Here is a 183,047-nt window from a genome sequence, read left to right on the forward strand (position 1 = left end):
CGAGGTCGACGAGGAAAGTGCCTTTCTGCTGATGGACTTCGAGCTCGAGCGTATGCTCGCGATCCACGATGGCTATCTGGCGCCGGGCGGGGTGACCTACGGGTACAAGTGGTACCTGCAATACGGGACCATACAACTGTCGCACTCCCAGCAGGCCGAGCACGATGAAGTCTGTCGCCGTTCGGAGTTCAAGGATCGGCTCGGACTTTCGTTTGAGTACGATCACGGCGCCCTGATGGAGAAGACGGTGCGGTACCGCGATCTCCCTGCGGAAGCGAGAAAGGCGTGGGCTCATAAGGCCACAAGCGACGGCAATCAACTGGAAATGCTGCTCGCTGGCGGGGAGGACCTGCTGGTGACAGCTTGATGCGAACCCGCTCTCCCTTTGGGGAGGGCGGGTGCATCTTTTACCGAATCACGCGACCAGTGGCAGATGGACTTCGATATTTTCGTGAGCCGTGAAGCGCTCCGCGGCACCGCGCACGTAGTCGTAGACCAGTTCGGTCGACGCCCAGCGCCGGCCCTCCTTCTCGGCCGCAAGGCCTGTCGTCATCGAACCCCCGAATGGATCTACGACTAGCTGCTCGGCTTCCGTCATGAAGCGGATCAGCTTACGGGCAAGATCGAGTGGCATCGGCGCCCCGTGTGCCTCCAGGCCGAGCTCACGGGCCCGCTTCTTGTACGCCCGCTGGCTGGCGCAGGTGTTTGACACATAGATCACATTGCGCATGATCTTGCCTTCGGTCGGGTTGCTGTAAGCCCCCAGCACTTGTCGGTGGGCGCCATCGCTGCTCACTCGCGGCTTCTTCACGCCGCCGGCGGCCATGAACTTCTTGTGCTTCTCGGTGTGCGGCTCCAACTCGCGACGATTGTCGGCGATGCACTTTCGGGGTTCGTTGCAGAACCAAAGCAGGAACTCGTAGCCAGAGTTCATTTGCATCCGTTCCTTGCTTGCCCACTGGATCGGGCCAGGTGCCTTATTGCTGGTCCAGATGACCCGATTCATCAGGCGAAGGCCGAGCCGATCGCATAGCGCGATGGTCAGCCGTTCCAGATACAGCGATTGCGAAGGCGAGCCCTCCTCGAAGATATCCGGCGAGAGAGAGAGCACTACGTTGCCGCCCGGCACGAGGTTCTTTACGATCGGCTCGATGTGGCGGGTGATGAAGTCGGTGTATTCCGATTCGCTCGGTCCGCCGTAGGCGCGGTGGCGGCGAAGCGGATAGGGCGGAGAGGTCAGGCACAGGAAAATCGGTTCGTGCCACGATGAGAACACGCGGTGCGCGTCGCCCCAGATCGCAATGCCGAGTTTCGTGTCGAATGCGAGCACGGACACGCCGGACCGTGCCTTCCTGAGTTTCTGTTTGCCCGCGTCCGTCAACTGCCAGACACCACGTGCGTCCTCGACCCGCTCGAGCAGGCCCTGGGCCTTCAGAGACTGGCAGTGCCAACGCACCTCACGCTGCAGCAGGCTACGCTGAGTCTTCTTCTCGCCGACGGGGGAGCGAGCGTTCATCTCCTGCATGGAGATGCCCGCGCGGCCGGCGGAGATCCGGTAAAGCTCTTGCATCGTGAGGCGGCCGCTCTCTGGCTGGGCGAAAGCGCCGCCCACGTGGTCGAACAGATCGAGTTGGCGTTCGAAAGACATGGCGAAGATCAGGAAGGGTGGATCAGGCTTATAGAGTAAGAGCCAGTTGCGCCGGTGCAAGCACGCTGTCGGGCGCGCCGCGGGACGCCTTGATTTGCATCAAGAGGCTGTAGCGGTCGATCACGTCCTCTCCTGTCAAATAATCGGCGTCGAGGCCGACCAGGCCCGAAACGCGGCGGCGCACGCTGGCGATCAGATCCGCCTCCTGAACAGTCGGCATCGCGGTCGGCCAGCCGGCGGTGAAGAGCAGATGCTCGGGCAATTCGCCTTCGATGGCCTGGCGTTCGCGAGCCGCCTGTTTGCTGTGCATGACTCGCTCCAATAGCGGCGTCGAGAGAAGATCCGGCGCAACGTCAGCGAGCCAGGAGTTGCCCTGAAAGGCAAACGTTGAATCCGCCTCAAGCTCTACCATCGAGCGGTATAGGTCGTGATTGTCTTCGCATGACGCGGCCGCGCGGAGGTCACGCTGAGCCGACATGATGCAGAAGGCGCAGCTGACGCGGCTGGCGCCGTATGTCGTGTAAGCCTCGTGAAGTGCCAGACCTGCGTGCTTGATCTCGTACAGCACGTCCTCAAGGGGCCACTCGATGATCGCGTTCCATGCCACGCCGGCGACCCCCTTACGTTGCAGCTTGGCCAGCGGCGCCGAGACGGGCATCTTGGCACGGGCGGAGCTTTCCTGACGCCGAATGCCCGACACGTTGATGATGTCCTGATCACGGAAGCGCTTCCGAAGAGCCGACGTGATCTGGGCCACCTTCATCTCAGACGTACAGAAGCGCATTGCGGGCGTACTCCACGGCAGGATCAGCCTAACGCAGGACAGCCCGGCGTAGCGGGCGACGTTGTTCTCCCAACGCGTCTGCCACCGGGCCAGCATATCGCCGGCTCTGCGTTCGACCACCATCAGTTCCCAGCCGAGTCGCTCAGCGAGGCGCCGGCAGCCAGGCAGGGAGTCGCGCCATTCCACCCGGCCAAGATCAGCGTGAACCAGCACGCGAGGGCCGGTGTGGCCCATCTCGTTCAGGTAGCGGTCGGTGGCGATCGCGCACGCATCCGAATCCTTCCCACCCGACACGCCTACCGCCACGACGCAATTGCGCGCAAGGAGGATTTCGACATCAGGCGTGACGGCAACACAGTTTCGCTTGCCGCCGGACGCAGCGTTGAGATGGATGACAGCGTGGTTCACGATAACTCCCGGTTAGTGGTGTCGGCCATGTCTCGGCCCATGTCGCTATTTGACGATGGGCTGGCGCGAATGCAACCGCGCCGCCGTGCCATCATGCCGCCAGTCGATCTCCACTAAGGTTGGTGCGCCCGATCGTTCGTTCGCGCCCGGTAGCTTTGGGATGGTCCGGAGGAACCGCAAGGTGCGGCAGGTTTGCCCGAACGTAGGCGGCGGCCCAGAGCGGCGGGACGCTGTTGCCGCACATGTGGATCTGCTTCGTTAGGCTGAACGGCCGGCCATCGTGACCACGCTCGATAATGTAGTCGTGGGGGAAGCCTTGAGCATTGAATAGTTCGCGAGGCACGAGCATGCGCAGGAGCACGTCGACGATCGCATACTCGATACCGCCAATGTTCAGCAGAACGCCGGAGATGTCGTCCGCATCACCTTCGGGGATGACGCCGTAGTGGCGCAGGAACGCCGCCACGCGCTTCGCGCCCTCAAAGTCGTCTTGCGACAGGACGCACTCGACCAGGCCGTGATGTTGGCCACCGGCGCTGATCGTGTGCAACGGTTCCTCGACGCTGCGGGCATCGCAGTTGCCACGCAGATGCACCAGGTGGGCCGTCACGAGCTGCTGCTGACTGCCTTTCTGCGTGATACTGGACATCGGCTCGCGCAGATCGCGCCCGGGCACGCCGCGCACGTCGTTGAACCCCCCGTTCATCTGGGCCAGATACGCAACGCCCAGCGCATGCTTGCTGCCGCCTGCGACGACCGTGCCTAGAGGTTGCTTCAGGTCGAGCACGCGCGGGGCTTGGCCCTTACGTTCGCCATAGCCGGTCTGAACAAGTACCGGTGCGACGAAAGCGAACTCGCCGCGATTGGCGCCGGTCACGGTCGGCAGGGGATTCGTGATCGGATGGATCCGATCGCTGCCCTGGTGCGTCAGAGAGATGATGAAAGGGTTCACTTCCTTCAAGACGTGGCGCCCGATGCCGATCGCCAGACGGCGCTGCGACGCGTCGGCCAGCGGCTTCTTGCGACCGAAGATGCTTTTGCCCGGGATGGAGAAGTCGATCGCGTCGGCGGCCGGCTTGAACGGCAATTTGTCCTCGGCCGGTTGCTTGGCATGCGTCGCCTCGGGCCAGACGAGGGGCTCGCCGTCGCAGCGGGCGTACATCATCAGGCGCTCGCGGAACGTGGCGACACCCTGATTGCAGGCGCGGTCGACACGCCACTCGACGACGTATCCCATGCTGCGCAGGATCGCCACAAAGCGCTTCCAGGTCTCACCGAGGCGCTTCGGGTCGGGCACGAGGAACTGGTCGCGCAACGGCACGTATTCGCCCTTGGCCGCCACCGTACCGTCGACCTTCACCACGCGGCCGGTCTTCGGATCGCGCTTCGCGACCATCGGGCCCCAGCGCAAAATTTGGGCCACGTTCTCGAGCGAGATGACATCCGGGCGGACTGTGCCAGCCCAATAGATTGCCACCCATGACAGCGCTCGAATCTTCCTGTCCCGCGGCTGGCCACCCTTGGCTTGCGAGAAGTCTCGGCAATCCGGCGACAGGTGAAGGTAGCCAACAGATTTGTTAGTCGATCCATTTGGATGCCTAACAATATCGTAAGGGTTCAGTTCGCGTACATCTGCGATCAAGTGGCGAGTCTGCGGGTGGTTCGCGGCATGCATGCTGAGCGCGTCTGCGTTGTGGTTCAGCGCGAAGTCGGGATGACGGTTGAGCGCGAGCTTGATTCCTTCTGACATGCCGCCTCCACCTGCAAAGAGATCGACGATGATCTTCTCCGTCTGGCGGCGCGGCTCCTTCTGAATGTCGAATATTCTGTCGCGCTTCATTCGGTTCTCCATGGGGGTCTGTTCGCAAGTTATCGAGGGCCGCGAGGCACGCCCGACCAATGAGATCAGTGTCCCTTGAGACCTTGCGAATGCAACCTTGATGGATATAACGGCTGGAAGCGCCGCTGGCTGAAGCCGCCGCCTTGTCATCCCCGTTCTGAGTGCGCTAGAATGATCGCGGCCGTTCAATCGGCATCAGTTTTCCACTGGCCTTGAGCCGTCTCAACCTCCCATCCGGGAGCACCGGAAATTCCCATTGCATATACGCTGCGATGAGTTTCACTCATCAGAGCGTCGGCGCTCGCTTCCTTTTCAAACACCGCCACGCGGAACAAGGGAGAGAGTCATGAATTGCAAGATGGAAACGAAAGCGAAATGGAGTCGCGGCAAAGCGCCTATCACCGCCGCCCAGCGTACACAGCTCGAGCGCGATGCCCGCGATCTCTACGGCACGGCGAAACGTAAGGGGTCGACGCTCGATGTGTGGGATCACGCGCAGGAAGCCCCGGCCGCTCGAGACCACTTCGAGCTTGGCTGTTGGTTGTTTCACTTCGTGCATATGGACCGCGCCGCCAAGGCAACGCTCGATCTCAGGATTGGCACCCTGCGACGCCTGTTCGAGGCGGAGATTTACTCACCGGGATACAGGTTCTACACTGTGTTCGACTTCGGCGAGCGCCAATTCGACGGCATGTTCGAGCAAGGCGATGCGCAACAGGTGATCGAAGGCTTGCGTGCCTTCCTCGCCAACGTCCGAGTGCAGAAGGGCTTCCAGTATTTCGGCTGGTCGCTCGAAGGCGCCCAAGCCGCGCTGTTCTAACAAGGACCAACGACCTGGAACGATGCCCGCCTTATCCCGTTGAGTGGATCTGGTGGGCTCTTTCACGTCAAGCGCCAGCATTGCCATGCCCATTCCCAGTGCGCTAGAATTGACGCAGCCGTTCAATCGGCACCGACTCTTCGTTGGCCATCCGTCCCCACCGTCTCCCGTCCGGGAGAGTTCGAAATTCCTCAGACATCTAAGCCGCTTTGATGAGTTCCATTCATCCGAGCGCGGTCGCTCGCTCCTTTTCAACCACCGCTGAAGCGGTACAAAGGAGTAAGTCATGAACAGCAACAATCGCAGTGCAATTCGACAACGCCGGATCGTCGCCTGCTTTCAACCGCAAGCCTGGGTCAATAACTGCGCGACCGACGTCGATGGCCAGCAAGACCTGGATGTAACCGGGGTTGTGCTGAATATGGATTTGAACAGGATCCATGCGCTGGAGGACTACCGCGATTCGACGGACATCCTGGTGAATCCGGTTGCCCTCGGTCATAACGGTCCGTTCACCGTTCGGGTTGTGGACAGCGTTTGCGAGTATTTCGACGTTGGCGCCTTGGCGGAAGTCACTCAAGAGCATATCGACGAGGCTCGTTCGGAAGTAACGCTGGTCGGTGGGAAGCCGCTTGAAAGCGCATTTACCGCGAACCAGAACGTCGTCTTCAGTTCGACGACGCCGGACGGCTCCGTCCAGGGCGGGTTTGCAGACGAGTTCGTGGCCGCGGACACGGCTACGAAACTGCCAGCCCCCGAGTTATTTTCCGGCAACTGGAATCATCTGTTTGGCCCTGGCACGGCGGAAACACGGTGCCGTATCGTGATCGACGCGGCGAACGAAACGCTGATCGCTGCACAAGCGTTCGACGGGCTGAAGTGGGTCGATCTGAGTTCGGCAGAGAAAGCCGATCTTTCGGAGTCGCTGTTTGAGGCGAATGAGGTTTGCAGAGCCCCGAAGGATTGGGACCTTTCGCCAATCGAGTCGTTTCCGCGGTGGGCTTCGCCTCAGGAAAGCCCGGAGCAGCCCGATGCTGATGTGCTCCTGGGCGCCGCTGCGGCACTTCGACCCTTTGCCGAAATAGGTGCATGGCTATTTGCGAGAAATCTTCCGGATGAAACTCCGTTGGTCGACGTCAAACTGCTCAACGGTGCGGCGACGAGCCTGACGCGCGGAGCCTTCAAGGCGGCCTTTACCGCTTGTCAGGCTATCGAGGATCACCGGGAGTCGTCTGCGCCGGCTGGGCCGATCGATCTGCTTACGCGGCTGGTCAGGTGGGCTGAGCATATGGGTGGCTGGGAGGCCCCCGTGTGGGAGGAGGCGTTTTCGTTCCTGGCCGCTCGTCAAGCAGCATCGCCTACGGAAGCGCAATCGCCGGACCGTCCGGTGACGTCAACAGCCGTGCGCAAAACTGTGATTCAGTTCTCGGTCTTGCATGACGACGGAAAGGACCTTTCGTCGATGTCGCTCGGCGATATTGCCTGCGAGTGTGACGAGGGCGGTTATGTCGGCGGCGGTCTCTTGGTGGTGTCGAGCGAGGCGCTGACACGTGAGCAGCTTGAGTTCGAAGCGGAAAAGCTCGGCTCGGAGTCTACATTCTTCGAGGATGATTCGACGAAGGAGTCGCCGACGCCGAGCGTGTAATTCCAACCTGTAACCAATGCCCGCCGTGTCTCCCGAAGTGGGGGGCGCGGCGGGTTTTTTTGTGCTGAGCCCCCGATTGCCATTCCCGTTTCCGGTGCGTTAGAATTGGAAACGCCGTTCGATCGGCATCAGCTTTCCATCGGCTCCGTGCCGTCTCTGCCTCCCACCCGGGAGCGACCAGCAATTCTCCAAGACATTTCGACCGCTGTGATGAGTTTGGCTCATCCGAGCGATGTCGCTTCTCCTTTTCATTCACCGCCAAGCGGTACAAAGGAGAGAATCATGAACAGCGACAGTGGCGTTAATGTAGGCCTGACGGATCAGGAAGTGGTAGACGGTGCTGAGCGTATGGCACGCGTACTTCTCCATGCATGGGGTTTCCAATTCTCTGGTGCGGCTGTGCGGACGAGCGGAAATCCTCGCGCGATCAGCGCCTGGGATGTCGTTACTAAGATGCTGGAGGAGTACAACGGCACGGATCTCGTCAGCGCCATCGCCGCTATCGATTCCGACGCCTCGGACTCGGCACCAGTCGAATCACCGGTGACCGCATTCGAGCGAAAAGTGAACAGGGCGCTGCAAGCGGCGACCGGGCTACAGGTCGTCTTTAGTTCGATGCTTCAGGAACGCTCCAAGCACAATGCCGTGTACCACGCGCATTCGGGCCAGCAGGCAACGATCGTCGGCGTCGGCGTCAATCCGGATCTGGAGCAAGATTGGGATGAAGAAACCCTGCCATTCCTGAGGGTTCGCTTCGAGGACGGTGTCGAGGTGGCCGCGTTTGGTGAGGAACTGTTCAGTAACGACGAACGTTTCTTTGCCCTGTATTCAGCCGTTCTCGGGGGATATGGGGCGGCGCGCGATCTGTCGGGACAGTTCGTAGGCCCTTACCATCTGGCACTGGAAGGTAGCGACGCGGACAAACGAGCCTATGTCGCGACCCTGAATACCATGCCGTCAATCACGGAATGCGACCAGGCACCGTGGACACCGTTGGAATTCCGTGTGAGCGGCAATGGGCCGGACCCGACCGCGTAATCTCTCAACCGCAACGCTTGCCCGCCGCGCCTCCCTCACAGGAGGCCGGCGCGGCCTCGAACCTGTCATTTGATCGGCTCGGCCAGGCAGCGCGCCTCGCCGAGCTTTCGCTCGCTCCTTTCAATCACCGCGAAGCGGTAAAAGGAGTAAAACATGAAGCGCGACACTAAAGGCGACGTTCGGCCCAATTCACGGAGTCCATTCACACAAGAGCAATTCGTCCTCCCGCTGCTGGACTGCCTGGAACTGGAAGGCGGACGTGCTCGCACGCGCGATCTTTGCGATGCTGTAGCGGTCAAGATGGGCATCGAAGAAGAGACCCGCAACGAGATGATCGATATCGGCGGCCAGGAGTACAACCGATTCGATCGTACAGTGCGATGGGCACAGCAACGCGCAAAGGCGCTCGGGCTGACCCTTCCCACCGGGAAAGCGACATGGGAACTGACCGGCAAGGGTAAGGAAGCACTGCATCGCGCGGCCCCGGGACTTGTGATCACGATTTTCACAACGGCGGATGGCGTCGCATTGTTCGGCCGCGCCGAGGAAGCCGTGGCGCATATCGACGACGGCAGTGTGCGGTTGCTATTCACGTCTCCGCCGTACCCGCTGCTTCGGGAAAAGCAATACTCGAACAAGGCGGCGAACGAATACGTTGACTGGCTTCTTCGCATTGCCGAGACGTGGCCGAAAAAGATGGCGCGGGATGGTTCGGTGGTGATCAACCTCGGTGACGTGATGAACCGCGGAGAGCCGACGTTCTCGCTGTATCAGGAACGTTTGCTGATACGCCTCGAGGACGAACTCGGTTGGAAGCTATGCCAACGCTACGCCTGGCACAATCCATCCAAACTTCCGGCGCCGGCGGAGTGGGTGACGGTCCGTCGGGTTCGAGTCAAGACTTCACTCGAACAGTTGTACTGGCTAGCGCCGAACGAAATGCCCTTTGCGGACAATCGTCAGGTGCTCGTCCCGTACAGTGAGTCGATGAAATCGATGCTCTCGCGCGGCGGGGAAACGCGTGCCTCGCGCCCTAGCGGCCATCAGATCGCTGAAGGTTCGTTCGCCGTGGACAACGGCGGCGCGATACCGGGCAACCTGCTGACGATGAGCAACACGTCTTCCAATGACGCGTATCAACGACTGTGCCGGGAAAAGGGCGTGCCGATTCACCCAGCTCGTTTTCCCGCAGGTATGCCCGAGCACTTTATCAAGATGTGTACCGAAGAAGGCGACACCGTCTTCGACCCCTTCAGCGGCTCGTTCCAGACCGGTGCCGTAGCAGAGCGGCTGGGAAGGAAGTGGATCGGAACCGAGTTGCACCTCGAATATCTCGCGGGCGCAGCGCTTCGATTTCCTCATTCCACAATTCATCAACCGCAACTGATGCACGACATGAAGCATCCGAATGTACTGTTCTGATCGACGTTGTGCATAAATCCGACCCCGTCCGCCCTTTGGGCGGCGGGGTCATCAATCCGACTGTGCCCGGAGCGGGTGCCTGCGAGCTGGTGTTGGGAGCTGGTTGCCCCTTCCACTCGCAGTGCGCTAAAATGCCTTCAGCCGTTCGGTCGGCATCAGCTTTTCACTCGGCTCCGCGCCGCATCAGCTTCCTGCAGGAAGCGCCCGTAATCCCCTAGGTATCTTGAACGCTATGATGAGTCCCGCTCATCCGAGCGCTGCCGCTCGTCTCCTTTTCAACCGCCTATAGGGCAACAAGGAGCTGAGCATGAATCAGGAAGTCGTTTCGCAGGATGAGGAAGCGCACCGATCGTCCGAGCCGGTGCTGATCATTGGCGTCAAGGAAGACCGCAACACGATCCTGGCCGCGCTGCGGTTCTACCAGGAACGCGGTATGGGTGAACCCGCCAACCGTTCGGACGCCATCCACGATATCGCGACCAACGATAACGAGGATATCTCCTACGATGACGGTGATATCGACGATCTGTGCGAGCGCGTGAACGGTGCGCCATCGGTACGCAACCTGACGGACGTGAGGACCGCGGAGCTCTTCGCGGAGCTCCGGCGGCGCGAGGCGATGGCAGGCTTGCACGGTGCGATCGGGTCGCTCTACGATCAGCTTCAGCAACAGCGCATCATACCGGTCGGGTCCCACCTGATCACGTATCTGGCGTATCGGCTGAAGCGTGAGGAATCGCTGGTGGCCGGCTTGCCGCGTGCCAGCGACGCGGCTCAGGTCTGGCAACTCAAGATCGATCAGATGGGGCAGGTCGAAGCCTAACCCTCTGGCGCTAACTCGTCGGCTACCGGCCGGCGAGACCCAACGCTATCGGTTGGGTCATCTCCATGCGGGATGACCGAGCCTTCGGCTCTCTCTTTTTCTACCGCCATCACTGGCAAAAAGGAGAACCCATGAATCAGCAATTTGTCGCAGATATTCCGAAATCGTCGAGTCTCTCCCAAGCCCAAGCAGCACAACTGCCGATTGATCTTCAAATGGTCGTTCTGGACGAAACGAGGTTTTACAGGGAAGACGTCCAGCGACTCGCGCGCAAGGTCTTTCAGGTCTATGCCTACGACGCGAATCGGGTGACCTACTGCAGCGAAATTACGCCGAGCTATGATCTGCGAGCGATCGAAACGTACGCGTTGACCGCGTCCGATTTGAACGCGGCGAAGCGCGAAGAGGTCTACGGGATGCTGAACGCGGAGCCTCACGATTCGCAATACCGGCACTGCAAGTCCGTCGACGGGCTTTCGAGCTTGTATCGTCGGCCGTACCATGTGTTCGAGCGCGACACGGACGAGGATTACGATTTTCAACTGGAAACGCTCCTCGAGCACATCCGCTGCGATCCGCCTTGCATCATGCCTGGACGATCGGACTGCATCATCGTGTAATGATGATGATGAAGAGCGGCGGCGCGGAAGTTTTGCGCCGCCTGTCTCCCACCAAAAAGTACCTTTTCCGTCGATCGGACCGAAAAGTGCCAGCGGCTCCTTTACCAACGCCCGATGGGCATAGAGGAGTGAACCATGAAACAGGAAAGTAACCATTCGCGTCGTGATCTCACGGACCCGGCCTACGCCGACGAGGCATTGTCGCGCTGGTGTACGGTACCGAAGTCGATGATCGTCATCGAGTACAGCGGGACAGGTGATCCGTTCTTCGGTGGCAACGCAGACGATCGCACGCTCGGCGTCGACGGCCTCATCAAGACCCGGATGTCGAGGGTAGAGACCGCCGAGTTCGCGACGGTCCAGGAAGCACATGAAGCCGCAGTAAAGGTGTCGAACCGTCGCCCGAACACGATTCTTGGCGTCGCGCCCACCTGGCGCTGACAGCAATACGACGCCTGCCCGACGGGGTGCAGGCGGCCGGCTCCACCATTGTGGGGCGTGGCAGGTCCCCCAACCCGCCACGCCGACGAAACGGCTTTCTCCTTTTCAACGCCTTTCGGGCATCAACGGAGATATCCATGAACAGTAAACCTGAAATGCAGAAGCCAGTGATGATCGCTTCGACGGAGAAGGTCTCGGTGTCCATGCAGCGCAGGAACGGCAACACGTTTGTCGAGATCGTGTCAGGTGGCCGTGACCTCACGGTTCGGACACAGGACGGCACGGCAGAGGATCTGCGCGCGATTGCGAAGGATATGCGAGACGACGCGCTGGTCCGCCTGGGTCGTGCGGCTCTGGTCCTCGCGGGCGCAGAAGAGTTGGAGTGCGCCGCTCTGGCGAAGAAAGCAGCCTAAGGAACCATCAATCCCACCGTCTTTCGCTGGTCCCCGAATTGGAGGCTGGCGAGCCGATCTACCGTCTCGGCCGGGCACAACTGCCTCGCCGAGCTGCCGGCTCGACTCCTTTTAAACGCCCATGTGGGCAACCAAAGGAGAAACCAATGAATAGTAACGCTCAACAGCAAGCCGTCGGGGCAACGGATGGCCAAGTGCTCAGCCTGTTCGTCATCTCGGGAGCCGCTCTTGGTGACGACAGCGACACGTTTCATGTGATCGCAGCGGAAGACGTGAATGTAGCGACGGACGAGTTCAAGCGTCGTCTGCTCGACGGTCTGCGCGGAGCCAATTCGGAGGATCTGAACGATCCGGAAAATCCGGAGCTTATCGTCGTCGACACGGAGAAGATCGGTTCGATCAGCGGTACGAGCATTGTGACTCTGGAGCGGCAGTATCGACCGACGTTTCCCCCGGTCACGAGCTCGCGGCTGACGGCGGAGCAGGTCGACGCACTGCAACTGCTGAAGGTCGCTCTGGCGGCCGCTACGGACTCGGGCCTGTTCGACGAGTTGCTGGCCAACTGCAAAAGCCCCGACAGCATCAACGACGTGTGCGACGCTGTCGCGGAACTGGAGGCGTAATGGCCAGCCAGATCGAAACCAGCGCTGTTCCAGGGAGTTGTAGCGCGATGCCGTCAACGGCGCGGTACCGCACGCGCGCGTGGGAACATGTCCGTGTCGCACATCGTCGTGCGTCCCCCGGTTTTGCGCGCATCCTGCGCGAAGGCGCCCGCGCCACGCAAATCGCCTACCAGATCCTCATGGCGCAGTACGGCGGCCAGCCTGTCGGGGTCGAGTGTCGAAAAGAAGATCGGGAAACTTGGGCATTCGTTTTGCCTGACGCGTCCGGTGATAAACCGTGGCGTATCCAGCAGTTCGATCAGAACGGGTTCATCGGTCATCTTTGCTTCGACACGATCGCAGAAGCAGTGGAAGAGATGCTTCGTATGGGCCACCTGACAGTCGATGTTGGCGCCCTCGATCGCGTCGCCGCCACGGACGGTTGGGCGCTCGGTATTCGCCGCGCGGCCATCGTGCAACGTTGCCAGGAAGGTCTGATTTCGTACGCACAGATGGTCGAGGAGCTTTCCTCCACGGTCTGATCAACGAAACCAGATTCATGCCGCCGCGCCTTCGGGCCGGCGGCGTCAAACCGGGTATCCGGTTCGGCCGGGCCGCGCGCCTCGCCGAGCCTACGGCTCACTCCTTTTCAACCACCCGCTACGGGTACGAAGGAGAAAGTCATGACCAGCAAAAATGAAGAGCAGTACATCAAGATCGCCGCTGATTCGGTCGCAGCGTTGCGCAGGGTTGACGTCTTTCGCGTTCTCGATTCGGTTCGGGCAGACAACATCGACGGCGTGACTCGTAGCGACATCGCATCGTTCATCGTGAAGCATCGCGCGGATCTCTGTGACGAGGTGGGGACGGTCATGCGCGAAGAGTTCGCCGGCGATGGCTGGACCGTTGACGCTGCACCGGCCCGGAATCGGCAAGGCCAGCGGGTCGTTCTAGTCGTAGACTACGTCAATCCGGAGATGGACGCGGAAGACGTGTCGAATCTGGCGACATGGGCGGAAGTATGCCTCGGCCGCTCCTTCAAGGTTGACGTTACGGCATATGCAAGTGTGGAAAGTGCCTTGTGCGGCTTGAAGGAACAGGAAGACAGCAGCGGGGCCGTATCGCGGTCTGCTCCCGATTCGTTGACTCTCGCGTATGTTGCGATCGGCGCACGGGACGCGCTCCGGCAAGGGTCGTTAGCCGATCTGGATGCATTCAACGGCGAGATCGGCTTCATCGAGGCAGTGACCGAGCATGTAGTGTTCGTTGACACTGTTGGCGACTGGTTCGATGCGAATGGTGATCACCCCGGGGTCTTCGCGTACGAGGTCGCTACTCCGTTCGGTGAGGCCATAGCGCGCGCGATGATCGTCGCGGGCAACGCTGTGGCTGAGCCGGGACCGATCTTGCGAGAGGTCTTGGTCAAGGCTGGCTATGCCGAAGACGGCGTCAATCTGGCTATCCAGAATGCTATGCACCGAAAGTGACATAAATCCGAAACTGTGCCCGTCGTGCGCTTCTGGAGAGGAGCGCCGGCGGGTATCCACGTCTTCGGGCACGCGACCGATGCGGAGAGCCACCCTCATTCGAGACCTTGCCCGCCATGCCGTCCTTCGCAGACGGCGGGCTCCGAATTCTCTGGTTCGGCCAGGCGATACGCCTCGCCGAGCTGACGCTCACTCCTTCTCAACCGCCCATAGGGCATCAAGGAGTTTGCAATGAAGAGCAACGAGAACAGCAACGCTCAGTGGATTGGATGCAGTGTGGTATTCGGTGCATCGAGAGACGGCCGTCGCGTGGAAAGCATCCAGATCAGTGGCGCCCTGGCGTGTTTCGATCGCCGCAAGGATCTCGGTGAGCAGGCTGGTGCTGCGGTCGCAGACTGGCTCAGCCGGCAAGAGCGCGTTCACGGGCATCGGTATCACGATGCGGTGATCAGTAACATTGAAGTGCGAACCGATGACGGCCGGTTTCTCGACGGAACCAAGCATGGCTGGAGCGTCCTCGACCACGCGTGTTGGCGCAAGGCAATCGGGCACGCGGGCTACCGCATTGGTAATAACGGACTGCCGAACGGCTGGTACGCGCTGCTGCCCGGAGTGACCGAGTTCAATCAGGGCGACGAGAGCCACAACTACATCGGCTTTTTCTCTTCCGAGGCAGACCTGATCGAGGAAATCTATGAGCGTGTCGTCGCCGAGACGACTGTGGCGTGAGCTGGCGCCCCCTGCGGAAGAGTCGCAGAACACCGCGTAGCCCACTTATGAAAGGAGTTCATCATGATATTGGATGCACACGACGCGTCTGAGATCGTCGGAGGAATTGTCACAGTCGTGACTGCCGTGCTCGGCTTTATTCTGCGATATCACAAGGCCGTCGTGAAGCGCTACAAGCGCGACAGGGACATCGCTTGTGACGACATCGCCTTCCAGCTTGCGCTCGAAGCGGAGTACGTCGCCTTGCTACGAGAGAAGGGGGTGAAGATGGAGCCCGGGATCAAGGTCGCCATGCGAAACCGGCTGCGGGCTCAAGGTCTCGAGTTTTCCGGGAAGTTTACCCCCGGTCGCGTTGCCTCTTCGCGGGCAACGCGCGGAGTCAAGCCCGCCTTCTATCGAGTTAAGGCAACCCTCGAAGCAATGGGAGAGCGCCCGGAATCGGCCTGAGTGTTAGGTCACCGCAGATCTAGCCGGCTGCCAGCAGTAACCATCATGTTAATCAGGATCCGCCGCCTTTCTCTTCGGAGAGGGCGGCGGCCGCCGATCCTTTCTGGCTTGGCCAGGCGCTACGCCTCGCCGAGCTGCTGGCTCACTCCTTTTCAACGGCCGGATACAGGCATAAGGAGAACATCATGAACAATAATAAACACCCGAAGCAATCGAAGAACGCGAAGTACGTCGTCATGGACGAGCACACACTGGGGTATGTGATGGACGAGGCTCCAAACTACATCGGTGTGCTTGCGGGTAGTGTGAAGCGTGGTGGCCGTAACCCCCTTGACGGACCCGCGATCATCGCGGCAGGTATCACGCGCCTTCGCCCGGCAACTGAGGTCGACTTCGAATTTTTCCGGGTCGCAATTCCGATTGATTTCGTGTGGGCGGACGGTGGTTGCGAGCGCGACCGGTGGGATGCAGGACAACAAGTCATCCATCACTACGTGTGGCCGACGAACGTGGAAATCATCGGACGACGCGGGTGGAATCTCGTGACTCGTCAGCATCTGCAATGTTTCGTCGACGTGTGCTATCTCGGTAGCGGGGAACCGTCTTGCAACTCAGGCCGGATGAGGCTGGACTTCCACGTGGAGTTCGACAAAAACGGGGCAGTAAGCGAAGCATACGCGCTCGACATGCACGAAAAGATCGCCGGCTATAGAGGCGACGTGGACTTCGGGCCCGCAGTCTGGACGGGACAGTACGAACAAGCGGCCGCGCGGGAAGGCTGGATGCTTTCGGACCGCGATCGGGAGCTGCAGGTACAACGGATCGTCGATCCCGAAGCCTACCGCGAGGCGACCGATCGGCTTCCGCCGGAACTCGAAAGCGACAATGCGGCGTTTCGCATTGTCGCGAACGGGCAGGCGCCGCATCATCTTGCGGCCCGGGCAATCCTGAAGGGGAATAACTGCGGGGCATACGCGGGCGTCATGGCCTACAAGACGTATCAGGCATCTGCCAGCGCTTACTTGGCGCAGTGATCTCATTCGTATTCAACCCACCACGCGCTCCCCTTGGGGATTCGCTGGTGGGTTTTTCTCTTTGTAGACCCGGCCTCGATGAGGCTAGCTCTCGTTTCGCCTATGCTATAGCACCGATATGGTACTGGACAAACTTCCCAAAGCGGCTCTCCCTGCGTTGGCTGGAAATGGAAGCGGCTGCGGGCAAGCCGCTCAAGCAGACACTTGAGGAAATCAACGCTACGTGCGGGACCGCCTAACGCGATAACTGGCCCGCACTATCTGGGTTAAAGTTTTCGCGACCAGATGTCGATAAACATTGTGGGAAATTGGCGATGAACGATTACGCCAGGGCTCTCATGTATTGGGAGAATTGTTCGGTTCTGCAATGCGTGAGCGTGGCCTGTGCATATTGTCGGGTTGTAACGACGCAAGAGAAGAAGCGCAAAGGAGGATTCTTGATGGAATTGCTGGAGGCTGTGGGGGCGTTCGCGTTCTCGATGGCGGTCTTGATCGGGTTCAATTCGGCTTCGCGGTGGTCTCGAGATACGGATCTGGACGTCGAGCCTGGCGAGTACCGGAACGGTGGAGCGATTGTCGGATGCAACGTGCTTTCCTACGGCATGGTTGCTGTTGAAGCATGGAAACTGGTCCAGTTTGCAGCGCTCCCCGCCACCATCCGGGACGTCGCGGCCGTGTTGCTGTGCCTGGCGGGATTCTGGGTAGCGCAGTTCACGGTCACGAAACTACGGAAGCGCAACGTGTCCGACTACTGGGTCATTCGCTACTACGTGAAGACAGAACCCGGCGACCCTAACGGGCCGTGGCGCAGATGGGAGGATGTGGGGCTGCTGCGGTCGCGCCAAGAGGCGGAGCGCGCGCTCGAGCGCTGCCGGAGTTTGAAGCCGAGCTATCACTTCGGCGCCCACCGTCTCAGCCGGGCCGAGTGGATCGCTTTTCAACCTGAACTCCAACAGGCGATCGCGCTGAAATGACCTCAAGCCCCCTTTCGACGATGTGATTGACCCAGTGCAATAGGCAGTTGCAGGAACCATCGAAACATGAATACTCCGCCCCCGCTTGAACCCGATCCGTTCGCGCACACGCTCGCTGGTGTGCTTGTCGGTAAGCGTATCGAATCGGACCACCGCGACCGCAACGCGTTATTGGCGCGCCTCCGGGATGAAGGAAGAGCAACCCAAATGGCATTCTATGGGACGTGTGCGCCCGCTGCGCATTGCGTCGTCGAAACGGTCGCCGATGTGGATTTCGGTGCCGTCTGGTCCGAGCACATCATCAAGCGCATCGTGAGTCTCGAACATCGCCGATGCGGGTCACTTTCGGCGGACGTTGCTCGTTTCGATCCCTCTCGGCTGGGTGGCCGCGGTGCAGCGGGCCGTCGACGCGATCGAGCACGCGCAGCAGAGGGTCGGCGCTTGCTGGCGGAACGAATCCATCGACTAACAGCAGAGTTTGAGCGGCGTGGACAATTCAGTGCCACGCTGTTAAGCCACGATATCGAAGACTGAGAGGAAGGATCGTATGAATCTGGTTGAAGTCACGCAGGAAGGGGCAGGGATTCTAGATATTGCGAATTCTGTAGCCGACGGTTTTTTCACCGCCGGAGTCGAGACTTGCTGCGTCTACATTTTCTATGGTGCACAGCGCTATGCGCTCGTCCACGATACGGGGCAAATCGCGCTGCCAGCCATCGTGGCAATCGCTCGGCAATGCGGCACGATCCAGGAAGCCTTCTGCGCCATCAATCCTCTGCGGGTGTCGAGGGAAGCCGACGAGTTGCATGAGGATCGCCGGGGCCGCCTAAAGAATCTGCTGAAGTTGAAGCGTGGCATGTCGAAGCTCGTGATACCGGACGGTAACCTTGCCTGTTTGAGCAACAGGACGTCCTTGGTGACTAACCAGCAAATCATGGCCTACGATCCTGCCTTTACCCGAGCGCCCGGCGCGGATGTTCGAAAGCAGATCAACATCCTCAACAACCTGTTCTCGAAGAAGAACTCGCAGAGCCTGCCCGTCGATTTCCAATTCGATGTCGACCACTATACTGCTTATCCGCCGCTTCTGAAGACCGACGCTGAGATGCAGGCGCTCGCCGAAGACAAGCTTCGTCAAGGTGATACGGACTATCTGGGGATGCTTAAGGCAGCGCGAGAGATTTTCGCTTCTGCTTCGGCAGTCGAGCGGATCTGAACGAGAGCAGCGGACCGTCTACGAGCCCGCTCTCGCCGAAATAGCCAATGCGAATCGAATCCGAGACTACGGGGTATTGGATGTCCAGAATTCTTAGCGTCGCCAACAAGCTTCTGTCCATACGCGGCGCCATCGACATAACGGATGGCGACGGGAATCTGGCTTATCGTGGAAAAGGCCAGTTCGCGTTCTTCTCGCCGAAGTGGCGAATCTATCGCGAAAACAATCTGGTGGGGACGATCCGCCGCAGGATCCTGACATGGGCACCTACGTGGGACATCTCTGGCGAACTCGGCGCGTTTGCGATCAAGCGGAAGCGCTTCGCATTCACTCGGCAGTATTACGCGGTCGGCGGGCCTGCTCACGGCACCACGGTGAGCGGCAATCTGTGGGACTTTAAGTTCCGTGTTGCCCGCGCAGGAGAGACCCTTGCCAAGGCCCGGGGGCGCGTGTTGACGGTGCGGGATCGACACGATGTCGAGGTGTTCGGTCAACCCGAACTCTTCGTGGTCTTCGCAATGCTGGTCCTGCAGATGGAGCGCCGCGACGAACGGCGTAAGGAACAGATGGAGCAAGAGAGCTAACCGCAACCAAAGACGACGAGGAACAGACGATGAGTGAATACGTAACGCTGGTGATCCGCAAACCGCAAGACACGGCCGACGCGAAGAAGGTACAGGAGGCGCTCGAGACGCTGCGCCCGTTTCAGACTGCTATGTCTATTGAAGACGAGATGACGGTTCTCGAGCTGATTGAACAGCACCCCGATTTCGACGAGAGCATCTCAGAAGACGCCCGCCGGCAAACGGCCGAACTGCATGCCCGAGCAGCTGCTTGACGCCATGGATGTGAGTACGCGTAGCATCACGTCGTGCGAGCACGGGAGTGCCGCGCCTGTGCAGGCAACCAATATTTGCTGGCTGTCACTCAATGCATGGCATGCCTGCCTGTGGGTTGGCATGTTCCTCTTCGTGTTTCTTGAGGTCGAGAGACACCTTGCCACGGCGAAGGTACAACGCGTAGTTGCCGCGAGGCACGCGATTCGTGCGGTGCTCAGGAATAAGGACGCCGTTTCGAACCTGGAGCATCTTCTATTCGGATTTTGCTGCGCTTTCGCTGGATTTTTGATGGCGCAAACGCTCCATCACCTCGATCCGGCCTTCGCGACAGATGGCGTGAATCGCAGGGAAAAGCAACAGGCACGCAGACGCCTATTGCAGAATGTGCCTTGGCTGGGATGTGCCGTGCGAATGGCGGGAACTGCGGTGCGACGATTTACACCTTCACCGGCGCGAGTGCGCGGTTTGTGGCAAAAAACTCGTGCTCTTCGGTTCACCGTGCGGTTTGGTTGCACCGTCGCTGTTGTCTGTGGGCTCAACTACTTTCGTGTTGCTGCATACAGTCCGATCGACATCATTCCCGCTATGTGGCTGTTTTCCGCGGCGATGTGGATCGTTTGGGGATGGCGACATCTTCTCCGGGCCACTGCCACACAGCCAGAGTTTGTGATGCTGGTGTTTGGGTTCGGCATCTGGTTCGAGTTCGACTTCGCATGGAAAGTCGTCCAATTGGCCGAGCACAAGAACACGTTTCCTCATGCTGCGAGGCATCTGACCTACAGCTTCGGGGCATTCGCCGCATCGCTCGCGTGGTTTCGCCTCGGCGCGATGCGCCCGCACGGCCAGCACGTCGCGGCATCGAGCAAGAAACCCGGGACGGTGCTCAGTCAGTAACCAGTCTTGGCGATTCGACCAGTTGCGCGAAGTGACCGTAGTGGTATAGTTTCTCCAGCCGTTCAGTCGGCAATCATCCTCAGGGTCCGCGCGCCCATCCAAGGCTCCACCGGGTTATGCCCGGTCGAGCGTCTCGCTCTCTCCTTTTCAACCGCCCGTGAACGGGTAGAAAGGAGAAGCCAATGAACCGCGATCAAGTGCAGCAAAGCCACGCGAACTGGTTCAACCCCGGCAACCTGACGGCGATGGGGCGCAGCAACCTCGAAGCGGCTGGCTTACCGACCGACTTCGAAAGCTGGCTCAAGTTGGTGGAGGAGAAGACGGGCCAATACGCTAAGCGAACGGCCTTCGCTCGCCACTGGCTCCACGGCCGCACCGCCAACCAGGCGATCGAGCTCGTTGCCGCAGATGTGGCAGCGGAGGAGATTGCCCAACAAGTGTTCCGTCTGTCCAACGAAGCTGCCCGCAAGATCAATGCACAGCACTTCAAGTTCGGTGCGGCCCATATCGCGGAATGCGTTGCGGTCCGGGTCGAGCAGAGCATCTGATCAGGAGGACAGGCATGGTCACCGCCAGTTGGGTCATCCGCGAGAAGGGTAACAAGCATGTCATCTGCGAGACTTTCGACAAGCGCCTGGTTGAGAGGCTGAACACCGCGAAGTACGAAGCGGTGCCGATCCTCGAATACCTGGGCGAGTTCAACGCCAGCGCACGTAACCAATGAAGTTCGGCCCGCTGCGCATTCCGTCTGGAATGCCGGCGGCGCCAACCTGTGAAAGGCCCGTGATATAGTGCGGCGAGCCGTTCAGTCGGCAGAAACAAGCACAGTTAAGACGCACCACCGGAATACCGCAAAGCCGCTTTGCCGGGTCACACGATTCCGCAGAGCGCCAGGCTCTCTCCTTTACAAATCGCCTGATTCAGGCACAGAGGAGAAACGCATGAACAGCAAGAAATCCATGGACAAGAACTGGGAACGCATTGGCGAGGTTCCGGTCGACAGCGGGCAAGTGATGCTCGTCGATCCGACCTACATCGACAGCAACTGGCAGGACAAGCCGTTCGAGGACATCCGCCAATATCGCCACAAGGAGTCCGGAAAGGTGCTTCAGTACCGTAAGGACTTCCCGCACTACGAGGCGGTGATCCAGGAGTTCGGTCAGACCATGAACCAGTTGAACGCGACTGGTGAATGGGATCTGCTCGAGCAGCCGGTACCGAACGAGTTGAGCTACAACGCCGCCTGCCGAGCGACCGGACAACAAGCCCGTGGTGGCGCGTTCGGCGGTCTCGCAACGGCTGTGGGTACGGCCTATGGCGATGGCGAGTATCCGGTGTTCGTTCAGCGCGACGAGTACGGACGTATCCTGCGCGTGATGATCGACTTCACCGAACAGTAACGACGGTAGTATCGCAACCTGACCCGCCGAACGCTCCCATCTGGGGCGTCGGCGGTGTCGACATCCAGTATCCATATGGTATATTCAATTCAGCCGTTAGATCGGCATTTCTCTCAGGCGCTTGCCGCCACCTCCGCGTCTCAGTGTAATCGCTTCGCCGGGCATGCCAGCCCCGCCGAGCCCTTGGCTCTCTCCTTTATCAACCACCCGTCAGGGTACGAAGGAGAAACGCATGAACCGCAATATCCAGAGCAACACAGAGCAGCCTAAAACGCACCTGCAGATGCTACAGGATGTCGTCGCGGCCCAAGTTCGCCTGTGGGATGCCCTCCGCGTGCTGGAGAAGGCCACTGCGCCGGACGGCGACTATTCCGACAAAGCGAACGACGAGGTCATTGAATACGTCAAATCGCTCGCGGTAGGCCTCGACGGTGCTGACGAAGCGTATACGCGCGTAATCGACGAGCATTTGAAAAAGGCACTTTCCCTCTCAAGCCATTAACCGTACTGCCTGCCATCCTGATCTACGGATGACAGGCAGCAGTTTGCTCAGCCGGGCGGTATCTCCCCGCCGAGCATCCTGCTCGCTCCTCTTTTACAGCCTCATATGGGCATCAAGGAGAAGAGCATGAACAGCAACATTGAAACGAACCTGGCGGAGAACGGATCGGAAGTCGCGGAAGAAGAAGGGCGTGCGAGCATCAGCGTCACGATCGAACTCGACATTCACGACCCCGCCGCCTTCCGCCACGCCGCGTATAAACGCGCGCTGGACGACAATCTCGGGGAAGATGAGGCGAAGGAGTATCTGGATGCGGAGAAGACGAGTCTCGGGGCATGCGCGATCATGATTCTGGATCCTGGCGTGTCGCCGGATGGCGCGTCCATCGAGAATTCGAGTTCGGACGAGCACTAAGCGTCACGCTCCTACGCAAGTTATCAAACCGCAATCACGCTCACCAGCCCCTCCGTGGACTGGTGGGCATCACCTCCTACTCAGCCGGTCCGGCCGACCCGCTGAGCTGTGCTCTCTCCTTTATCAACGCCCGTCTGGGCATCAAAGGAGAACATCATGACCCGCAATCGAATCATCCAGTCGCCGTTCGCTCACCATGTTAACCATCAGTGGTATTTGAGCAGCCATGCTGTACCGGCTGCCGATACGATCAAGGCCTATCGCGAGCAGGTTCGGCAAGCGTATGGGAATCTGCGGGGCGTGAGATTTGCCGCGCAAGGTATCGATTACTCGCACTTCGTCCTTCAGGGCGGGGTCCTTGATCCGGTGAAGATGAGTCACGACATCGGCTGCATGTTGAAGTATTGGACGCTCGCGAATCAGCCGATCGGATACCAATATCCGGTTCAGGACTCACCTGTTCAGGTGCGACTCGTGCGTGAGGACGGAAAGGCGGGTATTCGCCTGCGGCTCTACGATGTGAGGGGATCGAAAGGGATGTTCACTCGTCTCGGTGCCTACGTCAACGAAGATAGCGATTCGAAACATACCATCGACATTCCTTTGTCGGAAGACGGGTCGCTCGAAAAGGCTGTTTTTCGTGCGGTGGAGGATTGTCTCGAGAAAATCGACAGGCTCGAAAAGCGTGCGGCCGAGCAATTGGCGACCGCGTAACAGTAGCCGGTATCCAGCAACCAAAGCGCGCTTCGCCGCCCCTTTCTCGGGGGGCGAAGCGGTTGTATGCTCAGCCAGCCAAGCCGGCCCGCTGAGCTCTGCTCGCTCCTTTACCAGCCCATAAGGGCAGAGAAGGAGAAACCATGAATAGCAAGAAATCGCTTCAGGGCATGGAGATCCGCAAACTCGGCAGCAACAAAGGCACCCCGCGGCTTTGGATCGAAGGTGCCCAGGCAAGCCGCGCAGGCCTCTTGCCGGGCATGAAAATCAGCATCACTCTCGACAACGAGAAATGCATGCTGACGCTCGAAGCCACCGAAAGCGGTGAGCGCGTCGTGTCGAAGAAGACCGTGCGCGATCGTGACGTGCCCGTGATCGACATACAGAGCGAAAGCCTCTTGGGCACATTCGTAAAGATGGGCCTCACCGCTGTTCGCATCGTGGTGCAGTTGCGCCGGATCTTCGTGCTCCCGATCGCATCGGAAGTGCGGGCGAGGGAGCGGCTCGCTCGTCTGAAGTCGAAGCTGGAGAATAATGAACCGCTGCTTATGGGTTCGTTTTCCTCGGGCATCGGCATTCTCGATCGAGCAGCACACACGGGATTGGAAGGCGCGGGCATCCGAACACGGCTGGCAGTGGCAAACGAGATCCGGGAAGACTGCATGGAGCACGCGGTCGAGCACAATCCGGTCTTCGATGCCCAGACCATCCTCCTGACGGCACCAATGCAGGAGGTAGTGTTCGACAACTGGGTGATGTCACAACTGCCGAAACTCGATGGACTGGTGATCGGAATCCCGTGCAGCGGGGCATCAAATGCTGGACGCACGAAACGGAAGTTGGAGTTCCCGGAGTCGCATCCCGACGTCGGGCATCTCGTCGTGCCGTTTCTCACGGCAGTCGCGCGGACCTCTCCATCCTTCGTTGCAATCGAATGCGTGCCCGGCTGGCTGAACACGGCTTCCGCGGCGATCGCGCGTTCAATGCTCAGGGATTTTGGGTATGTCGTCCACGAAACCGTGCTCAGCGCGGCCGACTGGAACATGCTCGAGCACCGTGAGCGCATGTGCATTGTCGCGGTCACGCAGGGAATCGAGTTCTCCTTCGATCTGGTCGAACGGCCCGAGGCTCAGGTTCGCAAGCTGGGAGAGATCATGGATACGGTGGCGCCGGACGACAAGTGCTGGTCGCCGCTCACGTATCTGAAGGATAAGCAGGAACGCGACGAGGCGGCAGGCAAGGGGTTCAAGATGACGATCGTCAACGAGAATTCCACGAAGGTTCCGACGCTCAACAAGACGCTGGCCAAGCGTCAGAGTACCGGCACCTTCCTGCAGCATCCCGAGAACAAAGACCTTCTCCGCATTCCCACGGTACGCGAGCACGCTCGCTGCAAGGGGATCTGGGAGGACCTGGTCGAAGGAGTCACGCAGACGTTCGGACACGAGGTTTGTGGCCAAGCCGTCAGTGTTCCTCCCTTCGTTTCGGTGTTCGACGCACTCGGCCGATCGCTTCAATCGTTCAAGACAGCCACTTCTATTTCGTTCCCGTCGTTCGTGCGAGCCGAGATGGTCGCGGCATAAGTAATTTTTTAACCCTGGCGGGGCTCGTTCCCCGCTGGGGACGCTCCTTGCCTTTTCAGGAGATCGTTATGATTCACTCGAAAGAAATCCGTCTGGAAGGTACCCAACGCAGCCCGGCCCGCCTCGTCATCGATGACGGCGATTGCTTCGCACTGGTGTATCTAACCGACCAGGAAAAACACCGTCGCACCGCGGAAACAGAAGAGCGGGCGCGTCGCCTGGTAGCCTGCTGGAACGCGTGCGTCGGTATGAGCACGGTGGACGTCGAGTCCTGGGCCGCAGAGACCAAGCGCAAGCGGGCCGCGCTCGAAGCCGACGAAGCCCTTGCGACCACGTAAGCATCAACCTGCAGCATCTCGCCGCTCGTCCCATCGGAGACGGGTGGCGAGCCCAACCACGCCCATGGTTCGGCCAGGACGACCCCTCGCCGAGCACCGGCTCTCTCCTTTTCAGCAGCCCACGCGGGCATCGTAGGAGATGCATCATGACAAGCAACGTCCAAAAGAAAATTGTCCACCGCTACCAGGTTGGCATGCAGGTAGTCGATTCCGGCGGTCGGGTCTTGGGCGACATGACATCCGTCTTCCAGGAAGGGAATCGGCTTTTTGCAGTCGTCAACGGGGACTACGAAGTCGATCTGACCGGTGCGGCCGAGATCGTCGATCTGTGCGGCACCTTGAGGCAGGCTACACCCGCTTTGAAGGACCCGCACATCCGGCTTGGTGCCCTCGCCGGGCGAGCCTACGAACGGGAGATCGACCTCGCATAACGATCGGCAGCAACCCGCGCCCGCCGCATGCCCGTCTGGACGGCTGGCGGGCGTTTTCGCTTCTGTACCAATCGTTCAGCGGCGGCGCGATCGCGCCGATAACGAGGCGTAGAACGCGATTATTCGGGTTTGCAATGACCGGAGCCTGTACGACAATGGCTTCACGGTATCGAAGGGCCAGCAGGCCAACAACCACCAAGGAGCGCATCAGCATGGCAGCATTCGAGAATTTCCTCGACCAGATCAAGGAAGCCGGTATCCAGATCCAGAACGAAGGGGCGCTGACGAAGAAAGCGCGATCCGTACCGGACTGGCCATCGGCCGTGGCAGAAGCCGCCTTGACCGGCCGCAAGGAGGGGATTCTTTTCGAACGCGTGAAGGCGGACGAGCCGACCGACGAAAGCCTCGCTACGATTCTCAGCGGCTACAGCTTCACGCCGATCGAAGCACGCGCGGTCATCGACAATACGTTGCTCGCTGGCCAGCGCGCGTAAGGGGAGGCTTGCATCATATGCTCGACACTCGGCGCGTTATCTCGCTCTTCCTCGGCGTCGTCCTCGTCACTGGACTTGGCATCTCCATCGGCCGCCTCGTCGGCAAGAGCGATGGCATCGAATCGCGCCAGCGGCTTGAGATAGTCTGGCCGGACCTGATGCAGATGCCCGATCAGGATCGCGCGCTGCTCGCCAGCTTGGCGCTGACCTGCCATCTAAAGGACCGCAACAAAGACCAGGCGGCTGTGCTCTCGTGCCTCGAGGAAGCGGTCGACGACGAGCACCCGCGGTTCCCGTATGGCATGGACCGCAAGCAGGCACGGGACCGCTTGAACGATCTGATCCCGCAGCCGCTGCGCACGAAGGCGGCCCGATGAGCGGCATGATGCCGGAAGCGTTCCTGGCGCTCATCTTGCCCAAGACGCTTACGTGGGCGAACGAACAGGCGGAGAGGGGGCTGGCGGCCGGCCGTGTGCTGACGTCGGTCGAGCTCGATGATGCGCGGCAGGTAGGGGTGTCGGCTCCGGATAAAATCCGGCTCTCGCTCGTCGACGAGGTTCCCATGCCGCACGATCCAATGCTCCGCGAGATCGCAATCCGAACCGGACTGCTCAATGATGACATCGCGGGACTGACACTGGGCTACGCGATTTTCATCACACCGCGGCATTTCTCTCGGCGCCTGCTGCGGCATGAATGCCGACACGTCTACCAGTACGAGGCGGCCGGGTCGATCGACCAGTTCATGCAGGAATACCTACGGCAGATCACCACATTTGGCTACCAGACCGCGCCGCTCGAAATCGACGCGATGCAGCACGAGACTGTCTGAGCGCTTGCTACTCGGACAGGTACTGCGGAAGTGGATAGCGGGTCACGCTAGACGAGCGGCCCGTCGGGCGCGGTGCCGTTACGATGTCGGCGGCCGGCAACCAGAAGCATCCGCGCTCGAGTTGCTCGAGCACGTCGAAGTGTTCAGACTCGAGCGCCAGACATCCGCCGGCGCGAACACCGTCCACCACGGCAAACAACTGCCATTGAGCCGGCCACTGGTCATCACCTTCTATCAAGAAGCGAAGCACGCCGTCGACGCGAACCTCGTACAGCGAGTCCGATACGCGGGTCGAACGAACTCGTGAGGCATACGGGCTAGTGCGTGCGACGCGGTTAGGCAGGGACTGGGGAGACTGGTGCATGACGGAAACTCCAGGGGCAGGAACATCTCCAGTGTCTCCCGGGACACTGGAGATGCAAGCCAACGGGCCGACGCCCGCGGAGACGAAGAGAGGGAGCAACGCCTCGCGGCATCCCTCCCTCCTGTTCTTTACGGCCGAGGCCGTGCAACGCGTCAATGACAGTGCTGCGCTATCCGGAGTCCGTCGACCACGCGACGATATTTCTGCAGGCTGTCCAGCACACCCTGCGTCGCGACCATCAGGGCCTGCGTTTCCGCCTGCATCGCCGGATGACTGTCCTTCAGGCTCTCGTTGAGCGCTCTCATGTAGGCCGTATAACTTTCGATTTGACCGTCGATCAAGCGCATACTTCCTCCGCCTTCTCGATGTGTTTCTGCCCGACCCTAAGTCCTGCACGTGCAAGAGCAGTATTTACGCGTGCGACGATCTCCGCACACAGCGCATCGAGCGCATCCGCGTAGACGAACGGCTCGTTGTCGACCAGGTGCGTCGTCGACTGAAACGCCCAATGCGGCCCGGTCTGCACCCAAAGATGCGCCGAGAAGTGCGCGTCCGAGTCTTGCCGGTACCGGCGGACCTTCCTGCCGTCGCGATACTCTGCTGTCGGCATGAAAAGACGGATCTCCGCGTGAATCGTTGCCGGATCGCTGCAGCGTTCCTCGCCCGAAACACCAGTCGTTGCCATGCGATCGATGTAGATCGACGCCCCCATGGAAGCGGTTGAGCGCACCGGACAACCTTCCCAGAACGACAAGCGGTCATCCGGTATCCGCCAGGCATACCCATCGGGAAGCGTGACGCCGGCCATCAAGATTTTGTCGGCCGTCTTGACCCGATCGACGATCAGAGCGCCCAACTCCTGCACACTTGCCACTTGCTTTTTGGGTTGCTTGTTGCTGGTCATGAATTCTCCTTTATGCCCGAATGGGGCGGTTCGAAAGGAGATGCCGGGGGGCCTGGGCCGGACGTAGCCCGGCTCAGGTGACATCGCGTCAGACCTGATGGTCAGAGGTGAATGAGGGCGTTCTGGAGTGCTGGAATGCAATCGAGCTCAGGGCGAGCAGCATTCCGATGAGGTGTGTTGCCGATCAAACGGCTGCGTGCATTTTCGCAGAGCCGTCCCAGATGGTCAACGTGCCATCGTGGCCGGTTGTGGCCAGCGGTGCCTCGCAACAGCGGCTCTGCCATTTCCGCGCGTGGTTGGCATGCTTCGACGAAGGATTGAGCGGACCCGTGCGCGGAAGCGTAATGCGCAAACACGCGCCACAGCGCCATTGCTTGCCGGGTGGAAGAGCGGGAACCGGTTGGAGAAGAGGGGAGAGGGACGGCATGATATTGCGTGAGATAGTCAATCTACGTGTATACGGCAGTTTCGTGAAATGTTTCGGCGGTATGCCCGAAATTTATCCGGTGGCGGCACAAAACGGAAATCGCCAGACACGCCTAGGCGTGTCTGGCATCCGTGGCTACGATGCGCCGCTTAGTTACCGTCGCTCGGCAAGCGGAAGCCGACGAGCAGGCTATGGCCGCCATTGTTGCGGACCTGGCGCAACAGCGGGCCTTCCGGTTCGCGGTCGTCCCGGCCTGACGTCCAGAGCGTGGCCAGTTGCTTCTTCCAGTAGCGCCCATGTCGACGCGCGAAGGTCCGGAGCGCGTTGGCTTGTTCCGGGGTTAGCGATTCGTTCTCTTGCTTCATGATTTTCTCCTTTGTGCCTCGTGGGCGATTGAAAAGGAGGTGAGTACAGCTCAGGAGACCGAGGGTCCGCTGAGATGCCGGCGTCGCACACGCCCGTAGGGCAGTGCGCGTTCCGGGTTTTACGAGATCCTATTCCCGTGGCTCAGAAAGCAAGCCGGAATTGATCTCCTGACTTCGGTCGCATCCGCTCGATAGCAGTGTTCATCCAGGCGTCCATCTTTTCGGCCCGGTGTTCCATGTTGTTGGAGATGCCAAGCCGAAATGCTTCCTGACGCGCGCCATAGTCCCACGCCATGCTGTCGCAGGAAGCGACGATGTGTGAGTACATCTTGACGCGCTCTAGCGCAGCGCCTTTCACTCCGAAGAGGTGCAATTTCGTACCTTTCGGCAGTCGACCTTCCAGTCCGTCAAGAATGGCAAAGAGCCCGTACTTCGGATGATGAAGGTCGCGTCGACAAACCGACCCGAGACCCATCAACGAAGGCGGCGCCAGCCACGCGTGCCGGTCCCAAACCTCCATCGTCAGATCGAGGCTCCTCAGGTAATCGTCGAGTTCCCAGCCTTGGCAAATCGGTACCGGCGGCTTGAGATCGTTCGCGATTGTCACCGCTCGGACACCCTCTCGCGCGTAGTCCACTTGCCATCTCTCGATGATCTGGAGGAGCGATTCGAGCATCGTTGCCGTCGCCCGGATACGCCAGTCAGTGTCGATTCCGTCGTTCGTCGCCTCCGGCTCGCAGCAAAGGTCCATGCTGCTGTACCAGGTTGGACGAAGCAGAAACGCGAGTTCGAGGTAAGCCGCATACGACCAGGGATAGATACCGCCGACACCCGACTGCTTGCCCTTTGACTTGAAGTTCATCATCGCAATGAACCCGGCCGAGTCCAGCGCGACGTCGACGTCCTGAAGCGGTGTACTGCCCGGCAGGTCAAAGCGTCCCGTTTTATGGTTGAAGAATGCGTTCGCCGACACCATCACTGGATAGCCGCTCGCGAACGCATGAATCGCAAGCTTGCCACCACGGTGAGGAATGCCGGTGCGCATTACCAGATCGTCGCCTATAGGTGCGTTGAGTTGTCTGTCCGGAATGACGCCAACGGGTCCGAGCAAACGGTCCATCTTTGCTTCAAAGTTGCTGTTCATGTGGATCTCCTCATGCCCGAGGTGGGCTGATAAACCGAGGAGCGCGCGGCTCTGTGTAGCCGGAAGGGCTAGGCGGAACGCGTGCGACGAACGAGCGGAACCGATTGACGGTTGACGACAACGCGTGGGTGAGGATGGTGATCGGCCAGAGGGGCCAAAGAGACTTTCGGATGCGCGGGCGACTGGTTGACCCGGAATGATGAAATGCCGATCAAACGGCTGAGAGGATGATAGCCGGACGGGGCGACCGGCGCAATGTTCAGCACGAGTCCGTGAGTTGTAGGTGGCCCACCAGTCGTGAGACTGGCAGGCCGGAACTACTTACAGGCTCGGGGCGACATTGTGAATGTCGACCAATCCGTTGAACACCAGGTGCCGATCGCGCTCCTGATTTTCTTCGTCGAACCTGATAGCTGCTAAACCGTCGCTCCAGAGGTGAACAACGCGTCCCTCATGAAGCTTGGGTGGGCTCGCGAGCACGTCTTGGACAACGACGCGCTGCTGTTCCGAAATACGACGGAGACTCTTTACTCGGACGGCTTCAGTTTGCGTATTCATGGCTTCTCCTTTTGTGCCTAAAAGGCGGGTTAAAGGAGTCGGCGCCTAAGCGCACTGTTGAAGTTCAATCCTCAAAGGTGCACTCGAATTTCAATGTGAATGCCGATTTAACGGCTTTGAGGACAGTAGCACGGCGCACACGTCACGACAAGCCAATGGCGGCAACGACAACGTCAAGCGGCCCCGCGTTCCGAGTGCGAAGCTCTGCAGTGCGTGATCTCGACCAGATCACCCCAACCGATCATCGGGGGGCTTACGGTAGTGCAACGTCACGGTCGAGTCGACTGCATACTTTGCCGCGTCGGTCGGCGACATCGGGGCAATCAGCCACGTGCCCCCGCCTCCGCGCTGCGACGAGAAGCCGACGAGCAGCGCGTCTTCCGCCAGCTTGCTACCCAAATAAGCGCGTGTATCACCCGGCCTCGGGCAAACCGTCTCGGCCGGCTCGTTCTGGTAGACGTACATCGTCATCGAATGCCCGTACCCGCCAATGTCGACTTCGGGCGCCTCGTGTTGGCCGCAGAACTTGGTGTCCATTGTGTCGCTCGCTCCATACCGCACCAATGAGGGAAGGGGACTCTGGTGCTGCTCAGGGAAGGGTGCCTTGCCTGAGAAGGAGTGCAAACGCGAGGGGGGGTATCCGGCATGCTTTGCTGGCTATCTTGTCAGCGTGATGCCAATCGAATGGCTGGGGCCAGCCTACAACAATCGATTGCCCACTTGTCGAGCTTCGTTAATTCGCAGTATCATTCGCACACGCCGTTAGGTCGGCATCAAATCCTAAGTCTGCTCCTGCATGCGTCCATGACGTCCTTCCCGCAGGGTTTCTGCAGAAAAATCAACACACATAATGCAATCAATACGTAGCGCTTCCGCTACGGCGCGCCCACGACATAGCCATCTCCCGCGCGCACGTTCGACGTTGCTGACTTCCCGTCAAGGCGGGTGCCTTCACGGGGCGATAAGCCTCAGTCATAGCCCTACGAGGCTAAAAGACCACGGAGAACAACATGTGCGATTCCGAATTGAAGCGTTTGTGGGTTGTTGCAGTACCGGCTGATGCGGGCGTGAAGCCGAGCAGCCTCATCTTCTTTCAGGCCACGGTCCCAACGAGCGCCCAGGTGCACGAGCGCACTGGCGGCGCGGTGGTTTTGCCAAGTGGCGGCGTCCAGGCGCTGGACCTGACTAGCGCCGTCGGTAGCGACGCGGCGAGCTTGACCAGCCTCGACGCGTGGGCGCGTGAGGTGCTGGCGGAAGGTCTGTCCGTGCGCCCGCTGATCGAAGTGCCTCCGCACGCCTTCTCGGTGGTGCCGAGCAAGCGCGTGCACTATGGCAACAAGGAGCAATATTTCGATGACGGCGGCTGCCTGCAAGGCGAGATCCATTACGGCCGCGACGGCCAACCGAGCCGATGGCTGATCGATCGCCGCTTCGTTCGCTAATCATTCCTCTGCCTGCGGAGTTCCGCGAAAAGGCCCGCCGTCTCGAGCGGCGGGCCTTGTTACGTCAGAGCGCCAAAACGCCTTGCTGCGGGGTCATCTCGAGTACGTACGCGACAAGGAACCGCGTCTCCATCTCCGAGTCGTGCGCGAGCGCATCGACGAAGCCAAGACTCCTCCCGAGAAAGCGCACTGCGGCGGCGCGGCCGTGATTTACCAAGCGCTGAATCGCGGCGTAGGTCGCAAACTCTTCGAAGCTCACGAACGGCGCTGGCGTCATGAGAGTAAGGAATTGCTATCATGGGTTGTCCTTTGACGCCCTTACAGGCAGTTGAAAAGGACATGAGCGTGGGCTCGGCGAGCCGGGCGGCTGGCGGAGCCTGGGAGGAATCCACCCGGGCGAGCCGGGCGGACGATGTTGCGATTAGCGCGGCAGGCGCGCTTGTGCTGCGAACCGCGGATAAGTCACGAGAGTTGCGTGGGCGAGCCGGATAGTACGGTCGTTATTCACGAACGGAGCGATCAGGCCAAGAGACAACTCGATCAACTTCCTTCGATCCTCCAGCTTCAGCACGTAGAGCTTGTCGCCGAGACTAGCAAGTTGCCGGAGATCGCTCATCGACTTGATCACCTCGTTCTCGGCCAGCAAAAGTGCGTGCCGAGCCTTGAGAAGCGGACAGGTGTCCGGGTCTTCGCCTTCGATCGTGATCCGTTCGTCCACGCGGGCTTTCCGGCATTCCGCGAAGTAGACATCCGAATCGGCCTCGCTAATGCGATACGAGTGCTTCGGGTCGAGGATGATCTCATCCTGGCCTGGCTTAGTCGACCGGACTGCCTTGAAACGGTGCCGACTGAGGATCTCCGTTTCATAGCCGATCACGATCGCCTGAAATTCCTCTTCACACAGACGTGCGGCCAGATATGTCTCGACCGCCGCGATCATGCGAGAGGTCGGGGTAAAGGCAGATTTCGGGTTCATAGCGCTCTCCTTGATGCCACGGGTGTGGCGTTGAAAAGGAGTGAGCGAGGCTCGTCCGGAGAGTACCCGGAGGAGCCGGCTAGACTGCCGGCGGGACAGGACCGAAGCCCAGTCCATTGTTGATTCCCGTCAGTACGTAGCGTCCGTGATCGAGTTGACGTCCACGGAGAACTCCGTAGCTGCTTTCGCGAAGATATCGCTGAGCGAAATACTGACCATGCGGCAAACATCGCCGTTGCGGACATGCGCCTGAGCGTAACCCGAGACGTAGCGCGATTTCTCGCTCCCGGCTTCCATGAGTACCAGCACCTCACCTTCCTTGATGTGGGGCATCAGCATTGTCGAGATATCGAATTCAACATCGTCCTCGAGCTCGTCGTCATACACGTTCGAGGGCCAGCCACCATCATCCGTTTCCGTGACGAATCCGATCCGCTCGCCCTGGTGGATGACGCGTAGATCGAAGCGCTTCGCAACCTTCTCGAGTGCCTCGACGTTTACGGGGAGGACGTAGTTCGTGCGCGCAGTTCCGTTCCAGTTTGCCATTTGATGCTTCTCCTTTAATGCCCACAGGGCGGTGAAAAAGGAGTTGGTCTAAAACCCGGTTGAGCGGCACTCAGCGGGATCCGAAGACATTGCGAAAGAGGGTGGGGGCGCATCCTTGCGGTGCGCCCCTATTGTTCAGTTCCAGTCATCCGAACCGCCGTGATGGTGATGGCCGTGATCGAAGTACGAATCGTCTTGCGACGACTGGTTCATCGTGTCGTGAGCCCACTGGTCATGATGGTGATGGTGCTGGTACGAGTTGTCCTCGTAATGGTTGCAATTGCAGGGGAGGTAATTTCCGCACCGAGGGCAGCGATCGAGTGCGTCCGATGCTTCTTCAGTTTGGTTCGAACCTGTCCCTGCGCGCGCAACTGCGATCAGAAAGAACGCAATTGCGGCGGCGATGATCATGGTCATGATTTTCTCCTGGTGCCTCAAGGGCGTGAACAAGAGAAATGGCATTTCCTGCCATGCCGAACCTCGGGGTCGGGGATGGCTCGGAGGCGCCGCGCCCGAAGATGCAGACGCCGCCGGCTGATAGTTATGCGGCCGCAGCGAGGACTTCGCGCGACCAGGGTTGATGTCTCGCCGGGTCGATCACGAAGTAGCCCAAATAGCCCGGTTGCTTGTACGCATCGCCATATTCCTTCTCGTCAACCAGCCAGCAGCTTTCCGGACCGTGGAGCTGGCCCTTCGGCGATCGACCGCCCGTCAGTGCTACCACGCCCACCATGCCCTTCGGCACGCGCTTGTCCCAGCTACCGTACGCTCCGGTGACGATCTGGTCGTTCTGATGTTTCTCAAAGAACGCGGCGAGGCGGCGCGTATAACTGGATTCCGGTGCCAGCTTTTCGCCAGTCCACGCTTCCCAGATATCCGGCATCCAGTCAATCAGTAGCTTGCGAGCCGCTTCCTGGCCCTTCGCATCGAAGTGCCGAGGGAACGCCAGTTCGACGATCGCCCACTCCTGATCTTCTTCGAACCATGCACTGCCGTCACCGTCCAGATGCTGCATGGGACGCAGGCCCGCTGGCATCGCTGCTACACGTTCCGGGCTGAGCCAGTAACCGCCGTGACTTCCGGTCGTGTAGCGAACGATGCCTTCGGCAACGACGCTGATGGAATGGGGGGCACCCCAAGGGGAATGTTTCGGGTACATGGTGGTGTTCATGATTCTCCTTTTTTGCCGAATCGGCCGTTGAAAAAGGAGAGGGCAGGAGCCCTGGAGAGACGCTCTCTTCGGGGCCTAGCAGATCATCCGGACAATGCCCGTCCCGAAGGACAGGCGCCGCCGAAAGTGACTTTTGATGCTTGCGAGTTATGCCGCGACAGCCGAACTGAGTTCGCGGATCATTGTTTCGGCCTTGGCATAGCCGTATAGAACGACAGCCACAGCGACGATCCTGGCGCGTGAGGAATGCGAGATGTTGTCCTCGACCCACGTTTCCGCAGCGACAAGCGCCGATTCCTGCTCGTCGCGAGAATCGCCGGCCATGTTGGCGCACTGACTGCCCAAATGAGCCTTCAGGTCATCCACGATGGTCCACCACGTATCCTCGTCGAACTGAGTCACGTTGGCACCGCTTTCGAGATGCTCGATCAGCGTGTCGACGCGCGGGTTCGTCAGGACTTGCTTCAGATCCGTGCGGAACTCTTGCACGGGGATCATCTGGTCGCTGAACAGAACTTCGTGCGATGTACGAATAACGCCAAAGGCTTGAAGATTGCGGTTCATGGTGCTCTCCTGATTGCCACGACGTGGCGGTTGAAAAGGAGAGAGCGCCGCAGACACTGGCGAACCCATTTTGCATGGGGTCCGGAGTGCCGGATGGAGGTCGACGCTCAACTGAACGCGATTCAGTTGAGTGTGAAGACAGGACGGGGCTTGATGAAGTGCAAACATTGCCGACCGAACGGCTGAGGCTATTCTATGTGACAGGGGCCGTGGAGTGCAAGCACGCCGGGCCACAGTCTGGACGATTTCACTCGTGAGGTTGAGTTTGTCCAGACAAACTTTCGTTCGATGGTCGCGCCCTAAATACCGCATGAGGTGGATAACCCGAGACTTTGGATCGGTTGAACTGCCACCGCCGCGATGGCGAAAGGAATGCACACAATCACCCAATTCACGGAGACGCCAAATTGCTCCCCAATGACAACGCTCTTGAAAGTCTTACCTCCGATACTCACAGTGCCCATGCCGTTACGCCGACTAGGAACTGCCGTGCCGAACAGGAGGATAGATATCATCAGATTCATCGGTGAGAAACGAAAGAAAACTATTTGCACCATTACTATACGGACAAGGTCTCGTGGGGCTCGGTTTGGTGTATGACTTCCGGACCGATCTTCTCGCCGAGCGCGCGCAGGAACTGCACGTCGTTGAACTTGAACCGGAGGATCAGTTGGGAGGTCCGCGCAAGCCTGTCCAGCTTTTCCGGCGTGTGTTTCGCCAGTGCTCGAGCAACTTCTTCAGGCAGTCCGAACGCGTCAGCTGCTACCGCGAAGTCCTCATGGAGGTAGCGGTGCAGCATCGACAGGTACGTCCGATTCAGTTGGTAAATCTCGCCGAGGATTGTTGTGTCTTGCAGCATGCTGGTTCCATCTGCGTGGCCATGCAAGGCATAGACCCACGGTTCACGATAAAAGGCACACAGGCCGCTGAGTGAGGAGAATAGTCCGCACGGCGAAACGATTGCGTAGGAATGCAAGCCGCGGTGAGGAGGTTTTTAAAGCAAGAGTGATTTTTTATCAGGCCGCGCTGCGTTGCTCGAGAATCGAGAGCATGCGTTGGGCGGCCTCACGCTCGGCGACGCGGCGATTGGGACCAATGCCGGTCGTGCGCAGACGGAACGAGGTGATGACGCATTCGCTCTCGTAGCGGCGAGGCTGTTCGTCGTCGAGGACCGAAACGATGCGGTAGGCGGGCACGGGAATATGCTGTGCCTGCAGGAACTCCTGCAAGCGAGATTTCGGATCCTTGCCAAAGTGGCGGATATCGATCGTGTCGAGGATCGGCGTGTAGATCCGGCGCACGAGACGCTCGGCTGGCGGGAAGCCGCCGTCAAGAAAGACCCCGCCGAGCACCGCCTCAAAGGCATCAGCAAGGATCGAGGGGCGGTCAAGTCCGCCCGCACTGATTTCCGCTTCGCCCAACCGAAGCCATGAACTGAGGCTCAGCGCCACGGCGATCTCATAAAGCGTCGACTCGCGCACGAGATTCGAGCGGATGCGCGACAGCCAGCCCTCGGAAAGGCGCGGGAAACGTTCGTATAGAAGGGCAGCGACCGAACCGCTGAGGATTGAGTCTCCCAGAAACTCAAGGCGCTCGTTGTGAGACTCGGAAAAGGACTGATGCGTCAATGCCAGCTCGAAAAGCGAGCGATTGCTGAACGTGTAGTCCAGAAGCTGTTCGAGGGCAGTGGGAGTCATGCGCCGAGTATAGAGGTCGGCCAACGCTGTCCCAGCACGAATACCGGAAACCGGGACCACGACATTCGATTGCCGTGGTCCCAAACCGTGCTGTCAACCGGCAAGCCACGCGATCAGCGAGCCGAGCCAGTCCTCCATCGTGCCCACGGATGAGCGAATCACGCTTGCCTCGAGGAACGGCCAGAAGGCGGGGTCCTTCGCCTGCACCGTGTCCCATCGCACGTGCGCTGCGCCGCGCGCGGCCGCCGACACCGGCCAACAGAGGGTGAGCGCATCGAACTGCACGCCCATCTCCTGAGCCAGATACTGGCTTACAGTGGGCCCAGCGTCTGGCATGACCACCAGCACGTGCGCGAATCCAGCCAGCTTGTCCGCGACCTTCTGCGCGTCGAGTGGCGTGCGGCCGCGGATGGACTGGTTGATGAACAGAACTGGAAGGGTGCGGGCCGATGAGGCGAGCAGATCCAATACTGGCGCCACATCGTGCGCGGTCACCGTGAGCGGCTTCGTCTGCACCTGCGTCTTGTCGTCGAGCAGTGCGGAGTTCCGTACGAGCGCCGCGATAATCGACGGTCGACGCACCGGGGCGACCATGTTGCGCCCCAAGGCCACGCTTGTGCGCACGCCGATCACGTCAGCCCCGCCATCGTCGGCAACGAAGACATCGTGTTGCCACACGCGGCCTTCGACCTTCGGATCGATGATCTCGCGGCGCATGAGCCAGAGGCCTGTGTCGATTCCCTGCAGCACGGACACCGACCCGCCGCGCGACCGGGTAGCGAAAGCTGCACCCGCGGTCGCGGCCGGAGGGAGATCGCTCCAGTCGAAGGAACCGTCCGGTCCTCGCGTGCGGGTCCACCGCAGTGCGAGCTCGCGGGCCAGCGCCCGGCTTTCAGACCCGTGACGATGACTACGGAACCGAATCTGATGGAGGGGAAAGAATTGGTCAGCGTCACCCATGAGCAGGACTCCTATTCAATGAATGGAACCGGCAATCACACCGGCTGAAATCAGGCTACGGGTGACGGAGCGCAATGCAAACGCAGGTCGGCGCAGTGTATTTACTGGCACCCAAAAAGACAGCGGGCAGCCGTGTGATGGGCTGCCCGCGCGAGAGTGAGTCAACGGTAGGAAATCAGGTCGGATCGGTGTAGCGGTGATTGAGAGGGCCGTTGTCGCCGAAGTCATCCGTGTTCAGCGGCCGCCTGATCTCGTGCTGGCGATCGCCGTCTTGGTGGCACACCTTTCCGTCGGCACAACCACGAGTCAGTGTGCGCTCAGGGCGGTCCTCGCGACCGTCGTAATAGGGATGCTCGGCATGGTGCACCGACGGCAAGAACGAGTGAAGTACCTCGTGCAAGAGCATGTCTTCGATCGACGTGCGAAAGAAGCTGCCACAAAAGTACATCAACACGAACGTGAGGAACGAGAAGCGCAACATACGGACTCCGGATAAGAGTGGGGCATGTCTGTAGGCTACGGCGCGAAGATGGGATTGCAAGTCGATGGGCGTCGTGGGCGCTGCGAGGAAATGAATGGTGATCCGGAGAGATTTTTGTCTGCCCGGCACGGGTGCTCGGTGGCACTATGGTTTCAGGTTTGGGTCTTCCCCGCACACGGATCCGGCCTGATCTGTTCTCGTGGTTTTACTCTCAACAAGCCATGCGTCTTCCCCAAGCGCATGGCTTTTTTTTGGCTGCGTCAGGCTTCGACGCGAGTTGGACCGTAGACGACTGATCCAACAACACAATCCCATTCCTGAGTCGCAAATTGCGCATTCAAGGAAATCTCAGGGAATGGGCCGACTTCGATCTCACTCGCGAATGTGTTGCCGTGGAACGGCACTTTCCGATCGTGAGTCATCCCATTTACACAGAGAATTTCAGTATTCCGCTCCGCCTTTGAGGAGCTATCTTGAATTCTACGGAGTTGCCCATGACGCGAGTAGGCCCGATTCGTGGCGCCTTCATCGTCACCGCAATGCTCATCGGCAGCGTGGCCAGCGCCCAGCAATTGCCTTCGGCGTCACCCGGTGCCACCTGCAGCACACCTGGCGTGGCTGCGACCTACGGCGAGAACGGCATGCTGATTTGCAGTGCCTCCCTGACCTGGAAACCCGCGATCACAGCATCGACGCCGGTCAACGATGGCGGTCTGGTGTCGACCGTCGGCCAACGCATTGGCAGCGCCATGGCCACTCTCGTCGATGGGACGGCGCAGTTCCTACACGACATGCTCTCGCCGAGCTCGAACTAAGCTCGCGCCACCGTTTTCCCAACTATTGGAGACACTCCATGAATGAAGCCATGACCGGCCTGCCGCAACACGCAGAGCATTCTGCTGATGAGCAGAAGGTATCAGCCTCGGAAAGGGCGCTAGCCGAACTCGGCATGTACTTCCACGGCAGCAGGGGCAAGCTGCGTCTCGTCGGTTTCGTCTGCCAGGTGCTGGTCGCGTCGACCATTGTGTTTGCATTGATCTCGCTGGTCGACCTGGGTAGTGTCTTGCTGCACGCGATCCTACTTGTCGCGAACTCGCCGCTCGTCGGCGGCGACTACGCGCAACGCTTTGTGATGGATCTGCCGGCGAGGAATTTCATCATTGACTCGACCGAGGCCTTTCTGCAGCACGCGCTCTTCTATGCAGTCGTCTCGCTGCTCCTGACCGCCACGGCCGAGATCTACTGGACGAGACGTCGCGCGAGCCGTCTGATGCCACCGGCTCAAGCTTTCATGCGCAATTAAGGAGTGGGGCTGAGGTGGGCGAATAGGCCTACGGGCCTGCTGGTTCTCTCGGGCACCAGACCTACAATCTCGCCGACGGCCGGCCAGCTACACTTGGGAATCGGCCTTAAACGCCCGTAGCAGAGGTTCTACGGTTCGATGCTGGGCCATCGCGGCCCAGCCAAAAGTCACTTTAGCGTTAGCCAAAAGATGCCGCGCGCGTTGGTCGTGGCGGCGTACAGGTCCAATTCGTGGCGAAGCCACTCCGAGTGACGACTCACCGTCGCGATCGAGAACGGCCGCCCCTGCTCGCCGAGGTGCTGCACGATTGTGCGCCACGCATTCGGGTCAAAACTACGGGGGCCAATGAATTTGAGTGCCTGATCCCCCTGCAAATCCTCAAGTGAAGGTGAATAATTCTTCTTTACGCCCCCTTCATTTGCGTCAGGGCCTAAAGTTTTTCCGGCGACGAACGTTAATACAGAATTAGCACCCGAGTCAGGCGCACCGGTAACAACTATGTTCCGGCCCAGTTTCATTGCTCTGCGGGCAACCAACCCCCAGAAAATCAAACTGGCCCAGGACAGCGGGGCAAAGCGGCCTTTCTTGTGACCGTAGCCGGTACGCGAAAGGTCATTTTTGCGCAGGGGCAGATTGTTCCAGTTCGACATGGTGTTAGTAGTGGTAGAGGTGCGATCCCGATCCTGCGAAAACGTGAGTGGCTGATTTATAAGCCAAAAACAGCACGACAGTCGCGATCAGGATACGGATGATGCCAAAGCGCGAGCGGCGGCGGCTACCGTAGTAATGGTGGTGATGGACAGTTCTGTGGGATGGTTTTTTGCGCCGCATGGTGCCTCGAATTGACCTTCGGGACTGCGTAATTCGAATGCCTATTATTAACGACAGCATTCTGAAAGGTGAATTTGGACGACGCATCATTTTGCGTCGAGTCATATTCAATTGTGCGTTGTTTGCTTTAGATTTCCGATTCTAATTAACCGTGAATAATTACGATTTTTTGGTTGGGCTTCTATTGGCAATCATTGAAAAATTGTTAAGATAAGCACGTGTTTCAAACCTCCTCGTGCAGACGAGGTGTGTCAGGTCTCTCAAACGGGGAGAGGACCGCACAAGGGGGGTGGGGTACTTGCAACTGATGATCAATCCGGTGTGTAGTCCGGTGTGCACCAGACTGGTTCGTCAGCCAAGCCGAGTTCGGCTGCCACGTATGGCGATGCAAAGAGAACGATGAAATAGCAGTTAGACCACGACGAGCCAAAGAAGAATGGAACACCAAGTTTCAGATTTGAGCAAGGCGCAGCTCTACAACCTGTTTGCGGACAAGATCACCGGGATGGTAAAGCGGCTCTGCGGAGGGTTCGGCCAGACCCTCGAGGACCGTATGCAGTCGGCATGGACCGAGCTGATCCAGTATGCCCGGGCAAACCAGGATCTGGCAGTAGAGGATTTCATCCCGCTAGCGATGACTCGCGTCAGAGGCGCAGTGATCGACGAGATGCGTGGGGACGATCCACTCTCCCGCACGCGACGCGTTCAGGCGAAAAAGATCAGCGCTGCCGCACATGCCGTGTCCGGGCGGACCGGGAAGAAAGCAACCTCAACGGAACTTGCCCAGGAGTTGGGGCTGACAGTCAGCGATGTGCACGACATGATCTATCGCCTGCACACCGACGTCATCATCTACTCAAGCGAGAAGATCGCGGAAGCCGAGATCGAGAGTTTTACAGACAGTGCCCTCGACACTCTCATCCTGGAACAGAGCATCCAGAAATTGCTGGACGCCATCGAAACACTCTCGGATCGCGACCGGGAAGTCATCGAACTCCGTTATTACCATGGCCTCACGAACCGTGAGATCGCGAGGCGCCTCAACATTGGCGAGAGTCGCGCAACTGCACTGCATCAGCGTGGCGTCCAGAGGCTGCGAAAATTCCTGGTTCCCGCCTAAGGCAACCGCCGGCCGAAGGCGAGCGCCTCGGCCGGCCGACATCACTTCTTCTTCGTCCTCGCTGCCGCGTTTACGCGGTCCTTCAGCGCCTTGCCTGCCGTGAACTTCGGCGTGCGGCTCGCCTTGATCTCGATTTCTGCTCCCGTCTGCGGGTTGCGGCCCGTGCGCGCGGCGCGGTCGGCTGCACCGAACGATCCGAAGCCAACAAGCTGCACCGTGTCACCCTTGGCGATGGCATCCGAAATCGTTTCGATCACCGCATCGAGATGTTCTTGCGTGGCGGCCTTGGTCGAGCCGGTACGGTTGGCGATCGCTTCGATGAGTTCCGATTTGTTCATGCGTGTGCTCCTGTGAATTCCGGCTGGGCCGGGTAATGCGTCTTCGACGCGGTTAGGCTGCTCTGCTTTGCCCGGGTGGGGCGACTAGGGAAGTGGTACACCAGATTGTCGGCAGGCCTGCGTAGGCGTCATGGCGAGATCTAGCGGGTGCTGCTGGGCGAGCACTATTGAATACAGCTCCCCGGCGTAAAGGGTTGGGTTCGACGCGATCGTGCGTTCAAGCGCGGAGACTGCGCCATCGGGCTCGGGGACGCCAGCTTCGGCCAGTTGTCCCCGAAAGCAAATCTCGGCGATGCCTGCGTGTTGGGTCATCCCCTCGTCGTATCGTTGCGTTTTGGCCGTGGCCAACCACAACTCGCCAGCAGCCTGCGCATACCGCATCGCGGCCGCGGCGATAGGCGTCCCATCTCCGTATTGCTGCATCACGTAGTCGATCACGCGTTGCCGCACCGCGTCCTCGTCATCCTGCTGTTGAGCGTGCGCCGAGCCCAGAACAAGGAACAGGAGACTCGCAATAGTCGCTGCGGCTACGCGGAAGCGATTCATGCGAGTTCGGGAAAAGCCTGCCCAGGTGGTACCCAGCGGAACGCACTCGCCGCGTTGAGCAACTCGTCGATACGAGTCAGATCAGGCGAGAACGCCTGACACAGGACGGGGTAGACATCGCCAGAGTCGTCGCGTAGCCAAATCTCGGTCTGCGTGGTATGCAGTGAGCGTAGCTTGGCGGTCTGTGCACCATGGATCGCGAGACGCCAGGACGAGCGTTGCATAAATTCGTCCAGCATCGGGGTCTTCGGATGCGCAGGCAGACGCTCGCCTCGGTGATCAGCAAGAGCCTGTGCGAGCAGATCCTTCACACGCGTGGGATCGAGCCGCTTCGCGCTCATCATCACCAATACAACGCGATCGGCTGCTTCCTCCAGTCCACCCACGCACGGTGCGAGGGTAAGGTTGAGTGCAAGCGCCCAGAGACGGGGCGATTGTTCAAGGTGAGGAAGCTGGAAAGCGTCCGTGATCATGCAAATTTCCTGTCTAGGGCTGTGGATCGGTTAGCGCGATGTCGCGCCCTCAATTCCACAATACGGCAGAAACGTTAAAAGTTTCGCCCCTAAGACAGAAATATTTTGGCTCTATTCGTGTCGGCCAGCCCGGAGTGGAAACCCACGACCATAAAGGCGTCGTGTGGCACGTGCATCAACTGACCGCTGGGCAAAATCACCGCCACCTCGCCATTCGACTCGACGAAGCACGGGTACCGCGTACCGATATAGGCGATAGGGTAATGCTGAGGCTCGACATACAACGGGACATCGGGCACGCACGTGCGCAGCATCAGTACCTTGGAAGGTACCTTCTCGCCGAACGGGTAGGTGGCAGAGCGGGTTTCGATGGCAGGACTGTCGGTCGGGATGATGGCGAACAAGCTGTGAAACTCCGGTAGAAGTTAGTGTTACTCGAGCACCTGGCGGACGAGGTAGACGGCTCCGGCCGCAGCGAGCAATAAGCTACCACCCAGGATGACCAGCACCTCGTCGGACCAATTCGCAAAGAGAGCGTCGAGCGCCGTGGGCGTGCTGGACGCTCGCCAGAAGACGGCAAGCGACGTGACGAACGCAACCGCCACAACAAACGTGCTCGCAATCACCGCAAAGACTCGCATCAGCAGACTGCGCGATGGTTCGGGTACGTCGTCGCGAGTCCGCCGGCGGCGGCCAAACCTCACGGATCGAATGGACAAATTTCCCTCCGGGAAAAGGAAGCGGGTCGGCTCGATTCTCCCATCCTAAGCGAACGGCCTGCCAGCCGCTGATCAAATACCTGGACGGCGGCACCTGAAAACGTTCGCTGGATAGTGCGTATCGAATGCGTCGAGTCTGCCTCTGGGTCAAACGAACGCAAATCTAGGGACGATTGCGTTCCCGGAAATCCCATGTTAATGTCCGTTCCAGCCGTTCAGTCGGCATCTCTTTCTTAGGTGTAGCCCCCAAGGCGCCAACGCACCGTCGGCCACTTTCTGGCCCAAGCAACCTCCCGAAGTTACCCTCGCATTGCAAGCGCATGCCTCGTCACGCTTTCGCTGTTTCCGCGGCCGTCTGTCACGAAAGCACCTAGCGGATTCTCCCATGCCGTTAGTTCGTCTCCGGTCTTTCAACTGCCTACCTGGCACACGCAAGGAGAAGATGATGAACGGAAAATTTGAACGCGCAGCCCTGCACGCCTGTGGCCTTGCCGCAGCTGTCCTGCATCTGTTGATCCACGGACACGATGTGGTCGACGAGCGGGGCGATCCGCTGTGGTCGACTCCTGCCGATTCGTCGGGAAGCCCGCACTATGAGGTTCGGCTCACGCCAGATCATCGGTATGCCGCGGTTTTCGTCTCGGCCGGTGGCGCGCACGAAGGCAAGCACTTCGAGATGCTGGACGCTGCAATCGTGCAAATCATCGACTGGCGCGAGCAATACAACGGCTGCAGCTTCTCTCGTAGCGACGACGGCCACGTAATGCTGCCCGCGCACGCTTGAGCAACCGGCAATATGGCTCCCTCTTCCCGAGGGGGCTCAACTGAGCCTCACGCTCAGCTGAGCTCCGAGACGACTCAATCCTTTCGCAACGCCGATTCCGGCAGAAAGGATGAACCATGAAGAGCAACCAAATGGCTAGCCAGACCGATTCCCTCATGCCTGGCACGATCGTATGGTCGGTGCAGATGCATCCGATCTACGACGCGATCGCAGAAGTCCGCCTGATGGCCGACGGTCTGTACCAGATCTGGCATCACTACGGTGAGGGATCGATTCCCTGGGCGGACGACGTCGCCGCTCCGACCCCACGGCTGGAACATGCGATCGCGACCGTTAAGGGATATCAGAAGGCATTCGCCAGCAACTTGGGACCAACCGTGGCAACACGCGCGGGGAGCTTCCATCGGTCGGCGAGCGGCACGCATATGTCGCTCAACTGACCATTAACCACAGCAGACGTCGTCCTTCGGGGCACGTCTGCTTACCTCACGTGTGCCCATGCTCGTGCATCGGCAGGCGGTCAAAGCGATGGACCGTGGTTCTGGTTTCACAACCGCCGGGATTCCGGTATACGAGCCCACCATGAACAGCAACATTTCCGCAGCATCACGATCGAGCTACCCCGCAAAGTCGGAACGGCGCGACCTGAGCCGCACGGAAACAGTCAAGATTGTGCGGCACAGCTTGAAGAAAACCTTTCCCGTTATCAAGTTCGCCGTCCGCAGCAACACTTACGCCGCCCCGGGAGAGGTGCGCGGTTGTCCCGCTCGGCGAAATTGCGGTATAGTCGGCACAAGCCTGACTGCAGGCATCCGTTTGATCATCGCGCTTTCGCGCGGCGGGCCCGGCCCGTTCGAAATCATCGCTCGATTGAGCACCAGCAATTCTCCTGCACGTATTGGGATGTGCCGTGAAGGTATTCACGCCACAGTCTGTTTGCTTTTGTGCTCAGGCGTGCCCGTTTAACCCGCCATTTTTCTGGCACAACTCTTTAATCATGAACCCACGCGGGGCACGTCTCCGTCAGGGGCTGCTCCGTTCTTCGAAAGGAGCAGGAGAAATGAATACCCAAGCAATCGCACATGTCGTCGCAGCATCCGCCAATGTCGAAGCCGGTGTTACCGTTTCCGTCATCGCGTGGATGTCTACCGCTGGCTGGAGCTTCGAATGGTTCTACTCGTCCTTCAAGGCCGAGGAACTGTTCGTCCAGACCAAAGCCGACTGCGAAGATCGTCGCGAGTGCGGCACCCGAGTGGTGTTGTGCGACGTGAAAGTGTCTTCGTACGAAACCGCGTCGGAGGAAATTGAGGCTCACCTCGACGAAATCCTGACCGCCTCGAGCATGTACCCGGCGCCGGACGCCCGTCTCAAGGCGAACCGCACGCTGCATTAAGCGAAACCGGAAGCGCGGCCACACGAAAGTGTGTGCCGCGCCCCTCCATGATGCATCCCATGGTCTGCGATCACGGCATGCGGTACGCGCCGGCGGTCAGTTGGCGGCGCGGGTGCGAACCACTCCAGATTTTCACAGCCGTTACCGGCATCTTTTCAACCCTGTGTGGGCACTCCCACCAGGACGTGCTCCACGTTGAATCTGGAGCATGTCATGAATTCGCAGCCAATTGAACTCGCAACCCAGGTCCTGGAAACGAAGATCCTCGCGGACTTCAGGAGATACCTTGGCCAGACCGTTCGTGTGAGCCGCATCATGGTGGAAGAGGGCGGCCGCTCGGTGTATCGGAATCTCTCTCGTCCCGCGCTGGTCGAGGTGGTGCCGACGGATCGCGCGAAGGTCCTTCACTACTCCACATCCGATCGGATCACCCCGGAATGGAACGTCCGACTTGTCGAACGGCACGAAGAGATTTCCTCGGGGGCATCCCTGCAGGTCTTCGGTACGACCCGGCAAATGAACGGCGAATCGTTCCTCGGCGACGCCGAAATCGTCCCGATGACAGCCTCGCTGATGACGAAGATGGCGATGCTTTCCGCACGCAGCTTCGTCGGCGCATACCGCAAGGTGTTCGCGTAATCATCAAAAGCAGCAGCACCGGGGCCCCGTCCCCGGTGCCCCTTGCCAACCCGCGTTTGAGTGAGCAGCCCGCTCACTCAAGCACAGATTCACGGCTGTGCGCCCCTTCCCTTCAACAACGACACCGAGAGGACTCACATGGTTCATCATCACAGCTTTGATCTCGGCGGCCAGATCGCTGGCGCCGCCGTCCGGGGCGTGGTCTATGAAGGCGAGCACCACCTGTTCCACGGGATGAGCACGCCCGCGGCGATCGCAGTCGGACTGGGCATCATTGCGCTGGTGGTACTGGCCAAGAAGCTAGGCTGGATCTGATAGCTAGCGTCGCTCGAAAGGGCGTCGCCATAGCGGGAGATTCGAACCCCGTTCAAGAAAGGGCCTTTCTAGAATGGTTTAGCTCGACCGACCCCGTTTTGGAGAAGACCCTTGAAATTGACCTGCAAAGCTCTCGCTGTCGCGCTCGTCGGCGTGGCCAGCATCTCCGCATACGCGCAGCAAAACCCGCAACTCGACGCGCCGTTCGGAGCCTCGGCGGCGGGCGAACACCATCGCCGTCACCATCACCATCATTGCGGCGGACCGACGCACGGGGACAGCGACGGCGCCGCGCACGCATGGCATGCGTGTGGCGACCGCGAGAAGCCGATGGTCGATGGGGGACAGGAAAGGACCGATCCGGGCCCGGGCGCCTAAGCCGCCCCCGTAGTTGCTCAGATCGCCTTTGTAGGCGACTGCAAACCCATCGAAGAGGAGTTACCCATGTTCATCGTCAGAAATTTCTTCTATGTAGTCGGGATCGCATTCCTGTTTGGACTGCAGTCCGTGAATCCGGACAACGATGTGCTGCGCCAGTTTGTACTGATTCTCCAGGCCGATAACTTTTGGACGGTGGTCAAGATCGGTACGCTGATCCTGTGCGCATTGGAATGGAGTTTCTCTGTTCCCGTCTCGTCGACTTCTGCCCTCGACGATCTCAAAAGCCTCTGGGATGTTTTGAAGAAGGTCGCTACGAAATTCATGCCGACGCGCTTGGGTCCGGCCGGCGGACCAGATCTCGGGGCAGGGTTTCCCAAGGGTCAAACTAGCGAGGCGAATCACTCGTTCCAACCGACTACTCAAGGAAGCCCTCGGGCGTCTAGGACGCCAGCCGCGGATGCGCAAAAGACCGACCAGCCATTCACTGAACGTGAAACGCTCGTGGCGAAGACGCTATGGAATGATTCCGCATCGTTCACGATCGACGACATATCCGATTTGACGCTTCGCACCTCGAGACAGTGTGCGCGCGAACTCGTCGGCATGGGGCTATATCCGGATCTCGCTGCGGTCAATGCTGAAGTCATCCGTCGCTCGAAAGTGCGGAAAGGCAACGGCTAACGGCCGCGTTATGGAGAGGGGTTTTTTCGAACGCACACATTCAATGAACCGACTCCTGTCCTTCTCCCCTTGATCGCAGGTCTAGCAGGCTGTGGGGTAGTTGCAGCGCCGTGCCGCATCACCTCGGCCGGCCTCGACATGATCCCGGTTGTAGGCCATGCCCTGGCAACTCCGACCAACGCTTGCGCGTCAGCGATCGACTAAACGAAGAAGGCCGCCCACGCAAACACGCGGGCGGCCATGGGAGCCTGATACGGCCCGGGCGGATCAGTAGGCGGGGCGGCGGCGCGTCATCAGCTTCACAACCGTGAAGATCACGAGTCCGATCAGGATGATCTCGCCCAGCCCCATGCCGCGGAAGATGAGGCGCTCGCCAGCGTAGATGACGCCGCGCACGGCAGCGACCGCGATTTCGTGCCCGAGGCTGAAGTGGTGGTAGCCCATGTGGTTCCCTTGGTTGGTGATGAACATTGGACCAGCATCTCCCGACCGGGCGGGAATGCAAATGACTGACACCCGAAAATCCCACCCTAGATCGCCACTCATTCGCGCTTTCAGTCCCGCATTCTCCGGGCACACTGAACGCATCCTAAACCCATTCGAGGTCAATTTTGAGCCAGTGGACCAAAGGTTGGAAGGCACCCGTTATCTCAGCGACCGTGGGCGCACTGATTGCTGCTGGCGTCTCCGCATGGATTCACCCGCACGATGACTACAAGCGCACCGACGTCGGCTACGAGCTCGCGCAAACCCCGTCTATTCTGCCCGACGCCGCGGCCGCTGAACGCGACGTCGTGACTGACTATTTCTACTACGGCTGCCCGCACTGTCGCGCCTTCGAACCTATGCTCGAGGCGTGGGCTAGGCAACATGGCCCGTCCGTCACCCTGAAACGCGTCCCTGTCACAGGCGACCGTGCGGAGTTGACCCGTGAGGCGGACCTCTTTTATGCGCTCGATAGCATCGGCGCGATTCCACGCCTGCAGGAGGCCGCGTTCCAGATCGTCGCGCGGAATGCCGATTTCCCGGCATCGGACCACGACCTGGCAGAGTGGGCAACGGAGGAGGGCATTGAGCCTCAACGTCTGGTGGACGCGTATCACGCGCCGGACATGCAGGCTCGAATCGACGCCGGCGACAAAGCGTTCCGAGCGAAAGACCTAGCTGCGGTTCCGGCCATCGCCGTGCACGGCCGCTGGATCGTCACGGCTGCCACGGCCGGCAGCATCGAAAACATGCCCGGTGCGATGACCGGCGCTTTGAGTGCGGCGCAAAGGCCAGGTTCCTGATCGCTCAGAGGGCGACGTCGATCTCCCGGGGAAGGCTCGCGGGATCGATGACCTGAATGCGAAGACGGACCTGCTGGACGCTCAGCGGATCCCGCCCACGGGGGTCGAACTGGAACCGTTGGTGATCCAGCATCCCAAGGGAACTGTCGACCAACGCTCGGTGAAAGACGGTTTCGATTGACACGCCGGTCTTCTTGGCCAGCATCTTGGCCAACTCCAGCGTCGGCCGGTTCATAACGACCGGCTCTTGCGCCGCGTCGAGGCGCAACAGGCGCGTGACCTGGGCGATGTCCTTTTGCAGGAATTTGTAGCCGAGCGCCGCCGCCAGCTCGCCGATACTCTCACGCGTGAGCGGTCGGCCGACGCTCTTGGCCCTCAGGTTCGCCAGCACTTCATCCGTGATCGCGGTCGTTTCTCGGTCGACGACATTCAGGTATAGGCCGATCATCTGGCGGTAGGTCAGAGACAACCCCAGCTCTTCCACGGCCAGTTTCAGGTTCGTCTTCGTGGGCTTGCGCTCGCCGAGTTGCGCCCGTACTCGTGCAAGGACCTCGGAGGTCGGCGCGATCGGTGTGCGGCGCAAAGCAAGCGCGAGCTTGTTGAAGTCACCCGCACGCAGCACGACCCCCATCCCGCGCAGCTCGGCGCGGATCTGGCTGTCGGGAAAACCGACGTTCGGGTCGGCCGGGTCGCCGAATCGTTTGAGGAGGGGCGGCACCAGGGCGTTGAGATCAACGACGTCGGATTCCGCCGATTGGGCAGTGTACATATTGAACCCTTCAGGAAAGAGCCGAAACAAGGCCGGGGCCGGCGCGAGGCCGCACCCCGGTCACGATCACACCGAGCCGTTTGGTGCGCGCAGGACAACCTTCGCTGCTTGCTCCACGTCCGATTCCCGAATGTCGGTCGTTTCTTCGCGCAAACGGCGAACTGCTGCGGCGTCAATCGCCTTCTGGATCACGGCGTCGGCATCGGCGATCGAGTGGCCTCGCAGCTGCTCGCAAAGCAGCGATTCGACCGATGCTTCGAGTGTCCAGCCGTCGAGGCCGCCCAGCTTGGCGTGGATATACGCCTGCATATCCTGGGCTTCCGGCACGTCGAAAACGATTTTTTCCTCGAAGCGGCCACCACGTACCGCCGCGCTGTCGATCCGGTCGTAGTAGTTCGTTGCGGCAATGAACAGCAGATCGCGCACGCGACCGCCCGCACCGTCGATGGTGGTCAGAATCTTCTCGGTCAGCATGCCGTAGTGCGAGTATTGCCGGTCGCGCAAGATGCCATCCGCTTCGTCGAGGAACACGATGGCGGGGCGAATATCGCAGGCCGTCTTGTAGATCTTGTCCCACGAGTCGGGTTTCGCGATGATCTCCGCGCCGGTGATCTTGAGGAACGCGTAATCGGACTCCTTCGCAAGCGACATTGCCGCCTGCGTCTTGCCCGTACCCGGCGGGCCTTCAAAGATCATGCCGGTAGGCAGACGGCTACCCATCTTTTCAAGCGAGTACACGTTCGCCATTTTGAAGGCCATGTCTTTGAGGACGTTGCGCGATGCCTCCGGCATCAGAATCTCGTCGATACCCTTCACTGTTTCCGAAAGCTTGCCCTTGCGGCCCTGAACCAGTCGCAGCGCGCGCATACCGATCTCGAAGCTGAGCTTGCCAGCGAATTCCCCGCTCCGGCGCATGTCACCAATCTGCTCGCCAACGGCGGTTAAGCGTGCTGCGCTGTACCCCGCCCAACGCTCAGCCAGCGTCGCGACCACGGCAGGCTCGGCCACGTCGTAACCCGCGGTGCTGCCGATCGCGCGTCGCAGGATTGCTTGGCGAGCCTCCTGATCCGGAGCGGGGATCTCCACCTTGAAGTCGAAACGCTTCTCGCGGATGCCGGCGCTGTCGAGATCGTCCAGATGGTTCGTCGCCGCTACCAACACAATCTTCGTGCCGCGCAGGTTCACGATCTCCGTCAGCATCGTGTTCGTCAGGTCGCGATCCATGTGGTGCGAACCGTTGCCGCCACGCTCCTTGAGGAACGAGTCGATCTCGTCGATGAAGAAGACACCGAAGCCCGTCTTGCGCGCCGCCGCGAAGGCTGCTTTTACCTTCTGCACCGACTCGTTGACCCACATCGAGGCGATATCGCTGTAGGCGATCGAAAAGAACGGCACGTTTAGTTCGCCCGCCAGCGCTTCGGCAAACATCGTCTTGCCGTTACCCGGCTCACCGAACAACAGGATACCGTTGCGCGGGTTGGCGCGGGCCGCGATCACGTCCTTGGCGGCTGAGAACAGCCGGTCCTTGGTCTCGGCCATACCCACCACGTCCACGAACTTGTAGCGAGGCGTGCTCATGCTGTCCGAGAAATCGTAGGTCGGCATCGGCGGCTGAGGCGGCTGATTCTGGTTGCCCTGCGGTGCTTGGCGCTGCGCGGGTGCGGCAGCAGCCTGAGTGGGGGCATGGGCCTGAACCGGGTTCATCTGCTGTGGTGCACCGCCGTATATCCGGGCCCGCGCATTGAGCAACGCCGGGCGGATCTGCGGGTGCGCGAAGAGCAGGAACGTCCAGACACCCATCACCGTCAGCATGGTCGACCAGCCCGCGTGCGGGAGCGCGGCAACCGTGATGGCGCCAACCCCCACCAAGGCGTAGGCCAACAAAAACTTCCAGGCCTTGTAGAAGTCCGGGAGCGCGATGAGAACGGGCACTACGATCGTCGCGAACGTCAGTTTGTCGATGTCCGTGGGCGAGACCTGGCCACCATGCGAGACGTGCGAGAAGGCAATCGCCCAAACGCACAGACCGATGATGCGGATCAGCCAGCCAACAGTGACCAGGGGCATAAGCGGATTCATAACCACCTCATTCATCACGGCAGGCCCAATTGCCATACCGAGTTCATACCTTCATTGTCCCGTCATTCTACGAAATGCAAACGAACGTGGAAATAGCGCCTCTGTGAATGGATAGCGGCCATTCCTGAGCTGGACTTGAGCGTTGTTTGGGTGTCAGGGCCGAGCAACCGCACCGAAGCACGGATATTTCCACGTGCAAATTCTTCGGGTATCATCCACATATCCATCCAATGGATGGCGTCCTCTTTCTCAGCAGCCGCGCTGGCGGCATCAAGTGAAAAAGGGAGGACGAAATGGAAATTCCTGTTCCTGACATTGGGAACCGCTCGTACGAGCGAATCCTGAAAGTCATTCAAGTGAAAGAGGTCGTAGGTCCGGGCCAAGTCACGAAGTTTGTGGCTCCCAGACATCGCTACTACGATCCGAACAACGCCCCCGGTCATATCTTCGACGTCGGGCAACTTCAACAGCGCGACCTTCGCGAGATTCGAACGCAGCACGAGTTCGAGTATCCGGACTTCATCGCGCGCACCATCCTCCAATCTCCGCAGTTCGATTACGACGAAGCGCGTGTTTTCCAGTTTCACCGGAAGACGTGCAACTCGCAATTCGTCTACGGCACTGTCATCACGGACAGCAGCTTGAACCTGATCGACTACTGCATCAGCGGTCCGCGTCTCGAGCAACGTCGCACGGTACTTCATCCGCTGCTGCGCGCGCTATGCACGCCCGGTTCTCTCAACGTCCGGCTGCACTGAAACGCGTTTCACCTCAAGCAATCTTCCATCGAAACACTCGGCTCCGTTCTGGACCGTGATCACCCAGGAGCTTTCATCATGGCAAATGCTATCGGCTCGGCCTTCGTGCTGAGCGGCGTTCGATCGCAATGCGGCACTCCGGATGCTCGTCTCTTCATCCGTCGCGAGACGAGTGCGGCGGCAGCATGAGCGACATCGTGGAGACAATCCGGGAGGCGGACACAAGCGGAAATGCATTCCTGCTTCGCGTTCAACTTCATTCCGGTGAGACGCTGCGCGGTGCGGTTATGGGACAGTCGTTCGACGACATGGAGCGCACGAAGACGGTCGATCTCGATCTGTGGCATCCGGACCGAAGCGACCCGATCGATGCGGAACGTCTCGTGCTGTTCGACGAGATCAAGCACTTTGAAGTCGAGTGGTAATCGACGGAGGTCCTTCGGTACTGCCCCCAACAAGCAATCAACAAGGCAGCCATCGGAAACGATGCGCTGCCTTTTTTCATCATGAAGGGCACAAGCCCACGTAACACTGGAGAACAGCAATGCATCAAATCACCATCAATGAACTCGGTCGCGCTGAAATGGCTTGGGCTGGTGACAAGCCGTGGCACGGTTTGGGCCAACAGGTTCAGCAGGGCGCTTCGATCGACGAGTGGCGTCAAGCCGCTGGTCTGGAGTGGTCGATCCTGCGTCGGCCAGTTCGCTTCAATTCCTCGGAGGAGGAAGGGGGCGACACGCTGCGGCTTGACGGCCACGACGTGCTTGTGCGAAGTGACAACCTGAAGGGCCTTTCGGTCGTGACGAAGAAGTACCGAGTCGTTCAACCGGACTCGGTTCTCGGGTTCTTCCGCAACCTGACGCAGAGTGCCGGCTTCCAGATCGAAACGGCCGGCTCGATGCGAGAAGGCCGGACGATCTGGGTTCTTGCGAACACAGGGCTCAAGGAGGACATCGTGCCGGGCGATAACGTGAAAGGCTATTTGCTCCTCGCGACGTCGTACGACAGCGCGATTGCAACGACGGCGATGTACACGAGCACTCGGGTGGTGTGTAACAACACCCTTCGTCTCGCGCTGAACCGGGACGTCGAGAGCCAGGTGCGTATTCGTCACGACGCGGAATTCGATCCGGATGTGGTGAAGAGCCAGCTCGGCATCCTCGCCGACGAGTCGTGGAGCACCTTCGTCACCCGCATGAAATCGTTCGCGGGCACGTCGATGGGCAGCACCGAAGCCGGCATCGTGCTGGCGGGAGTGCTTGCGAAGCAACAAGCTGACAACGTCGCGACCGACGCAACTGAATCGCGGGGCTACAAAAAGATCCTGGAGCTCTTCAACGGTTCGGGTCGCGGCTCGGAAATGAGCGGTGTGCGTAACACCGCTTGGGGTCTGGTGAATGCAGTCACGCAGTATGTGGACTTCGAGCGCCAGGCGCGCAACAACGAGACGCGACTCAACAGCGCGTGGTTTGGTCCGGGATCTCGCCTCAAGGACGAAATCGTCTCGGAGTTGCTCGAACTCGTGTAATCCATGAAGTAACTTTTCCCTCCCGCCGCAAGGCGTGGAGGGATTCCCCCAAACGCTCCGCCGGGCCGCGCCGCCCCGCCGAGCTGACGCTCGCTCGTTGTCAACGCCCATTGGGCACAAAGGAAAAATCATGAATAGCGTCTCGAATACATCGGAAACCAGATCTATCGGAGCGGTGAAAGGCGACGTCGGCGAAGTTGCGGTGGTCACCGTTGATCTGATCAAGCGGGGCGTGGCGGTCTATCGAGTCGGAGATGTCTTTGGGAACCTCACGCCGAGCGAGCAGGACAAGTGGTTTGTGTCCGTGTCGGACGGCTCGCCGCTCGCTGAAAAGGTCATGGATATTCCGCTTGCATCAACCGAAGCGGAGGCGTGGGAATTGGCGATCATGTTCCTGGCAACGCACCACGCGATCTCCGGGGACTTGCGCGAGGGCTTGAAAACCCATCGCCGGACGGTCGCGCGAATGCTGAGAGATATCCGCGACCATGCGTCTTACAGCGTCTACTGCGAGATCGAGGTGTCAGAGCATTACGGCCACCCATTGACGGCGTGGGATCGCTTGGTCTGCTGGCTGGGCGGCGCTGCAACAGGCTTTTTCAACGACCATTGCTGGATGCCAATCACCTGGCGTCTCACTGGCAGAACTCGCGCCCAGTGGGACGCTTTCGTGAATTCGACATCGGATAACGTCGAACCGTCGACCGACTTCCGTGAAGAACAAGCGCTCCGGTAGCATCTCCGTGCGAAAGTGCGCGCGTGGTGATTGCCATGGCATGCGGAATCGGCGCTGGACATTCGCGCCGCATGTAACCAATCTGCCTCAAATCCGCCCGCTGTGCGTTCCCTCTCGAAGGGAGCGCCAGCGGGTTTTCCTATTCTTGCCTAGCACCCGTTGCATGGCCCCCGTTGAGCCTGGCGGACCACAACGTTATTCCTCGCTTTGCTCGTCATCGTCATCCGGTTCTTCCATCAAGCGGGTCACCTGTGCGATCTCGAAGGCGCGGACTCGACTGGTTTCCGTTTGGCGAACTACCCAGCGCTGAACGTTCGGGTGGTACGTCTCGATCTCATACCACGGGACCTTCCCACCGGTGGCCGAACGCATCGTAACTCGGACAGGGAAGCGTCGATCGCTGTCCGCAGCGAGAAACAGGACGCAGCGCGCTTTCGTCGCCACGATTGTTTGCTCCTCAGCATACTCTGCGGCAAAAGCCGGAATCGCTTGCTTCGCAAGGGACTTCAGTTGTTGGGCTCCGCCGTGCTGCTTCGCACCGAGAGTTGCGGGCCGGCTTGGTCGCCCGTCCGGATAGCGGAAGGGGACGCTTTTCCACGGATTCGAGATATGCGTATCTCGTGTCCGAAAAGCAGTGTGGAGCAACGCGGCAATATGGGTCCGCGGAGTGGGTGGGAACGCTAACAATATGATGTTTCGAGCCATCGGCTTTTTCCTTGTCACCGAACGTATTGGGGCGATTTCCATCTGTCCGCGAGGCTACGGACATGCCTTGATATCGGCACGGAGTGGCTGTATTTTAGGTGTCGTCCGAATGACATCAAGACTGATTCAACACCTACAAAGGATGGTTCACGATGCAGATAAAAGTAACGATCACCCGTAACGGCGTTCATCTGTTCGCGAACGTGTACACGGCCTCTGTCGAAGGGGATGTGGAGCGGGCTGTGTCGGACGCGCTCAGCGAAGCGCGGCGAATAGCCGGCGGCGCACTCTTCGACTACCTGATTAACGTCGGCGAGGCGTAGTAGGCGAGCCAGAATCGCCTGCTAGACGTGAGGTGATTGCGGACCGGATGGGCGCTGTTGGAGCGCGCCATCCGAAGAACAAGCGATAGATAGTAGGAATATCCGTGGATCTACAAAACAACCGTGTCTATCCGACGCGAGATATCGAGAATTGGTTATCTGAGTCTGCGGGCCTTACGCGAGGCTCCAGGGCGTGGTCACAGACGCTTAAGGCGGCCCGGCAAACGCTGGTTGACGGGGAGGCATATTTCTTCGAGCGAGTCAGTGATACCCACTTTCGAGTGCACCGCGCCGACGCGGAAGGTGTTCGAAACGTCATGAGGATACTGGATGAGGCGACGGCTACGCGCAGCCAACGTCTCTGGCTAATCGCTCTGGCGTGCCTATCGATCATTCTGTGTCTGGGCGGCGCCATTGGCCTTGTGACCACCCTTGTCAGGCATTTTGTCCTCCACGCCTACTAGGGCACCAAATACTCGCTTTGGCGAATACAGCCGCTGTCTCGATTGAGTTTGCGTTAAAGGAAACATTCGATTCAACCGTAAATCGGCATTATTGGATGATTTACAGGCTAACAAAAGAACGTTCAAGGCGAGGGCAGCATGACTCAACTGAATCTCTATGGCGATGCGCGCAACGTGACCATCGGCGGCCATGGAGTAGACATTGCAGCCCAGCGTGCCGACGACCTCGACACGACTGCGCTCGAGTTCCTGATCGACGTCGGCAGCGGTGCACGCGCGCTGGATGCCGCCAGCGCGTCTGGCGGCCAAGCTGCCCGCATGGCGATCGCCGGCGCCGACGTCGTGGCGCTCGACATCGACGATTACGCTGAACTCTGCCGCGCGACGGCGGCCGCCCACGGCGTTGAGGCACGAGTCCGCTTCGTGCAGCAAGATCTGACCGCTCTCGACGACGCGAGTGCGGTGGCGATCGGGCAGTTCGACGCGATCGTTTGCCAGCGGATGATTCACTACGTTCCGTATTCCAATGCCATCGACATCGCGCGCAAACTGAAGAGCCTGCTCAGGAAAGGCGGCCGGATGTACCTGTCCGCCTCAGGGCTGCACAGCGAACTTGGGTGCGGCTACGCCGCGGCGAACCTGCCGATCGAAGCGCGCTACGCAGCGCTGTCCGACGAGATGGTCGAGCGGCACGGCATCAACGGCCCGGTATGCCTCTACAGTGTGGCGAACCTAGCTCAGCTACTCGAGACGGCCGGGATGCGCGTAGAGCGTGTCTATGCGTCCGCATTTGGCAACATCAAGGCAATCGCATGGTAAAGACGGGACTGGTCATAGGCTCCGCGCACCTCGACATTCTCGCTCGGCCCTCCGCCGAGTCGGATCACAAGGACCGCATCGGATCGGTAACGATCGAGGCGGGCGGCACTGCCTGTAATCTAGCCTTCAACCTGCGCCGGCTCGGGCGGCCGGTACGGCTCTTGACTGCATGGGGTGCCTCGCCCATCGAGCGCCTGATGGGCGGCCATATTGAGGACAAAGGTGTTGACCTGCTTGCCGACGAGATCGAGGGCATGCCGCTCGCTGCCTTCGTCGCACAACTGACGGTGCAAGGCGACATGCACACCGCCGTTTCCGCCACGCCCGTCGACACGCATACGTTCCAGGAGCCCCGGATTCGCGAGGCCATGAACGGCATTGGTTATGTGATCGTCGAGGCGAATCTCAACGCGGCGTCGCTGCGCTCAATCATTACAATCGCCAAGGAGGCTGCGGTCCCGGTCTTCGCCCTGGCGGTGTCGCAGGACAAGGTCGCACGGCTGGCGGACGTCCTCCCATGCGTTGGGGCCGTGTTCATGAACGGTGCCGAGTCCGAACGCCTCATGGAGGTCATGCAGGCCATCGACCCGGCCGACCTGGCTAAGGCCACTGGCACGACACTCGTCGTTACGCGCGGCGAGCGGGGTGCAGTTGTATATCTGCCAGGCGAAACCCGCTTGAAGATCCCCGCGCCGCCGCTTGAGCACGTCGACACTCTGCTCGGGGTCGGGGATGCCTTCTCGATGGGGATCATCGACGGCGTGGTGCAGGACGGAATGCCATTTGAGGTCGCAGCGCAAAGGGCGCACGGACTGATCCGCGAGATCGCGCAGCAGACAGCCTGCAACGCTTTCTCCATGAACGCGCTCAACAACATCGTCAGTGCCTTGTACGAGACCGCTCGGAACGACCAGCTCACACGGTTGATGCGCCGGTCTGCTTTCGAGGTCGAGTACACCCGGTTTGAAGCTGGGTGGGGCCATACGCTGATTATGGTCGACTGCGATCACTTCAAGCGAGTCAACGACCTCCTCGGCCATCACACCGGTGATCTGGTGCTGCAGCGAGTTGCCGCCGTGCTCGAGAGCAGCGTGCGAGCATCGGACATGCCATGCCGTTGGGGTGGGGATGAATTCGTGATCTTGCTGCCGCACACAAGCGCCGAAGACTCGGTGCAGGTTGCGGAGCGCGTCCGTGGGCGCGCACGTGGAGCGGAACTCTATGGGGTGACGCTATCGATGGGTATCGCCACCAGCCTGCCCGGCGACACACTCGCGTCTCTGATGAAACGTGCCGACGCTGCGATGTACCGAGCCAAACAGGCGGGCCGCGATTCCTTTCAGATCGCTGGAAAGGTCGAAGCGATTTGAGGCCGCCGGCGGCGGCCTCTGCTGTCAGGCTGCGATTGCAACCAGAGGCTTCTTGGTGGCCAGACGCCCCTCGGCAAACTCACGCTGCAGATCAACCGCAGCCAGCGCCGGACTGATCAGCCAGCCCTGAATGAGATTGCAGCCGAGCTTGATGAGCGTTTCCTTCTGCTCCTGCGTCTCTACGCCTTCCGCGATGATGTCCATGCCGAGTTGACGGGAGAGCTCGGTGATCGCCTTGATGATTTCCAGATCGTTGCGCGAGGAGGGGAGCTTCGAAACGAACTGGCGATCCATCTTGATCGCCGAGAACGGCAAGTTTTGCAGATAAGTCAGGCTCGAGAAACCCGTGCCGAAGTCGTCAATCATGATTCGGACGCCGCGGTCACGTAATTCCTGGAAGGTTTTGTCGGCAGCGTTGCTGTTGTGTACGAGACCAAGGCTTTCCGTTACTTCGAGAACCAGCCGCGACGGGGTTAGGCCACTGATGATCAGTGCCTCGTCGAGATATGCGAGGAATTCTTCGCGATTGAACTGGAGCGGCGACACGTTCACCGACAGGTAGGGGATGAACAGGCCCTCCCGCTCCCAGGCGACCATCTGCTCGCAGCCCTTCAGCAGAATCCATCGACCCAATGCGTGGATGCAGCCGGTCCGCTCAGCAGCCGGGATGAACACAACAGGCGAGATGCTGCCGCGCTTTGGATGCGTCCACCGCGCGAGTGCTTCAACCCCCACGACCGCTTGAGATGAAATCTCACAGACCGGCTGATAGTTGATTGAGAAGTGGCCTTCGTACAGGCCCGTCAGAAGCTCGTTCTGGAGCTCTGGCCAAGGCGAATCGATCTGGAACGTTTGGTCGCGCGAGCCGCTCCGTCCAGGCGATTTTTGCAGGTAGTCTCGCGCGTAACTGATGACTTCCCAGCAAGATCCGTCGCGGGGCTCAGCATACGAGACAGCGTATTTGATCACATACTCCAGCAGGTTCTCGATCAGTTGAGTGCTGCCGCGAATGTCCTGGTCTACGGAGAGGGAAGGCGTCACGGTATTAGGCTCTCAATGTAGGTGGATCGTGAAGGCCTCCGACTTGCGGAGGCGTGCCATCTACAATGATTACAGAATCGAGCCTGTCAACCGTTTGAATGTCGAAGGAGTTGCCCCTTCGATCGCAAGTGCCAGCAGAGAGCGGGAAGGAGGCCGTCGCGAGCAGATTTGAGGCCGGGCGTCCAGCCGCGCTTCGTGTCCTCGGCGCGCTTTATTAGCCGTTCCTCCCGTATCTGGCGGGGCGTCAGCACATATACGAACCGCCAACGTTCTATGTCATTCAGGAGAGCCAGGTGCTCTACGTGCGCGGGAAACCCGTCGATCACGACCTTCTCGAGACTGCGCGCGTAATCGAGGATCACGGAAGCGGCGCGGGCATCGAGCGCCTCTCCCGGAACGTGGCGAGCCATCACCTGGAGCAGACGTACGGGTATGTCAGCCGGGCGAGAGCCCCGGCGGGCGAGACGGCCAATCAGGCCAATGCTCAAGTGGACATACCCCTGCGCAGCTAGATTGCGACCGATGGTGCTCTTGCCACAACCATGCGGGCCCAGCAGGAAGACATGGGAACCAACATTGACGTTCATGGCCGGCGAGCCACTCACGCTTCCGCCGGTTGAGTGCCGAACAGAAAGTTCGATTGTGACCGTGCGCTGCGTACCTCAGCCGTGTGCGAAACGTAAAAATCTGAGCGGTCCTGTTCGACCAGTCGGATGACCTCCTGGATCTGCGCGATGCGTTGTTCCAGGTTCGCTTTCACATCAACCGTGGGGGTACCTCGGGCGCTCCCCGGTGCCGCGCTCGGAAGCTCCTTGCGAAGGGTGCGAACTGCATCACGTAGGCAATCGGTCGCGTCGCCGAGATTGGCGTAGACATTTTCCCAGTTGCGACTCATTTGTGCCTCTGCTTGTTAGGTTGCGGAATGATCTTGGGACAAACAATGGGAGCACTAGCTCCGTTCTTGATGACGCACTTAATCTCGGATGTCACGCGGGGTACGCCGGCTTGTTCCGCCGCCGCCTGAAAAACATCGCGGTGCTGCCATGATAGGAATGCCCACCAGATCAGGACAGCCATGGTCGCGGCTCGGCGTGACCATGGCGAGAGGAGACCCGGGAAGAGCATACCGCGACGGGTGATCAGCTAACGATCTGCTCGACCATACCTTCGATGCGGCCAAACGATTCGAGAGCGCCATACATGTACTCGCCCTTGATCGCGCCCATATTGATGAGCGTGCCCTTCACGGTGGCTTTCCCCGAGTGCTTGCCCAGCACGATCAGCGTTTCGCACTCGATGTTGATCGATACGTCCGCGTCGGCATCGATAACCACCGTGCCGCCCGACTTGATCAGCGATTCCGGGCTATGCATCGTGCCCTTGAAGAGCGCGCCCGCGCGAGTCTTGATGGTGCCGTCGAGTTCGAAGTCACCGGAGAACGTCGAACGGATGTTGTGCTTTTCGTGGTCGAGATAGAAGACACCATCGCTGTCGCGGCCGAAGTTGTTGATCAAACGATCGAACATCGTGCGCAGGTTCGGCAGCGGAGTACGCGAGCGGGCCCGGGTCGGCGCCTGTTGCTGTTCGGTCTGCGGCTGGTCCGTTGCGCGAAACTTGTCGAGATAGGAAACGGCGGCGCCGGTATCGACTTCATCGTGTTGCTGTGCTGCGTTCTGCATGGAATGCTCCTGGTCTTCAGTAGGCGACAAAGTTGCCGCGGGAGGTAGAGAAGCCGCCGCCGTGCTGTTGGACGGAAAGCAGCGTTGAACCGTCGGGAAGGGTCTGCCCGACAGAAACCTGTTTCATTTGGCCGTGATCGCTCACGACGAGTGCGTCACCGTTCTTCGTGATGACATTGAACTTGGGCTTGACAGGGCCATCGGTCGAAGCGTTTTGCTGCGTCGGTTGCTGACTGCCGTCGCTCGGCGGCAGAGTCGAAATCGAAGGGGTCTGCGTTGCGACCGGCATGAGCTGCACGTCGACCGTGTCGCGGCTCGGTTGCGCGGGCGGTGGCTGAATCGGTTGCGCTTGAGGTTGCGGGGCCGGGCGATTGATCACTCGGGGCACGGCGGACTCGTGCGCAGGGTGAACGATAAGGACGCGTGGGGCGTTTTCCTTCCGCGGCGCGACATGTGCTGGCGGCGCCTCCGCGGGCGCAGCTACTGGCGCGGGAGTCGCTCCGAGCAATGTCACGGCATCCCCACCACCGTCCTCATCACCCTGATCGTACGGTGAAGTGAAGGTTGGCGAGTGGATCGTCAGGTGGATCGGCCCTTTCTGTCCATCGTCGCCATAGGCCGGCATGTTCATCGGGAAAGGCCCTCCGCCCGGCAAAGGTATCCAGCCCTTCGCTGCGTCGTGAGCGAGGTGCGCGTCCTCTCGTGCCTGGGCCGGACTGTCGCCTGCTGCCGGTGGCGTAAAGGTACTTGGCGTGATGCTCGGGTAGTACGCAATCGCGGGGTACACGTTCGGCTGTCCATGCAGCGCTTGGTCGACGGGATCGTCAGCCTTGCGCCACGGCGTAAGGAAGTGCGGGATGCCGAAGTGCACGGACTGAAAGACCGTTTGCACATCGACATGCACGAATCGGGTGACGCCCATCAGCGCCATGAAACCGAGAAATGCAATCAGAGCGCCTCGACCCAACGCTTTCGCGACCGCCGCCACGCTGGCACGCATGCGCCCCGGCATCTTGGCTGGCATCGTTGCACGTGAGCGCGATGCTGCTGGCCGAGCGGAAGCACGGTTGTGCTCGATGGGCACAGATGCCGAGGGGAACTTCAGTGGCGGGACATACCATGTTGCCTGACGGGAAATTAGCCACTGGTTGATACGATAACGAAGTCGCTCCGAGACCGGCAGTCTCGGCATTTCGTCCGGGTGCTTCGGGTAGACGAGGACATATTTCCCGTCCTTGAACTGCAGGAAGGGTTTGCCTGGAGCCAGGTGGCGAACTACAAACGGGCCCGTCTTCACCATCGTGATGGTGGGCCGTGGTTTCGCTACGCTGTGCGGGTAGATCGCGTCACTCATGATGGGTGAAACGATACGTGATGAGCCGACGCGCGTGGCGCTTGAATGCCTATGGAATTAAGGAGCCTTTCCCGGAAACGGAAAACCGCGTGAGATCGAGATTGGATCGTAGAAGAGGCGGGCCCAAGCTTGCGCGAGCGACACCTCGATATCCATGGTTCGGTTGCGGTCCCACCAGCCATTTCCCAACAAAAGGATCGGTGTTCGGTAGTGCAGATGATAAAGAGGAAGAGAAGCGACCGCCTCAAAGCAAACAAGCAACGAATACCGTTCGTCGCCTATTTTCGCGACGTGCCCGATCGCACTCCAATGCGGCTCGAGCCCCTCTTCGATCATAGGAATCGGCTGAATGGCAGGATAGAACACACGTTCCGGCAAGACCCAGACACCTTTTTGAAGATGCTCGGCCCACTGCACTTTTCCTGATCCCCCTGCAATTAGCCGGACAGCCGTCGGTAAGTGGAGCACGTTGATTTGCCCGGAAGAAACGGGGCCGAGCACGTTCTCCGGCAGCATCATGGTCAGCGTTGGTTCGCCGGATGCGTGAGACGTCGCTGCGGCGCTACGCACGAGTGGCCCATACAGCAGCGCGGCCCGAATCGACTCACCAAAATCCACAGGCGGCCTGTCGACCGGAAGGCTCAGGGCCATCACGCGAGATGTCGCGGGCGGTACGAGAACAGCGTGCAGGTTCAGGAGCGCGGCGCAGAGTACCGGGAGTACAAGCGGCCGCCACGACGCGCGCCTGATCGTCTCGAGAACCGCCCCTGCGGTCAAAATCGTCATCAGTACGCCTAATGCGCCTGTCGATGGGAACCACCAGCCGGCAGCAGCAGCGGGCGGTACAGGAACGATCAGGGCGAGGGGCGGCAGTGACAACGGGATGAAGACCCATGCTGCGCGCTCCGTCGGCATCGCGCGTGGCCTGAAAGCTGGCGCCGTGCAGAACGTCGAGAGCAGGGCGAGCGCAAACCAGAGGGTCAGGGCCATCGGGAGGCCGGCACCTACATCAAGCACCCCGAGCGCCACACTGCTAAGTGCGCCAAGGAACCATCCGTGCAGGTATAGAAAGGACGTTTTCCCGAGCTCGCGCAGGCACCACAAGGTGGCGGGCAGGGCGACGTAGCCCGCGGCCGCAAACGTCGAGCGAGCGCACAGTAGGCCGCAGGAGAACAGGCAGGCAAAAAGGAGGACCGGGTGGACCACCCGGGAGCGAGATTCGGCAGTCATGCAGGCAGAGTAGAGAGTAGGGCAATCCCGTCTGAGGCAAATGACGGTGCCTCATGCACGGACATTCGTTTTCGCACATTCATCAATATCCGGTCGCGGCCGAGTATTGAGCATCGAGAATGGAAAAATCCCGTTGCGACAATAGTGTGCAGCGGCGGTAGCGTCAGGCTCGAACGCTCCCGTCCGAGCGGACGCTGCGCACGTTGCTCGGCATTCGTTTCGCCGTGCTCGCCTCGTCCGGCTACAGTGCTGATATCGTCCACATCTAGAGTAGAGCCATCGTGAGTCTTGAGTCCAACGTAAAAACGATGGTGGTCGCCTTGGGCTTCCGCCACAAAAATAAGCCAGTCGAATTGCGCGCGCTCGGCAATTCGATCGACACGATGCGCCGCCGCGCTACCTTCCGTTTCGCGGTGCGTTGGGCAAAGACGCCGTCGGCCGGTCTGATAGACGACATGGTGGAGAGTATGAGTCCGCTGCGCCCGACCACGCAGGCCTATGCGAGCGACGTGGACTTTATCGACATCCGGCTCGAACTGGCGTCGACCCCGGTCCCTCAGCTTGCCAGCATTGCCGAATAAAGATATAGACGGCTTGATATTCCATTCGGGTTGTTTGGCGGTCAGCGCGAAGCTATCCAGACTTCCAACAGAGTGAGGTCAGTATGAGCGCCGATAACATCGTGCCCGGCAGTATTAGCAAGATTGTGTCCGCCGGGCTCGGCGGTCAAGACAACGTAGGCGACGCGGCTCTGGAGCCGAAGACCGCTGCGGAACTCGAGGCGGAAGCGGCTCTCCGCGATCTGGATGCGGCCGTCGAGATGTCGAAGGGCGATGCAAGCCAGAGCGGGCGCACGCAGGCTCCGCCCCCGACGCCGGCCGAAGACGAAGATCCGGAAGCCACGCGCGCGCGCCTGATGAAGAAGGCCGCCAGCCAGCGCGAAAAGGGCCGCAAAGCACTCACGACCGCGGAGGCCGGTATTGTGATGGCCACGCAACAGATCATCGTGAAAGATCGCGTCGTCGGGTCCGCACTGGAGCGCTACCTCGGGGCGATCGACTACTGCGCGCACAACCTGCAGCGTTACGGCGAGATGGTCCTCGGCAAGAAGTTCGAGGAAGTCGAGGAGCAGTTGCGCACGTTGATCGAAGAGTTCTACGCCGACGCTGAAAAGGAATCGGGCCGCGTTGCGATGCTCGTGACGGAAGGCAAGGTGCAGGTCGAGGCCGAAGGTATGCCGTGGATAAAGCCGGAAGTCCTCACGCCGGCGGTCGACATGAAGGCCCTGTTCCGTTCGCGCCTCGGTATCAAGATGCTGAAGGGCGTGATGAAATACGACCAATCACTGGAGCAGATGGCCAGCCTCGAGTGGAACGAACTTATCGACGACGGCGAAACCGGCAAGCGCCAACTGCTTGCTAAGCAAGCTCTCGGCAAGATCTACGGTTTCGCTTCCCACGTGAACCAGTCGCTGCGTCGCCGCGCCGGCGAGAATGAAAGGCCGGCGCCCGCGAAGAAGACCAAAGCCGCGAACGCTGACCAAGCCGTGGCGGCATGAGCGAGAAGATTGCGCGAATCCTCGCGCCCCTGAACGACGAGCAGATGGCCGTGGCCAATTGCCAAGACAACTGCCTCGTCATCGCGGGCCCCGGATCTGGGAAGACCAACACCATCTCGCGCAAGATTGCGGCAGCGCTGCAGGCTCGCTCCGAACGCATTGCCGCGGTCACGTTCACGCGTGAGGCGGCCCTCGAGCTTCGAGCCCGTACCATCGCGCTCGCCGGAGAAGAGGCCGCCACTCGGCTTCTCGTGGGCACCTTCCACTCGGTGATGAAGCTCATGTCGTTTCCCGAACTGAAAACGGACTCGGGGAGGGACATTGTCTTCGGTAGAGACATCATTTCCCGGCGCCCATGGCCGTTCGGAAAAACGCCCTGGAAGATCGTCAAGGAAGGGCCGCGTCGCAGTTATATCCTCCGGGCGATGTCGGAGCTCGCGATCGACGACATTAAGCTTGATGAAGCGACGCGAATTATCGAACACGTGAAGTCGGGACGGCCGGCGACTGAGCTGCGCCACGAGCAGATGACCCAGATCTACACGGACATCATGAACCGGCAGAAGGTCATCGATTTCCAGGACATCCTGCTGAAGACGAACGCCGGCCTCGAGTCCGGCGCCGTTCCATCACTCAACGTCACCCGACTCTTCATCGACGAGTATCAGGATACCGACAAGCCGCAGTTCGATATGGCGGCCGCGCATCATCGCGCAAATGTCATTTTAACTGCGGTGGGTGACGACGATCAGTCGATCTATGGCTTCCGGAACGCGCTCGGCTATGAGGGCATGCTGATGTTCGAGCGCAGCTTCAACGCCGAACGCCTGATGCTTGGGAACAACTACCGGAGCCATGCCGAGATCGTCAGCTCGGCCACGAAGGTTATCAACCACAACCTCGACCGCGTCGACAAGAACCTCGTCGCAATGAAAGGGGCTGGCGGCAAGACCGCGTGGAAGACCTTCAAGACGCGCGAGGAAGAAGCACACGCTGCAGCGATCTACGCCGGCGAGGCGCTCAAGGTCGGCGGCGATCAGCCGTGTGCGATCTTCGCCCGCAACAACCGTCGCCTGGACGAGGTCGAGGCCCGCCTGCAGGCGATGGGGATTCCGTACCGCCGCCCGCCGGGTGAGTCGATCCTGAACAGCATCGAGGTGATGATCTTCTGCGCGGCCGTCCAGGCTGTCGTGAAGCCGGAGAAGAAGGTGATGGACCAGTTGCTGTCCTGGTGCCGAGTTGACGAACAAAGCATCGTCAAACTCGAGAAGCTCTTTCGTGGCGCATTTCTGCTCGGACAGTCGGAGGACTTCGCCCGGGCGAAGATCGAGGACTCGGTCAAGGAGAAGTGGCGCGAGTTCGTCAAGCTCTTCACCGGGTGGCAGTCATCGCTGGCGGCTGGAGCGGACACACTCCTCGTCTACGGGATCTGCGAGTGGCTCGCGTCCTATGCGCCGGACAAGCGCAGCGAAAACGTCCTTCAGATCGCGCGCGACATGTTCATGCCGCGCCGGGCGGACCCGGAGCGGGGGATCATGGCCCAGACCGTTCAAGATCGCCTGACGGCCATCAAGATGGCGCAGAGTAAGCGCGAGGAGAAGAAGCCCGAAGGCGCAGACGCCGCAAAAGCCGTCGAGCTGATGACGGCCCACGGCTCGAAGGGGCTTGAGTTCGACTATGTCTGGGTCGTCGGTGCCGAAGATGAGGTGTTCCCAGCCAAAGACGGCACGCTGGAAGAGGAGCGCCGTCTGATGTTTGTTGCGATGACGCGTGCGCGAAAGGATCTGATGTTGTCGACCGGAGGCGGAAAGCCGCCCAGCATGTTCATCAAGGAAAGTGGAATCGAGCGAATCGTGGACCCGGAGGCGGCAGACGCGAACCTCATGGATGCCTAATCCGATCCGGATATCAGCGAGCGGTCCTCAACAGGGAGTAGATGATGGTCGAATTGACCGAGAAGCAAGTGCAGGCCTTGAAAATCACCCAAGATGCGCTCGTCCAGATTCGGGCCTTGGCGAGACAACCCGTCACTCCGAAGACGATGGCCGCAATCCATGACTTGGCTGACGCGCTACACAACGTCCCCAACGGAGTCACGAGGCGTCCAGACAATCCGGATCTCGCGGTCCTGTTCGACGAGGAATTGAAGCGGGATGTCGAAGGTGCGGTGGGCGTGTTCCGGCGCGAGGGACTGCCGATGTTCAATTTCCCGCCGGATGTCGAAATCCGGGACACTGATTTTAGCGCGTACGTAGCGTCCGGTTCTCGATTCTGGATTCCGCCTGGAATTGCGAAACAGTATGCGACGTCTGCCGGTGCGCTGCCAACTCAAGATGTAGCATTGACTACGCGCTTGAAGCGGTTCTTCAGGCGCGTCCTCGGGTAGAAGATGCGCTGCCCGGCTGGGCAGCGAACCCACAGCAATAGTCGGGAAGGCGCATTGGTATGGCGAGCAAAAAAAGAATCCAACGGTACATGCTGGCCATCGAAGGACTGGCAACACGGTATCCAAACGCATTCAGTGCCGATCCAGCGAGGGTGCGCCCCCTCAAGGCTGGGATTGTGGATGATATCCTCGCCGATCTGCGGACGCCTGGTGTCACACGCGACGTCGCGCAAGCGGTTGCGTTCTATCAATGCACGTTCGCTTACCTGAAGGCCGTGGCGTTTGTCCTTCGGCGCAGAGACCTATCGGGCAACCGCGTAGAACTGGTAACTGAATCGGACCGACTGGCGGCAAAGGCCGAACTTAAGCGCCGAGGGCGATGGACTCCAGCAATGCGCGCCCAGTTCAAGCAACGCGACTGGTTCGACGACTGACCGGGGGACGTCGGGTCGTGCACACGGCTAAACTCCCTTGGGCGTCTCGATGCCTCCACGGATTCGGTGGCTGCGACATGTAGTGGGCAGCAAGCACAAGCGCATCACGCGTCTCACGGTAACCTGGTAAAAATTGCGAATCGGCTGCCGAGAAAAGCTTCCTATATGCTACCCAACCCTGTTTGGGTTCAGGCCCGAGCGACCTCGGATGTATTGAGCAACTGCGCCGGTATGGGTGGACCGTTGAGTGCCGTGTAGCTGCGGTCTCGAGAGGGGCTAATTTTCCTTAGGTCGACTCGCGAGGGAAGACGGCGTGGTTAGCTGATTTGGAGTTCTTCGGCAAGCTCGGCCATTGTCTTGGGCACAACGCCAATGGCGTGTTGTTTGATCGCGACCAAAGCGAGATGCAGCGGTTGAAGCATGGCCTCCCGCTGCTCATAGGTGATCTTCTTGTTGTACTCGGACATGTACAGTTGCGCGATCGCCAGGTCGGCACGCTGCAGCTCTCGGTAGAGAGTCGACAGCATCGGCATAACTAGGATGAGATCGAACCGTGTCTTGCGGGAAACGGCCTCGTTCAACTCGCCTTCGTAGGCCTCGGCGTCCACCTGAAGGCCCAGTGCCGCATACTTCAGATCCTTGACCAGCCCAGGAAGGGCTTTGGCCGTTGCCTCTCGCGTCTTCAAGCCACGACTACGGATGAAAAGCCGCTCGGAGACGAAGTAGAACTCGCGGTCCACCCAGCGGCGAATGAGCAGTGAGTGGACGCGCATCTCGGTCCGCGACGCGACGTTCGTACGGATCGCCTCGATCCGGTTGAGGTTCTTGGGGATCGTGATGGGCACGTCGGCCCAGGAATCCCCTGGCTGGGACTGATCGGCGGTATTCAAGGCTAGTCGTCCGTTTAGTGAGATTGCTGCAGGCGGCGCGCACCCAAAAGTATCTTTCCGGATTCTCGCTGCGCGCGTTTAGCACGTTGGGACGAATGCTTGGGTTATCTGGCAAACATTCGCAATTTGCAGTCCCGGGTAAGTTCAACTATTATCGAGACACGCCGAGTTGTCGGCATCACGTTTCTATCGCGCCAGATTGTTGGCCACCCAAGCAACCACAACATTGGTTCGCTTCTGCAATAGCGCACCCGTCCGGGTGTCGTGATTTCCTATCCGTAATAGACCTACAGCGTCCGCCAAAGACCTCTGCGGCTGCGGCAAGCGCGTTCGCGTGCCTAGCCCATCCAGAGCGGTTTTTCAAACGCGCCTTGGGCGCATCATTTACGGAGTTTTATCATGAATGCAAATGACAGCATTATCGCTGGCACGTTACCCCCGCAAACTATCTCGATTGAGCAGCTCGAGAGAAAGTACGCGAAGGGCGACGAGAAGACGATCACGGACGTTCGGACCCGTGTCGCTCATGCACTCGCGCAGGCTGAACAGCCCAACGTTCGCGACGAGTGGGAAGCCCGCTTCCTGCAGGCGCTCAACGATGGTTTCGTCCCGGCCGGTCGCATCAATTCGGCCGCTGGTACCGACATCAAGGCCACGCTCATCAACTGCTTCGTGCAGCCGGTGGGGGATGCGGTGAACGAAACGGTCAATGGGAAGGTCAGTATCTACACGGCTCTTGCTGAAGCGGCGGAAACAATGCGTCGCGGTGGCGGGGTCGGCTACGACTTCTCGCAAATTCGCCCGAAAAGCGCCTGGGTCAAGGGTACGCATTCGCGCGCATCCGGGCCCGTATCCTTCATGGACGTGTTCGATGCCTCGTGCACGACGGTCGAATCGGCCGGTGCTCGCCGCGGCGCCCAGATGGGCGTGCTGCGCTGCGATCATCCGGACATCGAGACCTTCATCCACGCGAAGCGTACAGTGGGGAAGTTGAATAACTTCAACATCTCGGTTGGCGTCACCGATGCTTTCATGCAAGCCGTGGTTGCAGATCAGGAAGTGGAGCTCGCGCACGTCGCGCCCCCGCATCCGGATCTCGAAGGCACCTACCAGCGAGAAGACGGGAAGTATGTCTATCGCAAGGTGCCCGCCCGTGATCTGTGGGAACAGATCATGAAGTCGACCTATGATCACGCGGAGCCGGGTGTGCTCTTCATCGATCGCATGAACGAGGAAAACAACCTCTACTACTGCGAAAAGATCCAAGCAACGAACCCCTGTGCCGAACAGCCGTTGCCGGATTATGGCTGCTGCTGCCTCGGCTCGGTGAACCTGACGAAGTTCGTGAAGAATCCTTTCACGGAATTAGCCTCGTTCGACTACGAAGCATTCGCGGCGGTCGTCAAGACCGGTATTCGCATGCTCGACAACGTCCTGGACGTGTCGTACTGGCCGCTCGATAAGCAACGTGCGGAAGCGCAGGCGAAACGTCGCATCGGTTTGGGCTTTCTCGGCTTGGGCGATGCACTCGTGATGCTGCGTGTTCCATACAACTCGGTCGAGGCGCGTGATGTGGCCGCAACAATCTCGGAAACGATGCGTGACGCGTCTTACGAAACGTCGATCGAACTCGCGAAGGAAAAAGGTGCTTTCCCGCTGCTGGACGCGGAAAAGTATCTCCTCAGCGGTTTCGCCTCGCGTCTGCCGGCGCACATCAAGGCCGGTATTCGCGAGTGCGGCATTCGCAACTCGCACCTGCTGTCGATTGCTCCGACTGGCACGATCACACTGGTGTTTGCCGACAACGCATCGAACGGTATCGAACCGGCTTTCGGCTGGGGCTACAACCGCAAGGTGCGTCAGGACGACGGCTCGACGAAGTGGCAAGTGGTTTATGACCATGCGCTGCGCGTGTATCACGAGCAATTGGGCCTGGGTCAGGTGCTGGTGAAGGAGGACGGTTCGATCGAATTCAATGGTCTGCCGGACTACTTTGTCCATGCACGAGACATCTCGGCAACCGAGCACATGCAAATGCTCGAAGCCGTGCAGCCGTTTATCGACACGTCGATCAGCAAGACGGTGAATGTCGCCGAAGACTATCCGTACGAGGATTTCAAAAATCTCTATCTGGATGGTTGGAAGGCGGGCCTCAAGGGATTGGCGACGTATCGTCCGAACGATACGCTGGGTTCGGTTCTCTCGGACGCGCCTGTCGGGAAGCCGGTCGCTGCAACGTCGGCTGTGGTCGTCGATGATGATCCGCTTGAGAAACGATTTCCGGCTCGTCCTGAGGGCGATCTCGAGTCAATCACGTCGAAGATCGAATACTGGAACACGCAAGGCAAGCAAGTCGCCTACCTCTCGATCAGCTTCGCAACCGTCAAGGGCATCATCGACGGCCATGAGGTGGAAATCGAGCGACCGGTGGAGCTCTTCGTGCCGGCTGGTCAGCTTACGGACGGCCAGCAGTGGATCACCGCAACGATGCGCTCCTTGTCCATGGTCGCCCGCTCGGGCGGCGAGTTGCCAAAGCTGCTCGCGAACCTGCGGAAAACCGTCTGGGACAAGGGTGTGGTCCGATGCGGTTATGTCGTGCGTGAGGACGGGACGGAAATTCCGCGGTATCACGATTCGGAAGTCGCGGCGATGGCATACTCGATGCAGCGTCTGTTGACGAAACGCGGCTTCCTGGATGCCGACGGCAACCAGGTTCCCGCGCGTGTGCTGGCGCAAGCCTACGCACGGCGTATCGGTGCGGTTTCGGCGTTCGTGGAAGCGAGCGAAGAGCCGGTCGAGAACAGCAAGCCCTTCTACGGCGTGGGTCTTGGCAAGAAGTGCCCCAATTGTGGAGCGCACGAAATGCACAAGATCGACGGCTGCCTGAAGTGCCTGAACTGCGGCGATGTTGGTAGTTGCGGTTGAAGGCTTCGCCGCGCGATTGAAAAATCGTGCGGTGAATCTTCATGGTAACCATTACGTATAAATGCAACCGGGAAGGGGCCGAAAGGTCCTTTCCCTCCTCAAGTTTTGTTTGCAAGAACCGATAGCCGAAAGTAGAATTAGTTTCGCCGCGTTGGCGGCAACACGTGCAGACCCTGTCGCGCCTCGGCAAATTTTGCAATCCCCCGGCTTGCAAAAGTGGCTGAACCAGTGCCATTCCAGTTTTACCCGCCTTCTTGGCACAACTGGAAAACCATCAACCGCAATCTGAATCCGCTTCTCTCGCCCCGTCGCCGCTGCCTGCAATTTCGGTCCGGATATCTGCTCGGTACGCCAGAGATTGGACCCGCGTGCTCCCTATCACGCCGGCCATAACGTCAATCGCGATCAGGGAAGGTTCTTCCGAATCTTCCCACTTCCCTTCGCAATTCAACGGAGTCCTTCCTCGACAAATTGTCCGGAAAGGGCAGGGCGCTTGTCGCGTCCAGGTCCGCTCTCCAAGTTTTTACGCGCCGATACGGCAAAGGAGAGTTAAACATGAACGTGAAATCGATCTACGCCACTCCGTCGAACATCGACCGTGTTTTCGCTGCATTGGGCTCCGCTGTGCGTGAGTTCAGCAACGGTGTGTGGATTCCCTTCGCAGCTTTCTGGCTCATGGGGATCGTCGTTCTGTTCACGGGGATCGCTCAGGAAACGCAGGGGTGGGCGGAGCTGTTCCAGATCGGCGGGCAAGCTGCTCTGGACGGCTACTTTGCAACGGTTCACGCCGCGCATCTGACCATTCTGCAGATGATGTCCGACGCTCTAGCGGGCCACTCGATCTTGATCGGTGGTGTCCTGCAAGGCTGGGGAATCTTCATCGCCTTTGGAATCGTCCCGCCGGCATTCATCTTGAGCCTCGCGGGCTCCACGATCTCGGCCTACCTCAATTCGGGCTGGGGTTACCGTCGTCGTTAATCGCAACCAGGGAATCCGCTCTCCTTCAGGAGGCGGATTTTCGCCTCACACAGGCATCTGCTGCGGGTGTTGCATCCGCACCAGGCGCTCCATGTGCCAGGAACGCATCTCCGGTTTTACGCGCCGCTACGGCATCAGGAGATCACCATGAATCAGCAACAACAGTATCGCCGTTCGAAGTGGATTCATCCCTCTCTGGGAATTCTGAATCTGCCTATCGCCGCGATCGCTATCTCGGTAGGCCTGCTTCGCTACGCCTTCCGCATAGTTGCATCGATCAACCGAGGCATGTATCGCATCGCCAGCCGTGTCGAACAGTGGGCTGCCAAGTAATCATCACCTGCGACTTGTGTAGCGGCAGCATCCTTCGGGATGTTGTTCGCTGCACCGATACTGCCCACTGGTGTGGCTGGCTCCGCGGCGATGCTTCCATCACGCGCACGGACAGGTTATAGCCTGTCCATGCCCGTGGAATGGGGTGGGCCTCCGGTCGTACCGCTTGGGAAGGCGAGCGGCCGCACCATCACTCGCGACATGTGACCTGCGTAGCGGCCACCCTTTCGGTGTTGCTCGCTACGCCCGAGCCCTTCGATTCACCTCAATGAAGCGGCACTCTCAAGACTCAGCCCTCACGCACGGACAGGCCTGCTTGCCCATGCCCTTCAGGGCACCGATTTATCCAGCCGTTCGCCGGCATCACGTCAGGTGGTTCAAATGACTGGAGCAACTATAAATCGGGAGAAGTCTATGAGCCAGGAACATCAGCTCAAGGAAGAAATCCGAGAGTCAGTGGACGAGGGGTTAATCGTGTTCGTGCGCTTTCTGGCGGACGTGGTCCTCATCTCTGCGCTGTCTCTCGTAATCGGTGCATCTGCCTTGCTCCTCAACGGCATCTTCGTCGGGGTGGAGCGAGTAACCCATGATCCGTTTCAGGGCTACGTCCTGTTTGCGTTTCATGCGCTGATGCTCGCCCTACACCTTTCCGCTGCCGGTTGGATTGGCGTTCGCGGCCTGAAAAGGTTCGTGAAGCGGTTTGGTTGATAGGCCCACAACTCTGAAGGAGGAACAGCATGAGCACGTACACGAAAGCGTTTGTCGGTGAACTCATCGACTTTGCGCACGAGTTGTCCGAGCCGCTCAAGCCCGTTGCCCGCTGCATCATGGGCGCGCTGGGGCTGGGGTCGCATCCGCATCTTGCGGACTAAACCCCTGCATTCAATCGTCACGTTTTCCTTGGTGTGACGCTGTGTGGACCTGCCTTCGGGCGGGTCCATCTGACAGCAAGTCATGTCGAAAGCAGCACGCGCACTGCCATGTCTCCCGCATGGCAGTGCCAACGGCACTCCGGTTTTTCACGCCAGCAATGGCAATAACTGGAGATCAATCATGAGCATCATGTCCTTCCCGGATCGCGGTCCGTGGGGCAACGCGAAGTGGCGCGGCAACTGCAGTGGCCACGTTTATCGTCAACTGTTCGAGCAGATCCTCGGCCGCATCGAACGCCCGGTGTTCATCGACCCAATGATGGGTTCGGGCACTAGCGTGGAAGTCGCCAAGGAAATGGGCATCACGGCTTACGGCCTCGACCTGCACCAAGGTTTCAACATCCTGCGCAACTCCATCGTCGAAGCGACGGGCGAGCAGGGCAACCTGGTTCTGTCGCATCCGCCGTATCACGGGATGATTCGCTATTCGGGCGAAGTTTGGGGCAAGGAAGCGCATCCCGACGATCTGTCGCGCTGCATGGACGACGAGGACTTCCATCAAAAGATGCACCTCGCCATGCTCAACCAGCGCGAAGCAACCCTGCCGGGTGGCTACTACGGCTGCATCATCGGTGACTGGCGCCGGAACGGGGTGTACACCTCGTACCAGGCCGAAATCATCGCTCGACTGCCGGCGCAGGAACTGGCCGGCGTGCTCATCAAGGCGCAACACAACGCGATGAGTAACTTCCAGTCATACGGGAAGATGGACCTACCGTTCATCATGCACGAGTACATCGTGCTGTTCCGTCGCAAGGCGGGAGCGATTCTCGCAGTCCTTAGCGCCATGGCATGCCAGGCGCAAAAGAGACTTCATGGAACGTGGCGCAACATCGTGCGCTCGGTGCTGATGCAACTCGGCGGCAAGGCCCCTCTGGCGAAGATCTACGCTGCCGTCTCGGCGTCGACGGATCGAGTCACTACCAACAGCAGCTGGCGCGAGAAGATTCGCCAGACCTTGCAGATCTATCCGGACTTCAGGTCGGAAGAGCGGGGCGTCTGGGGTCTCGCGTAATCGCAACAGGAACGGCGGGCAATTTGCCCGTCGTCCTCATCGTCTTCGAAATCCTCTGAGCACGCTGCGGCTGTACGGCAATGCCGAACGCATTGCCGTGCGCGCTGCGCACGCCTTCCTTAATTCGCCAGCACTGGCATTAGGATCGAAAAGGCATGTTGCCATCGATAACCCGAACGGACGTAAGTCCTGGAAGGCAGAAACCATGAAACCGACGAAATCGATTCTTTCCGAGCGCACGACCACCAATTATGGCGGCCCGCGCGCATCCGGAAAGATCCGCTGCGGCACCAAGGTCTTGACCCGTACCGCGCAGGAAAACGCAACTGCAGTACAGATCTACAAGGACGGCATTGCTCAACAACGCCGCGCCTCCATGATCGAGAAAGACATCACCGCCAAGACCGGCATCAAGAATCCGATGTACCCGGTCAACACGCAGGCGTTCCACCTCTCGGTGGACGACTTCGTAATGTCGGTGCTTCCGAAGACGGTCCTGGATCTGTACGGTGAAGACGTGGACGGCAAGCGCGAGCTCCGCCGATTCCCTGTCTTCTTCCACAGCAACGAACTGTTCGACTTCTTCCCGCACCGGTTTGAGAGCCACAAGGGCGAGGACCGTTACCACTCCGCTTTCAATGAGCGAGGTGAAAGGGTCTGCGAGCGCCTGCCGGGGCTCGACGCGAAGAAGGTTGTTGAACAACGCCAGGCTGGTGTCAAGCGTCTTCCTCCGCGCGAGTGGGAGGTCAGAAGCTTGTGCGAGCCGCGGGTGTGCAAGCAATTTCAGGCCGGTCTCTGCCAGTTCCGGGGGCAACTGAAGTTCTACATCCCAGGCGTAGTTGGCCTTGGCATCGTTGAAATGGAAACCAGCTCGGAGTACGCGGCCGAAAACATCTGGTCGACGCTTGATCAGATCCGCAGCACGCTGGGGCATATCCCGACCTTCAACCCGAAGGATCCCGGGAAGCCCGTCTTCTGGATCACCAAGGTTCAGGAGGAGCGCAGCTACTTCGACAGCGACGGCAAGCGCAAAACCGGCCTCCAGTGGGTGCCGCGTATTGTGCCTGCCATCGACATCGCTTCGATGCTTCAAATCGGGCGCAACCCTGTTGAGCATGCGGCCCCTGTCGCATGGCTCGCTCAGACCCTGGCCGGACAGGCCGAGGCTGAAGTGGCCGCAACACAGGCAGCGGAAGTGATCGACACCGAGCACAAGGCGAGCAACGGCGAGCGTGCAACGCAGCTTCTCGCTGCGCTTGAAGATGTCTTCCGGTCGGGAGGCAGCGACAAGGCACTCACTCTTCGCTATCTCGACCACAAGTACGGCGTCGGCTGGGATAAACAGGAAGATCTGCTCGCGAAGGCGGTAGAGGGCATCACGCAGTTGACCCGGTATGGGGCAAATGCGGACGTGTACCTCGAGTCACGCCTGCTGGCCGCGGACCACCGGATTCCTCCGGAACTGTTCGCGCAGTACGCCAGGCACGTCGTCGGCAACTGGGAACGCAGCTTCCCGAAGATGCGGGATCTCATCTCGCACATCAAGCAACTTTTCGCCAACGGCGAGCAAGCCGGCATTGCTGCCATGGAAACCGCGTGCGGTGCCATGCGGCAGGCTGCGACCTGTTAAGCGAATACCGCTTATGCCGTGGGCAACCTCCCCGTAAGGGGAGGCTTCCCGATGCCCCAGACCCAAAGGCATCGGGAAGCTGGTGCACTCCTTTCACACCGCCACGTAGTGGCAAAAGGAGTAACCCATGAACCAGAAACAGAAAAGGAGGATCAAGGTTGCGCACTTCAGCGACCTGCATTTCTCAATAGGGAATCTGCTCGAGGCCGAACGTTGTTTTGGTGATGCCGTGAGCACCGCGATCGACGAAGGTGTTGACGTCGCGATCATCGCAGGCGATCTGACGGACCACAAGCAGGATGCGCATTCGGCCGCGCTTCATAGGTTGATGCAGGAAATCAGGCGTCTGGCTGATCACTGCCCCGTCCTGATCCTGCAGGGCACGTTCTTGCACGACTATCCGGGCATGCTGGCCATCTACCGCTTTGCGGGTGGCAAGTATCCCGTGGAGACGGTCGACAAGATCGGACAGGTGGCGTTGGTGGGTACGCAGTGGCGTCACATGTCGCCGGGGGATTCTCTCGACGAGTCGCGACTGCTGGTTTCGTGCGTACCGACTGTCAACAAGTCGGATCTGGTTTCGTCGGTAGGTGCGGAGCACGTGGCGCAAGCCATGGGGGACGTGCTTGCGGGGCTGATGCAGGGGGTCTTTGCTCCGCAAAACCTAGCAGCACGCGCCGCCGGCGTGCCGACCGTCACGGTTGGCCACGGCACGGTGAGTGGGTCCTTGACCGAGCATGGTGTTCCGATGGCTGGTAAGGACCACGAGTTCTCACTGGGCGGACTGTACGCAGCGCAGTCGACGGCCACGATGCTGGGCCACATCCACCGGCATCAGTCGTGGGAGCGGGAAATTGAAGGCGCCGTCCAGCGTGTGGCGTACCCGGGCTCGATCGGGCGTTTCCACTACGGCGAGGAAGGAAAGAAGGGGTTTCTCATCTGGAGCATCGGCTCGCGTAACTGCGACTTCGAGTTCTACGAGACGCCAGCACGCGTGATGGTCGACTTCTTGTTCGATGGCGTTCCCGACATGGCCTGGCTCGAAGAGCAGGCCGCTTCGTGTGCCGGGTCCTTCGTTCGTGTTCGCTATTCGGTGGATGCCGAGTTGGCATCCACGGTGGACAAGCAAGCGATCGCGCAAGCACTGGCGCAAGCGGCGGAGGTTCGCATCGAACCGAAGTTGCTTGTGTCCCAGCGCCAGCGTTGCAGTGGGATTTCGACACTGCCGACGTTGGCGGAGAAGGTTGGGAAGTGGTGCGAATCGACGGAGAACGATGCGTCGACTGTCGTGTCGAGAGTGCGCTTGCTCGCGACGGGCGACGCCAAATCAATCGCAACAAATCTTATCAAGGAGTTTTTTCATGAAGCAGAAAGTCTTTCTCATGAGCATCGTGATGATGCTGGCCATGCCGTGGACCTCTTCGCACGCGCAGAGCCTGGATTCGATCATGCAGCCGATCGAACACTTGCTCAATAGCGCGCCGCCTCAGGTGTCGCGTTTGATCCGCATGTCGTATGAGGGGCGTAGCAGCGAAGGCGTCTCGGAAGAGCACGCCTTCGAGCCGGGTGCTACGTGGGACTGTGGCTTTTCGCCGGAGGGCGGCGCTAATCCCCGTGTGATCCATGCGATCAACGAGGTTCGCCCGCATTCCGGCGACGACGCCACTATCCTGGTCGCGGCCTACGAGTTCACCTCGCTCGACATTGCTCGCGCGCTTATCGCAGCGCACGAGCGTGGCGTGAAGGTGGCTGTGGTTGTTGATACCACGGAAAACCAGAAGTCGGCCTCGAAGGTGCGAATGCTGGTGGGAAGTGGTATCCCGGTGAAGTTCGACAACCGCCTGCAGATGCTCCATGACAAGTTCATGGTGCTCGACGGGACGGCGGTCGAAACGGGCAGCTTCAATTACACCAAGGCGGCTGCCTCGGACGAGCATGCCGAGAACGCGTGCGTGTTCCGACATTCGCCTCGTATGGCCGCAAGCTTCACTGGAGCGTGGCAGCACCTATGGCGCGAGTCTGACCCTGCATCGTGATCGAAACCTCAACGTGAAACGGACCAACATCTCTTAGGGGGTGTTGGTCGGTCCCTCGGGATGCTCGGCACTCGGGGCCTCTAATAAAGTCATTGAGCCGTTCGATCGGCATCATCCTCAAGCATCAAGCCAAGCAAGCGTGTCGTGAATTGTCACGAGTTTTGTTAAGGCTGCCGCCTCAGCTAAGCGTACCGCGCTGACTCCTTTTTCAACGCCTAATTTGGCATGAGGAGATCATCTTGAATACGACCATCAATCACAGCAACGAACCCGTGCGCGATTTGTCGGGCTGTCCTGCCAAGTCTGCGCAGATGTGGGGCCTCGCAAGACAAAAAGGGGTTTCCGTCGGGGCGCTTGATGTCACGGGACGCTGCGTGGTCTTCGGCCATGGTGGTCAGTCGACCACCATTGTTGCGTACGACCCGCACTCAAAGCGCGTGCAAACCACGTCCGGGGCGGTGTACCAGCTCGAGATGCCCAACGTGGGCTTTGCGATGCAAAATCCTCGGTTCATGGAGATTCTGGGGTTCGGGAACTAGGCACTAGCGACAATGTGCGCCAGATCCTCCGGCGGGAGATCTGGCGTACATACTCAGAATCGGCATGCAGGTCCCGGACGGTGAAGTGTTGACGCGATCAGCCGGTCGAGGAGTGCTGGAGCGCGATTCGTGAGCGGAGAATCAACATGATATGAGACCAACGCCCGCTCGGGGTGTTGGTGGGTCTTTCAGTGTGCTCGACGTTCGAGACGTCTGCTAAAGTTCATTCAGCCGTTCGATCGGCACTCTCGGTACGCATCAATTCAAGCAAGCGTGTTGTGAATCGCAGGGTGTTTCGCTAAGGCACTTGCCTAAGCTGAGCGCGTTGCGCTGACTCCTTTTCAACGCCTCAAGTGGCATAAGGAGTGCATCATGAACACGACCATCAATCGGAACGACTATCGCTTGGCCGATCATCTCGAGACGAGTGGCTGGGATCCGAGCGAAAACCACGTGAATGGCGTCAATTCCTTCGGCATGCGACCGGCTGAAGTCGCGGCGCAGGCAGGTAACGTGGAGGAGTTCCTCGCAATCGTCTCGCACCCGGAGTTCGAGAGTCGTGGAACGCGAGTTCGCTTCTTCGCCTCCATTCTTCGCGACTATCGTGGTGATGCTGATGATCGGGCTGCTTATGCACGCCTGCTTCCTCACATCGCCACACTGGAAAATCGCCAAAACGCAGCTGGTGCGTGAAACATTGGCGTGCAACGTACACCGCTTCCCTTCGGGGGCGGTGTATTTGCTTAACCAAGGCATCGTGCGCTGCTTTGAGGCCAATCCCTCAACCACGCGCATCGCGCCGGCTCCTTTTCAACGCCACGAAAGGCAAAAGGAGTTAATCATGAATACGCTCATCAATCGCAAGACTCGCTCGAAGACTTTCGGGTTCGCCTCGATCGCCGCGGTAACTTTTCTCAGCGCCAGCAGTTTTCTTCCCGAAACGGCCTCCGCTCAACAGGTGGTACAGCAAACCATGAAAGGAATAGCTGGCACCGTAGTCCGAGTTCGCCTCGCGCCGACTTTGAGCCTTCCGCAAGGAACTCCCGCAGCGCGCCTGCCTCTACCGGACCTCGTCGAAGTAGCAGTTCAGGGCTCAGACGGTGAAATGTACGAAGCGATCGCGAATCGCGCACGTCAACCCCGCCTTGGGACAGAGGTGATGCGTCACGGCCGAAACCTTAATACGATAAGAAACCAACGCCCTCAAGGGCGTTGGTCGATCTTGCGGCTTGCCTAACATTCTGATCTTCTGATAAAGTCGATTCAGCCGTTAGATCGGCACTTCCTAGAAAGCATTAATCCAAGCAAGCGTGTTATGAATCACCGCGCGTTTCGCTGAGATGTTTACCTCAGCCGAGCGCACTGCGCTGACTCCTTTTCAACGCCTCAAGTGGCAAAAGGAGATCATCATGAACACGACCATCAATCGCAAGAGTGGCTCAAAGGGATTTCAGGCATTCTCGATCGTCTACGGTCACGTTGCATCGTGGAGCTTGCTTTTCTCGGCTGGATTAATTGCTCTAGCTGGCGCCATCATCGTAATTTTCGGCTGCGCATACGAGGCAAACGCACAGTTTCAACTGCTTCAGGGCAGCGGACGCGCAGCACTCGAAGCGTATTTGGCACATGTGTCGACACACCAATTGTCTTTCGGGGCATTCCTGGTGGAATCCGTCACTGGTCATTGCTTTGCCGCTAGTGCCGCCATTCAGGGCGTTGGCTTTTGGTTGGTCTTCGTTCTGGCGCCGCTGGTTGCAGCTCTCGTCTTGCTCGCACGTGGTACGCAAGTCTTGTTTCGTCAGCCGGCGGAACTTGTCACAGTCTACTGATCACTCGTAACCGTTCGAAAGTTCCTTCGGGGACTTTCGACCATCCACACACGGCACTGAAACGCGCCGTTTCCCCGTGGTTCGATCCTCCACCAAGCGTGATGCCTAGCTCTCGAAAGGGCTCTTGAGGCAAGCAATAGAGCCGATTTTCCTGTGCCATCCAGGTTCAGGAAAGTCGCCGCCTCGTGATGCGACTTCCTCTTTTTAACGCCTTCAAGGCAGAAAGAGGAAACCATGAATACGAAAAATGAACTGCGCAAAGCTCCGGTGCGGCAAATCATCGGCACGTCTCCGCTGGTGTCCGTCCTCCATCTCAACGGTTGCAAGCTCACCGAAGTATGGATTGACGGTTCCTGGGTTTGCGTCAGAATCGAATGAGCAAACTGAAATCGCGCAACTGAACGAGAGTCCCTCCGGGGACTTTCGACTTTCCACGCAACGTTTTGGAGCATGTCGTTTCGCAGATGCCGCAACCTCTGCCGAGCTCTTTGCTCACTCCTTTTCAACCGCCTTTACTGGCATACAAGAGGAGCAGGATCAATGAGCAACCAACGGTACGTGCAACTCCCGAGCGGCAACACGGCTCGCGTCAACGACGGTAAGATTGTGGTCACGTTCGAGGCGGACCTCAACGACGTCTTCGAGATGGCCGGTAACGATCTCGAGAGTTGGCTCGCAGAAATGGTGACTGGCGAGGTAGACGGTCTTTCGAATATCTCTTATCGCATCGTCGGCACCTCGGGCCCGCATGGATTGACGATTGAAGCGGCCGGCACGCTGGCCGACATCGAGGTCGAGGACCTGAAGGAAGGCGACATCCCGCTGCAGGAGTTCGAAGTGCAGGTGACCCGCATGAGCTACGGCTCGCGGACGATCCGCCTGTCGGCGAGAACGCCCGACGAAGCGCGAGACATCGCGGACGGTGACGCGGGTAACCACACGTACAACGAGCACCACTCGGAATACATAATCCAAGCATCCCCCGTGCAGTAGCAATTCGGGGTTCGTGAACGCACGTCGCGGCGCCCCTGGGCGCTGCCGGCGGCTCCGACGGCCAACCAACCTGTCCGAGCCATGCTCCTTTCTCCTTTTCGACCGCCGCCATACGGCACAAAGGAGAACCATGAACGGAACGCATCAACAACCGGATACGAAGCGTGACCTGTACTACGTCAGTGCCATGAACGAAACCGGACAGAAGTGGGTGCCGCTGCTCGGGCCTTTCCCCGACGACCACGCGGCCGCGCTTGGGAAGGTGGACGATGTCCGCACGCTCGCATGCGACCTCGATCCTCGAGGAGTTTGGTGGAGCTACGGCACCGCGCGCATAGATCATCGGGACGCTCCGCCGCAGGGCCGTCTGAATGCGCACTTCGCGGCCGTGCACCAGCGTCAACCGGCGCACTAAAAGTAACTTTGGCTATTCGTAAACGCATGTTGCGGCGCCTTCGGGCGTCCGCAACGGCCTCGACAGATCTTCGAATCTCTCCGGGCCTCGCGGTCCATCTCCTTTCAACCGCTCGCTATGAGCAAAAAGGAGAAGCCTATGAATAGAAAAGTATCATCAAATCAAAGCCCAACAGGCTCAACACCTGTCAGGGACGCGCACCAGCCTCAACAGGAAGGTGTGTGGCAACAAACCAAAGACCTCGCAGCAGAAGCATGGCTGGAGTTCTTTAAGCACAGCCTCATCATCGTCCCGTTGATTGCGCTGGGTTGGTTGATGTGGCTAGTGGAACAGTCTCACGTGAGCGTCGAAACCGAGAGGTTGCTTGATTTTGGTGAATTCCTCATCACTCTCATCCAACTGTGGAAATTGGTGGAACATCTTGTTCCCGCGTCGACGTTCAAGGGCATTAAAGAGTTCATAAATAGGAAAGCAAAATCATGGAAATCCAACTCGAACTGCAGCAATGCCGTAGGGAAGGTGAAATTGAAGTAATAACAGGATGACCGGCTAACCCCGGTCATCTTTATTCACCCGCCGATCTCGCAGGGACAATTTCCCGTCAGGTTTGTGCTATTGAAACGTTCGTGTGTTGCATCGTCTGCGGGCCTCGTGTATTGTTCTTCACGTAAAGCCGCGCTGGCGGCAACTCTAAATGAAAATCGCAGAAGCTGATTCCCCATGCCCCCGGCATGAGCGATAGTTCTGCGTCGATCCCGTCGGAGACGCGGCCCCGCGCCGATTTCTGAATAGCCGCTCCGCGGCATGGAGATCGAAAATGAAACCCTCAAAGCTTTTCTTGAGGGGGTTCGCCGGAATCCTTTCTGGCTGTCGAAAATCCCAAGTCACACTGGACCTGTCTGTCATCCCCGAATGGGCAACGCTTGTTGCGCTTGTGGGGAAGAACGGGCAGGGCAAGACGACGATCCTGGACAACCTGCATCCGTACCGGCTCATGCCGTCGCGGTGTGACGGCCTCAAGCCTTCCTCGTTTTCCTACTGGGACGAAATCTCGGAACCCCTCGCACAGAAGCAACTGGATTGGTCGCACGATGGCGTCAGGTATCGCTCCGATGTGGTTTTTCGAGTCACCGGCAAGACCCGCAACCAGCAAGCCTTCCTGCACCGTTGGGATAGTAATGACTGGGCGCCGGTAGTCCTGCCGGACGGAACAACGTCTGACGGTAGCGCAGCAACCTACGATCGCTGCATCGAAGCGATCCTGGGCCGCCCGGAAGTGTTCTTCACCACGCAGTTCGCAGCTCACCGGCGCAAGATGCTGGGGGACTATGAGCACGCTGACGTGAAGGCCCTTCTAAGCGCATGGCTTGGCCACGACGAGTTGCTGCGCGACAGCGCATCGGCCGCCGAAGTGGCAAGCCTGCTCCGCGAGAAGTTGGCTGACGTACAGGCCCGCATCCGCGACAGTGCGGAGCTTCGCGCCGCCGCCAACGCAGCACGCAGTGAAGCGCAACAGCTGATTGGCCAGGTGAATGCGAAAGCAGCCACGCTCGTCCAGGCAGAACTGGCCGTGCAGCAGCTGCGGGCGCGGGTTGTGCAGCTCGACACGGAAGCCGCCGGCTTCCAACGTGTCGAAGAGCAGCGCAAGCAATGGCGCGAACTGATCGAAACCGATAACCGCCGGGCGACCGCGCGTGCATCTGAACTTCGCGATCAGCAGGCCAAGCAAGCCTCCGCGCTGAAACAGCGCGACGCCGAAGCGGAGAGATCGATCAAGGCCCTCCAGAAGGAGATCACGGAAGCCGAAACCAGGCTGACGACGATCAACGCAAGGATTGCCGAAGAGAAGGCAGTTCGAGAAGCCGCCAGCCAAGTTGCGCCGCTGCAGTCGACGCGGACGACGCTGACAGGCAGCCTCGACGGCATTCGACAACAGATCGTGACGCTTCGTCCTTATCGGACGAAGACCATGACCCTGACGGCGGATCTGGCGAGGGTAGCGACCGAAGGAAAAGCCACTGGTGATCGGGTAGCGCAACTGAGTACGGTTGCTGCACTTGCTGATCGGGTGCCGTGCTCAGGCATGGAACTCGCCGCCGGTTGCGAACTCCTCAAGGATGCTCGCGAAGCTCGGGCGAAGTTGACCACGGTCACGACGGACTTGGCCAATCAGCGCAAGCAGTATTCGACCATTAACAACGATCTGAAGTCGGCCGGTGTAGAGGTTGCAAAACTCGACGCACTGGAAGCTCAGGATGCCCGCGTCGGGCAGGAACTGGATGCAGTGATCCGCAGCCTGGATCGTCTCGTTCCGCTCGCGTCTCAATCGCAACTGATCGACGAAGCTAAGGTGGCTCGCCCCGGCGTCGTAAATCTCCTGACCGCGAAGAGAGCAGACCTGGAGCGGCACGAAGCTGTGCGGAAAACCATCAGGGCTGAAATCGACGCGGCTGGTGCCGCGTGTGACGCTGCGATCGCACAGGTCCAGCAGGCACATCAGCAGGCTGTTGCCGGGTATCAGGAAAAGCTGCAGGCTTTGCCCGCGAGCACCGACGCGTCCGTCCGTGAGGGTGTCGCAAAGACACTTTCGCAGGCTGAAGCACAGGTGCAGGTGATCAAGGGAGAGATTGCTTATCTACAGGCCAAACAGGCTCAGGTTCACGAGCGTGTCGGGCGGGCTGAGGCTGGGGTTGCAGAACTCGGGCCAATGTCTCACGTAGCTGAAAAGCTTGGCCAGGAAATCGAAGCGTGGGAGCTTGCCTCCCAGGCGCTCGGCAGGGACGGCCTGGTGGCGTTCTCGATCGACGATGCCGGTCCCGGTATTGCAGCGATCGCGAATGACCTTCTGACTGTCTGCTACGGAGGGCGGTTTTCGGTGCGTTTCGAAACGCAACGCGAACTGCGTTCCGGGGCCTTGCGTGAAGGCTTCGAGATCATGGTCCTCGACGTCGAAGACGGAATGGAAAAGCCGGTCCAGAAGCTGAGCGGCGGACAGTGCGTGTACGTCAACGACTGTCTGATGCGCGCAGTTGCACTCTACCTTGCTGGCGCCGCCCGGTTCCGGTCCGACACGCTGTTCTCGGACGAGACCGACGGTCTGCTGGATGAGGAGAAGAAGCGGCAACTCATCCTTCTCAAGCGCCGTGTCCATGAGCTCGGGAAATACTCGCGCGAGTATTTCGTGACACAGACGAAAGAAATACAAGGGTTGGCCGACTACGTGATCAACGTAGCCGATCTCTAAGCCACCCCTGGAAAGACCCTTTCGGGTCTTTCCTCTGCCACACGGTAGAGGAAAGACTCCGGCCTCGCTCCCCGGTTTTCAACGGCCTCTCTGAGGCAAAGGGGAAGCATCATGAACCTGGAACTGTTTGGAGAAGTAGCAGCTCCTCCACCGGTGGCGTTATCCCCCATGGTCGACCAGCATCCGCTGGAAGACGAATGGCTCGGATACACGTCGGAAAAGGAAATTGACCGTCTGATCGACAACGCAGTCCTCTGTGCTGAGGTTCCGCGAGTCGTGAAGGCTGCATCTGGTGCGTGGGATGTCCTGAGGAAGGACTCGCGCCGCCGGGTGTACGACAAGGAAGTGTCGACGGATCCTCGGCCAGCTCATGCCCACGAGGAGAACGATGCTGAGGAAAACCAGCCCGCCGGTTCGTTTGAAAACCTCCTCTGCCGCATCGAGGAGACGGACGCGCCGGAACTGGTGATGTGCAAGCTGATGGGCAACCTGATGTGGAACGATCTGCGAGCGATCGTCAAACGTCGCAATTTCGTCGAGGACACAGGCCCGGACCTATTCGGTTTCGAGGACTGCGATCAAGACGAGTTGCGTGTTTATGACGCGATGCAGTGGATCTACGGCTTTCAGGATGTCCGGCCGGAGGAAGTGATTGACGGTGTCACGGTGGTTGACGTGATGGTGTCTTTTGACTTCGTCTGCGAGCGGCTCGGATGGGATGCAGAGTGGGTCAGGCGAGTTGCTGCTCGCTGTCTCCGCGAACATTTCGCTGGACTGCTCCGCACGATCGAGGCCTTCGGAGACGAAGGCTTCCTGCTCAAATGCGAGCGCAAGCTCGAAGACTACGTCGACGTAACTGGTTGGAGGAATCAATGACTCAAAGCGCGAACAGCCGTGTCACGGACCCTTCGTTGGGGATTCTCAATGTGCTCCCGGTCGGCGTGCTCGTCGTCTTCAAGGTGTTGAAGCTGATGTTCAGGGCTCTTCGCGGGGTTCTGCGTTCGCTCGATACCGACAAGGGAATGGAAGCAAAGCAGCCGCAGGAAGAGGCAACGGTGGTGCGCAAGGAAGCAGCCCCTTCGAAGCTGAAGGAAGCAGTCGACGAGCCGTCAGCGCGTGTTGTCCGTCGATCGACCTCCGAAAAATCGTCAGGCGACACCGCTGGCGAGAAATCGAAGCCGTCGATCTGGGAAAAGAAGCCGGCGATGCGAATCGCCGACCGCCACGCAGTCGTGGATATCGCGAGCAAGCAGTACCGATTCTCGGTCTACCTCGCGGCGAACGAGATTCAGCGCATCGAAATCGGCCGTGTCCGCAAGCCCCTTGCCGCGTTCACGCGCAGCACGGCGGCAAACGAGAAGGTCGCCTTCACGTTGGAAGAAGCGGTCGAGTACACCCGTCGGGAACTCGCAGCAGCGCGGCGGCGCGGTCCCAGTCGAAAGACTGAGGCTCAGCCTCCTGCACAGCCTGCGCATCCCGACCAGTACACGGCTCCGAAGCAGAAACAGCCCTCGCCGGCACCGGCAGCAGGTTCGTCGATGGACGAGGATGTTCCCCATTGGGTGGACATTCCGTGCTTCGACGAGATGGACGCGCAAGCGCCCAGTCGCGGTCCTGCACCGGAAGCCGCACGCGGCCCCGAACCTGCACGCGCAGCAGCACCGCGCCCGCAGCAACCGATTCGACGCGATCCGCCGCCGCCTCCTGCAGATGCTCGTCCCTCCGGGGAGAACGGCGTCGAAGAAGGTCAGGTCGATTTCCGCGGAGCTCGTCGTGTCGTCGGCAAGGTGATTGGTCTCGGCGTCATTGAGGTCAAGAAGCCGAAAAAGGATCCCTTCTCGATCTACGCGATCACGTTGAGGACCCCTGACGGCGAGGAAGAGCAGTTCAGAGGTTATGAGCTGGAGCAACACGTGGACAACAACCGCGTCGCCATCGGAGACACGATTAGCCTGAAGCGTGGTCGCCAGCAGTTCTGGGTGATTCGCAATGGTGTCCGCAACGAGAAGACACGCAACATCTACGACTTTCAAGTCATGGATAGAGCACGTCGATAGATGTTACGGAAGCAGTAATGGAGGAGCCGGCGCAGCATCTGCTGCACGGTTCGGTTAAGGAAGGCTCACGCATCAGTCTCCAGAGAGACCATGGGAGAAATGAAATGGCATCAGTAAACAAAGTCATTCTTGTCGGCAACCTTGGTGCAGATCCGGAAATTCGCTATCTGCCGAGCGGTGATGCGGTGGCGAACATTCGCCTCGCGACCACCGATCGCTACAAGGACAAGGCCAGCGGGGAGTTCAAGGAAAACACCGAATGGCACCGTGTGGCCTTTTTCGGGCGCCTGGCTGACATCGTCGGTCAGTACCTGAAGAAGGGCTCGTCCGTGTATATCGAGGGCAAGATCCGTACGCGGAAGTGGCAGGCTCAGGACGGTACCGACCGGTACTCGACGGAGATTGTCGCTGACCAGATGCAGATGCTCGGCGGCCGTCCGAACAACGACAGCGGCAGCGGTGGCGGCCATGACGACGGCGAAGGTCGTGCGGCTCAACCCCCGCGGCAGCAGCGGGCGGCTGGCTCGAACGAGTATGCACGTCAGTCGCGCGGTGGCGGCGCGGGCGGTGGCGGTCAGGGTGGTCGTCCGGCAACGGGCTCCATTCCGGCAGGGGGTGGATTCGACGAAATGGATGACGACATTCCGTTCGCGTTGGATGCGAGCTATCTCGACGCACAACGCGCATTCGGAACCATGTAACAGAGGGCCGGTAATGGCCCAGGATCGCCCCCCCTTCGGGGGCTTTCCTGATGTGTGCTTCGGCATCCATCAGGAAGGCTCATGGTGAGTCTTCAACGCCTTTTTATTCGCCAATCGTTGGCATGAGGCATACACCATGAATGATCCGAAAGAACGTGTCGACGTTGATTCGATCGACTGGAGAAATGTGCTGCCGTACTACGTGCAGGACGAGAAGATCCTCAGCGGTAAGTGGGGGGCGTGTCCGTTCTGCACAGGCAGCGCGACGTTCCGCGTTATATGGGATCGTCGCGGGAAAGGTGGTTCGGGTTGGTATTGCGCTAAGTGCGAAACCGGTGGCAACCTCGTGAGCGTCATCCACGAGATCACCGGCAAGCCCTTGGCCGAAATCTATCACGAGCTTAAAACGCAGCGATATAACCAGGGCATGGAGCCTTCCACTTTCATTCCGAAGGTGGCCGTGCGTCCGGAGAAAAGCCCGGAGGAACTTCGTACGATCCTGCGCAATACCTGGGAGCGTAGTCTGGCCATCACGGAAGACTCGCCTGTCTGGAAGTACCTGTGTCATCGCGTGCCTGGCTTTCGTTTCGAATGGCTCGGCCCCGATGTCCGTCATCACCCTGGCCTCACGTATAGGGCGCACGACGGCAAGGACATGGGTAAATTTCCGGTACTGCTGCAGCGGCTCGTCGCCGCCGGCGACAAGACTGCTCGGACGCTTCAGCGAATCTACCTGACACCGCAAGGCGAAAAGGTACCGTTCGTTGATGCGAAGGGGAAACCGGCAGCAAAGAAGCAGATGTCCTCGCCGGATGGTCCTGCAGGCGGTTCGACGCGGCTTAACAACGCCGTTTCGCGAACGCTTGCTCTGACAGAAGGCGCGGAAACTGGGTTTGCAGTCGTTGCGAAATATGAAAACAAAATTGAAGTGCGCAGCATGCTGGACTGCGGCAACCTGAGCCGTGCTGACCTCGACTGGAGCAACTACGACGCCATCTTCATCTACGCCGATCGTGACCGAGAGCAGGAAAAGCGGGCAGCGAAGGGCGAAGACGGCGAGGATGGGCTCATGAAGATCCGGCCGGGTGAGTACCACGCAGGCCTGCTCGCCGAAAAGTTGCGCTCGATGGGCAAACGCGTAACGGTAATCGCATCGGTCCAGGAAGGTGTGGACTTCTGCGACATCTGGAAGCTGCAGTACGAACGTCGCGCGAAGCGGCTTGCGGAGCGTGCCGCGCGTCAGGAAGAGAAGGAGCGTCTGCGCCAGCAGACGCGGACGTTTCGTCGTGCAGCATGATGACGCAATGTTCTAACAGCGAGCGGCCACCCTTCGGGGTGGCCGTTTTCGCTTGTGCTTAGCGCACGTTTGAGACGAGTCGAACAGACGACGGAAGAGGGCATACCGAGAGGCCCAACAGGTTGAACCAGTCATCGATCTGGTGACGTGTGACCCGGCCTCCGGCCCGCGGCGCTGGCACGAGGAAACGTTGCGCGAAGTCGCAAGCAACCTCCTCGAAATACTCGCTTGACCAGAACGAAGCCTTCCAATCCGGCCGTAGGAAGCGCACGACGAGCCTCGCCAACACGGCGGAGCCTTCGGATGCTGAAGCCCACGGTAGCCCGTCAGCGGGCCATGCAGTGGTATCGCCAGGCAAGTTGGTACGTCCGACCTCGGCGGCCGCGCCATCATCTTCCTCATCTTTGAGCCCAAATACGAGCCCCCATGAATGGAACGGGGGCAGGGAGTCAGCAACATGTTGACCAATGATCAGGGCTGGTGCCAGCGACGAGGCGGTGGCAGGCACAGCTTGCAGGCGGGAACCGAGTGTCACTAGAGCACCATGGATTCGAAGATGCCCCAACAATACCGGTTGCAGCTCAGCGTGCAAGTCTCCCCTGATTTTCCAACTTAATATACGGACAGCCACACCTTTCCTCTCCATACGGCCCTTCGGGCCGAACCCCGCCACCAAGCCGAAACGTCAATTTCCGTGCCAGACAAGTGCTTGTAAACAAATGACTTTTCCATTAACCTCCGGGCTATGAGTGGTAATGGGACGGCGAATATGGCTCAGCAAGCACAGCTATTTGAGGATATGGAGTCGGGTATTGAACCCGACCTGACCGAACTCGCGCCTTCGCGCGATCAGTGGCTGCGGGTACCCGCGCTGGCGTTCGAGATGTGGGTGCTGAACGTCGCAACGAGCGACGGGCAGAGCGCATACTCGGACCAAACAATCCGCCAGTACCGCTCGATGTTCAATGGCTTCATCCGGTATGTCGCCGAACACCGCACGACGGTCCTGTCGGCTGGCCCGACCGTGGTGCACGACTTCCTGACGTCCTTACAGGGCCGCGATCCTAGCGAGCCCGGTGTGGCCGCGGACTTGCAGAAGGCGAAGAGTCGGCCGGCGCATCGCTCAACGCTCAAGCGCCACTCCGACCTGATCGACGAGGTCATGAATCACCTCGTCGCACGTGGTTACCGCAAGATCAACCCGGTGCTCGAAGCGACGCGCATGCTGCGCGGCCGGCAGAGCGGCCCGCGGGTGGTCTGCATGCCCACGGAAATCGACGCGCGTCTGCAGACCTATCTTCTCCAGGACATGGATGTGTCGAGCTGGCAGGCTCGCCGCACGCGTGCGCTGCTTCTGCTGCTCGCCGGCGGCGGGGTCACGGCTTCACAAGCGAGCGATGCTCGCCTGAGCCAGTTCGTCTTCAACGACGTTGTGCCATCGTTCGATTGCGCGCCCGACAACGAGCAGGAAGGCTACCGTGCGGCGCTCGCTCGGTTTTGCGTCGAAGCGTTGCGCGATTGGGTCAAGGAGCGAGAAAACGGCATCGGCCCGAAGAACGCCGAGCCGGACGTGGTGTTCCCGGGCAAGAACGGCCAGGCACTCTCAACCGTGAGCGTGTACAAATCCGTGCGCAACGTGCTGCGCGAGATCGGCTTCCACGGCGATGACATGGGGCCACGCGTGCTGCGTACTACGTACGCGCGGCGGCAGTTGCTGGCAGGTGCGACGGTGGAAGAAGTGGCGGGGCTTCTGGGGATTCAGAACACCCGTATGGTCGAGCGTCTTGTGCGAATGACGCCGACGCACACGGGCTACATTCCGGTGTGACGAGGCCGGTCTGAAGGGCCCGCCGACAATCAGCGGGCGAAGTCCTCGTGTTCTTCGTGAGGCTGCGATTCCCACGGCTCGATCTCTGGGTGCGCGTCACTTGCACCACCATGCTCGCCGGACTGATGACCGTAATCGAAGGTTTCGGCTTCCTGGCCTTCGTCTGCTGCCGGAAGCTCGGGTTCGCTCCGACGCGACTTTTTGTCCTTCTTGAGTTTCTTCATCGGCGCGATGCCGCCTTTTTTCTTCTTGCCGACGAACGACAGGACGATCAGGATCACAGCAATCACGCCGACGACACTGGCGACGGCGATATTGTTGTGCTGGAGGAAGTCCATCGCACGGTCGTACAAACTTTCGGGCGGACGATGCAAATTCGGCACGAACGGCTGGTTCACGCTAGCGGGCACTGGGCTGCTGGCCTTCGCGTGTGGGCGGATACGCTCCTCGAGCGCATTGACCTCGGCCGAGTCAGCAAAAGGCAATTGGGGGTTGATGCTCATGGCCTGCTGGAGCTCACGGCGTGCCTCGGCTTCGCGGCCGGGTATGTGCGAGAGGGCAAGCGCCATCATGTAATGCACCCGTGGCGCATTCGGGTGGTTGGGCTCCACCTCCTTGATCATCTGCTCGGCCTGAGTGATTTGGCCGGTCTGAATGGCCGTGTTCACGTCCGAGACCGACGGTTCGGCGTGGGTAAGGGCAGATGCCCCGAGCAAAACGAGCGAGAGCAGGGAACCGCGGATCGGACGAAGCATGGACTGATTCCTTCTATGAACGTGTAGGTTTGGCCACGCAAAAGTGCCTTTCTATTGTCCGACGTGGCCATTCCCATCAAAGCACGAAAATTCGGCCTGAAAACCTCGCTTTTCGCACGCCAACCGTCGCGGCGGCTCAGCAATGGTTCGCCGCTAAGATATGCCGTCGGCGCTGTAGGCACCCGAGGCGAGGTCAACTGCGCCGCGTGACTTCAGGTTACAGCCTCGATACCGATGTCAAACTCATGCCCGACATCGCGCTCCGCCGGCCGCGTCATACGCATCAATACAACCGACACGCTAGTCGTCGTGAAGTCGCTCTCGTAGATGCGGGAAAACTCAGCCTCGACGTTCGGGATAATCTGCCTGTTCCTGTACGATCCCGGCATCACCGCGACCAGGCGACCTCCTGGAGCGAGCAGCGAGCAGGCATACTCGACGTGCAGAGCAGCCCGACCTTCTGCAAACGTCGGGTTCATCACCACCACATCAAATTTGCGGCCGTGCTCGACTGCGTCTTGCGCACAGGTGATGAAGTCGCCCTCGCGAATGTCTTTATCCCACTCGTCGCGGCGCTTCTGCGGCATTAGCTCGTACACGTCGGTGAGGCTCAACACCCGGCGCCAGTAGCTGGCGTTGAGCGCCTTGACTGCACCGTCGACCTTAAAGAGCTTATCGACATACAGCCACCTAAGGACTGCAGGATTAGAGGAATTCACGGCCTAGGAACTGATCCGCGAGGCCCTGGCCCACGGTCTCGTCGGATGCTTCGAAATACTGGCTGTTGACCCTTCGAAAGCGCGCGTTCCAAATCTGCACGCCCTCGACGATGATGCGGCCGTCCGGCACCCGAAATACACGCGCCTGGCGTGAGACCGAGCACTTGTAGCCTTGTGCAGGACGATGCGCTCGACCTTCATAGAGCGGTTTGCCTGCTGTGGAGCAAAGGGCTTCGAGCGCGGAATTACGCTGGCGAATAGCCCGCAGGGCGATCTGGTCTGGGGTCATAGAGCCTCCAATGGATTGGCGTAAATCCATCTTCAAGCGCGACCGCAAAGATGCAAATCAGGGCGGCGTCGGAGACTCGCACGCACGCACGATGAAATCGCATGAAGGAATAAAACTTATCCACAATTGCTGTGGATAACGCTGTGAATAGCGCAGCGCGAGCAAACACCAATCGTCACAAAATCAAGATGTAGACGAGGCAACGAGTTAGATTGCCTGATCTTGACGCAACACCAGTCCATTCAACCAGCAGTCGACCGCGATGCGTGTTGAGCCGGCAACAGTCAGGCCCGGCGAGGCAGGCTTCGACGAAGGGCAGTGCGCTTAGATCTTCGGCGCGATGACAGAAGGAGAGCAGGGAGGTCCAGGCTCTCGCTGATCCGCCTCTGTCGCGCTGCTCCTGATCTCGATTCACTGAGCAGCCGTAGCGCGAGCTCTCCCTCGAGGACGCCAACCCGGTGACGTTCGCGGGAAACATCCCGCTGTACGCGGTCGATCTCATCACGCAAGCCAGCTTCGGTTTCGGTACTTCTCTGGCGAACATCCTCAAGAGTGCGCTGCACTGCTGCGCTCGCCGTGCGTGCGCGGTCGATCTCGAGCATCGAGCGGCGAGACGCTTCTTCGTAGCGAGTGGCCGCCTGCTGTGCTTGCTCGCGCGTGGCCGCGAGCTCGGTAGCGAAATCAGTTCGTGCCCGATCGAGCGCTTCGTCGCGCAGGCGAATCTCCTCGCGGAACGCAGCCACTTCCTGTTCGAGGTTCCTTTTGCCTTCGAGCGCGGCCGCGAGCCGGCTCTCTATCATGCGGATCTCGGCCCGCGAATCGCCCAACTGGGTCTCGATGCGAACAACCTCAGCATGCTTGCGAAGAACTTCCTCCCGGGCCTGCAGCACTTCAGCCTCCGCCTGAGCGCGGTCAGCGCGAATCTGCGATCGCTCAAGATCAAGACCCGCGTCTGCATCGGCGAGAGCGCGCTCCCACAACGTTCCAACCATGTCCGCCGCGAAGTCGACTAGCTCAGGGCGAAGGTCGGTGCGGTCGATCCGGATACGCGCCTTTGCCTGAATCTCTTGCCAGAACTCCTTCAGAACCGCGCCCGGCGTGCCCATCGTGCCTTTGCGCACGAGCTGGTAAAGACCATTGGCGGTCGGCGTGACCCCGAAGCGAAGAAACAGTACCCGGCATACCTGGCGATAGATCTCGCGGGTGTCGTCGACCTGCGACTTGATGCGCTCGACCTCGCGGGCGATTTCCTCCTGCTGTACGACGGAGTCGGGGGTCATAACAGGCGTTTCCTCGGCGTTGAGCGTAGATAATACAACGTAATACGCACTAAACACAACTATTCGTGATACGTAATTCACATTATGCATATAATGGGGAATTGACTACGCGGGGCGATCTGGCAAAATGGGTTTCACCGAGGCGCCCGGGTCCGCGCCAAAATTGACTAGCAAACGGACATCAGGACGGTCGATGAACACGGAAACAACTCTGCCTACGCGATACGCCTCGGCGATCCAGCTCCGCGCAAGCGAGATCGGCGGTTTTGGCTCGAACCTCGGCGATGCGACGCGCCGCCAGATCCGCGCCGAGACCGATCTGGAGGCCATCGCGCTATGGCTTGAGAACTATGTTGACCGCGCGACGACGCATGCGAACTACCGGAAGGAAGCCGAGCGGCTGCTCCTGTGGGCGCTCGCCGAGGCGCTCCAAGGGCCCGGTGCGATCGCGCAGGAGGATCTTCGTGTGTTCAGGGCGTTCCTGGCAGCCCCTGAGCGGAGCAACCCGCTCTGGACCCTGATTGCGGAACTGAAACCCCTCTCGTCGCTGACCCACGAAGACCTGACCCGCTACCGGGAATTTATGGCCGACCCGCAACCCGGTTCAACGTGGATCACGGAGAATGGCGCCCGCTATCCGACGGATAATCCGCGCTGGCGACCCTTTGCCAGCAAACTCGACCCGGTCAGCATCAGGCAGGCCGTCGTGATCCTGGACAGCATGTTCGGCTGGCTCGTGGAAGCCGGTTACCTGCGTGGCAATCCGCTCGGCCTGTTGCGGCAGCGGCGCCGGCGGCCGGCGCAGCACATCACACGCTTTCTGCCGGCCGTCATGTGGCAGCACGTCAAGGATTACGTGACGGCCATGCCGGAAGATGACCCGACGCAACAATCCGACAAGGCGCGTGCGCGGTGGTTAACCACCCTCTTCTACCTGATGGGTGCGCGGATCTCGGAAGTAGCCGGAGGCACCATGGGGAACTTCGTGCGGGAAATGGGCGCGGACGGCAAGCAGCGCTGGTGGCTGGAGGTAGTCGGCAAGGGTCTGAAGTACCGGCGCATCCCGGTTTCGGAAGAACTGCTTGCCGAGCTGATACGCTACCGGCAAGCGCACGGCCTCGAGCCGCTGCCTGCACGGAACGAACTGACTCCCCTCCTCGTTCCGTTTCGCCGTCGTGCCGGCAATGTCTCAGGCGAAGGCGTCAATCGCAAGACCGTGCACAACGCTATCAAGGAAGTCTTCAGGCAGGCTGCCGACTGGACGGAAGCCAGGGGCGGTGAACATGTCGAACATGCGGCTCACATCCGCGTAGCATCGGCGCACTGGCTGCGACATACAGCCGCATCACACATGCTGGACAACAAGATGGATCTTCGCACGGTACGCGACAATCTTGGACATGACAAAATCAGCACGACAGGCCAATACGCGCACGAAGAGGACGATCGTCGCCACGATGAAACGACGCAGAGCCACCGGATGAATTGGCGCTGAACTTTTGTCAGGGCTCGGTGAGCTTGCCTGCCGACGCCGCCGTGGGTAGCGGCCCAGCTCTCCAGCATTCTGCTCAACTGGTCCGGGCAGGCTGCTCCAGACGTGCCGTCACCGCCCCAGCGCATGGCGTGGTCACGGCTCTAACCTCTGCAGCTTGCGATCGCCCTCGCGACCGCCGCGACCGTGCGTTCGACATCGTCTGATGTCGTGCGCCAGTTACAGACTGAGATACGCATGCATCGTTGTCCACGCCACGTCGTACCTCCAAAGAAGGCTTCCCCAGACGCCGTGACGGCAGATATAACCGCATCAGTACGCGTGTCATGATCGGCGGAGCCTGCATCGGGTCTGGCATCCAGAAATCGAACCAAACCCTGATTAATCTCTGATCTCCAGACAACTTCACCGCCCTCTAAGGCGCCGATCTGATCGACGAGCTGGCCAGCAAAACTGCAAGTCCTGTCTATCAAGTCCGCGACGCCTTTTCTGCCCAGCTGCTTAAGGGCGGCATATGTCGCGACCGACCGGCCCCGACGTGACCACTCCGCATTCCAATCGATGGGGTCGCGCGCAGTGTCCACGCGCGCGAGATAGCTCTCTTTATGGGACACCGATGCGAAGTGAGCGTCTCGGTCAGCGACAAACACATAACCACAGTCGTAAGGCACGTTAAGCCATTTATGTCCATCGGCGACCCACGAGTCTGCGCGTTCGATTCCGTCTACGAGGTGTCGATGCGCATCGCTCGCGGCAGTCCATAGGCCGAACGCGCCATCGATGTGCACCCAGGCGCGACGAGAATGAGCCAACTCGATCAGATCCTTGTAATTGTCGAATACGCCTGTATTAAGGTCGCCAGCTTGCAACACTACGACGGACAAGACGTCCGGCCTTCCATCAAGCGTAGCCTGCAACAAATCGACTGGCAGCTGTCCTCGCTCGTCGGATTGCAAACGGACGAGCGCATCCCGGCCGAGGCCTAAGATGCGTAAAGCACGCTCTAGCGAACCATGATACTGATCGCTAGTGAGAATTCTCACTTCTGGTGCGCCTCGCAAGCCGCATTTTTCGACATCCCACCCTAGCCTTGCGAGAAGCGCGTGCCTGGCTGCCGCCAATGCAACCACATGCGCCATCTGGGAGCCTGTCGTCAGTGCGAAGCTCGCGGACGCCGGGAGATGGAGGACCTCCTTTAACCATGTTCCGCAAACCTCTTCAATGACCGCCTCCGCCGGACTACTGGCGTGCATCGCGGCATTCTGATCCCAGACGGACGTTAGCCAATCTGCAGCAACGGATGCCGGCAATGCCCCGCCAATTACGTACGCGAAGAATCGACCTCCTGCGCTCCCGAGGATGCCATCAGATGCGTCCCGAACGAGCTGCTCTATCACCTCACAAGGATCAGTACCGGCCTCGGGCAGATCGAGCAAGAAGCGAGCACGGAGCTGGTCAAGCGTGGCACTGGCGCTGACTCTCGAGTGGGACAGGCCTTCGATGTAATTTTTGGCATAGACGAGTGTCTTGTCCAGAACGGCAGTTTCGTGCGCCAGGTTTTTCATGGCTTTTCCCTTGTTTATGAGCAACGTCGGTTCAATGGCTCGAGGTGCGCTGATGGATGATTCACGGATCAGGAAACGCTAGCTCGGCAGCGACTTCCCGGCCAACCTGTAACTCGCACCCTGCCCCTGCGCAGACGACTGCGTTTTGTCCGAAGACGATTCCGCCTTCCATCCGAGGGCTTCGCCGAAACGAAGACAGCGTGTCCAGGGGCTCATAAGGTGAGCTGGTTCTCCGCTTTCCTGTTGCCTGATCTATCGTTGTAACGACGCAGCGCGTGCAGGGCTTGCAAAGCCTGAAAACGAGATCACTACCACGTTCGGTGGTGATCGAGACGCTCTCTATGTAATCCTCTTCAAATGGTTCCCACCCTTCAACCACTACGTTCGGCCTGAACCGACTCATTTCCACCGATGCGACACCGCGTGATGCTAGTCGAGAGTTGAGGTCATCAAGGGAGCTTTGGCCGATAAACAAAAAAGGAAAGCCATCGGTCAAGCGGGTAGTCGAACGTTCAACCGTCCAGTTCTCATCTACCGTGCGCTCGGCAGTCTCATCGAAACGCACCAATCGCGATTTGACTCCCAAAAAATCCGAGAACCACTGCGCCGTCTGCTCACCCGCGTCAATGACGCGAACATCATCGCGCCACAACCTAACAGCGTAGCGCTTCCCTGACGCTGCAAGCACTGATGCGTCAGGCAATGCGTGGTCCTGCATGCCAACCGCGGAAACAATCAGGCCCTGTCCATCGGCAGACACACTCGGTTTGACCAGTGCGAGTTCGGATGCCTGGCGCTGGCTCAAGAAATGGCCTTCCGCGTCGATCAGCATCCACTCCCGATCGAGTTTTAACCCGTCCGGCAGAACTGCGCAATGTTCGAGGGCGATACCCGCGCAGGACTTAATTGGATAAGTCGTAATGCTCTTGATATGTGGCATAAGTGTGACCGTCGAGCCTTTCGTCTATTTGTAAGTTCGGTTGTGCTGAATTTAACCGCGCTCACGTCGCTCCCGTACTAGTAAATTATTGAACTCAATCTGTCAATATAAACGATGCGCGCACATGCCAACTGATGCGCATTGAATGACATTGCCTTTTTGTTTCACACACTTTAGAAAATCTAAATGCAAGAGTTAGAACAATTGGCTTGTTCGTAGGTCCACCCATCGCAATACTTCGCAGGCACTCGGAATTGCTTTGCTGCCGCGTTCATGTCAGGCTGAATAACACGAACTTCGCGTACGCTTATCCGTGTTAAATCAAGCTGGCCAGTTGTCGTGAATGCAGGCAAACCTCACGGAAAACCTTTAGCGGGGTACGTATGCCGGCATTCGAAATCTTCCGGAAAATGGATTGGTCGAAGATGGTCTACGACTTTGATGTGGACGGTTCGCAGCTACTTCCATGGCAGGGATATCCCATGCCATTTGGTGGCGCATGGTGCATTGCAAAACCGCACACGAGAAGTCGTCCCCATACCCAGATTGACCAGGAAATATTTATCGCCATAAAGGGATCGGCCAAACTCGTCATTGGTGAAAGCACCTATGACTTTGAATTCGGAGATATTGCCGCAATTCCGAAACATACGGATCATTACGTCGTAAATGACACGAACGACGATTTTCATTTCTACGTGGTCTGGTGGGACGAAAATCACGCGTCCCGCTTCTTCCGGGAAACGGAAGCGGAGGTTACTAAATAATGGCGAATATCACTGTTACCATCACCCCTCCCACTCCGAATGGCGATCTGCATATCGGCCACCTTTCCGGGCCATTCCTCGGAGCGGACGTCTTTGCGCGTGCTCAACGGCAGCGAGGTCACAATTGCGTCCTCGTCTCATATTCGGACGATTACGAGTCGTATATGCTGCGCCGGGGTCGCGAGCTCGATCGGGACCCCGTTGAGCTCGCCCGCGAAAACACGGAAAAGATGACAGGCTCGCTTAAGCTTGCGGGTATCGAAATCGATCATTGGATGTCCCCGTACGGGAACCATCATTACCGTAACGCTGTTCGTGAGATCTTTAGCTCTGCCGCCGAAGACGGCGCAATAGAATTCCGCGACTCGGCGGAGCCGTACTGTCCGAGCTGCGATGTCTGGGGCTACGAAGCTTTCGGACGAGGAAATTGTAACCATTGCGGCGCGGATTCGGATGCCAGTCAATGCGAGCACTGCGCTAACGCTCCCGATGCAAAGAAAATGCGCAATTTTCGATGCAAGCTGTGCGGCAGCGCGCATACGTGGCCGCAGGTAAATCGCGCCTTCCTTCGCATTAGCCCCTTTGCCGACAGGCTCAAGGCGGTGTTCGCGGAGACGCCATTGCGCCCGTCAACACGAGCCTGGATTCAGCAAGCACTGTCTGCGCCGCTGGAAGACTGGGGAGTCACACGACCGCACGACGGCGGACTTGACCTCGAGCCAGATGGCTCCTGCAGGGTTCAAACGTGGTTTATGTCCCTTGCTGGTTACATTGCCTCCTTTCGCGAGTTGTTCTCTGACGATGCCAGCAAGGATGCTATTTTCACAAAGTTCTGGAAGACCGACGGCAGCATTCTTGCGCATTTCATGGGATACGACTGTCTCTACAGCCATGCGATCGCGATGCCGGCTTTGCTGATGACCATGCCGGGCTATAAGGCCAAGCAGCGCTTCTACGCAAATCAATTTTTGACGCTCAGCGGGGAGAACTTATCAACCAGCCGAAACTACGCCATCTGGATACGTGACCTGATCGCTGAGGCCTGTCCCGACAGCGTTCGTCTCTATCTCGCGTCGGTCGCGCCGGAAGATAGCACGTCTGATTTTAATATCGAAGCATTCCGCAAGTGGCGGGCGGATACATTTACCAATCAATATAACGCCTTGATCGATATCGCGACAAACCAGGCATCGGAGCATTGGCTTGAGGGGCTTTATTCTGACGACAAAACCTACGTTCTGTCCGCCAGAGCGCGCTGGTTCAGCGCGACATCGCTTGATCGCTTCTCCATCCGCTCGCTTGCCCAACTTGTCCTCGACCTTTTTAGCCTGTCCTACGAACGGATGGGAAAGCAACTGCCCTTCAAGCATCTTCTCGTCATGGCTGCCATTTTCGGCGAGCCGCTTCATCCCGCTTTATCGGCGCGGATCTTTCGATGCACCGGAGTTGATAGAGATGCCGCTCTTACAGATGTTATGACAGGTAGTGCGGCCGAATACTCCATCTGAGCAAGTAGTCTGGTCAAGGAAGAGCACATGACGCAAGCAGATTTAGATGTGGTGGTTGTGGGAGGCGGCGTCACCGGCGTCGCAATAGCCGCCAGTCTGTCCGTCACTGGTAAGCGCATCGGGATCATCGAGCGTACCCGTTGCGGCGCCGCTGGCGCGACCTCTCTCACAGGAGGCATCGTGCGCGCTTACGACCGGGATCGGTGCGTAACTCATCTCGCCTCCAGGGCAATAACTGAACTTCACACAACGCACGTCGGGCGAATCATGCAGCGCGCGCTCTCCAGAACCGGCGTGCTACATGCCATCCCGTTATCCCAAGAAGCAGCTGTCAGGAGCGCGATTTCCCGTTTTTCGTCGTCCACGTATCCTATGACGCTTCTGAGCCGCGACGAGGCAGTGAAGTTGACCGGCTTTGTGGAGGGCGCACCAGAAAGGCTTTATCTCTGGGAGCCCGACGGAGGACATGCAGACGCCATCCTTGCTGTGCGGTCGCTACTCGCAACGATTCGTACCAGCGGCCTCGTTCTGGAGGGACATCAAGTACTCGGCGTCTCCGGGAAGTTTGGAGACATCGAGGTACGATTGCGCAACGGCGTGCTTCGAGCAAAGGTCGCCGTGGTCGCCGCGGGGACGTGGTCCAGATCGCTCTGCACAGCACTTCCTATTGTCAACCACACCATCCCGTTCGTTCGCTTGTGGAGCCCCAAACCGTTAGCTTTCCCTATCATTGACGCCGTTGCAGGAACGTATGCACGGCCTCTAGGCTACGGTATCGTCCAGGTCGGCTCCGCAGTAAGAGCCCACGGCGTGCCTCCCGATTGCATACCGTCGCCATCAATTCACCAAGTGAATGATGCGTACCAGCGTTTTTCGGCCATGACAGGCTGGAACTTCACACCTCAACTGGCACTTGATGCGGGGGCAGGGGCGGACGGCTATTCCGACGACGGCCGACCAATCTGCGGATTTCTGAACGAGCACGACGGCATATACGTCGCTGCGGCGATGTGCGGAATTGGGTATAAGCTGGCTCCCGCTATTGCTTCGATCGCAACTGCCGACATCTCGGCAGCCCTATCGTCACGCACGAATGATGAGCCCGGCTTGAGTTATCTTCGGCCCATTCGGTTTCGTGTGGCCGCGAGCCCGGTCGAGGCACAAGCATGACCACGCCAAAGATCCGGATAGGCATTTCAGCGATCTTCGATCCGCGGATCACGGCACACGGCCGAACGCTTCTACGCTCTCTTGAGCTGTTCCGCAATCATTGTCGGCCCGACGCATCAATCACATATGAATTTGCCGACGATAACGCCAAGCGGGGCACCGCGATCAGCGTAGCCGAGATGTTCGCAAAAAAATCCGTCGACGTCGTGGTCGGACACTTCTCATCGGACGCGGCCGTGGGAGCCGTACCAATCTATGAAGCGAACGGAATCCCCCTACTTCTGCCCGCCGCTACCGCCAGCGTTGTGACAGAAGAAAACAGCAACGCATTCAGGATTTGCCCGAACGATACTGCGCTAGCGCGCCGGCTCCTGAGCTTTGTGCTTGGACGCGGATGGTCAACGATCCACCTCAGTAGCGACGACAGCCTGCACGGAACAATGCTGGCCAGGGAGATCGAGAACGCGGCCAGCTCAAAGGTGACGTTTACTACGATTGCCTCCTCTGCGGACGCCTTGGTGTTTGCCGGCCGCCTCGCGTCGAGCGCACAATTTGTCTCCACGACGCGCATGCAACAAATTGATGCCCCAATCATTCTTACTGACGACGCCGCTTCTCCCTCCCTCCCAAGGCTCATTGATAAGCCGGGCGAATTGTACATCGTGAGTTTCGCTCCAGCGCATGCCATTGCGCAAGGTCAGCGGTTCAGCAGCCTCTACAGACTCACCTACGGTGTCGACCCCGACGTTTACGGTCTTGAGTCATTCGCCGCTTTGCAGGTTGCCTCCAAGGCTCGAGCATGCGGCGCGGGCCTGCTGCGTGCGATATCCGAGGGAACTTTCGACACAGTCGTGGGACCGGTGCATTTCCTGCGCGGTGAACGGGCGGGCGCGCCCCACGGATTGTGGCGCGTAGAAAGTATGTGCCTCGTATTCCAGGAACTGCTCAGCGACACCACCCACCTCACTCAAACGAAGGGCGAATCGGTCCTCAGTTGAGCAGAGCGTCGCTTGCTTTGCGTCTGATAGCGATCGACCGGTCGCGGTTTTCCATCCCTTAACGGAGCATTGATGAACAATGATTTTCGCTGCATCAATGAACTTGATGTTGTCGGCGTCGGTTTCGGGCCGGCCGGGATAGCGCTGGCTAGTGCCATCGCCGACTCAATGGAACATGGCGCGGCCTGCCCGGTTGGGAACGTGAGGTTTCTCGAAGCCTGCTCAATTCCTGCGTGGCATCCCGAATTCATCCTGCCGGGAACTGATATAAATCACAACGTGTTTCGTGATCTCGTTACCCCCCGAAACCCACGAAGCCGCTTCTCATTTGCGATGTACCTTCATGAGAAGGGGCGCCTCTACAAGTTCGGTATCCTCGGCCGCCCGGCCAGCCGACACGAATGGTCCGATTACGTCTCTTGGGTCGGCTCACAGCTTTCACATCTAGTCTCATACAAACAGCGAGTTATTGAAATCCTGCCGAACGTTCGCGACGGCGCTTTGGTCAGCCTGGACGTGGTGACGTCCAGTGGTGTCTGGCGCTCAAAGCAACTCATTCTGTCAACAGGCAGCTATCCAAACATTCCGGACACTGTCAGCCCACATCTTGGAAACCGTGTTTTTCATACATCGCAGTATTTGAGCAGCATCGAAGCCTTTGGCTCGCGGCTACCAAAGCGCTGGCTGGTAATTGGCTCCGGACAAAGCGCCAGCGAGGCGATCATCGACATCTTCCAAAGACGTCACGACTGCGAAGTGGTTTCACTGCATCGATCTAGCGGTTTCAAGCTGGCTCAGTTCGGCCACTTTCCCAATCTCGCGTTCGTGCCGGAGCGTGTCGACTACTTCCACAGCCTCGAACCAACGGCGAGAGAACGACTATTTCGCGAGGTAAAGGCTACGAATTACGCCGGGATTGATCCTGACGAAAGCCTGGCCCTGTATTCAATGATCTATGAGGATGCGATCGTGGGTCGGGAAAGATTGACGGTACAGCCTTTCAGCGAGGCTGTCAGTGTCAATCGCGACGGCGACGGCTATCGCGTTGTCATTCGTGACGTGTTCAAGGACCAACGTACCGAGCTTATGGTCGACGCAATATTGCTTGGCACCGGCTATCAGCAGCCCAAGATCCCGCCCCTATTATCCGCCTTGCAACCGTGGCTGGACGTTACAGAGGAAGGTGCGCTCTCGATCGGACGCGACTACCGGATCTTGCTAAAGAACAGATCCGATGTAGCAATCTTTGCGAATGGCCTCTCAGAGCGCAGCCACGGCATAAGCGACGCGCAGTCATTTTCATTGTTAGCTCTGAGAGCCGGTCGCATCTTTTCTTCGATGGAACAACAACAGCCCGTGTCAAGCTAGCCGACGCGCAGCGGGTATTCAAGAAGAGGTATCAAATGTTCAAGACCGTATCGCAGATGGTTCACGACAATGTTTTTTTGCAAGTCAAAGGTCTTCCCCTGAACAACGTATTTCTGAAAATCGAATCGTTTAATCCGGCCGGCTCCGTGAAGATGAAGACCGCGCTAGGGCTTCTCCATAGTTTCGAATCAGAAAACCGCATCAAGCCCGATTCGGTGCTCATTGAGTCCTCGTCCGGCAATCTCGGGGTAGCGCTCAGTCTGCTTTGTGCAGAGCGCGGGTATCGCTTCGTATGCGTTGTAGATCCGAACACGTCGCAACAGAATGTAAAAACGATGCGCGCGTACGGAGCAGAGGTTGTGACGGTTAGCCGGAGGGACAGTAACGGCGGCTATCTCGGAACTCGTATCGCCTATGTTCAAGATGCCTTGAACTCTGACGAAAGATTCATATGGCTGAACCAATACTCAAATCCCGAGAACCCGAAAGCTCACGCACGGACAACTGCGCTATCGATCGCGAAGAGCTTCGACCACGTAGATTACCTGTTCGTGGGCGCGGGCACAACGGGAACCCTGATGGGTTGTGTCCAGTACTTTCGGCAGCACAGACCTGCGACAAAAATCGTCGCGGTCGACAGCGTGGGATCCGTAACCTTCGGCTACCCCGCCGGCAAACGCTTTATCCCTGGACTCGGTTCGAGTCAGCGCCCCCCGATTTTTGAAGATACCGGGATCCACGAGCGCATCATGATACCGGAGGCAGACACCGTATCGGCATGCCGCCGGCTGGCACGCACCAACGGTATTCTTGTAGGCGGATCAACAGGCACCGTCATCGCGGCCGTTGAATCTGTTGCACAAAGCATTCCCCCTGATGCCATCGTTATCGCAATTTCGCCGGACTCGGGCGATCGCTACCTTGATACCGTCTATGATGACGAATGGGTACGCCACAGATTTCCCAGCGCGTTGCCAGCGGCCGTTTGCCGCGACACGTTGAAACATCAAGACTCGCCGTCGGGGCACGGTCAGGCGGGTGAGGCGCCTTCCTTCGCCGTAGTGCCGGGACGGACCGTAAAGGAAATTCTTGATCGGGACCTGGTCAGTTGCATCCACGATGTCAGGATGACCTATCTCGCTCATCATGCTGGTGAAACAGTCAATCCGGACAGCTACTTTCTTCGCTTTCCAAATTCTCCCCGAAACCGAATAATCGCCCTGCCCGCATCAATCGATAGTGGCGTCCGCGCAACCGGAATCAAGTGGATCGCAAGTTATCCCAAAAACACTGCGAAAGGCTTGCCACGAGCATCGGCGACCCTGATCCTGAATGATCCAGAAAGCGGCTTCCCGTACGCCTGTCTTGAGGCTTCCTACATCAGCGCTGTTCGAACAGCTGCATCTGCGGTCCTTGCCGCGACTCACTTGAACGACCGGAGGAAGAGCGCGCCCGCCATAGGCTTTATCGGCGCGGGCGTGATAGCCCGAGCGATCGCGAATGTGTTTCACGCCGATTCATGGTCGTTCAACCACGCTGGAGTGTTCGATCTGGACGAGACATCGCGCAAGTCTCTGGTCGCTCATCTTGCCTCCAAAGGGCAGGTTGCCCACGAATGCGCAAATGCAACCGAAGCTCTTGGTGCTGACATCGTCGTTTTGGCGACAAACGCATCCGAACCGCACATAACCGAACCTGACAGTTTTCGCCCGGGACAGATCATTCTTAACATTTCGCTGCGGGACGTCGGTGCAGATTTGATCTTGAAGTCCGCCAATGTCGTTGACGATGTAGAGCATTGCCTCAAGGCAGATACATCTCCTCATCTAGCCGAGAAAAAGTTTGGGCATCGGGATTTCATCTCAGGGACGCTCGCCCAGCTCCTTTCCGGGGATCTGCTTCTGGATCGCAAGAGGCCATTGATCTTCTCCCCGTTTGGTCTCGGCGTTCTTGACGTGGCGCTAGGCGCTCGCGTGCTCGCCGCGGCACAGGCGGAGGGAGCCGCGGTCCCAATTCCGGACTTCTTCGCGGAGACGACCAGATGGTAACCGATGCTCTGACTTCCTCGAGAACCGGCGCTCTGACCATAGGAATCATCGGGCTGGGGCCCAGAGGATTGTCTGTTCTTGAGCGCCTGCTCGCCATGGCGGAGCATACTACCATGCGGCTCAAGATCGCCATTTTTGAGCCGGGCGAGCTTGGCGTCGGCGTTCATTCGGTAGATCTACCGGACCATCTGGTGCTGAATACCATAGCGTGTCAATTGAGCGCTTTCCCGGACCGAGCCTCCCTTGAAGGAGGGCCCGACCGCACCGGACCTTCGCTCTACGAATGGAGTAAAACGGCCGGCATAAAAGTTCCGTGCTCCCACGGTAGCTCTCGTCTACGGGAGGCAGAGCCCACCGATTTCTTGCCGCGACGCCATTTAGGCCGCTATCTGTCGTGGGCCTATTCCCGCTTCCTCGCGCAAGCCCCTGGAAACGTCACTATTGAGGAGATCCGGGCGAACGCAATACGGATGGAGCGATTGCCGCAGGGTGACGGGTACCGGATCGTCGCAGAAACCGGAGATGAGACTGTTGTGGACAAGGCCTTCATCACCATCGGGCACCCACGGAATCCTGGGCGACCTGGCAATCTTGGTCTTGCCGCTCGGCCGGCGTCGGTCGTCAAGGGTAGTCCGAATGCTACCGTCCGTGACATTGTCGAGATCTCGGGCTTGGGCTTGACTGCCATGGACGCGATCGCCAGCCTTACGGTAGGGACGTCGGGCAGGTTCGAAAAAGACAAAGATGGACGAACGAGATACGTACCCAGCGGGCGCGAGCCAGGGATAGTTCTTTTCTCGAGGAGTGGGTTACCATTTCATGCGCGGCCCCGGTTTCTCGCGACACATCGCAAGCACGCTCCCGCTTTATTCACCGAAGCCAGGATTGCGGAGCTTCGCGCAAGCCAAAGAAACGGACTTCTTGATTTCGAGCGACACCTACTGCCGATGCTTAAGGCGGAGATGGTGCTTGCCTATTACGACGCGCGTGCTAAAACAGCGGATATCGATTCTGATATCCGAGAGCGTTTTCGGTCTTTCAGCAACGTGGACTGCGAAGAATCGGCCGCCGGTCTCACCGAGTTGCGCGACGAGCTCGCCCGCGATTTCGGCCCATTTGACCCGGATGACTTCCTCATAACGACGCTCCCCGCGGATCTCAGGGAAGATGACTACAGAAATTGGTTCGTCGATTATCTGACCGATGATCTTTCGGAAAGCAAGGTCGGCCTTGCCCGTAGTGCGCGGAAGTGCGCCCTGGAAGTCTGGCGAGACCTGAGAGACATGATCCGACTGGCTGTCGACTTTGATGGACTCTCTACCTCGTCTCGGGTCCGGTTTTACTCCATTTTCTCCCCCCTTATTAACCGCCTGGTGGCGGGCCCGCATATCGAGCGGCAGGAACAGTTTCTCGCGCTACTTGGCTCCGGTATCGTCCGGCTGACCCGGTTTAGTGACCTCCCAGCAGAGCGCCTCAAGCTCCAGAAAAGCGGCCGGCCGACGCCCTTTGACGGCAGTATCAACACGGGTCGCACGTACATTGTGACGGCTCAGGTTGGGAACCACAACCTCAGGGACGCCAACGCATCGTTGCCGGCACAGTTGATCCAGTCCGGAATTCTGAGTCAGCTTGAGGGCGCATCATCGGCCGGCATCAAGGTGGACGAAGAGGGTCATGCAATCGATGCGCGAGGCACAAAACTGACGGATTTGTGGGTCTTCGGACCGCTGGTTGAAGGGGCGACGTACTACAACCACTACGTTTCTTCACCGAATTCTTTCTCGCGGGCCGTATATGACGCGAATCGAGCCGCGCGGGAATGTCTTACCGGAGCGGCGGTTCAGGAGGCAGCATGAGGTGTTGGCAAGCGCTTGCAAACGTGCCTCCGCCTGATCTGTTACTTGCTACTCGGTGACTGACTAGCAGGGTAATGACATTGAAACCGCATATTTAAACGCGCGGAAAGCGATATGAATATCGAAGCTGCATTTGTCAGAGAGCACGAACCGAAATTGACTTCTCATGCAGGAGCAGCGAACTCGCATTCGTTCTCGGTGCTCTTTCGAGAGTTGCTCAGCTCTGAGGCGCCAGGAGCGGACTGTTTGGCGGCCCAGGTAGCAGACCACTACGAAACTGAAGTCCCAACATATGACTGGCTTTCCGATCTTGTCGAGTCCTGCCGGTTCCACTCCCCACAGCTTGTTGGGACGAAGCTGCTACACCAGCTTCGTTCGTCACTCGACAACGCGAAGGTTTGCGCACTTACCGCAGAGGAGGCCGCTTTCGTCCTGGTTCAATACGCCCCCCAAGCTATGCTGACTGGGGCACTTCTACAAAAAACATTCTACGCAACACGAAGCGGGACAGAACTTGCCGCCGTTTGCCACCGCATGCATCGAGCAATTTTACGTCAGCACTCTCATCGATCGAACAGACACGAAAGCTACGCTGCAATGCTGCAGTTGCTCGACATTTATTTACCCCCATTGGGATCACCAAGGCTGCAGACTGAACTGGACATCCAGGAGCTTTCGTACGAGCTTCCTACGATCGATCTAGCGATGTCGCGCTTTCCGAACCGATACATGCCAGAAATCCTCGGAGCTTGTCTGCACGATGCCGCCCTTGGGTGGCCCGCTATTGCGCGCGTGGCTGTTGAGCAACTGTGCGCAGCGGGCCAAATCGCTGGCAAGGACCTGTTCCTGAGCGACGAAGAGCAACGACGCTTGCTGGACGAGGCGTTGCTGGCAATTACTATTTTTGTCGACGAAGCTGAGGGCCGCTCGGAAGACGTGATCCCACTCGTCGCCCGCATCTGTCTGTCAGCCGTCCGTCGGGCGCGGAGCTGCTCAGCGTGGTCGGAACACATTGCATCGTTGGCGACGAGGGGGTATCTGCAGCCACGCGCGAAGATGCTGCGTCTACTGAAGAAGAAGTCGAAATACGCGGCTGGTTATCACGGGCATCTTCGGCTCGGCAAATGCCCGTTTGATCAATTAATGTCGCAAAACCCACGCCAGTTCATCAGCGAGTTGGCAAATTCCCGTTACATCGTCCCTGGCGAACCCGACCGTAGCGCGCTATTAACGTCCCTCATCGCGCCGACGGGCAAAATGTTTCGTATATTTCAGCCCGCAGAGCAGGACATCATCCGCTCCTGGATATCCTCTCTTGCCACTGTCGAAGGGGAGATGAGCTGCCGACCTCTTTGCGCGGACAGCAGCGCAGCCAAGAGCGCGAATAGCTCCGCAGATTCTGTTTCGGGTGTCAACAGGATCAGCGACACGCAGATCGCCAAGCGTTCCGGCGTACTGAGTTTGCCGGCCCGTGAAATGTATTATCGCCTACTAAATGCCGAGCAAGACGCTGAAATTAAGAGACTTGCGCTCGACTACGCCTTGCGGTGGCTGCGGCTCTCGGAGCGTCAGAGCGCCATCGGGAACCGTCCCCCGCCATTTCGTGAATACAGTCATCGAGCGCTCAACGATTGGTTTGACCAGACAGTTGAGAAGCAGATAGCTTCGTATCATCGGACGGATCCCACTGATTTCAAAAGCCGCGATCGCGTCGTGAACGATGCGGTTCAACTCTGTCCGCTAGTCATGATTGACGGAGCATGGCTGCAGGGTTGGTGCAGCCCCGGGCTTACCGACTCGCCAATTGGGCGCATTTTGTACACGATCTATTCCGATGAGATTGGCAACGGCGATATATCCCTGAATCATCCCAACATATTCAGAAGCTTGATGAGTGAAATGGGAATCGATGTACCCGAGATCGGCTCCCGCTCATTCGCCTATTGGGAAGGATTTGAAGACGACTCGTTTCGTGTACCCGTCTTGTGGCTTGCTCTTGCCCTGTTCCCCCGACGGTTTGTTCCCGAGACACTCGGCCTGAACCTTGCCATGGAGCTGTCAGGCGTGGGAGGGGCGTACCGAAGCGCGCGCGATGAACTTCGGCATTACGGCTTCTCCTCACACTTCGTTGACCTCCACAACACAATTGACAATGTATCGACCGGTCACTCGGCGATGGCCAGGGAAGCTATCCAGCTCCATCTGGATGGCGTGATTGATGCGCGCGATCGGCAAGCCGTGGACGTGCACTGGCAACGGATATGGACCGGCTACTTGGCCCTGGTGCCGCCGCCGGAATCGTTCCTGAGCCGCTTTTATCGCAGCAGAAAGTACAGCGTTGCCGCGAACTGACGAAGTATCCGATGAGGTGCATGATGACTAGATATGTGCTGGGACTTTCAGCCTACTACCACGACAGTGCGGCCGCCCTTCTTCGCGACGGCGAGTTGATCGCGGCTGCACAGGAGGAGCGTTTCACCCGGATTAAGCAGGACAGCAGCTTTCCATCGTCCGCCACGGCGTTCTGTTTAAGCCATGCCGGCATCGATCTGACCGATGTGGAGGCGGTCTACTACTATGAAGAGCCGCGGCTAAAGTTCCGTCGACTCTTGTCAACCTATACCACCTTCGGGCTGAGGGGTTTCGCTCGATTCGCACAGGACATCCCTGTCTGGCTCATGGATAAGCTCCACGTCGTAAGGAAGATCCACCGGGAGTTAAGCAATTTGGCAAGGGACAAAGCCGTGCCACCGATTTACTGCGTACCGCATCATGAATCCCACGCCGCCTCTGCTTTCTACGCCAGCCCGTTTTCGGAGTCAGCCGTCCTCTGCATTGATGGCGTCGGGGAGCTCGCCACGACTTCCTGTTGGATCGGCCGGGGGAATGCACTCAGACCGGTTTGGAGCATAAATTTCCCTCATTCGTTGGGCTTGCTGTATTCGGCCTTCACTTATTTCTGCGGCTTCAAAGTTGATTCAGGCGAATACAAGCTGATGGGACTTGCTCCCTACGGGCAACCAACATACGCGAAGCTGATCATGGATCACTTGATCGATGTGAAGAGCGACGGTAGTTTCTGGTTGAACATGGAGTATTTCGATTACGCCATAGGCAAGACCATGATCACTTCAAAGTTCGAGGAGCTGTTCGGTGGTCTACCCCGCCGCGCGGAGGAGACTATCACGGAGAGAGAGTTCGATCTGGCCGCCTCGATCCAGCACGTTTTGGAAGAAACTGTGCTGAAGATCGCCAGATCCGTTAGAACAGAAACGGGGCAGCGAAACCTATGTCTAGCGGGTGGCGTCGCGCTCAATTGTGTTTCAAACGGAAAAATACTGAAAAGCGGTGTGTTCGACTCGGTCTGGGCGCAACCGGCGTCAGGCGATTGCGGAGGTGCCTTGGGAGCAGCGTATGCAGGATGGTTTAGCCGGATGGGGCAGCCCCGTAGTCAAACGGATCACGACGGCATGAGCGGCGCCTACGTCGGAAGCAGCTATCCCGACGACCAGGCAGCGCAGATTCTTGACGAGTTGGGTGCGATTTACGAAACCGCTGCCATGTCGGATTTGCCGACGATTGTCGCGCAGCTGATCAGTCAAGGAAACGTCGTGGGCTGGTTCCAAGGCCGCATGGAATACGGCCCCCGCTCTCTGGGTTCGAGATCTATTCTGGGTGATCCGAGAAATCCGGATATGCAGAGCGTGATGAACCTGAAAATCAAGAATCGAGAGTCCTTCCGTCCGTTTGCTCCGGCCGTGCTCGCGGAGCATGCTTCCGATTGGTTCGAAATCGATGGGGCAAGTCCATACATGTTGTTCGTTGTGCCGGTTGCCGAAGGCCACCGCAAGGATGTTACAGCGGAAGAGGAAGGCAAGAGTGGAATAGACAAGCTAAAGGTCGCACGTTCGAGCATACCCGCCGTCACTCACGTCGATTTCTCCGCGCGGGTTCAAACAGTCGACGATAGGTCTAATCCACTCTTCTACAGCCTAATCAGCGCATTTCACCGGATCACAGGCTGTCCTGTTCTCGTCAATACGTCGTTCAACGTTCGCGGCGAACCCATCGTTGAGAGTCCGAGCGATGCTTACCGTTGCTTCATGAGAACCGCGATGGATTATCTTGTTATCGGCTCGCATATTGTTCGCAAGACCAGTCAGCCCGCATGGGAAGAGGCACTCGACTGGAAAGAAGAGTTTCAATTGGACTAGCCCTGAGGAACGCCATGCTGAATCGCACTGTGTTGATCATCTCCCAAGTGATTTGCGGAGCAGTTTTCCTTACCGTCGTTTGGCCGCTGGGAGGCGTTTCGCGATTGATCGGAAATCCAATGCTCCTAAGGAGAACGCCCGCGGCGAGTACGTACAAGATACTCGCCAGACGATCCATCTGACTGCTCGCAACCGACACGGGACCCGCAATGCTTGATACTACTACGTTTCAGCCCTTGACCCACGATGAAGCAGTCCAGGAGGTCTATCGACTGACCCCTCAGATTCGTGAATACGACGAGTTCATGTACCTCGGCGTACGGTGGCTTCCATACACCATGTTCTTCCATCACGGAAATTATCGTTCGGCGGTGATCAATACCGACTCCCTCGGGTTTCGCTATAGCTCGTCGGACCGAGGTTTCTACTCGGTCGCAGATCTTCCAACCGACCGACCGATAAACTTGCTCGTCGGCGGGTCTACCGCCTTGGGGACCGGAGCGACTACGGATGGCGGTACGATTTCCTCCCGATTGAGCGCGCACACCAATGAAACGTGGCTCAATTTCAGCGGACGCGGCTACAACGCCGTTCAGGAAGTCCTGCTATTTCTTATGCATCAGCAACGATTCACCCATATCAACAACGTTGTTGTACTAAGCGGAATCAACACACTTACGTTAGAAGGCATCCCTGACCGCCTCGCGACCGATCACGGGCGATACTACTACTCATTTGAATATACTCATTATATGGAAAAATATAATGAGGATCTTAAACGCCGACAAAACACGTACGCATCCGATCTGGACGGTCGGCAGAAAGGCATGATCGGGAAGTATGCGGACTTCATACGGTCTAAGTTAGGCAAAGATAATCCAGCCGACGTCTTGATCACGGACGAAGATACCGACACCGAGGATCGGGTCAAGCGGGCTGCCGGCGTGATCACCAACTCAATGTTTCAGTGGCAACAGCTACTTGCGCCGTTTGGTGCACGCCTGTCCTTTGTGCTTCAACCCATGTCCTACTGGGTGAAAGAGCGTTTCACACAGGAAGAGCTAGCGATCTTCCACGCGATAGATAGTTGTCCGAATAATTTTTGGAGATTATTCGGGAAAATCCTTGATCCCCAGATTCATAAGCCCTTTGCATCGGAAATTTCACTCGGTTGCCATCAACGGGGCATTCCTTTCTGGGATATGAATGATTTGCTGCGGGATTCACATCTTTGCCACAAAAACATCTTTGTGGATCGCGTGCATTTCAACGATGTCGGCTATGACGAGGTGGCTCGCATCGTATCGGACGTCGTCCTATCCTAGCTGAATTATCAAGAGGTCACTATGCTGCCCAGCAACTCCAATCAACGCTCGACTACGCAAGAACGCCGGGTGGGTCTATTCAGGCGCCTGCTGAATATTTTTCTGCGCAAAAAGAAAAAGAAGGACGATAACGGGTCAATTTATCCGCTTCGCTAGGCCGCCGGCCTGAGATCGAATTTCCCTTTGCATCCAAGAATTGAAACCATAAGAGGTTCATCATGAAGAAGCTGGTGCTTTACGGCCATCCCGAATCAGGTCACTCATACAAGGTCAAACTACTGATGGATGTCAGCGGGATCGAGTACGAATACCGACTCATCGACATTGATCTCGCGCGCGAAGAGCGGCCGGAGCCATTCCGTTCCCTAAGCTTGGCACGCTTCGGCGAAGTCCCGTTGCTCACGCACGGGGATGACGTATATGTCCAGTCCAACGCCATCTTGTGCTTCCTGGCGCGGCATCTTCATGCCTTTGCCGGGCAAGACCAAAATGTGATGGCGCGAGCCATGGAATGGCTTTTTTGGGAGCATAACAAGATCGGCTTGTGCTTGCCCCATCTAAGGCTCGCACGCAATTTCTTTCCCGATCAGTACCCCGAGGGCGCGGTCGGGTGGCTGCAGTCGCGTTATGACGCAGATGTGGGCCGCTTCGCGAAGGAGCTTTCCGATGGCCGCGCGTTTATCCTGGGCGATGCCATTAGCATTGCAGATTTCTCGCTATGTGGCTACATCTATTGGGCTAACCAGGCTGAGGTGAGTCTCCCGATGCCCGTATTGAGATGGGCGAGCAGAATTGCCGGGCTACCGGGCTGGAAATTGCCGTATGCCCTTCTATCCCCCGAACACCCGTATGTAAGCTACGGCAAGATTCGCGGCGAGCTGGACATTGCGAAGGAATTTGGACGCGTCGCCGCCTGATTTTTCCGGCGCCGACTGTCGGGTGACACCATTGGTGAAAAGCCGGCCGTTGAATCTAAATTGCTTTTTCACGAAGGATGGCATAGAGCGGCCGGCGTGTGCCAGGGAAAATGAAATACTGGTCGCACATTGCCGGGGTAAATGAAAACAAACCAACGCGCTTTCGTCGGCGCTCCCGGAGTCGACGGGCGGTCGCAATCCAGCGGCGCGTGAAGTCGCTCCGCTGGATTGCGACCGGCCAGGAGAGGTTGGGCGCCGACGAAATCCCAGCGACCAGTTGCGAAAATGAATCCGACGTTCAGGCTAAGGCTGACTGTGACGATCGAAGTACGTATCACGTAAAACCGTAGGCCCGCATTGCCGGGATATGGACATCTGTGCAGCGGCTGGCCGATCGATCTTCTGTCTCGCCAGGGATTGTAAGCCCAGACAGGGAGCAACGCTTAGTCGGTGACCAGCGGCCCCGCCTTGTATTGCTCGTCGGTCACTGGCTCCATCCATTCGACGTTTTTTGCCATCGAGCATTTCAGTAAGCGCGAGATCCGACATTGCCGTTGTCGCAGCTGCTCCATGCCAGTGCCGCTTTCCGCACGAGCACGAAACGATGTCAGGCGGGCGGATTTCCGTTCGTGGGCCGCCTTCGCACTGAGACCAGTGGCCCTCGATTGGCAAAAGCGTAGCTACGCATGCGCGACTCGAACTGGGGGCGACGAACTACAGACTTGCATTCTCTAAGGCGCATCAACGGCCAGCATGCCGACGAGCTGCCCGAAGGAAGCGAAGTCCAGAAGATCAAGAAAACAGCGCTTCAATTGTCTTCTGATACTGACGTCGCGATCGACATCCACTGCGATCGCGACGCAGTTGTGCACACGTACACCTATGGATCGATATGGCCGGATGCCTCTGATCTGTGTGCATAAATTGGATGCGAAGCGGTTTTGCTCGAGGATGGGACGGAAGACGCAGGAACGTCTATCGATCTATTTACGCGAACATGGGAGCTCGTTAAAAAAGAACTGGGTCATCTGTTTCCTATCCCGATCGGTTGCCACTCTGTGACGCTTGAATTGCGAGGACAAGGTGACGTTGGCGACGAATTCGCGTCTACTGACGCGGATGCACTGCTCAGATTCCTGAGGCGTCGAGGCGTAGTCGCTGGCGATCCAGGGCCACTGACAGAATCATCCTGCGGGGCCACAAGCCTCGCAGCGACCGACCTCCTCATTGCGCCGCGAGGCGGAATCGTCAGCTACAAGGTGCCGCTTGGTGGACATGTCTCGCGTGGCACCGTCATCGCGGAAATCGTTGATCCGAGCCTGGACGACCCGCTCGGATCGCCAACCGAAATTCGCACCATCATAGAACCGATGGGATCGTCGCTTCCCGGACGCTGATTCGCTTCGTGCCGCGCGGGGAAATTCTCGCCAAAATCGTGGGAACTGTGCCGCGTCGATCAGGCGCGTTACTTGAGCCTTAGCCTCGATCGAGGCAGACGGCTACGGTGCAGGCCGCTTGAACTGCCGCTTTGGAGCGAGTCCACCGGCGAAACTCGGACATTGTTCGCGGTAATGGGACCGGCCGTGACCCGATCGGAACCGGACGTTAAGCATTTTTACTCGATTCGAGATTTCGGCTGTGCGGCGTCGGGTTGTTTCTGCACGTAGTACTTGCTTTCGATTTGAGGTCCAGTCTGACGCAGCCACTTGCGGACGATGCGGCTCGACGGCCCTGCGTAAAAATGCGCGACGAACACAGCCGCGCAGGCAGAAAGCAACAGATAGCTGATCAGAAGCGCCAGTTTCTCGTTGCCCGTCACGCCGGAAGACGGAAGGATCGTGCGCAGCAAGCCCAGCACGATGAGGTGAAACAGATAAAGCTCGTAGCTCAGTCTGCCGAATCCTTCGAGCGCCGCGGATGTGCGCCCGCGCCAAATCATCGACCCGTCCGTACGACCATGCCCGGCTAGCAACAGCACCGCCGTGCCGAACGCCATGGCTGTGACGCCAAACACATTGCTCTCCCGGATCGGCCAGGACAGGTAAACGAACGTCATGCCCAGCGCCGTCAGCCACGTCAGCGCGCTCCGCGCACGGCCTCGCCAGACGAAGCGCCTCGCGAGCAGCGCCGCGCAGCAGCCGATGGCGATCGCATCGAAGCAGGCGAAATACGCGTAGAGATAACCGCCCTCATCGCCTTGATGGAAGAACCGGTAAGCCGGGCCGGCGACGATGCATGCTAGCCAGAAGGCAACGAGCCGCGCCTGCTGGCGAAAGGCGAGGCAAAGCAGGGGAAACGAGACGTAAAACACCTCCTCGACGGAAAGCGACCACAACACGCCGAGCGCATAGTTGGTCCATCCGTGCACGCCGATGAGCACGTTCATCCAGAATGTCAACGACGCGAGGTTCACGAGCCAAAACGAAACCGGCGCGCCGGCCGGCGAGTGGTTCTGAAAGATCGCGATGCCGGCCAACGCCAGCGCATTCACAACGGCCAGCAACAGCAGCAGGCACGGAACGATGCGCGCGATCCGCAGGCCGTAAAACACCCTGACATCGACATGACCAGGTTCGGACCAGCGACGAAGCGCGTTCGCCGTGATCAGATAGCCCGAGATCACAAAAAACATCGTGACGCCATAGTTGCCGTTTCGCGCAACGGCACGGACCGCTTCCCACCCGAACACGCGCGACAGAAATGTATCGTCGAGCCGGTAGGCGATATTAAAGTGGTGAAACAGCACGAGCAGAATCGAGATGCCCCGGAGGAAGTCGATCTGCCGCTTTCGCGTGCCGCCGTCAGTCACGCCGCGCTCGTGGCCCACTGTACGAACGCCGTGCCCGCCTCGCGCAAAACAGACTCGCGGGCGTCCATACCGATGGCAGGCGCATCGTAGTAGACAGCCACCAGCAACGGCGCGCGCCCGGGCGGGCGCACGAGCGCGTAGTCGTTGGTCTCGCTGTCGACGCTGGTTCCGGGCCGGTCGGCGGCCTGCCAGCCGGCGGGCAACACGGCGCGAATCCGGTTGAGGCCCGGCTTGCAGTCCGTCATGCCGCGCTCCAGTTGCGCGCGCGAACCGGCGCTAAGGACGTCGGCGAGCAGAAGGCGCTGCGCGGTGGTGGCGATGCCCTTCGGTGTCGTGGTGTCGAGCACGCCGCGATAGCGGTTCGAGTCGGGCTCGTAGCGGTCCGAGCGCGTGACGGTATCGCCGAGGCCGCGAACGAACCGGGTCAGCGCCGCAGGGCCGCCGGCGCTGCGCATCAGCAAGATCGCGGCCGTGTTGTCGCTCTCGACCAGAACCGCCCGGTAGAGCGCGTCGATCGACAGCGCGCCGCGCGCGACGTTGGTTTTGGTCACCGGCGACGTGAAAATAAGGTCCTTCTGCGTGTAATGCACGAGACGGTCGAGCCGCTCCGCGCCGCTGTCGATGCGTGCCAGTATCTGCGCCGCGAGCAGTCCCTTGAACGTGCTGCACATCAGGAAGCGTTCGTCGGCGCGATGGCACAGCGTGCGTCCCGAACCGGTGTCGATGGCGAACACGCCGAGGCGTCCGCCACGCCTGCGCTCGATATCGGCGAGTGGCGATTCGGCGGCATGCAGCGCGGGAACGACGCCCATGCCGGCGAGCAGTGGTAAACCGATCAACAGCTTGCGACGCGTCCTCGAGTGAGTCACGGTTAGGTCCAGTTAGTCAGAGTGGGGAAAGACGGTGAGCGTGGTGAGCGTTAAGCCTGCTTGCGCGCTAGCAGGAGTCGTCGCATGTTGATTGCGTCGCGGCCGGGGTGCGCGTCCCGTCCGGCGTCCAGAAACACCATCGTGACGCTGTCCCGAAACGAGCGCAGGCGCATGATTAGGCAATGTCCGGCCGCGTCGGTAAAACCGGTCTTCGACAGGGCGATGTCCCAGCCCTTTTTCCCGACGAGCGGATTCGTGTTCTGGTATTCGACGAGCTTGCCGTCGATCGGCACAAAACTGCGGGAGTCGGTCGTGGCGCGCGCGATGGCGGGATAGCGGGCCGCCGCGTTAACCATGACCGAGACGTCGCTTGCCGTCGACGTGTTGAGTGGCGAAAGGCCAGTCGGTTCGTCGATCGTCGTATGCTTCAAGCCGAGCGCGGCGATCTTGGCGCGCATTGCGGCCTGAAACGCCGCGAAGCCGCCGGGATACTGATGCGCCAACGCATACGCAGCGCTGTTGTTCGACGACATCAGCGCGATTTGCAGCATCACGGAAAGCGGCAGGGTCGCGCCGGCAGGCAATCCCGTGCGGCTGGGGCGCGATGTTTCGGCTTCACTGGCGTCGATGCGGATGGTCCGGTTCATGTCGGGCCGGGCGTCGAGCACGACCATGGCCGTCATCAGCTTCGTCAACGAGGCGATCGGCACGATATCGTCGGGGCGCTTATGGAACAGGACTTCACCGGAGTTGTCGTCGATCACCACGACATGGTTCGATTCGATCTGCCCGATCGGCACGATGTCCGCCACGTGTTGCGACGCGGACCCGGGCCACAGCGCCTGCGCCGTTACGCACAACGCAACGCAGCCGAACGCGATAGCCGGGACATGCGCCGCCCAGTTCGCGGAAGGCTGGACGGGCCGGCAGAGACGCTTGATGCGGTCCAGCAAGTGACCGCCCTGTGCCGACTGGGCGACCGGTGCATATTCCACGTCAGTCGATTGAAGAATATCGAGCTGCTCAAGCGCGAGCGCCAAGCGTCGCGGGTTCTGAATGAGCTTAGCGGCAATCTGATCGGCGACGCATTCCCGCTCGATGCGAATTTGCCGTGACAGCCACCACACCGCCGGATGATAGAAAAGCAACGCCTCGATCACGCTTTGCAGCAGGTTGACCAGATAGTCGGCGCGCTTGATATGCGCGATTTCGTGCGCAAGCACCGCTTCAAGCAGATCGGGCGGCATGCGCGTCAGCAACGCGGCCGGAACCAGCACCAGCGGCCGCCACCAGCCGATCGTCAGCGGGGTTGAGAGCTGTGTCGCCAAGCGCAGCGTCACGGGGCGCGGCAGGCCGCAACGCGCGGCCAGCGCGGCTACGTAGTCTTGCCACCGGGTGTCCGGCCAATCGGGGAACCCATGGCCGATCCGACGCACCCAAAGCAAGCCGGCTCCCAGACGGCACAACACGGCGGCAACACCGACCAGCCATGCTGCGACGAGCCAAGGCAGGACGCCGTCCAGCGCAAACGGCGCGCAGGCGTTTATCGGTGGGATGACATGGGAATCGGCCATGCGAAGCCACCCGGACGACGCCGCTTCGACGCCTCGATACACATCGAGCACCGGCACACCGAGACATAACAGCAGCGAAACGCAGAGCAGCGCATAGCGACTCTGCGGGTTCGCGCTGCGTAATAGCCGCAACGGTAACGCAGTCGCTACACCGATTAAGGCGCCTTTCCACACGAAGTACAGGAGCGCCCATCCTAAAGCCTGGACGAGCGCCTCAGAAAAAGGGCTCATCGCTTGTCCTTGTGAAGAAACTTGCGGATTTCCTCGCGTTCTTCTTGAGTAACGTGCTTGCGCAATGCGGCCATCACGAGCGACTTGCCCGAGCCGGAAAACGCTTTGTGAATCAAGTCCTTCAACAAGCTGGTTTGCAGCGCGTTTTGGCTTTGCGCAGGTGCATAGACGTGGGAACGCTCGCTCTCGTCGCGCGTAAGCAGCCCCTTTGCATGCATGATCTGCATCTGGCGCAATATGGTGGCGTAAGTAACGCCTGCACGCTCCTCTTGCATGAGCTGATGGACCTGTTTGACCGTGGCGGGGCCGAGTGGCCATAGAACCCGCAGAAGTTCGAGTTCAGCGGCGGTCGGCCTGGTCGCGGGGGGAGCGGCTTTGGTCATGGCGAAACCTAAGTAGAAAGACTGGCAGGACGTAGAATAATTGGTCTAGACAAAATTGTCTACATTAGGGCGGCCGCGTCTCTACTGCCACGACGTCTGTTCATGGCTTGCCTTCCGACAGTCGATCGGCGTCCTCGACCGGTGGATTAGGGGAGATCAACGGCAGTCGCGGACGTCAGCCTCCCGGCGGCACGCGCGTGTAGGCGGGATTTCATATTATGAGAACGCAAGCACCGAGGCGGGGCGAGGATGATGTCCGTTTTTTGCGAGACAATTGACGCTATATCCCCTATTGTCTGGCCATGAATCTCGACAGCGAAATCTGCTACCAAGCAATACTCTCCCGCGACCGGCGGTTTGACGGCTGGTTCTATGTCGGTGTGACATCGACCGGCGTGTACTGTCGGCCGATCTGTGGGGTTCGGCCACCAAAGTTGCTAAATTGCCGGTTCTTTCGCAGCGCGGCCTCAGCAGAGAAAAACGGATTCCGCCCGTGTCTTCGATGCCGCCCCGAACTCGCCCCCGGCGACGCCATGCTGGAAGTAGCCAGTTCCTTGGCGAAAGCTGCGGCGGAATTGATTGAAGCGGGCTTCTTGAACGAGAAAAGCGTACCCGATCTCGCGCAACGGATCGGCGTTTCAGACCGGCATCTGCGAAGGATTTTTGAGGGCGAATTCGGCGTAACGCCGCTGCAGTTCGCGCAGACGCAGCGACTGCTTCTCGCGAAAAGGCTTTTGACAGACACGAACTTGTCGGTGACCGGCATCGCGTTGTCCGCGGGCTTCGGAAGCGCGCGCAGCCTCAATGAGCAGTTCAAGCAGAGTTACGGATTTGCACCCACACGCATTAGGAAAGCGGCCCCGGCAAAGGAAATGCATAGCCTCGAGTTTGATATGGGATATCGCCCGCCATATGCGTGGGAATCAATGATGCGGTTTTTGAGAGATCGAGCGATAGAAGGCTTCGAAGCGATTAAGGACGATACGTATACGCGCGTCATGACAGTCAAGGCGCGCGGCGCCCTCAGGAGGGGATGGATCACGATCAGCCATCGACCCAAACAGCATAATTTGCATGTCAGTGTGTCTGCGGACCTGAGCGCCGTGGTGCCGCAGGTATTGGCCGGCGTAAGGCGTTTTTTTGACCTTGAGGCCCGACCAGACCTTATTGACGCTCATCTCGGCGAGTTATCACTGAGAACACCTGGAATGCGTGTGCCGGGATCGTTTGACGGATTTGAAATCGCTGTGCGAGCGGTCGTCGGGCAGGCCATTTCGTTAGCCGCCGCGCGCGCTATCCTGGCGCGCATCTGTGAGGCTTCGGGTAGTCCCGTTTCAGGCCCACGGAACGAAGCGATGGTTTCCTTTCCCACAGCCGAAGAGTTTCTACAGACCGCCAGCACTGACCTGCTGCGAACTGGGCTGATGGACCGACGCCTGCGGACCCTGCAGTCGGTGGCGCAGGCTATCGAAAGCGGGGTACTACGGCTCGAATCTTATGTTTCCTTGAACGAAACCCTTACAACTTTGCGTGAAATCGTCGGTATAGGCGAGTGGACTGCGCAATATCTGGCGATGCGAGCTTTAGGTTGGCCAAACGCCTTTCCCCCCGGAGATAGCGTGCTGAAGAAGATGATTTCCTCTTCTACCGATACGACAGCGAGCTGTTTCTCTGATCAATGGTCCCCATGGCGATCATATGCGGTCTTACATCTCTGGGACAAGTACCAGACGGAACTACCCGCCGATGCATGAGCCGCAACAAGTTTCACCATATCCGATTCAGTCCACAAAACAAAAAGGAGTACGAAATGAACGCTCTTGAACTATGCGTGCTTGCTGCAATCTGGGGGGCGTCGTTTCTATTTATGAGAATGGGGGCGGCTGAGATCGGGCCGGTCCCTCTCATTGCTCTTAGGGTTTCGATCGCGGCCGTCCTGTTGCTGCCCATTCTTCGATCGAAAGCTGCCCGGCAGCAATTTCGCGAGCATATCGGTCCACTTTTCGTCATTGGCGTTACAAATTCAGCGCTGCCCTTCTGTCTGCTAGCCTACGCAACGTTGTACGTTACTGCCGGCGTGGACTCTATTCTTAACGCCACTACGCCGATGTGGGCAGCCGCTATCGCGTACTTTTGGCTCGGGGTGCCAGTTAGAAGGGTGCAACGAGCTGGCCTGGCCATTGGATTTATCGGCGTAGTAGTGCTTGCCTGGGAGGCAATGGGTTCCGGCGTAGCTGGATCAACAGGTGCGGTGCTAGCTGCGCTGGCGGCGACTGTTTCCTATGGATTTGCGGTGAACTATTCGAAGCGCAGCCTGGCTGGTGTAAATCCTTTCGTCTCTGCCTTCGGCACGCAGTTATTTGCGTCTCTCGTCCTCGCACCGCTTGCATACGTATTTTGGCCCAAGCATCAGATTCCGAATTCGACCTGGTATTCAGTAATCGCTCTTGGTGCGCTCTGCACTGCCGTGGCTTATGTCCTGTTCTTCCGGCTCGTCGCGAATGCCGGAGCTCCGTATGCCGCCTCAGTTACTTTTCTCATTCCGGTGTTTGGCGTCATATGGGGCATCATGTTTTTACGTGAGCCGCTGACAGCCTGGACGGTATCTGGGTGCTTGATCGTCTTGCTCGGTACGGCGCTGGCGTCAGGCAAAGTCACATCGCTGCTCATTTGGCGTTCACCGCAGAATGGATAAAGGAAGGTTGCCCGCAAGCGCAGTAAACGGTCCCGTTGAAGGGATAAAAAGGTGAGATATATTATGGTTCCAGGTTACGCATTTCCAACACCGTTAGGTACGGTAAATCTGCGAATCGAAGATGATTATGTCACCGCTTTGGAGCTCGCTAACGATTCTGTGGGCGGATTCCGCAATCCGCCGAGCCAGCAACGGAGTCCAAGGCTATGTGAGCTCGTCGCAGGGGAACTGCAGGAATATCTCGAAGCACGCAGGAGATCGTTTACGTTTCCTTTTTATCTCAGAGGCACACCCTTTCAACGACAAGTGTGGAATCTGGTTTACGCCATTCCGTATGGCTGCTGTGTCCCATATCAGTCGATCGCGGTAAAGCTCGGCGTTGGGCGAGCGGGTGCCGAGGACGTGCGTGTAGCCATAGTCAAAAATCCGATAGCCATCGTGATCCCGTGCCATCGGGTGCGTCTCCCGGCCGGCACGGTCCCCAATGAGAATTTCAATGCCCGCATGGCGTTACGTACGCTAGAGAGGGCGGATTGCGAATAGGGAGGCGGTGCGTTGGCTCTTTTGCCAGGAACCTGAGTCGATCTATGCGCCAAGATTACAACGCTCAGTCAGTCGTTGATATCGCGGCGTCGCCTTTCAAGTATTCCTGAAATAAATTCCGACTGCTTCTCGTTCTCCAAAAACATACACGTTCTCGCTTGCGGCACTAATAGCTAGGCCGCGCGCTGAGGCGAAGCGAAGAAGTTGAACTTTAATTCGCATTAGTGGATAGAACAAATGAGCAACCTTCCCCCACTTTCCGCTCTACACACATTTATTGAGGTAGGTAAATCCGGCAGTATGAAACGTGCGGCGGAATTGTTATGCGTTTCACCCGGTGCCGTTAGTCAGCAAATTAAATCCCTTGAAGAGAGGATGCAAGTACGTCTGTTCGAGCGCGCCCATCGAGAACTCCATCTGTCCGACGCAGGGCGAAGCCTTTTTGAGCAACTGTCTCGAGCCTTCGAAGAGATTCACCACACGTGGGAAAACACGCATGCGTCGACCTCCAGGATAACCAAACTGACCATTAGCACGACCGCGTCATTTGCCAATTCCTGGCTGGCGCCCCGGATAGGGGGCTTTACAAAGCAGTGGCCGAACATTGAAATAAACATCGAAACGAGTCCCCGTCTCGTCGATCTTCGCAGAGATTTCGTTGACGTTGCTATACGCCACGGACTTGGTGACTATCCGCAACACGCGGTTACCAAACTATGGACCCCCGCGATGGTGCCGGTTTGCTCGCCGGCGCTCCTCGGCTCAGGTCCTGCTGTTTTACAGCCGATTGATTGCTTACAATATCCACTTCTACAGGATGCAGATCGTGCAGACTGGGCGCTCTGGCTACGGGCCCAGGGGATCGAAAGCGGCGCGGCGCGGCGGGGCTCGAGTTTTTGCGACGACGCTCTCTTGATCAAGGCGGCCGTTGCTGGCCAAGGTATTGCTCTAGTTTCTGACGTTCACGCATCGGCTGAGATCGCTAATGGGCGGCTGATACGTCTTCTACGCACGCCTTGGCCGACGAGTTTTGCGTACTATCTGGTCGCAATTGAAGATCGGGCGGAAGAATGGAAGATTGTTGCTTTTCGCCGCTGGATGCTGGATCAGGTCGCCCTTGCGGAGACGGTGGAAGATGCTGTCGTCGATGCCTCTAATTCCATCGTAAAGGAACCTACCAGTGGAACGACATCAATCGTGTCGACTACGTTCGTCTTAGGTGTCGACGTACAGAACGCTAAAGCGCCAGAATTCTCCGCGAGAGAAGAGCCTAACCGTTGTATCATTACCGAAGCCACTGCGGAGCGCCAAGCGGATCACTGCCGTTCCTAGCCCGAGCGTTATACCGCATCGCACGACGGATACCACGACATTCGGTGGCCGAATTGTAATCTTTAGGCGTGTTCTGTTGAGCAAAAACGAACCTATCTTCGCGCTGACTCTCAAGGCAGGTGGCAAGTTAGGGCGCAAAATACCCGCGTCGCATTTTTGTCTCGACTGTTCCGCTTGGCGATCTTATGTGCTGCGAACGGGCTGATCGCGCGAAGCCCGCTTCCGTTCGAAGGAATTGAGCCGCTGACGTTTCGCCGGCGCGCCTCTTCGTCACTCCAGTGCGCATCGGCGCTTTCCTCAGGGCTATGCCCGTTTCGCTTTGTGCCGGACTGGCTCGCCTTTTTCGATCCGCTCGCTGCCCTTGTCTCGCACGGCACTTGCGAGCAAGCCGAGTCGCGCGTTGAGTGTCGACCGTTCGATGGGAGGCATCACGGCATCTGATATTGCCGCCGAAAAATCAGAGAGGACTCGATCAACAGCCCGTTCGCGCCGGTCTTCCCGCATGTAGTCGCAAATCTGTTCCCAGCTGGCCGCCGAAGAATTCAGCGGGACGATTTCGACTTCGATTAGAGGCTTATTTAGTGAGCTGATTTGAATATGGTGGAACCCACCAAACTGCTGCATCAACGCAAGAATCTCGCCTGGCGTTCTAGCGACATCACGGGAGACGTACACGAGCCGCGCGCCTTCCCCCATCCATGCACTCAAGGTGCTTGCTCGTGCCAAAACGACTTCCGCGTCTGGCTCATCCAAAATGACAACCTCTCCCTGCACCGTCAGCGGAAGATCACCGGCCGTGTGATCAAATACAACGTGATTCCCCCCAAGCGTAGAAGCCATAGAAACGGCCACGGTGGACTTGCCAGTCCCGATGGCTCCCGTCACAAGATAGTTTCGTTTCATCAACCCTTCCCGTAATCAAGCCAATACGACGTTATGGCGGCGCAGCGCCCGCTGAAATGCCCGAACGCAATAAGCGGGGTTCTGCAATCCAAACGGGATGTGCTCATAGTGACGATACTCTTCGTCGTAAAGATGCTGAAACCCGCCCTGCTCCGCTTTGGTCCTAAGCTTCCAGTGCCGGCGTCGATTGAACCACGCATTCACTGCCTCATAGGCCGGCATGCCAGATCTCGAATGACGGCCGCCCCCGCACAGCACCGCACCGATGACAAGGCCCAACAAAAATTCTTCCATGACGTCTCTTCCTATGCTTTCGTTAAACAGTGCTATTGAGTTCGCTCTCGGCCTCTGTACCCGCCTTTCCATGTCCGTAAGCGCGCGATTTCGCACACCTAGCTTCTGTTATTGATAAGGCTCACGATTGCGTCCGCAACCCAACTTTGCGGACGCAATCCATGACAGAAGATGACCCGAGTTTTTTGCTTTTGCGTGTGACGCGGGTTCTCTTGGGATGCTTTTCCCGGGGCGACTCCAGCGGATCATCCGTTTGACTCATGCTCCATGTCCCTCCATTGAGTAGCGCGTTTGCGCAGCGATCGCGCTATCCTGAGACGAACGGGGATGTCATGCGTCAGACAGCGGCGCGCAAGCAGACAGCCGGCGCCACCGCCGCGGCGTCAGATGTTCGAGATAAGATCCGTCAAAACCATCGTACTTTTCCCATTATTCAGATGAGTGGCTTTACGACCAACTCGACGTCTTTGCCGTTGGATTGCCCTACCACCGTTGGAATTCCAACCGGCACCGCCCGATCAACATGCATCGATTCCACCCGATCACCGTTCACATCGAAGGTGACGTGTGCGGTTCCATTGGCGTCAAGGGAATCAACGGTGGCTGCAACGACTACAGTCGAGCTACCAGACAAGCTCGTTACACCAACGAAGTTGACGAAGCCTCGTGACTCCACCATCGCCTTCGACTGATGATCGCGATAGGTGATAGACAGGCTCGCTTGCGGCAGGGACTTGCCATCCTGCCAGCGGCCTCCGGCGCAAATCATTGCCTGACGATCAACCGTGTTCCCGATAGCACCGTTGTAAATGTCGTCACATGACGCATTCAGAGTTACAGCCTGATCTTGAGGCCAAACCTCCCTGACATACTTCACCTGATCGGCCATCGCCACGGTTACGACGCACGCTAGCGCCATCAGCAAAGTCACTTTTTTCACGTTGCTCTTTTCCTTTCATTGAGTCGGGATTTTACGTAGCGTTTCGCTATCTTCGGGGTACTATCAATGTCATGCACCGGTCTCATCAAATCGGGTATCCGGCTTACCCGGTAGTATCTGACTGGCTGGGTCTGATTTCGATCACTCGCTTTTGTGCCGATAGCTGCCGGTTCATCTCTTGCCGGCAACGCTGGAAATCAGCGCTTCGGCTATGTTGCCGACGACTTTTCCGGCATCCTTGACAGCATCGATGGTCTTTTCTTCCATGTTGAACTGGCGAGTCAACGCAGTAACTTCACCTCGCACCAATTCCCGATTCATGGCGCGCACTTTCTTGACATAGCTTTCCGCGAAGATTGACTTCGACCAGTCCCAGCCGACGGCCCCTGGCTGCTCCTCCCACTGTGAGGTCTTCCCGGTCATGAAATTCTGCTCGCCGCTGAAGGCATCGACGGCTGCTCCAACCAAGACTTCGAAACCGAGTACGCCAGGACCAAGCGCTATCTTCTCGCCGGTTGTGAGACGGTTCCTGTCTGCGCGAAGCGCGCCATCAATTTCCGCCTGCGTGGGAGGATCCCTGAAGATATTGATATCACTCATCACATGTTTTCCCGTTGGATTTTGCGAGTGTCAACCGCAGAATGCGGCTTCACGCGCCAATGCATTTCTAACCTCATCAACCGCGTAAGCCGGATACCCAGCAAACCTAGCGCTTATGCAATGCCAGAGGTTCAATCTTCGTTTCGCGCTAGTTTCCACCCACTGCGCGGGTCCATCAGCAGATCGTTCGCATGGGCGCAGGCCCCGGCAGTGGTCAATTGCACGCGAATGATGCCAAGCTGTGGATTGCGCACAAGGCATTCGATAGTGTCGCCCACTCGGGCGAACTTGGTCAGATCCATAGTGTTCCTCGCCTGCCCTTTCCATGTATATTCCCACGTCGTCGGACAGTGCCTGACCAACGCTGCAACAACCGCCCGGATGTTGCGATGATCGCGGCAACGATCAACGCCACCTCCAGGTATGCAGTGAATCTCCGGGACAGCATCCAGGCTCCCAGCAAATGCCCCCACATAATCGGACTGGATCAGCACCCGACGCTGCAACTCCTCACGGCTCATGTCTTTGATCTCAGCTACAAAGTCTGGGGAAACATGCCTCAATTGCTTGCACAGTTCGTCGATCCAGTCGTTGCTTGGCTCGCCAATTTTTTTCGAGTTCGTTGGGTCCATCTTCAGGCTGCTTCGGCCATCAGTTCATCTGGCACGTCGAAGAATCCTTGCATTCCGCGAAACGGCACCGGTTTGGCCAGCACCTTTGAGTCGGATACTCGCCAGGCAAATCGCCCTGCACTGAAGTATCCGAATCCGTTGTGATCCTCTGCGCGTTCGGCCGCCAAACTCTCACAGAGAATCACGGACCCGATGATGCAACCACGAGGCATCTCACCGCACGTCCGGTATCCGGCGCCTACGATCGCTGCGACATACGCGTCCATCGCCTCGTCCGCAGCTATTCCGTCTTTACGAGCAAGGATGTATTGGACAATTTCGATCAGGCCACCATCGGCCTTTGCGGCATGAATGGCAACTCGCTTCCCGAGCAGGGTTCGAGGAACTGTCCATCCGCGGGTTTCGTATCGTTTCGGCCCAAGAAGCAAAAGGGTCGCGTGAGGTTGCCAGATCGATATTGCTTTCATCGCTTTTCCTGTTGATCTACCCGCGGTCAAAACCACCCCTCACGGCAACTCCGACTTTGCTATGGACCGAAGATTCCGACGCCCACTCGTAACACCGAGTAGGTCCGCAAACACGTCTGCACGGCAATGGTAAGCAAAGAGTCCACAATCACAAACACAACGATGGCGGCGGCTTTCCGCGACCAAAAACCAAATCCACATAGCACGCGCAGCGTATCAGGAACCTAATATGCGGCTTGGAAGCAAATCACCATGCCTGTGACGTTTTCGACGTCTTCCACGGCCGATCCGATCTGTCTCACGTTCATCTGCTTCCCTTTTCACCGGCCCCTATCAGCCCGTGCGGCTTCCAGGTCGTCGGCTGACTCCCCAATCAGTAAATAGCCAACGGGAGCTGTGGCCGAGCCAGGTGTACGGTAGAAGAAAGACGAGTCCAATCCTAGCTCTTCGAGTGCCTTCCGAAGCTGGCTCACTTTCTCCAACACCAAGGCATTGCGCACTTTGTCGGTCATTTGATTTTCCGTTGCGTTAGCGAATGCCAAAAAAACGCTTGAGGTCATCGCGACTGCCTGCTCGATTCGCCCCCGGACGCTTCGTGTGAAGCAAAGAACAAGACGCAACCAACGCAGCAAGCAACGCCATCCCGAAGCTGCCTCGCATCGCGTACACGACAGCAGCGATCGCCGCGAGTATCGCCGCGCCATAAAACAGGTGTTTCGGCTTCATGTGCTAATTTTCCGTTGTCAGGAGGCGAGGTTGGCGCTGACAAAATCAGCGATTTGCGCGGGCGTTGCAGGACCGATATTCGCTGCTTTTGCGATACGGTCAAATGCCACATCGACTTGACTCAGATAATCTTCCTGAGTATCGAGCAAGAGTTTCGCCTCCCTACATTCGTCGCACAGTCCAGCATCGCGCTCGTCGCTGGTGTTGCACTGACCGCCGCATTTCGCGTGGTTGCTGCACAAGATGAGTTCCATGATGTTGTTTTCCGAATTTTCCTATCCGTTATTCACCACGACCGGGTATCGCCCATACCGCGCGCAAAGTTCGTTTGCTCGCGGTGTATTGCGAGCGAAAAACTTGTGGCGAAGGAGCCGACAGCCAGCGTCAACACGGCGAGATAACCGTTGTGCATGGTCGCGGCTGGGAGCATTTCGGTCCAGCTTGCAACTTGAGGAACCGGCCCGCTCAAGACGCTGTGAAACAACTCGAAACCGATATCGAGCACGTGGCCGACTCCACCGAACCCATACTGTGCGAGCGCGTCACGCACCACATTGAGCTGCACCGCGCCGATCATCTGCAATGCCACGGCCAGAGCTACAGCCGCGCCGAAAACTTGCGAGAAAATCCGCTCCGTCTTCGATGGCGGCAAAGGCTTCTGTTCAATGTTGGGAGGGAAGAAGTTGTTCATATATTTTCCGATGGCTAGATGCCGCCGTGGTTGACGACAAACAGCAACGCTTCCTGACTGCCATTCGCAGCAGCCTTTCGGACCAGTTCAAGTCCCTTCGCGTGTAGCTGCTGCGGAGTCAACGAGCGGTCGATCTTGAGGTAGCGTTCGGGATGCTCGGCTTGCATCAGCGCGCGTCCAACCAAGAACATAGCCGATGGATCGCCCGCATCCGACTCCTTTAGCAGCAGGCCGGGATAGTCTTCGGCGTAATGCATTGCCAACCACGTACCCGCCGCGAGGTTCCCCGCCTTCATGGCAGATTCCATGGACGGACGCATTTCGCGCTTGTCTACCGACTTCGCCCATTGTTGAATCGGCGCGTGCGATTCGTTACCAATCAACAACAGCATTGCCAGAACGCCGCAAAGAATTCCAGCCTTCTTGAGCCGTTTGCGCACAGCAGGGTCGGGGTTGAGCAGCAACGCTGTTTTCTCCGGCCATTGGATCGACGCAGCAGCTTCCCGGCGAGCGAGCGACAGTACGTTGGTCTTGTTCATTGCTTTTTGGTCCTGTGGTTCCGGCTACCGAGCCGTGCGGGGCGTTCTCACGCCAAGTGTTTTCCTGTTGGGCCGCGCAAAACTGCGCGAGCGCTTTTCCGTTGTCTGCTACGCGATCAAACCGTGTTCGCGAAACAGCGCGATATCGTCTGGATCGGCGTTCTCTGCACCACCGCCCTGATCGAACAGGCTGCGTACGGCCGGCGTGACGACCCCCTCTTCACGAAGCAGCACCGAGACAGCGCAGTAATATCCTCTGCACCAGACGTCGCCAGAGCGCACAGATTTCGTCGCGTCGCGTTTCGTAGCCATTAAACACCTGGTCACTGTTGAGATTCGGTCCACTCGCGAGCCTGTTCATTCAGGTCCGCGACGGCGCGATGCGAAAGAAGCACCCGCACATCGGTCGTGCCGATGACGATAAAGTCGTCGGCAATTTCGCTGCATCCTGCTGCTTCAAGCATCTTGACCGCAGCCTGAGAGAGTTTGGCCATGCTTTTCCTTTGGACGGGACACCGAATGTCCCAATCAGGTGTTACCGGATTTTCCTCTGTGTTAGTCCTGCCCCCGATACCATTCGCCGGTCTTTGCGTCGAATCGCTCGCATCGCCGAGATGCCCAAAACCCAGTTTCCTCGTTGCGATACCGACCAAGGTTATCGAAAAGTGCAGCGCAAGCGGCTGGCTCGCTTACAGACAGCCTGGCGAATGCATCCCAGTGAGGCCCACGATCTTCCGAGACAATGAGCGAAAGTCGCCCTTCCATCTCTAGGTAATGGAGCACGTCGGTGTACGAGTAGCCTTCAGCCGGGTGAGGATCGTCGATCCCGAGGGTATCCACCCCTTCGAAATCCTCCCCTGTGATCCGTCTGTAGAGCTTGCGGGCCATATCGCGACTGATCCCGCTGTATTCCTCGAGAGCGTCCGCGCCGGGTACCCGAAGCCAGATGCGCGACGCCCAAGCCGGCTCGCCATAATCGCCGGTTACCTCGCGGGAGCCACCAACCGTGATCGTCCAATCACAGTAGCAAAGGCGACTTCCGCGGCTCAGGCAGTCATGGATAATCATCGGCGTCAGGTGTTTCACCTCGATGCGACGGTTGCGATCGAAAATCTCTTCGTAGCAGTCCTTGTATTCAAGCGACTCCCAAAACGGACTTTCCCGCACGTCAACACCTTTCTCACGCGCGGCCTTGGCGAGTTCCCGCATGTCCGATCCAATGGCGCCAACCAAGACACTCAGCGCCGTAGTCTTGCCGTAATCGTGCCGCCTTCCGATGCGCAATAGCGCCGAAAGACACGCAAGATCAAGCAGCGTATCTCTCGTAGGTGACATGGACTTCATGAGCATCCCTCTGTTCCGGTCGCGTATTGACGACCGGCCGAGCGCACTGCCGCGAGTGCGGATACCGGCATACGCCAACCGTTTCGGCGGATAGTCACTTTGACCTTCCGTGAACCGTAACGACGCATGCGATCCAACTTTTTCTCCGCATGTTGGTTGAGGATCGGAAGCATCGAAACGCCTTTGTCGAAGGCGAAGACCTTTCCGCCTCGCGCCTCGATTTGTCGAGCGGCAATCTGCTGCAGTTCGAACATTCTTTTCTCCTCGTCAGTGCTTCGCAACAAACTCGTTGATGACCAACAGGACTAGCGCGATAGGCGGTAACAGAATCATCGTCCTCGCCTTGGCAGACAGAAAGGGCAAGCACTTCGAGATGGATACTGTCTGCCCTGCCTTGATGGCCTGAGACGCTACTTTTAGACCGTGCTCCGACAAGTAATGGTCGCTCAACCACAACGAATTTGTCGTCTTGCCGCATTTTCCGCACGGTAACCAAGCACCGAACTTCAATTCACCACAAGCCTTGCAAACCGCAGTTGTCATGTCTTTCTCCTAGCCCCTTGTTTCGCCTAAGTCCGGAAACGACACCGGAGATTGGCGCATTCACGGGACCGATATGGAAGGTGTGCAAGAGACTTCGTCCCATTCATCACTTGCCTGTCCGTGGTCACCGGACTCTCAGTCGTAGCTTCTCCGCCTGGACGGCAACGAACACGAAGGCCGCGACGATCAGCGCATTCTCCGCAAAAAGCTGTATGGCCCGAAGGAAACGAACATGTCCCGTTACCACTCCGATAATTAGCAACCCCGCGACAAGCAGCTGCGTCCATCCATAGGAGGACCAATCACCAATAAAACCCACGGCACCAAGAATGTCGAGCGCACGTGCCTTGATTGTTTTCTCGAGTCCCACTTTCCATTTCTCCGCTAATCAGCCATCGTCTGCGCAGCCCCAGACCAGCCAGATGTCCTGCGCCGTCCCAGTTCAGAACCTTTCTACTACCGAAATCGATTAAATAAAGCCCTGAGGCTTCGAGCCAGCATCCGGTTACAGATCGCTTGGCATCGTGCACGCGACAGAGGGGTGAGACGGTCATCACCGGCAAGCCGCATGAACCCGTCCAACGTGCCGTATGACGCCGCAGCGGCCATGTGCAGTTGCAGATAGCCGCCGTCGCGTAGTTCAACCAGCGCTGGGACCAACGCTTCGATCTGGTCATCGATCTCGGCCTTCGACTCTGGATCGTCGTTGGTCAGATCGCACATCCGCCGCAGCAGCGGCTCAAGATATGCGGCTGGGGCGTTTGCCCAGGGATTCATCGTCGTGGTGCCAGCGCTTTTCCCGGCCTCAAAAACCACGCTACGCATGTTGTCGACGTAGCGTTGATGCAACCGCGCTGCAGCACCGTGATGGCACCCGTCGCCACTCTCCGATTCGTTCATCTGTTGTCCTGACCTCTTTCATCTCGAGTGCGCGTGATATGACGTGGCTACATGCCCGTCAGGTTAGAACCGCATTAATCTTCTCCACCTTCTCGCGGCGCACGACGTTGCCCTCTTCGTCCAAGATGTACTTGAACGAGTGCTCGCGATTCACGCCCGGAAACATGCGAATAGTCTGCACGAGCTGGTCCTCAGTGAGATCGGAAAACCGCAGCTTCCGTGTGTGCTGTTGCAGGTCATCGATACGCCGCAGGCGTGCGCGGATCGATTTACCGAAGGCAAAGAGGCTAAGCGCGATGGTCAAAAGCAGACCCGATGAAGCTGTCTCGACGCTTTCCCACGACTTGAAGCGGTGAACGCGGCCCGTCGCCTCCCGGAAATACGACTGTGCCCAGCTCGAGCGAGGTTCGTTGAAATACGACTTGTCGATTGCGTACGCCACGTCAGGGCGCGGGGTCAGCCCGGCCTGCTGAAGCGCCTCGGGATTGGAGCTCATCGTCTTGGCGAAGGCACCGAGATGGTCAGAACTGTGGTCGATGACCGCGATCTGTGCCAGCACATACTGCTCGGCCAGCGTTGACGGCTTCGCAAACGTATCCCGTAGCCACTTCGTATCCCGAGAATCTACGGCCTGCATGAAGACCTGCCGCGGGCTCAGCTGTGGCGCGCTGCTATCGCTATCAGGCAGACCACCGACTGTGGTTAGGATAAACATTGGGGCCAGCAGAAGCATTCCAACTCCAACTGCAAGTTTACCTATCGCTCTGATTGTCCCGTCCTGGCTCAGGACGGTCATCGGGACGCCGACAATGAAACCCAACGGGGCAATCATCTTCCCTAATCCGCCTAGAACTGAAACCATCGAGTTCAACGCACCAGAGAGCGGACTACCACCAAGAGAAGATGCGTCTCCCGCGCTCGGGACCGCATCAGAAATATGCGCGAGAATTGACTGGGGAATGTCGAGCGAACTGATCACCGCTGCCGGTACCGCCCAATGAGCCTTCAGCCCAAAGTACACAGCCAGTCCAGCGGACAGGGCTGCAGCAGCGCCGGCGAGCGATCCGTATCGCACCAACTTCGTTGCCCTCTCGCCAAGGGTAACGATCTCCGCCTTGAAATCGGTTACCTGTTGGCTCACGCGGCCTCCCGGACGCCCTGGTTCGTGAGCTTGGCACGCAGGTCGAGGCGCATGGCTTCGATCTGCTTTTCGGCAGCGACACGTTGCGTGGCGCCATCCTTCTGGATGCGAATGACGTCCTGAACGGTGCTGATCAGTTCTGTCTGGACTGCCTGTAGCGTGTCGACGTCGATGACCAGGCGCTGATTCGCGCGAGCGGTTTCAACCGAGTTGCGATGCAAGAGAGCAGCGTTCCGGCGAAGGAGGTCGTTCGTAGTGTCGTCGATCGTAGTGGCGAGTTCCACGGCGTTGCGCTGCTCGTTGAGCGACAGCGCGAGCATGAACTGACGCTTCCACGCCGGCACCGTGATCTCGCGGATGGTGTGGAACTTGTCGACAAGCATCTGGTTGTTTGCCTGGATCATGCGAATCATCGGCAGCGTTTGCATCGCGTTCTGTTGCAGCGCGACCAGATCACCGACCCGCTTGTCGAGGTTCGCGTTGTAGGCGTCCAGATCCGACAATTCCTGCAGCCGCGACGGATCATTTCCGACCTGCTGACGCAACTCGTCGGCCTGCCGGGTAAGCAGCGCGTACTGCACTTTCCCGGCCGCGATATGGATGCCAAGCAGACGGTGCTCCTCGCGCACGGAGCCGAACATCTGCTCGAGACCTTCGTTCCGCTGGGCAACGTTTTCCTGCGTGGTCTGAACTTCGCCGACGAGGCTCTCGATCTGCCCGCGCGTCGTGTCGAACTGGCCCACAAAATTGCGCGTGCGGACGCGGAACTTGTCGATCAGGGGACCGACGACCGGAATCTTCGATCGGTTATTGGAGAGTGCCGAGACGTTGAGCTCGCGCGCGATGTTCACTACCTTGGTAAGCTTCGCGCCCGCCTCGTCGAGATCGCTGTTTCGCACCTGCTCGAGCAGGCCGTCGGCGTAACGCGACGCGTGATCCGCGACGTCGCGACCGAACTCGGCGACGCTGAGAGGATTCGTCGGTTGTAGGCGAAGCGCAACCTGCTGGACTTCGGCGACGTCGTCTTCGCGGAGACCCAGCGCATTTAGGTTCGTGGCGCTGAGATCGAAGGTGCCCGTGGCCGGGCGCGTTTGCAAGTCGAGTTTCATCGTGGTCTGCCCCATGATTACTGTTTGATTCCCTCAAGGCTCTTGGCGAGGCTGGTAACGAGCGCACGGTGCGCCTTCGTCGCCTCCCCAATCAGAGCTGAGTTCATGTTGGTGGTAGTGATCAGCGCCAACGTATGCCGACGCCAAACAGGCACCATGACCGTGACGGCCTCGTTATAACGATCCAGCATGTCGACCGCCTGAGCCCGAGTCATCTTCATCTGGATGATGCTCATTTCGTTCGACGCCAGTAGAGTAGCCATGTTGGCAAGCTTGCGAGCAAAGCGTTCGCGCGGCCGATCGAACTCGACGACACCTCCCTGAATTTCACCAGCCAACGGGTTCTCGTCGAGAAATTCGCGACCCGCCTGGATATACAGCCGCAACGCATCGGAATCGGCCGCGTGAGTAGAGATCACTTCGTCAATCCGTTTGAGCGTATCTCGCACTCCCTGCGCAACGCCTTCGGTGTCGGCAATCAATTCGTCAAGCGACTTGCGAGCCACTTGGTACCGCAACTGGCGCTCCAAGGGCTTCCCGGTCAGCCGTTCCAGCCATGTCGACGGGCGGGAGATCCGCTCGGGGTCGGCGTCCTGGAGTTTCCCGACGATTTGGGCAATGCGCTCTGCGAGCGACCCGACCCAGCCGCTCTCCATCAGGTCAGAGATCTCGTTGATCGCCGCGGCTCCGCCCGCCGTATTGCCGTACTCCGCGATCGCCGCCGAATTGGCGAAGAGCTTCGGGAGCATCTCCGCCTTGATATGTTCAACGCTCAGCGTCATCTACGAACTCAGTTTGTTGATCGACCACCCAACCGGGCGGGGCAAATTCCGGAATATATCGTTTCCCGACACCAACCTGGACTCAGTCTGGCACGCCACTCGCCCAGCGCAAGTTAGTTCCTCGGCGGCAGCGCAACGAAGGCCCGAATGTTTAAGGGGAACTCAAGCAGTACGTGCAGGTTGCTCAACAGTAAGCTGACCATGAAGCCGAGTGCAAAATTAATCCAGTAGGTAACGAGGATCGCTCCCCAGAAGTAAAGCATCATGATCAGGCGAATCGGCGGCACCTTATGCCAACGAATAATCTCGACCTTGCTGAACCAGTTCAAAAAATGATAGGCATACGCGAAACCGAGAAAGCCCACGACGCGGCTAGTGTCGCTTGAGTCGAAGCCAAAGTGCCCCAGTTCATGGACAATCGGCTGGAAGTAGCTCATGGCGGCCTGCGCGCTCATACCGCCTGCCTGCGTGACAGCGCCGAGCGGTGCCTCGAACGAGGTGGCTGCGAGTATCAGTGCTCCAACCGCCAGGTAGCCGGCTGCGTTCCCCGACCTCCGCGCTCCCTGTGTCATGAAAGCCAAAGTGAACAAAAAAACGTGCACAACCGTGGGAAGGAGGATTGCGACCGCCAACGCGATCGCTGGTAGGTGTTTGGAGGTCGAGGCGATAGCCGCTGCGCCCACCGCGGCGGCTATCGCTGCACTTTTCCATCCGGCTACGCCAATGAGTGCCGCGAATAGACTCGAGAGCAAGAGACCACAAGCGAGCCACGAGGACGACTCCCCTCGTACAAATGCGACGACCGTAAGAAATACGGCCAGCGTGCTCGCGCATGGAAGAAACCAGTTGCCGCGCACGAAATACTGCCGATCGTGCAGCCAGGAAATCTCGGTCAGATAATGGCCGGGGCCGAGCACCGCATAGGAGAGGATCAGCGTCTGCCATGGGAATGCATGTGCGCACACACAGGCGAAGATAATCAGGCCGATGTTTGTCCAGTCGACCCTTCCGTCCTTCACTGCTTTTAGCGGCCCGGTCGCGGTGATCGTTGCCATCGAATTGCCTGAATGTGTATCTGTGGATGACCACTTACATCGCCCGCTGCAGAGCGCGAGCCGAACCCGTTATGTCTTCGCCTATTCCAGCAAAGGTGTTGCAACCAGCGAGGATGCAGACAACTCCACCGAGAACACAAACTGCCACCACTCGGAAAATCAAGCGCATGCATCCTCCTCTAACGCTGGGGCATGGGGAGTCCCATGCCTCTCACCCATGGAATCCCGATTAGTCAATGCGATGGGTGATCTCGAGGCTGTAGCGGCCTCCGCTGACGGGCACATTGACCGTCTCATTCTCCACCGGCAGACGCACAGAAAGTTTCGTGTTCGGCAGACCATCGGTTTTGGCTGTCAGGGAGGCGCAGTCGCCATCCGAAGACTTGTCCATGCTCAGCAGATGAGTATCTTCGATCTCCACTTCGGCTTGACGGGGATCGTCCGCGCGACGCGCGACACGCACGGCCACGCCGATGAATCTTTGCTCTGCTTTCATCGACTTCATACCGCTCGAATGCGTGCAGGCCACCTCGCTGACCTCGTGGCCGTCGCGGTACAAGAGTGGAACGGGCGTATTGAGCGATGTATCACCGACGAAAATCTCGCGCCCATCCTTCAGCAGCTTCACGTCGTAGTGACCATACCCCGGCGCCTCAGCCATCGATGTCAACGAAACAACGGCAAGCGCGCACGCAAGAAACCCTTTCTTCATTACGATCCTCTAGTCACCGGCTACCGGCCGGATGTCGGGGCGATCCGCCTGAACGTCAAATCATGCATCTGTGCAGCCGACACACACTCTTGCGTTGCCCCAGGCGCTAACCCAAGGCCTGAGAGTCGGAGCGAACAATCACCATGGCGCCGCCGCGAGACTTACGCCGAGATTCGCTGCAGGTCGACGAGTTTGATCGGGACGAAGATCACATAGCCCGTCTGCGTAGCAAAGCCCGGCACCGACCAGCCTACGGCAACGTGGAAAAAGGCGAACGTGTTGGCCTGGATGCCGACGACGCTATCCGGCTCCTTGCGGCCAGTGAGCTTCGCAAGATCCTCCGGCGTCATGGCCTTGATCTGCTCCTTCAGTGGTTCCCAGCCTCCGTTCTTGTAGTCGGACACGGTGTACTGATCGCCGTCCTTCTCGACCTTCAGGAACGGCTTGACGGTATCGCCGACCTTGACACCCCAGGTACCCGCAAGCGGATCACTCGAACCTGCGTGGCCACCACAGGCCGCGAGCATGAGAGCCATAACAGCTGTAGCCAGATACTTAAACATGAGAATCCTCGGTAAAGTAGAAACGCGCGCGATGCGTTAGCGGATTGCCTTTGAGCAAGCGCACCGCGCGATATGCATTGCTCAGCTAGTAGTCAATTTATCCGGCTTCTTAGCTGATGCAAGCCAGATCAGCGGTCCCCGCTTCGGGACTCTTCTGAAGTCAATTCATATTCTCATCAACCCTCTTGCGTATAACGGCAATTGCGGCCTGAAGTTCAGCCTGCCGCGCCCTCCTTTCTTCTCCAATTCCAAAATTGGGCGCCCTACGCTCTTATCGGTCTGTGTTGCCATGAATGTCCTCAATGGTTCCTTTGCCACGGATCCGAATGAATCCGAGCCGGAGCTTAAAAGAGGAGCCTGATTCGTGGCCACAGGGCCGAACCGCTTTTAGCGAATAAGCGGCTTTGCTCGGCACCTCGAATTTCAAGTTCCGCTACGGCAACTCCTGAGCGGTCGGTAAGCCACTTCACGCCTGGCTGGTCGCCCCCCCGCTGCCCCGTCGCTGAAATTCGCCCTTCAGGAAACACCATCACTCGACCACCGCGCATCAACTCGGTCAGCAAGCTCCGTATGCCGAACGGCGCGGTCGCGTCGACCGGAACGATCTTTCCGAAACCGAGCCACGCCAGCATCTGCAGCAAACGGGTCGAGCCCCCTGCTCCGCGGGAGTATTCCGTGTCAACTGCGAACGCAAGTGGGACCGGAGATGCCAGCGCAACGATGATCCCGTCCAACAGGGAAACGTGATTGCAAACGAGAATGCACGACGCCCCCGAGCTCAGTATCGCGGTCGTCGAAGCCTTGTATGTCACGCGCACGCGAAACATGCGCAGCAGGACCGGGCGTAATACGTAGCGCAAACCCGCTTTAAGGCGAGGAATATTCATGGGATCACCAGTAGCGAGTCAGTTCGGGGTCGGTGCTGTGCGTCAGGGGCAGGCCGGTAATTTGGCTGAGATCGCGCAAACGTGGGAACCCTTGTCGGGCGACCGGCTGGCCGGTGACGCGATCCTTATAGAGAATGGCCGGCGTGCCATAGAGCTGAAGTCGCTTGAATAGATCCATGTTCGCGTGCAACGCCGCTTGCGTGGCGGAGCTACCCACGACGGGCTGGATGGCGCCACTCTCGGACGCCTCGACATAGCCGGCCTGCAGTCGGCGCATAGCCGCCGAAGGATCTTTCGCTTCGAGCATCGCAGCGGCTTTGCCAAAGGAATCCTGTTTGATGAGACCGATCAAGATCCAGCGCACCTGAAGCCCCGCAGCCTCGTATGGCTGGAGAGCTTTCCAGAGCAAGTGACAATAGATGCAATTCGGATCCGCGAATGCGTAGATGACAGCTTTCGGGCTCGATGCCCCCTCTCGAACGGCGGCGGCCCGCTCTATGTCCGGCCAGGCGTGCTCGAGCAGTGGCCGCTTGACCAGCTCCTCGGTATACCGCTCGGTAAGATCAAATCGATCCGGGCCGACGAGATCACCGATCAAAAGGTACTTTTTGTCCGGCGTCGTGAACACCACCTTCGCCGCAAATGGATGGCCCTCCATAACAAGCCAGCCCTTGAAACCGCCGGGCGCATCAAACGTCCCGACAACCTGCCCCGGCCCGGGCGCGATTACGCGTACTACGGATGGAATTTCCGCGCTGGCCGGCACACGGACAACGGGGTCGGACGTCGCGGCAATAGGAGCCGCCGCAGCTTGCGATGAGGGAAGGCCCATGTATAGGGCGGCGATCAAGAGTACCCGACGGACGCCGTCGAGGCGGTCGCCGGCTATCGAAACCGGAAGGTGAGCTTGTTGAGTGTCCATTCCCTCCTATACGGCAATGGACGCGAAAGTTTCACCCCCTCTGCGGGAACATAATAAAACTACAAAATACGTATTGAACAACACGTTTCGGCGACTCGGCGGGTTGATTCGTGCAATCGCCAGATAATTCGGCAAAACACGGGCCCGAAAATACGCGAGACCGTGAAACGTCGCGCTAGAAAATGCCAAAAACTAGCCTTAACCCATTATTTTAGAACGAAAAAATGCGGCATTTATTAACCAAACAATTGTTTCACGGACAGTCGTTCGGTGTAACCTCGCCGTGCCATCCTTGGTAGCCACGCGCCCATGGGGCGCGTGTTTGAAGTTATGGAGCGGCTGTCCGTATATTAACTTCGGCCAAGAATTAGCCAACCCGCGGCATGGGCCGAAACAGGTCTGGGTGTTCCTCGGCCAGACGGCGCCGAAGAGCCATGGCCGCACTGTCTGTGCAGCCGAGGTGGGTGCGGATCGAGATCAGCGTGGTCTTTGCCTTGCCCGCACGGATAGCCGTCGCGAGATCAGCCAAGTCCACCACTTCCTCCCGCGCATCCGTCGCGACGAGATTGGCAACGGCGGGGCCAACTGGCGGTTCAAGTTGCGCGATGAGCTGGGCTGCGGGTTCTTTGCTCAGAACAGGCTCGTTCGCGGCGACCCGCACCACCACGGCCGGAACAGCAGACCCGCGGCTCGGCTGACGAGTCAGCGCTGATACAGGGGGACAGGGCGCGCTTTCCGCCATGATCGTTCGCATCTGCGGCCGCGCCACCGATGCCCATGAAACAACCGCCACAGCATCTACGAGCCAGCCCAGAACGATGGCCACAATCAGGCTGATCTGGGCGGTTCCCAGACGCAGTAAGCTCGCCAGATCGGCCACGAAGGGGTCCACGCGCGCATCGTCCTGAGCCTTTTCGCTGCGGTCGACAGCGGCCATCCGTGCGTCGGAGATCCTCTCCGCTCGAACCGCCTCGGCATCCTCCACCCTGAGAGCCTCCAGTCGGGCCGAAAGCGTTTTGCGCCGCGCAGCCACAGCCCCGCAATCGACACTGCATCGGCGGGCGTCGAGAAGCGCCAGATTTCGGAGCACGGCGGCTCCATCAACAGCAATTTGGGTTCGGCCGCGGGAGCTTGGCGTGGACTGGACCGCAGAAACAGGCGCCATCGCCGCAACGCTGGTAGCGCGTTGCTCCCCTACCCTGCCCTGTGCGTTCAGAAAGAACGTGGCATGGGTGTACCCCGTCGCGAGAAGCGCACCAATCCAGATGGGTAACACCATGCCCTTTACGGAGGCGCGCGAGCCCTTGGTCAACGCTGGCAAGAGATGCGCGGCCAACAGGATCACGACGCCCGTGGCAACCCAGACAGCCTTCTCAGCCCAAGTCGCCCCTCTCTCTTCGCCAGCGATCACCGTGATGAGCAACGAGGTCAACGTAGCAGCAACCCCGAGACAGATACTGACCGTGCGGCCGCTGGGAGCGACGCGATCAAATTGCTTTCCATAAACCAGATTTGCCATACAGCTCTCGTGTGGAGTTCGCGGCCGGAGAAAGCGCCGGTCCGCCTACTTTTAGCGAACGATGTTCGTCAACAGATGCCGGAGCGATTGCGCGATCGTCGACAGTTCCGCATCGGTCTCTGCGTGAACGTCGAGAACAAGGCCGCCATCTCGCTCCACTAGCACCGCGTGAATCTTCCCGTCAGCCGATCGATACTCTTGGTTCGTTCGCTCGTGGACCTGCGGATCTGCGAGGCCAGGGCCTTGCTCGCCCTGCGGCTGAGTCTGCCGATCCGCAGGGGCGACCGAAGGCACTGGAGCAACTGGAACTGAGCGCTGGCGAGGAGACCTGGTTGCGCCGGACGCGTCGGCTCCGCGACGCGTCGCATTGAAGCGAGAGCGAAACTCGATGACCTGTCGTTGCTTCATGTCGAGACGGACGATACGTTCGACGAGGTCGAGGGTTTTCTCCATGTCCCCGCCGTTGTCTTGGTGGAACTTACTGACCTCATAGGCCACCCGAACGGGGAATCGCTCCTGGCTCGATATCATCTCGAACATGACCTCCTCGGGCAGCTTGCCGATCGTCAGCGTTTGAGAAACGATGGACTCGTCCTGACCGAGGGTCTCAGCGAGTTCCTTCTGGCTGGCGAAGTGCTTGTTCTCAAGGAGGTAGGTCCACTTCACCGCGTTGTCGAACGGCGTCTGGTTTTCTCGGCGCGTATTGAGCTCATAGCCAAGCTTATAGCTTTGGATGCCGATGGGAACGTCGACAACCATCGCGCGTGCTTTGGCGTACTTGAGGCCCCGCATCGACCGCACGCGGCGACCACCGTCGTGCACGAAGAATTCACCCGGATTGTCATAGTCGGGCACCACATGAATCGGTTGCTGCTGCCCTCCCTCAGCAATGCTCGCGGTGAGATCCTCGAGACGCCTGGCCAAGTAGAAGTGCCGCGGGTTAAATACCGACTCTTTCACTTGGCTCAGGCTCACCTCAATCGTCGAACCAGGTTGGTAGCTGTTTTCAAGACACCAGCGACGGTACTCCGCGCTCCACTCGGTATCTTCAGGCAGAGGCGCCAGAGCGAGGGCTGCCGGTCCCTTGGCCGCAGGAGCTTGAGTTGCCGACGGCACATCGAGCTCCTCCGCGAGGCGGAATCGGTTACGCATTGCAAGCGGAGCCTCAACGGCGCTTACCGACTCGGGTTGAGGCGACTGCCCGTCTTTCTGCAAGGACGAGCGCATTTTCGCCATGAGCGGATTCTTGGACATAACCTACCCTCCTCAGGCCTTCGTTTTCTTCGGCGAGCGGAAACGATCGCCAACGCCAAGCATTTCGACAACCTCTTCGGTCAACGCACTTACTTCGGAAGCGGCAGGACGGAAAGCGCGATGCGGCGCATATGCGGTGGCACCGACGGCATACGCCTGCGGGTAGCATTCGCGCATCCGGATGTAGGTCTTGAACAACGGATAACCCTTTTCTTTAATTTCGTCGTGACACAGCGTAAACAGCATCCGGCGTTCGTCCGCGACCTGATTCAGAAGGTAGGCAAACTTGAGATCCGGGTTGTCCTCCTCTTGCACGAGGTGGATTTGGTCCATGAGGACTTTCGTTGCGCCGAAGTCCATCGTGTTTGGGCGCAAAGGAATCACAATCAAGTCACTGATGATCAGCATCTGCGAAACCTTCTTGTCCACCTGCGGACGGCCGTCGATGATGATGAAATCATACGAAGACATGAGCTTTTCGATCTCCCGCGGCGCTTTGTCGGTCGCAGCTGCAAGATTGCTGTACGGGAACGGGATGTCCTCCCCGTTATTGAACCAGCTGACAATCGTGTTTTGCGGATCAATGTCGACGACCATCACGCGGGCGCCGAATTGATGCAGGCCCGCCGCGAGATTCATCACCGTCACAGACTTGCCGCTGCCGCCCTTCTGGTTGGTTACGAAAATGATCTTCGCTCCGGCGCCCTGATCTTCCCCGCCCTTCTCTGCTTTTGTACTCATCCGTTCCTCGCATGAACGTGGTTAGAAGAGTTTGTTCAAACAAACTCTTCGCCGCTCTCATCAGCATCACCTGATGACCAAATCCACCCGAAAATTCACGTTAAATATTCAAGGCGGAAAATTAGTTACGATGATAGTTGCCAATATGATGAGTTGCAAGTCGTCGAGCCATTCCCTTTGAATGTTTCGACGGTGCTCTAGAGTTTGTCCAAACAAAGCAGATCATGTCAGCCCCCCGAACAGCGAGGTACGCACACGCCTAGCGATCGACCGCCGCCTTCGACGTCGTATGCCGCTCCCAGCTTCCCGCCCTCCTCCCGGCCGACAAACGCCAAGCGAAATGCCCCACGAACTCTTTGCTCAAACAAACCGTCCTGCCATAGCCTAAATAGGCGCAGCCATAGCGCAGCGCCTGACTCTTCCGCCCTCGACTTCCAGGAAGCCCAATTGACCTGCCTCGTTACCGGCCAACTAACGGTCGCGAGGGAAAGTTTGTCCAAACAAACCGGTACGCCCAGCACATCGTCCAGGACCTCGCCCCGGTCCGCGCACACGTCTATCCGTATGCCCAGCTGGCGTCAGCGCCAGCTATGGGCGCTCAATGCAAACTGTAGAGCCTGGTGGCAGCTTTCCCGCGCGATAGCTCGAACAGGCGACGCTCTCAGACCCGTCGGTTGGTCGGCGCCTCGAGAGTTTGTTCAAACAAACTCCTGTCATTTCGCCCATGGCCTCGCGAGACCGTGCGACGGTCCGTCGTGCTCAGCGACATACATGCGGCTTTGTTCAAACAAAGTTGCGCACCTGCGCCGGGCGAATGCCTTTCAACAAACCGGCCAGCGGCTCATCGAAGTTTGTCTGAGCAAAGTTCGGTCGGCGCGTCTCGATTGACGGGACGCAAATCAATCTGCGGTTTGTTTGAACAAACCTGGACAGCGACTCGAACTCGCGTTTTGTGTAGGTGCGTGGCGGATGATCGAGCGACACAGATGGGCGCCCGGGCTAGTCTGCGGTCGGAGTTTGTTCAAACAAACTGCAGAGGAAGGGGAAGGGGAGAGTGGGGCGAGGTGCAACGTGTTACGTTGTCATGCGATTGACCTGTTCAATTTGACGGTTGATGGCTCGGGTAGGGCGGACGCGGAGTTTGTCTGAGCAAACTGTTGACTGCCCGCCTGTGCTCATCTTATTCTTGCTGCAGGTCTGCTCGGCCTCAAACGAGCATCAGGTTCGCAATTCTCACTGCTGCGAAAGTTTCCTCGCCAGCCAGGCACTAAAGACCCGCGTTCGGTAGCACTGCGCAGACCTTGCCGGTCCTGGCGCTAGGGGGTTACCGCTCCAGCCTCTTCTTGGAATTGCTACTACGTAAGTAGGCCCACCCGCGTCGCTCAGGCTCGCCACGGCTGACCATCCAATTCAAGCGCGCGGATCCTTAGCTGTTGCGCTCTTAGGGAAAGCTTGCGGTCTGGAAGGGCGCGCGTACTGTTGATCACCCCTCGGATCTGGTTGAAGGCACTTAGCGAGGTTAGACTCACTGCGCTTTTGCTCACGTCAGTTGCCGCCCGGTTATTCCTGCGGCGAAAACCTGCTTCGTGGTTTCTTGCCGATGTCCGACATTAACCTTTTAGGGTGATTCGACGCCGCGGGTGCTTCCAAGACCATAGCGCATGCATGGCTCTTTTTTGTTGCTGTCTCATTGTCGTGGGCCGAGACTTCCGATGTTCGTTAGCCAGCGCTCCAACAATATTTGGCAGAATGCACTGCGCGTGGTTTCAGTCTTTATATAAAACACTTCAACCCCTTTAATACGTTTACGCCGGCTGAACTCCTTGCTGGGTAAGGCTTTCAGGGCGAACCGGTGTACCCCTTTGGGACATCGGGTGGAAGCGTATGGGCTGAATGGTGAGTGGATATGGGGACAGGGTGTACGCCTATGGGGTTACAGGTGTGTGGGTATGGGCCGAAGGTGGGGCTTTATGGGGCGAAGCTGGGTTTAGCGTTTAGGTGGACGATGTTGGGAAAGCCCTGAGTTGTTGTAGGTGTGCTCTTTTGGGATGGCCTATACCCGGATGGGCGAGGTGCTGGACGTGGAGGTATTCGTTAAGGTGGTTGATCATGGGATTTTTACACCTACGAAAAGGTGGGGCCTTTTGGGATGATCGCCCCGATGTGATAGTGCGCTTCCTGCGATTGCCCCGCGAGGAGGCGGGCGGATCCGGACCGCGGCTTTCGGACACGTTGCGGCGCAGCAGGTGCCGGTTTGGCGAAGGATTGTCGGATGAGGGCCTACGCGCATTGAGCGAGCAATTAAGGGATACGTCTCGCGTTTAGCACGCCGGCGAGGTGTATAGCTATGGGAAGCGCACACCGGTTGCTTCAAAGCGTGACGGTGTAAGGTTATGGGGCCGCCATCGTCCTGGCTCGCGGGTGTACACATTTGGGCTTCATCTTCGTGGTGGGAGGTCGGTCGGTGTAACGTTATGGGACAAAATCGCCCCGTTACCCCGTAACCGCGGCCGCCGTGCATTCAAAGGTGTAGGATTTTGGGGTGCCCGGCGCAGTGGATACCAAAAAACTACACCATTCAATCGGGTAAAAGTGGATCGTTATGGTAAAGGCGATTGGGGATGTGAGCGCCGACTTCGAAAAACCTTTGATAAATCAAACTTCCCCGTCGGAGCGAGTCTCTGTCTGTAACTTGCCTGATTGACGCGCGGCCGCATAGCCGGTTCATCCCAAAGCACCCCACCTCGGAACGGTGTAACAATGCCGCACAGTTTTCCACCTTTCGGTACAATGGGGCCGACCCTCTAGCACAGGACCTGAGACCGTGGTTGCGAGAAAACGAACGACGCTGAGTGCGGGAAGGGCGGCTGATCAGTTCGGCCTGTTTCCAGATGTTGAGTTGCCTGAGCCCTATAAGAAGGCAGTCTCTGCAGTGCATATGGCGCCGAGAGAAGGCCCAATGACGCTGCAGCAGTACCGGGTGTTCGATGCGTTGCTGAAGCACGCCAATGACCAGTATAAAGTCGATCCAACGCGAATTTGGTACACGATAAGTATTGGAGACTTGTCCAAGAAAATCGGCCTTGAGAACTCAAACAATACGCGGTACATCAAGGCGATCATCGATGAACTCGTCACCTTTGGGGTGAACTGGGATTACTTGGCTGGACTCAACAAGGGCGAATGGAATTCGAGTGCTTTGCTGGCCGGTGCAAAGATTTCCAAAGGCGGCGTACTGAATTACCACTACGCGGACAATTTACGTGAGCTTTTCATGAACCCGGAGATCTGGGCGTGGATAGATTTCCGAATCATGAATCGCTTCAGTAAAGCGGTTACCGCGCCTGTCTATCAGAATGTTCTCAGGTACGCGGGAATCGGGAAGACCCCTGTACTTTCCGTTGATATATGGCGTGATCTCATCGTCGGCATGGAGTGGCGCAGGGGATCGTACGCTGTGTATAAAGAGTTTAAGCGAGCCGTTCTTTTAAAGGCATTGGACGAGATCAACACGAAATCGGACCACAACTTTGAACTGGTTGAGATCAAGGAAGGACGCTCAATTTCAGCTCTGCAATTCCTCGTCAAGGAAAAGGTTAAACAAGAGGTAATCGAGCCATCAGACATCGAGGTGCTCTCATCCGTCAAGAAGCTCGGGGTGCCGTATTCGGAGGCCCGCAAGCTGCTGGCGACTTTTGGTACTGATGCTGTGACGAGGGCGGTCCAGTATGTGGAGCAACGCATGACCTCGAAGCTTGCACCGCTGGGTAGCGTTTCGGCCTACTTCCGGAATGCGCTAAAACAAGGCTATGCAGTGGGATCAGATAAGGTCGAAAGCGCGACAGCCGCAGCGTCTTCCAAACAGAGTGTGACGACCACTTCGGAGGAAGTGCATGCGCTGTTTGGCGCAGATCGAAGAGCGGAAAGCCGACGTTACTTCCTGGAACTCGATCCTGCGGAGCAGGCCGCATTGATCGATCGCTACAACGAGCAGCAGGAGACGGCTCTGCTGAAAATTACATCGGCGTCAAAGATGAAAAAAGCTTCCGAAACTGCGTTCTTTACGTGGCTTGCAGACGACACTTGGGGCAAGCCGACTGACAGCGACGTTTTGCAATTCTTGATGACGAAGGCGAAGGTCACCGTCTAGCGTTCTAGCTGATAACGGAAAGCAACGCGTTCCTACGCGATACACGGTGAAGCAGCTATCCCGCCGGCTCGAAAAGACATTTTTTTGATGCGAAATGTCGCGCCGCTAAGTCGCAAATTCGAATCCGGCTACTGCGGCATCTCTGATATGTTCGCCTCCGTCGTTCTCATCCGATGCTCCGCCGTCAATCCATTCCTGAAATTCGCATCGCCCTGCGAATGTGCGGCGAAGCGAATGGAAACTTGCCGTGAAAACAAGCGTCACATTCGCTCGTTCACGTCCGATCCTAACAACGCCGAGCAAGGACGCAGCCCCTAGTCATATCGCAGACTCAAAAGCTCCCATTTTCGCCACTCCATTCCGCGAACAACCGAGGAGGGTGCTTTTTAACATGCGAACATGTACTTTCCCCTACGTTCCTCAACGGACCTCCTGCAACGAGTCGAAGCCGAGACGGGTCTTCTGACGCGCATCCGAAGCTCATCGGAAGCCAGGCCCGAGGTCTTCGCCAACTATTGGCAGCCCCTGATCACCGCCGTTGCGAAATACGTCCAGGAATGCCCTCTGGAGCAAATTTGCTTCTCTGAGCCGGGCGGACTTCTTCGATACGCCCTCATGTCGGGCTACTACGCGCTGCAAATCGGGAATCAACAATTCTTCACTGGAAAGCACGGTGCAGAGAAGCGCCGGATCCTTGTGCCTCAGTACAGATTCGCCGTGTTCTTCTCAACGCTGGCTGGCATACCGGCCGCGATGCATTCACGAGTGATCATTCGAGCCGGGGACAAGACTTGGACCCCTTTCCATTCAAAACCGGCTCTTAGTGAGTGGGTTCGCGAACAGAATGCGACTAGGTTCAGCATCGAGTGGAGGCTGTCCGAACTGAAGGTGAGCCCAGCAAACGCTGTGGCGTGGGCCGCCGACGTCGTGGGCATTGGCACATGGCAAAACCTCGCGGAAGAAGTGGCCATGCTTGCCCACGACGCGATCTATCAGGTAGATCCGAAAACAGGCGAATCGCCGGTCACGACGTGCGTGCGTCAAGCGTATAGAACGGCTCGTGACTTTGAGACGCGCGCGATGACTGGGCGCTATCAGAAGAGTACCCTCCCAGACGGAATCACGCCTGAATCAATTCAAACGTTCGGGGATGGACTCGGAACTCCGGCTACCGGACTGGGCGCGCCAGCCGGTGGGCCTCCGCAAGGCGGTAACGCTCCGGCTGACGCAAAAGGGTCGTCTGAAGCGCCGGCGGCGTCGCCTGATGCACCTGCGTCTCGTTCTTCTCCCTCAACGGACCAGCAACCGGCTGCGGAGGACACGAAGAAAGTCCTTGCGATGCCCAAGTATCCAGACATCGTCCTCGATATCTTCAAGGCCATCAGGGCCTTGGAGGACTATGAGCAGATCAAGAAATCCTGCAACGAGGTCGAATCCGGTATCGCTGTCCCGGTGACGATTTTCGCGAAGCATGGGCTGCCGGCCTCGAAGGTTCTGCAGATCCTCGAAGAAAACAAGCTCATCGTCGAGATATCTCCGACGAGAAAGAGTCTCATCCTTCAAAAAACGGCCCGCGGCCTCCTGTTCGGGTGAAGACACCACGATGAAAACTTACCACGACATGTTCCGACCGGCCTACGAGATCCCGGCAGCTATCGCTTGGGTGCTCGGTGGCGTCGTGTTGATCCTCAGCTGCACCTTGGCAGCCATGCCGCTTGAGTGGGCGGTGTTCGGCCTCGCGTGCTTCGCTTTTGCGGGCTGGCGTTGGGTGCAGGCTGCAGATCTCTTTCGATTTCGTCTGTCGCTCAGCGGGTATCGCGTTGAAGAGATCACCGTCGACGAGCTGATGGAGCGTTCCAAGGAAATGTCCGGTGCAAAGAAGCTCTACATCGGGAATGGATTTGATTGGGATCAGGAACAGGCAGAAATCAGCAAGCATCTGCTGCGTCGAGGCAAAGCCAATATACCGCCGCTCCCGAAGTGGCTACCGAAACGAATAGTCGAAGCAATGAAGCCTGTTGGATGGAAGCGTGTTGACGACAGCATGATTGGCGTGCCGTGGATCCACGGCATCAATCCCGAAGAGCATCCGATCGGCGCGGGCTTCGAAACGCTTACGGGCCATACACTCGTGACAGGCACGACTCGATCCGGCAAGACGAAGTTCTATGAAATGTTGCTCACGCAACTGGTCCATATGGGGAAGACAATAATTTTCGTCGACCCCAAAGGGGACAAGGACATCGAGAACCGTCTTCGTGACGAGTGCGCTCGGACCGGCCGCCGCTTCTATTACTTCCATCCGGCGCACCCATCGAGGTCGATCAGACTGAGCATTTTGGCGAACTGGAACAACATCTCGGACCTTGCATCGCGGATTTCTGAGCAAGTTGACGCAAACGGCTCGTTCCAAGCTTTCGCGTGGAAAACGCTGTACGGCATTATCCGTGGCGAGTTGATGGATGGGCGCAATCCGACGATTCGTTCGGTGAAACGTTGGGCGCAGGTCGGTGTGGAGGATCTGCTGGAGTCGATCCTTCGGAAATGGTTTTACAAGCATGTTGGGCCGACGTGGGAGCAAGACGCAAAGGCGTTTGCTGATCCTAAGAATCCGTCGCCGCTCCTCGCGTGGATTTCCCTTTACACGAAGACTTGTCAGGATAAGGACATTCCCTTCGACGAGACCATCGACGCACTGTGTGCAATGGTTAAGCACTCCAAAGAGCACTACTCGAAGATGATTCAGGTGCTCGAGCCGCTGCTTGAAATGCTCGGCTCGGAAGAGGTCGGACGCATGCTGTCTCCTGATCCGACGGACGTCTTCGACGAGCGCGACATAATGGACACGCGCAAGATCATCGCTGAGGGCGCGGTGCTCTATGTGGGTCTCGATTCGCTGTCGAACACGACCATCGGCTCGGCGATCGGCTCCATCATTTTGGCGGACCTCGCATCTGTTTGTGGTGCGATCTACAACTTCGAAGGCAAGAACGACGTTCACCTCTTCGTCGACGAAGCGTCCGAAGCACTGAACGCGCAATTGATCCAGATTCTCAACAAGGGTGGTGGCGCAGGCATGCAGTGCTACATCGCTACCCAAACTATTTCGGACTTCATTGCTCGGATGGGAAGCAGAGATAAAGCGATGCAGGTACTCGGCAACCTGAACAACGTGATCACGCTCCGTCTCAAGGACTATGAGACTGCGAAATGGGTTGCTCAGTCATTCGGACAGACAGGCTTCCGGGACGAGTCGCGGTCCGTTAACTCTGGGCGAAACAGCACGAGCCACCCGACGGATTTCTCGGGTTCTGGCTCACGGAGTATGAGTGTCAAAGATATCGCGCTCGTATCCGAAGATCTGCTGACACGTCTTCCCCCCATGAACTACTTTGCCTTCATTGGCGGTAGTTGGTTGTACAAGGGCCGAGTGCCCATCATCAGCCGTTGATCTGGGCTGAGGAGAAATGTCGAATGACTGAAATCACAGAAAAAATGGTTGCACCGGTGGCGATGTCCAAAGTGGCTCGCGAGGGGATGCTGTTCCCAAAGGCGCGGGATATCTGGCTCGACCACTCTTTGCTTGAGTCCGCGTCGGATAGCGTAGCCGCGCATTTGAGTGGTGCGCTGCCCGGACGAGATGGCCCACTTCTTCGTGATTGTCTGATCGATGCCGTTTCGGCATATCGAGCAACCGAGAAGCAAGGGGAGATGGAAGCCTTTGTCGCCTATCTCGTCGCGCTTTTGCGTCGGGCGACCGATGTATTCGATCTAAGCGTCGAGGCCCGCGTTGTCGATGGCGTGGTGTCATGGGATCCGTTGAGGGAGCCGCTTCTGACCTTCGTTACGCGAAATGGCGACGGTGAGATCACGGTCGTTCGTCGACCCACTGAGGATGGTGTCGAGAACGATCGTGACGAGTCCACCGTGCTGCTCGTGGCCCGACTTATGCCCGAGCCAATCGCTCGTCGCGTAGTGCGGCATGTGATGGCGCAAGCAAAGAACTCCGGCATCTGATATGGCTAAGATCCGAGACAATCCGTTTGCCGGGAAGGTCTATTTCTGGTGGATCATCGCACCGATCCTCACGCTTCTGATCTGCCCAATCTTCATGCAGGAGGACAGCTTCAAGATTGCACCCTCCGAGCTCGAGTTCGTGACCAGTTGTCGTTCCAACGTGGACGCTATTACGCAGAACGCGACCGACGTGTTCCAGTCGTGGTTCGTCAGCACGGGGATGGTGCATCTGACCGTCAACGACTATCAGAAAGCGGAAGATTCGGGTTACAAGGGGTATGCGTGGGCCGGCTCGATTATGGATGGCTACATGGAGAGGGTGTGGCGGTACATGTATCGGGTTATCTGGAGATGGGTGGCTTTCTGGCCATTCTATGCCGTGGGCCTAGTCGGCATTTTCCTTCCCTGTGTAGTGGATGGCGTAGTCGTTCGTTCCGTGAAGCGGAGCGAATTCGGTCTCTATAACCCCGTCGGCTTCAATCTTAGTGGCTCGGCCGCGGCGATTTTCATCGGGTGGCTGTTCTTCTTCCCATTTAGCCCTTGGCCACTGGGACACTGGATCGTCTCCAGTCTATTCATTGGCTTGGGAGTGATGACTTGGCTCACCGTAGGCAGCTTCCAGAGCCGCAGCTGACTCACCCATCCCGTAAAAGCTCACCTGTCTTTTGGCCATACCGCGACCGTCTCCCGTCGCGGTATGGACATACGCGTTTTTGCGCCTGTCAAACACTGCAATCGCGAAAAGTTGAAAGAGCGGGTGATCGCAAGGCTTTTCGTTCAGGTTAAGACCGCCAGTCATCCGAAAATTTCTCCCAGATAGACGTCAAATTCCATTTGGGGAAAAAGGGTGTCCGATAAGGCTCACGTGATGGAAGTGCTCCGGAAGAATCTGGAGCCATTGAATACCCTGTTCGAGGATCCCGCCGTCAATGAGGTGATGGTCAATCCGGGCGGCATCGTGTACGCAGAGCGCGCTGGTGAAATGATCTTCATCGAGAACTCCGGCCTCAAGGATGTCCAAATTGAGAGCGCAATCGTTGCTCTCGCGAAAACCGTCAACGAGAACGTACAGGCGAACACGGCTAAAACCTTCATTTCCGCGTCGGTCGAGAATCTGCGGATTGCCGGCGCCCTTGCGCCGGCATCGCACGGTGGACCGTCTCTATGTATCCGAAAGCATCAACAGGGTGGAAAGCGCCCGAACCTTGGTCAACTTGTCGAGCGGGGGATGCTCACCCACGAGCAAGCTGATCTGCTGGTCAATCTCTTCGTGACAGAAAAGAAAAACGTCATGGTGGGTGGGCCAACGGGTAGCGGAAAAACCACGCTCGCGAATGCCCTATGCATGTGCATTCCACCGTACGAGCGCGTCATCTCGGTCGAGGACTCGCTCGAACTTGAGCCTGATCTGAAGCATCACGTCCGCCTGCTGACGAATGCGTCGCGAGGTGTGACCGCTCAGCTCGCTGTGCAGCACACGCTGCGAGCCCGACCGGACCGCCTGATTCTCGGCGAGACCCGCGGTTCGGAAACGTTCGATTTGATCCGCGCTTTCAACTCGGGGCATGACGGATCGTTGAGTACCGTACACGCTAGTTCGGCGGAAGACATGTTGTACGCGCTGGAAATGCTCTACCAGATGAGTTTGCCACCGGACGCAAGCCTGTCGCCGGAGGCAGTTCGTGGATATATCGCTCGCGCAGTGCACGTATGCGTGCATGTGACGCGGTCGGTGAAGCAGGGGGAGGACGGGAAATTCTATTACGTCCGTCGTGTCGGTGAAATCGTTCGTGTCAAAGGAGTTGAACATGGAAAGTACGTTGTCGAATCGCTTTGTTAAGGGCGCGACCAAAGTGTCACGCATGTCGTCGGTGCAGGCCGCCGTCTTTGTCGCAGTGCTCGTCGCGAGCCAGTCGGTGATGGCGCAGACCTCGTCAGTGAACGTGTCGGGTCTGTGCATCATCCCGTCGATCCTGAAGGGGATCGTCGCGATCGTGGCAGTCGCCGCTGTTCTGCTGTGGGCGATTGCTCACTACATGAACAAGAACGACATGGCCGATCTGACCGTGAAGATTGGCGTGCCGACGGTGCTGGCGAGCGTCGCCGTCACGATCATCACGCAACTGGGACTGAACTCCCAGTGCTCCATCTAACGTGATGAGCGAGTAGGCATGCGTACTAGTCCCATCATTCAGGCAATCGTCAATCCGAAGATGTCCGGCGGCCTAAGTGGCGCTCATACCGCCGTCATCTACGGATCGGCCTTTGTCGTGGGATACCTCGCGTATCAATGGCATTGGTGGGCGACGATCTTCCCGGTCGTCGCCGCGTTTGTTGCGCAGGCCTACTACAAAAATCAGTTTCGGCATGATCTCTTTTCAACGGAGATCAGGAAGAACTACGACCAAATGGCTGACCGTTACCACCCGTGGCCTCGCGAGACTCTCCAGGGGCGGGGGCAACGTCCGAAAGGTTTCGGCCGCGACTTTCGGTGCTAGTCGGGCAGACTGGAAAGGTACTTGTCATGGCAAAGTCGGCTGAACCGTTACAACCCATATACCTGGAAAAGGAAGAGGAGCGCCCGCTTCAAGAGTTGCTCCCGTGGATGACCTATATCTCGGACAGCGTCATCCTAAACAAGGATGGATCGCTGCTGGCGGGATTCGAGTTCTCTGGTCTTGACCCCGACAACATCGATGACGAACTGGTCGATCGGTCTGTCGAAGAGTTCGAGCGGGCGATCAATGCGAACCTCGACGAGCGGATCACGCTCTGGATCACGACCAAACGAAGAAAGGCGTACAGCTACCTCAAGCAGACCTTCAGGAATGAAGTGGCTCAGCGCGTCGACGACGCGTATGCGAGACCGTTCCGCAACGGCGCGTTCTACGAGATGCACCACTGGCTATTCGTTCTCTATACGGGGAACACTGGGGTGGATGGCGTGATGGACCGCGCTCGCCATATCGAGGCGGAAGAGCAGATTTCGGGGCCGATGGCCTACCTCAAGGCGATGAACGGATCGGTGTCGACCGCATCGGGGCTCGCGCGCGATCGCAGGCAACTCGAAATGAACTGGAAGACATTCGAGCAGATCGTCTCCTCGTTTGTCGGCGCCACGCCTGCCTTGTCGTTCCGCCGGCTGCAGGAGCGCGAACTCGATCGTGCACTGTTCCAGATTGTGAATCCGGCCAGCGAGTATGACGTTGTGGAGCGGCCGGACTATGCAATGCTGGATGGCTGGTTGCCAGCGGACTCGGTCGTCGTGGGCTCGGACGTCATCCGATTCACGGGCAACCGCGGTGACCGGTACGCGGCGGTCTACGGCGCAAAACAATGGCCGACCCGATCCAATCCGATGCTGCTCGAAAACTTGCTCCGATCTGACAATGAGCTTGTCGTGACCCAGATCGTGCGTTGCATGGGAAAGGAGGCGAGTGAAAAGGAACTGACGGACGTCCGGAATTTCCTCAAGATGACTCAGTATTCCCTAGCCGCGACGGTTCTGTCGAAGGCAACGGGAAGGAAGCCAGAGGCAGCACCAGGCAAGGCCGAGCTCGTGGCAGATGCCGATAACGCGCTGAAGCGCCTAACCGGCGGCGGCCCGAATGCAGCGTATTACAACTTGTCGGTGATGGTGTTCGACCGAAACAGAGAAACGCTCGAGCGACGTTGCGCAAACGTTGAGCGACTTTTCTCGCTCAAGCGACTGCTTACGGTCCGCGAGCGCGAGAACCTTGGTCCGAGCTACACCGCGATGATGCCGGGAAACTGGCAGTGGCAGGCACGCTACCATCTGATGCACGTGGACAACGTAGCGGACTTGGCCCCGATCTATACGATGAATCCAGGCCCTCGGATTCATGCGCACTTCTCAGAAGTGCTGAAAAAGCGGACGCCTCCGCACGCAATGTTCATCGACAGCTATGGCTGTCAATATCGCTGGGTGCCGCACGTCGGGCAAGTCGGCCATGCCATCCTGATCGCTCCGACGGAGTCAGGCAAAACGACATTCGTGAACTTCTGCCTGTCCCAGTTCCAGAAGTACGGCGATGTGAATACCTTCATCTTCGATCGGGATGCATCGGTCAAGATCACGACATTCCTGCACGGCGGAAAGTACCTTGATTACAAGGCCGGGTCCCTAAGGCTGAATCCGTTCAAGTTGGATGATGGCACTGACTTCAGCCGCATATGGGTGCGCGAGTTTCTCATCCGCATGCTCGAACTCTCCGGATATGAAGTTCAATCCGAAGATCGCGAAGAGATGGATCGAATCCTCGGCAACATGTATGACGAGCACTTCACCAGCCCGAGAACAATCGCGACGTTCCATGTCCTTTGTCCGCCCAGAATGTCTGAAGCCATCGGCGAATGGCTGCATGATCGGCCGTATGGAATTTTTGACAACGAGGAAAACGACTTCAATCTCGAAGCGTGGACCGCCATCGAAATGAAAGAACTCGCGGCGATTCCTCGTCTGTTCGAGATGTTCATGGAATACGCGTTCCGTTGCATCGATATGTCGCTCGATGGGCGGCCGACGTTTATCTATCTCGAGGAAGCGTCGTTCTTGCTCCAGGTCGAAACGTTCGCGAAAAAGATCGGCGACTGGCTCAAAACGTTCCGGAAAAAGAACGCTTTCGTATGGCTCACGGTACAGAGCCCCGGTTCGATAAATGGTCCTGTACGGGAGGATCTTATCGATAACATCAAGACGACGATCCTGATGTACAACAACAAGGTCGAGTCACACCGTGAGTTTTATAAGAAGAACTTCGGTCTCAATGACACGCAGATCAATCGGGTTGGTCGTCTGCGTCCTCGACTTGAATATATGTTCGTGCAGGACAATTTCACGAGGGTCGTTCAGACGGTGTTTACCCCGGAAGTTCTGAACTACCTGCGGTCGGAGAAACATCTGCAGACCGTCTTCAACAAGCACAAGGCGACGGAAAAGACTAACCCTAACTGGCTTGACGACTACCTTGCGGAAGCCGCGACCATGAAACGAGTGGACTATGACCGTGAACCTGAAAGTGAAGAAAACGTCGATGCGCAATCTGCCTAAGATTTTCGCGCTCCTTGCTCTGTCTGCGGCTGCAATTCCAGCCTTTGCCGGCGGGGGAGGCGGGATAGTCTTCGACCCGACAAATTTCGTCGAGAACTTGCAGACGGCAGTCCAGACCCTTTCGCAGGAGCAACTGCAGATCCAGTCTGCTGTGCGTGAGGTTCAGATGCTGCAGAACTCGGTAAAGAACGCCACGAACACTGTCAACAACCTCACAGGGATTCGTTCTATCGCTGGGGCGCAAGGGTCCATCAACAGTTTGATGACCCAGTGGAACGTCGACGCGTCGTTAATGAATCAACTCGGCGGGCAGGCGAATTTTGTTCAGGGCGTGATGTCGCAATATGCTGCGACGCCGACGAACGGTACCTTCACAAGTTATATCCAGAACCTCGCAGGCCAGTCGGCGGCGGGGCAACAGAACGCCACGTCACTGATCGCGAATTACACAAACATGTCGAACGAGCTGCAGAAGACGATGCAGCAACGCCAGGCGATTGCGATGCAAAACAGCGGGGCGCTCGGTGCGAACGACCAGGCGCAGATCACAAACGCGTCACTGGACAACATCGCGGAGATCAACCAGGCGACGTTGCAAGGTATTCAGACAATGGTTCGGCAGGAAGCCTACAAGCAGTCGGTCGAGACTGCAGGAACGCAATCGTCGCAACAGGCAACCTCGAACGCCAGCGCAATGGCTCAAAAAGCTGCGCAGAGCGCTGTCAGCGTGCCTACCGCTGCAAATATCCTCGGCTATTAAGCGTGAGGCTCATGTGAGAAAAATGGCATGATCAAGACTTCATGGAAGCACACCCTCTTGCTGTTGGTGTTACCGCTTTTGTTGGTCATGCCAGGGCAAAGCCGAGCGGGTGTTGTGGATGATCTCACGAACGCTCTCAGTTCCGGGAGTAACTCGGCCTGCACGCCGTTGACGCCGGGAGATACCGCAAACTGGAAAGCGGTAAGCAACATCTCGAACATCATCCTGTCGCCAATCAATAGCGCTCAGTCGACCATTTCCTCCAAGGCGAACTCGATGGCGGCAAGCGCGACGTCGATCGCATTAGTGCTTGCCGGCGTTCTCTCCCTTTCCTATTTTCTGTGGGGAATCGTGGACTCCTTCGCCGGGAGTGGAGATAGCTTCATGGGGATCGTGGTTGGCTCATTGGTGCCGGCGGTGGTTGTGGCTGCGTGCTTGGGATCGTACTCATCGCTGGTTGGAACGAGCGGCGGTCTACAGGGAGTTCTCAGCTCCTTTACGCAGGCCGCGACGGGATCTTCATCAGCGTCGAGTGCCATCTCCACGTTCATGCAACAGATATTCAACACCTTAGCATCGACTGTTGTTGCGTTCTTCCAGGCATTGGGTTGCATACCGCTACTCAGTTGGACGATCGGTCTCATCGCTGAAGTGCTCTTGGGATCGATCATCATCATCGCGGCACTGATCTTTGCCGTGGTCTCCGTTGGTGAACTGGTAGGCGTGATGCTGACCGGGATTCTGATGGTCGGTATCGGTGTCGCGGTAGGCCCGTTGTTTGTTGCGTGTGCAGTGTGTAAGTGGTCGAACGATTTTTTCAAGGGCTGGCTAAAGTTCCTTTTGGGTGCGTCCGCGTATCAGATGGTTATCAGCGTGGTTCTTTCGCTCGTGTCGTCCATGCTCACATCGGCGCAAACGCAGATTTCGAGTGTGAACCCTGCAACGGCCGACTCTACCTCAGGGATCTCGATTGCGGGCCTCCTCGGCTTGCTCGGCATCACGTGGATCCTGACGCATCTGTTTAAAGAGATCCCACGGATTGCGAGTTCGCTGTTCGGTGGTGGAGCTATGGGCCACGCGAGCTTCAACAAGGCTGCCAGCACGATGGCGCAGGCGGGTATGCAAATGGCCGCGGCGAGTGCAGGCATGGCCGCAGCCGTTAGTGAAATGGTCAAGGAGAAAATCGGCGGCGACGGAGGCGGAGGATCCGGTGGTGGCGAAGGATCGAGCGGGAGCAGCGGTGGCTCTAGCGGACCGTCGGTTTCAAGCGAATCAGGGTCGTTTAGCGCCGCACCTCAACTGGCTGGCCCCAGTGCCGGCGACTCTGGATCATTTAGCGGCGGCCCTCAATTGAGCGGGCCTGGGGGTGGTGGTGCAAGCGGACAAGGAGGTGGTGCAGGCCCGGGCTCTCCCCCTGGTGCTGGTGATAGCGGGGGTGGTGGAGGGGATCAGTGGCATGACTATGGCGGCGGCTGGGAGGTGGATACAGGCCATTAATAACCGCCGAAATGCAAACGCCCCCAGAACGTGATTTCGAGGGCGTTTTTTCGTGTCGAACTTCGAACAGTTTTCGTAAAAAGCTACTTTGCCTTGTGTCGGTCGATGACGCTGACTACGGTCCTCCATGGATCCTCTTCCCACAGATTGCATTCTACGTGACTACCATCTGGCAGTAGGTGTCGCACGGTGCCAGGGGACGGCTGATTGCCCGCGACACGCCACGCGTACATAACGATATAGCCGTACGCGAGAAAGGCTTCCGGGGTGTTCCACTCCACCACGACCACGCCGCTTTGCCAGCCCATTCCGCCTATATGCGTACCGATGAGCTTCGGCGCATCTTTTGCGAGCGGATAAGGGTGACCTTGGACATGAAGGGCGCCGATCACCATGCCGAGCGAAAGTGTTCGTGCGCCGTCTTCTGGATAGACGTTTCCGCGAAAGGCCGCGCCCGGCTCCACCTTCGTTTCGTACTGTTCGGGACGAGCGTTCGGATCTCCAACCACCACGGCTCCGTCCGGCGTCGCATGACGAAGGAAAGGAACCTCGATCGACGAAGCGACGTGTTTCCACGCCTGGATAACGAGGCCCGAATACTGGACGAGGGCCGCCTTGTTCCTGTACTTGATGGTGACGACGTTGTTGACGTCCTCGATGCCGAGAATCTGTTCGCCTGGAGAAAAATAGCGCATCGCGCTCTCGTCGGGCCTCGCGAGCACTTTCATGGCGCCATACAAGTAGGCATAGCGTTGGGCGCGGCCGCGATTTTCCGGAACTACCGCGATAAGGGACATTGCAACCTCGACGATTGTTAGTGATGTGCGACGTGATTTCTCTGCACTTGGAGCAATCATATCGCCTAGTATCCTGGTGGCAAGTTGCAATGATGATTCATGTGACCAGCTTCATTCACTCGAATGGCGTGCGTAGGATATTCGGCGCCTTGGGAATTGAAAGTGCCCGGATATACAAGCCCTTGCGAGCCGTCTCGCGTCATGAGCGGACGCTTCCAAAACTCAGATTCCATACGATTGATTCCTCAGGTTTCCCGATTCTGAGCCCCTAGAAAACCCGTGGATTGTCGCTCGCATTCAAGTCCTGATGTATGTCGCCCGTCAGGAGAATGTGTGCCATGAAGACATCTAGCCAAAAGCCCGCTAAGCGGCCCGAATCGTCCAAGCGACCTTCGGTCCCTCCGTACACGCCTGGTCCGATCCGCGAATCCGCCGTTCGCAAGTATTTTGCGCGCGGCGAGATGGAGCGCATCACTGCGAATCGCTGGTTTCTGGCCACTGTCTTCCTTGCCGGTCTGACGTTTGTGAACTCGGTTGCCTGGATCGTGTTCCTGCCGCTGAAGACGATACAAACGATTGTTGTGCACGAGAACAGTGCTGGTCGTGAAACAGCCGATCTGAGCGGCACCGCGTCGTACGTTCCGGACCACGCGGCGATCGAATACTTCCTGTCGGAGTGGATCAACAACGCGTACGACATCAATGCTTCCACGATTGACGGGAATCTCGCGCTTGCCGGCAAGATGACCGTCGGCGACGCGACCGATCAACTGAACGCCTTGCTACACAAAGAGAACCCGTACTCGAAGTTGCACGACAACCCGCAGCTACGCCAGACGTTCAACCGCCTGACGGCGAACTGGATCACGGACGACACGCTGATTATTCGCTTCACCGTCACTGAGCTTGATGCTCCGGGTTCTACGCCCAAGGTTTCGACCTGGGCCATGACCATCACTTTCGTACGCATCCCGCCGACGACGATCGAGCAAGTCAAGATCAACCCGGGTGGCATCTACGTGAAGAGCTTTAACGTCAACCAGGAACAATGATCGCCGCTGCCGGAAAGGCAGTTGCGGATCTCCGACAAGGTTTCTTTCTATGAAAAATTCGGCCCGCTCGATCGCTCGCGCGATCCTGATCTCAGCACTCCTTGGCTTATTCGCTACGGTGCATGCTGGGGAGAGCGCTTATCGCAATCCGGCCGAAACTCCGGTTCCGTCGCCGTTTGACGATCGTATCGTCACCTTCACTTATAGCGCGGACGCGGTTTTTCCGCTCCTCACTCAATCAGGTGAGTCGACTCACATCCAGCTTGAGCCGGGCGAGGGCGTAACGGAAAAGCCGACGCTGGGTGACACGATTCAATGGCGCATCAGTGGCGGCCCAACGAATCTGTACGTGAAGCCGGTCCGCTCGGGCATCTCGACGACTCTCACGCTCGTGACGAACAAGCGCACGTACGAGTTCTACCTTGTCGCGTCGGCGCCGGGCGGCAAGTTCTACCAGCAGGTGAGTTTTAACTACCCGGAGGAAGTTCGGGAAGTCCAGCTTCAGGCCAAGCAGCAAGCTGAGAGTTTTATTGCGGAGAAGCATCGTCTCGACAGTCAGGTCCTGACGCCGGCGCTCGATCCAACCTCATACCACTATGGCTACAAGATCGGCGGAGACGCTCCCTTTCGCCCGATCGACGTGTTCGACGATGGCACAAAGACCTTCTTCCGTTTGCCCGGCGTGCAGGACATTCCTGCGGTCTTCATTCCAGACGATCACAAGCGCCTTGAGTTGATCGTGACCCGGGTGGAAGGGAACTTCATCATTGCTGATCGAATCGGTGATCACTTTGTTCTGAAGCTCGACGATCAAGAGGTTTCGGTCGACTCGGATCGTGTGAAGCACTGGTGGAACGCCGGCTCCAGCAGCAACAAAAACTACCAAAACTGAGGCCGAAGATGTCTGAAGAGATCGAGGAACAGGATTCGCCATTCGAGGCCGCGAATCCATCCCGTCGTCGTGTAGACCCCAGCGATATTCCGGATTCCGTCCAAGCGCCTGAGCGCGAGGCGGTCGAGGACCTGACTCGCGGGAAGCGTAAGAAGGGGAAGACGCTTGGATTTCTCTTGATGCTGGCTTTGTTGGGCGGTGGCCTTTACTACATGTACGGCATGTCGGATAAGCCTTCCTCCCATCGCCGCAAGAGTCAAGACACCCTCACGCCGTCAGAAATGGCCGGTTCCACGGTGGTTAGTGGAGCGAAGGCGGCCGAGGCGCAAGTTGAGCAGCAACGAAGGCAAGCGGCAGCCGCTGCTGCGGCATCTGCAGCAGCGGCCAAAGGGCTTGATCCTAATGCCGCCGCGGCAGCAGTGATAGGTGCTGGTGGAACGGGTGGGGCTGTTGGCGCGAGTGGGGCGGCAGCTCCATTGTCGGCCTCGCAAGCTGCGGCCGCTGCTGCAGCCGCAAAGCAAGAAGCTGATGCAAAGGCGGCTAAGGAAGCCGAGATTGCGGCATCGCCTCTACAGGCAAACGACGTTCAAATCCTCCGGACCGAGGACGCCGGCCGCTCGTCTGCGCCACAGTCCCCTGCTGATCAGCTTGCGCAAAGCCTCAACGATCAGATGAAGACAAACCAAGCCGCCGCCGACCGCCAGATGGATCGAATCATGCAGATGTCGACGTCCTACGGTGGGCAGGGAGGCAGCGGTGGCGCGAACCCGATTGCGTCGGCAAGCAGAGCGGCCCAGCAGGACCAGTGGCTGGCATCGCAAAGGAACGACGACAGCGCACCTACCCAGATGCACGCAGCACCGGCAATGCCAGTCGTGAGTGAGGGCACACCTGTGCGCTCCGTGTTACTCACGGGACTCGATACAGACAATCCTGGTCGTGTGAAGGCGATGGTAACGAGCGACATCTACGACACAGTCACCGGCCGTAGCTTGATGATTCCCAAGGGCTCGATCCTAACGGGTGACGCGAGTCATGACGTCAAGGTTGGCCAGGACCGCGTTCTGATCGCGATGACGCGCCTCATTCGGCCGGACGGTTCATGGATCGACCTGTCTGGTACGACGGGCGACGAAATGGATGGCACGAGTGGTCTCGAGGGCGATGTCAATAACCACTTCTGGAAGATCTTCGGCAGCGCTCTCGTGGTTGGTGCCGCGACGCTTCTGCTCGACAAGTCTCAAACGACAGTGACGCTAGGACAAGGGTTAGGCACGACCCAGATGGGCGGGACGATCTTCGCTCAAACGCTGCAGCAAGTGGTGTCCGATCTCTTGTCGAGGAACCAGAACATCCCGCCGACGATTACGCGTTCCGGCGGCACGCAGTTCATTTTCCTGGTCCGTCACGACCTGGCACTTACGCCGTACTACAGGAGCGAATGACGATGAGACTGAATATCGGAAGCGGCACTGCGCTTCGCGGCCTACGCTTTCTTCTCGTATCCAGCCTCGCGATAGGCCTGCATGCCGCGCATGCGGCTGCGGGACTCGATTTCGGCTACAGGATCGATGGTCCGGCAAATCTCCGCCCGACGCTTGTGTTCAATGATGGCGAGGATACCTACATCCAGCCGTCCGGGAATGCTCGTGCTTCGGTGACGGGCGCCTACTCGGATGGTCCGTATCTGCGGTTGTCCGGTATCCCGGATTCGTTCACCGTGCACGTTGGTTCGTTGACGCTGCATGTCCAGCACGCCGGTCTGCCGTCCGGTCCGACGTCGGTACCAGCAGGTACGGTCCCGACCAACTACGCGGACGCGACGCTGGCCCAGCGCGCAATGCAGCGGGGACACGGGCAGGTCGATGCGATGTTGTCGGGGGCGGGCGCTGCCAGCGGGGCAAGCGCGCCCTCCACGGGTGCGGTTATCCAGTCTTCTGCTAAGACGGTCACGAGCGGCAACCAGCCGCCGATCATCGGCGGCCCCATCGCATCCTCGACGGTCTCTGCTACAGCTATTCCAGCTACGGCGTCATCTGCCGGCACGGCTACTGCGGCTGCCCCGGTGAAAAGAGACCCGCCGGACATCTCGTACCTCGCGAAGGATTTCGGCGCTGACGGTATCCGCGACGGCTTTGGCGGCTCTATTCAGATCCATTTCCGCGTACAGCCTAGTGCAGACGTGCAGTTCGCATCAGCCGACGGCAAGCATCTCGACTCGTCGTTTGACGCAAGCACGAATGTAATGACGATTAGTCAGGCCCAGAAGTTTGTCGTTCGCGATGGCCACTCGAGCGTTGTCGTCACGCGCGACATGGCGGACACCTTCCACTACCAAATCGACAACGCAGCGGGCCTTGACCGCGTCTTCTCGGAATCGGGGGCGACGTACTTCGAAGTGGCTGAAGGCACGAAGAAAGTAATCGTGCGAGCTGACGGCAAGGTACTGCCTGGCCAGCAGAAGGGCCGCTTTTACCGAGTCTCTGGGACGGGTGACACGTTCGTCGTTGACGCAGACGGATTCGACGTCACCGTTACGCGCACCCGTGCCGTCCGGTACACCGACCGCGAGGGCAGCGCATCGTGACTACCCAAACCAAAATCAATTGGCAGTCCGTCAAGCGGGTTGGCCCTCAGGAGTCTTTTATGCGTATCCGTGTTGCGGCAATGGCAATGGCCACACTCGTGGTTACAGGGGTCTCGTCGGTTTCGTGGGCGGGGGACGACTCGGCGGCGCTGGTCAGCGATGGCTGGCAGCAGCTCAAGGGTAGCGATACGCCCCTCACGGCGGCGGCGGCTGCCTCGGCGTCCCCCGCCAGTGCAGTGACGGCAGCGCCGGGCAAGCCGGCCGAGCCGACGCAGCCGGCGCCGAAGCCTACGCCTGTCTGGACCATTCGGGCCGGTTATCCGATCGGCCAGGAACTGAAGCACTGGGGAACGCCGATCGGCTGGAACGTGGTGTGGCAGATGCCGCGCGATGTGGTTGCAGCATCGACGGCGAGCTTCACCGGCGATTTTCCGACCGCAGTCACGGAAGTCGTGAAAACGCTGGCTGACAACGGCGCTCTGATCCATGCCCAGATCTATGACGGCAACCGCACGGTTGTTATCGAAGGTCCGGGCGTCACCCCTCAGCAGTAATTCGTGAATAAGGATACGCACATGAAAAAAATGAGCGATTCGCTGCCCAAGGCCGTACGCGTCCTTTTGGGCGTCGCGGCCCTGGCGGCCGTTCTGGGCGGTTGTGCGCAGCTGAAGGATGCGAACAACGCCGTTAAGGCCGCGACGGACAAGGTCCTGGAAGAGCAGGCGAAAGCGTCGGTACAACAGCCGGTCGTGCAGCGCACGTCTGGCTCATGGCTACTGGGCGACACGGTGCAGGTGGACCCGGAGACGTCGCCGATTCTGAAGCGTCAGATCGGGTGGGCGCCTCCGCAGAAAGTCACTTTGGCCGAACTTGCCGCGTATGTCACGAAGCAGGTCGGCTTGCCGGTTGATATCTCGGAAGTGCAGCGGGTGGGCGGTGCCAGTGTCGCAGACATGCTCAATGTGAGCACGGGGACGACTAGCACATCTCAGCTGCCATTGCCGGCCGGAATGATGAGTGCCGCGGGCGTAGCTTCGACCAAAGGGGGGAGTAGCCAGTCGTCCGGCTCACTTCCACTGATGCAGTTGTCTTATCAGGGAGACGTGAAAGGTCTGCTGGACTTTGCGGCTAACGAAGAAGGTCTTTGGTGGAAGATGGACGATGGCGCGGTTGAGTTTTACCGCACTATCACGAAGACCTTCTACATCCCTGCGATCAATCGACACTCATCTGGCACGAACTCGATCGTTGCGCAGTCGGGGCCAGGGAGCCTGAGTAGCAGCGTATCTGGGACCGCTGGCGGCGGTAGTTCGAACGCCCAGACGACAGGGAGTTCGAACGTACAAGACTCCTACGACATTGACGTATGGAAGACGATCGCAAACACAGCGAAGACCGTCGCTGGCGAGAGCGGGGGCGGAGCCGCGGCGATAGCCATTGAATCCTCGCTTGGCAGCATTACAGTCACGGGCTCGCCGACTCAAGTCAAAAATGTAGAACAGTGGGCAAGGGGACTCGCAGATAAGTTGAGCCAGCAGGTGATGGTCACCGTCTCGGTGTACTCAGTGGATCTGTCGAATGAAGACAATTACTCGTGGAGCCCGTCTCTTCTTTATCAGAAGCTCTCGAGCGTCTACGGACTCAGCTTGACCCCTGCTGGTGTTCCGGCAATTACGAGCGCGCTTTCACCAATGGTCCTTTCAGGTTCGGCCACCGGCGCCAACTCAAGCCTCAACGGTTCGAAGCTTGCGATCAGCGCGCTGTCAACGCTGGGGCGCGTATCGGAAACGATGAACCAGTCGGTCGTAACGCTGAATGGTCAACCGGCCCCGATGCAAATCGCGAATGAAGTTACGTACTTGGCCTCGAGCGGGTCAACTGTCGCGGCAAATGTGGGCACCACGTCGACGCTGACCCCTGGCGTTGTCACGACCGGGTTTACTGCAATGTTCCTTCCGCAGATCGTGAACGGAAGGGTACTTCTCTCGATGGACATGACGAACTCCGTCCTGAACAGCATTAATACGGCTACAAGCGGCGGATCGAGTATTCAAACTCCTAACGTGTCGAGTACGACGTTCCAGCAGAGCGTTTCCCTTACACCAGGCCAAGCGCTGATGCTCGCCGGTGTGCAGCAGGACAATTCAGCGGTGAACAACAGCGGCGTGGGTTCACCGTACAACGTGTTGCTGGGCGGTGGTGTAGACGGGACGCGAGACAAGAAGCTGATCGCAATCGTGATCACGGCGCACGTTCTGTAAGGAGAGCATTGAAATGGACACTCGCTATAGGACCTGGTGCGTGACGTTGGGGTCTCGCGCAATCTGTACGGCAGCAATGTTGGCGCTGACTTGTACTGCTTCGTTAGCGGTACCGGAGATTTCCGCCGATTGGGACGTTGGCACGCCGCAGCCCGCGGCAGCGCCGGGTGCATCAGGTGTCTCGGTGGTTGCGTCAGCAGCCGCAGTGGTACAGACGGGAGAGTCGCGCGTTGCACTCACGCAGGATGTAACCCCCGCGGTGCACAAAGACGGCCAAAACCGTTTGGGTGCACAGGGTTCGAGCCCACCGTCGAAAGACAGAGGTGAAGACTACCAAATGCCGACGTGGAGTTCCTACTACGGTTCTGTGGACGCCATCAGGGCAGACACGCAGAAGGCGCAGGCCGAACTGGACAACCTGAAAGCCCACCACGCCCTCGATCAGGCGCGCAGCGGCGTATTCGATCAGAACACGTCCGGATCGACATCGCCGATGGGATCGTCGCTGCTGCCGATGGGGATGCCAAGCGCGAATTCAGCTTCGGCCGTCGTATCGTCCGCGCACAGCCCGCTGGTACGGGAAGTCAGCATGGTCGACGGTCGTTGGACGGCCACCATTCTAATGTCGACTGGAGCCCGGCTCACGGTGCACCAAGGCGAAACGGTTAGCGGGCTAGGCAAAGTCGAGAGCATCGGGCTTAACAACGTGCAGATCTCGACGGGCGGAAAAACCTCATCGCTAGAATTCGCGGGCGACAGCATCGCTGAAACGGCACCTACAACCCCGGGACCACATGGAGTTACGGCTCCCGTGCCCTTCGGTATGCACTGATCCGGTCAATAGCCGACTCCACACCATGTACGAAACCCTCACTGCCGACGAGCGACAGCTTAGCAACCACGCTCCGAATCCATCCCGGACTTTTAGGTCCGAGATCATCCCCATCTTGGGTAAGAAATGGCTGCTCGGAATGCGCTGGCGGTCCTTCGAGTCGGTTCCTGATCGAGCGGATATCGAATCAGATGCGGAGGTCATGAGCGCCGATTGGATCGCACGTCGCGTAGGCGAAGAAGCGATTCAGGTCGGTTATTGCTCCGCATTCGGTACCGGCTGGCCGCGGGGGATCTATAGCCTAGCAGCATTGCTGGCTGATTCGCACAAGGTGCCTTGGGCCGGTGCGTTCGACTTGGGTAACGGCCTGTACTGGTATATCTCGGTCCGAGATAACTACCAGATGATGCCGGACGGCGACGTCGTCGGAACCTTTGAGGACGTCCAGACGGTTCGTACTGAACATGCCTCACTAGAGGATTTCACTCACGTTGAAGGCACATTAGAGCAACTCGAGGAGTTGATCCAACGAGCCAAGGCCAAGAAGACGCCGCTGGAGTCGCTAACTGCGTCACGACTTTCGCTGCCGGTGACGATCGCCATCGCAACGGCAGTCGCGCTGGCGATAGGTAGTTACTTTGGCTATAGCTATTTCCAGAAGGATCAGGAGCAGAAGCGGCAAATCTTAATGCGGCAAGAGATCATGAAAAATGCGATTGCAGCCCAGCAAGCAGCCGCTCCAGATCTGGAAAAGCTCTTGCGATCAAAGCCTGATTGGGACGTCTGGTTGACTGCTTGTCGCCGCGCTGCATATTCGCAGCCACTGTGGGCAAGAGGTTGGCAGTTGAAAGGCTTGGACTGCTCGGCAGGGAGTCTGAAGACCACGTGGAAGCGTGGCCCTGAGGCGACGATCGCGTACATGCCGCCCGGTGCGGTGGCGTCCGATGACGGCGATAGCGCTACTGTGCGTACCGCGCTGCCGTTGCCATCCGGAGTTGAAGGAAGCGATGACGCCTCGTCGCTCCGAGATGCCGAATCGCGCTTGATTATTTGGGCCCAACAACATGCGATTCGGGTCAACTTGGCAGCAACGGCGCCGTCACCTCAACCGAAAACAAAAGTGGGGAAAGGCGAAGCCGCACTCGGTCTGCAGCCGCCGGCGCCGATTCCGCAAGCGACCGTCTCCTTTAGCGTGCCAGTTGCGCCTTTCGCTCTGAATTTCGAGAGTGTCCCGGGCTTCCGTTTTACTGAGGTAAGCGTCGAGGACGTGGCGGGTAGTGAGTCATCGAACCAGTGGAAAATTACCGGGGTGGTGTATGGACGACCGAACTAAAACTGGGCCGATGCGAGGGAAGCTTATTGCACCTCCCGAGAATCTCGAGCGGGAGATGGCTTTTTCCCATACGGACCTCAAAGTGTGGGTGCCGAGGCATATCGCGGCGCAGCCGCTCTACCGCTCTTGGCTCGAGCGCAATGAGTTCAACGGCTACCGGATCAAACAGGAGATAGTCGAACTTGCGGAAGTCATCCGTCTGCGGGACGCGCAAGGTCTTCGCTTTGTGAAGCGGGAGTCTGTCGAACAAGGTACGGGTAACCGCGACGAGGCGATCGAGCTCATCGAGACGGCGGCGTACTACCGGGCCTCGGACATTCACTTTCTTTTGCGTGGTCAGCACGCGATCGTGCAACTCACCGTGGACAACGACCTCCGCCATTTCCGTGAGTACCCTCAGGAAAAGGCTCTTGTGCTGCTGCGGGCTATTTGGCAAGGACTTGTAACGACGGGCGATTCGTCATGGAAGGACCTCGAGCGCCAGAACGCGCAAGTGACCGGCGACAAACTGAGCCCTGACGCAGGCATTACGTCCATCCGTATTGCCCGCGGGCCGTCTTTTCCCGTTGCCCAAGGCGGACAGTTCATGGTGTTGCGGCTGCAGTATTCGAACACAGTAAAGACCGATCGCCGCCGCGATCTGCCACCATTGAAATTTCCGACCGCACCGGCGGGCGAGTTTCTGCTGCCGAAGATGGGCTTCACGAAGCAGAACCTCGAGAAGCTCAAGCATGTCATGAGCATGCCAGACGGAATCCTCATCATCACTGGCCCGACGGGAGCGGGCAAGTCAACAACGGACTATCAGTTGCGCCAGGAGGAGGCGCGAGTCCGCCCGTACCTGAAGCAAATCATGATTGCGGACCCCATCGAATTTCCGGAGGAGTGGTCGACGCAACTGCCCGTTACGAATGCGTTGGACAAGACTGCCACTGCCGAGCAGTTCGCGGAGGCTATGGCGGCCGCTCTGCGTATGGCACCGAGGATCATCTCGCCGGGCGAGATTCGTGGGGCGGAAGTCGCGCTAATGGCGTTCGAGGCGGCTACCACGGGTCACAAGGTCACCACTACCCTGCACGTTTCGGACGCCTTCCTGTGGCCCGATCGTCTCGAACTCATGGATATCTTGAAGCTGAAGCGGGAAATGTTTTGCGATCCGAAGATTGTGCGCGGTGTCGTTTCGCAGCGGCTGTTGAGCCCGCTTTGCCCGCACTGCCGATTGAGCGCCGCGGACGCGCCAGGTCGGCTGAGCGAGACGTTACTGTCCGCGCTCAGAACTTGGTCGAAGGATGGCGACATCAGCAGCGTTTATGTGCGCGGGGAAGGTTGTGAGCACTGCAACCAGAACGGAACGGGCCAGCGTTTCGGGATCATGGAAGTGGTAGTGACTGACGCTCGGCTCATGGCGGATTTTATCCACAAGGGGACAGCGATCGCTCGCCGAAACTACCATCGGCGCCCGGACGCGGACCCTCCGCTTCTGCAAGCGGCGATTGAGCACGTCTTGTCTGGTCGAGTTGACCCAAACCACGTTCAAGAGATGGTGGACGTTATTGTGCCCAAGCATCAATTCCATGATGTAGTCGACGACATTCATGCGATACCGCGTGAGCATGATCGGTTACTGGAGGTCGTTAATGCTTAATGCCCGGATCGTGAAAGAGGCGCTGGTCGTCCTTGGACTGCGCAAGGGCGCCCCGAAAGATTCGGCCACGTTGCTGAAACATAAGCGAACTGGTTGGTGGGGGAAGCTCTCGGACGCTGCTGACCGCAAGGCGTTTAACTGGAAGACCCGAGAGGCCCTCTACATACACCTTTCGACGCAAGTGGAGAATGGCGTACCGGTTGAGGTTGCACTCGATGGTTTTGCAGAAATCATGCGCAAGCGGAATCGGAGGAGCAGCCACGCGCTCGTGGAGAATGTCTCCCGCCGGATGCGAGAGGGACTTACGCTCAGTCGGGCGATCGCTATCGCGGTGCCGAAGTCGGAAATGGGCATGATTGCCGCCGGCGAAGCATCCGGGAAGCTTGGGTTGTCTCTTGATCTCCTCGTTGAGTCGCACGATCGAGTCGAAGCGGTTGTCCGGGCATATCGTGGAGCTGCGATCCGACCGATCGCCTATCTTGCGATGATGTATGGCGTCATGTGGGCGGTGGGCGCTTATGTGATGCCGACAATCGTACAGGGATTGCCCGAAAGCAAGGTTCAGGGCGCTGGCATTGCAATGTACATCGTCGCGGATTTCACGCAGTCGTGGCTGTCCGTTCTTCCGATAATCGTCGCGTGTGTTGTTGGCTACGCCGTTCGGTGGTCACTGCCTCGATGGGTTGGCCCGAAAAGAATCTCAGCCGAAAGATACTTCCCATATTCTTTTTATCGGGACATCGAAGGATTCAAGTGGTTGTCGGCATTTTCCGGCCTGCTCGAGGCAGGGGTTCCGGACGTGCACGCTCTCTCCCGGCAAATGGAGACATCTACACCTTGGATGCGGGAGCGTCTCAAGCACATTCGGTTTCGGATGATGGAAGGGGGTATGAATCTGGCGCAGGCGCTTGAGGCTTCCGGAAACAAAGGGAAGCTTCCGCCTTTCGAATTTCCCAACCCGGAAATCATCGACAGGATCCGTTCCATCGCTGCGTTCAAAGACTTTCATGAAAAGGTCGGGCGGCTAACGGTGAGATGGTCGAGGGAGATCGAACGAAACGCCACGACAAATGCTAAGAAATTCGGCTTTTATGCCGAGATGACGATGTACGCGCTGATGGGTTTCCTGATGTTCTCAATCAACGGTGTAACGACTCAACTCGGGACCTTCAATGGTGGGTGATGCCACCGTTACGACCGGCGTTTTGTTGACTTATGAAGAGAGGGGTGTGCGATGGATGAAATTATGGGCTCGTGGTTCAAATACCTGGTCCGTCTGTTGGGTATCGCGGCAGTGGTCGCGGTGCTCGTATCAATATTTAGCAAGAACAAGGCCGAGACCGAAGTTGCGAACCTGACGCAGTTATCATCGAGTATTCAGAACGCTTATACAGGTCAAACGACGTTCGCTGGCCTCACGACGTCGGTTGCGTCGAATATCGCGCCATCCGCGATGGTCAGCGGAACGACCTTGGTGAACCAGTGGGGCGGGGATGTGACGGTGCAAGTGGATGCGAACTCATCGCAGTTTGACGTGATCGAAGACACGGTGCCGAGCTCCGGTTGTATCGACTTGGTCGAAAAAGCATCGAACTACGTTCAGTTGACGCTTGATGGCACGACCTACACGTCAACAACGCCGCTGTCTCCAGCACAAGCGATCTCGGGCTGCAACTCGGCCTCGACGCAAAATATCACGTTCGTGTTTGGTCATTGATCGGTTTTTGAGGCTGAGGCATGGCGGATACGTTGCACGACATCATCTGGTCAGATCTCTGTGTGAGCAAAGACCCACGACACGGCTGGTTCAAGGCGACTCCTGACTCGATGGTGGCTTCGCCAGTGCCTGCTGCAATGTTTGAGGAGGCGATAGAGTTCTATCGCCTCCTCGAGTCGACGTGGAGAACGCGGGGCATCGACGCGTCGCGATACGGATTTCCAATCGACTGGCCTCCGGAGCACGGAACGCGTCTGCGCGTGAAGCGTATAGGTCTCGCGAACGGTGAGCATGTGTTCATTTGTAGGGCCTTTCGGTTTAAACCTAAGTCGTTCGAAGAACTTAGGATGGTGCCATCCCTCGCGAAGCGTTTGCTTTCGCCGGAAATTAAGAGTGGCATAGGCCTATTCTTGGGGCGCCCAGGCGCAGGAAAGACCACGACCGCCTGCGCGTACATCCGAGAGCGGGCACGGCGTCTTGGCGGGGTGACGTGGACGAGCGAAGGACCAGTCGAAATCGATATTGCAGGGCGACATGAGAACGGGTACATCCATCAATGCGAGATCGACAGCCCGGAGCAGATGGCGGAATCAATTCGCGATCTTGCCCGGGCAACACCAAATGTTCTTTTTGTCGGTGAAGTGCTGGATGACCAGACCGCAGAGGTTGTTGCCCAAGCGGCAAAAATGGGGTTTCTTGTCCTTTGCACCTACCACGGAGCCGACCTCATCAACGGAATCGAGCGGTTCGCTCGGGCCGCGGGCCGGGGTGATGTGTCTCCGCAATTTGTGGAAGCATTCCGCTTTGCCGTGCACCTCGATTTGAGATTGGCCACGCCAAGTGCGCCGGCAAGCACACGGCCAAGTCAAGATAGCTTGATCGGGTCGCTACCGACTGGCAATCCGCCGCGTAGTTTGTCGGTCCGCGCGCTGTTTCTGCCGAACGAGGTCGATGCGGGTCGGGGACATATGAAGAGAGGCGAATTCAGTATGCTGGGCAGCGAAGTCGACCGGCAGAAGGGGGAGCTTCTCAAGGAGTTATCCGAAATGAATTTATCAAAAAGGTGACACCGTGCGATATATGGCTCTCTTCGTCTTCGCGATGATGTCCGTCGCGCTGACGTTGGCACGGCATCAGGCGAGCTCGTCGGTCCCGAATGTACAGGTTGTAAATATCGCCTCTGCAGCAGCACAGTTTTTGAATTACCGGTCTGCCGTGATGGCATTCATGGGGGCAAACCCGACCTACACGGGGACCCTATCCACGAGTCAGTTGGCGCCCTACAACCACGGATTCTCGGCGTCTTTTACGTCGCAATATGCAGCCGGTAACGCGATCTCGGCAATAAGCAACGGGTATGAAGTCACGGTCTATGCCGCGCTGCCAGTCGGGACTCTAGAAACGTTACTCGAGCAAACGGGGGACGACGTCTCGTTTGGCGTATCGGCAGGATCGACGTGGACGTCCAAGGCGCTGGAGGCTGGCGTGGTGCCCACGCCGCAGCCGTTGAACACATCCTTGGCGTCGGCGGGGGACATTGTGTCGGTCTTTGAAAGTAGGAACTAATCATGGATGAAGTTCTCGCGGCGCTGTTCGCTGTCGTCATCGGCCTCGTATATTTTCCGAAGGTCTCCAACGCAGTCGCTGCACAAGCCCACACGATGCGGGACGTCACTACTGCCCGGCAGCAGCAGCTATGGGTGTCGGCCGTCACGAACTACGTGAATGCAAACTTGGCGACGTTAGAGTCGTCGACTGGCGGGACGCCGGCACCAATCACGAGTAACGTGATGTCGACCAGCGGCCTGGGATTGCCGACGGGGTTCACCGGGAAAAATCCGTTTAATCAAACCTGGCAAGCTGCGATCAGCCAGCCGACTGCGGGCAACCTGCAAGTGTTGATCTACGCGACCGGCGGGGACGTCATTTCTGATCAGGAGCTGGGATTGATTGCACGAGCCGCAAACGGGGCCGGAGGGTTGATCCCGTCGAACAACTCCGGCATCTACTCCGGCGCATCCCAGAACGCGTACGGTGCCTTTGGCGCATGGAAGATTTCTACGAGCGGTTATTCGGTGGGCGCGGCGGGCGGTAGTCCTGCAACGCTCCTTATGTTCAGCAATGGAGGCCTACAGAGCAACTATCTTTATCGCAATGCGATTCCAGGGCAAGCGCAGCTTAACGATATGAACACGGCGCTCGGGATGAACGGTAACAACATCACAAACGTAGGCCAATTGCAAGCAAACGCCGGCAATGGTGTGCAAATCGGAAGCTCTTTGTTTTACGGCGACACGGCTAATTCCGCGATCCGACAGAACGGCGCGCTCTTTGTGCAGAATCAGGCAGGCACCGCCGCAGCACCGATCAATACTGGAACGGCAAGTGTTTCGGGGGACGTCAACGCGTCGGGAAGTTTCAATGCTGCCGGGAACGTAACTGCTGGGGGCAGCGCGAGTATCAGCGGAAATATAACCGCCGGCGGCGTGATCCAAGGCGGGCTCCTGTTCTCGACGGGGAACGCCCAAGTTAATGGAAGCATACAGGTTAACGGCAACACTAATACAAGCGGCAACGTTAATGTCGGCGGATATGTCGTCGTGAACGGTGCCGCAAGCCCGGGTGCGGGCTGCCCAGGACCCCAATACATCGGCCAGGGACCCACTGGGCCACTTCTTTGCGAATCCGGTGTGTGGACCGCCGGTGCTCAATTCAATCCGAAGGTCTACGCGTCCGTTAATGGCGATAGTGGAACAATAGGGCCATATAACTGGTGTTTCATGATGGATGCGACCGTTACCGATACGAGCGCCTTTGGGAGTGTGGGCGTTACCTTGATCGCCGACGGCGGGGCTGGAAATCGCTTTTTCAATGTACACAACTCCCACGCCGGCGTAACAAACCCGATCATCTATGCATGCTTTTAGCCGGGTCGCAAAGCGTTTGTTCGCCGGCTAGGCGCCGAATATCTCTCGTCCCGCTTCGCGCTGCGCCAGAACGCGCGCGCACTGACGTCGCAGCCCGCAACGTTACGGGCGACCACACTCTTGACCACATCGACGGCGTGGCAAACCTTGTTGCTACACCACCGGTGTTTGCGACCGACGCTGTTTGGTTTGGGTCTTCCGTAAGCACCTGACTTCCTTGCCTCGCGTGCTTGCTTTTCTTAGATGCTCCGCATAGTGACCGGACGCACTCTCCGTGATTACGTAAAGTCTAAACATGTCGCCCAGGTGCCGAAGGATGCCCCTTGGCATCCGGACCCGGTGTTGCAAGTGGAAATATTCCAATCGTACTGTCCGCTAGAGTTCGGCCCAGAAGCCGGAACGACTTCTGGGTCAACATTCTGATACGTGTCGTACTGCGTGAGCGCACAGTAGGCATGCCACCCAATGTCCCACGTTCCGTTTGCAGCGGGAAATACAAATTGCGCAATCTGAGGCGTCTTAGAACCAGTTGTCCACACACCGGATTCGCAAAGCGTTCTGGAGCCCAGCGCACATACGGAAACGGCCGCATGGAGCGGCCGTCAAAGCGAATAGGAAGAAGCGTCCCCGGTCTGGACAACCATGTCCTTATCTAGTCGATCATCACGCGCAGATCTACGCTCGACGCGACGGCCCGGACGACCTTGTGTGTCCCATGGCCAGCGTTTGGCGCAATCTCAACAGATACGAGCCCTGCGGCCACCAATGCGTCGATGTCGCGCTTCACCGCACTGCGATCACGATGCAGCCGCTCGGCGATGCCCGTGATCGATGCTGGCTCCGCCTTCACCGCGCGGAAGACGCCGATGCGCGCCTGCGTCAGCAGCTGCGCAACGTCGGCTGGGTCCTCGAACGTGATGATGCGCGTTTCAGTGAGTGGCTCGCCGCGATCGGCGAGGCGCGCGACACGCTTGCCGCGTGCGAAGAAGTCAGCTTCTGTTTCTGTTCCGATGTGGGTTCTGCTCATGATGTGCTCCGCAATGCGGTCCAGTCACGCGCGAACTGGTCCTCGATATCCTCAAAGCTGACGAAGTCGACTGGCTCCACCTGACCGAAATGGTGCCGGTGATGAAAGCCGTGCGCGTTGTCGTAGCCGATCACCCGACCGTTGTCACCGTGGTAGATCTCATGATTGATGTAGGCAAGGTTGTAGCGCGTGACCGTACCGGTCTCGTCCACCCACACCTCGCGGCGCAACTCGCCGTTGCCTCGCCGCTTCGTAATTACGTGCCGTTCGTCGTGGATCTTCCTCTCAGCCATGACGCATTATATCACGGCTGAAAATCCGATAGAAGGGCACCACGCCGCGCTCAGGGTTGCGAATCCGGTGTGTGGTCTAGCGGTGGGTTCAGCTCGTACATCCAGGTCGGCTGGTACAACAACACGCATGAGGCTGGCATCGGGATTGGCTGGTACAAATTCTGTTGGATAAGCGGCGTGAACGGGCCGAACAACAACGGAGGTGTCACGCCCTCGGGCCAGTCTGGCGACCTCTTCTACTGGTCTGTCGAAAACAACTCTCCGGACAGTTCGAACATTCTCGTCTCCTGCATGTCGTGACCGTTACAGCGCCTCCGAAGGAGTAAAATCGCCGTTTTTCCCCGAGTTCGAGGATGTACCTTTGCCTGCTATCGACCTGATCCGCAAAATAGTGCCGCGGCGCCTTTTGGTAACCGCACGCCTTCAGGGAATTTTCTTTGGAGAGCACGGCCACATCAAACAAATTAACGGGATGCCCGTAGATGGCGACGGTAAGTTCCAGCCGTGGCTGACCTATCCCCTTATCGAGTACCTGAACGGATTTGACTTCTCTGGCAAAGACGTCTTCGAGTTCGGTTCCGGCGCGTCGACCTTGTATTGGGCTGATCGGGCTCGAAGTGTGACAAGCGTGGAATTCGACCCGGGCTGGTACGAAACACTAAAACCGAAGTTACCCGGAAATGCCACGCTGATCCACGAGAACGACGGACACCGGTATGCGGATGCTCCGAAGACATTCGGCCCCCGCCACTTTGATGTCGTCGTCGTAGACGGTGCTGAACGCTATAGGTCCGCACGCACAGCGATCGATGTGGTCGCTCTGGGCGGCATGATTATCTTGGACAACGCGGAGTGGTATCCGCACACGGCGGACATGATCGCCGACGCTGGCTTTATCGAAATTCGGTTTAGCGGCTTCTCGCCGATTAACGCGTTCACGGCCACGTCGAGCATCTTCCTGAGTAGATCATTCGCATTCCCTCGATCAGGAGCAGCTAGGCTTCCGCCGCGGGGTGGAAGGGCTCTCTCTGATGGAGCGCTTGACGACGGCGCCTGATGCGACTGGAGGGACTCGCCAACGTAGAAGTGGTCCGCGCGGTTTCGAGCCATCGTTCGACCATTTCCTTAGTTAATGTCTCCGGTCCTCGCTGAGAGGATCCAAGCGCATGCTGCAAACTCGCAAAACGCCTGTTCATCTTTCTCCTAACTACCGGCCTGATATCGACGGTCTGCGCGCCATTGCCGTGATCGCGGTGATGCTTTGTCATGCCGGTTATGCGGCGTTCGCGGGTGGCTTTACCGGCGTCGACGTGTTCTTCACGATCTCGGGATTTGTCGTGACAACTTCGCTGCTGGGCGATCTGTCGCGCGACTCGTTTTCGTTCAAGGAATTTTATGCGCGCAGGGCGAAGCGCCTAGCTCCTGCGTTGTATGTGATGCTGGCAGTTACCTTTGCGTTCAGTATCCTCTTTTCGTTTCCAGACGATACTTTCCATCTGGCGAAGAATATTCTTGCCGTTGCGACGATGACATCGAATATTTTTCTGTCGAAGCAGACCGGATATTTCGATGCAGCGGCGGCTGATCAGCCGTTGTTGCACACTTGGTCGCTTTCCGTCGAGGAGCAGTTTTACGTCGTCCTCCCGTTGCTGTTGTACGGACTGCATCGCAAGGCACGAGGCTGGGCGCTGCCGGCGTTCGCCGTGCTTGCCGCAGCATCGTTCGCATACGCGATCTTCGAGGAGCATAGAGCAACAACCGGCGCGTACTACTTCGCGCAAAACCGTGCTTTTGAATTTCTCGTCGGCACGCTGCTCGCGCTGGTTGAATTCCACCGTCAGCCTGTTCGGTCAAAGTGGTTTGACCTGGTCTTTCTTGCTGGCATCGTGACAGTGCTGCTCGGTGTGTTCGGATTCAGCGCGACGACGCAGTTTCCTGGCATCGGTGCGATCGTGCCGTGCGGTGGCGCACTGCTCATCATCTTCGCTGGCCGGCGAGCCGTGGTGTTGCACCGGGTCTTGGCTAACGATGCCGCAGTGTTTATTGGCCGTGTCTCTTACCCGCTGTACCTGTGGCACTGGCCAGTCTATTTCGCGCTCCGGCGACTCGATCTGGCCTCGCCCAAAGGTTACGCTATCGCGATCGGCATAGCCTTCGTGCTCTCCGTATTGACGTATCTATACATCGAGAGCGCTGCACGTCATACCGTCATGCCAGCGCGCCGGGCTTTGCTTTCCTTCCTTGTGCTCCCGCTGCTTGTCTCCGGACTGCTTGCCGGAACCGCGAAGCTTTCCGATGGATTTCTCTTTGCGTACCCCGAGAAAATCCGCAACGACGTCCACTGGTCCGGAGACTCGTTGTTTGATATGCCACGCGGCAAGAAATGCTGGTCCCAAATTGCTGTGACAGATGAGGCCACGTGTACGCTTGGCGATCCCGCGGCGAACGACAAGGCGATTCTTTGGGGCGACTCGCACGCGTATCACCTGATTTACTTCTTCGATCGTCTCGGCAAGGAAAAGCACATTGCGATTCACGATGTCGGCTTCACCCTCTGTCCGCCAATCGAGAACGAGCCCGCGAAGCCCGGATACATGCCGTTTCTCGAAGATCATTTGCATTGCGTCGCCCACGACAAGGCCGTCATGTCGTACGTGCTTTCGCGACCCGACATTAAGATGGTGTTCATGGCGTCTGCCTGGCAAAACTATCAGAACCTGTCGACCGATCCGAACGCAGGCCCGAACGGGCACGGGTTCCTGCCTGGCCAGCTTGAGAACGCGCTGAGCGACACCATCGCGAAGTTGTCGGCCGCCGGCAAACATGTAGTTTTGATGAACGACGTGCCGACGATTCCGATGGATCTGATTAACTGCGACTTTAACAACGATCTTCTTTTCCCAATCCATCGGCACCTTTGCCAGTTCGATGCGTCGATAGCGCGCGAACAACATGCTCCGATCGCTGCAATGCTGCGAAGGATAAGAGAAGGGAACCCCGCTGTAGACATCATGCATACATACGACGTCCCGTGCTCGGAAACCGTGTGTAATCTCAATTTCGATGGATTGCCGATCTACCGGTTTGACGACTATCACCACCTGAGTGCGGCTGGCAGCTCACTTTTGTTTCCCAAATACATGCAACGGCATCCACTGGAATTGCAGGCGATCTTGTCTCGATGAGTTGGGGTTTACCGTCTACGTGCCGTGCGCCTCTTGACCACGTTGCGAATCCGGCGTGTGGTCTGCGGGAGGAGGTGGCCCGGTGAACGGCGAAATGCAGGCCATAAACACAGGGTACGGCGGGTGCTGGACCTTACCTAGCTACGGGACGTGGGAGGTCTGGATCGGCTCTATCAGCTACTGGCCTCCGTCAGGAACAAGCGGCGAAGGCCAACCGTATGCAGCGGGTGTTTATCCGGGCGGAACTGGATGGTGCGGCCAGAATAACGGCTCGACGCACGACCAACTTATTGGCTTCGCGTGGCGTCTGTCCTAGTTGCGAATCCGGCGTGTGGTCGCAAGGGGGCTCTAAGTTCGGTGGAGCGTACTCGTACGTCTATCCGCTGAACGGATCGGCAAATACCGTCGTGCAGTGCGAGTGGAGCAACAGCGTCACAGGAACATGCTCCTGTCCGGCCGGCTACGCCGGCTATTCGGCTGTATCGGGTGAGGGTTATCACAACAACCCTTGGGACGTCTATTTCATGACGGTCATGTGCTTCCTCGGATGACCCGAGCTTCGCGGATCTCATTGCGAATCCGGTGTGTGGTCGCCGGGGGGGATTTCCAATCCCTCGATCGTCACGGCGAACTTCGGGTCGTTCAATAGCAACCGAGACTCTAACGGCGCGGTCTATTGCAATGCGGGGCAGACGATGGTGTCTGGTGGGGTCGCTTGTCCATCGACGGACGGGCTGGCATTTGTCATGTACAGCTACCCGGTCAACAATGGTTGGTACGGCTTTTGTGGCGATGCGAATGGTCAGCTCGAACCTATTACCGTGTACGCGTTGTGTGCCTCTTGATCGGTTTGCGAATCCGGTGTGTGGTCGCCGGGTACTGGATATCTACACTGGTACAACATGGGTGCGTTCCAGAACACGCACGAAACCTACGTCGGCTTAGGGTGGTTCAAGTTTTGTTGGACGTTCGGCGTCAACGGGCCGAACAACAATTCGGGGGTGGTCCCGCTTTCTCAAAACGGAGTCGAGTGGTATTGGGGGGCCGAAAACAACTCCCCGGACAGCTCGGGAATTCAGGTCGGATGCATGGACTAGGCTGTCCGTTGATCCGATTGCGAATCCGGCGTGTGGTCGCAAGGGGGCTCTAAGTTCGGTGGAGCGTACTCGTACGTCTATCCGCTGAACGGATCGGCAAATACCGTCGTGCAGTGCGAGTGGAGCAACAGCGTCACAGGAACATGCTCCTGTCCGGCCGGCTACGCCGGCTATTCGGCTGTATCGGGTGAGGGTTATCACAACAACCCTTGGGACGTCTATTTCATGACGGTCATGTGCTTCCTCGGATGACCCGAGCTTCGCGGATCTCATTGCGAATCCGGTGTGTGGACGGCTGCAGGAACCTTTCAACCTAAATCCTACGGGACTGTGAGCTCCGATACAACCATCGGCCCGTACAACTGGTGTTTCCTGCAAACCTTCGACAACCCGCAAGCGGACGGTACGGGTCTGTGGGAAGTTGCGATCGCGTCTGATGGCGGCCCTAACAACCGTTATTTCTTTCTACATAACTCGAAGGGCGGTGGGGCGATTATTGGCTATATGTGTGTGTAAAGGCGAAGAAGCAGCCAACAGCGCGGACGACGAGCCATCGACGGTAATGGGTTTGAAGTGAGGAGCGGAAGCGCCCATGTCTGATCGTTATTGCAAAGCGTCGAAAGGAAGAAAGCACGCGAGCGAGGGAAGTCAGGTTTTAACGCAAGACCCAAACCAGACAGCGTCGGCTGCAAAGACGGTGGTATAGACGTAGCCAGCAGGACAACCCAGCGCCCAGAACGGAACGCCTTGGCACGCGTTCTCGGTCACGGCTCCATCTGGGTTGGGTACACCGCCGTTGCCGGTAAGTGACACGCTGCCGCACATGGTTCCCGGCGGCGGAGCGCCCGCAGCCGTCCACACACCGGATTCGCAACTAG

General features: G+C 58.5%; 203 protein-coding genes and 2 pseudogenes (1 of these 205 only partly in view). 126 read left to right on the plus strand and 79 right to left on the minus strand.

All coding sequences use genetic code 11. The features are described 5' to 3' along the window. Positions 1-367, plus strand: partial view of an adenine nucleotide alpha hydrolase family protein gene (locus tag HWX91_RS26075; protein WP_028195545.1) — the final stretch only. Its footprint begins 1,565 nt before the window's first position; only the last 367 of its 1,932 coding nucleotides appear in the window; the start codon falls outside the window, past its left edge; the stop codon is at positions 365-367. A gap of 48 nt (positions 368-415) precedes the next feature. Here HWX91_RS26075 and HWX91_RS26080 read toward each other — a convergent pair whose 3' ends face one another. The 3 genes from HWX91_RS26080 to HWX91_RS26090 form a co-directional block, all read right to left on the minus strand. Beyond that, complete coding sequence (locus tag HWX91_RS26080) at positions 416-1,708, minus strand: site-specific DNA-methyltransferase (RefSeq protein WP_244144142.1); 1,293 nt, start codon at positions 1,706-1,708, stop codon at positions 416-418. Continuing rightward, positions 1,677-2,840, minus strand: coding sequence for a phosphoadenosine phosphosulfate reductase domain-containing protein (locus tag HWX91_RS26085; protein ID WP_244144143.1), 1,164 nt, complete (start codon positions 2,838-2,840; stop codon positions 1,677-1,679). Before HWX91_RS26085 ends, HWX91_RS26080 begins: the two co-directional genes overlap by 32 nt. A 91-nt stretch (positions 2,841-2,931) precedes the next feature. Further along, the gene (locus HWX91_RS26090) at positions 2,932-4,680 is read right to left on the minus strand and encodes a DNA cytosine methyltransferase (RefSeq protein WP_063627870.1); all 1,749 of its coding nucleotides are present in this window, start codon (positions 4,678-4,680) and stop codon (positions 2,932-2,934) included. A 358-nt stretch (positions 4,681-5,038) separates the two neighbouring features. Here HWX91_RS26090 and HWX91_RS26095 point away from each other — a divergent pair, with 358 nt between their 5' ends. The 32 genes from HWX91_RS26095 to HWX91_RS26250 all read left to right on the plus strand — a co-directional run bounded on the left by HWX91_RS26095 (position 5,039) and on the right by HWX91_RS26250 (position 26,832). Then, positions 5,039-5,500, plus strand: a complete 462-nt coding sequence (locus HWX91_RS26095; RefSeq protein ID WP_042274422.1) for a hypothetical protein — start codon at positions 5,039-5,041, stop codon at positions 5,498-5,500. 286 nt (positions 5,501-5,786) lie between these two features. Continuing rightward, a complete protein-coding gene (locus HWX91_RS26100) occupies positions 5,787-7,145 on the plus strand; it encodes a hypothetical protein (protein WP_028195542.1) in 1,359 nt (452 codons plus the stop codon). 282 nt (positions 7,146-7,427) lie between these two features. Continuing rightward, a complete protein-coding gene (locus HWX91_RS26105; RefSeq protein ID WP_052660677.1) occupies positions 7,428-8,183 on the plus strand; it encodes a hypothetical protein in 756 nt (251 codons plus the stop codon). Positions 8,184-8,336: 153 nt separating this feature from the next. Then, a complete protein-coding gene (locus HWX91_RS26110) occupies positions 8,337-9,605 on the plus strand; it encodes a site-specific DNA-methyltransferase (RefSeq protein ID WP_052660676.1) in 1,269 nt (422 codons plus the stop codon). A gap of 307 nt (positions 9,606-9,912) precedes the next feature. After that, positions 9,913-10,428, plus strand: coding sequence for a hypothetical protein (locus tag HWX91_RS26115; protein ID WP_028195541.1), 516 nt, complete (start codon positions 9,913-9,915; stop codon positions 10,426-10,428). A 131-nt stretch (positions 10,429-10,559) separates the two neighbouring features. Then, the gene (locus tag HWX91_RS26120) at positions 10,560-11,048 is read left to right on the plus strand and encodes a hypothetical protein (RefSeq protein WP_028195540.1); all 489 of its coding nucleotides are present in this window, start codon (positions 10,560-10,562) and stop codon (positions 11,046-11,048) included. A gap of 135 nt (positions 11,049-11,183) precedes the next feature. Further along, positions 11,184-11,489: a hypothetical protein gene (locus HWX91_RS26125; protein ID WP_028195539.1), complete on the plus strand. Its 306-nt coding sequence runs from the start codon at positions 11,184-11,186 to the stop codon at positions 11,487-11,489. A 137-nt stretch (positions 11,490-11,626) separates the two neighbouring features. Then, positions 11,627-11,902, plus strand: a complete 276-nt coding sequence (locus HWX91_RS26130; protein ID WP_028195538.1) for a hypothetical protein — start codon at positions 11,627-11,629, stop codon at positions 11,900-11,902. A 146-nt stretch (positions 11,903-12,048) separates the two neighbouring features. Further along, entirely contained in the window at positions 12,049-12,525 is a 477-nt protein-coding gene (locus HWX91_RS26135) for a hypothetical protein (RefSeq protein ID WP_028195537.1), read from the plus strand. Then, positions 12,525-13,046, plus strand: coding sequence for a hypothetical protein (locus tag HWX91_RS26140; protein WP_244144144.1), 522 nt, complete (start codon positions 12,525-12,527; stop codon positions 13,044-13,046). Before HWX91_RS26135 ends, HWX91_RS26140 begins: the two co-directional genes overlap by 1 nt. Before the next feature lie 141 nt (positions 13,047-13,187). Beyond that, positions 13,188-13,991, plus strand: coding sequence for a hypothetical protein (locus tag HWX91_RS26145; RefSeq protein ID WP_028195535.1), 804 nt, complete (start codon positions 13,188-13,190; stop codon positions 13,989-13,991). A 231-nt stretch (positions 13,992-14,222) separates the two neighbouring features. Continuing rightward, the gene (locus HWX91_RS26150) at positions 14,223-14,720 is read left to right on the plus strand and encodes a hypothetical protein (protein WP_028195534.1); all 498 of its coding nucleotides are present in this window, start codon (positions 14,223-14,225) and stop codon (positions 14,718-14,720) included. A gap of 63 nt (positions 14,721-14,783) precedes the next feature. Next, entirely contained in the window at positions 14,784-15,167 is a 384-nt protein-coding gene (locus HWX91_RS26155; protein ID WP_028195533.1) for a hypothetical protein, read from the plus strand. A 185-nt stretch (positions 15,168-15,352) separates the two neighbouring features. Continuing rightward, the gene (locus HWX91_RS26160; protein ID WP_028195532.1) at positions 15,353-16,201 is read left to right on the plus strand and encodes a hypothetical protein; all 849 of its coding nucleotides are present in this window, start codon (positions 15,353-15,355) and stop codon (positions 16,199-16,201) included. 440 nt (positions 16,202-16,641) lie between these two features. Then, entirely contained in the window at positions 16,642-17,175 is a 534-nt protein-coding gene (locus HWX91_RS26165) for a hypothetical protein (RefSeq protein ID WP_102857268.1), read from the plus strand. 66 nt (positions 17,176-17,241) lie between these two features. Continuing rightward, entirely contained in the window at positions 17,242-17,709 is a 468-nt protein-coding gene (locus HWX91_RS26170) for a hypothetical protein (protein ID WP_127837822.1), read from the plus strand. Positions 17,710-17,722: 13 nt separating this feature from the next. Next, positions 17,723-18,391: a hypothetical protein gene (locus tag HWX91_RS26175; RefSeq protein ID WP_028195530.1), complete on the plus strand. Its 669-nt coding sequence runs from the start codon at positions 17,723-17,725 to the stop codon at positions 18,389-18,391. A 47-nt stretch (positions 18,392-18,438) separates the two neighbouring features. Next, positions 18,439-18,975 carry an LURP-one-related/scramblase family protein gene (locus tag HWX91_RS26180; RefSeq protein ID WP_052660675.1) on the plus strand — a complete coding sequence of 179 codons (537 nt, stop codon included), beginning with the start codon at positions 18,439-18,441 and terminating at the stop codon, positions 18,973-18,975. A 29-nt stretch (positions 18,976-19,004) separates the two neighbouring features. Further along, on the plus strand, positions 19,005-19,229 hold the full coding sequence (locus HWX91_RS26185; RefSeq protein ID WP_028195528.1) for a hypothetical protein: 225 nt from the start codon (positions 19,005-19,007) through the stop codon (positions 19,227-19,229). After that, complete coding sequence (locus tag HWX91_RS26190; protein ID WP_028195527.1) at positions 19,210-20,124, plus strand: hypothetical protein; 915 nt, start codon at positions 19,210-19,212, stop codon at positions 20,122-20,124. Before HWX91_RS26185 ends, HWX91_RS26190 begins: the two co-directional genes overlap by 20 nt. A gap of 182 nt (positions 20,125-20,306) precedes the next feature. Next, entirely contained in the window at positions 20,307-20,672 is a 366-nt protein-coding gene (locus HWX91_RS26195) for a hypothetical protein (RefSeq protein ID WP_028195526.1), read from the plus strand. Between the two features lie 14 nt (positions 20,673-20,686). Then, positions 20,687-20,848 carry a hypothetical protein gene (locus HWX91_RS26200; RefSeq protein ID WP_169741864.1) on the plus strand — a complete coding sequence of 54 codons (162 nt, stop codon included), beginning with the start codon at positions 20,687-20,689 and terminating at the stop codon, positions 20,846-20,848. Between the two features lie 217 nt (positions 20,849-21,065). Then, complete coding sequence (locus HWX91_RS26205) at positions 21,066-21,524, plus strand: DUF4241 domain-containing protein (RefSeq protein ID WP_028195525.1); 459 nt, start codon at positions 21,066-21,068, stop codon at positions 21,522-21,524. A gap of 232 nt (positions 21,525-21,756) precedes the next feature. Next, on the plus strand, positions 21,757-22,026 hold the full coding sequence (locus HWX91_RS26210) for a hypothetical protein (protein ID WP_028195524.1): 270 nt from the start codon (positions 21,757-21,759) through the stop codon (positions 22,024-22,026). A 126-nt stretch (positions 22,027-22,152) separates the two neighbouring features. After that, entirely contained in the window at positions 22,153-22,440 is a 288-nt protein-coding gene (locus tag HWX91_RS26215; RefSeq protein ID WP_028195523.1) for a hypothetical protein, read from the plus strand. Positions 22,441-22,596: 156 nt separating this feature from the next. After that, the gene (locus HWX91_RS26220; protein ID WP_028195522.1) at positions 22,597-23,154 is read left to right on the plus strand and encodes a hypothetical protein; all 558 of its coding nucleotides are present in this window, start codon (positions 22,597-22,599) and stop codon (positions 23,152-23,154) included. 143 nt (positions 23,155-23,297) lie between these two features. After that, entirely contained in the window at positions 23,298-24,737 is a 1,440-nt protein-coding gene (locus HWX91_RS26225; RefSeq protein WP_042274418.1) for a DNA cytosine methyltransferase, read from the plus strand. A gap of 68 nt (positions 24,738-24,805) precedes the next feature. Next, entirely contained in the window at positions 24,806-25,075 is a 270-nt protein-coding gene (locus tag HWX91_RS26230; protein WP_028195521.1) for a hypothetical protein, read from the plus strand. A gap of 146 nt (positions 25,076-25,221) precedes the next feature. Then, complete coding sequence (locus tag HWX91_RS26235) at positions 25,222-25,506, plus strand: hypothetical protein (RefSeq protein WP_028195520.1); 285 nt, start codon at positions 25,222-25,224, stop codon at positions 25,504-25,506. Between the two features lie 212 nt (positions 25,507-25,718). Then, on the plus strand, positions 25,719-26,000 hold the full coding sequence (locus tag HWX91_RS26240; protein ID WP_042274416.1) for a hypothetical protein: 282 nt from the start codon (positions 25,719-25,721) through the stop codon (positions 25,998-26,000). Positions 26,001-26,017: 17 nt separating this feature from the next. Further along, positions 26,018-26,377: a hypothetical protein gene (locus HWX91_RS26245; protein ID WP_028195519.1), complete on the plus strand. Its 360-nt coding sequence runs from the start codon at positions 26,018-26,020 to the stop codon at positions 26,375-26,377. Then, complete coding sequence (locus HWX91_RS26250) at positions 26,374-26,832, plus strand: hypothetical protein (protein ID WP_390416795.1); 459 nt, start codon at positions 26,374-26,376, stop codon at positions 26,830-26,832. The genes HWX91_RS26245 and HWX91_RS26250 overlap by 4 nt, the downstream gene beginning before the upstream one ends. 7 nt (positions 26,833-26,839) lie before the next feature. On the opposite strand, the gene HWX91_RS26255 is transcribed toward HWX91_RS26250, so the two are convergent. The 7 genes from HWX91_RS26255 to HWX91_RS26285 form a co-directional block, all read right to left on the minus strand. After that, the gene (locus HWX91_RS26255; RefSeq protein WP_028195517.1) at positions 26,840-27,196 is read right to left on the minus strand and encodes a hypothetical protein; all 357 of its coding nucleotides are present in this window, start codon (positions 27,194-27,196) and stop codon (positions 26,840-26,842) included. Positions 27,197-27,348: 152 nt separating this feature from the next. Beyond that, on the minus strand, positions 27,349-27,537 hold the full coding sequence (locus HWX91_RS26260; protein ID WP_127837823.1) for a hypothetical protein: 189 nt from the start codon (positions 27,535-27,537) through the stop codon (positions 27,349-27,351). Next, positions 27,534-28,100 carry a hypothetical protein gene (locus HWX91_RS26265; protein ID WP_028195515.1) on the minus strand — a complete coding sequence of 189 codons (567 nt, stop codon included), beginning with the start codon at positions 28,098-28,100 and terminating at the stop codon, positions 27,534-27,536. The genes HWX91_RS26260 and HWX91_RS26265 overlap by 4 nt, the downstream gene beginning before the upstream one ends. A gap of 576 nt (positions 28,101-28,676) precedes the next feature. Then, positions 28,677-28,892 (minus strand): hypothetical protein, encoded by a 216-nt coding sequence (locus HWX91_RS26270; RefSeq protein WP_052660674.1) that lies wholly within the window; start codon positions 28,890-28,892, stop codon positions 28,677-28,679. A 142-nt stretch (positions 28,893-29,034) separates the two neighbouring features. Beyond that, positions 29,035-30,036 carry a deazapurine DNA modification protein DpdA family protein gene (locus HWX91_RS26275; protein WP_244144145.1) on the minus strand — a complete coding sequence of 334 codons (1,002 nt, stop codon included), beginning with the start codon at positions 30,034-30,036 and terminating at the stop codon, positions 29,035-29,037. Positions 30,037-30,357: 321 nt separating this feature from the next. Continuing rightward, the gene (locus HWX91_RS26280) at positions 30,358-30,594 is read right to left on the minus strand and encodes a hypothetical protein (protein ID WP_028195513.1); all 237 of its coding nucleotides are present in this window, start codon (positions 30,592-30,594) and stop codon (positions 30,358-30,360) included. Between the two features lie 228 nt (positions 30,595-30,822). After that, positions 30,823-31,131 (minus strand): hypothetical protein, encoded by a 309-nt coding sequence (locus HWX91_RS26285; RefSeq protein WP_028195512.1) that lies wholly within the window; start codon positions 31,129-31,131, stop codon positions 30,823-30,825. 473 nt (positions 31,132-31,604) lie between these two features. On the opposite strand from HWX91_RS26285, the gene HWX91_RS26290 reads away from it, so the two are divergent. Then, on the plus strand, positions 31,605-32,036 hold the full coding sequence (locus tag HWX91_RS26290) for a hypothetical protein (protein WP_028195511.1): 432 nt from the start codon (positions 31,605-31,607) through the stop codon (positions 32,034-32,036). Between the two features lie 64 nt (positions 32,037-32,100). On the opposite strand, the gene HWX91_RS26295 is transcribed toward HWX91_RS26290, so the two are convergent. From HWX91_RS26295 to HWX91_RS26340, 10 genes are all read right to left on the minus strand, one after another. Next, positions 32,101-32,295, minus strand: coding sequence for a hypothetical protein (locus tag HWX91_RS26295; RefSeq protein ID WP_127837824.1), 195 nt, complete (start codon positions 32,293-32,295; stop codon positions 32,101-32,103). 162 nt (positions 32,296-32,457) lie between these two features. Next, a complete protein-coding gene (locus HWX91_RS26300; RefSeq protein ID WP_127837825.1) occupies positions 32,458-33,012 on the minus strand; it encodes a hypothetical protein in 555 nt (184 codons plus the stop codon). 129 nt (positions 33,013-33,141) lie between these two features. Continuing rightward, complete coding sequence (locus HWX91_RS26305) at positions 33,142-33,558, minus strand: hypothetical protein (protein ID WP_028195508.1); 417 nt, start codon at positions 33,556-33,558, stop codon at positions 33,142-33,144. Positions 33,559-33,693: 135 nt separating this feature from the next. Next, on the minus strand, positions 33,694-33,975 hold the full coding sequence (locus HWX91_RS26310) for a hypothetical protein (RefSeq protein WP_028195507.1): 282 nt from the start codon (positions 33,973-33,975) through the stop codon (positions 33,694-33,696). Between the two features lie 124 nt (positions 33,976-34,099). Next, a complete protein-coding gene (locus HWX91_RS26315) occupies positions 34,100-34,729 on the minus strand; it encodes a DUF7007 domain-containing protein (RefSeq protein ID WP_052660673.1) in 630 nt (209 codons plus the stop codon). Positions 34,730-34,876: 147 nt separating this feature from the next. Continuing rightward, positions 34,877-35,293, minus strand: coding sequence for a hypothetical protein (locus HWX91_RS26320; protein WP_028195506.1), 417 nt, complete (start codon positions 35,291-35,293; stop codon positions 34,877-34,879). Between the two features lie 559 nt (positions 35,294-35,852). After that, on the minus strand, positions 35,853-36,152 hold the full coding sequence (locus tag HWX91_RS26325) for a flagellar transcriptional regulator FlhD (protein WP_052660672.1): 300 nt from the start codon (positions 36,150-36,152) through the stop codon (positions 35,853-35,855). 157 nt (positions 36,153-36,309) lie between these two features. Beyond that, positions 36,310-37,014: a ribonuclease III gene (gene rnc / locus HWX91_RS26330; RefSeq protein ID WP_244144146.1), complete on the minus strand. Its 705-nt coding sequence runs from the start codon at positions 37,012-37,014 to the stop codon at positions 36,310-36,312. A 69-nt stretch (positions 37,015-37,083) separates the two neighbouring features. Further along, positions 37,084-37,950, minus strand: coding sequence for a hypothetical protein (locus HWX91_RS26335; RefSeq protein ID WP_028195504.1), 867 nt, complete (start codon positions 37,948-37,950; stop codon positions 37,084-37,086). Positions 37,951-38,125: 175 nt separating this feature from the next. Then, entirely contained in the window at positions 38,126-38,431 is a 306-nt protein-coding gene (locus HWX91_RS26340) for a hypothetical protein (protein ID WP_028195503.1), read from the minus strand. A gap of 494 nt (positions 38,432-38,925) precedes the next feature. Between HWX91_RS26340 and HWX91_RS26345 the strand changes: the two genes are divergently transcribed. Next, positions 38,926-39,246 carry a hypothetical protein gene (locus HWX91_RS26345; RefSeq protein ID WP_028195502.1) on the plus strand — a complete coding sequence of 107 codons (321 nt, stop codon included), beginning with the start codon at positions 38,926-38,928 and terminating at the stop codon, positions 39,244-39,246. 38 nt (positions 39,247-39,284) lie between these two features. Beyond that, on the plus strand, positions 39,285-39,734 hold the full coding sequence (locus HWX91_RS26350) for a hypothetical protein (protein WP_028195501.1): 450 nt from the start codon (positions 39,285-39,287) through the stop codon (positions 39,732-39,734). A gap of 167 nt (positions 39,735-39,901) precedes the next feature. Here the strand turns inward: HWX91_RS26350 and HWX91_RS26355 are convergent, their stop codons facing one another. Then, positions 39,902-40,384: a hypothetical protein gene (locus HWX91_RS26355; RefSeq protein ID WP_028195500.1), complete on the minus strand. Its 483-nt coding sequence runs from the start codon at positions 40,382-40,384 to the stop codon at positions 39,902-39,904. A 617-nt stretch (positions 40,385-41,001) separates the two neighbouring features. Here HWX91_RS26355 and HWX91_RS26360 point away from each other — a divergent pair. Further along, a complete protein-coding gene (locus HWX91_RS26360; RefSeq protein WP_028195499.1) occupies positions 41,002-41,685 on the plus strand; it encodes a sigma-70 family RNA polymerase sigma factor in 684 nt (227 codons plus the stop codon). A 41-nt stretch (positions 41,686-41,726) separates the two neighbouring features. Here the strand turns inward: HWX91_RS26360 and HWX91_RS26365 are convergent, their stop codons facing one another. The 5 genes from HWX91_RS26365 to HWX91_RS26385 form a co-directional block, all read right to left on the minus strand. Beyond that, positions 41,727-42,041: an HU family DNA-binding protein gene (locus HWX91_RS26365; protein ID WP_255246777.1), complete on the minus strand. Its 315-nt coding sequence runs from the start codon at positions 42,039-42,041 to the stop codon at positions 41,727-41,729. A gap of 66 nt (positions 42,042-42,107) precedes the next feature. Continuing rightward, entirely contained in the window at positions 42,108-42,569 is a 462-nt protein-coding gene (locus HWX91_RS26370; RefSeq protein WP_028195497.1) for a hypothetical protein, read from the minus strand. Further along, positions 42,566-43,042 (minus strand): hypothetical protein, encoded by a 477-nt coding sequence (locus tag HWX91_RS26375; protein ID WP_028195496.1) that lies wholly within the window; start codon positions 43,040-43,042, stop codon positions 42,566-42,568. Before HWX91_RS26375 ends, HWX91_RS26370 begins: the two co-directional genes overlap by 4 nt. 89 nt (positions 43,043-43,131) lie before the next feature. Continuing rightward, on the minus strand, positions 43,132-43,446 hold the full coding sequence (locus tag HWX91_RS26380; RefSeq protein WP_028195495.1) for a hypothetical protein: 315 nt from the start codon (positions 43,444-43,446) through the stop codon (positions 43,132-43,134). 27 nt (positions 43,447-43,473) lie between these two features. After that, positions 43,474-43,761 carry a hypothetical protein gene (locus HWX91_RS26385; RefSeq protein WP_127837826.1) on the minus strand — a complete coding sequence of 96 codons (288 nt, stop codon included), beginning with the start codon at positions 43,759-43,761 and terminating at the stop codon, positions 43,474-43,476. A gap of 445 nt (positions 43,762-44,206) precedes the next feature. Here HWX91_RS26385 and HWX91_RS26390 point away from each other — a divergent pair, with 445 nt between their 5' ends. The 9 genes from HWX91_RS26390 (at position 44,207) to HWX91_RS41245 (ending at position 48,158) form a co-directional block, all read left to right on the plus strand. After that, positions 44,207-44,545 (plus strand): hypothetical protein, encoded by a 339-nt coding sequence (locus tag HWX91_RS26390; RefSeq protein WP_028195493.1) that lies wholly within the window; start codon positions 44,207-44,209, stop codon positions 44,543-44,545. A gap of 116 nt (positions 44,546-44,661) precedes the next feature. Beyond that, the gene (locus tag HWX91_RS26395; protein ID WP_028195492.1) at positions 44,662-44,985 is read left to right on the plus strand and encodes a hypothetical protein; all 324 of its coding nucleotides are present in this window, start codon (positions 44,662-44,664) and stop codon (positions 44,983-44,985) included. A gap of 142 nt (positions 44,986-45,127) precedes the next feature. Then, positions 45,128-45,511 carry an LPD29 domain-containing protein gene (locus tag HWX91_RS26400; protein WP_127837827.1) on the plus strand — a complete coding sequence of 128 codons (384 nt, stop codon included), beginning with the start codon at positions 45,128-45,130 and terminating at the stop codon, positions 45,509-45,511. A gap of 94 nt (positions 45,512-45,605) precedes the next feature. Next, complete coding sequence (locus HWX91_RS26405) at positions 45,606-45,938, plus strand: hypothetical protein (protein ID WP_028195491.1); 333 nt, start codon at positions 45,606-45,608, stop codon at positions 45,936-45,938. A 213-nt stretch (positions 45,939-46,151) separates the two neighbouring features. Next, positions 46,152-46,577: a hypothetical protein gene (locus tag HWX91_RS26410; RefSeq protein ID WP_028195490.1), complete on the plus strand. Its 426-nt coding sequence runs from the start codon at positions 46,152-46,154 to the stop codon at positions 46,575-46,577. A 138-nt stretch (positions 46,578-46,715) separates the two neighbouring features. Beyond that, entirely contained in the window at positions 46,716-46,892 is a 177-nt protein-coding gene (locus HWX91_RS26415; RefSeq protein ID WP_156034508.1) for a hypothetical protein, read from the plus strand. A 111-nt stretch (positions 46,893-47,003) separates the two neighbouring features. Then, positions 47,004-47,270, plus strand: a complete 267-nt coding sequence (locus tag HWX91_RS26420) for a hypothetical protein (RefSeq protein ID WP_028195489.1) — start codon at positions 47,004-47,006, stop codon at positions 47,268-47,270. A gap of 66 nt (positions 47,271-47,336) precedes the next feature. Further along, a complete protein-coding gene (locus HWX91_RS26425; protein ID WP_028195488.1) occupies positions 47,337-47,954 on the plus strand; it encodes a hypothetical protein in 618 nt (205 codons plus the stop codon). A gap of 69 nt (positions 47,955-48,023) precedes the next feature. Continuing rightward, positions 48,024-48,158, plus strand: coding sequence for a DUF6726 family protein (locus HWX91_RS41245; protein WP_313903932.1), 135 nt, complete (start codon positions 48,024-48,026; stop codon positions 48,156-48,158). 63 nt (positions 48,159-48,221) lie between these two features. Here HWX91_RS41245 and HWX91_RS26430 read toward each other — a convergent pair whose 3' ends face one another. Continuing rightward, positions 48,222-48,425, minus strand: a complete 204-nt coding sequence (locus HWX91_RS26430) for a hypothetical protein (RefSeq protein WP_028195487.1) — start codon at positions 48,423-48,425, stop codon at positions 48,222-48,224. A gap of 140 nt (positions 48,426-48,565) precedes the next feature. On the opposite strand from HWX91_RS26430, the gene HWX91_RS26435 reads away from it, so the two are divergent. Beyond that, positions 48,566-49,243 (plus strand): DsbA family protein, encoded by a 678-nt coding sequence (locus HWX91_RS26435; protein ID WP_176035681.1) that lies wholly within the window; start codon positions 48,566-48,568, stop codon positions 49,241-49,243. A gap of 4 nt (positions 49,244-49,247) precedes the next feature. Here HWX91_RS26435 and HWX91_RS26440 read toward each other — a convergent pair whose 3' ends face one another. Continuing rightward, a complete protein-coding gene (locus HWX91_RS26440; protein WP_028195485.1) occupies positions 49,248-50,012 on the minus strand; it encodes a hypothetical protein in 765 nt (254 codons plus the stop codon). Between the two features lie 66 nt (positions 50,013-50,078). Next, positions 50,079-52,091, minus strand: coding sequence for an ATP-binding protein (locus tag HWX91_RS26445; protein WP_028195484.1), 2,013 nt, complete (start codon positions 52,089-52,091; stop codon positions 50,079-50,081). Positions 52,092-52,384: 293 nt separating this feature from the next. Between HWX91_RS26445 and HWX91_RS26450 the strand changes: the two genes are divergently transcribed. The 4 genes from HWX91_RS26450 to HWX91_RS26465 all read left to right on the plus strand — a co-directional run bounded on the left by HWX91_RS26450 (position 52,385) and on the right by HWX91_RS26465 (position 55,113). Beyond that, positions 52,385-52,849: a hypothetical protein gene (locus HWX91_RS26450; protein ID WP_028195483.1), complete on the plus strand. Its 465-nt coding sequence runs from the start codon at positions 52,385-52,387 to the stop codon at positions 52,847-52,849. 185 nt (positions 52,850-53,034) lie between these two features. Then, positions 53,035-53,274, plus strand: a complete 240-nt coding sequence (locus tag HWX91_RS26455) for a hypothetical protein (protein WP_028195482.1) — start codon at positions 53,035-53,037, stop codon at positions 53,272-53,274. 119 nt (positions 53,275-53,393) lie between these two features. Further along, positions 53,394-54,377, plus strand: coding sequence for a DUF932 domain-containing protein (locus HWX91_RS26460; protein ID WP_081833002.1), 984 nt, complete (start codon positions 53,394-53,396; stop codon positions 54,375-54,377). A 130-nt stretch (positions 54,378-54,507) separates the two neighbouring features. After that, positions 54,508-55,113: a hypothetical protein gene (locus HWX91_RS26465; RefSeq protein WP_028195480.1), complete on the plus strand. Its 606-nt coding sequence runs from the start codon at positions 54,508-54,510 to the stop codon at positions 55,111-55,113. 195 nt (positions 55,114-55,308) lie between these two features. Here the strand turns inward: HWX91_RS26465 and HWX91_RS26470 are convergent, their stop codons facing one another. Beyond that, on the minus strand, positions 55,309-55,818 hold the full coding sequence (locus tag HWX91_RS26470) for a hypothetical protein (protein ID WP_028195479.1): 510 nt from the start codon (positions 55,816-55,818) through the stop codon (positions 55,309-55,311). A 152-nt stretch (positions 55,819-55,970) separates the two neighbouring features. Here HWX91_RS26470 and HWX91_RS26475 point away from each other — a divergent pair, with 152 nt between their 5' ends. The 3 genes from HWX91_RS26475 to HWX91_RS26485 all read left to right on the plus strand — a co-directional run bounded on the left by HWX91_RS26475 (position 55,971) and on the right by HWX91_RS26485 (position 58,794). Next, entirely contained in the window at positions 55,971-56,141 is a 171-nt protein-coding gene (locus tag HWX91_RS26475) for a hypothetical protein (RefSeq protein WP_156034507.1), read from the plus strand. Positions 56,142-56,743: 602 nt separating this feature from the next. Continuing rightward, entirely contained in the window at positions 56,744-57,424 is a 681-nt protein-coding gene (locus HWX91_RS26480; RefSeq protein ID WP_028195477.1) for an SAM-dependent methyltransferase, read from the plus strand. Next, positions 57,418-58,794 (plus strand): GGDEF domain-containing protein, encoded by a 1,377-nt coding sequence (locus HWX91_RS26485; protein ID WP_052660671.1) that lies wholly within the window; start codon positions 57,418-57,420, stop codon positions 58,792-58,794. Before HWX91_RS26480 ends, HWX91_RS26485 begins: the two co-directional genes overlap by 7 nt. Positions 58,795-58,818: 24 nt before the next feature. Here HWX91_RS26485 and HWX91_RS26490 read toward each other — a convergent pair whose 3' ends face one another. From HWX91_RS26490 to HWX91_RS26515, 6 genes are all read right to left on the minus strand, one after another. Next, complete coding sequence (locus HWX91_RS26490) at positions 58,819-59,835, minus strand: putative bifunctional diguanylate cyclase/phosphodiesterase (RefSeq protein ID WP_052660670.1); 1,017 nt, start codon at positions 59,833-59,835, stop codon at positions 58,819-58,821. A gap of 86 nt (positions 59,836-59,921) precedes the next feature. Further along, positions 59,922-60,422, minus strand: a complete 501-nt coding sequence (locus HWX91_RS26495) for an AAA family ATPase (RefSeq protein ID WP_028195476.1) — start codon at positions 60,420-60,422, stop codon at positions 59,922-59,924. 14 nt (positions 60,423-60,436) lie between these two features. After that, positions 60,437-60,730, minus strand: coding sequence for a hypothetical protein (locus HWX91_RS26500; RefSeq protein WP_028195475.1), 294 nt, complete (start codon positions 60,728-60,730; stop codon positions 60,437-60,439). A gap of 244 nt (positions 60,731-60,974) precedes the next feature. After that, complete coding sequence (locus tag HWX91_RS26505; protein ID WP_028195474.1) at positions 60,975-61,514, minus strand: polymer-forming cytoskeletal protein; 540 nt, start codon at positions 61,512-61,514, stop codon at positions 60,975-60,977. Between the two features lie 16 nt (positions 61,515-61,530). Further along, entirely contained in the window at positions 61,531-62,868 is a 1,338-nt protein-coding gene (locus HWX91_RS26510; RefSeq protein WP_127837829.1) for a hypothetical protein, read from the minus strand. A 57-nt stretch (positions 62,869-62,925) separates the two neighbouring features. After that, a complete protein-coding gene (locus HWX91_RS26515; protein ID WP_102857271.1) occupies positions 62,926-64,098 on the minus strand; it encodes a carbon-nitrogen hydrolase family protein in 1,173 nt (390 codons plus the stop codon). 281 nt (positions 64,099-64,379) lie between these two features. Here HWX91_RS26515 and HWX91_RS26520 point away from each other — a divergent pair, with 281 nt between their 5' ends. From HWX91_RS26520 to HWX91_RS26540, 5 genes are all read left to right on the plus strand, one after another. Then, positions 64,380-64,679, plus strand: a complete 300-nt coding sequence (locus tag HWX91_RS26520) for a hypothetical protein (protein WP_127837830.1) — start codon at positions 64,380-64,382, stop codon at positions 64,677-64,679. A gap of 125 nt (positions 64,680-64,804) precedes the next feature. Then, the gene (locus HWX91_RS26525; RefSeq protein ID WP_127837831.1) at positions 64,805-65,656 is read left to right on the plus strand and encodes a hypothetical protein; all 852 of its coding nucleotides are present in this window, start codon (positions 64,805-64,807) and stop codon (positions 65,654-65,656) included. Next, positions 65,653-67,551, plus strand: a complete 1,899-nt coding sequence (locus HWX91_RS26530; RefSeq protein ID WP_028195469.1) for an ATP-dependent helicase — start codon at positions 65,653-65,655, stop codon at positions 67,549-67,551. The genes HWX91_RS26525 and HWX91_RS26530 overlap by 4 nt, the downstream gene beginning before the upstream one ends. A 41-nt stretch (positions 67,552-67,592) precedes the next feature. Continuing rightward, the gene (locus HWX91_RS26535; RefSeq protein ID WP_042274408.1) at positions 67,593-68,042 is read left to right on the plus strand and encodes a hypothetical protein; all 450 of its coding nucleotides are present in this window, start codon (positions 67,593-67,595) and stop codon (positions 68,040-68,042) included. A gap of 59 nt (positions 68,043-68,101) precedes the next feature. After that, entirely contained in the window at positions 68,102-68,476 is a 375-nt protein-coding gene (locus tag HWX91_RS26540) for a ProQ/FinO family protein (RefSeq protein ID WP_028195467.1), read from the plus strand. A 317-nt stretch (positions 68,477-68,793) separates the two neighbouring features. Here the strand turns inward: HWX91_RS26540 and HWX91_RS26545 are convergent, their stop codons facing one another. Beyond that, positions 68,794-69,366, minus strand: a complete 573-nt coding sequence (locus HWX91_RS26545; protein WP_028195466.1) for a hypothetical protein — start codon at positions 69,364-69,366, stop codon at positions 68,794-68,796. Between the two features lie 399 nt (positions 69,367-69,765). Between HWX91_RS26545 and HWX91_RS26550 the strand changes: the two genes are divergently transcribed. The 23 genes from HWX91_RS26550 to HWX91_RS26655 all read left to right on the plus strand — a co-directional run bounded on the left by HWX91_RS26550 (position 69,766) and on the right by HWX91_RS26655 (position 92,118). Next, positions 69,766-72,291, plus strand: a complete 2,526-nt coding sequence (locus HWX91_RS26550; protein ID WP_028195465.1) for an adenosylcobalamin-dependent ribonucleoside-diphosphate reductase — start codon at positions 69,766-69,768, stop codon at positions 72,289-72,291. 555 nt (positions 72,292-72,846) lie between these two features. Next, positions 72,847-73,269 (plus strand): hypothetical protein, encoded by a 423-nt coding sequence (locus tag HWX91_RS26555; protein WP_028195464.1) that lies wholly within the window; start codon positions 72,847-72,849, stop codon positions 73,267-73,269. A 147-nt stretch (positions 73,270-73,416) separates the two neighbouring features. Beyond that, positions 73,417-73,602 (plus strand): hypothetical protein, encoded by a 186-nt coding sequence (locus HWX91_RS26560; RefSeq protein ID WP_028195463.1) that lies wholly within the window; start codon positions 73,417-73,419, stop codon positions 73,600-73,602. 414 nt (positions 73,603-74,016) lie between these two features. Continuing rightward, positions 74,017-74,310: a hypothetical protein gene (locus HWX91_RS26565; protein ID WP_028195462.1), complete on the plus strand. Its 294-nt coding sequence runs from the start codon at positions 74,017-74,019 to the stop codon at positions 74,308-74,310. Between the two features lie 29 nt (positions 74,311-74,339). Then, on the plus strand, positions 74,340-74,474 hold the full coding sequence (locus tag HWX91_RS41145) for a hypothetical protein (protein ID WP_255246774.1): 135 nt from the start codon (positions 74,340-74,342) through the stop codon (positions 74,472-74,474). A gap of 181 nt (positions 74,475-74,655) precedes the next feature. Next, positions 74,656-75,549 (plus strand): hypothetical protein, encoded by an 894-nt coding sequence (locus tag HWX91_RS26570; protein WP_028195461.1) that lies wholly within the window; start codon positions 74,656-74,658, stop codon positions 75,547-75,549. Between the two features lie 205 nt (positions 75,550-75,754). Then, positions 75,755-77,179 carry a recombination directionality factor gene (locus tag HWX91_RS26575; protein WP_028195460.1) on the plus strand — a complete coding sequence of 475 codons (1,425 nt, stop codon included), beginning with the start codon at positions 75,755-75,757 and terminating at the stop codon, positions 77,177-77,179. 127 nt (positions 77,180-77,306) lie between these two features. Next, entirely contained in the window at positions 77,307-78,656 is a 1,350-nt protein-coding gene (locus tag HWX91_RS26580; protein ID WP_052660669.1) for a metallophosphoesterase family protein, read from the plus strand. Next, on the plus strand, positions 78,628-79,215 hold the full coding sequence (locus HWX91_RS26585) for a phospholipase D family nuclease (protein ID WP_052660668.1): 588 nt from the start codon (positions 78,628-78,630) through the stop codon (positions 79,213-79,215). Before HWX91_RS26580 ends, HWX91_RS26585 begins: the two co-directional genes overlap by 29 nt. 239 nt (positions 79,216-79,454) lie before the next feature. After that, the gene (locus tag HWX91_RS26590) at positions 79,455-79,754 is read left to right on the plus strand and encodes a hypothetical protein (protein WP_028195459.1); all 300 of its coding nucleotides are present in this window, start codon (positions 79,455-79,457) and stop codon (positions 79,752-79,754) included. 372 nt (positions 79,755-80,126) lie between these two features. Next, complete coding sequence (locus HWX91_RS26595) at positions 80,127-80,447, plus strand: hypothetical protein (protein ID WP_042274406.1); 321 nt, start codon at positions 80,127-80,129, stop codon at positions 80,445-80,447. 148 nt (positions 80,448-80,595) lie between these two features. Next, entirely contained in the window at positions 80,596-80,991 is a 396-nt protein-coding gene (locus tag HWX91_RS26600; protein ID WP_028195458.1) for a hypothetical protein, read from the plus strand. A 172-nt stretch (positions 80,992-81,163) separates the two neighbouring features. Then, entirely contained in the window at positions 81,164-81,583 is a 420-nt protein-coding gene (locus tag HWX91_RS26605; protein ID WP_127837832.1) for a hypothetical protein, read from the plus strand. 234 nt (positions 81,584-81,817) lie between these two features. Beyond that, on the plus strand, positions 81,818-81,961 hold the full coding sequence (locus HWX91_RS26610; protein WP_156034506.1) for a hypothetical protein: 144 nt from the start codon (positions 81,818-81,820) through the stop codon (positions 81,959-81,961). 162 nt (positions 81,962-82,123) lie between these two features. Beyond that, complete coding sequence (locus HWX91_RS26615) at positions 82,124-82,576, plus strand: hypothetical protein (RefSeq protein ID WP_028195456.1); 453 nt, start codon at positions 82,124-82,126, stop codon at positions 82,574-82,576. Between the two features lie 130 nt (positions 82,577-82,706). Beyond that, positions 82,707-82,991: a hypothetical protein gene (locus HWX91_RS26620; RefSeq protein ID WP_028195455.1), complete on the plus strand. Its 285-nt coding sequence runs from the start codon at positions 82,707-82,709 to the stop codon at positions 82,989-82,991. A gap of 138 nt (positions 82,992-83,129) precedes the next feature. Further along, a complete protein-coding gene (locus tag HWX91_RS26625) occupies positions 83,130-83,525 on the plus strand; it encodes a hypothetical protein (RefSeq protein ID WP_028195454.1) in 396 nt (131 codons plus the stop codon). Between the two features lie 283 nt (positions 83,526-83,808). After that, entirely contained in the window at positions 83,809-86,235 is a 2,427-nt protein-coding gene (locus tag HWX91_RS26630) for a hypothetical protein (protein WP_127837833.1), read from the plus strand. A gap of 111 nt (positions 86,236-86,346) precedes the next feature. Continuing rightward, positions 86,347-87,111 carry a hypothetical protein gene (locus tag HWX91_RS26635; protein ID WP_127837834.1) on the plus strand — a complete coding sequence of 255 codons (765 nt, stop codon included), beginning with the start codon at positions 86,347-86,349 and terminating at the stop codon, positions 87,109-87,111. Beyond that, positions 87,108-88,292, plus strand: a complete 1,185-nt coding sequence (locus HWX91_RS26640) for a hypothetical protein (RefSeq protein WP_028195451.1) — start codon at positions 87,108-87,110, stop codon at positions 88,290-88,292. Before HWX91_RS26635 ends, HWX91_RS26640 begins: the two co-directional genes overlap by 4 nt. A gap of 104 nt (positions 88,293-88,396) precedes the next feature. Further along, positions 88,397-88,993 carry a single-stranded DNA-binding protein gene (locus HWX91_RS26645; protein ID WP_042274402.1) on the plus strand — a complete coding sequence of 199 codons (597 nt, stop codon included), beginning with the start codon at positions 88,397-88,399 and terminating at the stop codon, positions 88,991-88,993. Between the two features lie 187 nt (positions 88,994-89,180). Continuing rightward, on the plus strand, positions 89,181-90,290 hold the full coding sequence (locus tag HWX91_RS26650) for a DUF7146 domain-containing protein (RefSeq protein ID WP_244144147.1): 1,110 nt from the start codon (positions 89,181-89,183) through the stop codon (positions 90,288-90,290). 769 nt (positions 90,291-91,059) lie between these two features. Continuing rightward, positions 91,060-92,118: a tyrosine-type recombinase/integrase gene (locus HWX91_RS26655; RefSeq protein WP_162181285.1), complete on the plus strand. Its 1,059-nt coding sequence runs from the start codon at positions 91,060-91,062 to the stop codon at positions 92,116-92,118. A 29-nt stretch (positions 92,119-92,147) separates the two neighbouring features. Here HWX91_RS26655 and HWX91_RS26660 read toward each other — a convergent pair whose 3' ends face one another. The 4 genes from HWX91_RS26660 to HWX91_RS26675 form a co-directional block, all read right to left on the minus strand. After that, positions 92,148-92,873: a hypothetical protein gene (locus HWX91_RS26660; protein ID WP_028195447.1), complete on the minus strand. Its 726-nt coding sequence runs from the start codon at positions 92,871-92,873 to the stop codon at positions 92,148-92,150. A gap of 212 nt (positions 92,874-93,085) precedes the next feature. Continuing rightward, entirely contained in the window at positions 93,086-93,592 is a 507-nt protein-coding gene (locus tag HWX91_RS26665) for a hypothetical protein (protein ID WP_028195446.1), read from the minus strand. Then, positions 93,579-93,881: a hypothetical protein gene (locus tag HWX91_RS26670; protein WP_028195445.1), complete on the minus strand. Its 303-nt coding sequence runs from the start codon at positions 93,879-93,881 to the stop codon at positions 93,579-93,581. The genes HWX91_RS26665 and HWX91_RS26670 overlap by 14 nt, the downstream gene beginning before the upstream one ends. A 284-nt stretch (positions 93,882-94,165) precedes the next feature. Continuing rightward, a complete protein-coding gene (locus HWX91_RS26675) occupies positions 94,166-95,161 on the minus strand; it encodes a DNA-binding protein (protein WP_052660667.1) in 996 nt (331 codons plus the stop codon). Between the two features lie 193 nt (positions 95,162-95,354). Between HWX91_RS26675 and HWX91_RS26680 the strand changes: the two genes are divergently transcribed. Beyond that, on the plus strand, positions 95,355-96,656 hold the full coding sequence (locus HWX91_RS26680; protein ID WP_042274399.1) for a tyrosine-type recombinase/integrase: 1,302 nt from the start codon (positions 95,355-95,357) through the stop codon (positions 96,654-96,656). Positions 96,657-96,796: 140 nt separating this feature from the next. Here the strand turns inward: HWX91_RS26680 and HWX91_RS26685 are convergent, their stop codons facing one another. Together HWX91_RS26685 and HWX91_RS26690 are read right to left on the minus strand one after the other, a co-directional pair. Then, the gene (locus tag HWX91_RS26685; protein WP_028195444.1) at positions 96,797-98,218 is read right to left on the minus strand and encodes a pyridoxal phosphate-dependent decarboxylase family protein; all 1,422 of its coding nucleotides are present in this window, start codon (positions 98,216-98,218) and stop codon (positions 96,797-96,799) included. Positions 98,219-98,279: 61 nt separating this feature from the next. Continuing rightward, complete coding sequence (locus HWX91_RS26690; RefSeq protein ID WP_028195443.1) at positions 98,280-99,158, minus strand: MOSC domain-containing protein; 879 nt, start codon at positions 99,156-99,158, stop codon at positions 98,280-98,282. 383 nt (positions 99,159-99,541) lie between these two features. On the opposite strand from HWX91_RS26690, the gene HWX91_RS26695 reads away from it, so the two are divergent. From HWX91_RS26695 to HWX91_RS26745, 11 genes are all read left to right on the plus strand, one after another. Further along, the gene (locus HWX91_RS26695) at positions 99,542-99,925 is read left to right on the plus strand and encodes a cupin domain-containing protein (protein WP_028195442.1); all 384 of its coding nucleotides are present in this window, start codon (positions 99,542-99,544) and stop codon (positions 99,923-99,925) included. After that, complete coding sequence (locus HWX91_RS26700) at positions 99,925-101,433, plus strand: methionine--tRNA ligase (protein ID WP_028195441.1); 1,509 nt, start codon at positions 99,925-99,927, stop codon at positions 101,431-101,433. The genes HWX91_RS26695 and HWX91_RS26700 overlap by 1 nt, the downstream gene beginning before the upstream one ends. 27 nt (positions 101,434-101,460) lie before the next feature. Continuing rightward, on the plus strand, positions 101,461-102,603 hold the full coding sequence (locus HWX91_RS26705; protein WP_028195440.1) for an NAD(P)/FAD-dependent oxidoreductase: 1,143 nt from the start codon (positions 101,461-101,463) through the stop codon (positions 102,601-102,603). After that, positions 102,600-103,601: an ABC transporter substrate-binding protein gene (locus HWX91_RS26710; RefSeq protein WP_052660666.1), complete on the plus strand. Its 1,002-nt coding sequence runs from the start codon at positions 102,600-102,602 to the stop codon at positions 103,599-103,601. The genes HWX91_RS26705 and HWX91_RS26710 overlap by 4 nt, the downstream gene beginning before the upstream one ends. A gap of 72 nt (positions 103,602-103,673) precedes the next feature. Further along, complete coding sequence (locus tag HWX91_RS26715) at positions 103,674-104,969, plus strand: SidA/IucD/PvdA family monooxygenase (protein ID WP_028195439.1); 1,296 nt, start codon at positions 103,674-103,676, stop codon at positions 104,967-104,969. Between the two features lie 35 nt (positions 104,970-105,004). After that, complete coding sequence (gene sbnA, locus HWX91_RS26720) at positions 105,005-107,017, plus strand: 2,3-diaminopropionate biosynthesis protein SbnA (RefSeq protein ID WP_081832995.1); 2,013 nt, start codon at positions 105,005-105,007, stop codon at positions 107,015-107,017. Next, a complete protein-coding gene (locus tag HWX91_RS26725) occupies positions 107,011-108,873 on the plus strand; it encodes an FAD/NAD(P)-binding protein (RefSeq protein ID WP_028195438.1) in 1,863 nt (620 codons plus the stop codon). The genes sbnA and HWX91_RS26725 overlap by 7 nt, the downstream gene beginning before the upstream one ends. 114 nt (positions 108,874-108,987) lie before the next feature. After that, positions 108,988-111,225 carry an iron-containing redox enzyme family protein gene (locus HWX91_RS26730; RefSeq protein WP_052660665.1) on the plus strand — a complete coding sequence of 746 codons (2,238 nt, stop codon included), beginning with the start codon at positions 108,988-108,990 and terminating at the stop codon, positions 111,223-111,225. A 23-nt stretch (positions 111,226-111,248) separates the two neighbouring features. Next, positions 111,249-113,087 carry a carbamoyltransferase family protein gene (locus HWX91_RS26735; protein ID WP_028195437.1) on the plus strand — a complete coding sequence of 613 codons (1,839 nt, stop codon included), beginning with the start codon at positions 111,249-111,251 and terminating at the stop codon, positions 113,085-113,087. A 209-nt stretch (positions 113,088-113,296) separates the two neighbouring features. Then, on the plus strand, positions 113,297-114,412 hold the full coding sequence (locus tag HWX91_RS26740) for a lipase (protein ID WP_028195436.1): 1,116 nt from the start codon (positions 113,297-113,299) through the stop codon (positions 114,410-114,412). Positions 114,413-114,630: 218 nt separating this feature from the next. After that, complete coding sequence (locus HWX91_RS26745) at positions 114,631-115,329, plus strand: glutathione S-transferase family protein (protein ID WP_063627869.1); 699 nt, start codon at positions 114,631-114,633, stop codon at positions 115,327-115,329. A gap of 443 nt (positions 115,330-115,772) precedes the next feature. Here the strand turns inward: HWX91_RS26745 and HWX91_RS40905 are convergent. The 5 genes and pseudogenes from HWX91_RS40905 to HWX91_RS26770 form a co-directional block, all read right to left on the minus strand. Then, positions 115,773-115,983, minus strand: a pseudogene (locus HWX91_RS40905) (cupin domain-containing protein); the annotation flags it as partial. 961 nt (positions 115,984-116,944) lie between these two features. Beyond that, positions 116,945-118,138: an acyltransferase family protein gene (locus HWX91_RS26755; protein ID WP_081833015.1), complete on the minus strand. Its 1,194-nt coding sequence runs from the start codon at positions 118,136-118,138 to the stop codon at positions 116,945-116,947. Beyond that, on the minus strand, positions 118,135-119,007 hold the full coding sequence (bla, locus tag HWX91_RS26760) for a class A beta-lactamase (protein ID WP_028195435.1): 873 nt from the start codon (positions 119,005-119,007) through the stop codon (positions 118,135-118,137). Before bla ends, HWX91_RS26755 begins: the two co-directional genes overlap by 4 nt. Positions 119,008-119,057: 50 nt before the next feature. Beyond that, positions 119,058-120,812 carry a M56 family metallopeptidase gene (locus HWX91_RS26765; protein WP_052660664.1) on the minus strand — a complete coding sequence of 585 codons (1,755 nt, stop codon included), beginning with the start codon at positions 120,810-120,812 and terminating at the stop codon, positions 119,058-119,060. After that, a complete protein-coding gene (locus HWX91_RS26770) occupies positions 120,809-121,195 on the minus strand; it encodes a BlaI/MecI/CopY family transcriptional regulator (protein WP_028195434.1) in 387 nt (128 codons plus the stop codon). Before HWX91_RS26770 ends, HWX91_RS26765 begins: the two co-directional genes overlap by 4 nt. Positions 121,196-121,497: 302 nt before the next feature. Between HWX91_RS26770 and HWX91_RS26775 the strand changes: the two genes are divergently transcribed. From HWX91_RS26775 to HWX91_RS26790, 4 genes and pseudogenes are all read left to right on the plus strand, one after another. Next, the gene (locus HWX91_RS26775) at positions 121,498-122,949 is read left to right on the plus strand and encodes a DNA-3-methyladenine glycosylase 2 family protein (protein ID WP_028195433.1); all 1,452 of its coding nucleotides are present in this window, start codon (positions 121,498-121,500) and stop codon (positions 122,947-122,949) included. A 56-nt stretch (positions 122,950-123,005) separates the two neighbouring features. Beyond that, positions 123,006-123,890, plus strand: a complete 885-nt coding sequence (locus tag HWX91_RS26780; RefSeq protein WP_028195432.1) for a DMT family transporter — start codon at positions 123,006-123,008, stop codon at positions 123,888-123,890. A 63-nt stretch (positions 123,891-123,953) separates the two neighbouring features. Continuing rightward, complete coding sequence (locus HWX91_RS41380) at positions 123,954-124,433, plus strand: methylated-DNA--[protein]-cysteine S-methyltransferase (RefSeq protein WP_081832993.1); 480 nt, start codon at positions 123,954-123,956, stop codon at positions 124,431-124,433. A gap of 237 nt (positions 124,434-124,670) precedes the next feature. Beyond that, a pseudogene (locus HWX91_RS26790) lies at positions 124,671-125,546 on the plus strand (LysR substrate-binding domain-containing protein); the annotation flags it as partial. Positions 125,547-126,068: 522 nt separating this feature from the next. On the opposite strand, the gene HWX91_RS26795 reads toward HWX91_RS26790, so the two are convergent. From HWX91_RS26795 to HWX91_RS26925, 27 genes are all read right to left on the minus strand, one after another. Next, positions 126,069-126,668 carry a nucleoside/nucleotide kinase family protein gene (locus HWX91_RS26795; RefSeq protein ID WP_102857275.1) on the minus strand — a complete coding sequence of 200 codons (600 nt, stop codon included), beginning with the start codon at positions 126,666-126,668 and terminating at the stop codon, positions 126,069-126,071. A gap of 15 nt (positions 126,669-126,683) precedes the next feature. Beyond that, positions 126,684-126,962, minus strand: coding sequence for a hypothetical protein (locus HWX91_RS26800; RefSeq protein ID WP_028195430.1), 279 nt, complete (start codon positions 126,960-126,962; stop codon positions 126,684-126,686). Between the two features lie 433 nt (positions 126,963-127,395). Continuing rightward, positions 127,396-127,902, minus strand: coding sequence for a hypothetical protein (locus HWX91_RS26805; protein WP_102857276.1), 507 nt, complete (start codon positions 127,900-127,902; stop codon positions 127,396-127,398). A 171-nt stretch (positions 127,903-128,073) separates the two neighbouring features. Beyond that, positions 128,074-128,502: a hypothetical protein gene (locus tag HWX91_RS26810; protein ID WP_042274396.1), complete on the minus strand. Its 429-nt coding sequence runs from the start codon at positions 128,500-128,502 to the stop codon at positions 128,074-128,076. A gap of 131 nt (positions 128,503-128,633) precedes the next feature. Further along, positions 128,634-129,134: a hypothetical protein gene (locus HWX91_RS26815; RefSeq protein ID WP_028195428.1), complete on the minus strand. Its 501-nt coding sequence runs from the start codon at positions 129,132-129,134 to the stop codon at positions 128,634-128,636. Positions 129,135-129,136: 2 nt separating this feature from the next. Next, positions 129,137-129,601, minus strand: coding sequence for an ASCH domain-containing protein (locus tag HWX91_RS26820; protein WP_028195427.1), 465 nt, complete (start codon positions 129,599-129,601; stop codon positions 129,137-129,139). 743 nt (positions 129,602-130,344) lie between these two features. Next, positions 130,345-130,581, minus strand: a complete 237-nt coding sequence (locus HWX91_RS26825) for a hypothetical protein (RefSeq protein WP_028195424.1) — start codon at positions 130,579-130,581, stop codon at positions 130,345-130,347. Between the two features lie 32 nt (positions 130,582-130,613). Next, the gene (locus HWX91_RS26830; RefSeq protein WP_028195423.1) at positions 130,614-131,018 is read right to left on the minus strand and encodes a hypothetical protein; all 405 of its coding nucleotides are present in this window, start codon (positions 131,016-131,018) and stop codon (positions 130,614-130,616) included. A 14-nt stretch (positions 131,019-131,032) separates the two neighbouring features. Continuing rightward, the gene (locus HWX91_RS26835; protein WP_028195422.1) at positions 131,033-131,557 is read right to left on the minus strand and encodes a hypothetical protein; all 525 of its coding nucleotides are present in this window, start codon (positions 131,555-131,557) and stop codon (positions 131,033-131,035) included. A 108-nt stretch (positions 131,558-131,665) separates the two neighbouring features. Continuing rightward, positions 131,666-131,869, minus strand: a complete 204-nt coding sequence (locus HWX91_RS26840; RefSeq protein ID WP_042274393.1) for a hypothetical protein — start codon at positions 131,867-131,869, stop codon at positions 131,666-131,668. Positions 131,870-131,880: 11 nt separating this feature from the next. Next, a complete protein-coding gene (locus HWX91_RS26845) occupies positions 131,881-132,051 on the minus strand; it encodes a hypothetical protein (RefSeq protein WP_156034505.1) in 171 nt (56 codons plus the stop codon). 61 nt (positions 132,052-132,112) lie between these two features. Further along, positions 132,113-132,901 (minus strand): hypothetical protein, encoded by a 789-nt coding sequence (locus HWX91_RS26850; RefSeq protein WP_127837836.1) that lies wholly within the window; start codon positions 132,899-132,901, stop codon positions 132,113-132,115. Next, positions 132,898-133,155, minus strand: a complete 258-nt coding sequence (locus HWX91_RS26855; RefSeq protein ID WP_028195420.1) for a hypothetical protein — start codon at positions 133,153-133,155, stop codon at positions 132,898-132,900. The genes HWX91_RS26850 and HWX91_RS26855 overlap by 4 nt, the downstream gene beginning before the upstream one ends. A 413-nt stretch (positions 133,156-133,568) precedes the next feature. Beyond that, positions 133,569-133,814, minus strand: a complete 246-nt coding sequence (locus HWX91_RS26860) for a hypothetical protein (RefSeq protein ID WP_028195418.1) — start codon at positions 133,812-133,814, stop codon at positions 133,569-133,571. Between the two features lie 86 nt (positions 133,815-133,900). Beyond that, complete coding sequence (locus tag HWX91_RS26865; RefSeq protein WP_028195417.1) at positions 133,901-134,344, minus strand: hypothetical protein; 444 nt, start codon at positions 134,342-134,344, stop codon at positions 133,901-133,903. Positions 134,345-134,402: 58 nt separating this feature from the next. Next, a complete protein-coding gene (locus HWX91_RS26870) occupies positions 134,403-135,485 on the minus strand; it encodes a hypothetical protein (RefSeq protein WP_028195416.1) in 1,083 nt (360 codons plus the stop codon). Then, entirely contained in the window at positions 135,482-136,609 is a 1,128-nt protein-coding gene (locus HWX91_RS26875) for a toxic anion resistance protein (RefSeq protein WP_042274391.1), read from the minus strand. The genes HWX91_RS26870 and HWX91_RS26875 overlap by 4 nt, the downstream gene beginning before the upstream one ends. A gap of 2 nt (positions 136,610-136,611) precedes the next feature. Continuing rightward, entirely contained in the window at positions 136,612-137,376 is a 765-nt protein-coding gene (locus HWX91_RS26880; protein WP_028195414.1) for a toxic anion resistance protein, read from the minus strand. A 113-nt stretch (positions 137,377-137,489) separates the two neighbouring features. Next, on the minus strand, positions 137,490-138,431 hold the full coding sequence (locus HWX91_RS26885; protein WP_028195413.1) for a hypothetical protein: 942 nt from the start codon (positions 138,429-138,431) through the stop codon (positions 137,490-137,492). 229 nt (positions 138,432-138,660) lie between these two features. After that, positions 138,661-139,143, minus strand: coding sequence for a hypothetical protein (locus HWX91_RS26890; RefSeq protein WP_028195412.1), 483 nt, complete (start codon positions 139,141-139,143; stop codon positions 138,661-138,663). Positions 139,144-139,304: 161 nt separating this feature from the next. Continuing rightward, a complete protein-coding gene (locus HWX91_RS26895) occupies positions 139,305-139,706 on the minus strand; it encodes a hypothetical protein (protein WP_127837837.1) in 402 nt (133 codons plus the stop codon). A 344-nt stretch (positions 139,707-140,050) separates the two neighbouring features. After that, complete coding sequence (locus HWX91_RS26900) at positions 140,051-140,593, minus strand: 1-acyl-sn-glycerol-3-phosphate acyltransferase (protein ID WP_042274388.1); 543 nt, start codon at positions 140,591-140,593, stop codon at positions 140,051-140,053. A 4-nt stretch (positions 140,594-140,597) separates the two neighbouring features. After that, positions 140,598-141,515, minus strand: coding sequence for a thiol:disulfide interchange protein DsbG (dsbG, locus tag HWX91_RS26905; protein ID WP_028195410.1), 918 nt, complete (start codon positions 141,513-141,515; stop codon positions 140,598-140,600). A 367-nt stretch (positions 141,516-141,882) separates the two neighbouring features. Beyond that, positions 141,883-143,034, minus strand: coding sequence for a hypothetical protein (locus HWX91_RS26910; RefSeq protein WP_028195409.1), 1,152 nt, complete (start codon positions 143,032-143,034; stop codon positions 141,883-141,885). Between the two features lie 51 nt (positions 143,035-143,085). Further along, entirely contained in the window at positions 143,086-144,288 is a 1,203-nt protein-coding gene (locus HWX91_RS26915) for a ParB/RepB/Spo0J family partition protein (RefSeq protein WP_052660663.1), read from the minus strand. Positions 144,289-144,300: 12 nt separating this feature from the next. After that, positions 144,301-145,029 (minus strand): ParA family protein, encoded by a 729-nt coding sequence (locus HWX91_RS26920; RefSeq protein ID WP_042274386.1) that lies wholly within the window; start codon positions 145,027-145,029, stop codon positions 144,301-144,303. A 783-nt stretch (positions 145,030-145,812) separates the two neighbouring features. Then, entirely contained in the window at positions 145,813-146,013 is a 201-nt protein-coding gene (locus tag HWX91_RS26925; RefSeq protein WP_028195408.1) for a hypothetical protein, read from the minus strand. Between the two features lie 1,840 nt (positions 146,014-147,853). Here HWX91_RS26925 and HWX91_RS26930 point away from each other — a divergent pair. The 11 genes from HWX91_RS26930 to HWX91_RS26980 all read left to right on the plus strand — a co-directional run bounded on the left by HWX91_RS26930 (position 147,854) and on the right by HWX91_RS26980 (position 160,524). Then, the gene (locus HWX91_RS26930; RefSeq protein WP_127837838.1) at positions 147,854-149,179 is read left to right on the plus strand and encodes a replication initiation protein; all 1,326 of its coding nucleotides are present in this window, start codon (positions 147,854-147,856) and stop codon (positions 149,177-149,179) included. A 399-nt stretch (positions 149,180-149,578) separates the two neighbouring features. After that, a complete protein-coding gene (locus tag HWX91_RS26935) occupies positions 149,579-150,772 on the plus strand; it encodes a TraI domain-containing protein (protein WP_028195406.1) in 1,194 nt (397 codons plus the stop codon). A 10-nt stretch (positions 150,773-150,782) separates the two neighbouring features. Beyond that, complete coding sequence (gene traD / locus HWX91_RS26940; protein WP_028195405.1) at positions 150,783-152,630, plus strand: conjugative transfer system coupling protein TraD; 1,848 nt, start codon at positions 150,783-150,785, stop codon at positions 152,628-152,630. Positions 152,631-152,653: 23 nt separating this feature from the next. Then, positions 152,654-153,196 carry a hypothetical protein gene (locus HWX91_RS26945; protein ID WP_028195404.1) on the plus strand — a complete coding sequence of 181 codons (543 nt, stop codon included), beginning with the start codon at positions 152,654-152,656 and terminating at the stop codon, positions 153,194-153,196. 1 nt (position 153,197) lies between these two features. Next, complete coding sequence (locus HWX91_RS26950) at positions 153,198-153,830, plus strand: IncC plasmid conjugative DNA transfer DtrJ family protein (protein ID WP_028195403.1); 633 nt, start codon at positions 153,198-153,200, stop codon at positions 153,828-153,830. A gap of 234 nt (positions 153,831-154,064) precedes the next feature. Beyond that, positions 154,065-155,036, plus strand: a complete 972-nt coding sequence (locus HWX91_RS26955) for a TadA family conjugal transfer-associated ATPase (protein WP_052660660.1) — start codon at positions 154,065-154,067, stop codon at positions 155,034-155,036. Further along, the gene (locus tag HWX91_RS26960) at positions 155,005-155,349 is read left to right on the plus strand and encodes a hypothetical protein (protein ID WP_028195401.1); all 345 of its coding nucleotides are present in this window, start codon (positions 155,005-155,007) and stop codon (positions 155,347-155,349) included. Before HWX91_RS26955 ends, HWX91_RS26960 begins: the two co-directional genes overlap by 32 nt. 18 nt (positions 155,350-155,367) lie before the next feature. Then, positions 155,368-155,694, plus strand: a complete 327-nt coding sequence (locus tag HWX91_RS26965; protein ID WP_028195400.1) for a hypothetical protein — start codon at positions 155,368-155,370, stop codon at positions 155,692-155,694. A gap of 26 nt (positions 155,695-155,720) precedes the next feature. After that, positions 155,721-158,267 (plus strand): VirB4 family type IV secretion system protein, encoded by a 2,547-nt coding sequence (locus HWX91_RS26970; protein WP_081832989.1) that lies wholly within the window; start codon positions 155,721-155,723, stop codon positions 158,265-158,267. Beyond that, positions 158,218-159,027, plus strand: a complete 810-nt coding sequence (locus HWX91_RS26975; protein WP_028195398.1) for a hypothetical protein — start codon at positions 158,218-158,220, stop codon at positions 159,025-159,027. Before HWX91_RS26970 ends, HWX91_RS26975 begins: the two co-directional genes overlap by 50 nt. 27 nt (positions 159,028-159,054) lie before the next feature. Next, positions 159,055-160,524 carry a type IV secretion system protein gene (locus HWX91_RS26980; RefSeq protein WP_081832988.1) on the plus strand — a complete coding sequence of 490 codons (1,470 nt, stop codon included), beginning with the start codon at positions 159,055-159,057 and terminating at the stop codon, positions 160,522-160,524. A gap of 83 nt (positions 160,525-160,607) precedes the next feature. Here HWX91_RS26980 and HWX91_RS26985 read toward each other — a convergent pair whose 3' ends face one another. Beyond that, positions 160,608-161,321: a hypothetical protein gene (locus tag HWX91_RS26985; protein WP_028195396.1), complete on the minus strand. Its 714-nt coding sequence runs from the start codon at positions 161,319-161,321 to the stop codon at positions 160,608-160,610. A gap of 329 nt (positions 161,322-161,650) precedes the next feature. Between HWX91_RS26985 and HWX91_RS26990 the strand changes: the two genes are divergently transcribed. The 14 genes from HWX91_RS26990 to pilV all read left to right on the plus strand — a co-directional run bounded on the left by HWX91_RS26990 (position 161,651) and on the right by pilV (position 176,567). Then, positions 161,651-162,373 carry a VirB8 family type IV secretion system protein gene (locus tag HWX91_RS26990; protein WP_162181283.1) on the plus strand — a complete coding sequence of 241 codons (723 nt, stop codon included), beginning with the start codon at positions 161,651-161,653 and terminating at the stop codon, positions 162,371-162,373. Between the two features lie 49 nt (positions 162,374-162,422). After that, complete coding sequence (locus HWX91_RS26995; protein WP_052660659.1) at positions 162,423-163,265, plus strand: TrbG/VirB9 family P-type conjugative transfer protein; 843 nt, start codon at positions 162,423-162,425, stop codon at positions 163,263-163,265. A gap of 8 nt (positions 163,266-163,273) precedes the next feature. Beyond that, on the plus strand, positions 163,274-164,710 hold the full coding sequence (locus HWX91_RS27000) for a TraB/TrbI/VirB10 family type IV secretion system protein (protein ID WP_052660658.1): 1,437 nt from the start codon (positions 163,274-163,276) through the stop codon (positions 164,708-164,710). 2 nt (positions 164,711-164,712) lie between these two features. Further along, positions 164,713-165,852: a TrbG/VirB9 family P-type conjugative transfer protein gene (locus HWX91_RS27005; protein ID WP_042274381.1), complete on the plus strand. Its 1,140-nt coding sequence runs from the start codon at positions 164,713-164,715 to the stop codon at positions 165,850-165,852. Between the two features lie 59 nt (positions 165,853-165,911). After that, positions 165,912-166,406 (plus strand): TcpQ domain-containing protein, encoded by a 495-nt coding sequence (locus tag HWX91_RS27010; protein ID WP_028195393.1) that lies wholly within the window; start codon positions 165,912-165,914, stop codon positions 166,404-166,406. Between the two features lie 21 nt (positions 166,407-166,427). Then, positions 166,428-168,113: a hypothetical protein gene (locus HWX91_RS27015; RefSeq protein WP_052660657.1), complete on the plus strand. Its 1,686-nt coding sequence runs from the start codon at positions 166,428-166,430 to the stop codon at positions 168,111-168,113. Positions 168,114-168,450: 337 nt separating this feature from the next. Further along, on the plus strand, positions 168,451-168,945 hold the full coding sequence (gene pilP, locus HWX91_RS41385) for a type IV pilus biogenesis protein PilP (protein WP_102857572.1): 495 nt from the start codon (positions 168,451-168,453) through the stop codon (positions 168,943-168,945). 25 nt (positions 168,946-168,970) lie between these two features. Continuing rightward, positions 168,971-170,278 (plus strand): type 4b pilus protein PilO2, encoded by a 1,308-nt coding sequence (gene pilO2 / locus HWX91_RS27025; protein WP_028195392.1) that lies wholly within the window; start codon positions 168,971-168,973, stop codon positions 170,276-170,278. Between the two features lie 55 nt (positions 170,279-170,333). Then, positions 170,334-171,923, plus strand: a complete 1,590-nt coding sequence (locus HWX91_RS27030) for a GspE/PulE family protein (RefSeq protein WP_162181282.1) — start codon at positions 170,334-170,336, stop codon at positions 171,921-171,923. After that, positions 171,916-173,106, plus strand: coding sequence for a type II secretion system F family protein (locus HWX91_RS27035; RefSeq protein ID WP_028195391.1), 1,191 nt, complete (start codon positions 171,916-171,918; stop codon positions 173,104-173,106). Before HWX91_RS27030 ends, HWX91_RS27035 begins: the two co-directional genes overlap by 8 nt. 51 nt (positions 173,107-173,157) lie before the next feature. After that, positions 173,158-173,640, plus strand: coding sequence for a type 4 pilus major pilin (locus HWX91_RS27040; RefSeq protein ID WP_081832981.1), 483 nt, complete (start codon positions 173,158-173,160; stop codon positions 173,638-173,640). Between the two features lie 20 nt (positions 173,641-173,660). Then, positions 173,661-174,707, plus strand: a complete 1,047-nt coding sequence (locus tag HWX91_RS27045) for an ATPase, T2SS/T4P/T4SS family (protein WP_028195390.1) — start codon at positions 173,661-173,663, stop codon at positions 174,705-174,707. Positions 174,708-174,720: 13 nt separating this feature from the next. Further along, on the plus strand, positions 174,721-175,206 hold the full coding sequence (pilM, locus tag HWX91_RS27050; RefSeq protein ID WP_028195389.1) for a type IV pilus biogenesis protein PilM: 486 nt from the start codon (positions 174,721-174,723) through the stop codon (positions 175,204-175,206). Between the two features lie 2 nt (positions 175,207-175,208). Then, a complete protein-coding gene (pilV, locus tag HWX91_RS27055) occupies positions 175,209-176,567 on the plus strand; it encodes a shufflon system plasmid conjugative transfer pilus tip adhesin PilV (protein ID WP_102857585.1) in 1,359 nt (452 codons plus the stop codon). 652 nt (positions 176,568-177,219) lie between these two features. Here pilV and HWX91_RS27060 read toward each other — a convergent pair. Beyond that, a complete protein-coding gene (locus HWX91_RS27060) occupies positions 177,220-177,594 on the minus strand; it encodes an HVO_A0114 family putative DNA-binding protein (protein WP_028200692.1) in 375 nt (124 codons plus the stop codon). Further along, positions 177,591-177,887 carry a toxin-antitoxin system TumE family protein gene (locus HWX91_RS27065; protein ID WP_028200691.1) on the minus strand — a complete coding sequence of 99 codons (297 nt, stop codon included), beginning with the start codon at positions 177,885-177,887 and terminating at the stop codon, positions 177,591-177,593. The genes HWX91_RS27060 and HWX91_RS27065 overlap by 4 nt, the downstream gene beginning before the upstream one ends. A 361-nt stretch (positions 177,888-178,248) precedes the next feature. On the opposite strand from HWX91_RS27065, the gene HWX91_RS27070 reads away from it, so the two are divergent. The 3 genes from HWX91_RS27070 (at position 178,249) to HWX91_RS27080 (ending at position 182,685) form a co-directional block, all read left to right on the plus strand. Further along, the gene (locus tag HWX91_RS27070; protein ID WP_052660654.1) at positions 178,249-178,944 is read left to right on the plus strand and encodes an O-methyltransferase; all 696 of its coding nucleotides are present in this window, start codon (positions 178,249-178,251) and stop codon (positions 178,942-178,944) included. A gap of 109 nt (positions 178,945-179,053) precedes the next feature. After that, positions 179,054-181,072, plus strand: coding sequence for an acyltransferase family protein (locus HWX91_RS27075; protein ID WP_028195386.1), 2,019 nt, complete (start codon positions 179,054-179,056; stop codon positions 181,070-181,072). A 1,427-nt stretch (positions 181,073-182,499) separates the two neighbouring features. Then, a complete protein-coding gene (locus tag HWX91_RS27080; protein WP_028200694.1) occupies positions 182,500-182,685 on the plus strand; it encodes a hypothetical protein in 186 nt (61 codons plus the stop codon). A gap of 132 nt (positions 182,686-182,817) precedes the next feature. Here HWX91_RS27080 and HWX91_RS40520 read toward each other — a convergent pair. After that, positions 182,818-183,047 (minus strand): hypothetical protein (locus HWX91_RS40520; RefSeq protein ID WP_208459046.1); only part of this gene is annotated, 230 nt, incomplete at its 5' end.

Source organism: Paraburkholderia fungorum (assembly GCF_902833645.1).
Classification (GTDB): domain Bacteria; phylum Pseudomonadota; class Gammaproteobacteria; order Burkholderiales; family Burkholderiaceae; genus Paraburkholderia; species Paraburkholderia fungorum.

What these genes read in the sequence shown, in the direction of transcription:
- HWX91_RS26090 (WP_063627870.1), bottom strand. Translation starts at nt 4,680, where the DNA reads ATGAAGCGCGACAGAATATTCGACATTCAGAAGGAGCCGCGCCGCCAG.
- HWX91_RS26095 (WP_042274422.1), top strand. Translation starts at nt 5,039, where the DNA reads ATGGAAACGAAAGCGAAATGGAGTCGCGGCAAAGCGCCTATCACCGCC.
- HWX91_RS26100 (WP_028195542.1), top strand. Translation starts at nt 5,787, where the DNA reads ATGAACAGCAACAATCGCAGTGCAATTCGACAACGCCGGATCGTCGCC.
- HWX91_RS26105 (WP_052660677.1), top strand. Translation starts at nt 7,428, where the DNA reads ATGAACAGCGACAGTGGCGTTAATGTAGGCCTGACGGATCAGGAAGTG.
- HWX91_RS26110 (WP_052660676.1), top strand. Translation starts at nt 8,337, where the DNA reads ATGAAGCGCGACACTAAAGGCGACGTTCGGCCCAATTCACGGAGTCCA.
- HWX91_RS26115 (WP_028195541.1), top strand. Translation starts at nt 9,913, where the DNA reads ATGAATCAGGAAGTCGTTTCGCAGGATGAGGAAGCGCACCGATCGTCC.
- HWX91_RS26120 (WP_028195540.1), top strand. Translation starts at nt 10,560, where the DNA reads ATGAATCAGCAATTTGTCGCAGATATTCCGAAATCGTCGAGTCTCTCC.
- HWX91_RS26125 (WP_028195539.1), top strand. Translation starts at nt 11,184, where the DNA reads ATGAAACAGGAAAGTAACCATTCGCGTCGTGATCTCACGGACCCGGCC.
- HWX91_RS26130 (WP_028195538.1), top strand. Translation starts at nt 11,627, where the DNA reads ATGAACAGTAAACCTGAAATGCAGAAGCCAGTGATGATCGCTTCGACG.
- HWX91_RS26135 (WP_028195537.1), top strand. Translation starts at nt 12,049, where the DNA reads ATGAATAGTAACGCTCAACAGCAAGCCGTCGGGGCAACGGATGGCCAA.
- HWX91_RS26140 (WP_244144144.1), top strand. Translation starts at nt 12,525, where the DNA reads ATGGCCAGCCAGATCGAAACCAGCGCTGTTCCAGGGAGTTGTAGCGCG.
- HWX91_RS26145 (WP_028195535.1), top strand. Translation starts at nt 13,188, where the DNA reads ATGACCAGCAAAAATGAAGAGCAGTACATCAAGATCGCCGCTGATTCG.
- HWX91_RS26150 (WP_028195534.1), top strand. Translation starts at nt 14,223, where the DNA reads ATGAAGAGCAACGAGAACAGCAACGCTCAGTGGATTGGATGCAGTGTG.
- HWX91_RS26155 (WP_028195533.1), top strand. Translation starts at nt 14,784, where the DNA reads ATGATATTGGATGCACACGACGCGTCTGAGATCGTCGGAGGAATTGTC.
- HWX91_RS26160 (WP_028195532.1), top strand. Translation starts at nt 15,353, where the DNA reads ATGAACAATAATAAACACCCGAAGCAATCGAAGAACGCGAAGTACGTC.
- HWX91_RS26165 (WP_102857268.1), top strand. Translation starts at nt 16,642, where the DNA reads ATGGAATTGCTGGAGGCTGTGGGGGCGTTCGCGTTCTCGATGGCGGTC.
- HWX91_RS26170 (WP_127837822.1), top strand. Translation starts at nt 17,242, where the DNA reads ATGAATACTCCGCCCCCGCTTGAACCCGATCCGTTCGCGCACACGCTC.
- HWX91_RS26175 (WP_028195530.1), top strand. Translation starts at nt 17,723, where the DNA reads ATGAATCTGGTTGAAGTCACGCAGGAAGGGGCAGGGATTCTAGATATT.
- HWX91_RS26180 (WP_052660675.1), top strand. Translation starts at nt 18,439, where the DNA reads ATGCGAATCGAATCCGAGACTACGGGGTATTGGATGTCCAGAATTCTT.
- HWX91_RS26185 (WP_028195528.1), top strand. Translation starts at nt 19,005, where the DNA reads ATGAGTGAATACGTAACGCTGGTGATCCGCAAACCGCAAGACACGGCC.
- HWX91_RS26190 (WP_028195527.1), top strand. Translation starts at nt 19,210, where the DNA reads ATGCCCGAGCAGCTGCTTGACGCCATGGATGTGAGTACGCGTAGCATC.
- HWX91_RS26195 (WP_028195526.1), top strand. Translation starts at nt 20,307, where the DNA reads ATGAACCGCGATCAAGTGCAGCAAAGCCACGCGAACTGGTTCAACCCC.
- HWX91_RS26200 (WP_169741864.1), top strand. Translation starts at nt 20,687, where the DNA reads ATGGTCACCGCCAGTTGGGTCATCCGCGAGAAGGGTAACAAGCATGTC.
- HWX91_RS26205 (WP_028195525.1), top strand. Translation starts at nt 21,066, where the DNA reads ATGAACAGCAAGAAATCCATGGACAAGAACTGGGAACGCATTGGCGAG.
- HWX91_RS26210 (WP_028195524.1), top strand. Translation starts at nt 21,757, where the DNA reads ATGAACCGCAATATCCAGAGCAACACAGAGCAGCCTAAAACGCACCTG.
- HWX91_RS26215 (WP_028195523.1), top strand. Translation starts at nt 22,153, where the DNA reads ATGAACAGCAACATTGAAACGAACCTGGCGGAGAACGGATCGGAAGTC.
- HWX91_RS26220 (WP_028195522.1), top strand. Translation starts at nt 22,597, where the DNA reads ATGACCCGCAATCGAATCATCCAGTCGCCGTTCGCTCACCATGTTAAC.
- HWX91_RS26225 (WP_042274418.1), top strand. Translation starts at nt 23,298, where the DNA reads ATGAATAGCAAGAAATCGCTTCAGGGCATGGAGATCCGCAAACTCGGC.
- HWX91_RS26230 (WP_028195521.1), top strand. Translation starts at nt 24,806, where the DNA reads ATGATTCACTCGAAAGAAATCCGTCTGGAAGGTACCCAACGCAGCCCG.
- HWX91_RS26235 (WP_028195520.1), top strand. Translation starts at nt 25,222, where the DNA reads ATGACAAGCAACGTCCAAAAGAAAATTGTCCACCGCTACCAGGTTGGC.
- HWX91_RS26240 (WP_042274416.1), top strand. Translation starts at nt 25,719, where the DNA reads ATGGCAGCATTCGAGAATTTCCTCGACCAGATCAAGGAAGCCGGTATC.
- HWX91_RS26245 (WP_028195519.1), top strand. Translation starts at nt 26,018, where the DNA reads ATGCTCGACACTCGGCGCGTTATCTCGCTCTTCCTCGGCGTCGTCCTC.
- HWX91_RS26250 (WP_390416795.1), top strand. Translation starts at nt 26,374, where the DNA reads ATGAGCGGCATGATGCCGGAAGCGTTCCTGGCGCTCATCTTGCCCAAG.
- HWX91_RS26255 (WP_028195517.1), bottom strand. Translation starts at nt 27,196, where the DNA reads ATGCACCAGTCTCCCCAGTCCCTGCCTAACCGCGTCGCACGCACTAGC.
- HWX91_RS26265 (WP_028195515.1), bottom strand. Translation starts at nt 28,100, where the DNA reads ATGACCAGCAACAAGCAACCCAAAAAGCAAGTGGCAAGTGTGCAGGAG.
- HWX91_RS26270 (WP_052660674.1), bottom strand. Translation starts at nt 28,892, where the DNA reads ATGAAGCAAGAGAACGAATCGCTAACCCCGGAACAAGCCAACGCGCTC.
- HWX91_RS26275 (WP_244144145.1), bottom strand. Translation starts at nt 30,036, where the DNA reads ATGAACAGCAACTTTGAAGCAAAGATGGACCGTTTGCTCGGACCCGTT.
- HWX91_RS26280 (WP_028195513.1), bottom strand. Translation starts at nt 30,594, where the DNA reads ATGAATACGCAAACTGAAGCCGTCCGAGTAAAGAGTCTCCGTCGTATT.
- HWX91_RS26285 (WP_028195512.1), bottom strand. Translation starts at nt 31,131, where the DNA reads ATGGACACCAAGTTCTGCGGCCAACACGAGGCGCCCGAAGTCGACATT.
- HWX91_RS26290 (WP_028195511.1), top strand. Translation starts at nt 31,605, where the DNA reads ATGTGCGATTCCGAATTGAAGCGTTTGTGGGTTGTTGCAGTACCGGCT.
- HWX91_RS26300 (WP_127837825.1), bottom strand. Translation starts at nt 33,012, where the DNA reads ATGAACCCGAAATCTGCCTTTACCCCGACCTCTCGCATGATCGCGGCG.
- HWX91_RS26305 (WP_028195508.1), bottom strand. Translation starts at nt 33,558, where the DNA reads ATGGCAAACTGGAACGGAACTGCGCGCACGAACTACGTCCTCCCCGTA.
- HWX91_RS26310 (WP_028195507.1), bottom strand. Translation starts at nt 33,975, where the DNA reads ATGACCATGATCATCGCCGCCGCAATTGCGTTCTTTCTGATCGCAGTT.
- HWX91_RS26315 (WP_052660673.1), bottom strand. Translation starts at nt 34,729, where the DNA reads ATGAACACCACCATGTACCCGAAACATTCCCCTTGGGGTGCCCCCCAT.
- HWX91_RS26320 (WP_028195506.1), bottom strand. Translation starts at nt 35,293, where the DNA reads ATGAACCGCAATCTTCAAGCCTTTGGCGTTATTCGTACATCGCACGAA.
- HWX91_RS26325 (WP_052660672.1), bottom strand. Translation starts at nt 36,152, where the DNA reads ATGCTGCAAGACACAACAATCCTCGGCGAGATTTACCAACTGAATCGG.
- HWX91_RS26335 (WP_028195504.1), bottom strand. Translation starts at nt 37,950, where the DNA reads ATGGGTGACGCTGACCAATTCTTTCCCCTCCATCAGATTCGGTTCCGT.
- HWX91_RS26340 (WP_028195503.1), bottom strand. Translation starts at nt 38,431, where the DNA reads ATGTTGCGCTTCTCGTTCCTCACGTTCGTGTTGATGTACTTTTGTGGC.
- HWX91_RS26345 (WP_028195502.1), top strand. Translation starts at nt 38,926, where the DNA reads ATGACGCGAGTAGGCCCGATTCGTGGCGCCTTCATCGTCACCGCAATG.
- HWX91_RS26350 (WP_028195501.1), top strand. Translation starts at nt 39,285, where the DNA reads ATGAATGAAGCCATGACCGGCCTGCCGCAACACGCAGAGCATTCTGCT.
- HWX91_RS26355 (WP_028195500.1), bottom strand. Translation starts at nt 40,384, where the DNA reads ATGTCGAACTGGAACAATCTGCCCCTGCGCAAAAATGACCTTTCGCGT.
- HWX91_RS26360 (WP_028195499.1), top strand. Translation starts at nt 41,002, where the DNA reads ATGGAACACCAAGTTTCAGATTTGAGCAAGGCGCAGCTCTACAACCTG.
- HWX91_RS26370 (WP_028195497.1), bottom strand. Translation starts at nt 42,569, where the DNA reads ATGAATCGCTTCCGCGTAGCCGCAGCGACTATTGCGAGTCTCCTGTTC.
- HWX91_RS26375 (WP_028195496.1), bottom strand. Translation starts at nt 43,042, where the DNA reads ATGATCACGGACGCTTTCCAGCTTCCTCACCTTGAACAATCGCCCCGT.
- HWX91_RS26390 (WP_028195493.1), top strand. Translation starts at nt 44,207, where the DNA reads ATGAACGGAAAATTTGAACGCGCAGCCCTGCACGCCTGTGGCCTTGCC.
- HWX91_RS26395 (WP_028195492.1), top strand. Translation starts at nt 44,662, where the DNA reads ATGAAGAGCAACCAAATGGCTAGCCAGACCGATTCCCTCATGCCTGGC.
- HWX91_RS26400 (WP_127837827.1), top strand. Translation starts at nt 45,128, where the DNA reads ATGAACAGCAACATTTCCGCAGCATCACGATCGAGCTACCCCGCAAAG.
- HWX91_RS26405 (WP_028195491.1), top strand. Translation starts at nt 45,606, where the DNA reads ATGAATACCCAAGCAATCGCACATGTCGTCGCAGCATCCGCCAATGTC.
- HWX91_RS26410 (WP_028195490.1), top strand. Translation starts at nt 46,152, where the DNA reads ATGAATTCGCAGCCAATTGAACTCGCAACCCAGGTCCTGGAAACGAAG.
- HWX91_RS26415 (WP_156034508.1), top strand. Translation starts at nt 46,716, where the DNA reads ATGGTTCATCATCACAGCTTTGATCTCGGCGGCCAGATCGCTGGCGCC.
- HWX91_RS26425 (WP_028195488.1), top strand. Translation starts at nt 47,337, where the DNA reads ATGTTCATCGTCAGAAATTTCTTCTATGTAGTCGGGATCGCATTCCTG.
- HWX91_RS26430 (WP_028195487.1), bottom strand. Translation starts at nt 48,425, where the DNA reads ATGTTCATCACCAACCAAGGGAACCACATGGGCTACCACCACTTCAGC.
- HWX91_RS26440 (WP_028195485.1), bottom strand. Translation starts at nt 50,012, where the DNA reads ATGTACACTGCCCAATCGGCGGAATCCGACGTCGTTGATCTCAACGCC.
- HWX91_RS26445 (WP_028195484.1), bottom strand. Translation starts at nt 52,091, where the DNA reads ATGAATCCGCTTATGCCCCTGGTCACTGTTGGCTGGCTGATCCGCATC.
- HWX91_RS26450 (WP_028195483.1), top strand. Translation starts at nt 52,385, where the DNA reads ATGGAAATTCCTGTTCCTGACATTGGGAACCGCTCGTACGAGCGAATC.
- HWX91_RS26455 (WP_028195482.1), top strand. Translation starts at nt 53,035, where the DNA reads ATGAGCGACATCGTGGAGACAATCCGGGAGGCGGACACAAGCGGAAAT.
- HWX91_RS26460 (WP_081833002.1), top strand. Translation starts at nt 53,394, where the DNA reads ATGCATCAAATCACCATCAATGAACTCGGTCGCGCTGAAATGGCTTGG.
- HWX91_RS26465 (WP_028195480.1), top strand. Translation starts at nt 54,508, where the DNA reads ATGAATAGCGTCTCGAATACATCGGAAACCAGATCTATCGGAGCGGTG.
- HWX91_RS26470 (WP_028195479.1), bottom strand. Translation starts at nt 55,818, where the DNA reads ATGGCTCGAAACATCATATTGTTAGCGTTCCCACCCACTCCGCGGACC.
- HWX91_RS26475 (WP_156034507.1), top strand. Translation starts at nt 55,971, where the DNA reads ATGCAGATAAAAGTAACGATCACCCGTAACGGCGTTCATCTGTTCGCG.
- HWX91_RS26480 (WP_028195477.1), top strand. Translation starts at nt 56,744, where the DNA reads ATGACTCAACTGAATCTCTATGGCGATGCGCGCAACGTGACCATCGGC.
- HWX91_RS26485 (WP_052660671.1), top strand. Translation starts at nt 57,418, where the DNA reads ATGGTAAAGACGGGACTGGTCATAGGCTCCGCGCACCTCGACATTCTC.
- HWX91_RS26495 (WP_028195476.1), bottom strand. Translation starts at nt 60,422, where the DNA reads ATGAACGTCAATGTTGGTTCCCATGTCTTCCTGCTGGGCCCGCATGGT.
- HWX91_RS26500 (WP_028195475.1), bottom strand. Translation starts at nt 60,730, where the DNA reads ATGAGTCGCAACTGGGAAAATGTCTACGCCAATCTCGGCGACGCGACC.
- HWX91_RS26505 (WP_028195474.1), bottom strand. Translation starts at nt 61,514, where the DNA reads ATGCAGAACGCAGCACAGCAACACGATGAAGTCGATACCGGCGCCGCC.
- HWX91_RS26510 (WP_127837829.1), bottom strand. Translation starts at nt 62,868, where the DNA reads ATGAGTGACGCGATCTACCCGCACAGCGTAGCGAAACCACGGCCCACC.
- HWX91_RS26515 (WP_102857271.1), bottom strand. Translation starts at nt 64,098, where the DNA reads ATGACTGCCGAATCTCGCTCCCGGGTGGTCCACCCGGTCCTCCTTTTT.
- HWX91_RS26530 (WP_028195469.1), top strand. Translation starts at nt 65,653, where the DNA reads ATGAGCGAGAAGATTGCGCGAATCCTCGCGCCCCTGAACGACGAGCAG.
- HWX91_RS26535 (WP_042274408.1), top strand. Translation starts at nt 67,593, where the DNA reads ATGATGGTCGAATTGACCGAGAAGCAAGTGCAGGCCTTGAAAATCACC.
- HWX91_RS26540 (WP_028195467.1), top strand. Translation starts at nt 68,102, where the DNA reads ATGGCGAGCAAAAAAAGAATCCAACGGTACATGCTGGCCATCGAAGGA.
- HWX91_RS26550 (WP_028195465.1), top strand. Translation starts at nt 69,766, where the DNA reads ATGAATGCAAATGACAGCATTATCGCTGGCACGTTACCCCCGCAAACT.
- HWX91_RS26555 (WP_028195464.1), top strand. Translation starts at nt 72,847, where the DNA reads ATGAACGTGAAATCGATCTACGCCACTCCGTCGAACATCGACCGTGTT.
- HWX91_RS26560 (WP_028195463.1), top strand. Translation starts at nt 73,417, where the DNA reads ATGAATCAGCAACAACAGTATCGCCGTTCGAAGTGGATTCATCCCTCT.
- HWX91_RS26565 (WP_028195462.1), top strand. Translation starts at nt 74,017, where the DNA reads ATGAGCCAGGAACATCAGCTCAAGGAAGAAATCCGAGAGTCAGTGGAC.
- HWX91_RS41145 (WP_255246774.1), top strand. Translation starts at nt 74,340, where the DNA reads ATGAGCACGTACACGAAAGCGTTTGTCGGTGAACTCATCGACTTTGCG.
- HWX91_RS26570 (WP_028195461.1), top strand. Translation starts at nt 74,656, where the DNA reads ATGAGCATCATGTCCTTCCCGGATCGCGGTCCGTGGGGCAACGCGAAG.
- HWX91_RS26575 (WP_028195460.1), top strand. Translation starts at nt 75,755, where the DNA reads ATGAAACCGACGAAATCGATTCTTTCCGAGCGCACGACCACCAATTAT.
- HWX91_RS26580 (WP_052660669.1), top strand. Translation starts at nt 77,307, where the DNA reads ATGAACCAGAAACAGAAAAGGAGGATCAAGGTTGCGCACTTCAGCGAC.
- HWX91_RS26585 (WP_052660668.1), top strand. Translation starts at nt 78,628, where the DNA reads ATGCAGCCGATCGAACACTTGCTCAATAGCGCGCCGCCTCAGGTGTCG.
- HWX91_RS26595 (WP_042274406.1), top strand. Translation starts at nt 80,127, where the DNA reads ATGAACACGACCATCAATCGGAACGACTATCGCTTGGCCGATCATCTC.
- HWX91_RS26600 (WP_028195458.1), top strand. Translation starts at nt 80,596, where the DNA reads ATGAATACGCTCATCAATCGCAAGACTCGCTCGAAGACTTTCGGGTTC.
- HWX91_RS26605 (WP_127837832.1), top strand. Translation starts at nt 81,164, where the DNA reads ATGAACACGACCATCAATCGCAAGAGTGGCTCAAAGGGATTTCAGGCA.
- HWX91_RS26610 (WP_156034506.1), top strand. Translation starts at nt 81,818, where the DNA reads ATGAATACGAAAAATGAACTGCGCAAAGCTCCGGTGCGGCAAATCATC.
- HWX91_RS26615 (WP_028195456.1), top strand. Translation starts at nt 82,124, where the DNA reads ATGAGCAACCAACGGTACGTGCAACTCCCGAGCGGCAACACGGCTCGC.
- HWX91_RS26620 (WP_028195455.1), top strand. Translation starts at nt 82,707, where the DNA reads ATGAACGGAACGCATCAACAACCGGATACGAAGCGTGACCTGTACTAC.
- HWX91_RS26625 (WP_028195454.1), top strand. Translation starts at nt 83,130, where the DNA reads ATGAATAGAAAAGTATCATCAAATCAAAGCCCAACAGGCTCAACACCT.
- HWX91_RS26630 (WP_127837833.1), top strand. Translation starts at nt 83,809, where the DNA reads ATGAAACCCTCAAAGCTTTTCTTGAGGGGGTTCGCCGGAATCCTTTCT.
- HWX91_RS26635 (WP_127837834.1), top strand. Translation starts at nt 86,347, where the DNA reads ATGAACCTGGAACTGTTTGGAGAAGTAGCAGCTCCTCCACCGGTGGCG.
- HWX91_RS26640 (WP_028195451.1), top strand. Translation starts at nt 87,108, where the DNA reads ATGACTCAAAGCGCGAACAGCCGTGTCACGGACCCTTCGTTGGGGATT.
- HWX91_RS26645 (WP_042274402.1), top strand. Translation starts at nt 88,397, where the DNA reads ATGGCATCAGTAAACAAAGTCATTCTTGTCGGCAACCTTGGTGCAGAT.
- HWX91_RS26655 (WP_162181285.1), top strand. Translation starts at nt 91,060, where the DNA reads ATGGCTCAGCAAGCACAGCTATTTGAGGATATGGAGTCGGGTATTGAA.
- HWX91_RS26660 (WP_028195447.1), bottom strand. Translation starts at nt 92,873, where the DNA reads ATGCTTCGTCCGATCCGCGGTTCCCTGCTCTCGCTCGTTTTGCTCGGG.
- HWX91_RS26670 (WP_028195445.1), bottom strand. Translation starts at nt 93,881, where the DNA reads ATGACCCCAGACCAGATCGCCCTGCGGGCTATTCGCCAGCGTAATTCC.
- HWX91_RS26675 (WP_052660667.1), bottom strand. Translation starts at nt 95,161, where the DNA reads ATGACCCCCGACTCCGTCGTACAGCAGGAGGAAATCGCCCGCGAGGTC.
- HWX91_RS26680 (WP_042274399.1), top strand. Translation starts at nt 95,355, where the DNA reads ATGAACACGGAAACAACTCTGCCTACGCGATACGCCTCGGCGATCCAG.
- HWX91_RS26685 (WP_028195444.1), bottom strand. Translation starts at nt 98,218, where the DNA reads ATGAAAAACCTGGCGCACGAAACTGCCGTTCTGGACAAGACACTCGTC.
- HWX91_RS26690 (WP_028195443.1), bottom strand. Translation starts at nt 99,158, where the DNA reads ATGCCACATATCAAGAGCATTACGACTTATCCAATTAAGTCCTGCGCG.
- HWX91_RS26695 (WP_028195442.1), top strand. Translation starts at nt 99,542, where the DNA reads ATGCCGGCATTCGAAATCTTCCGGAAAATGGATTGGTCGAAGATGGTC.
- HWX91_RS26700 (WP_028195441.1), top strand. Translation starts at nt 99,925, where the DNA reads ATGGCGAATATCACTGTTACCATCACCCCTCCCACTCCGAATGGCGAT.
- HWX91_RS26705 (WP_028195440.1), top strand. Translation starts at nt 101,461, where the DNA reads ATGACGCAAGCAGATTTAGATGTGGTGGTTGTGGGAGGCGGCGTCACC.
- HWX91_RS26710 (WP_052660666.1), top strand. Translation starts at nt 102,600, where the DNA reads ATGACCACGCCAAAGATCCGGATAGGCATTTCAGCGATCTTCGATCCG.
- HWX91_RS26715 (WP_028195439.1), top strand. Translation starts at nt 103,674, where the DNA reads ATGAACAATGATTTTCGCTGCATCAATGAACTTGATGTTGTCGGCGTC.
- sbnA (WP_081832995.1), top strand. Translation starts at nt 105,005, where the DNA reads ATGTTCAAGACCGTATCGCAGATGGTTCACGACAATGTTTTTTTGCAA.
- HWX91_RS26725 (WP_028195438.1), top strand. Translation starts at nt 107,011, where the DNA reads ATGGTAACCGATGCTCTGACTTCCTCGAGAACCGGCGCTCTGACCATA.
- HWX91_RS26730 (WP_052660665.1), top strand. Translation starts at nt 108,988, where the DNA reads ATGAATATCGAAGCTGCATTTGTCAGAGAGCACGAACCGAAATTGACT.
- HWX91_RS26735 (WP_028195437.1), top strand. Translation starts at nt 111,249, where the DNA reads ATGACTAGATATGTGCTGGGACTTTCAGCCTACTACCACGACAGTGCG.
- HWX91_RS26740 (WP_028195436.1), top strand. Translation starts at nt 113,297, where the DNA reads ATGCTTGATACTACTACGTTTCAGCCCTTGACCCACGATGAAGCAGTC.
- HWX91_RS26745 (WP_063627869.1), top strand. Translation starts at nt 114,631, where the DNA reads ATGAAGAAGCTGGTGCTTTACGGCCATCCCGAATCAGGTCACTCATAC.
- HWX91_RS26765 (WP_052660664.1), bottom strand. Translation starts at nt 120,812, where the DNA reads ATGAGCCCTTTTTCTGAGGCGCTCGTCCAGGCTTTAGGATGGGCGCTC.
- HWX91_RS26770 (WP_028195434.1), bottom strand. Translation starts at nt 121,195, where the DNA reads ATGACCAAAGCCGCTCCCCCCGCGACCAGGCCGACCGCCGCTGAACTC.
- HWX91_RS26775 (WP_028195433.1), top strand. Translation starts at nt 121,498, where the DNA reads ATGAATCTCGACAGCGAAATCTGCTACCAAGCAATACTCTCCCGCGAC.
- HWX91_RS26780 (WP_028195432.1), top strand. Translation starts at nt 123,006, where the DNA reads ATGAACGCTCTTGAACTATGCGTGCTTGCTGCAATCTGGGGGGCGTCG.
- HWX91_RS41380 (WP_081832993.1), top strand. Translation starts at nt 123,954, where the DNA reads ATGGTTCCAGGTTACGCATTTCCAACACCGTTAGGTACGGTAAATCTG.
- HWX91_RS26795 (WP_102857275.1), bottom strand. Translation starts at nt 126,668, where the DNA reads ATGAAACGAAACTATCTTGTGACGGGAGCCATCGGGACTGGCAAGTCC.
- HWX91_RS26800 (WP_028195430.1), bottom strand. Translation starts at nt 126,962, where the DNA reads ATGGAAGAATTTTTGTTGGGCCTTGTCATCGGTGCGGTGCTGTGCGGG.
- HWX91_RS26810 (WP_042274396.1), bottom strand. Translation starts at nt 128,502, where the DNA reads ATGAGTGATATCAATATCTTCAGGGATCCTCCCACGCAGGCGGAAATT.
- HWX91_RS26815 (WP_028195428.1), bottom strand. Translation starts at nt 129,134, where the DNA reads ATGGACCCAACGAACTCGAAAAAAATTGGCGAGCCAAGCAACGACTGG.
- HWX91_RS26820 (WP_028195427.1), bottom strand. Translation starts at nt 129,601, where the DNA reads ATGAAAGCAATATCGATCTGGCAACCTCACGCGACCCTTTTGCTTCTT.
- HWX91_RS26825 (WP_028195424.1), bottom strand. Translation starts at nt 130,581, where the DNA reads ATGGAACTCATCTTGTGCAGCAACCACGCGAAATGCGGCGGTCAGTGC.
- HWX91_RS26830 (WP_028195423.1), bottom strand. Translation starts at nt 131,018, where the DNA reads ATGAACAACTTCTTCCCTCCCAACATTGAACAGAAGCCTTTGCCGCCA.
- HWX91_RS26835 (WP_028195422.1), bottom strand. Translation starts at nt 131,557, where the DNA reads ATGAACAAGACCAACGTACTGTCGCTCGCTCGCCGGGAAGCTGCTGCG.
- HWX91_RS26840 (WP_042274393.1), bottom strand. Translation starts at nt 131,869, where the DNA reads ATGGCTACGAAACGCGACGCGACGAAATCTGTGCGCTCTGGCGACGTC.
- HWX91_RS26845 (WP_156034505.1), bottom strand. Translation starts at nt 132,051, where the DNA reads ATGGCCAAACTCTCTCAGGCTGCGGTCAAGATGCTTGAAGCAGCAGGA.
- HWX91_RS26850 (WP_127837836.1), bottom strand. Translation starts at nt 132,901, where the DNA reads ATGAAGTCCATGTCACCTACGAGAGATACGCTGCTTGATCTTGCGTGT.
- HWX91_RS26855 (WP_028195420.1), bottom strand. Translation starts at nt 133,155, where the DNA reads ATGTTCGAACTGCAGCAGATTGCCGCTCGACAAATCGAGGCGCGAGGC.
- HWX91_RS26865 (WP_028195417.1), bottom strand. Translation starts at nt 134,344, where the DNA reads ATGAACGAATCGGAGAGTGGCGACGGGTGCCATCACGGTGCTGCAGCG.
- HWX91_RS26875 (WP_042274391.1), bottom strand. Translation starts at nt 136,609, where the DNA reads ATGGGGCAGACCACGATGAAACTCGACTTGCAAACGCGCCCGGCCACG.
- HWX91_RS26880 (WP_028195414.1), bottom strand. Translation starts at nt 137,376, where the DNA reads ATGACGCTGAGCGTTGAACATATCAAGGCGGAGATGCTCCCGAAGCTC.
- HWX91_RS26885 (WP_028195413.1), bottom strand. Translation starts at nt 138,431, where the DNA reads ATGGCAACGATCACCGCGACCGGGCCGCTAAAAGCAGTGAAGGACGGA.
- HWX91_RS26890 (WP_028195412.1), bottom strand. Translation starts at nt 139,143, where the DNA reads ATGAAGAAAGGGTTTCTTGCGTGCGCGCTTGCCGTTGTTTCGTTGACA.
- HWX91_RS26895 (WP_127837837.1), bottom strand. Translation starts at nt 139,706, where the DNA reads ATGTTTAAGTATCTGGCTACAGCTGTTATGGCTCTCATGCTCGCGGCC.
- HWX91_RS26900 (WP_042274388.1), bottom strand. Translation starts at nt 140,593, where the DNA reads ATGAATATTCCTCGCCTTAAAGCGGGTTTGCGCTACGTATTACGCCCG.
- dsbG (WP_028195410.1), bottom strand. Translation starts at nt 141,515, where the DNA reads ATGGACACTCAACAAGCTCACCTTCCGGTTTCGATAGCCGGCGACCGC.
- HWX91_RS26910 (WP_028195409.1), bottom strand. Translation starts at nt 143,034, where the DNA reads ATGGCAAATCTGGTTTATGGAAAGCAATTTGATCGCGTCGCTCCCAGC.
- HWX91_RS26915 (WP_052660663.1), bottom strand. Translation starts at nt 144,288, where the DNA reads ATGTCCAAGAATCCGCTCATGGCGAAAATGCGCTCGTCCTTGCAGAAA.
- HWX91_RS26920 (WP_042274386.1), bottom strand. Translation starts at nt 145,029, where the DNA reads ATGAGTACAAAAGCAGAGAAGGGCGGGGAAGATCAGGGCGCCGGAGCG.
- HWX91_RS26935 (WP_028195406.1), top strand. Translation starts at nt 149,579, where the DNA reads ATGTACTTTCCCCTACGTTCCTCAACGGACCTCCTGCAACGAGTCGAA.
- traD (WP_028195405.1), top strand. Translation starts at nt 150,783, where the DNA reads ATGAAAACTTACCACGACATGTTCCGACCGGCCTACGAGATCCCGGCA.
- HWX91_RS26945 (WP_028195404.1), top strand. Translation starts at nt 152,654, where the DNA reads ATGACTGAAATCACAGAAAAAATGGTTGCACCGGTGGCGATGTCCAAA.
- HWX91_RS26950 (WP_028195403.1), top strand. Translation starts at nt 153,198, where the DNA reads ATGGCTAAGATCCGAGACAATCCGTTTGCCGGGAAGGTCTATTTCTGG.
- HWX91_RS26955 (WP_052660660.1), top strand. Translation starts at nt 154,065, where the DNA reads ATGGAAGTGCTCCGGAAGAATCTGGAGCCATTGAATACCCTGTTCGAG.
- HWX91_RS26960 (WP_028195401.1), top strand. Translation starts at nt 155,005, where the DNA reads ATGGAAAGTACGTTGTCGAATCGCTTTGTTAAGGGCGCGACCAAAGTG.
- HWX91_RS26965 (WP_028195400.1), top strand. Translation starts at nt 155,368, where the DNA reads ATGCGTACTAGTCCCATCATTCAGGCAATCGTCAATCCGAAGATGTCC.
- HWX91_RS26970 (WP_081832989.1), top strand. Translation starts at nt 155,721, where the DNA reads ATGGCAAAGTCGGCTGAACCGTTACAACCCATATACCTGGAAAAGGAA.
- HWX91_RS26975 (WP_028195398.1), top strand. Translation starts at nt 158,218, where the DNA reads ATGACCGTGAACCTGAAAGTGAAGAAAACGTCGATGCGCAATCTGCCT.
- HWX91_RS26980 (WP_081832988.1), top strand. Translation starts at nt 159,055, where the DNA reads ATGATCAAGACTTCATGGAAGCACACCCTCTTGCTGTTGGTGTTACCG.
- HWX91_RS26985 (WP_028195396.1), bottom strand. Translation starts at nt 161,321, where the DNA reads ATGTCCCTTATCGCGGTAGTTCCGGAAAATCGCGGCCGCGCCCAACGC.
- HWX91_RS26990 (WP_162181283.1), top strand. Translation starts at nt 161,651, where the DNA reads ATGTGTGCCATGAAGACATCTAGCCAAAAGCCCGCTAAGCGGCCCGAA.
- HWX91_RS26995 (WP_052660659.1), top strand. Translation starts at nt 162,423, where the DNA reads ATGAAAAATTCGGCCCGCTCGATCGCTCGCGCGATCCTGATCTCAGCA.
- HWX91_RS27000 (WP_052660658.1), top strand. Translation starts at nt 163,274, where the DNA reads ATGTCTGAAGAGATCGAGGAACAGGATTCGCCATTCGAGGCCGCGAAT.
- HWX91_RS27005 (WP_042274381.1), top strand. Translation starts at nt 164,713, where the DNA reads ATGAGACTGAATATCGGAAGCGGCACTGCGCTTCGCGGCCTACGCTTT.
- HWX91_RS27010 (WP_028195393.1), top strand. Translation starts at nt 165,912, where the DNA reads ATGCGTATCCGTGTTGCGGCAATGGCAATGGCCACACTCGTGGTTACA.
- HWX91_RS27015 (WP_052660657.1), top strand. Translation starts at nt 166,428, where the DNA reads ATGAAAAAAATGAGCGATTCGCTGCCCAAGGCCGTACGCGTCCTTTTG.
- pilP (WP_102857572.1), top strand. Translation starts at nt 168,451, where the DNA reads ATGCCGACGTGGAGTTCCTACTACGGTTCTGTGGACGCCATCAGGGCA.
- pilO2 (WP_028195392.1), top strand. Translation starts at nt 168,971, where the DNA reads ATGTACGAAACCCTCACTGCCGACGAGCGACAGCTTAGCAACCACGCT.
- HWX91_RS27030 (WP_162181282.1), top strand. Translation starts at nt 170,334, where the DNA reads ATGGCTTTTTCCCATACGGACCTCAAAGTGTGGGTGCCGAGGCATATC.
- HWX91_RS27035 (WP_028195391.1), top strand. Translation starts at nt 171,916, where the DNA reads ATGCTTAATGCCCGGATCGTGAAAGAGGCGCTGGTCGTCCTTGGACTG.
- HWX91_RS27040 (WP_081832981.1), top strand. Translation starts at nt 173,158, where the DNA reads ATGGATGAAATTATGGGCTCGTGGTTCAAATACCTGGTCCGTCTGTTG.
- HWX91_RS27045 (WP_028195390.1), top strand. Translation starts at nt 173,661, where the DNA reads ATGGCGGATACGTTGCACGACATCATCTGGTCAGATCTCTGTGTGAGC.
- pilM (WP_028195389.1), top strand. Translation starts at nt 174,721, where the DNA reads ATGGCTCTCTTCGTCTTCGCGATGATGTCCGTCGCGCTGACGTTGGCA.
- pilV (WP_102857585.1), top strand. Translation starts at nt 175,209, where the DNA reads ATGGATGAAGTTCTCGCGGCGCTGTTCGCTGTCGTCATCGGCCTCGTA.
- HWX91_RS27060 (WP_028200692.1), bottom strand. Translation starts at nt 177,594, where the DNA reads ATGAGCAGAACCCACATCGGAACAGAAACAGAAGCTGACTTCTTCGCA.
- HWX91_RS27065 (WP_028200691.1), bottom strand. Translation starts at nt 177,887, where the DNA reads ATGGCTGAGAGGAAGATCCACGACGAACGGCACGTAATTACGAAGCGG.
- HWX91_RS27075 (WP_028195386.1), top strand. Translation starts at nt 179,054, where the DNA reads ATGCTGCAAACTCGCAAAACGCCTGTTCATCTTTCTCCTAACTACCGG.